The organism is Streptomyces regalis, assembly GCF_001509475.1.
Lineage (GTDB): Bacteria > Actinomycetota > Actinomycetes > Streptomycetales > Streptomycetaceae > Streptomyces > Streptomyces regalis.
The window spans coordinates 1-163,556 of record NZ_LLZG01000375.1; the positions used below are offsets into that span (position 1 = coordinate 1).

General features: G+C 71.6%; 126 protein-coding genes and 18 pseudogenes. 73 read left to right on the top strand and 71 right to left on the bottom strand.

What is annotated here, in order from left to right; genetic code table 11:
• Nucleotides 1–90: 90 nt before the first annotated feature.
• The 3 genes and pseudogenes from ADL12_RS51430 to ADL12_RS36230 all read right to left on the bottom strand — a co-directional run.
• Nucleotides 91–282: pseudogene (locus tag ADL12_RS51430) on the bottom strand (IS110 family transposase); the annotation flags it as partial.
• 87 nt (nt 283–369) lie between these two features.
• A pseudogene (locus ADL12_RS36225) lies at nt 370–729 on the bottom strand (maleylpyruvate isomerase N-terminal domain-containing protein); the annotation flags it as partial.
• Between the two features lie 282 nt (nt 730–1,011).
• Nucleotides 1,012–1,761 carry a class I SAM-dependent methyltransferase gene (locus ADL12_RS36230; protein WP_062710912.1) on the bottom strand — a complete coding sequence of 250 codons (750 nt, stop codon included), beginning with the start codon at nt 1,759–1,761 and terminating at the stop codon, nt 1,012–1,014.
• An 893-nt stretch (nt 1,762–2,654) separates the two neighbouring features.
• Here ADL12_RS36230 and ADL12_RS57865 point away from each other — a divergent pair.
• The 5 genes from ADL12_RS57865 (at nt 2,655) to ADL12_RS36250 (ending at nt 6,166) form a co-directional block, all read left to right on the top strand.
• Complete coding sequence (locus tag ADL12_RS57865) at nt 2,655–2,780, top strand: hypothetical protein (protein WP_279617184.1); 126 nt, start codon at nt 2,655–2,657, stop codon at nt 2,778–2,780.
• Nucleotides 2,777–4,006 (top strand): NAD(P)/FAD-dependent oxidoreductase, encoded by a 1,230-nt coding sequence (locus tag ADL12_RS36235; RefSeq protein WP_062710599.1) that lies wholly within the window; start codon nt 2,777–2,779, stop codon nt 4,004–4,006. The genes ADL12_RS57865 and ADL12_RS36235 overlap by 4 nt, the downstream gene beginning before the upstream one ends.
• Before the next feature lie 130 nt (nt 4,007–4,136).
• Entirely contained in the window at nt 4,137–5,033 is an 897-nt protein-coding gene (locus tag ADL12_RS36240) for an RNA polymerase sigma-70 factor (RefSeq protein ID WP_062710603.1), read from the top strand.
• A 55-nt stretch (nt 5,034–5,088) separates the two neighbouring features.
• Complete coding sequence (locus ADL12_RS36245; RefSeq protein WP_062710606.1) at nt 5,089–5,496, top strand: hypothetical protein; 408 nt, start codon at nt 5,089–5,091, stop codon at nt 5,494–5,496.
• 235 nt (nt 5,497–5,731) lie between these two features.
• On the top strand, nt 5,732–6,166 hold the full coding sequence (locus ADL12_RS36250) for a DUF6223 family protein (RefSeq protein ID WP_062710609.1): 435 nt from the start codon (nt 5,732–5,734) through the stop codon (nt 6,164–6,166).
• A 530-nt stretch (nt 6,167–6,696) separates the two neighbouring features.
• Here the strand turns inward: ADL12_RS36250 and ADL12_RS36260 are convergent.
• From ADL12_RS36260 to ADL12_RS55750, 10 genes and pseudogenes are all read right to left on the bottom strand, one after another.
• A complete protein-coding gene (locus tag ADL12_RS36260) occupies nt 6,697–7,122 on the bottom strand; it encodes a hypothetical protein (protein ID WP_062710615.1) in 426 nt (141 codons plus the stop codon).
• A 44-nt stretch (nt 7,123–7,166) separates the two neighbouring features.
• A complete protein-coding gene (locus tag ADL12_RS36265) occupies nt 7,167–7,715 on the bottom strand; it encodes a hypothetical protein (protein WP_062710618.1) in 549 nt (182 codons plus the stop codon).
• Nucleotides 7,716–7,830: 115 nt separating this feature from the next.
• Entirely contained in the window at nt 7,831–8,040 is a 210-nt protein-coding gene (locus ADL12_RS36270; protein ID WP_062710621.1) for a hypothetical protein, read from the bottom strand.
• Nucleotides 8,041–8,178: 138 nt separating this feature from the next.
• Nucleotides 8,179–8,403 carry a hypothetical protein gene (locus tag ADL12_RS36275; RefSeq protein WP_062710623.1) on the bottom strand — a complete coding sequence of 75 codons (225 nt, stop codon included), beginning with the start codon at nt 8,401–8,403 and terminating at the stop codon, nt 8,179–8,181.
• Nucleotides 8,387–8,890, bottom strand: a complete 504-nt coding sequence (locus tag ADL12_RS36280; protein WP_062710626.1) for a hypothetical protein — start codon at nt 8,888–8,890, stop codon at nt 8,387–8,389. Before ADL12_RS36280 ends, ADL12_RS36275 begins: the two co-directional genes overlap by 17 nt.
• A gap of 1,117 nt (nt 8,891–10,007) precedes the next feature.
• The gene (gene tpg, locus ADL12_RS36290) at nt 10,008–10,565 is read right to left on the bottom strand and encodes a telomere-protecting terminal protein Tpg (protein WP_062710632.1); all 558 of its coding nucleotides are present in this window, start codon (nt 10,563–10,565) and stop codon (nt 10,008–10,010) included.
• A gap of 6 nt (nt 10,566–10,571) precedes the next feature.
• On the bottom strand, nt 10,572–12,833 hold the full coding sequence (tap, locus tag ADL12_RS36295; protein WP_062710635.1) for a telomere-associated protein Tap: 2,262 nt from the start codon (nt 12,831–12,833) through the stop codon (nt 10,572–10,574).
• Nucleotides 12,834–13,218: 385 nt separating this feature from the next.
• A pseudogene (locus ADL12_RS36300) lies at nt 13,219–13,575 on the bottom strand (helix-turn-helix domain-containing protein); the annotation flags it as partial.
• 1,224 nt (nt 13,576–14,799) lie between these two features.
• Nucleotides 14,800–15,042: a DUF5302 domain-containing protein gene (locus tag ADL12_RS36305; RefSeq protein ID WP_062710637.1), complete on the bottom strand. Its 243-nt coding sequence runs from the start codon at nt 15,040–15,042 to the stop codon at nt 14,800–14,802.
• Nucleotides 15,043–17,184: 2,142 nt separating this feature from the next.
• On the bottom strand, nt 17,185–17,547 hold the full coding sequence (locus ADL12_RS55750; RefSeq protein ID WP_208614686.1) for a hypothetical protein: 363 nt from the start codon (nt 17,545–17,547) through the stop codon (nt 17,185–17,187).
• Between the two features lie 129 nt (nt 17,548–17,676).
• Here ADL12_RS55750 and ADL12_RS55755 point away from each other — a divergent pair, with 129 nt between their 5' ends.
• The gene (locus ADL12_RS55755) at nt 17,677–17,835 is read left to right on the top strand and encodes a P-loop NTPase family protein (RefSeq protein ID WP_159053392.1); all 159 of its coding nucleotides are present in this window, start codon (nt 17,677–17,679) and stop codon (nt 17,833–17,835) included.
• Between the two features lie 255 nt (nt 17,836–18,090).
• Here ADL12_RS55755 and ADL12_RS36320 read toward each other — a convergent pair whose 3' ends face one another.
• Nucleotides 18,091–18,936 carry a universal stress protein gene (locus ADL12_RS36320; protein WP_062710640.1) on the bottom strand — a complete coding sequence of 282 codons (846 nt, stop codon included), beginning with the start codon at nt 18,934–18,936 and terminating at the stop codon, nt 18,091–18,093.
• Between the two features lie 316 nt (nt 18,937–19,252).
• Between ADL12_RS36320 and ADL12_RS36325 the strand changes: the two genes are divergently transcribed.
• The 3 genes and pseudogenes from ADL12_RS36325 (at nt 19,253) to ADL12_RS36335 (ending at nt 22,482) form a co-directional block, all read left to right on the top strand.
• A complete protein-coding gene (locus ADL12_RS36325; RefSeq protein WP_062710643.1) occupies nt 19,253–20,140 on the top strand; it encodes a universal stress protein in 888 nt (295 codons plus the stop codon).
• Between the two features lie 30 nt (nt 20,141–20,170).
• Nucleotides 20,171–21,520: pseudogene (locus tag ADL12_RS36330) on the top strand (HAD-IC family P-type ATPase); the annotation flags it as partial.
• A gap of 251 nt (nt 21,521–21,771) precedes the next feature.
• Nucleotides 21,772–22,482: a universal stress protein gene (locus ADL12_RS36335; protein WP_062710646.1), complete on the top strand. Its 711-nt coding sequence runs from the start codon at nt 21,772–21,774 to the stop codon at nt 22,480–22,482.
• A gap of 41 nt (nt 22,483–22,523) precedes the next feature.
• Here the strand turns inward: ADL12_RS36335 and ADL12_RS36340 are convergent, their stop codons facing one another.
• Genes ADL12_RS36340 through ADL12_RS36350 form a run of 3 tightly spaced genes read right to left on the bottom strand, consistent with a single transcriptional unit; the run spans nt 22,524 to nt 24,155 of the window.
• A complete protein-coding gene (locus tag ADL12_RS36340; protein ID WP_062710647.1) occupies nt 22,524–23,417 on the bottom strand; it encodes a 2-oxo acid dehydrogenase subunit E2 in 894 nt (297 codons plus the stop codon).
• Nucleotides 23,418–23,438: 21 nt separating this feature from the next.
• The gene (locus tag ADL12_RS36345; RefSeq protein WP_062710649.1) at nt 23,439–23,945 is read right to left on the bottom strand and encodes a DUF1579 family protein; all 507 of its coding nucleotides are present in this window, start codon (nt 23,943–23,945) and stop codon (nt 23,439–23,441) included.
• Between the two features lie 12 nt (nt 23,946–23,957).
• Nucleotides 23,958–24,155 (bottom strand): hypothetical protein, encoded by a 198-nt coding sequence (locus ADL12_RS36350; protein ID WP_062710651.1) that lies wholly within the window; start codon nt 24,153–24,155, stop codon nt 23,958–23,960.
• Nucleotides 24,156–24,399: 244 nt separating this feature from the next.
• Here ADL12_RS36350 and ADL12_RS54445 point away from each other — a divergent pair, with 244 nt between their 5' ends.
• The 9 genes and pseudogenes from ADL12_RS54445 to hypE form a co-directional block, all read left to right on the top strand.
• Complete coding sequence (locus ADL12_RS54445) at nt 24,400–24,627, top strand: hypothetical protein (protein ID WP_159053393.1); 228 nt, start codon at nt 24,400–24,402, stop codon at nt 24,625–24,627.
• Between the two features lie 160 nt (nt 24,628–24,787).
• Nucleotides 24,788–25,947: pseudogene (locus ADL12_RS36355) on the top strand (4Fe-4S dicluster domain-containing protein).
• A pseudogene (locus tag ADL12_RS36360) lies at nt 25,944–26,403 on the top strand (cyclic nucleotide-binding domain-containing protein). The pseudogenes ADL12_RS36355 and ADL12_RS36360 overlap by 4 nt, the downstream one beginning before the upstream one ends.
• Nucleotides 26,400–27,215: pseudogene (locus ADL12_RS36365) on the top strand (FAD/NAD(P)-binding protein). Before ADL12_RS36360 ends, ADL12_RS36365 begins: the two co-directional pseudogenes overlap by 4 nt.
• A gap of 1 nt (nt 27,216) precedes the next feature.
• Nucleotides 27,217–27,972 carry an NADH-quinone oxidoreductase subunit B family protein gene (locus tag ADL12_RS36370; RefSeq protein WP_062710653.1) on the top strand — a complete coding sequence of 252 codons (756 nt, stop codon included), beginning with the start codon at nt 27,217–27,219 and terminating at the stop codon, nt 27,970–27,972.
• Nucleotides 27,969–29,387 carry a Ni/Fe hydrogenase subunit alpha gene (locus ADL12_RS36375; protein ID WP_244188172.1) on the top strand — a complete coding sequence of 473 codons (1,419 nt, stop codon included), beginning with the start codon at nt 27,969–27,971 and terminating at the stop codon, nt 29,385–29,387. The genes ADL12_RS36370 and ADL12_RS36375 overlap by 4 nt, the downstream gene beginning before the upstream one ends.
• A complete protein-coding gene (locus tag ADL12_RS36380; protein ID WP_244188173.1) occupies nt 29,284–29,925 on the top strand; it encodes a CBS domain-containing protein in 642 nt (213 codons plus the stop codon). The genes ADL12_RS36375 and ADL12_RS36380 overlap by 104 nt, the downstream gene beginning before the upstream one ends.
• Nucleotides 29,926–29,931: 6 nt before the next feature.
• Nucleotides 29,932–30,531: pseudogene (gene hypD, locus ADL12_RS58650) on the top strand (hydrogenase formation protein HypD); the annotation flags it as partial.
• Nucleotide 30,532: 1 nt separating this feature from the next.
• Nucleotides 30,533–31,219 (top strand): annotated as a pseudogene (gene hypE / locus ADL12_RS58655) (hydrogenase expression/formation protein HypE); the annotation flags it as partial.
• 88 nt (nt 31,220–31,307) lie between these two features.
• On the opposite strand, the gene ADL12_RS36395 reads toward hypE, so the two are convergent.
• A complete protein-coding gene (locus ADL12_RS36395; protein ID WP_062710661.1) occupies nt 31,308–31,730 on the bottom strand; it encodes an Hsp20/alpha crystallin family protein in 423 nt (140 codons plus the stop codon).
• A gap of 94 nt (nt 31,731–31,824) precedes the next feature.
• Nucleotides 31,825–31,968, bottom strand: a complete 144-nt coding sequence (locus ADL12_RS54450; protein ID WP_159053394.1) for a hypothetical protein — start codon at nt 31,966–31,968, stop codon at nt 31,825–31,827.
• Between the two features lie 987 nt (nt 31,969–32,955).
• Here ADL12_RS54450 and ADL12_RS36405 point away from each other — a divergent pair.
• The 9 genes and pseudogenes from ADL12_RS36405 to ADL12_RS36445 all read left to right on the top strand — a co-directional run.
• On the top strand, nt 32,956–33,540 hold the full coding sequence (locus ADL12_RS36405; RefSeq protein WP_062710665.1) for an Rv1733c family protein: 585 nt from the start codon (nt 32,956–32,958) through the stop codon (nt 33,538–33,540).
• A gap of 404 nt (nt 33,541–33,944) precedes the next feature.
• Nucleotides 33,945–34,751 (top strand): Acg family FMN-binding oxidoreductase, encoded by an 807-nt coding sequence (locus ADL12_RS36410; protein WP_062710667.1) that lies wholly within the window; start codon nt 33,945–33,947, stop codon nt 34,749–34,751.
• 170 nt (nt 34,752–34,921) lie between these two features.
• The gene (locus ADL12_RS36415) at nt 34,922–35,116 is read left to right on the top strand and encodes a hypothetical protein (protein ID WP_062710668.1); all 195 of its coding nucleotides are present in this window, start codon (nt 34,922–34,924) and stop codon (nt 35,114–35,116) included.
• 5 nt (nt 35,117–35,121) lie between these two features.
• A complete protein-coding gene (locus ADL12_RS36420; RefSeq protein ID WP_062710915.1) occupies nt 35,122–35,460 on the top strand; it encodes an ArsR/SmtB family transcription factor in 339 nt (112 codons plus the stop codon).
• Nucleotides 35,457–35,933 (top strand): ATP-binding protein, encoded by a 477-nt coding sequence (locus tag ADL12_RS36425; protein WP_107120114.1) that lies wholly within the window; start codon nt 35,457–35,459, stop codon nt 35,931–35,933. The genes ADL12_RS36420 and ADL12_RS36425 overlap by 4 nt, the downstream gene beginning before the upstream one ends.
• A gap of 35 nt (nt 35,934–35,968) precedes the next feature.
• On the top strand, nt 35,969–36,121 hold the full coding sequence (locus tag ADL12_RS55175; protein WP_167364452.1) for a DUF6126 family protein: 153 nt from the start codon (nt 35,969–35,971) through the stop codon (nt 36,119–36,121).
• Between the two features lie 167 nt (nt 36,122–36,288).
• Complete coding sequence (locus ADL12_RS58175; RefSeq protein ID WP_341846392.1) at nt 36,289–37,236, top strand: pyridoxamine 5'-phosphate oxidase family protein; 948 nt, start codon at nt 36,289–36,291, stop codon at nt 37,234–37,236.
• Between the two features lie 12 nt (nt 37,237–37,248).
• Nucleotides 37,249–37,839 (top strand): GNAT family N-acetyltransferase, encoded by a 591-nt coding sequence (locus ADL12_RS36440; protein WP_062710670.1) that lies wholly within the window; start codon nt 37,249–37,251, stop codon nt 37,837–37,839.
• Nucleotides 37,836–38,556 (top strand): annotated as a pseudogene (locus tag ADL12_RS36445) (lipid II:glycine glycyltransferase FemX); the annotation flags it as partial. The gene ADL12_RS36440 and the pseudogene ADL12_RS36445, both read left to right, overlap by 4 nt.
• Before the next feature lie 483 nt (nt 38,557–39,039).
• Here the strand turns inward: ADL12_RS36445 and ADL12_RS36450 are convergent.
• The 7 genes and pseudogenes from ADL12_RS36450 to ADL12_RS36480 all read right to left on the bottom strand — a co-directional run.
• Nucleotides 39,040–39,754 (bottom strand): annotated as a pseudogene (locus ADL12_RS36450) (GAF domain-containing sensor histidine kinase); the annotation flags it as partial.
• 978 nt (nt 39,755–40,732) lie between these two features.
• Complete coding sequence (locus ADL12_RS55760) at nt 40,733–41,116, bottom strand: hypothetical protein (protein ID WP_208614687.1); 384 nt, start codon at nt 41,114–41,116, stop codon at nt 40,733–40,735.
• On the bottom strand, nt 41,113–41,523 hold the full coding sequence (locus ADL12_RS55765) for a hypothetical protein (RefSeq protein WP_208614688.1): 411 nt from the start codon (nt 41,521–41,523) through the stop codon (nt 41,113–41,115). The genes ADL12_RS55760 and ADL12_RS55765 overlap by 4 nt, the downstream gene beginning before the upstream one ends.
• A 511-nt stretch (nt 41,524–42,034) precedes the next feature.
• Nucleotides 42,035–42,980 (bottom strand): annotated as a pseudogene (locus ADL12_RS36465) (GAF domain-containing protein); the annotation flags it as partial.
• Between the two features lie 146 nt (nt 42,981–43,126).
• Entirely contained in the window at nt 43,127–43,981 is an 855-nt protein-coding gene (locus tag ADL12_RS36470) for a type I glyceraldehyde-3-phosphate dehydrogenase (RefSeq protein ID WP_244188176.1), read from the bottom strand.
• Between the two features lie 159 nt (nt 43,982–44,140).
• Nucleotides 44,141–44,397 (bottom strand): annotated as a pseudogene (locus ADL12_RS58660) (transporter); the annotation flags it as partial.
• Nucleotides 44,398–44,543: 146 nt separating this feature from the next.
• Nucleotides 44,544–45,002, bottom strand: coding sequence for a MarR family winged helix-turn-helix transcriptional regulator (locus tag ADL12_RS36480; protein ID WP_062710675.1), 459 nt, complete (start codon nt 45,000–45,002; stop codon nt 44,544–44,546).
• A gap of 64 nt (nt 45,003–45,066) precedes the next feature.
• Here ADL12_RS36480 and ADL12_RS36485 point away from each other — a divergent pair, with 64 nt between their 5' ends.
• Complete coding sequence (locus ADL12_RS36485) at nt 45,067–45,435, top strand: VOC family protein (RefSeq protein ID WP_062710679.1); 369 nt, start codon at nt 45,067–45,069, stop codon at nt 45,433–45,435.
• A 1,180-nt stretch (nt 45,436–46,615) separates the two neighbouring features.
• On the opposite strand, the gene ADL12_RS36495 is transcribed toward ADL12_RS36485, so the two are convergent.
• The 3 genes from ADL12_RS36495 to ADL12_RS36505 all read right to left on the bottom strand — a co-directional run bounded on the left by ADL12_RS36495 (nt 46,616) and on the right by ADL12_RS36505 (nt 49,725).
• Entirely contained in the window at nt 46,616–47,383 is a 768-nt protein-coding gene (locus tag ADL12_RS36495; RefSeq protein ID WP_062710685.1) for a class I SAM-dependent methyltransferase, read from the bottom strand.
• Between the two features lie 80 nt (nt 47,384–47,463).
• Nucleotides 47,464–48,336, bottom strand: coding sequence for a calcium-binding protein (locus ADL12_RS36500; RefSeq protein ID WP_244188174.1), 873 nt, complete (start codon nt 48,334–48,336; stop codon nt 47,464–47,466).
• A 441-nt stretch (nt 48,337–48,777) separates the two neighbouring features.
• A complete protein-coding gene (locus ADL12_RS36505) occupies nt 48,778–49,725 on the bottom strand; it encodes a helix-turn-helix domain-containing protein (protein ID WP_062710691.1) in 948 nt (315 codons plus the stop codon).
• A gap of 101 nt (nt 49,726–49,826) precedes the next feature.
• Between ADL12_RS36505 and ADL12_RS36510 the strand changes: the two genes are divergently transcribed.
• The 5 genes and pseudogenes from ADL12_RS36510 (at nt 49,827) to ADL12_RS36535 (ending at nt 54,803) form a co-directional block, all read left to right on the top strand.
• On the top strand, nt 49,827–50,858 hold the full coding sequence (locus ADL12_RS36510) for a saccharopine dehydrogenase family protein (protein ID WP_062710694.1): 1,032 nt from the start codon (nt 49,827–49,829) through the stop codon (nt 50,856–50,858).
• A gap of 809 nt (nt 50,859–51,667) precedes the next feature.
• On the top strand, nt 51,668–52,315 hold the full coding sequence (locus ADL12_RS36520; protein ID WP_062710699.1) for an RNA polymerase sigma factor: 648 nt from the start codon (nt 51,668–51,670) through the stop codon (nt 52,313–52,315).
• On the top strand, nt 52,312–52,926 hold the full coding sequence (locus tag ADL12_RS36525; protein ID WP_062710701.1) for a hypothetical protein: 615 nt from the start codon (nt 52,312–52,314) through the stop codon (nt 52,924–52,926). Before ADL12_RS36520 ends, ADL12_RS36525 begins: the two co-directional genes overlap by 4 nt.
• A 121-nt stretch (nt 52,927–53,047) precedes the next feature.
• A pseudogene (locus ADL12_RS58665) lies at nt 53,048–53,763 on the top strand (hypothetical protein).
• A 53-nt stretch (nt 53,764–53,816) separates the two neighbouring features.
• Complete coding sequence (locus tag ADL12_RS36535) at nt 53,817–54,803, top strand: phosphotransferase (RefSeq protein ID WP_062710706.1); 987 nt, start codon at nt 53,817–53,819, stop codon at nt 54,801–54,803.
• Nucleotides 54,804–54,806: 3 nt separating this feature from the next.
• On the opposite strand, the gene ADL12_RS36540 is transcribed toward ADL12_RS36535, so the two are convergent.
• A complete protein-coding gene (locus ADL12_RS36540) occupies nt 54,807–55,736 on the bottom strand; it encodes a carbohydrate kinase family protein (RefSeq protein WP_062710710.1) in 930 nt (309 codons plus the stop codon).
• Nucleotides 55,733–56,419, bottom strand: coding sequence for a class II aldolase/adducin family protein (locus ADL12_RS36545; protein WP_062710713.1), 687 nt, complete (start codon nt 56,417–56,419; stop codon nt 55,733–55,735). Before ADL12_RS36545 ends, ADL12_RS36540 begins: the two co-directional genes overlap by 4 nt.
• Before the next feature lie 57 nt (nt 56,420–56,476).
• Between ADL12_RS36545 and ADL12_RS36550 the strand changes: the two genes are divergently transcribed.
• Complete coding sequence (locus ADL12_RS36550; RefSeq protein WP_062710716.1) at nt 56,477–57,148, top strand: TetR/AcrR family transcriptional regulator; 672 nt, start codon at nt 56,477–56,479, stop codon at nt 57,146–57,148.
• Nucleotides 57,149–57,205: 57 nt separating this feature from the next.
• Nucleotides 57,206–57,967 carry a YqjF family protein gene (locus tag ADL12_RS36555; RefSeq protein ID WP_062710719.1) on the top strand — a complete coding sequence of 254 codons (762 nt, stop codon included), beginning with the start codon at nt 57,206–57,208 and terminating at the stop codon, nt 57,965–57,967.
• 97 nt (nt 57,968–58,064) lie between these two features.
• On the opposite strand, the gene ADL12_RS36560 is transcribed toward ADL12_RS36555, so the two are convergent.
• The 3 genes from ADL12_RS36560 to ADL12_RS36570 form a co-directional block, all read right to left on the bottom strand.
• Nucleotides 58,065–60,008 (bottom strand): DUF1996 domain-containing protein, encoded by a 1,944-nt coding sequence (locus tag ADL12_RS36560; RefSeq protein ID WP_062710722.1) that lies wholly within the window; start codon nt 60,006–60,008, stop codon nt 58,065–58,067.
• Between the two features lie 185 nt (nt 60,009–60,193).
• Nucleotides 60,194–60,646, bottom strand: coding sequence for a flavodoxin family protein (locus tag ADL12_RS36565; RefSeq protein ID WP_062710724.1), 453 nt, complete (start codon nt 60,644–60,646; stop codon nt 60,194–60,196).
• Nucleotides 60,647–60,693: 47 nt separating this feature from the next.
• Nucleotides 60,694–61,479, bottom strand: coding sequence for an anti-sigma factor antagonist (locus ADL12_RS36570; protein WP_079052464.1), 786 nt, complete (start codon nt 61,477–61,479; stop codon nt 60,694–60,696).
• Nucleotides 61,480–61,606: 127 nt separating this feature from the next.
• Between ADL12_RS36570 and ADL12_RS36575 the strand changes: the two genes are divergently transcribed.
• Nucleotides 61,607–61,972, top strand: coding sequence for a helix-turn-helix transcriptional regulator (locus tag ADL12_RS36575; protein ID WP_062710727.1), 366 nt, complete (start codon nt 61,607–61,609; stop codon nt 61,970–61,972).
• A 69-nt stretch (nt 61,973–62,041) separates the two neighbouring features.
• Here ADL12_RS36575 and ADL12_RS36580 read toward each other — a convergent pair whose 3' ends face one another.
• Nucleotides 62,042–62,923 (bottom strand): YegS/Rv2252/BmrU family lipid kinase, encoded by an 882-nt coding sequence (locus ADL12_RS36580; RefSeq protein WP_062710730.1) that lies wholly within the window; start codon nt 62,921–62,923, stop codon nt 62,042–62,044.
• Between the two features lie 84 nt (nt 62,924–63,007).
• The gene (locus ADL12_RS36585; RefSeq protein ID WP_062710734.1) at nt 63,008–64,606 is read right to left on the bottom strand and encodes an FAD-binding oxidoreductase; all 1,599 of its coding nucleotides are present in this window, start codon (nt 64,604–64,606) and stop codon (nt 63,008–63,010) included.
• Between the two features lie 73 nt (nt 64,607–64,679).
• Between ADL12_RS36585 and ADL12_RS36590 the strand changes: the two genes are divergently transcribed.
• Both ADL12_RS36590 and ADL12_RS36595 read left to right on the top strand, forming a co-directional pair.
• Nucleotides 64,680–65,279: a TetR/AcrR family transcriptional regulator gene (locus ADL12_RS36590; protein ID WP_062710737.1), complete on the top strand. Its 600-nt coding sequence runs from the start codon at nt 64,680–64,682 to the stop codon at nt 65,277–65,279.
• Nucleotides 65,276–66,862, top strand: a complete 1,587-nt coding sequence (locus tag ADL12_RS36595; RefSeq protein WP_062710740.1) for a glycerol-3-phosphate dehydrogenase/oxidase — start codon at nt 65,276–65,278, stop codon at nt 66,860–66,862. Before ADL12_RS36590 ends, ADL12_RS36595 begins: the two co-directional genes overlap by 4 nt.
• Before the next feature lie 126 nt (nt 66,863–66,988).
• On the opposite strand, the gene ADL12_RS36600 is transcribed toward ADL12_RS36595, so the two are convergent.
• Nucleotides 66,989–67,627 carry a class I SAM-dependent methyltransferase gene (locus ADL12_RS36600; RefSeq protein WP_062710743.1) on the bottom strand — a complete coding sequence of 213 codons (639 nt, stop codon included), beginning with the start codon at nt 67,625–67,627 and terminating at the stop codon, nt 66,989–66,991.
• Nucleotides 67,628–67,800: 173 nt separating this feature from the next.
• Nucleotides 67,801–68,583, bottom strand: coding sequence for a maleylpyruvate isomerase family mycothiol-dependent enzyme (locus ADL12_RS36605; protein WP_062710746.1), 783 nt, complete (start codon nt 68,581–68,583; stop codon nt 67,801–67,803).
• A gap of 105 nt (nt 68,584–68,688) precedes the next feature.
• On the opposite strand from ADL12_RS36605, the gene ADL12_RS36610 reads away from it, so the two are divergent.
• Entirely contained in the window at nt 68,689–69,408 is a 720-nt protein-coding gene (locus ADL12_RS36610; protein ID WP_062710749.1) for a lipoprotein, read from the top strand.
• Here ADL12_RS36610 and ADL12_RS36615 read toward each other — a convergent pair.
• The 6 genes and pseudogenes from ADL12_RS36615 to ADL12_RS36640 all read right to left on the bottom strand — a co-directional run bounded on the left by ADL12_RS36615 (nt 69,401) and on the right by ADL12_RS36640 (nt 90,348).
• A pseudogene (locus ADL12_RS36615) lies at nt 69,401–70,117 on the bottom strand (endo-1,4-beta-xylanase). The gene ADL12_RS36610 and the pseudogene ADL12_RS36615 overlap by 8 nt on opposite strands.
• A 45-nt stretch (nt 70,118–70,162) precedes the next feature.
• A complete protein-coding gene (locus ADL12_RS36620) occupies nt 70,163–70,942 on the bottom strand; it encodes an alpha/beta fold hydrolase (protein ID WP_062710753.1) in 780 nt (259 codons plus the stop codon).
• A gap of 66 nt (nt 70,943–71,008) precedes the next feature.
• The gene (locus ADL12_RS36625; protein WP_062710755.1) at nt 71,009–72,160 is read right to left on the bottom strand and encodes an alpha/beta hydrolase; all 1,152 of its coding nucleotides are present in this window, start codon (nt 72,158–72,160) and stop codon (nt 71,009–71,011) included.
• Nucleotides 72,157–74,541, bottom strand: coding sequence for a thioester reductase domain-containing protein (locus ADL12_RS36630; RefSeq protein WP_062710757.1), 2,385 nt, complete (start codon nt 74,539–74,541; stop codon nt 72,157–72,159). The genes ADL12_RS36625 and ADL12_RS36630 overlap by 4 nt, the downstream gene beginning before the upstream one ends.
• Nucleotides 74,542–74,595: 54 nt before the next feature.
• Complete coding sequence (locus ADL12_RS36635; protein WP_062710763.1) at nt 74,596–88,497, bottom strand: type I polyketide synthase; 13,902 nt, start codon at nt 88,495–88,497, stop codon at nt 74,596–74,598.
• Nucleotides 88,498–88,560: 63 nt separating this feature from the next.
• Nucleotides 88,561–90,348 (bottom strand): fatty acyl-AMP ligase, encoded by a 1,788-nt coding sequence (locus ADL12_RS36640; RefSeq protein ID WP_062710766.1) that lies wholly within the window; start codon nt 90,346–90,348, stop codon nt 88,561–88,563.
• A gap of 716 nt (nt 90,349–91,064) precedes the next feature.
• Between ADL12_RS36640 and ADL12_RS36645 the strand changes: the two genes are divergently transcribed.
• From ADL12_RS36645 to ADL12_RS36670, 6 genes are read left to right on the top strand one after another with little or no spacing between them, the layout of a single operon-like run.
• The gene (locus ADL12_RS36645) at nt 91,065–92,561 is read left to right on the top strand and encodes an ATP-binding protein (protein ID WP_062710769.1); all 1,497 of its coding nucleotides are present in this window, start codon (nt 91,065–91,067) and stop codon (nt 92,559–92,561) included.
• On the top strand, nt 92,558–92,980 hold the full coding sequence (locus ADL12_RS36650; protein WP_062710778.1) for a roadblock/LC7 domain-containing protein: 423 nt from the start codon (nt 92,558–92,560) through the stop codon (nt 92,978–92,980). Before ADL12_RS36645 ends, ADL12_RS36650 begins: the two co-directional genes overlap by 4 nt.
• A complete protein-coding gene (locus ADL12_RS36655) occupies nt 92,977–93,339 on the top strand; it encodes a DUF742 domain-containing protein (RefSeq protein ID WP_062710781.1) in 363 nt (120 codons plus the stop codon). Before ADL12_RS36650 ends, ADL12_RS36655 begins: the two co-directional genes overlap by 4 nt.
• Nucleotides 93,311–93,961 (top strand): GTP-binding protein, encoded by a 651-nt coding sequence (locus tag ADL12_RS36660; protein ID WP_062710784.1) that lies wholly within the window; start codon nt 93,311–93,313, stop codon nt 93,959–93,961. The genes ADL12_RS36655 and ADL12_RS36660 overlap by 29 nt, the downstream gene beginning before the upstream one ends.
• Nucleotides 93,958–95,196, top strand: coding sequence for a cytochrome P450 family protein (locus ADL12_RS36665; RefSeq protein WP_062710787.1), 1,239 nt, complete (start codon nt 93,958–93,960; stop codon nt 95,194–95,196). Before ADL12_RS36660 ends, ADL12_RS36665 begins: the two co-directional genes overlap by 4 nt.
• On the top strand, nt 95,193–96,443 hold the full coding sequence (locus ADL12_RS36670) for a cytochrome P450 family protein (protein ID WP_062710791.1): 1,251 nt from the start codon (nt 95,193–95,195) through the stop codon (nt 96,441–96,443). The genes ADL12_RS36665 and ADL12_RS36670 overlap by 4 nt, the downstream gene beginning before the upstream one ends.
• A 122-nt stretch (nt 96,444–96,565) precedes the next feature.
• Here ADL12_RS36670 and ADL12_RS36675 read toward each other — a convergent pair whose 3' ends face one another.
• A complete protein-coding gene (locus ADL12_RS36675) occupies nt 96,566–98,098 on the bottom strand; it encodes a helix-turn-helix domain-containing protein (RefSeq protein WP_062710923.1) in 1,533 nt (510 codons plus the stop codon).
• Between the two features lie 156 nt (nt 98,099–98,254).
• Here ADL12_RS36675 and ADL12_RS51500 point away from each other — a divergent pair.
• The 5 genes and pseudogenes from ADL12_RS51500 to ADL12_RS36700 form a co-directional block, all read left to right on the top strand.
• Nucleotides 98,255–98,623 (top strand): annotated as a pseudogene (locus ADL12_RS51500) (glycoside hydrolase family 97 catalytic domain-containing protein); the annotation flags it as partial.
• Nucleotides 98,592–98,687, top strand: a pseudogene (locus tag ADL12_RS57140) (hypothetical protein); the annotation flags it as partial. The pseudogenes ADL12_RS51500 and ADL12_RS57140, both read left to right, overlap by 32 nt.
• Before the next feature lie 108 nt (nt 98,688–98,795).
• Nucleotides 98,796–99,902 carry a LacI family DNA-binding transcriptional regulator gene (locus ADL12_RS36690; protein WP_079052468.1) on the top strand — a complete coding sequence of 369 codons (1,107 nt, stop codon included), beginning with the start codon at nt 98,796–98,798 and terminating at the stop codon, nt 99,900–99,902.
• Between the two features lie 97 nt (nt 99,903–99,999).
• Complete coding sequence (locus ADL12_RS36695; RefSeq protein ID WP_062710800.1) at nt 100,000–100,620, top strand: L-threonylcarbamoyladenylate synthase; 621 nt, start codon at nt 100,000–100,002, stop codon at nt 100,618–100,620.
• 124 nt (nt 100,621–100,744) lie between these two features.
• Entirely contained in the window at nt 100,745–101,500 is a 756-nt protein-coding gene (locus ADL12_RS36700) for a dienelactone hydrolase family protein (RefSeq protein ID WP_062710803.1), read from the top strand.
• 116 nt (nt 101,501–101,616) lie between these two features.
• Here the strand turns inward: ADL12_RS36700 and rox are convergent, their stop codons facing one another.
• The 4 genes and pseudogenes from rox to ADL12_RS36720 all read right to left on the bottom strand — a co-directional run bounded on the left by rox (nt 101,617) and on the right by ADL12_RS36720 (nt 106,212).
• Nucleotides 101,617–103,044 carry a rifampin monooxygenase gene (gene rox / locus ADL12_RS36705; RefSeq protein WP_062710805.1) on the bottom strand — a complete coding sequence of 476 codons (1,428 nt, stop codon included), beginning with the start codon at nt 103,042–103,044 and terminating at the stop codon, nt 101,617–101,619.
• A gap of 258 nt (nt 103,045–103,302) precedes the next feature.
• Nucleotides 103,303–103,878 (bottom strand): annotated as a pseudogene (locus ADL12_RS36710) (MFS transporter); the annotation flags it as partial.
• 60 nt (nt 103,879–103,938) lie between these two features.
• Nucleotides 103,939–105,138, bottom strand: a complete 1,200-nt coding sequence (locus tag ADL12_RS36715; RefSeq protein WP_062710929.1) for an MFS transporter — start codon at nt 105,136–105,138, stop codon at nt 103,939–103,941.
• Nucleotides 105,139–105,306: 168 nt separating this feature from the next.
• Nucleotides 105,307–106,212: an arginase family protein gene (locus ADL12_RS36720; RefSeq protein WP_062710811.1), complete on the bottom strand. Its 906-nt coding sequence runs from the start codon at nt 106,210–106,212 to the stop codon at nt 105,307–105,309.
• Between the two features lie 272 nt (nt 106,213–106,484).
• Between ADL12_RS36720 and ADL12_RS36725 the strand changes: the two genes are divergently transcribed.
• From ADL12_RS36725 to ADL12_RS36735, 3 genes are all read left to right on the top strand, one after another.
• Nucleotides 106,485–107,378 (top strand): MHYT domain-containing protein, encoded by an 894-nt coding sequence (locus ADL12_RS36725; protein ID WP_079052469.1) that lies wholly within the window; start codon nt 106,485–106,487, stop codon nt 107,376–107,378.
• 83 nt (nt 107,379–107,461) lie between these two features.
• Nucleotides 107,462–108,964, top strand: a complete 1,503-nt coding sequence (locus tag ADL12_RS36730; protein WP_062710814.1) for a metallophosphoesterase family protein — start codon at nt 107,462–107,464, stop codon at nt 108,962–108,964.
• Between the two features lie 105 nt (nt 108,965–109,069).
• On the top strand, nt 109,070–110,116 hold the full coding sequence (locus ADL12_RS36735; protein ID WP_062710817.1) for an LLM class flavin-dependent oxidoreductase: 1,047 nt from the start codon (nt 109,070–109,072) through the stop codon (nt 110,114–110,116).
• On the opposite strand, the gene ADL12_RS36740 is transcribed toward ADL12_RS36735, so the two are convergent.
• Nucleotides 110,061–122,300 carry a hybrid non-ribosomal peptide synthetase/type I polyketide synthase gene (locus ADL12_RS36740; RefSeq protein WP_063806777.1) on the bottom strand — a complete coding sequence of 4,080 codons (12,240 nt, stop codon included), beginning with the start codon at nt 122,298–122,300 and terminating at the stop codon, nt 110,061–110,063. The genes ADL12_RS36735 and ADL12_RS36740 overlap by 56 nt on opposite strands.
• A 95-nt stretch (nt 122,301–122,395) precedes the next feature.
• On the bottom strand, nt 122,396–124,414 hold the full coding sequence (locus ADL12_RS36745; protein WP_062710820.1) for an AfsR/SARP family transcriptional regulator: 2,019 nt from the start codon (nt 124,412–124,414) through the stop codon (nt 122,396–122,398).
• A 130-nt stretch (nt 124,415–124,544) separates the two neighbouring features.
• Here ADL12_RS36745 and ADL12_RS36750 point away from each other — a divergent pair, with 130 nt between their 5' ends.
• Entirely contained in the window at nt 124,545–125,423 is an 879-nt protein-coding gene (locus ADL12_RS36750; protein ID WP_062710821.1) for an alpha/beta fold hydrolase, read from the top strand.
• A gap of 24 nt (nt 125,424–125,447) precedes the next feature.
• On the opposite strand, the gene ADL12_RS36755 is transcribed toward ADL12_RS36750, so the two are convergent.
• The 3 genes from ADL12_RS36755 to ADL12_RS36765 all read right to left on the bottom strand — a co-directional run bounded on the left by ADL12_RS36755 (nt 125,448) and on the right by ADL12_RS36765 (nt 128,715).
• A complete protein-coding gene (locus ADL12_RS36755) occupies nt 125,448–126,422 on the bottom strand; it encodes a TauD/TfdA dioxygenase family protein (RefSeq protein WP_062710822.1) in 975 nt (324 codons plus the stop codon).
• A gap of 95 nt (nt 126,423–126,517) precedes the next feature.
• Nucleotides 126,518–127,123: an AAA family ATPase gene (locus tag ADL12_RS36760; RefSeq protein WP_208614689.1), complete on the bottom strand. Its 606-nt coding sequence runs from the start codon at nt 127,121–127,123 to the stop codon at nt 126,518–126,520.
• Between the two features lie 14 nt (nt 127,124–127,137).
• Nucleotides 127,138–128,715 carry a glycoside hydrolase family 32 protein gene (locus ADL12_RS36765; protein WP_062710823.1) on the bottom strand — a complete coding sequence of 526 codons (1,578 nt, stop codon included), beginning with the start codon at nt 128,713–128,715 and terminating at the stop codon, nt 127,138–127,140.
• A 168-nt stretch (nt 128,716–128,883) separates the two neighbouring features.
• Between ADL12_RS36765 and ADL12_RS36770 the strand changes: the two genes are divergently transcribed.
• Genes ADL12_RS36770 through ADL12_RS36785 form a run of 4 tightly spaced genes read left to right on the top strand, consistent with a single transcriptional unit; the run spans nt 128,884 to nt 133,503 of the window.
• On the top strand, nt 128,884–130,293 hold the full coding sequence (locus ADL12_RS36770) for an extracellular solute-binding protein (protein ID WP_062710826.1): 1,410 nt from the start codon (nt 128,884–128,886) through the stop codon (nt 130,291–130,293).
• On the top strand, nt 130,290–131,243 hold the full coding sequence (locus ADL12_RS36775) for a carbohydrate ABC transporter permease (protein ID WP_062710830.1): 954 nt from the start codon (nt 130,290–130,292) through the stop codon (nt 131,241–131,243). Before ADL12_RS36770 ends, ADL12_RS36775 begins: the two co-directional genes overlap by 4 nt.
• A gap of 14 nt (nt 131,244–131,257) precedes the next feature.
• Nucleotides 131,258–132,112, top strand: a complete 855-nt coding sequence (locus ADL12_RS36780; RefSeq protein ID WP_062710833.1) for a carbohydrate ABC transporter permease — start codon at nt 131,258–131,260, stop codon at nt 132,110–132,112.
• Nucleotides 132,109–133,503 (top strand): glycoside hydrolase family 32 protein, encoded by a 1,395-nt coding sequence (locus ADL12_RS36785; protein ID WP_062710839.1) that lies wholly within the window; start codon nt 132,109–132,111, stop codon nt 133,501–133,503. Before ADL12_RS36780 ends, ADL12_RS36785 begins: the two co-directional genes overlap by 4 nt.
• A 197-nt stretch (nt 133,504–133,700) precedes the next feature.
• Here the strand turns inward: ADL12_RS36785 and ADL12_RS36790 are convergent, their stop codons facing one another.
• Nucleotides 133,701–134,765, bottom strand: a complete 1,065-nt coding sequence (locus ADL12_RS36790) for a LacI family DNA-binding transcriptional regulator (protein WP_062710842.1) — start codon at nt 134,763–134,765, stop codon at nt 133,701–133,703.
• A gap of 95 nt (nt 134,766–134,860) precedes the next feature.
• Between ADL12_RS36790 and ADL12_RS36795 the strand changes: the two genes are divergently transcribed.
• The 3 genes from ADL12_RS36795 to ADL12_RS36805 all read left to right on the top strand — a co-directional run bounded on the left by ADL12_RS36795 (nt 134,861) and on the right by ADL12_RS36805 (nt 136,936).
• The gene (locus ADL12_RS36795) at nt 134,861–135,691 is read left to right on the top strand and encodes an aldo/keto reductase (RefSeq protein ID WP_062710844.1); all 831 of its coding nucleotides are present in this window, start codon (nt 134,861–134,863) and stop codon (nt 135,689–135,691) included.
• Between the two features lie 108 nt (nt 135,692–135,799).
• Complete coding sequence (locus ADL12_RS36800; protein ID WP_062710845.1) at nt 135,800–136,423, top strand: DNA polymerase ligase N-terminal domain-containing protein; 624 nt, start codon at nt 135,800–135,802, stop codon at nt 136,421–136,423.
• 78 nt (nt 136,424–136,501) lie between these two features.
• Nucleotides 136,502–136,936: a cupin domain-containing protein gene (locus ADL12_RS36805; protein WP_062710846.1), complete on the top strand. Its 435-nt coding sequence runs from the start codon at nt 136,502–136,504 to the stop codon at nt 136,934–136,936.
• 17 nt (nt 136,937–136,953) lie between these two features.
• Here ADL12_RS36805 and ADL12_RS36810 read toward each other — a convergent pair whose 3' ends face one another.
• From ADL12_RS36810 to ADL12_RS36825, 4 genes are all read right to left on the bottom strand, one after another.
• Nucleotides 136,954–139,290, bottom strand: a complete 2,337-nt coding sequence (locus ADL12_RS36810; RefSeq protein WP_062710848.1) for a SpoIIE family protein phosphatase — start codon at nt 139,288–139,290, stop codon at nt 136,954–136,956.
• A 109-nt stretch (nt 139,291–139,399) separates the two neighbouring features.
• On the bottom strand, nt 139,400–139,858 hold the full coding sequence (locus ADL12_RS36815; RefSeq protein ID WP_062710853.1) for a peroxiredoxin: 459 nt from the start codon (nt 139,856–139,858) through the stop codon (nt 139,400–139,402).
• Entirely contained in the window at nt 139,855–140,235 is a 381-nt protein-coding gene (locus tag ADL12_RS36820) for a DoxX family protein (RefSeq protein ID WP_062710856.1), read from the bottom strand. Before ADL12_RS36820 ends, ADL12_RS36815 begins: the two co-directional genes overlap by 4 nt.
• A 74-nt stretch (nt 140,236–140,309) precedes the next feature.
• Nucleotides 140,310–141,068 (bottom strand): AraC family transcriptional regulator, encoded by a 759-nt coding sequence (locus ADL12_RS36825; protein ID WP_062710859.1) that lies wholly within the window; start codon nt 141,066–141,068, stop codon nt 140,310–140,312.
• Between the two features lie 27 nt (nt 141,069–141,095).
• Between ADL12_RS36825 and ADL12_RS36830 the strand changes: the two genes are divergently transcribed.
• A complete protein-coding gene (locus ADL12_RS36830) occupies nt 141,096–142,325 on the top strand; it encodes an MFS transporter (RefSeq protein ID WP_062710863.1) in 1,230 nt (409 codons plus the stop codon).
• Nucleotides 142,326–142,346: 21 nt separating this feature from the next.
• Here the strand turns inward: ADL12_RS36830 and ADL12_RS36835 are convergent, their stop codons facing one another.
• From ADL12_RS36835 to ADL12_RS36860, 6 genes are all read right to left on the bottom strand, one after another.
• The gene (locus ADL12_RS36835) at nt 142,347–142,877 is read right to left on the bottom strand and encodes a MarR family winged helix-turn-helix transcriptional regulator (RefSeq protein WP_062710865.1); all 531 of its coding nucleotides are present in this window, start codon (nt 142,875–142,877) and stop codon (nt 142,347–142,349) included.
• Nucleotides 142,878–142,981: 104 nt separating this feature from the next.
• Nucleotides 142,982–144,184, bottom strand: coding sequence for an NAD(P)/FAD-dependent oxidoreductase (locus ADL12_RS36840; RefSeq protein WP_062710867.1), 1,203 nt, complete (start codon nt 144,182–144,184; stop codon nt 142,982–142,984).
• On the bottom strand, nt 144,181–144,375 hold the full coding sequence (locus ADL12_RS36845; protein ID WP_062710869.1) for a ferredoxin: 195 nt from the start codon (nt 144,373–144,375) through the stop codon (nt 144,181–144,183). The genes ADL12_RS36840 and ADL12_RS36845 overlap by 4 nt, the downstream gene beginning before the upstream one ends.
• 58 nt (nt 144,376–144,433) lie before the next feature.
• A complete protein-coding gene (locus tag ADL12_RS36850) occupies nt 144,434–145,669 on the bottom strand; it encodes a cytochrome P450 (RefSeq protein WP_062710874.1) in 1,236 nt (411 codons plus the stop codon).
• A 192-nt stretch (nt 145,670–145,861) separates the two neighbouring features.
• Nucleotides 145,862–146,617, bottom strand: coding sequence for a response regulator transcription factor (locus ADL12_RS36855; protein ID WP_208614690.1), 756 nt, complete (start codon nt 146,615–146,617; stop codon nt 145,862–145,864).
• A 78-nt stretch (nt 146,618–146,695) separates the two neighbouring features.
• Entirely contained in the window at nt 146,696–147,346 is a 651-nt protein-coding gene (locus tag ADL12_RS36860; protein WP_062710937.1) for a TetR/AcrR family transcriptional regulator, read from the bottom strand.
• Nucleotides 147,347–147,534: 188 nt separating this feature from the next.
• On the opposite strand from ADL12_RS36860, the gene ADL12_RS36865 reads away from it, so the two are divergent.
• From ADL12_RS36865 to ADL12_RS36885, 5 genes are all read left to right on the top strand, one after another.
• Nucleotides 147,535–148,689 carry a sensor histidine kinase gene (locus ADL12_RS36865; RefSeq protein WP_062710940.1) on the top strand — a complete coding sequence of 385 codons (1,155 nt, stop codon included), beginning with the start codon at nt 147,535–147,537 and terminating at the stop codon, nt 148,687–148,689.
• Between the two features lie 150 nt (nt 148,690–148,839).
• Nucleotides 148,840–149,526 carry a response regulator gene (locus tag ADL12_RS36870; RefSeq protein WP_062710875.1) on the top strand — a complete coding sequence of 229 codons (687 nt, stop codon included), beginning with the start codon at nt 148,840–148,842 and terminating at the stop codon, nt 149,524–149,526.
• Between the two features lie 75 nt (nt 149,527–149,601).
• On the top strand, nt 149,602–150,582 hold the full coding sequence (locus ADL12_RS36875) for an ATP-dependent DNA ligase (protein ID WP_062710876.1): 981 nt from the start codon (nt 149,602–149,604) through the stop codon (nt 150,580–150,582).
• Between the two features lie 227 nt (nt 150,583–150,809).
• Entirely contained in the window at nt 150,810–151,586 is a 777-nt protein-coding gene (locus ADL12_RS36880) for an NPP1 family protein (RefSeq protein WP_062710882.1), read from the top strand.
• A gap of 96 nt (nt 151,587–151,682) precedes the next feature.
• The gene (locus tag ADL12_RS36885) at nt 151,683–152,699 is read left to right on the top strand and encodes a questin oxidase family protein (RefSeq protein WP_062710885.1); all 1,017 of its coding nucleotides are present in this window, start codon (nt 151,683–151,685) and stop codon (nt 152,697–152,699) included.
• On the opposite strand, the gene ADL12_RS36890 is transcribed toward ADL12_RS36885, so the two are convergent.
• Complete coding sequence (locus tag ADL12_RS36890; protein ID WP_062710888.1) at nt 152,680–153,687, bottom strand: ArsR/SmtB family transcription factor; 1,008 nt, start codon at nt 153,685–153,687, stop codon at nt 152,680–152,682. The genes ADL12_RS36885 and ADL12_RS36890 overlap by 20 nt on opposite strands.
• A gap of 106 nt (nt 153,688–153,793) precedes the next feature.
• Between ADL12_RS36890 and ADL12_RS36895 the strand changes: the two genes are divergently transcribed.
• Both ADL12_RS36895 and hemC read left to right on the top strand, forming a co-directional pair.
• Nucleotides 153,794–155,020 carry an MFS transporter gene (locus ADL12_RS36895; RefSeq protein WP_079052470.1) on the top strand — a complete coding sequence of 409 codons (1,227 nt, stop codon included), beginning with the start codon at nt 153,794–153,796 and terminating at the stop codon, nt 155,018–155,020.
• 17 nt (nt 155,021–155,037) lie between these two features.
• Complete coding sequence (hemC, locus tag ADL12_RS36900; RefSeq protein WP_062710943.1) at nt 155,038–155,973, top strand: hydroxymethylbilane synthase; 936 nt, start codon at nt 155,038–155,040, stop codon at nt 155,971–155,973.
• Nucleotides 155,974–156,033: 60 nt separating this feature from the next.
• Here the strand turns inward: hemC and ADL12_RS36905 are convergent, their stop codons facing one another.
• Both ADL12_RS36905 and ADL12_RS57870 read right to left on the bottom strand, forming a co-directional pair.
• Nucleotides 156,034–156,555, bottom strand: coding sequence for a hypothetical protein (locus tag ADL12_RS36905; RefSeq protein ID WP_062710891.1), 522 nt, complete (start codon nt 156,553–156,555; stop codon nt 156,034–156,036).
• Between the two features lie 157 nt (nt 156,556–156,712).
• Entirely contained in the window at nt 156,713–157,018 is a 306-nt protein-coding gene (locus ADL12_RS57870) for a hypothetical protein (RefSeq protein WP_279617185.1), read from the bottom strand.
• A 440-nt stretch (nt 157,019–157,458) separates the two neighbouring features.
• Between ADL12_RS57870 and ADL12_RS36910 the strand changes: the two genes are divergently transcribed.
• Complete coding sequence (locus ADL12_RS36910; protein ID WP_062710894.1) at nt 157,459–158,250, top strand: RNA polymerase sigma factor SigF; 792 nt, start codon at nt 157,459–157,461, stop codon at nt 158,248–158,250.
• 15 nt (nt 158,251–158,265) lie between these two features.
• Here the strand turns inward: ADL12_RS36910 and ADL12_RS36915 are convergent, their stop codons facing one another.
• On the bottom strand, nt 158,266–158,592 hold the full coding sequence (locus tag ADL12_RS36915; protein ID WP_062710897.1) for an ANTAR domain-containing protein: 327 nt from the start codon (nt 158,590–158,592) through the stop codon (nt 158,266–158,268).
• A gap of 168 nt (nt 158,593–158,760) precedes the next feature.
• Here ADL12_RS36915 and ADL12_RS36920 point away from each other — a divergent pair, with 168 nt between their 5' ends.
• Nucleotides 158,761–159,564, top strand: a complete 804-nt coding sequence (locus tag ADL12_RS36920) for a VOC family protein (RefSeq protein WP_062710900.1) — start codon at nt 158,761–158,763, stop codon at nt 159,562–159,564.
• A gap of 25 nt (nt 159,565–159,589) precedes the next feature.
• On the opposite strand, the gene glgX is transcribed toward ADL12_RS36920, so the two are convergent.
• Nucleotides 159,590–161,734 (bottom strand): glycogen debranching protein GlgX, encoded by a 2,145-nt coding sequence (gene glgX, locus ADL12_RS36925; RefSeq protein WP_079052471.1) that lies wholly within the window; start codon nt 161,732–161,734, stop codon nt 159,590–159,592.
• Nucleotides 161,731–162,243, bottom strand: coding sequence for a hypothetical protein (locus ADL12_RS36930; protein WP_062710904.1), 513 nt, complete (start codon nt 162,241–162,243; stop codon nt 161,731–161,733). Before ADL12_RS36930 ends, glgX begins: the two co-directional genes overlap by 4 nt.
• A gap of 297 nt (nt 162,244–162,540) precedes the next feature.
• Here ADL12_RS36930 and ADL12_RS36935 point away from each other — a divergent pair, with 297 nt between their 5' ends.
• Both ADL12_RS36935 and ADL12_RS36940 read left to right on the top strand, forming a co-directional pair.
• Nucleotides 162,541–162,843 carry a DUF5133 domain-containing protein gene (locus ADL12_RS36935; protein ID WP_062710909.1) on the top strand — a complete coding sequence of 101 codons (303 nt, stop codon included), beginning with the start codon at nt 162,541–162,543 and terminating at the stop codon, nt 162,841–162,843.
• A 70-nt stretch (nt 162,844–162,913) separates the two neighbouring features.
• Nucleotides 162,914–163,556 (top strand): maltotransferase domain-containing protein (locus ADL12_RS36940; protein ID WP_159053397.1); only part of this gene is annotated, 643 nt, incomplete at its 3' end.

Sequence of the window (163,556 nt, forward strand, 5' to 3'; positions counted from 1 at the left end):
GAGTGAAGACGGCAATCTCCACTACGCCCGGAGGTCCATTCACGATCAACAACCGGTAGCAGGCGTGTCACCAACCTCCCGGCCGAGTACATCTAGCGCGGGAAAGATGCTGGTGAGTTGGCCTCGAAGGCGGTTGATCCGCCGGGTGCGGTCTGCGTTGAGGTCGGCGCGGCGGTCCGTGAGGATCCGCAGCTCGATGACCTGTTCGTCGTCGGGCTGCAGAATCGTCGGATCCCATCGCATCCGGGCCTGATCGGCGATGGCGGTGGCGTCCTTGGCGTCGTCTTGCCCATGCTGCGGTAGCCGGCGGATGCCCGCGTCGTAGGTGTGCACCGCGATCTCCTGGAGTTGGTGCCGGGCAACAGCACCGCAGGTCTGCGGCGACTGCGACGTACCCCACCACGTCCAGCAACCACGATCCGGGCCGGCCTCCCGCAGTGCGTCCACCAGCTGCTGCGTCGAGGCGGCCAACCAAGCCAGCAGCGCCTCGCGCTCCCGGGGCGCAGCCGGACCCTCCGATACGGACTTGGCCGAGGCACCAGGCCCCGCGGCGATGGTGGCGGCCCAGGAGCGGCGCCCCTCACCCAGATGCTGCACCAGATCGAACAGCGTCCACCCGGGGCAGGTTGGCACCTGCACATCGAGACCCGGCGCGGAGGCAACCGCGGCACGGAACGCGGTCGACCGTTCGTCGATCAGTCGCAGCAGGGCATCGAACTCAAGTGTCATTGTCACGCCGCCTGTCTGTCACCGCGTTCCGGCCATCGGACGCCGAATTTCACCGCCGCCGCGGCGGACGCGCGGTAGGCGCCGCGCGCCCTCGGATGACGCAGGTTCCGCCCACAGCGGGCGAGCCCCAGAAGGCAGAGCCCCCTCTCCCCGACGTCAGAGCCAGACGCAGCGAACCGAAGAGCGAGACAGAACCAGCGTCTGACATCAAAAGCCGGTTCCGGCACATACCTTGGGGAGGGGCAGCGCGGCGAGATGCCGGCTTTCCCCAAGGAAAAGCGGTCAGGTGGCACGGAGCCGGAAGTGCAGCAGACCGCTGACGCCGGCAGGAACAGGCCTGCCCTCCGGATCGGTGACCGCACTCACGGCCAGGCCGGCAGCCGTGGACAGCTCCTCGAACTGGCCCGGCGCATACCAATGCATGACCCAAGGACGCTCTACGACCGTGCTGTCTGAGCCGTGGTGCCGTTCGTAGCGCAAAAGCGTCGTCTGTGTCCGAGCCGCCTCGTCACGTTGCTCGGCCACTACGGACACCCGAAGCTCGGCCCCATCGGGTGCGGCAGCCGCACGCACCCGGCCGATCTCACCGGCCGCAGTGGGCGCAGGAGTGAACAGCGGCACCAGGGCGGTGCCGCCCTCAGCCAGGTGCGCGCGGATACCGCGCAGGGCAGCAAGCGCCGCGGCATCATCAGGGAGCAGAGTGAAAGTCGGCCCGGCAAGGAAGACCGCCCGGTAGCGGCGGGGCAGCCTCAAAGCCTCCATACGCTGATGGAACACACTGACACGGATACCTAGTTCGCCTGCCCGGCGCCGCAGACGCTCCAGCATGTCCGCGGAGGAATCGACGCCGTCGACCTCCAGGCCCCGCCGGCGCAGCTCGAGCAGAGGATCACCGTCTCCGCACCCCAACTCCAGCGCCGGCGCCCCGGCCTGCTCAATGAACGCCGCGTAGGGCTCGGGGTCCTGGGAGAAGGACTTCAGCGGTCCGTAGAGCTCCGCAACGATGCCGGTATAGAAGTCAGCTGGATCCACGCCCGTCACCCTACGCACCCCCTCCCCCACATTCACTCGTATATCGAAGGGGCGGGCCACCGCAGCAACGTCATCCAGCGGAGCGGTTACGCATTCCACCCGGCGGCAAAGCTGCCGTTTCATCTTTTTCGATGCGGTTCACGGCATCACCGGAGCAGCCCGAGTACCAGCACAGGATGAGCCCGCCTGCCACGGCGCCGAGATCCCGAAGCAGGTGACACACCAAGCCGCCTGAGGCCGGGCAACCGACCGGCGTCACCCGCCCCGCCCCAGACAGGGGGCGTGGGACCGAGATGTCTTTGCGATCTCCTCCCGGAGCGATCGTCCGGTGTCGTCGGGGATCCCCTTGCCCGGCTGCCGCGAACGTGCCGGACCGGTGGCGGGCTTATGCCGCACGAAGGCTCATCCACCCCTGGCCGAAGCCGTGGTCGAACCCGTCAGGAGCGGTTCCCAGTGCAGGCCGGCGCCCACCCCCCGGTGGGAACCGCCCCGCGACTGCGTGCACCGGGCCCCGAACTCCCGGCACGGACACCAGGAGACAAGTAGCCCGCCGGCAGCTTTCAGATCTTCGTCACCGCAGTCTTCTTCGATGGGCGCGGCAAGGGCGAGGCTCTGCTGAGGCGCCCGTACACCGTCGACCTCGGCACGCCGAACATGCCGCGATCTGCTGGACGGTCTTCTCCCGCTCGCCGTAGAGCCCTTGAGCGAGTGCTGCGGCCTGGTCCGCGGTGAGCTTCGGCCGGCGCCTGCCGACCCGGAGCGGGCCCGTGGGAGGTGAGTGAGGACTTCGCATGCCTGAGCCCACACCTGCGGAGTGATCTGCCTCACAGGCTGTCACAGCGATCCGTCGCGCGGTGTCTTGAGGCCGACCCCCTTGAGACACAGGAGACAGCATGACCGAGAAGACCGAGGCGGGAGTGACCGGCAGCGGATACGCGGGTGCCGGTTCCCGTCAGCCCTCCGGGCGCCGTTCCACTCAACTCACCGGTAGCGAGCGAGCCGACAGGAGCAACTCATGAAGCACCGCATCGTCGTCCTCGGCGCCGGCTATGCCGGGGCCTACGCGGCCGGGACCCTGGCCCGCCGACTGTCCCCGGCGGACACCGAGATCACCGTGGTCAACGCCGAGCCGGACTTCGTCCAGCGGCTGCGGCTGCACCAGCTCGCGGCCGGCCAGGGGATCGAGGCTCCACAGCTCGCCGACGTCTTCACGGGCACGGGGATACGGCTGCGCCTGGCCCGTGTCACCGCCCTCGACCCCGACCGCCAGGTCGTCGCCGTGGCCGACGCCCACGGCGCCGGCGACCTCGGCTACGACACGCTTCTCTACGCACTCGGCAGCCACGTCGCCGACCACCACGTCCCCGGCGTCGTCGGACACGCCTTCGACGTCACCGGCCGGCCCTGCGCGCTGCGTCTGCGCGAGCACCTGGACAGCCTGAGCAGGCGGGACGAAGGCGGGAGCGTGCTGGTCGTCGGCGACGGGCTGACCGGCATCGAGACCGCCACCGAGATCGCGGAATCCCGGCCCCGCCTGTCGGTGACGCTTCTCGCCCGCGGCAAGCTGGGCGCCCCGCTCTCCGCCGGAGCCCGCAGCCACCTGCGCCGGGCCTGCGACCGGCTGGGCATCACCGTCCTGGAGCACACCACCGTCGAAGCCGTCGAAGCGACGCGGGTGCTGTGTGCCGACGGCACCGCCCTGGACTGCGACGCAACCGTGTGGACGGCCGGGTTCGCGGTCAGCCCCATCGCCGCCGCCGGCGGGCTGGAGGTCATCGAGAACGGCCGGATCGTCGTCGACCGCACCATGCGATCGGTCTCGCACCCGAACATCTACGCCGCCGGGGACAGCGCCTACGCCATCGGCGACAACGGCCGGCCGCTGCCGATGTCCTGCGCTTCGGCCGGCTACACCGGCATGCAGGCCACAAACGCGATCGTGGGACGTCTGACCGGCCGCAAAATCGCGCACACCAAGCTGCTCTACCCGGGCAACCACATCAGCCTCGGGCGACAGGACGCGATCCTGCAGATGGTCGACGACGAAGCGCAGGCAAAGCCGAAGTACGTGGGCGGCCGCAAGGCCGCGCGGATCAAGGCAGGCATCCTCAAACTCTCGCTGTGGACCACCTCGCACCCGACCTTCGGCCTGCCCCGGCGCAAGCGCCGCCTGGCCGCCGCGCCGGATCCGTCCGCCGACAAGACGGTCCGACCACTGGCAAACGAAAGAGCCATCCATGGCTGAGAACACAGATGTCGTCGTGCACACCTGGCCCGAGGGCAACCACCGCCGGCAACCGCTGCAGGCCACGCGCGGGGCGCCGGCCCTCGCGGGGCGCGCAGCCCGACCAGGCATTCGAGGGAGAGACCGAGAGATGACCGACCACACCACCGACCTGGCGACCGACACCTTCATCGCCCACCGCAACCTGCTGTTCACCGTCGCCTACGAGATGCTCGGATCGGCTGCCGACGCCGAAGACGTCCTCCAGGAGACCTGGCTGCGCTGGGTCAAAGCCGACCTGGCACAGGTGAGCGACCAGCGGGCGTACCTGGTGCGGATCACGACCCGGCAGGCGCTCAACCGGCTGCGCACCATGAAGCGCCGCAGGGAGGCGTACGTCGGCCAGTGGCTGCCCGAGCCGCTGCTGACCACGCCGGACGTGGCCGAGGACATCGAACTCGCCGAGAGCATGTCGATGGCGATGATGCTCGTCCTGGAAAGCCTTTCCCCGACCGAGCGGGCGGTGTTCGTGCTGCGCGAGGTCTTCGAAGTCGACTACGACGAGATCGCCGAGGCCGTCGGCAAGACCCCGGCGGCCGTACGGCAGATCGCGCACCGCGCCCGTGGGCACGTCGACGCCCGTCGGCCCCGCCGGACGGCCTCTCAGAGTGAGACCCGGGCGGCACTGGAGTCCTTCCAGCGCGCCCTCGAGACCGGGAACCCACAGGACCTCCTCGACGTACTCGCCCCCGATGTCGTTCTGCTCAGCGACGGCGGCGGCGTCAAGCGCGCCGCACTCAGGCCCGTCATCGGCGCCGAGAAGATCGTCCGCTTCTACCTCGGCGGCTCCGCCAAGGTCCAGGCCACGATCACCTGTGAGCCCACCGTGGTCAACGGCTGCCCAGCGCTCGCCATATACGTGGGCGGCGAGCTCGACGCCGTCATGGCCGTCCGTGTCGAGGACTCCCGCATCACCGGCCTCTACTTCGTCCGCAACCCCGAGAAGCTGACCCGCGTCACCTCCGAGACCCCGCTCACCCTGCGATGACGCGGGCGGCTCGGAAGCACCGTCGATCGCCGCACACCACAAGGGGGACCACACCATGACCAGACAGATGACGGCCGGCGCGCCGGGCGGCCTCACCTTCCTCAGGACCGCGACAGCCCTGCAGACCCTGACCCTCCTCTTCCAGACGGTCACCGCGGGCATACTGCTGACCTCGTCCCACGGCTATCCGATGCACGACGCCGGATCGAAGGTGATGTACGCAGCCGCCATGCTGTACGTGCTCGCCGCGATCCTGGCCTGGCGCCCGGGCGGCGGATCCCCCCGCCCCGTCCTGTACGCCACCGGCTTCCTCCTCCTCGCCTCGGCGCAGGTCGCGCTGGGTGTCGCGCACATGCCCTCGTTCCATGTCCCCCTGGGCGTGGTGATGTTCGCCCTCAGCACCCTGGCCCTGGTCCGGACACTGTCCCCGCGCCTGCCGCAACACCCCGCCGCCAAGCCGTAGCCGCCACCCGGTGAACCCCTGCGGACGGCGATCCCGACGGTGAACCCGACGGTCACGAGAACCGTCCCGGCAACGGCCGCCGGGCCCAGACGCCCGGTCTGACTCCGGACCGTCATCGCCGGCGTCGCCCCGCGGCAGCGATCGTGTCGCAATTTCGCAGCCATGCCCGGGCCCCTGGGGCCCGCGATCTCACGAACGACCAGTTCGCACCCATATCAGAAAGGCAGGACACCCCATGTCCGTTCGATCCGTGCTCACCGTTGGCGCCGCCGTCCTGATCGCCGGTCTCGCGTTCGCCGAACCGGCCGCCGCGGACCCCTCACTCCAGCCGGTCGCCGCAAGCCTCTACACCATGAGCGTCGGCCGGGTCGGAGCTTCCCTGTCGGCACTGGCCGGCCTCCTCGGCGCGGTGGGCGGCGGCCTGGCCCTGACCCGCCCCACCAGGCAGGGACACGTCGTCACCTGGGCCCGGCGGAACGGAGCTGTCACGGCTCTCGCGGCAGGTCTGACCGCCATGGCCGTCGGCGGGACGGTGGCGGCCACCGCCGACGGCGGCCTCGGCACCGGCAACGGACTCGGCGGCGCCTACTTCGCCATGCTCCTGGGCCTGATCGCCGTCACCCTCGGCTCACTGGCCCGCTCCCGTTCCCGTTCCCGCCGAACCCGCTGAACTCAACCGCCAATCCCCAGCAAAGCCCCATACGGAGTCGGCGCGGCGCGCACCGCACCGGGCCCGGACACCTGAAGATCCCGACGACTCACATCGCCCGTGCACCCCCACCCCCACCTCAACCACCCGAGGCGAGCTTGCGCCAGCGAGTACGCAGATGGTTACGCCGGTGGCGCAGGCCTTCGGCGGGCTGGTCTTTCGTCACAGAATGATCAACTTGCGCCAGAGGCCGTCTTGTTACCGCCGAAATCAGCCGGTCCGAGAGATCCAACCCCGGTCCGCGAGTTTGCGCAGCTGCCCGCGAACCGGCTGCACCTTCGCCGTGTTGTCTCCCTGCCCAGCGCGACCGTGACGTCCCTGACCATCACCGGACCGTCCGAACTGGCCACGATCTCCATGATCCGCCGGTACTGCGGGGCGAGGACCTCCACCCCCATGCCCTCGACACGGTCCGGCACCAGCCGCATGGGCGGCACTGCGTACGAGTTCGGGGCTGACGGCTCCAGATCTGCCGGCCTGATGCCGGCCCTTCAGCTTGCGTCGGTGCCCCTGGCTCTGACGGTGATCCGCGCACAGTCGTACCCACCAGCCCCAGGCGACGGGTTGTAGGTGATCGTGAACGTTCGCCGTACGTCGCCGAAGCGGTCGGAGTACGTCACCTCGGACGGGCTGGCGCGCTTGGGCTCGGCGGTGATGTCGTACGTACGGAGGAAGTCCTTGACGCTCGAGTCCTGGCCGTTGCCCACCTCGTACCGGAGCACCGCGGTGCCGTCCTTCTCCACCTTGGCGTACGTCGGTATGTAGTAGCGCCCCGCGGGTTGATGCTGATCGTGGTGCATCCCCGCCTTGCGCTCGACCGCCTCCTGCGGATCGTCACCGGCCGGCGTGAGCAGCGCTACGGCCGCCCAGGCGATCGCGCCGAGCGTCCACACCGCGCACAAGGCCAGGAACCACACCAGCCACCTGCGCCGGCGCGGCCTCGTGAGGCCCGTAGGCGTACTCACCCGTTCCATGTGCGCACTTCGCTCTGCCCGCCCATGTCGTACTCCTTGGCCTGACCCGGCTGGTGGAGCCTGGCCATTTGGGCGTCCGACACGTTGCCCATCGGGGGTACCGGAGTCGCCTTGTTCGCGTCCCAGTTGTAGCGGTCGTACACGTGGGTCTGGTAGCGGATCGTGGTCTTGGGCTCGCCGTCCGGGCCCGGGACGACATCGACCTCGACTTGGGCGACCGTGTTGTAGTGGAAGGAGCCGACCGCGTGATACCAGTCGGGGTCCTTCTCGGCGGTCCAGCCCTGCCAGCCGGTCTGCTGGACGTACTTCACGGGCTTCCCGGTGCGCTCGTATTCGGCGAGGGCCTGCGCCTCCCAGTTGGGGGCGTTCTCCGCGGGCTGGGCCTCCACGTTGCGATTCATGTCCGGGAGGTCGCCCATCAATGCGTCCACGTCGATGTCCAGTGGTTCCCCGGTGTTGGACAGGTGGTGCAGCATGTGCTTGGCCGAATGCGGGCCGCCGAGCACCGCGGGAGAACCCATGGCGAAGAAGCCCATCTTGTTCTTGATGGCACGGTCCTCATCGGTGGCCTCGCGGTGTTGTAATCGCCGGAACCCTTGTCGGGCGGGGGTGGCGGGAGCAGCACTCCGCCCGCACCGGAGAAGACCCGGTTCAGGTGATGCGTTCGAGTTCGTAGCCGGTGTGCTCGTTGACGTCGGCGGCGTAGCTGAGGGCGGCGGTCACGCGCGTGAGGAGACTGTCCGCGTTCTCCTGATCCTGCCGGGCCGCCCCCGCGCTGTCCGGGTCGTTGGGCGGGTAGTCCCGCTCGGGGATGGTGACGCCTCCGCTGTCGTGCAGGGTAAGGTCCTTCGACCGGGCCATCTCCTGGGCCTCGTCGAGCCAGGTGCGGGCGAGCTCGAACCCTCTCTTCGCCCGCTTCGAGAGTGGTCGCAGCAGCCTTTGACTCGCGGTGTGCGAGGGTCAATTCGTCGTGCAGTACGGACAGTTGGACACGGGCCATCATGGCGCCGGGCCCGCCCAGACGAAGGGCAGGTTGAGCAGGGCGTTCTGGGCGTGCTCCCGGGCCTCGGTGGCCGCCGCGGCCAGGTCGGCCCACTCGCCGGCCGCCCGCGACCAGGCATCCGGACGTACCTCTTCCAGCTCCCCGACCGCGATGTTCTGCCGCTCGACCGCATCGGCATGCTCGTGGTCCTGGCCCTCCGGCCGGTCAGTGAGCGTTGCCATTACGCATCCCCTCGAGCGAAGCGAGGATCGCCTGGAAGTCCTGCGCCGTACGCTCTTCTTGAGTCGTGTAATTCGTGTGCGTCTGGCCCATCTTGTCGGCCAGTGAGCGGCATTGCTTTGCGAGGCGGGTGATTTCGTCGTCCCAGTCGCCCGTAGTCGATTTGAGCATGCGTCCGCTGGTCAGCATGGTGTGGATACGCGCTGTGGTGTCGGATTCCGCCAGGCCCTTGTCCGCCTTCTCGAGGATCTGTGCGGCCAGGTCCAACTCGTCGGCCATTTTGCCGAGTTCGGCGTTTCTCACGCCGTAACCGTTGTCGTCGGCGCCGCCGGCCTGGGTAGCGGGGGCGCTGCTCGGTCCGGTGGCGACTCCCGGGCCGGTGCCGGCCGCCATGGCCTGGATGCCGTTGTAGTTGAAGCCGGGGTCAGGGTTCGTCCCGGGTGCGGGATTGAAGTCGCGGCTGTCGGTGGGGCCGTCCGGGCCGGGCATCTGGTGTGTCTGGTCCGCCGGTTGGGAGTTGCGGGAGCGGGAGTCAGGGCCGGCGCCACGGAATCGGGCTCTGTACTCACAACTTCCCCCTGTGTCGACGCGGGCCCGCTGTGGGGCAGCACGCTTCAACGACTGTGCGATCACTCGTGGTTGGACCCTAGCCGCTCGGCGTCACGCCGACCAAAGGGGCCTCGTCATCCTGATTCCTGCTGGTCAGCGGTGCCGGCGTGCCGTCTCGGCGGGGATCTCGTGATGGTCGGAGCGGAGATCATTCGCACGTGATCGTCCGTCAGGGTGACTTCCGCGGTTCCCCGGGTGCGGGCCTCGGCTTACCGCATGGCTTCGGCAGATGGAGGTGGCTCCGCTGGAGGCCGCCGAGGTCGTCTTCGGGCAGCGGGCGGAGGCAACCGACTGCGGACGACAGCCGTCCGGCATCATCGAGCCGGAGCCGGAGCCGGAGCCGGAGCCGGAGCCGGTGGTGGCTGGTCCGGGTGCGGGTGGGATGCTCGTGGGATGCGGCTGGTGCCGGACAGAGCTTCTCCGGCAAGCACAAAGCCCATGGCCTGATCCGGATCTGCGCGGTCAAGCCCGGCCGGTCCAGCGAGATCACCGCGGCCCGCCACAACAAGATCACCGGCCGTCTGCGCGAGGCCGCACTCGGGCCCTTCTCGGGGCTCTGGCCGACCTCGGCTCGTCGGCCTGAAGAACGATCCGTGATCATCACCGGCAGCAAGGCCACCGCAACCACCGCCTCACCGACGCCGAGAAGGAAGCGAACCCCCTGCTCAACCACGAACGCAACGCCGTCGAGCACGGCCTCGCGAACCTGAAGTCCTGGCCCGGGCGGGACGACGCTTCCCAACCAAGATCCGCATGAACGCCCGGCACGCCACCACCCTCCTGCGCGCCCCGCTCGTCCTCGCGAACACCGAAGTCCACAAGGTGACAGACGTTCTCCCGAAGAAGATCACGCCCCTGACCGGCGCGAGTACACCGCAGCCGCACACCAGCCCCGTGACCTGCGGAGTCAGGATGAAAACTTCTCAATGCGTCCGTCCTGAGATGCCCAAGGCATACTGCAACCACGCCCGCCCGCCACGCCGTTGGGCACAACGGACTACAGGTCGAACTCGATGTGCTCGATGTCGGTGAAGCGGACCTCCTCCAAACTGCCGGCGCGGCGGCCGCCGTCCTGGAAGTACACCTCCCTGAGCGCTTCGGCGGCGATCTCCTGCAGCCGCTGGTCGGTGACGCCCTGCTGCTGAGCGTCGAAAAGGCGGGCGGCGTACTGCGGCGGCAGCGCAACGGTCAGGTGCCGCAGGCGGGCGTCGTCCGTCGTGCCGACCGGGGCGGTGTAGCCGATCCGGGCACGGGCATCGATGACGATCCCGCCGGTCGTTGCCGCACGTTCCTTGGCCCTGGCGCGGATCTGCGGCTGCCACCGCTTCCTCACCTCGGCCTCCAGGCGCGTGGCAAGGTCCGGGCGGGGCCTTTTGATCTGGTCCTTCACGTAACGCTCCACGGTGCGCTGGGAGATACGCAGCATCTGGGCAACCGCCTTGGTTCCCTTGAACTGCCTGACCAGGTAGCGCATCTGCGCGGGCGCACTCTTGGGGATCGGGCGCGTGAACGCCTTCTGCACCGCCTGGTCCAGGCCATCCCCGAACAGGGTCATCGACTGCTACTCCCCATCGTCCACGTTGGTGACCTCGCCGGTCTTGATGTACCGGGCGAGGTTGAGTTCAGGTGCCTCGAAACGCTCGCGGACGCCTTCGCCCCACAGCACGCTCTGCGTGCCCTCCCACTTCACCAGGCCCGGGTTGATGCCGAGCTTGAAGCCGCCCGGAAGGGGCTTGTCGTCGCGGTAGGGCAGGAAGTCCAGCGGGCTCTCGCCGTCGACCGCGTACACGACGCAGTCGGAGAGGATCGCCACCGGGTACTGCCCGGTGAACGCGGCGTGCTTGACGATCTTCCGGTGGAGGTTGACCCTCGTACGGGAGATGACCGCCGCGCGGATGTCCGGCCGCCACGTCGGACGGGACAGCGCCCGCCACGGCTCACCGGGCCGCCAGCCCTCGCCCCGGGGCCGCTCGCGCAGCTTGCCCAGGCCTCCCTTGACAGTCGCCTTGATGGCGTCCACGACGATCGCCAGCTGCGGGTCACGGCTTCGCCAGCCGTCCATCGCCGCGAGGAAGTCACCCGGCGACAGGTCGGCGTGCACGCCGAGGTCGGCCATCGTGGCGAGGTAGGCGTCACGCAGCCGGGTGTACCAGGCGTCCAGGTAGCGGCCGTTGTCGTCACGCACCCACGCCTCGATCGGCGCGACGTCGTACCCGAGCTCCACCGCGTACGCCACCGTCGGCGTCGCGTACCAAGCCGGTCCCTCGGGGCGCTCGCCCTTCGGCGTGAACGGGCTGGGCAGCAGGCTGCCGTCCAGGTCCGCCCACTTGTCCTTGGCGACCTTCACCCGGGACAGGTCGACGTGGGACAAGTCGACGAGCCACGCGCCCGGCAGCTTCGCGTCGAACACCGGCTGCTTGATGTATGTCGGCTCGCCGAGGCCGACGACCAGGCCGTTGGCTCCGGCGGCGAAGGCCATGTTCACGTCGATGCCGACCAGGTTGCGGCACATGCATTCGGCGTCGGTGAGCGGGCGCGCCCAGTCGTACGCCTCCTCGAACAGCTTCTCTCCGGGGCCGCGGACGAGGAAGCGCGGCAGGTCCTTGAGCAGCGGATGCCCGTCGGGGGCCTCGCACGGCGCCGGGTCGACCGGATGCTCGCCCAGCGAACCCGGCGTCTTGGTGTCCGACTTCCGGAACTCGCCGGTCACTTCGTCACGAACGGCGTGGGTCGGCGGGTGCAGCGCGGTCATCAGCTCCAGGCCGGTCACGGCAGTGGAACCCCGCGGCGTCATCACCCGGGACGCGAACACGCCCAGAACCCGGGCCAGTTCCGCCGCCGGAAGCTGCCCGGCCTCGCCCCAGTGCCGGGAGTCCAGCGCGTGCCACGACGGGATGCACAGCTGCACGCAGGCCCGCTCCGAGCCCTGCGCCGGACGGTAGATCCGCGCCCACGGCCCGAACCCGCGCTTCGTCAGCTTCCACTCCGCGCGGACCAGCTGCTTGACGACCTTGTGGCCCTCCGGGATCCGCCCGGCGAGCTTCTCCTCCTCGGTCAGGGCGACCGGCAGGCCGTAGCGCTCCAGCGCGGACTCGGTGAGCACAAGCAGCGGGTCGGCGTCCTTACCCGGCCCGGACAGCTTCGGCTGCCCGAGCCCGGCCTCCTTCAGGGTCCAGTCGACCAGGGACGGCAGCGACTTGGCGGGCACGTCCAGGACCAGGCCGCCGACGCAGTACGCGAGGACCTGGCCGTCGTCGTCGACGTCGACGACCGCGAGCGGACCGTTGGCGAAGCGCGGGTCGACGTCGCCGGCCGGAGTGTTCGCCGGGACGGCCGTCCGCGCGCCCGGGCGGCGCGACGTCGTCGACGGGCCGACTGCGCGCGCCGGACGCGACGCGGGGGCCGGGACAGCGGTGTTGGCGGTAGGGCGGGCCCGGGCGTTCTCGGAAACAGTCATGGTCGCGGCCTCGGGCGCCGGGGCTGCGGAAACGGTCCGCGCTTCCGCCGCAGGGGCGGGCGTACCGGTGACCGTGGCCGGCTCCGCAGCCGGGGAGGCCGTCTCCTCCGACGCGGGGGTGGCGGGGTACAGCTCCGCGAGCTGCTTGAGCATCCGCGCGTACGCCTCCCGAGCCGGGCCCCGCGGCTCCGCCTTGGTCTTGCTTGACTCCCAGCCTGACACCGTGGCCCTGCGCACCTCCAAAGCGTCGGCCACCTCGTCCAACGTCAGGCCGTGCGCCTGACGCAGCCGCTTGCGCTCCTCCGGGGGCGGCAGCGCAGAGCGGGATGCGACCAGCGCGTCGACCGCGTCGAACAACTCGGACATGGAACACCTCCTGACCGACACTCTAGCCCCATGAACCGTACGGATCGCGTACGTTGGCCGTACGGATTGGGAGCGAGCCGGGTTCGAGGAGTGGGGTGACGTTTCGCGTGGACGGCGCTGCTGTCCTGTGGGCATGTGGACCGAGGGGCGTACCGCCGGTTGCTCGTCATGGGTCCTGATCGCCGGCTCTATGAATGCAGCGAGGTGCCGTGGGAAGCCAGGCCCGAGGAAGTCGCTGAGGCAGTGTGGCACCACTACAGCGATGCCCCGGACGGGTCCTAATCGCCGCAGAGCCGTCGTTGACCTGCGCGGCACACACGGCGACGCGGTGCGGCTGACCCCGGAGGTTCCGCTGTGCAGGCAAGGCGTACGCGATGGCGACCAGAGCAAGCTTGTGCATCAGGTCCATTTCCTTGGGGGCGGAGCCTCGTTTGGCCACCGCTCGCAGCACCGCACGCCGCAGTCGCAGGGTGCGGATCTGCACCTCCAGGGCGTCGGCGTGTGCGGCCGCGACCTCCCGGTCCAGCACCTGCCGGATGACGGCAAGGTCGAGCCCCAGGTCACGCAGGGTGCACACCAGGTCCAAACGCGCCAGCGCGCCGATGTCATAGAGCCGGTAGCCAGCCGGGGTGCGGTCTGTCTGCGGCACGATCCCGGTGTCGGAGTAAAACCGGATGGCCTTGACCGTCAGCCCGGTGCGCCGGGCCAAGTCCCCGATCGTGAAAAGCGTGTCGCCGTCCACTCCTGAACTCTCACGCCTCCCCCTACGGGAGACTCAAGCCCAGTCTCCCCGCTGGGTGGCCCATCCACAGATTTGACAGTTGCTCGGAGCCACCACCCCAACCTGCAGGTGCTCAAAAGAGGCCCGCTCCACCGCTCCAGTGTTGCCAGTTCTCATCGACATTTCCGAACCGAGTGATCGCTAAGTGCTGCCAGAAGCCGTCGATAAACGTGGCCCGCTCTCACCTACGAAACCACGCCGACAACGGTCCGGGCACCGTGCCGATCAACGCCGATCCCAGGGCCGGAGCCGACCGAGCAGTTCGGGACGCGACGGCCGCGACAACGACACTATTCCGTCCCCCGCGTGCCGAGCGAGGACAACCGCTCTACTCGCTTCGGCCGCCACCACTGGACCGACGAACGCACCAGGAAGTGGCTCGCCGGATGCCGTCGCCTGCACCGCTGGGACTACCTGCAAGTGGCCGACCACATCCTTGAGTTCCTCCCCCGCGAGCCGTTGCACGACCATCGTTCGACCGAGGACGGCAGTGGGGGGGACTCGAAGCCCAGGACACCTCCAGCCGCCGACGCCCGTGTGCTTGCCACGCCCGGGACCCCGCCCGAGCCTGCTCTGCCAGCAGCTACCTCGGACGGGTCAAAGGACGCCAGAGCAGGCATGGGTGCGATGGCAGCCCATCATCCGGAATCCGGCCATCTCCGCCAGCACACCCAGACATTTCGCCGTTCCCCCCAGGACGTACCGATGCCGCCCCCGTCGCGGGTGGTCGAGGGTCCAGCTGGCCCATGGCCAGGGTGTCGTAGGCGGTACGCCGTCAGCTGGTTCGCCCCCGCCCCGGCTGAAACGGGCGACGAAGGGCCCGAGCGAGGCGCAGCAGGCGTTCCGACGCGGCCTGACTGCCCCTCGCCCAGAGGGTGGAACGGGAAGGTGCCCACCGGCCTGTGCCGCGCGGCCACAGCGAACACGTCACGGCCTACGGCCTACGGCCTACGGCGAAACGGAGCCCGTGATCGTCAAGCTAGGTGTATGGATCACCAACACCAAGAGCCGCCGCAACAAACTCACTGCGGAACAGCTTGCCGCCCTGGCCGAGTTGGGCATCCCATGGGCATGCGGAGTCCGGTGCCGCGGCTTCGCGTGCGCTGGCCGGTGGCCCGTAACGATTGGCGTCAGCTGGTGGCCGGCCCGTGTCCTGCCCAGTCCCCTCCCGCGGGCGTTTTGGACTCAGCCGCCGCTCTTACGACGAAACGACCGCTGGCTCACGGCCGGGGCGTGCGCGCCGCGGACCTTCGACGCGTCGGTGTTCGCAGCAAGGTCGGCGGCGTCCGCCTGCATACCGCGCTTGCGCGCCAGGGCTTCCCGAAACTTGCGCTTCAGGTCGTACTGGCCGTCATCGTCGGGCGAGATGGCTGAGCTCTCGGCGTCAACCGGCTCCGAACCTTTGCGCGATGGAGACTCTGCAGTCATGGTGACCTCCTGTGTTCGGGCAGTGGAAAGCACAGCTTGTCATGCCGGGCGCGGCTCGAGGCGCCACCGACGACAGCCCAAGCGCCTCGCACGGCGCGGCCCGCAGATGCTGCAGAGCATCAGTCACCCGGCTGGCAGGCGCCGAGGCGCAGCGTCATGATCGTATGGTCGAGGTAATCGAGTGCTGGCTGCGCGAGTTGGCCATCGTGTCCCGGCGAACCGGGGTACCGCCCCTGCCGCTGGAGAACCGCTGTCTGGGCGGGCCGTACTCTTGCATGCCCTGGCCGTCACAGCGGATGCTCCCGGCGCGGACGGGCAGCGCACTGCTCAATGCGGTGCGCTGCCCTTGGGATGCCGCCCACGGCGGGCCCCTGCGCCAGTGGCTGCGCATCGCCTTGCACGCCGCGGAACTGCTCGCCCAAGCCCGCCCTGGGCAGTGCGGTCCCGACCGGCCGCGTCGCGGATCCGGTGGCCGAACAGGACGGTGATGGATCGTTCTGCCGTATGCCGTCGGTCACCGCCCTCGCCTACCTTGCGCTGCGCACCACGGTCCCCGGGCACGCCTCGGTGGCCCGCTGCCGCGCCTGGCTGCTGGGCGCACAGCACGACGACAGGACATGGCGCTTCGCCCCCAACGACATCTGGGTCACGGCGTTGATGGTGCGCTGCCTGCGCGGGATCCCGGCCTTCGACGCGCACGCGTGCCTTCGGCGGCCGACTTCCTGTCCCGGCGCAGTCGCGGGACGGTGGGTGGTCGTACAAGCATGGCCTGGAGTCCGATTGGGACACCACCGGCATGGTCCTGCTCGCCCTGGCCTGCGCCCGCCAAGGATGCTCGGTCGCGCGGGCCGCGCAGGACTTCGTCCGCCGCACCCAACTGTCCGACGGGTGTTGGCGAACCTGGCAGTCGGCGGACGACCCGCCGTCTCCGGACGTCACCGCACACATGATCTGTAGGCTCAGCTCCTTGCGGGGCCACCGGTTCGACACGACACGTGCTCAAGCCTGGCTCGCCGTCTCCCTGCTCGAGGCGAGCCTCGCGGTGGCCACCATCGCGGCCCGCTGGCGGCTGGAACCCGAGCCCGGCACCGACCCTCGCCCCCTCCCATCGGCAGCCCTCCGCCCCCGGCGCCTACACCTACGTGTCACCGCCCGACACCGCGCCACACAACCAACCCGGATAGCACAAGGGGCGGCCAAAGGTGCTGGGCACGGCAGGTCGGGCTCGGCAGCCGCCTCTGCGGCGGATCGTCCGGGTTTGAAGGCATCCTGGACGATGTTGTTGAGGCCCTGTGCTGACAGCGGCGGCCTCGAGGGATGGGCGTGGATGAACGCCTTCCGCAGCCTTTGCTCGGCGGCGACGCCCGCGGCGCGCAGGAAGTACTCGCTGGTGAAGTCGACGGCGCCGTGGACGATCCGATCGCCGTCCTCGGGGAGGACGCGGTCGACAATCAGAGAGGTCGTACGGCGGGAGCCAGTACTCGGCCGCCACAGGACGAAGGTGTCGGTGTGCACCTGATCGTCCCCACTCTCGTACGGGGGGGGGACGCGGCCAGTTTCTGATGCGCTTTGATGCGCGACGCTCCCCGGCGCCGGCTGGGCTCTCAGTCTGTCCTCCGAGCCTGCGACGGTCACGGCTGCTGAGGGTGTGCGGCTCAGGGGATGGGGAGTGGTGCCGTGACCCGTGGTCGTCCGGTCCGGCGGGTCGGTCAGCCTCACGACGGCCACCAGATCGGGGTCACCGGGGCCCGGCAGCAGCCGTACCTCGGGCTGCCAGCCCAGGTGGGCGGCGGCCACCCGCAGGTTGAACACCGCCGCACCCACCGAGAGATGCTGCGCGCGGCGCATCGGATCGGCCCGCGGCAGCGCCCGCTCCGCCACCACCCGCACGTGAAGGGATCGGCCGGTGCGATCCACGGCGAACCGCCAGGGATGGGTGTTGTGGATCGACGGGGCTGCCGTGGCCGCGGCCAACAACGCCTCCACCGCCGTGGCATCGAGCGCGGGTGCTTCAGGGGTTTTCGGTGCGCGCTTTGCTTCTCCCGGTCTTGCGGGCCGTTCTGCGGGTTCGACGCCACTCGTGCCGGTTCCACTCGGGTGGGCGCACGCCCCCCAACGACCCGGGGGTTGTAGCTCTTTCGGTCATGTCGCGGGCAGGGCGGTGGCGAGCAGGACGACACCGAGGGAGCCCATCAGTGACACGACCGCGAGGGCGCGGGCGAGTTCGGCGCGGCCCTTGGCGTGTGCGATGCCGTGTCCTGCCGCAGCGAGCATCACCAGGACGAACAGGCCGAGCTTGGTCGCCAGAGTGCGGCCGCAGCCGGGGTCGGCGAGCGATGCCCCGCGATCCGGGCAGGCGCCACCAGCGCGGACGTTGTCGCCGTCGAGGCCCGCAACCCCGCCTCCGGACGCGGATCTGGACGACGAGGACGAGCCGCCGTCCTGGGCCGAGCCCAGCGGCGTGGTGTCGCTGACCGCCCGCCGGGCCCAGCTACCCGAGGACAAACGGCCGCTGCCGACCGTCGCCCACTACGGCCAGCTCCGGACACGTCAACCGAAGGGCACCGCACGAGCACGACCGACACCACGGCCCAGGTTCCTCCGCCCCGCCGCGACATGGGTCCGGAGGAGACCGTGGACACGGCCATCGACGAAGCCTGCCGGGCCCTGCACCTGCCCACGATCCGCCGGCGGGTCCAGGAGATGGCCGCCGATGCCATGCGGCAGCGGTCCAACTACAAGGACTTCCTCGCCGACCTGCTGGAGGCCGAGTGCGCCGAACGCTCTGCCTGATCGGTGACTCCTGCACCGGCAGGTCCCACCTGCTGATCGGGATCGGCACGGCCATCGCCGAGGCCGGACTCAAGGTCCGCTACACGACCACGGTCAACCTGGTCAACGAGCCTCCCGCACGCTCAGTCCCGCGGCCGGGTCGACACCGAGCCGGACCGCCGGCTGACCCGGAGCGCACCGGTGAGTGTCGGGCACGCCGGCCCCCCGTCGCGGTCCCTGTTCGCGCAGCCTCTGTCGTCACCTGCATGCCCACGGTCAGTCCTTCCCGGAGCGGACCACGGCGACGGGGCAGCGCGCGTGACGCAGCAAGGTCTGGCTGGTCGAGCCCGTCAGCAGGCCCGCGATGCCATCGCGGCCGGGTGCGCCGACCACGACGAGTCCGGCCTCGGCGCTCGCGTCGACAAGGGCGCTGCTGGTCCGACCTCGGACCTGCCGACGGTGCACCCTGACGTTCGGGTACTTCTCCCGCAGGGTGGACAGTGCCCCGTCGGGCACAGGCTTGGCGTGGTCACCGAAGTGCTGCTCGTCGTACGTTCCGGACAGCGCGACGGCGGGCTCGTGGTGCGACCGTACGGTCCACGGCCCGTGCGCTCGCAGGGCGACCAGGTCCGCGCCCCGCGCCGAAGCCTCGGCGAAGGCGAATCGGGCCGCCACCCCTCGCTCGGCCGGTGAACCCTCGTGCACCACCAGTACCGGGCAGCGGCCGTGGGCGACCAGCCGGCCGGCGGCCGAGCCGGGCAGCAGCCTGCCGAGCCGGCTTCGTCGTCGGCTGCCCACCACGGTGAGCGACGCGTGCCGCGACGCGGCCTCCAGCACCGTGCCGGGGTCACCGACGAGGACTTCATGCGTGATCTCCACCGTCGGCGCGACACTACGGGCCCGCCGCTCGGCAGCGGTCAACGCGCTGTTCACCAGGTCACGCAGGTCGGCGCCGTCCGGATCCCAGGGCGGCACGCCGGAAGGCACATGCCTCGAAGGCCACGACAGGGCGTAGGCCGGCCGCAGTCCGACTCCGCGCCGCTCGGCCTCGCGAGCGGCGACTTCCACCGCGGTCGCACTCGACCACGTGCGGTCCACTCCCACCACGACCGGGCCGCTCATCCCTGGTCTCCCCTCTCGCGGCGCTCGCTCCGGGCAGAGCCCCGGATTCCGCGCGATGAAGCGACGGTGGCCCGGCACGCCCCCGGCCCGTCGGGCCCGTCGGGCCCGTCTGCACAGGCCGGGCGGCCCCGCCTCGTTCTTCCGGCCCCAGCCTGCTCCCGCGGGCTCCATGCAGCACTGGGCCATACGGACCCCAAGAGCGCACCGTCCGGCCCTCCCCTGACGGCCGTGCTGCGACGACCCTGACGGTGAGGAGTGGGGGCACGTGAGCGGCAGCCCGGCCCACAGCTGTCGCCCCGACATCCGGAGGTGCGCCATGACCGGCCCTGTCGTCGTCGGACTCGACGGTTCCCCTGCGAGCGTGACAGCCGCGTGGTGGGCCGCCCGGGAAGCCAGGGACAGGCACCTGCCTGTCCTGCTGCTGCACTCCTGGACCACCCAGCCGCTCGACGTGCCCATCGCCCAGGAAGCCTTCAGCAGGAAGCGCTACGGAGACCAGGTACTCCAGCGGACCGAGGCCGAGCTGCTGCACCGCTACGCCGATCTGACCGTGGCCAGGGAACTGGTGTCGGTGCCTGCCTCTCAGGCGCTCCTCGAGCACAGTGAGCGCGCGGGCATGCTGGTGCTCGGCTCCCGCGCACACGGCTCCGTGTCGAGTTTCCTGCTCGGCTCCATCAGCCTGCACGTCCTGGGCCTCACCCAGTGCCCGTCCATCACCGTCCGGGCCGACGAGCCCGTCGTCGAGGCGGGCTGGGGTCACCCCGGGGCGGCGGACCGGGACGAGGTCGTGGTCGGTGTGCAGCAGGTCGGGCCGGATGCCGACCCGCTGCTGGAATTCGCCTTCACCACCGCGGAATTGCACGGAGCCCCCGTGCGCGTGGTGAAGGCCCTGCCCCCTTCCGCGCTGGTGAGTCCTCACGCGCTGTTCACCGGGCAGGCCGACAGCCGCTACGAGGTTGAGGAACGCACCCGGCTCGCCGCCACACTGACGCCGTGGCGGGAGAAATTCCCCGAGGTCCTCGTCGAGGCACACGTCGCCGTCGGTCCGGCGGCGCAGGTGCTGCTGTCCGCGTCCGGCCGTGGCCGCCTCGTCGTCGTGGGACGTCGGCGCCACCCGGCTCACTACACCTGGAAGCTCGGTCCCGTCGCGCACGCGGCTCTGCACCACCTGCCGTGCCCCATCGCCCTGGTACCGCACGACTGAGTCGATGAGGAAGCGCGACGGAGGACTGCCATGGACCGCGTCACCCCCGGAAAACCGCTGCGCCGGCCGTTCGCGGCGCTGTTCCTGCCGCCGAAACCCGAACCCGCCCTCCTGACCGTCACGGCCGCCGCCCTGACGGCTGGTGGCATCTTCTGGCTCGCGGGCGCCACGGACCTCGCCGATCTGTGCTGGGGCCTCGGCACCGTCGTGGCCGTCGCGCCCGCGGTGGGCTGGGTGCTGGCCGCGCTACGGCGCGGTCACGCGGGCGTGGATCTGATCGCGGTCCTGGCCCTCGGCGGCACCCTGGCCGTCGGGGAATACCTGGCCGGGGCCCTGATCGCCTTGATGTTGGCCACCGGACGCACCCTCGAGGGCGCGGCCCAGCGGCGGGCCTCCCATGACCTGCGCGCGCTGCTGGAGCACGCACCCCGCACCGCCCGTCGACGCACCGGCGCCGAGGTGAACTCGGTGCCGTCGGCCGAGGCCGCCGTCGGTGATCTGCTGGTCGTCGGTCCGGGCGAGGTCGTCCCGGTCGACGGCCGCGTGGTCGGCGCAACCGCCGTACTCGACGAATCAGTCCTGACCGGAGAGCCCTTGGCTGTCGAGCGCACGGCGGGCGAGCCGGTGCGCAGCGGGGTGGTGAACGCGGGCGGCGCCTTCGAACTGCGCGCCACGGCGACCGAGCAGGACAGCACCTACACGGAGATCGTGCGGCTGGCCCGGCAGACCGGTGCGGAGTCCGCTCCCGTCGTCCGCTACGCGGCCTGGTTCCTGCCGCTGTCCGTCGCGGCTGCAGGGTTGGCCTGGCTGGTCAGCGGCTCCGCGGTGCGCGCGGTGGCGGTCCTGGTTGTCGCTACGCCGTGTCCTCTGCTGCTGGCGGCGCCGGTGGCCGTCGTCTCCGGTCTGTCGCGGGCTTCCCGCCTCGGCGTGGTGATCCGCGACGGCGGAGCCCTGGAGAACCTCGGCCGGGCCCGCACCCTGCTGCTCGACAAGACCGGCACCCTGACCGGCGGACGGCCGCGCGTGCTCGACGTGGTTGCCGCACCGGGCGGGCAGTCGGCGCAGGTGCTGCGGCTGGCCGCGTCGATCGACCAGTACTCCCCGCACGTGCTGGCCCGCGCCGTCGTGGACGCTGCCAGGGCTCGCGGACTGCCGCTGTCCGTACCCGCGGACGTGTCCGAGGAACCGGGTCGCGGCGCCGTCGGCACGCTCCACGGCCACGGGATGACCATCGGACAGCTCGACGAGCGCACCGAGCGGCCCGGCTGGGTGGGCTCGGTGGAGAACCGAGCCCACCTCGACGGGGCGGCCGTCGCCTGGCTCACCGTCGACGGCCGGCCCGCAGGAGCCGTGCTCCTACGCGATCCACTCCGCATCGACCTGGGGACGTTCGGCCCATGTCGTTCGACCCCGTGTGCCGACTTGCGTCGCCTCCGAAGGCGACGAGCCCTGGAGCGGGCGGGCCTCTACGACTACGAGGGCCACTCGGCCCGGCACCACGCCCGTTCAGTCCGTGCGGTGCCGAGCCTCCGGCAAGGGACCGTTCGGCACCCGTGCGGGGCCCGTCGGCCCACGCCTCGCCCTGCCGGTCCGGGGCACCGTGGGAGAAGAGGTCACCCAGGGAGGCTGCCATGACCGAGTTCGCCGACGGCAACAGCATCGTGGTGGGTGTCGACGGATCCGAGGCGTCGATGGCCGCGCTGCGCTGGGCCGCCCAGCAGGCCCGTGCTCTGGGTGCGGACGTCGTCGCCGTACACGCCTGGGAACCGGTGGAGTCCGGTAGGGCGCCTTACGCTCCCGCCGCCGAGCGCCCGACGGCCGCCGAGCAACGCGACCAGGCCGCGCAGCTGCTCGTCTCGACGCTGCGCCAGGTCCTCGGAACGCGGATCGACCCCATCGTACGGGCCGTCGTGCTGGAGGGGCCACCTGCGCGAGTGCTGCTCCGACAGGCGCAGGGCGCCCTGCTGCTGGCCCTGGGGCGCACGGCTCACAGGCAGTACGGACTTCCCGCGATGGGCACGGTCGGCGGGCGCGTCCCGAGTGAGGTTGCAGCACAACGGCGGGAATGGCTCGGGCGCTCGAGGACCGCGGCCCGCGGGTGGGCTCTCAGCGGCAACCGAGGACGAGCTCAGCCCTTGCCGACGGCGCCAGCCACCGAAGCGCGCGGGGCCACGCGGGCGCACCCTCGGAAAGGACGCGGCACGGTCGGCCGCGCCTGCCTGAAGCACGCGACGGTCCCCGTCGTCGCAGTTCCCGCCATGGACCGCACCGAGAAGCCCGCGTCGCCGCTCGGGGGCGTCGAGATGCTTCCCCTCCCCCTCCTCAGGAGCGGAGCTGCGTAGCGAGCCGAGAGCACAGACCCGGCACCTTCGCTCGGAAGGGCTCAGCCCGCGCGGCCGGAGCGCCGCGCCCCTGTGGTGCTGGACGTGCTGAGCACCTCGGCCTCCTCGATGAGCCGCCGAAGATCGGCCACGAAGCGGGCAGCGGGTGCTCCGTCGATCACGTTGTGGTCGAAGGTGACGGTCAGGTCCAGCACCTCCCGGACCACTGTCCGGCCGTCCACGACACGGGGCTTCCCGGTCACCCCGCCGACGACCACCTGCAGCGGCATCAGGGCCGGCGGGGCGATCCCGAACCCGCCGCCGGCGCCGAACATTCCGACCGCCGTGACCGCAACGGTCCCCGACAGTTGCCGCAGCCGCACCGACCTGGCCATGACCGCGTACATCGCCGGCACCAGACCCGGAACCCGAGTCAACGTGGTGCCGAAGCGATCGAGCATCCGCCCCGTGCCGGTTGCCGTGCGGTCGGCCTTGGCGGCCCGCAACTCCGCCGTGAGGTCCGGGACGTCGCGTATATCGGCGTCCCGCAGGACGAGCGGGAGCGCGAAGGGGCCTTGCCCGGTCTGGACTTCCACCAGCGTGGTCACGTCGACGTGCCGATGGCGGACGAGCCGACCCTGCCAGTTCCGGTAGGCGTGCGCCTGCGGGTGGGCCGCCGCTGCCCGGGCGACGGAGGCCACCACGAACGCGGTGAACGACGCCGGCCGGTCGGAGGCCGCGAGCAAGGTACGCGCTGTGGTGACGTCGAGTTCGAAGAGGCAGTGCATGGCCGCCATCCGTCGACCGGCCCGCTCGACAGCGACCACCAGCCGTCGGCTCGGCGGGAAGGGCACGACGTCGATCCGGCGCGGGCGACCGGCGACGCCCGTGGCTGCCGACATGCCCGAAGTGGTGGGCGAGGCCGCCTTGGAGGGCCTGACACGGGGCTTGTGCATGGCGTTCCTCCCATACCGGTGCTACATCGGTGTGCAGCGGTACACCTCGACCAGCGTCCAGGGTCCGCAGCCCGTCGACGCCTCGTTTCGCCACACCATCTGCTTCGGATCCGTCACGTCCCACACCAGGCGCAGCCGGACCGGCGGATCGCCGATCGTCTCGAAGGTGAGCCGATCACCGTCGATACGCCCCCGCATGACGTCGGCGTGACCGTAGTTGTCGGCGAGTGTGGCCCGGTAACCACCGGATGCCGGGTCCCAGCCTACGACCCAGTGGAGCTGCCACGTCAGCACGAAGGTGCCGTCGAGCAGGAACTGGTCCTGCTCATACGTTCCGACGATCCAGCGACCGCCCTGGATACGCTGGTGCATCCCCCGGCCACGGGCGGTCATCGCCGTTGTGCCGGGGCCCATGCCGCCCGCCTCGACGCTTCCGGTCGACGTCATGTCCCGGCAGAAGTGGGCCAACACCTCCATCTCCGGTCCGGCGGCGATCGGCTTGGGAATCCTGTCAAGGCCGGCAAGCACCGTCTGCCTCCTTCAGCAGCGGACGGACTCGCGGTGACCGGTCGCCTGGGGCCGGGACGGCGCCTGCGCCGAAGGCCGCTGCACACGACGACGCAGCAGCCGGACGGCAAGCGCGTCGAACACCGCGGTGAGAACGAACGTCACCCCCATCGCCGCGACCAGCAGAACGGCGAACCGCTCCCAGAACTCCGGTGTGAGACTCGTACCCATGGCCCTCGTTCCCCTCTGGTCTGCGTTGTTCCCCTCACTACCAGCCAACTCCGATACAGCTCACAGCACATGAGCCGACCGGCCCGACCAGAGGGATGGAACGGCCCTTGAACGGCCGTTGTACGGTCAGGGCCGTATGGGGCCGGTCGGCCCCTGCGCGGCATACAGCACTGCCGACGCACACTGTCTGCACGGTCCTCCCCTCCTGAGCCTCGTCACCGGGCGAGGACGCGTTCCCCGGAGCGTGGCACGACGGCTGTCCAGCCCAGGGCCCGGTCGATGCGGTGCCGTCACCTACCTGCACACGACGGCCAAGGTGGGCCAGGACGTCGTCCAGGTCGTCGTCCGCGTCCCCGGGCGGCAGGTTCACGGCAAGGGGGAGCAGCTGCGCGTCTCCGTCGACGCGAAGGCCGTCCACCTGTTCTCGGCGAAGACGGAACTCCGGCTTCCGGCCGACGAGGCATCGGCCTGACCGAGGCACCTGGCAGCTGTCCGGCGCAGGACCGCACGCAGGCAGGACGCCTGGGCACTGGGGCCGAACGACCCACCTGCCGGGACCGGCCGGCCTGGCGGCGCGCCGGTCCCGCGCCCACGCTGGGATCAGCAGCCCCTACGGCACGCGGAGGGGAACGATGACAGTCAGCCCCGTAGCCGCCGTCCTGGACAGGAACGGGCTCGACGCCCTGGTCAAGGCCCTCACCGACCAGGGACGCACGGTCGTCGGTCCGACGGTACGGGACGGCGCCGTGATCCTGGCCGAACTCGCCTCGGCCGACCAGCTGCCCTTCGGCTGGGGGACCGAGGTGGAGGCCGGCCGGTACCGTCTGGTCCCGCGTGAGGACGGCGCGGCCTTCGCGCACAGCACGGGACCGCACCCTGGAAGGCGTTCCTGCACCCGCAGCGGGAGAGGCTGTGGAGCGTGGACCGTACGGCGGACGGACGCCTGTCGGTCGCCGAAGAGCGTCCGGAGCAGCCGTCGTACGCCTTCCTCGGCGTGCGTCCCTGCGACCTGCGTGCCATCGCGATCCAGGACAGGGTCCTGGCCGGAGGCCGATACAGGGACAGCGGCTATCAGGAACGGCGGTCAGGGGCCTTCCTGATAGCCGCCGAGTGCACCGAGCCGGGCGCCACCTGCTTCTGCGTGTCCATGGGCGGCGGCCCGGCAGCGGACGCGGGCTTCGACCTCGCGCTGACGGAGGTCGTGGACGACGACGGTCACCGCTTCCGCGTCCGCGTCGGCAGCGAGGCCGGCGCCGAGCTCCTGTCCCGGGTCCCACACCGCCCGGCCGACCCGGGCACGGAATCGACCACCCGTGACGCCGTGGACGCCGCCCGGAACCGGATGGGACGGGCCATGCCGCCCGTGGACCTGCGCACGCTGATGGGTGAGAGCCTGGAGGCCGACCGCTGGGACGACGTCGCCGCCCGCTGTCTGACCTGCGGCAACTGCACCATGGTGTGCCCCACCTGCTTCTGCACCACCACCGAGGAGGTCACCGACCTCACCGGCGATCACGCCGAGCGGTGGCAGCGCTGGGACTCCTGCTTCGACCTGGACTTCTCCTACCTCCACAGCGGCGCGGTGCGCTCCTCGCCGCGCGGCCGCTACCGCCAGTGGCTCACCCACAAGCTCTCTACCTGGTACGACCAGTTCGGCAGCTCCGGCTGCGTGGGCTGCGGGCGCTGCATCGCCTGGTGCCCCGTCGGTATCGACATCACGGAAGAAGCCGCGGCCCTGCACGACGAGTCGGCGGCCCGGCCACGGCGACACGAGAAGGAGCAGGAGCGATGACGTCTGTCACCATGACGACCACGGCCCTCCCGGCCGAACAGCGCGAGCAGCTGATGAGCCTCGCCCGCGAGGTCTCCTTCGACGCGGGCACCCGTCTGTTCGAGGAGGGTGGGCGCGCCGACCGGTTCTGGATCGTGCGGACGGGTGTCGTCGCCCTCGATCTGCATGTGCCCGGCCGCCCGGTCCCCCGTGATCGAGTCGCTGGGCCACGGCGAACTGGTGGGCTGGTCCTGGCACTTCGCACCGTACGTGTGGCAGCTGGGCGCCGAGGTCACGCATCCGGTGCGGGCCTGGGAGTTCGACGCGAACGCGGTGCGGGCGATGTGCGCCGAGGACCCCGAGTTCGGGCGCGCCATCGCCACCTGGGTCGCCCGCGTGATCGCCCACCGGCTGCACGCGTCCCGCATCCGGCTCCTCGACCTGTACGCCCCCTGCGGCAGCGGAGGCCCCTCATGACCGATGTCCCCGTGCCGTATCAGGTGACCCGGGTCCGCGAGGAGACGGCCGACACGGTCAGTCTCGCGATCGCGCCGGTGGGTCCGGCCGCACTCGCGCCTTTCGCTCCCGGGCAGTTCGCGATGGTGTACGCCTTCGGGGGGCGAGATTCCCGTCTCGGTGTCCGGTATCGGCCGTCACGAACTGGTCCACACGGTCCGCTCTGTGGGCGCGGTGTCAGCCGCACTGTGCGCGCTCCGCCCCGGCGCCCGGATCGCCATGCGCGGCCCGTTCGGCGCCGGCTGGGAACTCGACCGGGCGGCCGGACAGGACGTGCTGGTCATCGGGGGCGGCATCGGACTGGCCCCGCTGCGCCCCCTGGTACTCGCCGCGCGGGCCGTCCCGCACGCGTACGGGCGGCTGAACCTCCTCGTCGGCGCCCGCACCCCGAGGACCTCCTCTACGCGCACCAGGTCCACGCCTGGACGGCGGCCCGCGGCCCGCTGCACTGCGCGGTCACGGTCGACCGCCCCGCCGCCGGCCGGCGTGGCCGTGTCGGCGTCGTCACCACGCTGCTGAACGACGCCCGCTTCGAGCCCGGGAACATCACGGCGTATGTCTGCGGCCCCGAGGTGATGATCCGGGCCACCGCCCGCGATCTGCTCCACCGGGGACTGCCCGCCCACCGGATCCGGGTCTCGCTGGAACGCAACATGCGCTGCGCCACCGGACACTGCGGCCACTGCCAACTGGGCGGGGTGCTGCTGTGCCGCGACGGTCCGGTGATCGGCTGGGAACGGGCCGAATCCCTGCTCTCCGTAAGGGAGTTGTGACATGACCGCCCCCACGCTCGCCGTGTTCAAGCTGGCGTCCTGCGACGGCTGCCAGCTCACCCTCCTCGACTGCGAGGACGAACTCCTCGCCGTCGCGGGCAAGGTACGGATCGCCCACTTCCTGGAGGCGTCGAGCCAGGTGGCGCCCGGACCGTACGACCTCACGCTCGTCGAAGGGTCGGTCACCACGCCCTCCGACCTGGACCGGGTCCGGGAGATCCGCGCGCAGTCCCGCTTCCTGGTGACCATCGGCGCCTGCGCCACCGCCGGAGGCATCCAGGCACTGCGCGACTTCGCCGACGTGGAGGAGTTCACGCGGACCGTCTACGCCCGCCCCGACTACATCGACACCCTCGCCACCTCGACACCCGTGTCGGCCCACGTGGACGTGGACTTCGAGCTGCGCGGCTGTCCCATCGACAAGGGCCGGCTCCTTGAGGTCATCACGGCGTTCCTGGCCGGCCGTAAGCCCGACGTCCCCAACCACAGCGTCTGCTTCCAGTGCAAGCGGCGCGGCACGGTGTGCGTCACCGTCGCCCACGGCACGCCCTGCCTGGGCCCGGTCACGCACGCCGGATGCGGAGCCATCTGCCCGGCGTACGGGCGCGGCTGCTACGGCTGCTTCGGCCCGTCCGGGTCGGCCAACCTGCCCGCCCTGATCCCGCTGCTCCACCGCGACGGTATGGACGACCGTGACGTCGCGCGCTTCCTGCGCACCTTCAACGCCGCCGCCTTCGACAAGGAGGTCCGGTCGTGACCCACCGCGGATCCCGCGTTCTGCACGTCGGCTCCCTCTCCCGGGTCGAAGGCGAGGGCGCCCTGCACCTGCGTGTCAAGGACGGCACCGTCGAGGATGCCCGGCTGCAGATCTACGAACCGCCGCGCTTCTTCGAGGCGTTCCTGCGCGGCCGTGCGTACACCGAGCCACCCGACATCACGGCCCGGGTGTGCGGGATCTGCCCGGTCGCGTACCAGATGAGCGCCTGCCAGGCGATCGAGGACGCCTGCGGCATCACCGTCCCGCCGCCGATCCGGAACCTGCGCAGACTGCTGTACTGCGGCGAGTGGATCGAGAGCCAGGCCCTGCACATCTACCTCCTGCACGCCCCCGACTTCCTCGGCTGCGACAGCGCCATCGGCCTCGCCCGCACGCACCGCGATGCGGTGGAGCGGGGGCTGCGGCTCAAGCAGACGGGCAACGCACTCCTCGAACTCCTCGGCGGGCGCGCCATCCACCCCGTCAACGTGCGCGTCGGCGGCTTCCATCGGGCGCCCACGCGCTCCGAACTCCGCCCGCTCGCCGAGCAGTTGCGCCGGGTCGCCGACGACGCCTGGGAGACAGTGCGCTGGGTGGCGGGCTTCGACTTCCCGGACGCCGCCGTCGATGCCGACTTCCTGGCGCTGGCCGCCCCAGAGACGTACGCGATCGAGTCCGGGACCCCCACCGTGCTACGGATCGACGGCGCCCGGGGCGGCTTCATCCTGTCCTCGTTCCTCGATCACGTCCGCGAGGAGCAGGTCCCCCACTCGACCGCCCTGCACTCCCGCCTCGACGGGCGCCGCCATCTCACCGGCTCCCTCGCCCGGTTCGCGATCAGCGGCAGCCGGCTGTCGCCCGTGGCGCTCCGGGCGGCCCGCGAGGCCGGGCTCGGCGACCCGGCGGACGGTGCCGTGTGCCGCAACCCCTACCGCTCGATCCTCGTGCGGGCCGTCGAGGTGGTGTACGCAATCGACGAGGCCCTGCGGATCATCGACGCGTACGAGCCCCCGCCCCGCCCGTACGTGGACGTACCGCCCGTCGCAGGCACGGGCCACGGCGCGACGGAGGCACCGCGCGGCCTGCTCTACCACCGCTACCAGTTGGACGGCGACGGCATCGTCACCGACGCCCGCCCGGTACCGCCCACCGCGCAGAACCAGGGCGCCATCGAGCACGACCTGCTCCGCATCGCCCAGACGGCGATCGTCAACGACGACGCGGCCCCGTTTCCTCGACCTCACGGTCGACCGCACCTGACATCCCGAGGAGGACACCATGCGCGGCAGCTCGCACGTCGTGAGCGATGTCATGACGCACACCGTCGTGGCCGTCGGCCGCGACGCCCCGTTCAAGGACATCGTCAAGCTCATGGAACAGTGGAAGGTCAGCGCCCTGCCCGTGGTGGAGGGTGAGGGCCGGGTGATCGGCGTCGTCTCCGAGGCCGATCTGCTGCCCAAGGAGGAGTTCCGCGACAGCGACCCCGACCGGTATACCCAGCTGGGCCGCTATACCCAGCTGGGCCGCCTGACCGACCTGGCGAAGGCCGGAGGCGTCAGCGCCGCGGACCTGATGTCGGCCCCGGCCGTCACCGTCCACCCCGACGCCACCCTCGCCGAGGCCGCGCGCATCATGGCCCAGCGCAAGGTGAAGCGGCTGCCTGTCGTCAACGACGTCGGCATGCTCGAAGGAGTCGTCAGCCGGGTGGACCTCCTGAAGGTCTTCCTGCGCCCGGACGAGGAACTGGCCGAGGAGGTCCGCCGCGAGGTGGTCTCCTACCTGTTCCCCGCGCCCGTCGAGCCGATCCGGGTCGACGTCAAGGACGGTGTCGTCACCCTGACCGGGAAGATCAGGGACGCCTCGCTGGTGCCGGTGGCCGCCCGTCTGGCCCGTGCCGTCGAAGGCGTGGTCGACGTCGAGTGTCACCTCGCCGGTGGATCCGCGACGGAGTGACCCGCGGTGAAGTACCTGGACGAGTACCGCGACCCGGCGCCGGCCCGGCAGCTCGTCGACGAGTTGCGCCGCACCGCGACGAAGCCCTGGCGGATCATGGAGGTCTGCGGCGGCCAGACCCACACCCTGGTCCGGCAGGGCATCGACGAACTGCTGCCCGCGGGCATGCGGATGATCCACGGGCCCGGCTGCCCGGTCAGTGTCACCCCACTCGAAACGCTCGACCGGGCCATGGCCATTGCGGCCCGCCCCGGCGTGGTCTTCACCAGTTTCGGCGACATGCTGCGCGTGCCCGGCACCGACACCGACCTGCTGTCGCTGCGGGCGCGCGGTGCGGACGTACGCGTCGTCTACACACCGATGGACGCGGTCCGTATCGCCGGGCAACAGCCGGAGAGCGAGGTGGTCTTCCTCGCGGTCGGGTTCGAGACCACCGCGCCCGCCAACGCCATGGCCGTACTGCACGCGGCCCGCCTGGGCCTGGCGAACTTCTCGATGCTGGTCAGCCACGTCCTGGTGCCACCCGCGCTGACCGCGCTGCTGGAGGACCCCGACTGCGAAGTGCAGGCCTTCCTCGCCGCCGGGCATGTGTGCGCGGTGATGGGCCATCCAGTCGTTGGGCAAGGCCGCCCGCGCCGCCGAGGTCCCCGTCATCACCGGCGACACCAAGGGCGTGGGCCGGGGCGCGGTCGACAAGGTCTTCGTCAACACCACCGGCATCGGGCAGCGACCCGGTGCGCTGCGCCCGTCCGCCGCGCTCGCCCGCCCCGGCGACGCCGTCCTGCTCTCCGGCCCGATCGGCCTGCACGGCACCACCGTGCTGTCCACCCGCGAAGGGCTCGGCTTCGAAAGCGACATCGCCTCGGACAGCCAGCCCCTGCACCGCCTCGTACGGGCCCTCGCACCGCTCGGCGAACACGTCCACACCCTGCGCGACCCGACCCGCGGCGGCCTCGCCGCAGCGCTGAACGAGATCGGCCGCGACTCGTCGGTCGCCGTCGAGATCGACGAGAGCGCCCTGCCGATTCCGCAGCCGGTCGCCTCAGCCTGCGACCTGCTCGGCCTCGATCCCCTGATCGTCGCCAACGAAGGCTGTCTGGTCGCCTTCGTCGCGCCGACCGCGGCCGACCGTGCGCTCGCCGCGATGCGGTCGCTTCCCGAGAGCCGGGACGCGGTCCGCATCGGTGACGTCCTGGCGGACGGGCCGAGTGGCCGGGTGACACTGCGGACGCTGGTCGGTGCCCGGCGAGTGGTGGACATGCCGTTGGGAGAGCAGTTCCCGCGTATCTGCTGACCGTTGGTTCCGGTCGACAGCCGAAGGTGCGCGGCCGGACCTGCCCTCCGGGCGCGCACCTGTGGTGCGGCTCAGCGCGTCATGGCGCTCAGACGTGCCGCACCGGGATGGTCCGGGTACCCGTCTTCGTCTCCGGGACCGGGACCTTGATGGTCAGGACACCGTCCTTGTACTCAGCGGTCGCCTCCTCGCCCTTGGCTCCGGCGGGCAGCCGGACGGAGCGGGCGAAGGTGCCGTAGCGGAATTCGGTGCGGTGCTTCTCCGTGGTCTCCTCACTGCGCTCGGCCCGCAGGGTCACAGCGCCCTCCGTGACGGTGATCTCGACGTCCTTGGCGGGGTCGATGCCCGGAAGCTCGGCCCGCAGCTCGTATGTCCCGTCCGCCAGATGCTCTTCAACACGGATACCGTGCAGCCCCGGAATCGTGTGCGCTCCGGGAAGGCCGGTCTCCACCCAGCCGAAGAGGTCGGGCAGTGTCGGCCAGCCCGGCAGCCGCTCGATCATGCCAGTCATGTCTCCCTCCTCTTCTTCGCCACTTCCAGCATCACGCCGCGGTCCGCGACATGCGTGGGCCGACCGGCCCCGGGGCAGACCCGATCGGCCCCTGTCAGCCGGTCATCCGCTTCCTCCACCGAGGCCCGACCCGCGCCCAGTCGGCGTCCCACTCCCCCATGCGCCGCCGGTCCAGACCCGCGCGTACGACCCGCCCGCACAGCAGCACGGCGCCTGCGGCACCGAGCTCGAACAGCACGCCCGCCGGCTCCGCCCGTACCCTCGCCTCGGACGCGGTGGGTGGCTCGGAGGCCGGTCCACCGGTGCGGTTCGTCCAGACCGTGACCGAGGTGCCCTCCGCACCGCCGTTGGATCCTGCCGTGTTCGCGCGAGGAGTCTGGTCAGCAGCGCGATGACGGGGTCGGGCTCGAACGGCCGGGCGGGGAGCCTGTCGGTGTGCCGCTGCGCGGTGAAGTCGCGCATGCTGAGGCGCTCGTGGGAGTCCTGCGGGCCGAGTGCCGTATGTGGGAGTCCAATGTCGGTGGTCTCGTCCCGGTCACGGTGTATCCAGCGGCGGCTCTCGGCGCCACGGTCCGCGTCGGTCCGGTTGCGGTGCTCCGCCTCGGCGGTCAGGCGCAGGAGGTGGTCCCTCTCGTCGGCTGCGGGGAAGGTGAGCCGGGCGCCCTCGGTGCGTGCGGCCTCGGTGAGTTCACGCGTACCTGCGACGGCATCGGCCGCCCGGAGAACGGGAACCGGCTGCTGTGCCTGCGCCCGATCGCCTCGTACAGGTCCGCGCGATGCCCCGTGGCCTGCCTCGATGCGGACCCCGTCAGGCGGACCGTGGCAAGCAGCCCCGGATCGTCCGGAGCGGGCAGCAGACGGGTGACGGGCCGCCATCCGAAGTGGGCAACCGCGACACGGAGGTTGAGCACGGACGCACCCACCGAGAGGTGCAGGGCGCGGCCCGTGGAATCCGCGTGACGCGGGCCCCGCTCCGGGGCCGCGCGGACCTGGAGTGTGACGGTCTCGGGGTCCAGACGGAAGCGCCAGGGCTGGGTGTTGAAGATCGAAGGCGCGGCGACCGCGGCGGCGATACAGGTCCGTACGGGGGCCGTACGTCGCCGATGTGCCGCTCCGCCGCCCCTCAGCAGGGCTGAACGGCCCTGCGACGCCGTCCGGTCGGCCCCTGCCGCGGCTCGTTCCCGGGTGCGACCTTCTGACTGTCACGACGAGGAGGTGCGGCCCGATGCTCAGCGAAAGGCGTACGAGGCAGTGGCTGTGGCGGTGGCGGAGCAATCCGCTCAGACGGCGCAGCGACATCGCCGAGGCATGGATCGTACTGGCCGTCTGGGCCGCCATCGTGGTGGGCAGCACGCTCGTCGGCACGGTCACGTCCCGGGCCGCGGACAAGTCCTTCGCGCAACTGCGCGCGGAGCGGCACGCCGTCCGGGCCGTGCTCGTCGAGAGCACCGTGCGAAGGGTGCCGACGTCGGAGGGTGTGCGGGACGACAGCGTCCGGGCGAAGGTCCGCTGGACGGCGTCGGACGGTTCCACGCGCACCGGCCGGGCAGTTGTGGACTCCGGGCGCACGGCCGGCTCGAAGATACTGATCTGGTTCGACGACGAGGGACGGCTCGTCACACCGCCGCCGACTGTCGCCGAGGCATCCGCCCAGGCCGGCCTTCTGGGCCTCTCGGCCGCGCTCGCCCTCGGTGGGCTGGTGTACGCCGCCGGCCGCGTCGCGCGGTGGCGGCTCGACCGTCGACGCGTCGACGAGTGGGGCAGGAAGTGGGAGCAGGTCGAACCGCAGTGGCGACGCAAGATCTCGTGAGCCAGGACCGGTTGCCCCTGCGACAGGCTCCGCCCTCCTGTTGCCTGTTCTGCGGCGGGCGACTCCGGTGCCCGACGGCCGTCTGCTCCGACACGAGGCCGTCGCGATCCATGTGTACCCCTGCGGCCCTCAGCAGGGGGACGTCCGGCCTCTGCTCGGACGCTGTGGCGGACGAGCACCCTTGAAATACACACCAGCAGGCACCACGGTCAGCGACGGTGAACGGCGGTAACTGCCATGTACGCAACGCATACCGATGTCGACCACGCGGCGACCTACCTGGTCCGAGCGGCCGTCGCCGCGCCCTCGTTGTTCAACACCCAGCCCTGGCTGTTCACCGGCAGGGACACGGGACTCGACCTGTACGCGCGCCGTCTCCCGGTCGCCGACCGGCCGGACGGGAGATGGTCATCAGCTGTGGTGCGGCGCTGTTCAATGTACGGCTCGCGATGCGGAATCTGGGCTTCATGCCCGTCGTACACCCGCTCCCCGACCCATGGAACCCCGACCACCTCGCACACGTCGGCTGGGGGTCGTATGTCAGGCCGAGCGGCGACGAGGAGCTGATGTTCCAGGCCATACGGAAGCGGCGCACGCACCGGGGCCCCTTCCAGTCCTCCCGGCTCCCTCAGCAGCTCATCGACGAGCTGCGTGAACACGCGAGAGCCGAGGGAGCCGAGCTGTACACCGTGGAGTCCCGTCACGAGCGGAGCCGCCTCACGGAGCTGGTACGCGCTGCCGAGCGCACGCATCGGGCCGACCCCGGGCACGTCGCCGAACTGTTCTCCTGGACGCGGGCGTCCCACGGCAGCCGGCCGGACGGCGTACCACTGGACGCCTGTCCCTACCACCCGGACTGCACCTCCATCCCGGACCGGGACTTCCTCGGTCTCACCCGCACCATGCCGTCGCCGCCGACGACGTGGCCTTCCCGGACCGGCCTGATCGCCCTGATCACCACGCAGAACGACTCCCGCCGGGACTGGCTGCGCGCCGGACAGGCCCTCCAGCGCGTTCTGCTGCACGCCACCGCTCACCGGGCCGCGGCCGCCTTCCGCACCCAGCCCCTGGAGCTGCCGCGCCTGCGCACAGCGGTGCGCGCGACGATCCCCTCCGGACAGTTCCCGCAGATGATCCTGCGCCTCGGCAACGGCACCCGTGGACGTCCGACCCCGCGGCGTTCGGCCCCTTCGGTGCTGTCGGCGCAGTGAAGCGCCGGCGGACGCCCTCGGGCCTTCCCACCGTCCCAGTCACCGCTCCGGAATCCGAGGTGGTGCGCATAGCTTCGGACTTCGGGGCCTCGCCTCGCCGTCCACTAGACTTGAAGAGTTCTTCAATTCACTAGTTGCCGTGGAGTGCGGCCGTCGGGGAGGAGGCCCGGATGGGCGGGTCCGTGTTCGCCGAGGCACTGCTGGAGCGGGTGCGTCAGGCGCGGGCGGCTCTCGAAGTGGCTCTGGAGGCCGAGGACGCGTATGCCGTGGCGGTGGCCCAGGACGAGCTGGACGACGCGGTGCGGGTGGCGCGGCGGCACGGGGTCGACGTCGGCCCCGTCGAGGCGGAAGCCGAAGGGGAGTGATCGGGATGCCTGTTCCCCTGTATGAGGCGAAGGCGGAGTTCTTCAAGATGCTCGGGCACCCGGTACGGATCCGGGTGTTGGAGCTGCTGCAGGACGGACCGAAGCCGGTGCGCGACCTGCTGGCGGCGATCGAGGTCGAGCCGTCGAACCTGTCGCAGCAGCTGGCTGTGCTGCGCCGCTCCGGAATCGTGACCGCCACCCGCACCGGGTCGACGGTGGTCTACGAGCTGGCCGGCGGCGACGTCGCGGAGCTGCTGGCCTCGGCCCGGCGGATCCTGTCCGTCCTGCTGGCCGGCCGCCAGGACCTGCTCGCCGAGTTGCGCGGCACGGAGTCGGCCCTGTGACGAGCGACGACCGCCGCTTCCGGATGCCGTGGCACCGGGGCAGACCCGCCGCGGCCGTCGAGCACGTTCGTCCGCCGGTGCGGCGCCACGTCACCTCGGTGCGGGTGGGGCCCAACGCGGTGCGGGAGGCGCGGGAAGCGGTGGCCGGGCACTTCGCCGAGACGGGCATCGCCCCCGGGTCCGCCTTCGCGGATGCGGTGCTGCTCGTGGTGAGCGAGCTGGTCACCAATGTGCTGCGGCACGCCCCGCACTCGCCGCTGACGGACGTGGGGGTAACGGTTGCCGGCGACCAGCTGGTCGTCAGCGTCGCGGACACCGAGCCGCGTCTGCCGGATCTCACGCTTGAGGGCATGGGCGCCGGCCTGCGGATGGTGGCCGAACTGGCCGCTGACTACGACGGGGAGCTGAGCGCCGAGCCGGCCGTCGAGCACGACGGCAAGGTCGTCCTCGTCCGGTTCGAGATCCCTCTGTAGGCAGACGCGGCAGGACGAAAGAAGGGAATTCCACGGTGAGCGACGCCAAGAACGGCAAGCCCCGGGACGCGGAGAGCCAGAAGGCGCGTGGCGTCGCACGGCGCGCCTTCTTCTCCATCTTCGGCACGCACCTGATCGCGGGGTTCGTGATGCTGCTGTTCTATCCGGGCGAGCACGCCAACAAATAGCGAGGCGTTTCCGGAAGGGCCGACCGGCCCTGGCTTCGGCCCCGTGCGGCCCATTGAAGCCTGGCGGAGCCCGGAAGATCATGCTGCGGAGGGTGACGTGGGCGGGACGGTGCTCGCCCTTACAGGGCCACCCACGTCACAGTCGTACGGAGAAAGGGTCACCGGAAGTGATCGCTGTTGTGGGACACCCCGACCTCACCGCGCCCACGTTGGCCATGCTGGAGGAGGAGCTGCGTCGGCGTCTGGGCGACTTCGCGCGGGCGAGCAAGGCCGGGCTGGTGCGGGCGGGGCAGGGTCTGCCGGTCGTGTTCGGGAGGGCGGCGCGTACTGCCGGGCTGACGCTGGTGACCGTCCTGCCCTCGAAGAACGGCGTGCCCGCGGTGCTGGACGCGTGTGACCGTAAAGCCGCCGGGGAGTTGCTGTTGCTGTCGGAGCAGGTACGGCTGCTGGAGTACGACCCGGCCGACCGCGACGCCCGTATAGGCGCGGACGAGAGCCTGCTGCGTACGTGTGGCCGCCTTCTGGCCGTATGGGACGGCTCGCCGTCGACCAGCCGCGACGCGACAGCCCACCTGGTGGCCTACGCCCGCGGATGCGGCATCGATGTCGCATCCGCTCTGGCTCACCTACGCCAGCCGCGTGGCGGTAGAGAAAAGGGAGTCGTGAACCCCGTGCCCTCCGAATCGGCCGTCTCCGCGCGCATGGTCGAGCTGAGCCGCGTCGAAGCCCTCGACCTGCTGGGCACCGTGCAGTTGGGGCGGGTTGCCTTCACCGATCAGGCGCTGCCCGCGATCAGGCCGGTCAATCACCTCGTTGTCGAAGGCGACATCATCGTCCGCACCCACGGCGGGTCGGCGCTGCTGGGGCGTGCGCTGCTGTCCGAGGTGGTGGCGTACGAGGCCGACGAGATCGATCCGGTGACCCGGACCGGGTGGAGTGTCCTGGTCACCGGCACGGCGACCCGCGTGGCCGATGCCGCCGAACTGGCTCGCTACCAGGGGCTGCTCACGCCGTGGATCGAGGCGGAGATGGGGCAGGTGGTGCGTATCCGGCCGGAGATCGTCAGCGGTTACCGCCTGGTACGGAAATCAGTTTCGGGCGTCCCGAGCCCCTGACACGATGCGCTGATGGTCTCGTTCTCGCCCGTACCTCCCGTCGTACCCGCCGGCCGCATGGCCCGGAATCCGCAGCCGGTGCTCGGCCTGCCCGGTGGGCTGGAACTGCGCCCCTGGGAACTCGGCGACGCCGACGTCCTCGTGACCGCGGGCCAGGATCCCGCGATCCGGCTGTGGAACCGTCTGGCCGTGGAGTCATCGGAAAACGCGCGCCGGCGGATCGAACGCATGCGAGAGCGCTGGCGGGCCGAGCAGGCCGCGATCTGGGCCATCGCCCGTCCGGGCGGTGGCGAAGCCCTGGGCCTGATCGGATGGGGGGACATCGACCTCGAAAACGGCAGCGCCGAGATCGTCTACTGGGTCCTGCCCGAGGCACGCGGTGGCGGGGTCGTGGTCGAGGCCACCAGACGGGTCAGCCGGTGGGCCCTTGAGGACCTGGGCCTGCACCGCCTCCGGCTGTGCCACTCGCACGCGAACCCGGCGTCGTGCCGCGTGGCGGAGAAGGCCGGCTACTCCTTCGAAGGCACCATGCGCAGCGCGCTGCTGCACGAGGACGGGTGGCACGACGAGCACCTGCACTCCCTCGTCCAAGGCGACATGTGAGCTATCGCCTGAAGGCGATCACCCGTGAGGAACATCTGGGCTTCATCACGGCCCGCCCCTCGGTGAGTCACATGCAGGTTCCCTCGTGGGGTGATGTGAAGCCGGATTGCCGGGCGGAGAGCCTGGGCTGGTTCGACGAGACGGGCCGCCTCGTGGGCCGGGCTGGTGCTGCTACGGCCGTTGCCCAAGCTGAAGCGCTACCTCGCCTATCTGCCCGAAGGCCCGGTCATCGACTGGGCCGCAGCCGACCTGGAGCAGTGGCTTCAGCCCATGCTCGCCTACCTCAAGGAGCAGGGCGCCTTCTCGGTGAAGATGGGGCCGCCCGTCGTGGCCCGCCGCTGGAGCGCCGAGGCGGTCAAGGCCGCGATCGCCGACCCGCAGGCCAGGCGGCTGCGTGATGTGGAAGCGACCACGCACGAGCCGCGGGCCTTCGACATCGCCGACCGGCTGCGCCGGATGGGCTGGCAGCAGACCGAGCCGGGAGACGAGGACGGCTTCGCCGCCGGCCAGCCGCGCTACGTGTTCCAGGTCCCCTTCGCCGAACGGTCGCTGGACGAGGTCCAGCGGGGTCTCAACCAGCAGTGGCGCCGCAACATCAAGAAGGCGGAGAAGGCCGGCGTCACAGTGGTTCAGGGCGGCTACGAAGACCTGCCCGCCTTCTACGACCTCTACGTCGAGACCGCCGAGGTAGCGGCGGAACTCGATCGCGCTGTGCCAGGGTGTCCGGGCATCGGCGCGGGGATGGGCCGGAACGCCCGTACCGTCCGGCCACATGGCCCCACTTGAGCCGTGGCCCGACCAAACCGTCGGTTGCCTCCTCGCGGCCTGCGCGCCGGGCCCGCCGGCACTGTGGAAACACACTGACCGGACGAAACCGCCGTTCCGTCGGTCTGCCGCGGGCCCGGCACGGGGCAGGGACGACTCTGCCCTTTCCCCTCCCGAGAGGCCGCCACAGCGGCCCGCGCCGAATGGCCGGCGCCGCCCACGAGGCGGGTTCCGCCCCCTGGACCGGGCACCACCCTCGCACCGCGCAGTCCCGGCCCGACAGGGACCGAACGGCCCGGACAATGGTCCCGACCGGCCCCATGCGTCGACAGGCACGCCCCCGGCTTGCGGCCTGCCCACGCTGCGGAGGGTGGCATCAGAAGGCACACCGGACGGGCTTCAGGAGCCCGTCACGCCCGGCCCCGGACCGGGCCCTTACCTCTCCTCCAACGGCACGCGCCACACCAGCGCGGTGCCGCCGTCGGAAGGGCTGGTCAACTCCAGGTCCCCGCCCAACTGCTGCGCACGTTCCGCCATGTTCCGCAGGCCGCTTCGGCGCCCCTCGGGCGGAATGCCCACGCCGTTGTCGGAGACGGTCAGCCGGACCTCGCGTCCGTCGGTCTCCAGCGCCACCTCCGCGCGGTCGGCGTGGGCGTGCCGGGCGATGTTCGTCAGGGCCTCGGAGAGGACGGCCACCAGATGATCGGCGATTCCCTTCGACACGTGGGTGTCCAGCAGGCCCTCCATACGCACGCTGGGCGCGAAGCCGAGCACCGGCGCCGCCTCGCCGACGATGCGCACCACCCGCGCCCGCAGACCGGGCCCGGCGACGTCGCCCTCGCGCGAGCAGCGTCATACCGGTCGCGAACGGCCGCTGGATCGCCAGGTCGTGCAGGTCCCGGGCGATGCGGTCACGGTCCTGAAGGACCGCGATCTCCTCGGCGTTCCGGCGGCGTTCCGCCAGTTCCATCGCGATCGCGGCCTGCGCCGCGAAGCCCCGCAGCGGCTCGGTCTCCTTCTCGGAGAACACGGGCTGGCCCACCTCCCGGACCAGAAGCACAACGCCGCGTACGCCGTCCTCGCCGGAGCCGATGGGAACGGCCACCGCCGGACCCAGCCCGGTGACGTACTCTGGCGGGCGCCGAGAAACACTTGGGCCAAGCGCACGGTGCGGACTTGGCCCACGATCTGTTCTCACCCACGCACTTTGGCCGCTTGGCCGGATCGTGCTACTAGGTAGTCGGTACAAGCTCCGTCGAGCGCAGCCCTCGCTGTCACTGAACGTGTTGGTCCACAAAGCTTGTTGAGCAGACGCTTCCTCCTCCCGCCGATCGGCGCACCCCCGGGTGCTCCTCGGCTGGGCGTCGTCTCAGCTGCCGTCCGCGGCTAGCCCGACGAGCGGCAGCACTCTCGACCGCCGTCTTCTGCTTGTGGTGCCATCGGCACAGGGACTGGAGATTTCCCAGGTCGTGGTTGTCTCCAGGAACGATGTGATCAACATCGGTTGCGCGCCGCGGGCCACGGCTGTCGTCACGCAGCCGCGCGGTACACCGGTGCTCGTCACGCTGCAGGACCACTCTCCGGACGACGTACCAGTTGCCTGGCAGTCGCTTCGCACGGTTACTGGTACTCCACGCCATGGGCCGTCCCCTCCTTACGCGGTGTGACGTTCCATCGGTGTGGTAGCTGTACGACTGACCGGCACGCCTCCCGCGCTACGGCGCAGAGGCACGCAGACCCACAGTCCACAGCAGATCGCCGACGCAGAGGAACGGGAGCGCACCTTGACCTCGTAGTCCGGGTCGAGTACCAGCTCCCCGAGACGGTTGGGCTCCGCGTCGCCGTACGCAGCCGGGCTGGATACGAGCTCGACGCGGTCGCCCCAGCCAGGCGCGTACCGATCAAGGGCAGGCGTGGGAGTACCACCGACGCGAACACCGATCAGAGTGGCCGGGTTGCTCACTGGGCATAGACCGCGAAGCATCGCGGCAAGCGTGATGCCGGAACCAACCGGCACGACAACTCGAGCAATACCACGAGGCAGTTGGGCCGCCTGATCGGCGACCTGTTCGAGATAGGCAGGGTGCTCCATGCCGTACGGCACGCACGCCCAGCCTTCGTCAGCGAGTCACCCAGCATCGACGCGGTACCCGGCCCGGATCACCGACAGGCGCCCCGGTCGGTGACGCAGGACCTCGGCGCCAGCCGCCGCTGCGAGGGCGATCTCCGACGTATCGCTGCCGTATCCCGTATGGAGGCGGGCGGGAATGTCCGGGGAGTGGGCAACGAGAGCGGCGCGCTCCAGCTGGGGGCTGATGCGGGCGCCGGCGCTCACGATCCCCACCGCGCTCTCGGCTGCGGTGAACAGGGCACGCACCCTGGCGCCGGAGGCGCCTCCGCGCGACCAGGCGTCCTCGCGTTTGACCAGCACCCCGTCGTGTTCCTCGATCGGTGTGACGACCGGGGTGTATCCGGGGACAGCGAGCGCGCGGGCAAGCAGGTCGCCATTCATGCCGCGCCCTCGCCACGCAGGTGGGCGGTCGAGCGCTTGGGGTCGCCTTTGACGAAGGTGAGCACGTGCTGGTGGTGACGGCCCATCTTGCGGCTCGCGCGCCACTGGTTGCCCAGGCGCATCGGCACCGTGCCCAGGGTGTTCATCAGCACCGCGTCGTTGTAGAGGCGGGCGCCCGCGGCCTCGTGGGCGGCGATGGTGAGCGGGACCAGGCCGCGGATCGCGCAGACGGAGTTGCGGACCTCGCCGACCACCCAAGTCGCGAACCGGTGCGGCGGCAGGCACCGCACGCTCTCCGCGATGAGAGCGCAGTAGGCGTCTGCGAACTCCTTCCACCGCATCGCCGATAGGTCGGCCGGGTGGCGGGAATACTTCTCCAGGTTGCGGTACGGCGGGCAGGTGCACACGTAGTCGAAGCTGCCCCCGGGCAGCTCCGGCAGTACGTCGGCGGCGTCGCCGAGGATCCACGCCGGCTTGGCTGCCAGCAGGTCGCGGGCGGCCCAGTCGGCGGCCTGGTCCTCCTCGCATCCACCTGAGACGGGGAGAGGTCGACGCCGGTGTAACGGTAACCACCGTTGCCAGCGACAAGTCCGCGTACCGAGCCGCCGGCGAACGGGTCGAGGATCGCGCCGCCCTCCGGGCAGTACCACTCGTACGACACCTCGGCGAGCACCGGATCGAACGTGGAGAGCCCGCCGTTGATCGAGGTCAGGTGCTTGCGTGCGAACTCGCTGCCGCTGTCGTAGGTGGCGGCGTGTTCGCGCCCGGAGCGGCTGGCAAGGCCGAGGTCGTTCCAGGCGGCGCGGCGGTCGCGCCACGGGTCGAGCTCGGCACGCAGGACAGAGAACGGGCGGATGTCGGGCAGCGGCCCGAGCGTGGGCGCCTGGAATGAAACGCGCAGGACCGGGCGGGAATCGTCCCCTCGCCATCATCCTGGCGGCCGGCCGTGTCACCGCGCTCTTCGCGTGAGACGTCCGGGCTGGAGACGGGAGTGGCGTCGGCGAGGGCCCGGCCGATCAGGCTGCCGTCGACGGGCAGGACCAGCCCGCGGTGTGCCTCCGCGTGCAGGCCCATGGCCAGCTCCACCGTGAGCGCGTCGGTGCCTTCCATCGGCACCGCGACCACGGCGAGGGCCGCGCTGGCGATCTCTCTGGCCCGTTCGGCGATGAGCTGGAGGACCTCGCCGCGCCCGCTGCCGGACATCAGGCTGTGGGTGATCTCCGCGCTCGCCTGCAGCCAGCGTTCGCGCAGCCGGGACTCCTCGTACAGGCGGGCGTTGTCGATCGCGACGCCGGCCGCCACCGCCAGGGTGGACAGGACCGACTCGTCCTCCTCGTCGAACTGTGCGCCACCCCGTTTCTCGGTCAGGTACAGGTTGCCGAAGACCTGGTCGCGCGCCCGGATGGGGACGCCGAGGAAGGTGTTCATCGGCGGGTGGTTCGGCGGGAAGCCGTACGAGGCAGGGTGCTCGGAGATCTTCGCCAGGCGCAGCGGCTCGGGATGGCGGATGAGCTCGCCGAGGATGCCGTGGCCCTCGGGGAAGTGGCCGATTTCGGCGATCTGTTCATCGGTGACCCCGACCGTGTGGAAGTCCGAGAGCAGCCTGCCGTCCGGACCGATCACGTCCAGGGCGGCGTACTGGGCATCCACCAGCCCCGCGGCGGCCTCGGCGATGCTCCGAAGCGCCTGCTCCAGGTCCAGCTCCCGGCCGACCGAGAGCACCGCCTCCAGCAGGCTGTGCACCCGGTCGCGGGCGGGTGCCGCGGGCCGCGTCCAGGCGGGCCTGGAGTTCCTCCAGCAACTCGTCCAGCCTCAGCTGCGGCAGCCGTACGCGGGCCTCCCGGGCGTCCTCGGAGTGTCCCACCGATGATCCTCCAGGTCCCTCACGCACCGACGGCCGACCGTCGTGGCTTGGTGCCACGGTATCGGCCGAGGGCGCGGGAGCGGGAGCGGGAGCGGGAGCGGGAGCGGGAGCGGGAGCGGCAAGGGGATCACCTGTGGAGAGCCGGCCTATGCGGTCAGCCGGGCGGCGACGTATTCGGTGAGGTCGAGCAGCCGGTTGGTGTAGCCCCACTCGTTGTCGTACCAGCCGAACACCTTGACCAGCTCGCCATGGGCCTGGGTCAGCGGCGCGTCCAGGACGCAGGAGGCCGGGTCGCCGACGATGTCGCGGGAGACGATCGGGGCGTCGGACACCCGCAGGACGCCCTTCAGCGGCCCGTCGGCGGCCTCGCGGAATGCGGCGTTGACCTCGTCCGCCGTCGCCGGCCGGTCGAGGACCACGCTCAGGTCGGTCAGCGAGCCGTCCTCCACGGGCACCCGTACGGCGATGCCATCCAGCCTCCCGGCCAGCTCCGGCAGCATCAGCCCGACAGCACGGGCGGCTCCGGTGCTGGTGGGGATGATGTTCACGGCGGCACTGCGGCCACGCCGCAGGTCCTTGTGCGGGCCGTCCAGGACGACCTGGTCGTTGGTGTAGCCGTGGATAGTGGTCATGAGGCCCTTGTCGATACCGAAGGCCTCGTCGAGCACCTTCACCATCGGGGCCACGCAGTTGGTGGTGCACGAGGCGTTCGAGATCACGTGGTCGCTGTCCGGGTCGTAGGAGGCCTCGTTCACGCCCATGACGACGGTGGCGTCGACGCCCTTGCCGGGCACGGACAGCACCACCTTGCGCGCCCCGCCCTTGAGGTGCAGCCCGGCGTCCTCGCGGCTGCGGAACCGGCCCGTGGACTCGATGACCACGTCCACGCCGAGCTCGCCCCAGGCCAGGGCAGCCAGGTCGCGTTCGGCGGTGACCGTGATGCGGTGGCCGTCCACGGTGAGCGAGGTGTCGTCGTGCTCGACCGTGCGGCCGATGATCAACACAGCGTGCGTACACAGATCCTGCCAGGACTCACCAGTGCAGCGCTGCCGGTCATTCAGCGCATTCCGCAGGGCGGGGTACAGGTAGCCATGTGAAGGTCTTTCGCGCCAGTCAGCCCCCGAACGACACGGCGTCGTCGGCTCAACTGCTGGCACGCATACCGCGTGCGCGTCGTGGCAGGTGAAGTCGCCGACGACACAGATCAACCGGGGGGCTCTCCACAGGACCTGGGACGCGGCCGAGACCCCGAGCCGGTCGCGGACCAGGTTCTGTCGCTCGCCAGGAACCGCACACCGAGCATCGTCTCCATGTGCGCCTCGACGAGGTCCTGCACATCCGCCTCGACTTCAGCAAGACGCGGCGTAACCTCGGCCACGCCGTTATCAATTGTGCGGAACAGTTTCAGGCCCGGCACCTTCCCCTCCTCGGCCGGAGATCGAAACGGGCTCATCGCAGTAGAGGGTGCAGTCGGGGTCTGTCGGTTTTCGAGGTCGCCGGCACGGATTTCAGGATCGGCTGCACTCCTGTCCGAGCGCGACGAGACGTGCGCCGCGGAACGAGCTATGCACCCTCGTTGTCATCACGCAGGGAATGGATCATCCTCTGCAGGATCCGGAACGCGTCTGACTGCTCGGTCTCGGTCAGGCCGGCCAGCATTCTGGCCTCGACGGACCGGACAGCTGCGCTCGCCTTCTCGAGGCTTCGTCGGCCGCGAGGCGTGAGCCGCGTGGGAAGCACCTTCCCGACGGGCGCCTCCGCAGGCCTGGTCACGTAGCCGTCTCGTTCCAGGGCCTGGAGTAGCACGTTCATCGTCTGCCGAGTCACGAACGCGCCGCGCGCGAGCTCGGAGTTCGACAAGCCCGGTCGTTGCGCCAGCAGCTCGAGGCAGGAGTAGTGCGTCACGCTCATCCCGAGCGGCCGCAGCACTTCCTCCATGGCCGCGCGGAGGGCGCTCGACGCTTCTTTGAGCAGGTAGCCCAGTGACGTCTCCAGGTCGACGCCGACACCTTCTTGACTCATGTCAGCATTCTGACATAGGTTTCATGCATGTCAGAAAACTGACACGCAAGGAAGGAGCGTCATCATGCCCGCCACCGGCCCCGACTTCATCTCGCTCCAAGTGCGCGACCTCGACGCTTCGCAGGCGTTCTACGAGCAGTACCTGGGCCTCGTCCGCTCGCCGGCCGGACCTCCGCACGCCGTCGTCTTCGAGACGAAGCCGATCGCGTTCGCACTCCGCGACGTCATTCCCGGCACCGACCTCGCATCCGTCCCTCAGCCCGGCATCGGTGCCGCGATCTGGCTCCACGCCACCGACGTCCAGGCCATCCACGATGCGCTCGTCGCCGACGGTCACACCATCGTCTCCGCACCGATCGAAGGCCCCTTCGGTCGGACCTTCACCTTCGCCGACCCCGACGGCTACCAGGTCACGCTCCACGACCGCGCTTGATCGACCAAACGCCACCGGACGATCATCAGCGGATGCGCCCCAGGCTCGTGCGTGACGCCACGTTCTGCCGGCTCGATGACCTCGGCTTGGAAGTGGTCGGCCAACAGTTGCATCCCGACCACGCCGTGTTGCTCTGTCGAGTGGTCGACCCTGATGACTGGTGCCATGCCTGCGGTTGTCTGGGGGTGCCGCCGACTGCTCACACAACCGCAGTCCCGTACGGACCATCGAGCCCGCATAGGCAGCGGCCCGCGCCGCCTACTGGCCCCGGAAACCCTGCCGCGGCAGCTCGGCTGTATCGAAGCCGCACAGTCCCACATTCCGCCACCGCCGATAGGAGGCCGGCGGCAGCCACCTCACGTCCCGGCGCGGCCCTGTGTGTGAGACCTCTGCCGGCACCTGCCGCACCGGAGATCGCCCGGCACCGCTGAGGTCCTGTCGATCGCCCATAGGTAGAACTGGTTGACCGTGGAGACCTCCCGGTGCCAGGAACCGTCCTCCAGCCTCGGCCCCCGCTCGTCCCGCCGACGCCACCACTCATACGCCGCCCGGTCGTCGGACGTTGCATCCCGTCGGCCGAGCCCGCCCCGGGCGAACCACAGGAAGTCGAAGAACGTCCGCAGATCCCGAGTGACCGTCTGATACACCCGAAGTCGTCCAGCCGCTCACCCAGCCCGGCAAACAGCGTGCTGAACTCTCGCATGAACGGCGTCTCTTCACGCGGCCACGTCAGCTCCCGGCGGGTGAAGTGCACCCGCCATCCGGTGATCGACATGGCGCTGGACGATAGTCCCTGGACAGCTCAACAGCGCATGACCGAAATGGGACGGTTCTCCAGACGCTCGAAGCCGTGCGGGCGGGCGATGCGTTCCTGCACATACACCGTGGTGATGCTCCAGGGAGCTGGAGCAGTACCTCTACTGCCGGGATGCGGATTCAGGAGTGGGCCACGCTGTTGCTGCCGGAGCTGGGGCTGATGGGCGGGCCGCGGCCGACGTGCGCGGACGTCGCCTTGGGGGCATGCGCGAAGTACGGCCGTCCACGCTCGGTGTACGTTCCGCGAGTTGTTCGTCGTCGAGAGGCTCGAGGCCGACGGGGCGGAGGCCCGCGGTGTTCTGTGTGTGGAGGCAGTTCGGAGCCGGCTTTGGGAGTGGCGGGCTCACATGTCGAGGTGTCGTGATCAATCCTCGTAGCACCGACGCGCAAGATGGACGGTAATGTCGGCGGCCATCTCGACCCTGTCCGGCAGAACCTGCATGATCTGGTCGAATACCTGCTCTCGTTCCGAGATCGGCAAGACGAGATAGGCCGAGATGGTGGAGAGATGACCAACGTAGTCACGAGCACTCATCGTCAAGCGCCGTTCAATCGTGGACTGTTGAACACCGGTGAACCACTCTGAGCGTTGCAGCTCCGTACCCGGCCACTGCATCTCATGGCCCGGAGGCGTCCCGTCTGGGGATGGAATCTCGTCGCTCTCCAAGAACGGTGCTCGCGCCGCGCGAACGGCTTCCTCCACAGCCGGGTCAGCCAGTCGGAATGGCCCGCCGCACGAGGCGAACACACCCCCCGGCTCCAGCAGTGCGGCCATGCGTGACCACCGCCCCTCCGGTTCCGTCCAATGCAGCGCTGCTGCCGCATAGACCAGCCCGTACCGCTCGGCCGGTCGCACGTCCTCGAACGCGGCTTGCACCGTTCTGACGTTGGCCGGTACGTGCTTGCGCAGCTCGGCAAGCATGGACCCGTCAGGCTCGGTAGCGGTAACCGTCACCCCCCGTTGAGCGAACAGCCGGGTTGCTTTGCCTGTCCCAGCGCCAATCTCGAGGGCAGTCCGGACCGGATGGTCCGCGTATGCCATCACCATGTCGAACAGTTCCTCGGGATACCCCGGCCGGAACCGTTCGTACGCTTCCGCCACCACTCCGAAGCTCAGCGCGCGACCAGACATGCCGAGCATCCTGACACGAGCCGCGCCTCTGGTGCTTGATCTTTTTGGCGCTGCTGTCCGTCAGGGTGGTGCTTGCCTGATCAGAGGTTTACGTCGACGTAGTCGCCGGTGGCCTTGACCGGGCCGGTGGTCGTGGTGCCGGTGAAGTTCCAACGCCAGTAGCCGTCCTTCACCGCCTTGACGGTGGTGCGCAGGGTGCCGGTGTTGCTTGTGTTCACCGTGGCCACCGTGGTGTAGGTGCTGCTGCCCTTCGGGCGGAACTGCAGTTTCACGGCTTGGCCGGCGTATCCCGCATACCGGTAGGTGTCCCAGTTGGCCCGTACGAGCTTGCCGGTGACGGTGATGGGAGCACCCTTGGCCACCGGTTCCGGTGCGGCATTGACGGTGAGCCGCGCGGCGCGCTTGAGGCCGAACGACCCCACGCCGGGGGCAAAGACGGAATCGCCGTCGTTGGCGTCGACCAAGGCGTCGACCGACCATGTTCCCGCGTTGGCGTTGGCCAGGTCCACCGGGTCGTCGCTGCCGGCGGCCGGGTGGGCGTTGGCGGTGAACACCGTCGTGCATGCCGTCGCGGTCTCGCAGAACGCGTCGGTGGTGTAGAAACCGCCGTGCGGCCCCTTCAGATCCACATCGGCGAAGGACAGGCCGGAGTCATCCGATCCCGTGACCGTGACCGGGAACACCACGTCGTGCGTGATACCCACGATGACGTCACGTCCGGAGTTGACGGTGGCACCGCTGACCACCGGGTCGCTGGGTCCGGTGTCGGTGGCGGCATCGGCCGAGGCGCCGACCCCGGCCAGCAGAACGGCGACGGCCCCCACCACGACACCACGGTTTGTCGCGCGACCGACGGGCTTGCGCCGTAGGGCGGCGCGTGCGGCGGCGATGGGCGGGGCGATGGCGCGCCCGCCGCTTTGTCTGTCGCCAGGTGGTGCGGTGAAGCGGCTCATGAATCCTCCCAAGGATGGCAGACCCTGCTGCCAACCACCCCACGAGCGACGACCGTTGGCGGCGGCGACCGCGGGAGACGGATGTGTGTCACTCCTACGACTGCCGAACCGGCCCGATCGTTGCCCCCGGCAGGGCGGGAAGACGACACGCCACCTGCCGCGGGAGTCGTTATGTGAATCGAGACGCCGGGAGATGTCGGCGAGTACCGAGAGCCGAGAACTGAGGGCACCATGCCAAGCGTTCCATCGTCTGGGTGTCGATGCCGGTCTTCAGCGCGCCGCAGGTCGTCGCGACGGCTGCCTGGCAGGGCTGGGGAGTGCTGGTGACACCGCCGGAACTGATGGGCCGGATGAACACAGCCGTCCGCTGGGTCGTGTGGGGCAGGTTCCCCAGCCCGCGTCCGCGTCCTCTCCCGGTCATTGCGTCACTGGTCTTGACGGTCAGCGGGGCCGTGAGCGGAAAGTGCGGCGGTACGTGTCCGGGGGCACGCCGACCGTGCGGTTGAAGTGGCGCCGCAGTGTCGTGGAGGTGCCCATGCCGGTGGCTGTTGCGATGGTGTCGATGCTGTCGTCGGTCCTTTCCAGTAGTTCCTGGGCGCGGCGGATGCGCTGGGTCAGCAGCCACTGCAGGGGGGTGGTGCCGGTCGCCGCTTTGAAGTGGCGGCCGAGGTGGCGTGAGCTCATGCGTGCCTCGCGGGCCAAGTCCTGCACCGTCAGCGGTTGGTCGAGTCGTTCGATGATCCAGGGGATCAGGGCGGCGAGGGGGTGGTCGTCCTGGGCGGGCACCGGGGCGGTGACGAACTGGGCTTGGCCGCCGGCCCGGTGGGGCGGCACGACCAGGCGGCGGGCGACGGCGTTGGCGGTCGAGGTGCCGTGGTCGAGTCGGACGAGGTGCAGGCACAGGTCCATGGCGGCGGCTTTGCCGGCGGAGGTGAGGACGGTCCCGTTGTCGACGTAGAGGACGTCCGGGTCGACCTCCACCCGGGGGTAGCGGACGGCCAGAGCCTCGGTGTGTGCCCAGTGGGTGGTGGCGCGTCTGCCGTCCAGCAGGCCGGCGGCGGCCAGCACGAACGCACCCGTGCACAGCGAGGCCACGCGTGCGCCCGCTTCGTGGGCCGCGCGCACTGCGTCGACCAGGTCGTCGGGTGGGTCCTCGTCGACGTCGGCCCAGCCCGGGACGATCACGGTGTCGGCGTGCTGGAGCCGGTCGAGCCCGTGGTCCGGCTCCAGCCGGAACCGGCCGAAGCGCACGGCGTTCGGCCCGCAGATGTCGACGTCGTACCAGGGGCCCGGCAGGGAGGCCGGGGCGCCGCCGAACACCTCGTACGCCACGGACAGTTCGAAGTGGAGCATTCCGTCGGTGACGGCCAGCGCGACGACAGTAGCCATGTCCGTAATTGTACGTGTCACGTCGTTCCAGACACTCACGGTGGAGCGTCCGCCCGCGCCAGGATGGTCGTAGTCGATCAATCGAGTACGGGGAGAGAGACATGGCAGCGGGTCACAAGGTCACGGTGTACGGGGCGTACGGGCACACGGGGCGGTTCGTGGTGGCGGAGCTGCTGGAACGCGGGTTCGTCCCCGTTCTCGCCGGTCGCGACGCCGAGAAGCTGCGGGCGCTGGCGGAGTCCCACCCCGGACTCGAGGTCAGACCGGCGTCGGTCGACGACCCCGCGTCGCTCGACCGTGCGCTCAGCGGTGCGGCGGCCGTCATCAACAGCGCCGGGCCCTTCGCCACGACCAGCGCACCCCTGATCGAGGCGGCCCTGCGGGCCGAGATCCCGTACGTGGACGTGGCGGCCGAGATCGAGGCCAACGTCGATACGTTCGAGCGATTCGCGGACCGGGCACGCGCCGCCGGAGCGGTGATCGTCCCCGCGATGGCCTTCTACGGCGGTCTCGGCGACCTGCTGGCCACGGCGGCGATGGGCGACTGGACCGAGGCGGACGAGGCGCACATCGCGTACGGGCTGAACAACTGGCACCCCACGGAGGGGACGCGGGCCGCCGGCGCGGTTTCGCGGCAACGGCGCGACGGCGCACGCGTCGTGTTCCGGAACGGGCGGCTGGACTACCGCCAGGACGACATGACGACCCTCAAGTGGCCCTTCCCCGAGCCGATGGGCACCCGGGAGGTCATCGGGGAGTTCACGATGGCCGACGTCGTCACCATCCCCAGCCACCTGCCCATTCCCGAAGTGCGCACCTACATGACGACCGAGGCGGCCAGGGATCTGTCGTCCCCGGACACTCCGGCGCCGGCCGCGGTCGACGAGAGCGGGCGGTCCACGCAGACCTTCCTGGTCGATGTCGTGGTGCGCTCGGGTGACACCGAGCGGCGTGCTGTGGCGAGCGGCCAGGACATCTATGCCGTCACCGCGCCGCTCGCGGTGGAAGCGGTGGCCCGCATCGTCACGGGACGGACCAGGACGGTCGGCGTCGCCTCCGCCGGCGAGATCTTCGACGCCGCCGACTTCCTGCGTGCGCTGTCCTCGCACATCTCCCTGGAGCTGCGTCCGTAGCAGGCCGGCCGCACCCGGCAGGACGCGCGGACGTCACGGCGCGCATCGTCGGCGCTGATACGCAAGCGCAGTTGCATCGCGCAGCAGCAAGCGAGGCTCTCCGTGAAGCACGGGTCCCAGGAGCAGACTTGGCGCTGTCACCCAGAGCTCGCGGACGGGGTGGCGGCAGCGAACTGCGGCGCTTCCTACGAGCCCGGCGCGCGCAGGACGCCCGTCTGGAGCGCGGCATCGAGAATCGCCCCGGCCCGTCCGTCGTCGACGCCCTGGCCCGCGCCCTGCTGATGGACGACCACGAGCGCGAACACCTGCGCAAGCTGGTCGCACGCGCCGCCCGGACGGACTCCGGGCCAGTGACCGCCCCCGGTCAGGCCGTATCGCCCGGTACGTTGCTGGTGCTTGAGAGCATGCGGCCCAACCCTGCGGTCGTGGTGACCTACGGCTCGACACCATCACGGCCAGTGCGGAGCCGTCGGGGATCCTCGTGGCCAAGGTGCGCTTCGCGCCCTGCTCCCCCACCGCCTGGCACCGGCACTCCTTCGGATCGTGATGCGCTCCGGCGACACCGTCTGCACGCCGCCGGGCGAGTGTCACTGGCACGGCGGCGCCCGCGAGCACTTCATGACCCACCTGGCGATGGTGTCGACCGGGGATGCGGGGGACGGCGCGACCGGCCCTGCAGGATCCCGACGACGGACGCTCGGCCCCGCGAGGAGCCTGCCGTGGGCCGGGGTCCTCGGGTTCGCTCTGTAACGCTTTTCGCGCCTCGACCCAAGAACAAGTGAAGTGCCTTTGACGAGAAGGAGACACCTGTGGATGACGCGGAACGGTTACGGAGTGGGCCCGCCGCGGCCGTACGTGACCCGCAGCTCTTCGAGGAGTTCTACCGGCGTCACGTGGACGCGGTGATGCGTTTCGTGGCCCGGCGCGTCGACGACCCGCACACGGCGGCCGACCTGACGGCCGAGATCTTCCTCGCCGTCCTCGACTCGGCCCACTCCTACCGGCCGCGCCTCGGCAGCGAGACGGCCTGGCTGTACGGCATCGCACGCAACGTCGTGTCATCGGAGCGCCGCCGGATCGCCCGGGAGACCGAACGCGATCTGCGCATCTCCGGGCGGCGGCTGCTGGAGCCCGACGACATCGCCCGCATCGAGGACAAACTCGACGCAGAGAGCCCGGGACGGCTCGTCCTGGCCGCGCTCGCGAGGCTTCCCGAGGGCGAGCGGGCCGTCATGGAACTGATCGCGGTGGACCAGCTCACGGTCACCGAGGCTGCGGCCGCGCTGGGCATCCGCCAGGTCACGGCCCGGGTCCGCCTGCACCGGGCACGCAAGGCGCTGCGGGAGGAGACGGACTGCCAGACCGCCGAGACGAATTCCACGGCCGTACAGGCATGTTCCGCGGGAACGGAGACGCCGGACACACCGCTGCTGTACGTCGCAAGGGGAGAAGCATGAGCACGAGGACGACGTTCGAGGACCGGCTGCTGGACGGGCTGAAGCGGGAGATCGAGCAGCGTGAGGCCGGGATGTGCCAGACCGGGCCGGCCGGGGCCACAACCCAGGAGGGCAAGTCGAAGGCTTCCGTGCGCCGTCTGTTCGCCCCACGCCGGATCGCCGTCGTCGCGATGGTCTGTGCGGCGGCCTGGCTCGCTACGGTGGTTGCGCCAGGCTCGCCGACCGACTCGACGGCATACGCCGTGGAGCCCCGTGACGACGGCAGTGTCACGCTCACCGTCAAGGACCAGAGCATCAGTGTCGAGGCCCAACGCGAACTCGCGAAAGCAGTTCGGCCGTGGGGCATTCACGTGACCGTTGACGTACTCGCCCCCGGCTACGTCTGCGAGCGCAGCAAGGTCACCCCGCTCGTAGGAGTTGATGAGCAGGGCAACCGTGTGCCCATCATTCCCCTCAAGGCCGGCTGGGACGTGAGCCTGCGTCGGGGCAACGTGCTGACCTTCGAGAACACCAGGGGCGATTCCCGGCCGCGCGCGGTCGAGCTCTACGAGACCAGGAGCGAGGCCGAGCCCTGCGTTCCGATGAAGGTCACCCTGTCGGAACTCAACTGACCGGGCAATTCACCGAAGAGCATACCCGCCCGCGGTGCGGAGGTTCCGCGGGGCCGCCAGGCCCCACGACAAGCCCGACCAACACCGCACCGAAGAGGACTCTGTCCGCCGGCTGGACGCGTTGCGTGGCATTGCCGCACTCGTCGTGGTGTTCGACCACTCGTCGTACACCTTCATGGCGGACTTCCGGCAGGAGTTGATGCCGCAGTTCAACACCAGCCGTTACGGCATCATGCTGTTCTTCCTGGACATTGCGCACATGCGTGACCTCGGCCGGCAGAGCGCTGCCACGGTGGCTGTCGCCCACGCCACCATGCTCCGGGAGCTACTGGGGACACCCCATCTCCTGCTCGTCCTGTGGACGCTCTCGTACGAGATGTCCTTCTATCTGCTGGTCGTCGCTCTCTTCACGACCCGCCTGCACCGGCAGTCGCCGTGTGAGCGTGACTGCAGGGATCGTGCTGCCGGCCTCTGCCCTGTCCCGGGCGGTCGGCACCGGCCCGCTGATCGCGTTTGCCTCGATCGCCATGGCGATCGCCATCTGCCGTGCCGAGAACGGTCAGAGCACCGCATTCCTGCTGGCTGTGCTCACCTTCGGCACCGCACTGGCGTCGCGCCGCCGGCGCATACCGGGGATGCTGACCACGCTGGGAACGGTCAGCTACTCGGTCTGTTTCGCAGGACAATCTCGCGCTCGAAGTGGCGTTCTTCGCCGTGCTGCTGCCCCTGTGCGTGCTGTCCCACCGTTACATCGAAGCGCCGGCCCAGACCCTGGGCCGCAGGCCGGCAGCCGGGATGCGGAAGAAACCGATCGCACTCCCGTCGATGCTCCCGTAGGGTGCGCGGGTTGTCGTGGCGGAGAGGCGGTTCGGAACGTGGCACCCAGGGCAGTGACGCGGGAGCAGTTGGCGGGTGCGGCGCGGGCCGCGCTGGGTGGCGGGCGTCGGCTGGAGGCGGTCGAGCGGGTCGCGGGTGGCAGTAAGAAGGGTGTGTACCGCCTGGTGATGGACGACGCGACGACGGTGATCGCCTACCTGTGGAACGAGGCCGAGAACTACTGGCCGGCCGCCGAGGGCGACGACGACCTCACCGACCCGTTCTCGCCCGGCCTCGGGCTCGACCTGTTCGAGGCCGCGCACGCGCGGCTGGACGCGCTCGGCGTCCGTGTCCCGGAGATCCGTCTCGTCGACCGCGACCGCGACCGCGACGGCGACCACGGCCCGGCCGACCTCGCGATCGTCGAGGACCTCCGGGGCGAGAACCTCCAGGAGCTGCTCGCGCGCGATGCGAGCGCGGCTGCCCCGGTCATGGCCCGGCTCGGGGAGGCCCTGGAGGGGATGCGGCGTCATCAGGCTTCGACGTACGGCAAGGTGGCCGTGGTCGACGCAGGAGGCACCTCGCGCGGCACCTCGTGCGAGGGAGTCGTCCTGGACCGTGCGCTGCGGGACCTCACCGAAGCGGCGGCGCGCGATCCGCGGATCGCGGGAGCCCGCGACCGGCTGGAGGAACGGCTGCTGGGTCTGGCGGCGGCGGTGAGGCCGCGCGCGGAGTACGCGGTCGTGCACGGCGAGCTGGGGCCCGACCATGTGCTGGTGGACGCCGACGGTAACCCTGTGGTGATCGACATCGAGGGCCTGATGTACTTCGACGTCGAGTGGGAGCACGTCTTTCTGCGGATCCGCCTGCACGACGCCTACCGGCCGCTGGCAGTGGACGGACTGGACGAGGACCGGCTCGCGCTCTACATGCTCGCGCAGCGTCTGTCGTTGACGGCGGGTCCGTTGCGGTTGCTCGACGGGGACTTCCCCGACCGGGCGTTCATGGCGGGCATCGCCGAGTACAACCTGAAGAAGGCGCTGGACCTGGTCCGCGCCTGAGCCTCACAGGCGGGGCTTGTGTGCCGCGGCGAAGGCGTCGGCAGCGGTCAGGTCGAAGTCTCCGTGATCACTGCCCAGCCCCTGCGCCACCAACGCCGCCGCCGCGCAGCCGAGGACCGCGGAGTCGTACGGAGTACGGCCCAAGCCCGTACCGCGCACGAAGCCCGCCGAGAACGCGTCGCCGCAGCCGGTCGTGTCCACCACCTCGACCGCGAAGGCGGGTACCCTCTCGCTGCCCTCCTCGGTCACCAGCAGCGCGCCGTCACCGCCCCTGGTCACCGCGACCAGGCCCGCACCCGCAGCGAGGAGCTTGTTCGCACCCGCCATCAGGTCCTCCTCGCCGGTGAAACCCAGGACCTGGTCCTCGTTGGGCAGCATGTGATCGACATACGGCAGCGCCGACGCTATCTGCTCGAAACTCCCCAGCATGCCTGGGGCGAGCAGGTCCAGCGAGGTGACCACGCCGTGCTCCTTGGCGTACGACAGGATGCGCTCGGCCGTCTCGACGCCGATCAGCTCCGGGCCGCCGAGGTGGAGATGAGTGGCTTCGGCGATCGCCTCCCAGGGAACGTCGTCGAGGCCGTAGGTGATGTTGGCGCCGAGCAGGTGCAGCGACGGCCGGTCGCCATTGGGGCGGATGGGCAGGACGCTCGCGGACGTGGCGGTGTCCGTACGACGGACCAGGAACCGGGTGTCGATGCCGGCCGCGCCCAGCAGTTGGACCAGCATGTCACCGGTGGGGTCGGATCCGATCGCCCCGGCGCTGCGGACGGAGGCGCCGAGCTTGGCGAGGGTCAGTGCGGTCCCGCCGGCCGTCCCGGCGGCGGTCATTCTGATGTCCTCCACCAGCGTCGCGCCTTGGCCGTCGGGTATCGCCTCCACCGGCCGCACCAGCACGTCCAGCACATGCACGCCCATCGTGATGACGTTCATCGGTTTCCCTCCTGCGCAGGCGGTACGGGGTGGGTGGTGCCGTAGTTCCGGGCGAGCGCGGCCTCGATCACCGCGAGTTGCTGGTGTTCGTCGAGGACGCGGGGCGTTCCGAGGGCGGCCGCATGCTGGTAGACGCCGCACGCCCACTCCAGCAGCAGCGCGTGCTCGACCGCCTTGGCGAGCGTCGGAGCGTGCGTGAGCGCGCCATGACTGGCCATCAGCGCGGCACTGCGGCCCTCCAGTGCCGCAAGGACGGACTCGGCGAGCGCCGGCGTGCCGAACGTGGCATACGGGGCCACACGCACCGAACCGCCCAGGGTGAGCAACTGGTAGTGGATGCAGGGCAGTTCGTCCAGCACACAGGACAGAGCCGTCGCCATCGGCGCGTGGGTGTGCACGACCGCTCCGGTGCCGTAGCGGCGGTAGACGCCCAGGTGCAGATCGAGTTCCGAGGTGGGCTCGAACCCCCCGGCCACGACCTTTCCGTCCAGGTCGACCACGCTCACCTGGTCTGCGGTCAGGCCCGCGAGCACCGCGCCGGTGGCCGTGATCGCGACACGGTCCTCCACCCGCATGCTGACGTTGCCGGCCGTGCCGATCAGCAGTCCCTGCGCCCCCAGGCTGCGGCACGCTTCGGCCACCGCGGCGCGCTCCTGACCCAGCACCGAGCTTGAGTCCGTCATGTACGCGACGGTAACGTAAACCTGAAACAAAGTCACGTTCATGTTCGGAGGCCGCACATGGGGAGCCCGGAAGCCCCGCAGCCCGGCGGCACACGGCACGTCCCCCTGCGGCGCACTCCCCAGCAGGCGCGCAGCAGAGCCCGTCTGGCCCGCGTCCTCGAGGCCGCCGAACGCGTCCTGGTCGGCGAAGGCGTCCAGGCATTGACGACGACCCGTATCGCGGCGGAGGCGAAGGTCTCGGTCGGTTCGCTGTACCAGTACCTGCCCGACCGCGACGCGATCATCGACTCCCTCGCGGCCGGCTACTTCGCCCGGCTCGAAACGGCCATGGACGAGCTCGTCCGCGCCGCGGCCGACGAGCAGTGGGACGACCCCGTCGGCGTGCTCATCGACGCCTACGCCGCCATCTACCGCAGCGAACACGGCTTCAGGGCCCTGTGGTTCGGCAGCAGCCTCACGGAGCAGACCCGCGCCGCGGACCGTGAGCACAAACAGCGGATGGCGGACGGCATCCGGCGCGTCGTCCTGGCCCTCGGCCTCGCCCCGGACGACGAGACACTCGTGCGCGCCTGCCACGCCGCGTTCCTGGCCGCCGACGCCCTCGCGCAGGAGGCGTTCCGTCGTGACCCCGCGGGTGATCCGGGCCTCCTCGACGAGGCCAAACGCATGCTGCGCGGGTACCTCACCGCAATCACCGCGCACCATGAGACGCGCTGGACCACGATGTGATGGACGAGGTCCGGCGAGGCCTCCGGCGGCAGATCAGGGCTCTGTCATCCTGGCGTCGTGCCGAAACCCAGTCCCGTCACCCCGGATGCGCCCGCCGCCATACCCACCCCACTGCTCACCCAGCAGTGGCTCGACCTCGCCTTCATCCACTGGGCCGTCGAACCGGACGCCGTGGCGGGGCTGTTGCCGAACGGAACCGTTCCCGACACGCATGACGGGGTCACGTACATCGGGCTCGTCGCCTTCCGGATGCACCGGGTCGGCTGGCTGCGGCTGCCCGGGGTGCCGTATCTCGGGACGTTTCCCGAGACCAACGTGCGCCTGTACTCCGTCGACGCACATGGACGGCGCGGTGTCGTGTTCCGGTCGATGGACGCCGCGCGGCTGATCCCGGTCGTGATGGGGCGCGTCGGCTTCCGGCTGCCGTACCTGTGGTCCCGGATGACCGTCCGCGCGGCCGGCGACACCGTCACCTACGCCGGCCCCCGCCGCTGGCCCGGCCCACGCGGCGCCTTCAGCCGCATCACCGTACGCACCGGTGAACGCATCGAACAGCCCACCGAGCTGGAGCACTTCCTCACCGCTCGCTGGGGCATGCACAACGCCTTCTTCGGCGGGTCCGGGCCGCCGGCGTACCTGCCCAACCATCACCCCCGATGGCCGCTGCACCGCGCCGAGCTGATCACCTGCGAGGAGAACCTCGTCACCGCGGCCGGGCTGCCCGCCCCCACCGCCGCCCCCGTCAGCGTCCTGTACTCCCCCGGCGTTCCCGTCCGCCTCGGCCGCCCGGCCCGCCCCGCCGGCATCCCCACCCCGTGACCGGCACCACCACCAGGTCCCAGGGGCCCGGACCCCATGACCGGTCCGAGCCCCACCGGACCGTGTCGGCGTCAAGCGCCGTCACGGTCCCTTGCCGTCATCCGGCGCGGCGCCGCGTGCGCATCAGCAGCAGGAAGCCGGCCATGAGGAGAACCGCGCCTGCCGCGGCCGGCCACAGCGTGGTGCCTGTCTCTGCGAGCCCACCCCCGACCGCCTGCGGCTCCGTTCCACCGCCGGACTCCTCGCCGACCGCGGCGGGCTGCGTCTGCGCGGGCGTGCTTCCCGCGTCGGCTGCGTCGTCCGCCGAGCCGCCCTGCGCCGGGGCGGTGGCGTCCTCCGTGGCCGACGGGGTCCCGTAGGACTTGGGCGCCACCGTGCTCGACACGGTGGGCTTGTCGTCCTTCGCGGGTTCCGTCCCGGGCGCCTCGGTGGCAGGCTCGTCAGTCGCCGGCGCCTCAGTCGTCGGCGCGTCAGTCGGCTCGTCCTCGCCGTTGCCGGGTTCCGGGTCCTCGTTCCCGCCAGGCGGAGTGTCGGGAGACTGGCTCGGCTGCGGCTCCTGCGTCGGCTCCTCCTCGCCCGGGTCGCCGCCCTGGTCGGCTCCGGCGCCGCACTTACGGCCCTCGTTGATGCAGTCGACCATCTGACCCATCAGGTCCTCGGCGAAGACGTTGATGAAGTCGCCGTGGTCGGTGACCGGCTTGTGCAGCTGCTCGGGGAAGGAGTCCACCGCGAACAGCGGGGTCGTACGGCCGCCGTCCTGAAGGCTCGGCGCGTCGACGTCGTACACGATCCGCTGCACCAGCTGCGGAATGGCCTTGAAGCCCTCCGGGCAGCCGCCGTCGGCGGTCGCGAACGCCACGTGGGTGCGGTGGTTGGCGCTGTCGATGTTCTGTCCGTCCCAGCAGCTCTGGAACTTGAACGAGCGCACCACGTCGCTGCCCTGCGGGCACAGCGGGTACTTGTCCTTCAGCTGCCGGTCCTCGAAGCCGGTGCAGCTCCAGGAGGCGTTGGCGTTGGCGGTGCCGTTGACGAAGGCCTTGGCGTCGCCGGTGATGATACGCAGCAGGCGCGGCATCTCGGTGACCTTGCTGCGCGGGTTGCCCACGAACGTCAGCGTCACTTCCTTGGGAGTGACGATCTTGCCGGCGTTGCCCTCGATGCCGCCGCCGGGGGAGTTCGCGTCCTGCTCCTGGGTTCCGTTCTGCAGCCGCAGGACGGGCCAGTAGTACGTGGACTTGTCGCCCTGGTCGACACAGGTCGTCTCGGCGTTCGCCAGGTCCTCGTCGCTCGCGAAGGCGTCGTTGGCCTGGTTGCCGATGTAGTCGTGGAAGTGGTGGGCGCCGTTGGAGACACCGGGGGCCACGATCACGTTGTCGGAGTTGAACAGGCCGTTCTCGTTCACCCCGCAACTCGTGGCGAACGTGCCGCGCGAAGCGCCCTGCTGGACGGCCGGGCTGGGCACGTTCGGCTGTACGGCGGTGATGTCGGCGAAGTCCGCGGCGACGGGGCCGTTGCCGGCCTGGCCGCCGTTGCCGGGCTGTTCGCCGGCGCCCGGCTGCTCGTTGCCCTGGTCCGCGCCTTCCTGGCCTGCCTCGTTGTCGCCGCCCTCGTCCTGGCCGTCGTTCGCCTGGTCCCCGTTGCCGCTGTCGGCGGCGCGCAGGGTGCAGGGGGCGAGGGACTCCAGGCCCCCGGGCCGTTCTCCCTCGCGGTCGACGGCGATGGCGATGCGCTCGATCGTCGCGGTGCGCTTCTCCTTCAGCGGGTTCATGATCGCGCTGTCGGCGAAGCCGGCGTCCTGCTGGATGGCCTGGGCCGACTCCTGCAACCGCTGGTAGGCCTCGGCGATCTGCTGGTCCAGGAGGGCGAGTTCCTTCGCAACGTCCTCCTTCGCCCCGTCCGGCACGGCCGTCAGTCGGCTGCCGACATCCGGGCAGTCGATGGTGCCGGCCGGGGAGGACAGCGTCCGAGCTGGATCGGCTGCGCCGTCCTCGGTGGCCGAGGCATAGACGTTGGCCGCAACCAGGCCGCCGCCGCCCAACATCAGCGCGACCGCTGCAAAGGTCGCGCGCCGTGCGCCCGTGGGGCGTCTTCGCGTGCTGCGTCCCAAGGAAGTACTCCTACGCCTCGTGGTCGGTCAGGGCATGAAAATCCCCCGGCCTTATACGGAGACGAGCCGCGTCGTGTTCAAACGCCTCACGGATTCACAGAAATTCCTTACGACCGGGGTCAGTTCATGAGGCCCGCGGCGAGTGTGGCTCCCAGTTCCCAGCACGCCTCGACGTCGGCCTTGCCGGGCTCGCCCGTCACCGTCACGGGTCGTGCCGTGGGTCGCCAGTCGAGGCCGGTCGTGATCGAGTCGATCGCCCGTACGGCGCCGGTCACGTCGCTGCCGCCGTGGACGTAGTAGCCGAAGGGGCGGCCTCGTGTCGCGTCCAGGCACGGGTAGTAGACCTGGTCGAAGAAATGCTTGAGGGCTCCTGAGATGTAGCCGAGGTTCGCCGGGGTTCCCAGGAGGTAGCCATCGGCGTCGAGGACGTCGGACGCCGTGGCCGACAGTGCCGGTCGCCGCACGACCTCGACGTTCTCGATCTCGGGCGCCGTCGCGCCGGAGATGACGGCTTCGAGCATGGCCTGGCAGTTGGGCGAAGGGGTGTGATGCACGATCAGCAAGGTAGGCACACCCCGAACCCTGCCGTTGCGCTGCCGATCGACGCAACCGCGGAGGCTCAGACGGAGGTTCGGTCGGCGGCTTGGGCGGGGTCCTCCGCCTCACCTCGCGTGACTCCCGGCAAGGAGTTGACCCTGGCGACCGCCGAGGACAGCTGTTCCTGCACGGCGTCCGGCAACGCGTCGCCCTTGACCGCGGTGACCAGGTCTCCGGCCAGGGAGTGCAGTTTGGTGTTGGTGTTCTGGGAGGCCGCGACCAGCACCGTCCAGGCCTCCTCCGAGCTCAGGCTGAACGAGGCCATCAGGATGCCCCGGGCCAGGTCGATGGTCGGCCGGGTGTGCATGGCCCGTCGCAGTTGGGCGACTTCGATCAGCAGGTCGTAGTCGGCACCCTCGGACGTCTCCGTGTCCTGGGCGTGCCGGGCCGGCGCACCCCGGCCGTCCGGGCTCGGGCGGGCGAACAGCGCTTGCGTGCCGGTCAGGGTGAACAGGCGATCCACTGCCGTACTCGCGCGGTGGATGGTGATGGTCTTGGCCTGCTCCAGGGCTCGGTGGCGCAGGGTGAGCAGGACGTTGAGGGCGCAGCAGTCGCAGAAGGTGACGCCCTCCAGATCCAGATCGATGCCGCGGACCGAGCGGTTCAGGGCTTCGCGCAGGCCGCTGCGCAGGCGCTCGCTGGTATCCAGGTCGAGTTCTCCGCTCACCTTGACGGTGAGCCGGTCCCCGTCCGGGCGGACGGTGGTCACCAGCGGGCATGCCGAGTCTGCCGGCGATGCGCCTCCGGTGTCCGCAGGGTCGGTGATGGCCCCGGTCGGGGGGTTCGCAGAGGTTTCGAGCTCTGCCATGATCGCCTCTCCCTCAGGTGCTCCCCGTCTCCGTACCAGACTGAACCCGAACCGCGGGACACGTCAACAGATACATGAAATGCAGTACGTGTTTTTGTATACGTGAAACCAGTCGTAGTCTTGGTGCATGGATGGAGTCCCTGAGCCGCACATCGGATGGACCTTTCTGACGAACCATGCCCGCGTACTGGCGGCCATCGCCGACAACCCGAACATCCGCATCCGGAGTATCGCCGCGCACTGCCGGCTCACGGAGCGCGCCGTCCAGAAGATCATTTCCGATCTGGAGCAGGAAGGCTATCTGTCGCACACCCGCGAGGGACGCACCAATACCTACCGGATCGCCCCGGCCAAGGTACTGCGCCATCCCGCCGAAGCCGGACTGACGGTGGCGGCGTTGCTCTCGCTGCTCGCCAGGGACGAGGCCGATCGCACCTCCGGCACCCAGCAGCTGAGGACGGCGCGCCAGCGGATGCCGGTGGACGGCGGCTGATCGGCAGCGGGACCCGGCCGTCGACGCAACGCCGACGGCTCCGGCCCCAGCCCCAGCCCCGCCCCCGGCTCAGCACAGTACGCGCAGTGCTCCCGGCAGAACTCTGACCGTGACCGGGAGGGTCGCCTCGACCTCGCCGTCCGCGCCGTAGGGCACCTCGCGGTCGGCCTCGATGCGGATTTCCCTGCCCCGCAGGATCCGCACCTGGGAGCGGTGGACGTGGGCGCCCGTCTTGAGGTCGTTCATCAGGGCGAAGAACAGCCGGCGCGGTGCCTCCTGGATCATGACCACGTCCAGCAGGCCGTCGTCCACGCGGGCGTCGGGGGCGATGAGGCGGCCGGAGCCGTAGTAGCCGGAGTTGGCGGCCACGACCGTGTAGCCGGTGAGGGGGTGTTCCCGGCCGTCGACGGTGACCCGGTAGCGCGCGGGGCGCCAGGTGGTGACGGCGCGCAGTCCGCCCGCGTAGTAGGAGGCGGCGCCGCGCAGGAGTGTGGCGTTGTTGGCGTGACGGTTGGCCAGGGCGTCGACGCCCGCGTACACGCTGCCCAGGACCACGGTGCGGTCGTGGACGGCCGACTCGACTTCGATGGTGTCGACCTTACGGGGCTCGCGGTGGAGAAGTACCTGTGCGAGTGCCGTGGGGTCGGTGGGGAGGTTCAGTGCCCGGGCGAAGTCGTTGCCGCGGCCGGCCGGGACGAGGCCGAGCAGGGCGTCCGTGCCGCTGAGGGCGCCGCCGATGCCGCCGGCGATTCCGTCGCCGCCGACGGCGAGCACCACCCGGCCCCGCTGCCCGGCGTCCCGGGCGAGTTCCCGGGCGTGGGGCAGGCTGCGGCTGTACGCGGTCTCCAGGTCGGCCCCGGCCTCCCGCAGCAGCCGGGCCACCTGCAGCAGGGCGGCAGCCGAGGCGGATCCGCCCGCCGTGGGGTTGACGATGGCGGTGAACTGTCGCATCGGTGAGCCTTTCGGGCCGACGGGAGGAGGCTGCCGGAGACGGCGGGGGGCGGGGGCGGGGTGGCTGAGCGGCTGGGCGTGGAGTCAGTCGGCGGGCAGGAGGACGCCGGGGTTGAGCAGGCCCGCCGGGTCCAGTCGGCGTTTCACGGCTTGCAGCGCCTCGACGCCCAGGGGGCCCGCCTCGCGGACGTACCAGTCCCGGTGATCGGTGCCCACGCCGTGGTGGTGAGTGATGGTGCCGCCCGCGGTGAGGATCGCCTCGTTGGCGGCGTGCTTGGCCCTCTGCCAGTGCGCCACCGGATCGTCGCCCTGTGCCGAGACGACGGTGAAGTACAGCGAGGCGCCGTTCTCGTAGACGTGGGAGATGTGGCACATGATCAGGGGCGGGGTGCCGGCTTCAGTGAGCGTGGTGGTGAGGGCTTCGCGGACGGAGGCGTACAGCTCGGGGACGCGCGACCAGAAGGTCGCCGTCTCCAGTGTCTCCGCGAACGCCCCCGCGTCCAGCAGGGAGTCCCGGAGGTAGGGGGCCGAGTAGCGGCCGTGCGCCCAGCGCTGTCCCGGTTCCTCGCCGAGCGGGGTTCCGCCGCACTCGCGCAGGACGGCCGCGGCCCTCTGCCTGCGGTACGAGGTGTCCTCTTCCGTGCCTTCGTAGCCGGTGATCGCCATGCATCCCGCGAGCTGGAGTCCGGCGCCGTCGGCGCCGATGGCGTCGGGCTGGGCAAGGCCGATCAGTGTCTCGGTCTCGTCGGACAGCCGCAGCACCGTCGGGCGCGGGCCGTCCTGAGCGAGGCGGCGCAGTGCGGCGGCGCCCTCCTCGAATGAGGCGAAGCGCCAGCCCTCGTACACGCGGGTCTCGGGGACGGGGCGGATCCGGACCGTGACGGATGTGATGACGCCGAAGGCACCTTCCGAGCCGAGCAGGAGCTGGCGCAGGTCGGGTCCGGCTGCCGAGCGCGGTGCGCGGCCGGTGTCGATGGTGCCCTCGGGGGTGGCAAGGGTCAGGCCCAGGACCATCTCGTCGAAGCGGCCGTAGCCGGCGGATGCCTGGCCGCTGGAGCGGGTGGCGGCGAATCCGCCGATGGTGGCCCACTCGTAGGACTGGGGGAAGTGACCGAGAGTGAAGCCGTGTTCGGCCAGCAGCGCCTCGGCCTCGGGGGCGCGGAGTCCGGGTTGCAGGGTGGCCGTGCGGGAGACGGGGTCGAGGGCGAGCAGCTGGTCCATGCGCCGCAGGTCCAGGGCGACGAAGGGGCTCCGCCGGGCGGGGGCGAGGCCGCCGACGACGGAGGTGCCACCGCCGAAGGGGACCACGGGCAGACCGTGTTCGGCGCAGGCGCGCAGCACGGCGAGCACGTCGTCGTGGTCGGCGGGCAGTACGACGGCTGCGGGGAGGTCGTCGACTTCGCCGTCGCGGATGCGGAGCAGGTCGGGGGTGGACTTGCCGCGGGTGTGCCGGATGCGGGTCTCGGCGTCGGTACGGACGTGCTCCTGGCCTTCGACGGCGGCGAACAGGGCCTGACGCGCGGCGGGGTCGAGGCTCGGCTCGGGTACGGCGATGTCCTCCAGGGCGACCGGCCCGGCGGTGCGCGGCTTGACGCCGAGCAGGTCGCGCAGCAGCCCGGTCACCGTCTCGGGCAGCGGGGCCGCCTTGGCCGGGTCGCCCCAACCGCTCCACAACATGTCCATGGCCGTCGTCCTCACCGGTCGATTCGAGCGATGCCGTGTCCCGGACGGCCTCGCAGGCGTTACACTGTGACACATGACGCCTATTCGTCACAACCACTCGGACAGCGACGCGGTGCTCGACGCGGTGCGCGACTGCGTCCTGGCCGTCGGAGTCCGCCGTACGACGCTGACCGACGTGGCCCGCCGCGCCGGTGTCTCCCGGATGACGCTGTACCGGCGGTGGCCCGATGTGCGCACCCTGGTGGGGGACTTGATGACCCGGGAGTGGGTCGCGGTGGCCACCGGGGCCATGCCCGAACGGCGCCCCGGGGCCGAGGCGCGCAGCCTGATCGTCGACGGGCTCGTGGCCGGGGTGGAGGCCTTCCGCGCCCATCCGCTGTTCCGGAAGATCATCGACGTCGATCCGGAACTGCTCCTCCCCTACGTCCTCGACCGCCGCGGCGCCAGCCAGCAGGCCCTCCTCGCACTGCTGGCCGATGCCCTGCGGGAGGGCCACGCCGACAAGTCGGTGCGTGCCGGACACGTCGAACGGCAGGCGCGGGCCCTGCTGCTGATCGTCCAGTCCTTCACGCTGTCCCTGCGGACCATGACCGACGAGGACGACGCCGACCTGAGCAGCGAGGCCTTCCTGGCGGAACTGCGCAGCATCCTCGAGAGGACCCTGACGCCATGAGCCCCACCACTGCTCCCCCGGTTCCCGGATCGTCCCTGTCGGCCGCCCGGCGCTCGCGCGAACTGGCCGAGACGGTCGGCGGTCCGGGCGTGGACGTCCTGGTCGTCGGGCTGGGCGCGACCGGGGCGGGGGCGGCTCTGGACGCCGCCGCCCGAGGACTGTCGGTCGTTGCCGTCGACGCGCACGACCTGGCCTTCGGCACCTCCCGCTTCAGCAGCAAGCTCATCCACGGTGGGCTGCGCTATCTCGCCTCGGGGCAGCTCGACGTGGCTCACGAGAGCGCGGTCGAACGCGGCGTGTTGATGGAGCGCACGGCACCGCATCTGGTGCGGGCCCAGCCCTTCGTCCTGCCCCTCACTCCCTTGGTCTCCCGCGGCCAGTCCGCCCTGGCCCGGGCCGGGTTCCGGGCCGGTGACACCCTGCGCCTGGCGGCCCGCACGGCCCGCGCCACGCTGCCCGCCCCGCGCCGGCTCTCCGCGGTGGAGACCCGGCACCTCGCGCCCGCCCTGCGCGCCCAGGGCCTGCGCGGTGGCCTGCTGTCGTGGGACGGCCGGCTCACCGACGACGCCCGCCTGGTGACCGCGATCGCCCGCACCGCCGCCGCCCACGGCGCGCGGATACTCACCCGGGTCAGGGCCCTGCAGCTCACCGCGTCCGGCGCCCGGATACGCGACGAACTCACCGGCGAGGAGGGCGAGATCAGGGCCCGCGCCGTGATCAACGCGTCCGGCGTCTGGGCGGGCGGCCTGGTGGACGGCATCCGGATCCGCCCCTCACGCGGCACCCATCTCGTCCTGCGCGCCGACCACCTCGGCCCCCTGCCCGCGGGGCTGCACGTCCCCGTCCCCGGGGAGACCAACCGCTTCGTCCTCGTCCTGCCCCAGGGCGACGGCCGGGTCTACGTCGGGCTCACCGACGAGCCCGTCGACGGCGGCATCCCCGACGTTCCCGAGGTACCCGAGACGGACGTCGGCTTCCTCCTGGACGTCCTCGGCTCCGTCCTCGACGTCCCGGTCCAACGCGACGACGTCGTGGGCGCGTTCGCCGGACTGCGCCCCCTGCTCGACACCGGCCCGGCCGAGCATTCCGGCACTGCTCCTCGGACGTCCGACATCTCCCGCCGGCATGCGGTCCTCACCTCGCCGGAGGGCGTGATCACCGTGGTCGGCGGCAAGCTCACCACCTACCGCCGCATGGCCGAGGACGCCGTCGACGCCGCCGTCACCACCCGCCGGCTCACCGCCGGCCCCTCCCCCACCGCCGCACTCCCCCTCGTCGGCGCCGCATCACCCGACACCCTCGGCTCCCTCCGCGCACCGCGCCGCCTCGTCCAGCGTTACGGCACCGAGGCACCGGCCGTCCAGGCGCTCGGCACGCGCGATCCCCGGCTGGCCGAACCTGTCCTGCCGGGGCATCCCGTCACCGCCGCCGAACTCCTGTGGGCCGTACGCCACGAGGGAGCCCTGGACGAGGCCGACCTGCTCGACCGACGCACCCGTATCGGGCTGGTGCCCGCCGACCGGGCGGCGGCGCTGGAGGCCGCACGGGAGGTGCTGGGAGAGGCGTGGGCGCAGCAGGGGTGAGTGCTGGTGGGCCCGGCAGAAGGCGGGAGCTGGGGCGTTTGCCGGAAGGCGTGAGCCGATGGGTCCGCCGGAAGGCGTGAGCCGGTGGCCTGGCGGAAGGCGCAACGCGGGTGCGAGCGCTCTCCGTCAGGCGTCGCCGCGCCGCATGCGCCACACGTTGTCGTCCCGGAAGCCCTTCCCGCCGTCCGGTGACAGGCTCGCCCTGCGCACCGTGTCCAGCGTCTCCAAGGTCCAGTCGTCCTTCGGCAGCGCGAGTTCGTCGAGGACGCTCTGCAGCGTCGGGAACTCCGCCTCGAAGGGTGGCTCGCTCTGCCAGGACGGCCAGCCGGCGTGCATGACGATCAGCAGGGTGCCGCCCGGCGCGACCGCCTCCGCGGCCTGGCGCAGGATGCGCTGCTGGTCCAGCGCGATCGGCGACTGCAGATACTGCGCGTTCACCAGGTCGAAGGAGCCCTTCGGGAACGTCTCTCCCAGCACGTGACGTTCCCAGGCCGTACGGTCGCTCAGGCCGGCCTCGGTGGCGTGCAGGGCGGCGCGCTCCAGGGCCGTGTGCGAGATGTCGACGCCGGTGACCTGCCAGCCGCGCGATGCCAGCCACACCGCGTCGGCCCCTTCACCGCAGCCCAGGTCGAGCGCGCTGCCCGGTTCGAGTCCGGAGGCCTCGCGTACGAGCAGGGAGTTGGGGCGGCCGCTCCACAGCCGCCCGCCGTCCCGGTAGCGGGCCTCCCAGAACTCGGCGGCCTTCAGGGCAGGGGTGTCGGTCATGGCGCCTCCCGGGTGCGCAGGTGTGGTGGCGGGACTCGGACGGCCACCGGGGCTGCCGGTCCACGCTGAAGAAGCCTGTGGGACGGCGCGAAGGGAAGCGAACAGTCTTGCCGATTCGGCAAAAGCCACCGGCTCGACGACAGGCCGGTGACCGCAGGACCACGACCTTGGCGTCACACCTCCAGCCAGAAGCCCGCGCGGGTCAGCCAGAGGTCGAGGAGCGCCGCGTCGCCGTGTGTCTCGATGGCAGGTGCGGGGCGGCGGTAGAAGTACAGGAGCAGGTCCATCGCCGGGCCGCGTGCGGTCGCGGTGGCGTGGTCGGCACCCGCGCGCCAGACGGGGTGCCTGCCCGTGAGATCGACGAGCCATTCTCCGGCGTCGGTCGCGTCGAAGTGGAGCGTACGGTCGGGGCCGAGCAGGTCGGGCAGGTCCGGCCGGGGCTCGAAGGCCTCGGGGAAGGTCGAGTACTCCAGCCACTCCTCCACCGCGTCGACGGCGAGATCGCGCTCCAGCGCGAACTCCGCTCGGGCCGCCAGGGCCGCGTCGGCGCGGTGCACAGCGGTCTCGTACGTCATACGCCGCGCCCAGAACGCCACCGGCGCGGACCGCTCCTCGGAGGGGTTCCATGCCCGTGCCTCGGGCCCGGCGGCGCGGAGGGCGGCGCTGAGGTTTGCGGCGCCTTCGAGGAGCCACGGGACCAGGAACGACTCGTCCTCGTGGGGGTGCGCGGTCGGGTCGTTCACCAGGTCACCGGGGATCGGGGCCGTGGCCCGGGTCCGTACGATCTCCTCCGCCCAGCGGTGGTCGCCGCCCACGTGCCGCAGCAGTTGGCCGAGGTTCCAGCCGGGGCAGGAGAGCACCGGGGCGGTCATGTCCGCGCCCCTCACGTGAGCGGTGAGCCGTTCGGTCTGGGTGACGATCTCGTCGCAGTAGCGGTCGAAGGTCAGCGAGGTCATCGCCTCATGATGCCGCAGGGCCAGGAGCCGCCTTGTCAGTGGTCTCGGATACTGTGTGCCGCCTGAGCAAGATCAGGAAGCAGGATCGGGTGGGGAGAGAGAACGATGCTGGTGGGGGCGGGACATGTACGGCGCCGGCTGGCCCAGGTGGCTTTGCTGGCCGGGGTGCTGACGGGCTGTTCGGGGGCTGCGGAGGACGCCGACACGAAGACGTCGGCGAGCGCTTCCGCCTCGGCCGACGCGGCGAGTGACAGTGATACGGCGGTGAAGAGCGGGGGCACCATCGGCGCCGCCGGATCGGCCTGTGAGCTGCCCGTCACGTTCGACATCGCCGAGGACTGGGAGGCGGAGGCCGTCGACACCGGGGCGGCCGAGAAGAAGGTGGCCGACAGCGGTGACGGGGCCGCCGAGTCCGAGAAGGACGAGCTGGCCCAGGAGATCGCCGACGCGCTCCTGTACCAGGGCCCGGTCGCCGCCGCCTGCGAGGTCGACGCCAAGCCGGCGGGGAACATCGGCTTCCTCCGCGTCTGGACGGGCAAGCCGAGTGACGTCGACGCACGCACCGTACTGGAGGCCTTCGTCGCGGCGGAGAACGGCGCGAGCAAGGAGAAGTACAGCTCCTTCAAGGCGGGCGACCTGACAGGTGTCGAGGTGAAGTACCTCTACACCAGCGAGCTCCTGGAGGAGACGAAGGAGGAGTCGGCCATGGCCGTCACCACCAAGAAGGGTCCGGTCGTCATACACCTCGGCGGACTGGACACCGACGAGCACCGGGCGATGCTGCCGGCGTACGACCTGGCCAAGCGGACCCTGCGCATCACCTGAGCAACGAGTGTGTCCGGCGCGGGCGGAAAGGGCGCCGCGCCGGACACATCGCCGTGAGTGGGTCGGGCAACACGTACCCGGGGCTCGTCGACGCTCCGGCGGCCAGGGTGCCGTTGCCGTTGGGCCTCATCGTCATGACGTTGCCGCTGCTGTCCCAGGTGGGTGTGCCGTTCCACGTCGCGGAGCTGTAGGTCTCCGTGCAGGCGGCGCCGGGGTGCCGCCGCCGGAGGAGCCGCCGAGTGCAGTCAGGACCGCGGTGTACACCGGCTTCTTGTTGTAGTTGCCGTCGAACGGCAGCGGCGTTCCGCTCGCGCGCCACGAGGCCGTTGCCGAGCTTGTCCCGGAAGGGCGAGCTGCGCAGGGCACCGCTGCTGCCGTCCTGGAAGGCCTCGTTGACGACGTCCCAGGAGTGGATCTTGCCCTTGTAGTGCTGTATGACCTGGGCGATGTGGTCGTTCATCGCCGATCTGAGATCGAAGGTGAAGTTGCCGCGGGTGCCCTCGGTGGCGTCCCGCTTCATCTCGTTCTCCGGCGTCACCGAGTTGAACTCGGTGTTGAGCGTCGAGACGTACGGGGCCTCGCCCAGGTGGTTCGCCGCGACGGCGGCGCCGAAGTACCGTCCCTTCTCGGCGGCCGCGGCGCCGAGCGTACTGGCGGCATCCGCGGTGCCCGCGAGGGCGGTGAGGCCGGCTGCAGGCCCCAGGAGCACCTGTCCCCGGCGTCAACAGACGTCACACCCCCAAAGCGGGTCCGCTTATCCGCGGTCGGTGAGGAAGCGGTCGAGTGCCACCGTCAGTTCCGCCGGCTTCTCCACCGGCAGTTCGTGGCCGGCGTCCAGGATGCGGATCACGGCGTCCGGGTAGGCCTTGGCCATCCGCAGCATCTGGGCGACGGGCAGCTGGATGTCGTGATAGCCGTGGACCATGAGGGTGGGCGTGTCTATCTCGCCGACTCTGTCCAGCACGTCGAAGGCCCGCATCGCGCCGTACAGCGTCATGACGACCTCGCGGGGCGTGTCGGCGGAGGCGCGGATGTACGCGCGGACCTCCTCGCGCGGGTAACCGGGCGCGAAGGCGCGCTGGATGTTGGCGGCGACGAACAGCTTGAAGGGGGCGAGCGTCGAGGCGGCCATCAGCAGGGCGCGGCCCCGGCTGTAGGCCATCCTGCCGATGGAGTTCACCAGCACCATGTGCTCGACCCGCTCCGGGTGGGCGAGGGCGATGGTCTGCGCGATCATGCCGCCCATGGAGTGACCGATGATCACGAACCGTTCGATCTTCAGGTGATCGAGGAGGGCGAGGACGTCCTTCGCCAGGTCGTCGATCGTGCGCGCCCCCGATCCGCTGCTCTCGCCGTGCCCGCGCAGGTCGAGGCGGACGACTCGGCGCTTCTCGGCGAAGTGGGCCACCTGGTGGTCCCAGCGGTGCCGGTTCGCCGTCCAGCCGTGGACGAACACCAGGGGCACACCGTCGCCGTCGCGGGGGCCCTCGTCGTCGTACGTCAGGGTCGCGCCGTCGACTTCGAGCTGCGGCATGGGGAGCCTCCTGGTATCCAGTTTCTCGTTACTGACCGGTACGGTAGCCGGGCCCACCGGCTGTCGTCACCGGCGTTCGCCCAGGAAATCGAGGATGTGCCCGAACACGTCGAGGGCCGCTCCCCTGCCGAGGAACGTGTCCAGGTGGCCGTAGCCCGGGATCTCCGTGTACGTGATGTCCAGTTGTGGTTGGCGGTGGGCGAGGACGTCGTGGCAGAGCTTCTGGGAGTCGAGCCACAGGCCGTTCTCGCTGCCCGCGAGAAGCAGGACCGGGGTGTCTATGCGGGCCGCCGCGTCCAGGGCATTTTGCGGGAGGGCCCGGTAGCGGTGGTCGGTGTCGTGCCAGCGGACCACGGTGCGGGCCAGTTCGATGCGGCGCAGGTGCGGCAGGATCGACAGCGGGGCGGGGCCGAGGAGTTCGGCCAGGCGGTCGTGGGTCGTGTCGGTCAGGTGCTCGTGGACGAAGAGGCAGGCGCCGGTTCCCCAGGCCGAGTTGTGCAGGATCTGGCAGGTGGGGTCCGGGCAGCTCGCCTTGCGGGAGGCCAGGGCGAACAGCGGGGTGTACTTCGACCACAGGCCGACCTTGCGGAAGTCGACGGGGATGTGGTCGATACGGGACTTCAGGAGTTCCCCGGCCAAGGTCATCCGCAGGGAGGTGCGGCCCGCGAGCTTCGGGGTGAGGAACACGCCCTGGGACACCACGCCGGCCAGCCCGGGGACCAGGCCCGCCGTCATGCTCATCGAGAGGGTGAGGGAGCCTATGCAGTGGGCGACGACGAACAGGGGGCGCTCGCCGATACGGGTGCGGATGTGGCGCACGGCGTCGGGGATGTCGTAGAGGGCGACGTCGTCGTAGGTGTAGCGGCGGCCCGTCTCGTTGTACGGCAGTCGGCAGCTGCCTCGCCAGTCGAGCAGCCAGGGCTCGTAGCCCTCGTCGAGGAGGGCGTCGACCAGGTTGCGGGTCTCGGGCAGCAGGAACATGTCGGCCGAGGCCGTGTGTCCGTGCAGGAGCAGGACGGCGGGGCGGTCATGGGCGGGGGCGCGGTCGCCTGTGTCGATGCGGGTCAGGCCGAGGCGTACGCCGTCGGTCGTGCGGAACGGGATCTCCTCGACCGTCGCCGGGTCGAGGCGGTGGTGGAGGAGGCGCAGGGTCGTGGTGGTCCTGACCCTGCGCAGGGCCGGCCTGGCGGTCCTGGGGTTCGAGGTTCTGAAGATCATCGGTGGTGCTCCGTGGGAGTCGGGGTGCGGCGCAGGTCGAGCAGGTCCGCGGCGGCCCGGGCGAAGGGGCCGAGCAGGCCACGGCCCATCTCCAGACCGAACCAGGCGAGCCAGGTGAGCTTGGCGGCGCGCTTCTCCTGACTGGTCAGGTGCGGGTCGACCTTGATGCCGTCGATCTGGTCGCGTACGTAGGAGTCGGCGGGGACGACGACCTCGCCGGCCAGGCTCGCCGGTTCGCCCTCGCGGCCGAGCTGCACGGTCAGGGCGCGGGTCTGGCGCCAGAGGTCGCGGCGGGCCCGGGCGTACTTGTGGCCCTCCAGCCACCAGCGGCCGCCGTCGGTGTCCGTCAACTCCAGGCGGTAACGCAGGAGTTGATGGCGCAGGCCGTGCCGGTGCGGGATGCCTTCCTCGGGGCGGATCCAGATGTCGCCGCGTTCCACGGTCAGCGGCTCGGGGTGCAGGGCCGGGCAGGTGACCTCGCCGCGGACGTCGACGCGGCGGTCCGTCACCAGTTGGTGCATGCTCGCGATGGAGAGGGTGAGGGACATCGAACACGAGGTGTCGGGCGTGGCTCCGATCGGGCCGACGGTGCCTTCGGTGATCTCGGTGAACCACAGGTAGGGCTGGTCGTCCTTGTGCGGGAGGTGGGCCAGACCGTCGTGGGCGAGGCGTTCGAAGGTCTTCAGCTGGGCTCGGGCGTCGTAGCGGGAGGCCGGGCGAAGGCCGAGGGCCTCGACGAGTGCGGTGGTGCGGTCGGCTGTGGCGGCCGGGCCCTTCAGGGTCGCCTCGCACAGTTTCAGGGCGGTGGGGCTCTGCAACACGCGGGTGAGGAAGGCCAGTTCGGAGATCGGGTCGGCCTGGAGGCGGGCCAGGGCGTCGGTGCGCCACTCGTCCCAGTCCTGGACGCGGACGTGCATGCCGCCGAAGGCCATGTCCCGTACGACGTCGTCGAGGGTGTTGGGGACGCCGGTGAGGTTGTAGTCGAAGCCCCAGGCGTCGGGTTCGCAGATGACGGCGACCGCGACGCGGCTGACCCAGTCGACGGGGGCGGCGTTGAGGTAGCGGAAGGCGGGGACCGTGCGGAAGCGGCCGAAGGCCGAGATGAGGCCGCTGCTGAGGTCCTGGGGGTTGTAGGCGCCGGTCTTGGTGTGGCCGCCGATGCCGCCGGGGCGCAGGGCCGTGACGACGAGGCCGTGGTCGCGGGCGCGGCGCAGGGCGACTTCCGCGGCCCACTTGGTCTGGTCGTAGCCGGCGACGAGGCGGTCGATGTGGGCGAGCGGGTCGTCCTCGCCCATGGAGGGGATGCCGACCTCGTTGAAGACGGCGATGGAGGAGATGTGGTGCAGGGGCTTGGGGCGCCCGGTCGCGGCGAGTTCGGCGAGGGTGAGGGCGCCGAGGACGTTGCTGGTGCGCAGGGACTGGTAGCCGCGCAGGAAGTCCACGGCGGCCGCCACACCGACGATGCTGTCCACTTCGTGGGCGAGGGTGTTCCAGCGTTCGTCGGTGAGGCCCAGGTGGGGGTGGCGGATGTCGCCGGGCAGCACGGTGATGCGGCGGCGGATCTCCGACGACCAGGGCAGCGCATAGCCCTTGACTGCCTCGCCGAGGCGGGCCACGGCCGCCTCCTCGTCGGCGGCCCGGACCAGGCAGTACACGTGGGCGTCGCTGTGGCGCAGCAGGTCCAGGAGCATGTGGCTGCCGAGGAAGCCGGTGGCGCCGGTGAGCAGGATGCGGCGGGGCGGGAGGGGTTCGGGCGAGGCGGTGAAGGGGAGGCGGTCGGCGAGGGCCAGGTCGGCGAGGATCTGGGTGAGGTCGTCGGGGCGGGCCGTGGAGTCGGACGGGGTGGTGAGGGACCGGGCGGCAACCGGCGGGGCCTGAACCGGCTGCATCACCGCCGGAACAGCCGCTTCCGGTACGGCCGCTACGGCCGCGGCGGATCCCGTGCTCTCCAGCGCGCGCCTGGCCAAGCTGATCGGCCTGGCGTCGGCGAACACCTCGTCCAGGTCGACCGACACACCCAACTCTTCCTCCAGCGCCGAGACGAGCTCCACCGCGTTCACGGAGGTGCCGCCGGCGTCGAAGAAGTCGGCGTCGGGCGCCAGTTGTCCTGCGGGGACGTAACGGCCCGCCACTGCTGCGACGGCGGCGGCGAGGGCGTCCACCTCGCGGGGCGGGGTGCTGTGGACGGGCACAGGGGTGCCCGGGCCGGCCCCGCGCGGCGTCGGAGGGTCCGCGTCATCCGGTCGCACGGTCGCCTCGGCCGACCCTGTGACCTTGGCCAGCAGGTCGGTCACGGTCAGGCCGACGCCGCCCCGCTCGATCGCCTCCGCGGTCGCCCGCTGGTCGGCGGCTGCCGACACGTTGTCCTTCATCTCACGCATGAGAGCCCTTCACGGTGTTGCCCTGCCCTTTCATCCCTGCCGCCCCCGTCCCCGTCATGGCCGTCGCCAGGAGCGGAACGTCCGCAGCTGCTCCGGTGTGACCACGGCCTCCAGCCGTTCGTCGTCCTGATCGCCGCCGCCCAGTGCCGACAGCAGCCGGCGGGCAGGGGCGTTGCGCGGGGTGCGTTCCGCGGTCAGGCGGACCTTGGCGCAGTCCAGTTCCTCGGCGCGGCCGGCCAGCCATTGCAGGAGGCGTTCCTCGACGCCCCGGCCGAGTGCGCGGCAGCTCATCAGCCAGGCCAGGACGTCGAGTCGGTCGCCCTCGTGGCGCAGGGCGAGGAGGCCGATCTGGCCGTAGTCGCCGAAGCGGTCGCGGGCCGCAGCCGTCCAGACTTCACCATGTTCCCGCCACCGGGCGACGTCGCCGCCGTCGGTGGAGCGGGCGCGGAGGGTGAACTGGTTGGTGCGGCGGACGAGTTGCTCGGCGCGCTGCACATCGGCGTCGGACAGGGCCCGGATGTCGACCTCCAGTTCCAGCCCGTCCAGGAACTCCTCGAAGCCGGCCTGTTCGCGGGCGGCGTCCCGCTCCCGCTCTTCCTCGTAGAACCGCGCTCGCAGCGCGTCCTCGGCCGTCGCCGCCGCCGGGACCAAGGGCCACAACCGGCCCAGGAACGCGGGCAGTTCGGTCGCCGACGGGCAGGTCACCGACAGCACCTGCGGCAACGCGGCGCGCATCTTGGCGATCTCGGCGGGGTTGTCGTCGAGGAACAGGAAGCTGTCCAGGCCGAGGTTGAGCGTGCGTGCCGCGTCGGCGAGGCGAGCCGGTTTCGGGCCCCAGGCGGCGGAGAGCACGCTGAAGTGCTCGGCCTTCAGGGGGCTGTCCGGGCGGTCCAGTACAGCGCGGACGGTGTCCTCGTCGTTGTTGCTGACCAGCACGAGCAGCGCGCCCGCGGCCCGCCACTGCAGGAGCCTGCGGCCGAGCAGGCCTCGCGGGCCGGTCGGGTCCACGGCCTCGGGGCCGATCTCCCCGGCCACGCCGCCCCACAGGGTCTCGTCGCCGTCGACCGCGATCACCTTCGGCGCGGGGCGCCGTACCGCTTGGACGACCTCGGCGAGGCGGAGGGCCACGGCCGCCTGGAAGTGCGGGGTGAACGGGAGGTGGGCCAGGCGTTCGGTCCGCTCGTCGAAGCGCTCCTCGGCGGGGTGGTGGCCGCTGAAGTCGTCGGGGCCGAGCACGGCGATGCCGGGCACGTCGGCCAGCTCGGCGGCGATCTCCTGTTCCCACCGGCTGAAACGGTCCTCGCCCTGTACGGCGGGCAGGAAGCCGACGATCAGCGGTTTACGGCTGCGCTCGGCGACCGCGCGCAGTGCGGCCCGGTAGGCGGTGCGCAGTTCGGCGAGCAGTGCGTCGTCGACCGGGCCGAAGCGTTGCAGGTCCGTCGCCCGCAGGAGGACGACGCCCGCCGTCGTGGCCGGGTCGGCGAACACGCCGGACGGGTCGCGCAGGCTCGCCAGGACGTGGTGGTACGGGGCCTCCGCGACGGTCGTCACGCTGCCGTCCCGTACCGACTCGTCGACCGCCGCCTCGCACATCAGGGGCAGGTTGCCGAGGGCGAAAGTGGCGGCGAGGGCGAGCGTGTGGGATGGCGGCGTGGTGGAGGGCCCCGCTTCCGGGATCTCGGTTGCCGTCGGCGTCGTATCCACCGGTCCTGACCGCGTCTTATCCAGCGGTCCTGTCCGCGTCGTACGGACCGGCCGCGTCGGGTCCCCGGCCGTCTCCGCGAGCAGGCCCAGCAGCTCCTCACCCAGCGCGGAGACCGTCGCCGCGTCCAGGATGTCGAGGTTGTGGTCGAGGCGGATCCGGCCCGCGTCGGGCGTCATGGTGATCATGAGGTCGAGGTCGGAGTAGCCCGTCCCGGCCGGCAGCACCTCCAGGCCGGTCAGCCCGCGTGCGGCGCGTACGTAGTTGAAGTACACCTCCACCAACGGCGCGTTGGCCCGGTACAGGCCTTCTCGGGCCAGCACCGGCAGCACGTCGGAGAACATCGCGCCCTTGGCCAGCAGCCTCTCCAGCCGCCCGTCGGTGCGGCGCAGCACCTCCTCGATCCGCTCCCCCGCCTTCGCCTCGGCGGGGAACGGCACCGGCACGCCGAAGAAGCCCACCGCGTCGTAGGCGTCGGCGTGGATGCGGGTGTCCACGGGCACGGCGAGGACGAAGCGTTCGCGCTCGCGCTTCCTGGCCAGCAGGACGGTCAGGGTGCCGAGGCAGAAGGCGGCGGGAGTCACGGCCAGGCGGCTCGCAGCGGCCGAGATCCGGTCCATGAGCCCGTCGGGGACCGACACGGTGACGCTGCCGGCACGGTACGAGCGGGTCTGCGGGCGAGGTCGGCTCAGGGCCAGGTCGAGACGGGCGCTGCCCTGGAACGCCTCGCGCCAGTCCCCCGCGCCCCCCGCGCCGGCCGACCTCGTGCCCTGCTCGCCGGTCTGTTGAGCCTCGATCAGCAGGTCGATGTCCCGGTTGGTGACGGTGTCGCCGAGCGTGTTGCCGGACAGTTCGGCGTCGATCTCGCCCGCCACCAGCAGCAGCGACTGCAGATCGCTGACGGCGTGGTGGGCGCCGTACACGAGGATCTGGCCGCGGTCACCGCCGTCGAGCAGCTCGAAACGCCACAGGGGCGGGACAGCCAGGTCGAACGGTGGCTCCAGGAGCTCGCGCAGCCGGTCGGCGGCTTCAAAGGCGATGTTTTCCGGTACGACCGTCCATCGCAGCAGCGGTTCCGGCAGTTCGCGGTCCACCCTCAGCTGCCGCCCGCCCTCGGTGGCGGTGACGATGGCGGTGCGCAGGGCCGCGTGCCGTGCGGTGAGGCGGGTGAGGATGCCGGTGAGGGTCTCGCGGGTGGTCGGCGTGGTGAGGCGTACGGCGAGGCCGACGGCGTGGGCCGCGTCCGGCATGCCGGGCTGGGCGCTGCGGAGCAGTCGTACGACGTCGCGGGTCGCGGGGTGCAGTGCGGTCGCCGGAGCCTCGGTCGCGTGCTCCGGCTCTTGCTCTGTCGTTGTCTCCTGTTCAGGAAGCGCCGTTCCCAGGGCCTGGGCGAGGCCGCGGATGTCGGCGGCCGAGAAGACGGTGGCGGTGGGGAGTTCGACGCCGAGCTCGCGGGCGAAGGCGTTGCGCAACCGCACGAGCATGAGGGAGTCGAGGCCGAGTTCCTTCAGTGCCGTGGTCGCGGAGACCTGGACCGCGCCGCCGGAGACCTCGCCGACCCGGGCGCGTACGTATGCCTCCAGGCGTACGGCCCGCTCGGTGTCGGTCGTCGCCGCGAACACCTTCTTGACGAGGTCGTCCGTGCCGGGTGTGCCCGTGGGGGCGGTGATCAGGTCGGCCAGGATCGGGCGGGTGCGGGCCGCGTCGGGGTCGAGGGCCAGCATCTCCCAGTCCAGGGCCAGGGGGGCGAGCTGGCGGCGGGCCGTGGACAGGACGCGGTCGAAGAGTTCGCCGCCGTCCTGCGCGGAGAAGGCGACCAGACCGGAGCGGGCCGTCTCGGCCTCGCGGGCGCCGGACTCCGACACCATGCCCACGCCCGACCAGGCACCCCAGTCCAGGCTCAGCGCCCGCCGGTCCGTGCGGGAGAGGTGGTGGGCCCAGGCATCGAGGAAGGCGTTGGCCGCCGAGTACGGGCTCTGTCCGGCCGAGCCGAGCAGACCGGCCGCCGAGGCGAACAGGATCAAGTCCTCGGCGTCCGGGGTCAGTTCGGTGAGCAGGGTGGTGCCGAGGACCTTGGGGGCGAGGACGCGCAGGACGCGCTCGTCGGTCAGGTTGGCGATCGTGGCGTCGTCGAGGACACCGGCCGCGTGGACGACGCCGGTGATCGGGCCGAGTTCGTGCCGCACCGCGTCCAAGGCGGCGGTGAGGCCGTCGCGGTCGGCGACGTCCGCGCGTGCCAAGTGCACGGTCACGCCGCGCTCTTCGAGAGACCGTATCCAGCTCGCCGCGTCCGCGGAGGGCGCACTGCGGCTCATCAGGGCCAGTCGGCGGGCGCCGCGGCCGATCAGCCGCTCGGCGACGACACGTCCGAGGCCGCCCAGGCCACCGGTGATCAGGTACACGCCGTCCGGGGTGATGGCGCCGTGACCGCCGTCGTCCGGGCGGGTGCGGGTCAGGCGGGGTACGAGGCGTCCGGACCCGCGCAGCGCGACGAGCCGTTCGTCGTCGGCGTGCCGCAACTGGGTCCACAGAGCGTCGGCGCCGCCCGTGGGCGGGAGGTCGACCAGGGTGGTCCTCAGTTCCGGGTGCTCCTGTGCCACTGCGAGGCCGAAGCCCCAGGCGAGCGCTTGCTGGGGGTTCGTCACCTGCATGCTGCCACCACTGTCGCCGGTGTCACTGGTGGCACTGGTGTCACCGGCAGCCTGGCTGCCCCGCGCGACGACGAAGAGGCGGGGCGCCGGGCCCGGCATCCCGTCGGCGAGCGTGCGGACCAGGTGGAGGGTGCTCAGGCAGCACAGCCGCGCCGCCTTCTCCGCCGTATGCGCGTCCTCGATCGCGGGCGCGTCGAGTGCCGACAACTGGACTATTCGCTCGGGTGGTTCGCTCGCGAAGGCCTCGTCGAGGAGGCGGGCCAGGTGCTGCGGTTCGGCCGGGTCGAGGACGTAGCGGCCGGGTCCCTCGGCGGCGAACTCCTCGCCCCTGCGGGCGATCACATACGGCACCGAGGCGCCCAGCCGCTCGACGAACTCGGCGGCCACGCCCGACTCGTCGGCCAGGATCAGCCAACTGCCCCGCGCAGGCGGCTCGTTGGCAAGCGGGCGCGGCTGCCAGCGGGTCTCGAACAGTGCCCCGTCCAGGGGTGAGAGCGCGGCGAGTTCGAACTCCTCGGCTTCCAGGAGCAGTTGGTCCTTCTCGTCGTACAGCCGAAGGTCCAGCGTCGCGGTGTCGCCGGACACGGAGCGCAGCTCGCAGGTGACCCACGCGGGGGTGGTGCGCAGTCCGGTGTGGCGGAGCCGTCGGACCCCGGCGGGGACGAACGCCCGTCCCTGGGGCGCGTTGCCGGGCAGTGCGGCCGTGTGGAAGGCGGCGTCCAGGACGGCCGGGTGGAGGAGATGGCCGGCGGCCGGCTTGTCGGCCAGTCGGGCGAGGGCGGTGGAGCGGGTGCGGTGGCCCGACTCCAGACCTCGGAAGGCGGGGCCGTAGTCGATACCGAGGGCGGCGAGGGCGCCGTAGACGGAGGGGAGGTCGACCTGCTCTGTGCAGCGCGCGCGCAGGGTGGCCAGTGGTTCGCTCGGGTCGACGGCGGGTTCGGTGGGGGTGACGTCGATGCGTCCGGCGACGTGGCGTTCCCAGCGTGTGTGCGGTCCGCCGGCGGCGGGTGCCGAGGCGATGGTGAAGTCCCTCAGGCCGTCGGCGGCGGGGCGCAGGACCAGTTGCAGTCGTGTCGGCCGTGACTCGTCGAGGCGGAGCGGCTGGACGAACCTGACGTCGGCGAGCCGTACGTCGCCGCCGTCCTGCACCGCCGAGGCGGCCTCCAGGGCCATGTCGAGGAAGGCGGCGCCGGGCAGCCACACCTCGCCGGTGACCCGGTGGTCGGTCAGATAGGCGAAGCGGCTGTCGCGCAGGTCCACCTCGCTCTGGAAGATGTGCCGGTCGGTTTCGTCGCTGGCCTCGACGTGGGTGCCGAGGAGGGGTGAGGCGCCGGTCGCGGTGGCCGGGGCGGGTGCGAGCCAGTGGCGTTCGCGGGCGAAGGCGTAGGTCGGCAGGTCGACGCGGCGTCCCGCCGGGAACAGCGTCGGCCAGTCGGGCGTGTGACCGGCCGTGTACAGCTCCCCCAGCCCGCGCAGCAGTACGTCCCGCCCGCCCTGTTGGCGGCGCAGCGAGCCGACGCTCACCCCGTCGATCCCGGCTTCGGCCGCCACCGCCTCGATGGCCGAGCCGAGCGAGGGGTGCGGGCTCAGCTCGACGAAGTAGCGGTGGCCGTCGTCCAGCATGCGCCGGATCGTGTCCGCGAAGCGGACGGGTTCGCTCAGGTTGGCGTACCAGTATGCGGAGTCCAGGCGGTCTCCGGGCACGGGCTCCGCCAGCACCGTCGAGTACAGCGGGGTGCGGGTGTGCGTGCCCCGGATGCCGGAGAAGCGGTCGAGCAGCTCCGCGCGGAGCGGTGCCATGAGCGGGGTGTGCGAGGCGAACGGCGTGGACAGCGGCCGGGCCTTGATCCCCTGCTCGTCGAGGCTTCGGCGCAGCTCGGCCAGTGCGTCGCTGTCGCCGGAGACGGCCGTGGAGTGCGGGCTGTTGACGGCGGCGACGAACAGGCGGTCGGCGTACGGCGCGAGCAGTTCCTCCACTCGGGGGCGCGGCAGGTCCAGGGACAGCATGCCGCCCTTGCCCGCGACCGGTACGACCGCCTGGGCGCGCCCGGTCACCACGGTCACGGCGTCGTCCAGAGTGAGGGCGCCCGCGCTGTACGCGGCGGCGATCTCGCCGAGGCTGTGGCCGGTCACGGCGTCGGGGGTGATGCCGAGCGAGCGCCAGGCGGCGGTCAGCGCCGCGTTCACCGCGAACAACGTCGGCTGCAGATACTCGGTCCGCTCCAGAGGGGAGAACTCCTCCGGTGCCCGCAGCGCGTTGAGCACGGACCAGCCGGCGTGCCGCTGCACGGCGTCGTCGATCCTGGTCAGCTCCTCGCGGAACGCCTCCGACTCGGCCATCAGATCCAGGCCCATGCCGGGCCATTGCCCGCCGTGTCCGGCGTAGACGAAGGCGACCTTGCCGGACTGATCCTCCCGGAGGGGAGGCAACGGAGCCCGCCCGGCCGCCAACTCGCCGAGTACGGAACGCAGTTCCTCCCCGTTCTCGGCGAGGACCGCCACCCGCCGCTCGAAGTGGGTGCGGTGGCGGGCCAAGGTGTGGGCGATGTCCGGGAGCGCGGCGTCGGCGTGCTCAGCGCTGTCGGCTTCGGCAAGGTGGCGGGACAGAGCCGCGGCCTGTCCACGCAGACCCTGTTCACTGCGGCCCGACAGGACGAACAGGCGCTTCCCTGAGGGGAGTTCGCTTGTCGGCACGGGCTCGGACTCCGGCTGCCGGGCTTCCTCGACGATCACGTGCGCGTTCGTTCCGCTGATCCCGAAGGCGCTCACACCCGCACGCCGTACCCGCTCCGCCGACGCAGGCCAGGGCACCGACTCCGTCAGCACGTACAGCCCGCTGTCCGCCCAGTCGACGTGACGGCTGGGTGTGTCGGCGTGCAGGGTGCGCGGGAGGGCCTCGTTGTGCAGTGACTGCACGACCTTGATCAGGCCGAGCACGCCCGAAGCCGCCTGTGCGTGGCCGATGTTGGACTTCAGCGAGCCGAGGTGGAGCGGGCGGCCTTCGGGGCGTGAGGCGCCGAAGACCTCCGCGAGGGCGTTCGCCTCGATCGGGTCGCCCAGGGTCGTGCCCGTGCCGTGTGCCTCCACGTGGTCGATGTCGGCGGGCCGGAGTCCGGACTGCTCCAGGGCGCGGCGGATCACTTGCTCCTGCGCGGGGCCGTTCGGCGCGGAAAGGCCCTGGCTGCGGCCGTCCTGATTGACGGCGGTGCCGCGCAGCACGGCCAGCACCCGGTCGCCGTCGCGCCGGGCGTCGCTCAGTCGTTTCAGTACGACCATGCCGGCGCCCTCCGCCCAGATGGCGCCGTCGGCGGCGTCGGAGAAGGAGCGGCAGCGGCCCGTCGGGGACAGGCCGCGCAGTCGGCTGAACTCGACGAAGGTCTGCGGCGTGACCATCAGGGTGACCCCGCCGGCGAGCGCCAGATCGCACTCGCCCGCGCGCAGCGCCTGGGCCGCCAGATGCACGGCCACCAGCGCCGACGAGCACGCGGTGTCCACCGTCAGCGCGGGGCCGTTCAGCCCCAGCGTGTACGCGAGTCGGCCCGAGGCGACGCTCAGGGCGGAGCCCGTGCCGACGTAGCCGTCCAGTTGGTCGAGCCGGGTGCCGGACAGGTAGTCGCTGCCGAACATGCCGACGTACACACCGGTGGTGCTGCCGGCCAGGGCGGCGGGCACGATTCCGGCGCGCTCCAGCGACTCCCAGGCCGTCTCCAGCAGCAGTCGCTGTTGCGGGTCCATGGCCGCGGCCTCCTTCGGGGTGATGCCGAAGAAGCCCGCGTCGAAGGACTCGATGTCGTCGAGGAAGCCGCCCTCGCGGGCGTAGGACTTGCCGAGGGCGTCCGGGTCGGGGTCGTACAGCGACTCCACGTCCCACCGCCCCGCCGGGAACGGGCCGACCGCGTCCCGGCCCTCCGCGACCAGGCGCCACAGCCCCTCCGGATCGCGCACTCCGCCGGGCAGTCGGCAGGCCATGGCGACGAGGGCCACCGGCTCGTCCGAAGGGGGCGCGGGCGCGGCCCTGTGGCTCGTGCGCCCTGTAGTCGCCAGAGCGCCGGTCAGCAGGTACTCGGCGAGGCGGGTCGGCGTGGGGTGGTCGAAGAGCAGGGTGGCGGGGAGTTTGGTGCCGAGGCGGGCGCTGATGCGGTTGCGCAGGTCGACCGCCGTCACCGAGTCCATGCCGAGGTCGCGCAGCGGCTGGTCGGGGCGGACGGAATCCGCCGAGCGCAGGCCGAGCGCGTGGGCGGCCTCCTCGCGGACGAGGGTGAGGACACGTGCGGCGCGTTCGGGTTCCGGCAGCCGGGCCAGGCGGTCCGCCACGGTGTGGTTGCCGGCCCGGTCGGGGCGGGGTGCGGGGAGCAGGGAGCGCCACAATGCGCCCGTCGGTGCGGCGGCTCGCACCCGGGGCAGGTCCAGCGCCCAGGCGACCAGGTGCGCGGCGTCACGCCGCAGGGACAGCTCGGTCAGCTCGCGGCCCTGGTCGGCGGTGAGGGCGCGGTGGCCGAGGCGTGCCATCCGCTCCAGGTCGGCGTGCTCGGCGGCGAGCCCCTCCCCCGCCCAGGCGCCGAAGGAAACAGACACGCCGGGCAGCCCCGAGGCGCGTCGGTGGTGGGCGAGTTGGTCGAGGAAGACGTTGGCGGCCGCATAGTTGGCCTGGCCCGCGTTGCCGACGACTCCCGCGGCCGAGGAGACAAGGAGGAAGAGGTCGAGCGGGTGGCCGGCGGTGAGCCGGTGCAGGTGGGCGGCGCCGTCGACCTTGGGGCGCAGCACCTGCGCGAGGGCATCGGGAGCGAGCTCGGCGACCACGCCGTCGGCGAGGACCCCGGCGCAGTGGACGATGCCGCGCAGGGGCAGGTCGTCGCCGATACGGGCCAGTACGTCCGCCACCGCCGCCGCGTCGGCGACGTCGCACGCGGCGACCTCGACCTCGACGCCCAGTGCGGTCAGCTCGGCGGTGACTTCGGCCGCGCGGGGGTCGGCGGCGCCCTGACGGGACGTCAGCAGCAGGCGCGGGACACCGTTCTCGGCGAGCAGCAGGGCGATGTGGCGGCCTACCGCACCGAGGCCGCCGGTGATCAGCACGGTGCCGTCGGTGGGGATCGGGGCGGGGCGGTCGGATGGCGCGGGACGGGCCCGTATCAGGCGCGGTGCGAGCAACTCGCCGTCTCGCAGGGCGAGTTCCGGATCATCGGGCTGTGCGAGGGCGGAGAGCAGCGGCGGCTCGTCGCCTTCGGCAGCAAGGTCGAGGCCGAGGTCGAGGTCGAGCAGGGTCAGTCCGAGGTCCGGGTGTTCGGTGCGGGCACTGCGCGCCAGACCCCACAGCACCGACTGCGCGAGCCCCGGGACGGCATCCCCGTCGGCGGCAGCGATCGCGCCGCGCGTGACCCAGATGGTGCGGGTGGGCGCCTCGTCGGGCGGGAGGGAGATCAGCGCCTGCAGATCGGCGAGGGCCGCGGTCGCCAACTCGTGGACCGTGGCGGCCGGTTCGGCGTCAGCCGTCGTCCGGGGCCAGAATCGTACGACGGTGTCGGCGCCCTCGTCGGTGACCTGGACGCCCGCCGCGCGCAGGTCGCGCTCGGCCGCCGCTACTGCGGAGTCCGCCGCGTCTCCGTGCACGGCCCACGCGGAGCCAGGTGTCGCGGCCGGCTTCTCCGGTACGGCCGTCCACGCCACCTCGTACAGGTGTCGCCCGTTCCGCGAGCCGCTGTTCAGGTCGGCCGGGTTCGCGGCTCGCAGGCGTACGCCCTCCAGGCGGCCCGCCGGGAAGCCGTCGGCGTCCCACAGGCTGACGTCCAGGGTGAGGTCCGTGTCCGAGCCACCGGTCCGGCGTACGGACGCGGTCAGGTCCGTCGTGCCGCCGGGTGGCAGGACGCAGCGGGCCACCGCGACCGGCAGCAGGACCCGCTGGTCGCCGGAGTCGAGGGCGGCAGCCACGTGGAGGGCGGCGTCCAGGAGCGCCGGGTGTACCGGGTACGGGTCGACCGCGTCGCGAGCCACGGGAGGCAGCGAGAGGCGGGCCAACAGAGTCCCGTCGCCGGCCGTGACGGCCTGTCGTACGCCCTGGAAGGCCGGGCCGTAGCCGAGGCCGAGGCCGGTCAGGCGCTCATAGGTGTCCTCGCCCCAGGCCGGATCGGCCGTCTCGGGCCACGTCGGAGGCTCATCGGCCGGCAGGGCACCCGACTCGGCGGCGGACGCGGTGGCGTGCAGGGTCCAGTCCGTGGACTCCTGGCCGCGTGGGCGGCTGTGGACCGTGATCTCCGGGACGGTCCCGGCAGTCACCACCTCCACGGACACCTCGACCGTGCCGGTGCCGGGCAGGGTGAGGGGTGACAGGAGGAGCAGGTCGGTGACGTCGGCCGCGGAGTCCGGGCGGGCCACGGCGAGCGCGGCGCGGCAGAGTTCCATCAGGGTGGTGCCCGAGACCACGGTCCGGCCGAAGACGGTGTGGTCGGGCAGCCAGTCGGCGGTCGCCGGGGACCATTCGTTGCGGAAGGTCCAGCGGGTCTCGTCCGCCGACTGGAGCTGGACGCCGAGCAAAGGGTGGGCGGCGCGGTCGAAGAGGCCGGGGGCGGTGGCGGAGGCGGCGGGCTCGATCCAGTGGCGCTGGGCGACCCAGGCGTACGTCGGCAGGTCCGCGGCGGTGGTGTGCGGGACCAGGCGGCGCCAGTCGATCTGCCTTCCGTGGACGTGGAGTTCGGCCGCCGAGTGGTCCAGGCAGGCGGGGCCGTCCTCGTCACGGCGGAGGGATCCGACCGCGACCAGGTCCTCGTCGATGGTGTGCAGGGCGGTGAGCAGGGAGGGGTGCGGGCCGAGTTCGACGAAGCAGCGGTAGCCGTCGGCGACCATACGCTCGACGGTGGGCGCGAAGCGGACGGGTTCGCGCAGGTTGGTGTACCAGTAGTCGGCTTCGTATTCCTCGGTGACCGGCTCGGCCGTGACCGTGGAGTACCAGGCGACGGAGGTGGGGTAGGTCGTGACGCCGTCGAGTTCGTCGAGGATCGCCGTGCGGACGGGTTCGACCTGGGCGCTGTGGGAGGCGTAGCCGACGTCGAGGCGGCGGGCGAAGACCTGTCGGCGGTCGAGTTCGGCGAGCAGGTCCTCCACCGCGTCCACGGCACCGGCGATCACGGTCGAACGTCCGCTGTTGACGGCGGCGACACTGATCCGGCCGTCGTGGCCGGCGAGCAGGGCCTCGACCTCGGTGTGCGGCAGGGCGACGACGGCCATCGTGCCGGAGCCGGACAGCTCGGTCAGGGCCTGGCTGCGCAGGGCGACCACCGCCGCCGCGTCGTTGAGGCTGAGCGCCCCGGCGACGCACGCGGCGGCAACCTCGCCCTGACTGTGCCCGACGACCGCGTCCGGCCGTATGCCGCGAGCCCGCCATACGGCGGCGAGCGACACCATCACGGCGAAGAGCGCCGGCTGGACGACGGCAACGCGGTCCAGGGCCGGGGCGCCCGGGTCGCCGCGCAGGACCGACGTCACGGACCAGTCGGTGAACGGGCGCAGAGCAGCGTCGCAGCGGTCGAGTTCGTCGGCGAACACCGGGTCGCGGTCGAGGAGATCGCGCGCCATGCCGGCCCACTGGGCTCCTTGCCCGGGGAAGACGAACGCCAACTTGCCTGCGGGGGCGGACTGTTGAGGGCCGACGATCAGGTCGGTGCCGCTGCCGCTGCCGCTGTCGGTGTCGGTGTCGGTGTCGGTGTCGGCGGGCTGGGGCTCGGTGAGTGTGCGCAGCGCGGTGAGCAGTTCGGCGCGGTCGCTCGCCCGGACGACCGTTCGGTGCTCGAAGTGGGTGCGGTGGTGGGCCAGGGTCGCCGCCACGTCCGGAAGCGGCAACTCGGGCCGCTGCTCGAAGGTTTCGAGGAGGCGGCCGGCCTGGGCCCGGAGCGCGGGGAGGGTGCGGGCGGAGAGCGGGAAGAGGGTCGTGGCGGGGAGGTCGCGGGGCGGCTGCGGCTGTTCCTCGGGCGCTTCCTCCAGCACGACATGGGCGTTCGTGCCGCTGATCCCGAAGGCGCTCACCCCGGCGCGCCGCACCCGCTCGGGGTCCCGCGGCCAGGCCTTGGCCTCGCGGACGACGCGCAGACCGCTGTGCGCCCAGTCGATGTGCTCGGTCGGGGTCTCGGCGTGCAGGGACGCCGGTATCCGTTCGTGGCGGAGGGCCAGTACGGTCTTGATGACGCCGGCGATGCCCGCGGCGGCTTGGGTGTGCCCGAGGTTGGACTTCAGGGAGCCCACGCAGAGGGGCCGGTCGGCGGGGCGGTCCGGTCCGAAGACGGCAGCCAGAGCCCGTCCCTCGATGGGGTCGCCCAGCCGGGTTCCCGTGCCGTGCGCCTCGATGTGGTCCACATCGTCCGGCCGGAGCCCGGCGGTGTCGAGGGCGGCGCGCAACACCCGTTCCTGAGCAGGGCCGTTGGGGGCGCTCAGGCCCTGGCTGCGGCCGTCCTGGTTGATCGCCGAACCCTTGACGACCGCGAGGATCCGGTCGCCGTCGCGGCGTGCGTCCGCGAGCCGCTTCAGCAGCACCACGCCGCAGCCCTCGGCCCACACCACGCCGTCCGCGTCGGCCGAGAACGGGCTGCACCGCCCGGACGGCGACAGTCCGCGCAGCCTGCTGAACTCGACGTGCCCACGCGGCGTCACCAGCAGCGTCGCGCCGCCCGCCAGGGCGAGGTCGCACTCGCCGCCCGCCAGCGCCCGCGCCGCCAGGTGAAGGGCGACCAGGGAGGACGAACAGGCGGTGTCGACGGTGACCGCCGGCCCCTGGAGGCCGAGGGTGTAGGCGATACGGCCGGACGCCACGCTGGACGCCGAGCCGGTGCCTACGTGCCCGTCGAGCTGGTCCAGGGCGGCCGAGGCCAGGTATCCGCTGTCGTAGAGGCCGATGTAGACACCGGTGGAGCTGCCGTTCAGTGTGTCCGGGACGATCCCGGCGCGTTCGATCACTTCCCAACTGGTCTGGAGCAGCAGCCGCTGCTGTGGGTCCATGGCCGCTGCCTCGCGCGGTGAGATCCCGAAGAAGCTCGCGTCGAAGCAGTCGATGCCGGAGAGGTAGCCGCCGCGCAGGGAGTAGGCCTTGCCGGTGGCCTCCGGGTCGGGGTCCTGCAGCCCTTGCGTGTCCCAACGGCCCGCCGGTACCTCGGTGATGGCGTCCTCGCCGGCCTCGAGCAGCCGCCACAGCGCCTCGGGGTCGTCGGCCCCGCCCGGGAGGCGGCAGGCCATGGAGATGATCGCGATGTCGTCGTCGGCCCGCGCGGGCGTGCCGTCCGGAGCCGGAACCGCTGCCGGGGTACGAGCGGGCGCGCCACCGAAGACCGCGTCACCGAAGACCGCCTCGTCGAACACCGCCTCGGCGAGCGCCGCGATGGTCGGGTGGTTGAAGACCAGGGACGGGTCCAGGGCCCGGCCGGTCAGCGCGGACAGCTCGGCGGCCAGCGTCACCAACTGCCGTGATCCCAGTCCGAGTTCGGCGATCGGCCGGTCCGGGTCGACGGCCGTCGGGGCGAGCCCGGCCGCCTCGGCGACGGCCGACTCCAGCCAGGCCCGCACGCCCTCGGAGGTCGTGAGGGACGGCTCGGGGGACTGCTTCGGGGACTCGTGCGCAGGCATGTAGACAGGTGTCCTCGTGGATTCGGGCAGGGGTGTGGCCGTACGACGGTGGACCGGGCGGTGTCAGCTCAGGGCGGGCGCGTCGATCACGGCGAGGGTGCCGCCCAGGTAGGCCGCCCGGGAGGCGTGGCGCTGGATCTTGCCGCTGGACGTCTTGGGGATGGTGCCCGGCCGGACCAGGACGACGTCACGCACCGACAGGCCGTGGGCCTCGCCGATCGCACTGCGGACGACGTCGGTGATCTTCTCCGCCTCGCCTGCCGCGTCGGGAGCGATCTCGGCGACGAGGACGGCCTGTTCGCCGATCGCGCCCGCGCCCGCATCCGACCCGGCTCCCGCGTCTGCCCCGTCGCCGCGTCCCCCGTCGCCGTCTCCCCCGTCGACGGAGAACGCGGCGGTGCAGCCGGGGCGCAGGGCCGGGTGGGACATCTCGGCGGTCAGTTCCAGGTCCTGCGGGTAGTGGTTGCGTCCGTCGATGACGATGAGGTCCTTGAGGCGGCCGGTGACGAACAGCTCGCCGTCGCGCAGGAATCCGAGGTCGCCGGTGCGCAGGAAGCGGCCTTCGTGGCCGGTCAGGATGGCGCGGAAGGTCTCTCGGGTGGCGAGGACGTTGCGCCAGTAGCCCTTGGCGACGCTCGCGCCGCGCACCCAGATCTCGCCGATCTCGCCCTCGGGCAGTTCCTCACGCTGTTCGGGGTCGGCGATGGTGACGGTGACGTCGGGGCCGGGGCGTCCGGAGCTGACGGCCGCCGCGTCGGCCTGTCCGGCGTGCGGGCCCGTTTCAGAGGCCCGGAGCAGCGTGGGCGGGGTGGTGACCGTGCTGCCGGTGACCATCAAGGTGGCCTCGGCCAGGCCGTAGCAGGGGTAGAGGGCCTCGCGGCGGAAGCCGGCCGGGGCGAAGGTCTCGGTGAAGCGTCGCAGGGTGGCGGCCCGGACCGGTTCGGCGCCGTTGAAGGCGACCTTCCAGCTGCTGAGGTCGAGGTCGTCGAGGGGTTCGGGGCCGGTGTGCTTGAGGCAGAGCTCGTAGGCGAAGTTGGGGCCGCCGCTCGTGTGCGGGCGGTAGCGGTCGATCGCGGTCAGCCAGCGTCGGGGCTGCTGGAGGAAGTGCAGCGGGGAGAAGAGGGTGGCGGTCACGCCCAGGTAGACCGTGTTGAGGACGGGACCTATGAGACCCATGTCGTGGTAGACGGGCAGCCAGCTGACGAACATCTCGTGCCCGTACTCCGCGATGGTGTCCGGCGTGTGGCCCATGCGCTCGGTGATGACCCGCTCGTTGTCCAGCAGGTTCCCGTGGGTGACCATGACGCCGCGCGGGGCGGAGGTGGAGCCGGAGGTGTACTGGAGGAAGGCGACCGAGTCGGCGGTGAGGTCCGGCTCGCGCCAGGAGGCGGCCGCCTCGTCGGGGATGTCCTCGGTGACGACGAGGGTGACGTCGGCCAGGTCGGGCAGGTGCTCCACCATGCCGGACAGGGCCGTGATCACCTCGCGGCCGCCCAGGATCACCTTGGCGTCGGCATCGGCGATGAGCCGCTTCATCCGGGTCAGGGCACGGTGGTTCTGCGCACGGCCTTGCGGTGGGACACCCGGTACGGCGACGACGCCGGCCGCGAGGCAGCCGAGGTAGCCGCAGATGAACTCCGGGCCGGGCGGGTAGAGCAGCATGGCGCGGCTGCCGGCGAGTCCGCGCTCCTGCAGCCAGGCCGCGACGGACCGGGCCCGTTCGGCGAGACGGCCGTACGAGATCTCCTGGATCTCGCCGTCGCAGTCGCCGGTGACGAGGTACCGGTAGGCAGTTCGGTCGGGATGATGCGCGGCGTGCGTGGTCAGCAGATCGACCAGGGAACGAACCATGTGGCGAGTCTCACCTGTCTGGATCGGTGGGCGAGGAACTGGAGTTCGAGGGGCGCGGGATGACAACGCGCAGACGCCTCGGTCGACCCGGCCCCCTTGCCAGGCCTTCCGTCTCGACGACCCGCCGAGGAGTTGTGGCGCTGGTCCGCCTACTCCTCGCGCCCCCGTTCAGCTTGCTACCGGCGAGTAGCACCATAGCAACTCCGTTCGGTCCGACGGGCCGAACGAAAGTAAACCCTATGTGTCCAACAGGTGGTTGAATCAGTGACGGCCGTACACCGGTCCGCCACCGCGTCCGGCGCACACGAAAGCCCGGACACCTCCACTTCCCCGGTGTCCGGGCCCTGCGGGAGGGCTTGCCCTACGCGCGGGTGGTCAGCCGCCGTTCAGCCGCCCGCGCAGCAGCGACTTGCCCAGTTCGGCGCCGGCCTCCTCCGGCGTTCTCGTTCCTGGGCTCGCCGAGTACCCGCCGTCCGAACGGGCACACACACCACCCGCCGGAGGCGGGCATCCACACCAACTCCCCCATGTTGTACGGCAATTCAGACAGTCGACGCAGAAGCGATCAGAGCTCCGGCACTTTCGAAGCGAAGTGGCAATCGACCGTGCGAGATCGATCGATGACGGTGTGTACTGTGCTCCGAGCGCCTCGCCGCAAGCCCTCGGAACCAGCCCTGCCCGACTGCCCCCGAACCGACTTCCTGGGAACCGACTCGATGATCCAAATACCGGACCTGGCGACCGGCGGTCTCGCCGTCGGCATGCTGTCCGCGCTCGCCCTGGGCGGCGGGCTGCTGCGCGCACAGCGGCAACAGGCCAAGCAGCGTGCCGAGATCGCCGCGTTACGCCGCCAACTCGACGGCGCGCTCCAGGCGTTCACGGCCGAGGTCGAGCATCTGGCGGCGCGGCGCGTGCCGGCCGCCGCCCGGCAGCTGACGCATCCCCATGTCGCCGTGCCGGGTCCGCTGCATCCGCAGACGGCAAGGGCGCCGCTGGGCCTCGCGCTGGAGCACGTCCTGGCCGGTCTGCACACCGAGCTCGCCGCGCAGCGCACCCGGATCGACGCCGCCGCACAGGCCGGGATGCGCGGGGCGACGCGCGAGATCCAGGCGGGCCTGTACCGACTGCAGGACGCGTTGCGCGGGCTTCAACAGAAGTACGACGACCCGGAGTTGACGCAGACGCTGTTCCAACTGGACCACGAGAACGAGCAGTCGCTGCGGCGTGCGCAGGTCGCCGCCGTGGTGTGCGGGGCCTGGGTCGGGCTGGCCCGCGAGGAGTCGCACCTGGTGGACGCGGTGACCGGCGGTCAGGCCCGGCTCGCGGGCTACCACCGGGTCCGGGTCCACAACCACCTGGCGGCGGGGACCGCACTCGTGTCGCACGCGGTGGAACCGGTGGCGATCATCGTCGCCGAACTCCTCGACAACGCCCTGCGGCACTCCGCGCCGGACACGGATGTCGTGGTCAACCTGGAGCATGTGCATCACGGCGCATGCGTCACGGTCGACGACGCGGGTCTGGGCATGACCCAGGACGAACGTGCCCGCGCGCAGCGGTTGGTGGCGGGTTCCGAGCCGATTCTCCTCACCGAGCTCGGCGATCCGCCGCGCATGGGGCTCGCCGCGATCGGGCAGCTCACCCGGCAGTTCGATCTGAGCGTGGACGTGTCGTCGCCGTCGCCGTACGGCGGGGTGCGGGCGGTGCTGCGGGTCGACAGCCGTCTGCTCAGCCGTATCGACCCCGACGAGCGACCGCCTGCGGCGAGCGCGCCGCGCTCCACACGCACGGCCTCCCGGGACGAGGCGTCCCTCGACTCGCGGGTCGCGGCGTCCGACGGCTCCCGGGGTGAGGCGTCCAGCCCCTCGCACGGATACGGGGCCGAGCACGACGACGACGCCTCCGGCGCCGCATCCGGGCATCACGCCCCACGAGACGCCGGAGGTCTGCCGCAGCGCCGGCGCCGCGCGAAGGTGGCCGGCGCGGCGAGTGACGTGCCCGCGCCGCGGCCTGCGGTACGCCGCCCGGAGCAGGCCGCCGCCGCGCTGGGTGCGCTGCAGGCCGGTACCGCCGCCGCGCGGTCCGCGGCCGACGAGCCCACCGGCGACGCCTCCACCGCCGTACCCGAAACAGCGGGGGCCGCGCCGCAGCGGATCGAACCCGCGGCGAACGACACCGATCAGACCGACCATGAAGGGGGAACGGCTCGATGACCAGCCGCGATACGGGAGACACGGCGTGGGTGCTCGAACCGATCCTGCAGGTGCCGCATGTGGTGGCCGCCGTGCTGCTCACACGGGACGGAATGGTGACCGGGTACACGGACGCCCTCACGCGGCCCTCGGCCGAGCGGGTGGCCGCGATCACCAGCACCGTGCAGGGAGCTTGCCGTACCGCGGCAGCCGCGTTCGCCGACCGGGATCGTGCCGAGGTGCGGCAGATCGTCATCGAGTCGGACCACGGATACGTACTGATCGTGCCGACGGACCACGGCACATGCGTGGCCGCGTACGGGGACGAGGAGGTGCGCCTGGATCTGCTCGCGCACCGGGTGCACTCGCAGGTGGCCCGGCTGGGCGAGAAGGCGATGGCCGCCGCGCCCCGAGGTGCCGACGGCGGCGCTCCGGCATGACCGGCCGCCGTGGCGGCCGCCCCCTGGTTCCCGCATATCTGTCGACCGGCGGCGTGGCCCGGCCCAGCCGCCCCCACCTGGAGCGGCTGTCGGTGCTCACCGGCGCCGGCACACCCGCCCCGGCCGACCTGCCCGCCGCCCAACTCGCCCTGCTGGACGCCCTGGACAAGGGTTCGCTGACGGTGGTGGAGGCCGCGGCGCTGCTGCGGTTGCCGGTGTCCGCGGTGCGCGTCCTGGCGGCCGAACTCATCGACCGGGACCTGGTGCTGGCCCGTGCGCCGATCCCGCCCGCCGGACGCTTCGCCCCCGACCTGCTGAAGAGAGTGGCCGATGGCCTTCGCGCCCTCAAGCACAACTAGCCGCACCGCCGAGGCAGTTGGTGTGACCCCTGATGCGGCCGACACCATCCATCTGCCCGACACCGCCCTCGACCTGGTCAAGATCCTGGTCGCCGGCCCCTTCGGCGTGGGCAAGACGACCCTGATCGACTCGGTCTCCGAGATCCGGCCCCTGCACACCGAGGAGCCGCTCAGCGAGGCGTCCGCGCAGGTGGACGATCTCGCCGGGGTCCGGGACAAGTCGACGACCACCGTCGCCGTCGACTTCGGCCGGATCAGCCTGCCGGGCGGGGTCGTGCTGTATCTGTTCGGCACGCCCGGGCAGGAGCGGTTCCGGGCGCTGTGGGACGACATCGCCTACGGCGCGCTGGGCGCCCTGGTGCTGGTCGACAGCCGTCGGATCGACGCGTCGTTCGACGTGCTGGGGCTGGTGGAGGAGTCGGGGCTGCCGTATGCCGTCGCCTTCAACGCCTTTCCGGACGCGCCGCGCCACTACACCGAGGATCAGCTGCGCGCCGCCCTGGACCTGGACGCGGGCACGCCGATGGTGACGTGTGACGCGCGCGATGCCGACTCGTCCGTCGACGCGCTGCTCGCGCTGGTCCAGCACCTGATCGACCGTCACGCTCCGGAGGACCGGTGACCACCCACTCCCCCGACCGGCAGGCCTTCTCCCGCTCGGCGCCCGTGCGCCTGTGGGAGGACGGCTTCGCGCTGGATCCGTACCGCTACTACGAGGCCCTGCGTGCCCAGGGCCCGCTCGGCTGGGCCGAGTTGGCGCCGGGCGTGCCGGCGTACGTCGTCACCGACCGGCGGGCGGCGCTGGATCTGCTGCACGACACGGACACGTTCTCGCACGACCCGCGGCCGTGGGAGTCCACGGTCGCCGACGACTCGCCGATCCTGGGCATGATGCGCTGGCGGCCCAACACGCTGTTCGCCGACGGCGCCGCCCATGTCCGGTACCGCACCTCGCTGATCGACACCTTCGACCGGATCGAGCCGCACGATCTGCGGGCGCGGGTGCACCGGGCGGTGCGGGTTCTGGTGGGCCGGATCGGGCCGAAGGGCGAGGCCGATCTGGTGGGCGAGTTCGCGCGGCCGCTGATGGCGCTGGTGTTCAACAACCTCTTCGGGCTGCCGGACAGTCAGAGCGACCGGCTCGACGGGGCGTTGGGCAAGATGATGGAGGGCGGCGCCGAAGCGGCGGAGGGCGAGGCGGAGTTCGGCGGCTACGTACTGGAGCTGATCGCGGCCAAGGCCGAGCGGCGCGGCGACGACCTGCCGAGCTGGCTGCTGGACCATCCGGCCGAGCTGACGCCCGAGGAGGTCACCTGGCAGGTGTTCCTCACGCTCGGCGCCGGGCACGAGCCGACGGCCAACCTGGTGTCGAACGCGCTGTCCCGCATCCTCGGCAACCCGCTGTACTACTCCACGCTCACCAGCGGTTCCCGCCCCGTGATGGACGCGGTGGTGGAGGTGCTCCACCACGAGACACCGCTGGCGAACTACGGCATCCACTACGCCCGCAGCCCGGTGTCCTTCCACGGCACGTGGATCAGAGCCGCGGTGCCGGTGGTCGTCTCCTACGGGGCGCTGGCGCACTTCGCGGAGCGGGAGATCACCGGCGGCCGCCACCCCAAGGACGCCTCGCACCTGTCCTGGTCGGCGGGCCCGCACGCCTGCCCGGTCCGCCAGCACACGCTGCTCATCGCCACCGAGGCGATCGAACGGCTCACCCAGTGGCTTCCCGACCTGGAACCGGCCCTGCCCCGCGAGCGCCTGACGTGGCGGCCCGGCCCCTTCCACCGCTCCCTGACCTCCCTGCCCGTCCGGTTCAGCCCCCGCTCCCCCGACCAGCCAGGAGTTCCGTCGTGACCGTGTCCGACCGCATCGACCGCATCGCCATCGACCCGTTCGGTGCCGACATCCCCGGCGAGAGCGCCCGGCTGCGCGCCCTCGGCCCGATCGTGCCCGTGGAGCTGCCCGGCGGCATCCCCGCATGGGCACCCACCGGCTACGACACCCTCAAGGAGCTCATCCTCGACCCGCAGGTCAGCAAGGATCCCCGACAACACTGGAGGCTGTGGCCCGAGATCGCCGAACACCCCTCCTGGGGCTGGATCCTGGGCTGGGTCGGCGTGGTCAACATGCTCTCCACGTACGGCGCCGACCACACGCGGCTGCGCAAGCTCGTCGCGCCGAGCTTCACGCAGCGGCGTACGGAGATGATGCGGCCGCGGGTGGAGGCGATCACCACGCAGCTGCTCGACGCGCTCGATACGCCCGTTCCGCTCGGCGAGGGCGGCGCGGTGGTGGATCTGAAGGCCGGGTTCGCCCATCCCCTCCCCATGCGGATGATCTGCGAACTGTTCGGTGTGCCCGAGGAGTTGCGGGAGGACACCGCAAAGCTGATCGCGGCCATCATGGACACCTCCGACCCCAGCCCGGAGCACGCCGCGTTCGTGCAGCAGCAGATCGGTTCGGTGCTGGGGGCGTTGATCGCCCACCGCAGCGAGTACCCCGGGGACGATCTGACGACCGAGCTGATCCGGGTGCGCGACGAGGACGGAGACCGGCTCAGCGACGAGGAGTTGCTGTACACGCTGCTGCTGGTGATCGGTGCCGGTTTCGAGACGACGGTCAATCTCATCGGCAACGCGGTGGTCGCCCTGCTGACCCACCCCGAGCAGCTGGCCGCCGTACGGTCCGGGGAGATCGGCTGGGACGCGGTGATCGACGAGACGTTGCGGGTGCACCCGTCGATCGCGTCACTCCCCCTGCGGTTCGCCGTCAGCGACATCAAGGTCGGGGACGTGACCATCGCGGCCGGGGACGCGATCATCACGACGTACGCCGCCGCGGGGCTGGATCCCGTGCGCTACGGGCCGGACGCGGACAGCTTCGACGCGGCGCGTGGGGCGGACGACCATCTGGCGTTCGGGATCGGAGTGCACCGGTGCGTCGGCGCTCCGCTCGCTCGCGTGGAGGCTCTGACGGCGTTGCCCGCCCTCTTCGACCGCTTCCCGGACCTGCAGCTGGCCGTCGGGGAGGACGAGTTGCGTCAGGTGCCGTCGTTCATCGCGTTCGGCTGGCAGGAGATTCCGGTGCGGTTGCGAGCCTGAACGGCCGGAAGCGGGGACGCGACCGGTCCCCCGTTCCGGTCGTGCCCCCGCGGTGAGTCGAACCTACGTCTACGCGGGGGGATTGGGTATCGCGTCGGTGCCCGCTGCGGCGCCTTCCGGACTCACCTGTGCACAGGTGAGTCCGGAAGGCCCGGTTTCGCCCCGTGCAGGGCGGGCTGTTCCAGGTCGCCCAGGGCGAGATGGGCCAGGACGACCTCGTACAGGTCGCTGCCGCCGGCGAGGAGTTGCCGCTCGAGGACGGGTTCCGCGCTGCGGACGTGCTCGCGGACGGTCTGGGCGTGGACGCCGAGGGTCTGTGCTGCGCGTTCGGCGTTGCCGCCTTCGGCGATCCAACTGCGCAGGGAGCGGCGCAGGTCCCGGGTGTCCTGGTCCAGGCGTGCGAGGAGTTCCTGCGCCCAGGTGCGCATGGCGGGCCCGGACAGCAGGTCGTACAGCGAGGCGCGGGCCGCCTCCGTGGTGCCGGGGTCGGCCGGTGCGTCCGCCAGGCTGACCTGGCTGTTGAGCGCCAGGTGGACCACGGCGCGGGCGGTCAGGTCGGTGAAGTCCGTGCGCAGGAGGGCTTCGACGCGTTCCATGCGGGCGCGGACGGTGTTGCGGCTGACGCCCAGGACCTTGGCCGCGTTCACGGCGGTGAACTCCAGGCCCAGCCGGGTGGTGGCAAGCAGTTCGGCGCGGGTGTGGTGCGGCAGGGTGTCGAGCGGGTGCAGCAGGCGGGCCGTCCAGCCGCGCAGTGCCGCCGGGTCGGTCAGTCGCTCGGGGTGGGTGCGTTCGGCGTAGACCGCGGCCTTGTCCGGGCGGAAGTGCGCGACGGCGAGGGCGCTGACGGCCTGCCCGTACGCGGTGGCGGTGCGGGCCAGGCTCTGCCGGGCGCTGCCACCGATGAAGGTGCGGGGGCGTGGGCCGATCAGCGCGCGCAGTTCCTGGGCCTCGGCCTCGCCGGGCGTCACGACGATCACATGCTCGTCCACCGCCGGGCAGAGCACGACCAGCGCCCGTTCGCCCGTCGCGCCGATGCACTCCTCGGCCAGCCGGTCGCGCTCCTCGGCGGTGCCCTCGACGACGTAGACGCAGGCGGTGTCGGTGTCGAGCAGGCCGGGCCACAGTCCCGCGGCCACCCGGCGTGCGGAGACGGTGTCCTCCACCATCAGCAACTGCAGGATCGCCAGGCGCAGATCGGACGTCGCCCGCTCCAGCCGGCGTCCGGCGGCCGTCATCTCGCTCGCCTTGAGCAGGAGTTCGATCACCTGGACGGTGTGGGTGACGATGTCGGAGGCACGCCGGTCGAAGGGCGTCTCGCGCGACACCGCGAGCACGCCGGCCGACGACCGGTTCGGGTGCACCACCCGGACCAGGCGCAGGTGGCGGCCCTGACCCTCCCAGGCGGCGGAGGCGATACGGCCGGCGGTGACGGCCGCGACGAGGTGCTCGTCCAGAGTCGCCCGCGTGCCGCCGAGGAGCGTTCCGGTGTCGTCCTGCAGCGAGGCGGTGCCCTGCACGGCGTCGGCGAGCCAGGCGACGACCCGTGGGACGTCCTGCCCGGTCGGCCGCAGGTGGTCCAGCAACTCCTGCGCCCACGCCGAGGCGTCGACGGCCCTCACCCCCGCCTGACGGATCCCGTCCTCTCTGCCAGCCACGTCGGCTTTCACCTCGTCTGCACTTCATTCACTACGTACCGGTCGGGACGTTACCTCACCGGCGGTACGCCGACGTTCGCATGAGGGACGGGGTTCCCAGGATCGCGACGGTCATCCCCCGAGTCAGGGCGTCGAAGCCGCGGGGCGGGCTGGTACGGCCCCGAGTTCAGCACCCCCGACGCGACCGAGCCGATCGCGGCGATCGACCTGCCGTCCGTCATCTCGTACGCCACGAGCAAGGGCATCGTCGACTTCCTCCACGTCAACCGCCTCGCGCTGACCGACGCGGACTCACTCTTCGGCCTCTACAAGAGCTGGGGCGCCGCGGGCATCAAGCTCGGCTTCATCAACGACGGCACGCAGACGATGACCGACCGGATCACCGACTGGGCCAAGGCGGCCGCCAAGTACCGGCTGCTGATCGACATGCACGACGACGTCGGCGACCGTCTACGCCGACGGCACCCCCGGCACCAACCCGTACCGGACCCCGGTCGTGGTCAGCACCCAGACCGTCACCTCTGAGACCACGCTGAGCGTGGCCATGGCCTCGGCGGGCGGCCAGGCCGTCATCCTGAAGCCGAGCTGACCCTCGCCACTCCCGCTCCGTGGGAAGAAAACGTTTACCAAGTACCTGGAGAGTACTTTTCTCCTCGGCGGACTCACAAGAGCGAGCCGTTGCAGTAACGTCGGAGCCGTGACGGACGAGAAAGAAGGGCGCCCCAACGCCCCGGGAGCGAAGAGGGCGAAGCGGAAGGCAGGACCGACCGACAGGCCGAGCACCATCCGCGACGTCGCCGCGGAGGCCGGTGTCTCCGTAGCAACCGTTTCCCGGACCCTGGCGGGCAACTACCCGGTGGCCGCGGAAACCAGGCAGCGGGTCATGGCCGCCGTCGACTCCCTCCACTACGTCGTGAACGTCCACGCCAAGGCGCTCTCCGGACGTGTCGCCGGCCCCATCGCCCTCGTCATGCACGACATCACCGGCCCGTCCCTCGCCCACGTGGCAGCGGGAGTGGAGCAGGAGGCCGGCAGCCGGGGCCGCCTCAGCCTGGTCTGCTCCACCAAGGGCGACACGGAGCGGGAGGACGACCTCGTCCAGCTCATGCGGGAACAGCACGCGGCGGCGGTCGTCCTCGTCGGCAGCACCGTGACGGACGACGCCTACCACCGCCGTATGGCCGGCTACGCCAAGGCGCTGGACTCCGCGGGCTCCCGGCTGGTGCTGTGCGGCCGGCCGCCCCTGCCCAAGGGCGTGCCGGCCACGGTCGTGGACTACGACAACCGCGGCGGCGCGTTCCAGGCCACCGCGCACCTGCTGACGGCCGGCCACCGGCGCGTCCTCTTCCTCGGCGGCGGCCGCGGCTTCAGCAGCGCGGAGGAGCGGCACCTCGGCTACCAAGACGCCCTGCGCGCCCACGGCATGCCGTACGCCGAGGAGCTGGACACCACCGGGGACTACACCCGCAAGTCGGGCTACCTGCGCACGCGGGAAGCGCTGCGCGCGGGAGTGGAGTTCACGGCGGTCTTCGCAGGGTCCGACGTGGTCGGACTGGGCGCACTGGCCGCCCTGCGCGAGGCCGGCCTGCGAGTGCCGCACGATGTCTCCCTGGTCGGCTTCGACGACGTCCCGTTCGCCGCCGACCTGACCCCGGCCCTCACCACGGTCCGCGTCCCGTACGAGGAGCTGGGCCGCACCGCCGTACGCCTCGCCCTGGACCGAGAGGTGGGTTTCGCGTCCGACAACCACGTCGTGCTGGGCACGCAGCTCGTGATCCGGGATTCGGTGCGTACGGCAAGCTAGAGCGCAGCTGCGAGGTACGTTCCGGTCGGCTGCGCTCTCCGGGCGTGACTGTCCCTGCCTGCGCTGCTGCCGGGCGTCCAGGGCATAGGCTCGGCGAATGGCGAAGTACTTCGACGTGCACCCCGACAACCCTCAGCCGCGCACCATCTCCCAGGTCGCCGACAGCGTCCGTGCCGGTGCGCTCATCGCGTATCCGACGGACTCCTGCTACGCGCTGGGCTGCCGACTGGGCAGCCGTGACGGCATCGACCGGATCCGGACCATTCGCAGGCTGGACGACCGGCACCATTTCACCCTCGTCTGCCAGGACTTCGCGCAGCTCGGCCAGTTCGTGCTGGTCGACAAGGACGTGTTCCGCGCGATCAAGGCGTCGACGCCAGGGAGCTACACCTTCATCCTGCCCGCGACGAAGGAGGTACCGCGCATGCTCCAGCATCCGAAGAAGAAGACGGTCGGTGTGCGCATCCCCGCCCACGTCGTCACCCAGGCGCTGCTCGCCGAGCTCGGGGAGCCGCTGCTGTCCAGCACGCTGCTGCTGCCCGACGAGGAAGAGCCGATGACGCAGGGCTGGGAGATCAAGGACCGGCTGGACCATGTGCTGGACGCGGTGGTCGACTCCGGGGACTGCGGCACCGAGCCGACGACGGTGATCGACTTCTCGGGCGGCGAGGCCGAGATCGTACGCAAGGGAGCGGGCGACACCTCCCGGTTCGAGTGAGATGGGCCGAGGCGAGGGGTGGTCACGACGCTCTCGGGCCTGCGTGCCACGATGACCTCGACCCGGCCCCTCCCACGGGCCGGCCCTCGCCGACGCCCCCCACGCAGAGAGGCACGTCCGAGCCATGACCGCCGTACAGGGAACCGCCGTCGACATCCCCACCGAGGACGGCACCGCCGACGCCTATCTGGCCCATCCCGCTGACGGGGAACCCCGTCCGGCGGTCCTGCTCTACATGGACGCCTTCGGTCTGCGGCCCCGGCTCAGGCAGATGGCGGACCGCCTCGCCGAGGCCGGGTACACGGTGCTGGTGCCCAACGTGTTCTACCGTCACGGGCGCGCGCCCGTGGTCGAGTTGCCGGAGTTCATCGATCCCGGGGCCCGGCCGGAGATCTTCGAGAACATCATGCCGGTCATGCGGGCGCTGACCCCCGAACGCGCGATGCGGGACGCCGACGCCTATCTGCGCCGGCTGGCCGACTCCCCCGTGGCGGCCGACGGCCCGGTGGCGCTGACCGGCTACTGCATGGGCGCGCGGCTGTCCCTGCTCACCGCAGGCACGTACCCGGACCGGGTCGCGGCGGCGGCAGGGTTCCACGGCGGACGCCTGGCGACGGACACGCCGGACAGCCCGCACCTGGTGGCCGAGCACATCACCGCCGAGCTGTACTTCGGCCATGCGGACCAGGACCCGTCCCTGCCCGTCGAGCAGATCGAGCGCCTCGAGACCGCGCTCACCGAGGCCGGGGTCCGGCACCGGTGCGAGGTCTACCCCGGTGCAGGGCACGGGTTCACGCAGGCCGACACCTCCGCGTACAACGCCGAGGCGGACGAACGGCACTGGTCGGCGCTGCTCGACCTGCTGAAGCGGACGTTCTGATCCGTTCCACGCTCAAGTGGCGCTGCAGAGAGCGCACTTGATGTCCCACGGGCGCCTGACGATGCGGCGGCAAGCCTCCTCTGTGGCCCGAGCACGGCGGGGCCACGAAGACGCGCTCAGTCGGCGGCGGCTCCGAACCACTGGGGCAGCCGGCTGAGCAGGTCCTGCTGGTTTTCACCGACCCACGCCACGTGACCGTCCGGGCGCAGCAGTACCGCGGGCAGGTCCAGTTCCTCGCTGACGTCGACGACGTGGTCGACCCGATCCGCCCAGCCCGACACAGAGAGCCGGCCGGTCTGGTCGAGCAGCAGGCCGCGTCCGCCGTGCATCAGCTCGTAGAGGCGACCGCGCTTCAGCGGGACGTCCCGCAGGCGCCGGCCCAGCAGTTCATGGCCGTCGCCGAAGTCGTAGCGGACCCCGATCGCGGTGATCTTCTCGATGAGGTAGCGGTTCACGTCCTCGAAGTCCATCAGCTGCGACAGCAGCCGACGCAGTGCCTGCGGGCCCGGCTCGGTGGACAGCAGCTCCATCTGCGCGCGGGTGTTGTCCAGCACGTCGGCGGCCACCGGGTGCCGTTCGGTGTGGTAGCTGTCCAGCAGCCCCTCCGGTGCCCAGCCGCCCACCTCGGCGGCCAGTTTCCAACCGAGGTTGAACGCGTCCTGGATGCCGAGGTTGAGCCCCTGCCCGCCCGTCGGCGGGTGGATGTGCGCCGCGTCGCCGGCCAGCAGCACCCGGCCGACCCGGTAGCGCTCGGCCAGCCGGGTGGCGTCGCCGAAGCGGGAGAGCCAGCGCGGTGAGTGCACGCCGAAGTCGGTGCCGGCGACCGCCCGGAGCTGTTTCCTGAACTCCTCTAGGGTCGGCGTGACCGAGCGGTCCTCGGTCACCCCCTCGGCGGGCACGACGACGCGGTACACCCCGTCCCCCATGGGTCCGAGGCCGAACCGCTTCTGGGTCTTGCGGACTTCGGCCACCACGGAGGTCACCGTCTCCGGCGGCACGCCCACCTCCATCGCGCCCAGCAGCGTCTCGACCTTGGTGGGTTCACCGCGGAAGCCGACACCGAGCAGCTTGCGCACCGTGCTGCGGCCGCCGTCGCAGCCGACGAGGTAGCGCGAGCGCAGCCGAGTTCCGTCGGCCAGCTCGGCGGTCACCCCGTCCTCGTCCTGGTTCAGCCCGACCAGCTCGCAGCCGCGCCGGACCTCGGCACCGAGCTCCACGGCGCGCTCGGCCAGCAGGCGATCGGTGGTGGTCTGCGGGATGCCGAGGACGTAGCCGTGTGCGGTGTCCACCCGGTCGGGCCACGGCATGTCGATGGCGGCGAAGAAACCGCCGACCCTGTACTCCTTGCCGTGCGCGAGGAAGCGCTCCAGCAGTCCGCGCTGGTCCATCACCTCGATGCTGCGCACGTGCAGGCCGAGCGCGCGGACGAACGTGGCCGGCTCCGCCTCCTTCTCCAGCACGAGCACGTGCACGCCGTGCAGCCTCAGCTCACCAGCCAGCATCAAGCCGGTCGGGCCGCCGCCGACCACGATCACGTCGATCATGTGAACCCCCATTTGACGGTGTTGAATCCCGGCCCGCCGCACAGCGAGTGCCACCGGCGGCTCGAAGTCCCCGCGTGACCCGTACGTCGGCAACAGCGCACGTACTTCGCGCATCCCTGTTTCCGCAGGTTGTGGCTGCGGCCGACGATTCTGCGGCACGACCCGGGCCTTGCCGCAAGGCCCCCGGTGCGCTATATGTTGAGAGTGGCAAGGAGTGGGTGAACTCCTTGCCTTTGTTCTTGTCGGCCTCGCCGGCCCTCACGCTCTCGCCGGTACCGGCCGCCGTACCAGGTAGACGGCCGCGGTCGAGACGAGGACGGCCATGCAGGCGACACCGAGATGCCCGCGTAGGCCACCACGAACAGCGTCGAGATCATCGCCGCGCGCCGGTCCGCCAAAGACGCCTCGGCCACCGCGGCCAGCGCCCCGCGAAACGCCGGCCCGGCGAGGAGTCCGGCGCTGCCCAGCGGCAGCGATCGCCCCATCCCGCCCCTGCCGACGGCCAGTTGCCCGGCGATCGAGGCGAAAAAGGCCGGCGCCACGACGAGCCCGCTCACGGCGTGGTTGTCCACGTCGACTCCGAACAACGCGAACCCCACGAACGAGGCGATCGCCGCGGGCCCGAACACCGCCCGCACCGGCGCCGGCAGACCGGGTCGCTGCGGCCGTACGGTGCTCAGCGGCAACCGCTCGCGTACCGTCTCCGGGAGTCGCAGCAGGACGGCGGCCGAGCCGGCCGCCAGGGCGAGGTGCACGACGAACGGCCACGTACGCCGTGGCCACCCCGGTGAACAGACCTGCGGACAGTCCCGACAACAGCCGCCCCGCATAGAGCCGCCGACGGTAACCCTGTACGCCGCCCCGCCCCGGCCCGGCACGGGGACGAACTGTGGCTCACCGGTCCGGGTCTTCCGCTCGTGCTGCCCGGTGTGCGGCCACGCCCATGACGGCCACGGAGGCCAGGACGATACCGGCACCGACGTAGAGCGGCGCCGTGTAGCCGAGGCCCGCGGTGATGGCCAGGCCCCCGAGCCAGGCGCCGAGGGCGTTGCCGAGATTGGACGCGGACACGTTGGCGCCGGCGGCGAGCGCCGCCCCGTGGGCGTAGTCGGTGACGCGAGTGATCAGGCCGGGCACGCCGGCGAATCCGAAGAGCCCCATCAGGAACACCAGGATCACCGACGCGATGGCGTTGTCGGCCAGCAGACCGAACACGGCCAGGGTGATGGTGAGTCCGAGCAGGGCGAGGACCAGGGAGCGGTCACGGTCGCGGTCGGCCGCTCGCCCGCCGATCAGGTTCCCGACGACCAGGCCGACGCCGTACACCATCAGCAACCAGGAGACATCCGCCGGCGAGAATCCGCCGACCTCGGTGAAGGTGTAGGCGATGTAGCTGAACGCGCCGAACATGCCGCCATAGCTCAACGCGGTGGCCGTCAGCGTCAGCCAGACCTGCCAGGACCGCAACGCGCGGAACTGGGCCCGCAAGTCACTGGGCGGTGGCGGGCCTGAGCGGCTCGTCGTCGCTGTCGGCGGCTGTGCTTGGCCCGCCCGGCCGGGGACGAGGGTGGCGATTGCGGCCAACGCCAGTACGCCGATCGCGGTGATCGCCCAGAAGGCCGCCCTCCAGCCCCACCGCTCACCGACCCACGCGCCGAACGGAACGCCCAGCACGTTCGCGAGCGTCAGGCCGGCGAACATGACCGCCACCGCGCGGGACTTCTTCTCCGGCGCGACCAGGCTGCGAGCGACCAGCGAACCGATACCGAAGAACGAGCCGTGGCACAACGCCGCGACGATCCGGCCGAGCAGCATCACCGGATAGCTCGGTGCGACGGCGGACAGCAGGTTGCCGATGACGAACAGCGCCACCAGGCCGACCAGGACCGGCTTGCGGGGCAGTCGCGCCGTCGCCGCGGTCAGCACGATCGCGCCGATCGCGACACTCAGCGCGTATCCGGAGATCAGCCGGCCCGCTGCCGCCTCGGACACCGCGAAACTCGACGCCACCTGCGGCAGCAGTCCGGCGATCAGGAACTCGGTCAGGCCGATGCCGAACCCGCCCAGTGCCAGCGCGAACAGCCCGCTCGGCATCCGTCGCCGTTCGACGGGGCGCTCGGGTAAGAGGAAGTCCGTCCTGCCGACCCCGAATTCACTCATGTCCCCACCCTCACCCCCGTCGGCGGATCCGCCCATGGACAAAGATCGACGACGCTTGGACGAACGTGAGGGCGACCGGGCGTAGCTCCCGCCCAGGGCCCGTCAGTCGGGCACGTGGTCGGGCCTTGCCGCCAGTCCCCGGCGCAGGCACTCGGCGAGGCGGGCGGCGATGCCGCCGTCCGGGTCGAGGCGGGGGTTGAAGATCGTGACGTCGAACCCTACGGCTCCCGGGTCACTCAGCGCCGTACGCAGCACGCCCTCCAGTTCCTCCCAGGTCAGCCCGCCCGGTTGGCGGTAGTCGACGGCCGGCATGATCGCGTCGTCCAGGACGTCGACGTCGAGGTGGACCCAGAACCCTGCCCCGGTGGCGGTGCCGGCGGTGAGTCGCTCGACCGCCTGGCGCGCTGCCGTGGTGGCGCCGGTCGCACGCACGCCGTCGAGGTCGATCGCGTACAGGTGGGGTGGGAGCGGCTGCATCCCGGCCTCGGCCGACTCGGCGGCGTCGCGAAAACCGAAGGCGACGACGTCCTCGTCCCGCAGCAGACGTCCGCGGCCTTCGAGGTCGGTGAGCAGCCGCGGGCCGCGGCCCGTGGCCAGGGCGAGTTCCATCGAGGCCGCCTCGCCCGTCGGCTCCGCCGAGGGCTGGTAGAAGTCGGTGTGGCCGTCGAGGAACAGCAGTCCATGGCGTCCGCGGCGGCGCAGGGCGAGGAGGTTGCCGAGCAGGATGCTGCAGTCTCCGCCGAGGACGACGGGAAATCGCCCGGCGTCCAGGACGCCGCCGACCACGTCGGCCAGCCGAACGGAGTACTCCGCGATGCCATGGGGGTTGAGGATCCCGGTGTCGGTGTCCCGCGTCGGGTCGTACGCCGGTGGTTCGACCCGGCCCGCCCGTACCGCACCGAGCCCGTCCAGCAGGCCGGCGTCGAGCAGAGCTTGCGGCAGGTCCTGGACGCCGGAGGGCCGCAGCCCCAGCACGGACGGTGCCTCGATGATCGCCGGTCTCCGCATGTCCCGACCCTTCGGCTACTGGACCACGCCTCACACCCACCATCTGTGCCACATTCCGAGACCCGGCACCACTGGGGACTCGGCACCCAGGCAGTGGCAGCCGTTCCCGGGCCCGGCCCTCGCCTGGCCGAATCTCGCCGCTATGTGACCGAAGTTGACTCATGGTGATGCAGAGTTCAACGGCTACCGGCGGTAAAGCCTTGCTTTGCGCACCCCTTGCCCCGTACACCTTGCCTTTCACAACCAGCCATAACTCTGGGGGGAGTTGGCGCATGCAAGGCACGGTTGACGGGTTCCGCTATGGTGCGGTGACCCCGGTGGCGGCCTATCTGATGGCCTGCCTGGGAGGGGCCTTAGGACTTCGGTGCATTGTCCGGTCCCTGCTCAACGAGCAGTCGTGGAAGCCGGGCTGGCTGGCGCTCGGCGCCGCGTCGATCGGCTGCGGCATCTGGACGATGCACTTCATCGCCATGATCGGCTTCGAGGTGGAGGAGACCCGGATCCGTTACGACGCGGGCCTCACCGTCCTCAGCCTCGCCGTGGCGATCGTCGTCGTCGGCATCGGCGTGTTCATCGTGGGCTACCTGGGTGCGGGCAGGGGGGCACTGACCGGCGCGGGCGTCATCACGGGGCTCGGCGTGGCCGCCATGCACTATCTGGGCATGGCCGCGATGCGTCTGGACGGCAGCATCCAGTACGACGCGTTCACCGTGGGGCTCTCCGTTCTGATCGCGATCGTCGCCGCGACCGCGGCGCTCTGGGCGGCCGTCACCATCCGCGGTTTCCTGACCAGCCTCGGGGCCAGCCTGGTCATGGGCGTGGCCGTCTCCGGGATGCACTACACGGGCATGGCCGCCGTCAGTGTTCATCTGCACGACACGACCGACGCGTCGTGGGCCGGTGACTCGCCCAGCTCGCTGCTGCTGCCGATGCTCCTGGGGCCGCTCATCTTCCTCGTGCTGGCCGGAGTGGTGGTGATGTTCGACCCGCTCCTGGTCCTCGGCGAGGGTGAGCGGGGCCGGACCGGCGCGGCCCGGCGAATCGGGGCGAGCAGCGCAGCCGAGCACCAGCCCGGCGCCGACGCCGCGCTCACTGCCACTGCCGCTGCTGCTGCCGACGGCCCGCAGCCCCGCGGGAGTCGGGAGCCGTACGCGCACAAATGGTGACTCGGAGGGGCAGGGGTGCGGCGACTCGCCGGGCCCCTCCTCCCCCTGCTCGGCATCTTCTCGATCATTGTTACGGTGCACCGGTGTCTGACTCCTCACGCGATACCGCCGAAGGCGCCGGCTGGGGCGGCGCCGAACCCGGTGAGTACAAGCGGCTGATGCCGCACAAGGTCGAGAAAATCTCCTGGCTCAACCCGAAAACGCTGTGGGCCGCCCGCAACGGCGTGCTCGCGTCCTGGTTCGGGGACCCCACAGGGCATACCCGCAGCCGCTGGGTGGCGCAGCGGGCCGCCGCCGGGGCACCCGCCGACAAGGTGATCCGGCGCGACGACCCGGACAGGTTCTCCTTCCTCGTCATCGGTGACACCGGCGAGGGCGACGACTCCCAGTACGCCGTCATACCAGGCCTTTTGAAGGTGGGTCAGGACACGCGGTTCGCGGTCGTCGCCAGTGATGTGATCTATCCGGTCGGCAGCGCCGACGACTACGGCACCAAGTTCTTCCGGCCGTACCAGGACTACCAGGCGCCCATGTACGCGATACCGGGCAACCACGACTGGTACGAGGACCTCGCCGCGTTCATGCGCGTCTTCTGCGACGACGCCCCGCCCCTCGAACCCGAGGCCGCGCCGCGTCCGCTCAGCAGGGCATGGCTGCGGTCACTGCTGTGGCACCGGCCGCGCAAGGGCGACGGCCAACGCCTGCCAGAGAACCGGAAGTTGAGGTCGGCGGCCGCCCAACAAGCCGTCCAGCCGGGGCCGTACTGGGCGATCGACGCCGGGCCGGTGCGGATCATCGGCATCGACACAGGGCTGTTGGGCACCATCGACGCCGAACAGGGCGCGTGGCTGCGGGAGGTGTCCCAGGATCCCCGCCCGAAGATCCTCATCACGGGCCAACCCCTGTACGTGGACGGTGAGCACCACCCCGGCGCGATCGAAGGGGGCGGCACCGTCGACGAGATCGTCCGCGACCCGGCGCACCGCTATGTCGCGGCGATCGGCGGCGACATCCACAACTACCAGCGCTACCCGGTGCAGGTGGACGGCCGCACCATCCAGTACGTCGTCTCGGGCGGCGGCGGTGCGTTCATGCACGCCACGCACACGATTCCGCGGGTCGACATCGCGAACGTCACCGAGAAGGAGTTCCGCTGCTATCCCCTGCGCGGCGACTCCCTGGCCTTCTACAGCGGGCTGTACGGACGGCGGCTGCGCATGCGCCGCTTCTTCGCTCTCACCGAGGCGGAGGCGACGGCCGTCATCGCCGAGCGGTTGGAGATCCAGCCGGGGCGCGCACCGGCCCCGGACGCCCGCGTCACATGGCGCACGCGCCTGGTCGCGGGCCTGCTGGGCACCGGACGCCGACCCGGCCGGGCCAAGCGGTTCCGCCTCCCCGTGCGCAAGATCTACACCCAGCTGTTCTCGCCGAGCTCGGCGACCTACAGCCCACCGTTCTTCAAGTGCTTCCTGCGCCTGGACGTCACCCCGGAGACCGTACGTCTGCGCTGCTACGCCGCGACCGGCAACCGCGCCCAGGAGGTCGACCCGCCGGTCGAGGACGAGGTCACCATTTCCCTGGTCTGATCCCCTGGTCTGCTCCTTGGTGCGACCTGGGAGCACGGGAACATCATCGGCCGCGGGCCGGTTGGCACTGCCGTACGACTCGATCAGTGAACGATGGAGGGGCCCGTGCCGCCGACCTCACGACCGCTCAGCAAGCTGGGTTTCCTCACCATCGGCCTGTTCGACGAGGCGGATCCGCGCCGGGGCCACGAGTCCACGCTCGAGATCATCGAGCTGGGCGAACGGCTCGGCTTCGACAGCGCGTGGGTCCGCCACCGTCATCTGCAGTACGGCATCTCCTCCCCGGTCGCGGTCCTGACGGCGGCCTCCCAGCGCACCCGCCGTATCGAACTCGGCACCGCGGTCATCCCGCTCGGCTGGGAGAACCCGCTGCGGCTGGCCGAGGACCTGGCGACGGTCGACCTCCTGTCGGGCGGACGCCTCAACCCGGGCGTCAGCGTGGGCCCGCCGATGCACTACGACCGGATCAAGGAGGCCCTCTACGCCGACACGGCGGACGTCGAGGACTTCGGCTACGAGCGGGTGCGGCGGCTGCTGGACTTCGTGCGGGGCAAGCCGGTCACCGACTTCAGCGGGGTCGAGGGCTTCGAGGTGTTCTCCGACCGGGTGCAGCCGCAGTCGCCCGGCCTGGGCAGCCGTATGTGGTACGGCGGCGGCAGCCTGCGCTCGGCGCAGTGGGCCGGTGAGCACGACATGAACTTCCTGACCAGCAGCGTCGTCAAGGCGGAAGGGCCCGAGGGCTCGGAAGACGCGGAGGGGTCACCGGACTTCGCGGAGATCCAGCTCGCGCACATCCGCGCCTTCCGCGCCCACCACCCCGACGGCGAGAACGCCCGTGTCTCCCAGGGCCTCGTCGTCATCCCCACCGACTCCGCGACGCCGCAGCAGCGCGCCAAGTACGAGGAGTACGCCGCGAAGCGCACCCCCCGGACCCTGTCACCGCAGGGTCCGGCACGGCTGTTGTTCGCGCCGGACCTCGTCGGCACCTCGGAGGAGATCGCCGAACGCCTCCAGGCCCACGTCGCGTTCCGCGAAGTGGACGAGGTGGCGTTCGCGCTGCCGTTCACCTTCGAGCACGAGGACTACGTGCAGATCCTCACCGATGTCGCGGCTCGGCTGGGTCCGTTGCTCGGGTGGCGCTCGAAGGCGTGAGGGGCAGCCCACGGCCTTCGGCGATGACGCGGTCGAGCAGATGGAGCGGGGCGGGCCGCACTCCGGCGGCCTCGGCCGCGTCCCAGTGGGCGAGGGCGCGGGGCAGGTCGACGAGGCCGTGGATCAAGGGGAGGTCGCTCGGGTCTCGGCCGGAGTCCCTGCGGTGGGCGTGGAGCAGTGACTCCAGTCGGCACGAGGCCAAGGTGCCCGGAATCCCGGGCCGCATCGCGAATCCCGCGCTCGCCGCACTGGGCAGGTCCTCGCTCAACTGCGTCTGCGTGGAGTCGAGGGCCAGCAGCCCGCCTCCGACAACCAGGACGTCCTGGTCCCGGCGCATACGGTCCAGTGCCCTCGCGGTGTCGAAGCAGTGCGGGAAGGAGTCGTCGACCACGATCGTGCCGGGGCGCAGCCGGTCGACGTCCAGGAGGGCCGTCGCGCCGCTGACGGCGGTGACGATCACGTCGGCGTCGTAGACCGCGGCGGGCAGCGTCCGCCCCGATTCGACGATCTGGACCGGCATCGCCGGACGCTCGGACGACAGGTCTGCCGCCAGCCGTTCGAGTCGCGCGGTGCTGCCCGGCAGGTCGCACAGCAGCAGCCGGGCCGGTGGGCGGGGTGCCGTCGCCAGCAGCAGGCGTAGGGAAGAGGTGCCGATCGAGCCGCATCCGACGACGGCGAGGGAGAGATCGTCGAGGCGGCGGCCGGTCGCCGCGAGTGCGGAGTGGACGGTCTTGGCCACGGCGACGGTCGTCGACGCGTGTCCGGTGGTGATCGCCGCGCTCGTCTTGGTCTCCCGCAGGACGTCGTAGCCGTAGCCGGTGAGGGACGGGATCATGCCCGCGAGTGAGACACAGCGGGCGCCGAGCGAGGCGGCGTGCTCCACGGCGCGGGCCGTGCGGGCGCCCAGATCGGCGGCCGGGGCCAGTTCGTCGGCGAAGAGCGGGAGGGCGACGAAACCGGAGTTCCCCAGCGGGGTCCTGGTCTCCTCCAGCAACCTGGCGCGACCGTCCGGGAAGAGCAGCGCCCGGATCTCCTCGCGGCCGAGGCCGGGGCTGTCGTGGGGCAGTCCGGCGAGGGCGGCGAGGTGGTCAGGGGCGGGCAGGTATCCGACGAGCGCGGCGTCAAGGCGGGGGCGCCGTCGGCTGCTGCTGCGGGCCGGGCGGGGGGCAGGGTTGGGGCCGGGTTCGCTCAGCGCGTCCTGCAGCTGTCGCCGCATCTCCTCGGTGAACCCGGCGACTTCGCGGGCTGTGAGGGCCGCCGCCGAAGCCCGTACGGTCACGCGCAGACCCTCACCGTTCGCCACCGGCCGCACGGCCAGGAACACGTCGGTGCCCAGCGGTGGCGGGGCGAGAGCGGTGTCGGATTCGTCCGCGTGCAGTGTCAGGCCGCCGGCGACCTCGGAGCCCAGGGACGTGAAGTCGAGGAAGGTGAAGAAGAACTGGGCGTGGCGCGGCAGTCCCGCCGCCGTGCGCACCTCGCTCGGGCCTTCGGCCCGGGCCAACTCGGCCTCGGCGGCGAGCTGCCTCAAGTCCTCGCCGAATAGGGGTGGTTGGTCCTGGCCGTGTCCGTCAGGCAGGGCCGGGCGCAGCGCCACCGCTTCCGCGAAGGGGCCGAACACCCGGTGTGCGTCCACCGTGGACTCCTCGCGCCCGGTGACGGCGAGCCCGAGCAGCAGGTCGCGTCGGCCGGTGAGTTCCGCGAGGGCGCGGTAGTACGCGGTGAGCAGCGGGGCGTACAGGGTGCGATGTGCGGCTCGGGCGAGCCGGCGCAACCCCTGTGTCGTGGCGGCGTCCAGGGTGAACCCCGTGGCGTGGAACGCCGGTTGCACCTCGGCGTCGTCGGCGGCCCGCCGGCGCAGCACGGGGGGCGTGTAGGGCCCGCGCAGGCGTGCGCGGTACTCCTCGGCCTCGGGTCCCTGCGCGCGCGGGCGTGCGGCGGACTGGGCGACGTGCTCCCGGAGGGTGCTCTCCAGCGGCGGCAGGCCGGGCGGCAGACCTCGGTCGAGGCGGTCGTATGCGGTGAGCAGTTCCCTGGTGAGGAGGGCGGCGCTGTAGCCGTCGCCGATGAGGTGGTGCGCGTGGACGAGGAGTACATGCTCGCCGGGCGCCACGGTGAGCAGCCGCAGGCGCAGCAGCGGCCAGGCCCAGGGTTCGAGTCGGCGCCGCGTCTCCTCGGCGATGCGCTGCTCCAGCAGGTCGGGGTGCGCGAGGGTCTCCGTCTCCACGGGCAGGCGCAACGAGTCCGGCAGCTCCTGCTGCACGGGCGGGCGGGCGCCTGCCGGGAAGACGGTGCGCAGCATCGGATGACGGGCCACCAGAACGTCCACGGCTCGCTGGAAGACGTCATGGCGCAGCGCCCCGCCCAGCCGGAACCGAGCGAGCCAGCCGGAGCCCGCCCCGGGGTTGATGGTCTCGGCGAGCAGGAATCCCCGCTGGGAGGGGGTGAGGGGGTAGGGGCCCGCGGGTTGCCCGGTGGCGGCTTCCGGGGTCGGATCGGGTGCGGGGCCTTTGGCACCGGTGTCGGCGGTGTCGAGGGCCGACGCGAGTGCGCTCAGCGTGCGGTGGGTGTAGACGGTTGTCGGCCGTGGGACGGTCGGCAGCTCCTTGCGCAGGCGGGCGAAGAGTTCGAGCACCATGATGGAGTCGCCGCCGAGTTCGAAGAAGTCGTCCTCACGGCTGACGTCCGGCACGTCCAGCAGCGTCGACCAGATGCGTGCCAGGGTGTGCTCGGTCGCGGTGGCGGGCGGGGTTCCGGGCTCGCTGGTTGCCGGCCGGCTTGCCTCGGATGCGCGCGTCAGCAGGTTGCGGTCGATCTTGCCCGTGCCGGTCAGCGGCATCGCCGGGATCGGGCGGACGCGTCCGGGCAGCATGTACGGCGGCAGAACCCCGGACAGGAAGGCGCGCACCGCGCGTGCGTCGGGCTCGTCCGAGCCGGGCCGGGGTTCGACGTACGCCACCAGACGGCCGTCGACGAGCAGTACGGCGGCGCGGGCGACGTCCGGGTGGGTGAGCAGTGCCGCCTCGACCTCGCCGAGCTCCACACGGTGGCCGCGGACCTTGACCTGGTCGTCGAGACGGCCGAGGAACTCCAGTACGCCGTCAGCGGTTCGGCGGACCCGGTCTCCGCTGCGGTACCAGCGGCGACCGTCGCGTTCGACGAATGCCTCCGCGGTGAGCTGCGGCTCGCCGAGGTAACCGGGTGTCAGGCCCGTTCCGGCGATGAGCAGTTCACCGGGCTCTTCCGCCGCGCAGGGACGTCCGTCCTCGGTGACGACGGCCAGTTCGGTCCCGGCCACCGGCCGGCCGATGGGCAACTGCCGCACGTCGTCGGCCGGCCGGGTGTCGATGATGTGGCAGGTGGCGTTGATGGTGGCCTCGGTGGGCCCGTACAGGTTGGCGACCCTGTGCTCCGGTCCCCCGCAGGTGTCGAGCAGGTCGAACCAGCGGCGCACGTGGGCAGCGGGCAGTGCCTCGCCGCCGACGTGGACCCAGCGCAGCGCCGACAGGTCAGGGGGTGTTCCGTCGTGTCGCGCCCGTGCCTCGGCGGCGGTCAGCAGTCGCTCCCACAGGGTCGGCACCGAACTCCACACCGTGATCCGGTCGTTGACGATCCGGTCCAGGAGCGCTTCGGGGTCGCGCAGGAGGTCCCTGGTGAGGGTGTGGACGGTGGCGCCGGCCAGCAGCGGTGCCAGCAGCTGGCGTACGGAGGCGTCGAAACAGGCGGACGCCGTCTGCACGAGGTGGTCCCCGGGGCGGTAACCGAAGGTGGTCAGGGACCAGTCGAGGTAGTTGAGCATGGACCGGTGGGTGATCGGGACCGCCTTGGGGCGGCCCGTGGAACCCGAAGTGAAGATCACGTAGGCGATGGCGTCCGGGTCGGCGGGCGGCGCCTCGATCGGGGGCGGGGTGGCCGGGAGCGGAGTGGCCGGGGGCGTGTCATCGGCTGTGACCGGCGTGATGCCGTCCAGTGCGGCCACGGTTTCGCGCGTCGCGGCGTGGCAGACCACCGCGCCTACCCCGGTGCGTTTCAGCTGGTCCCGCAGCCGGGCCACTGGATGGGTCGCGTCCAGGGGCACCCAGCCGGCCCCCGCTCGAAGGATGCCCACCACGCCGAGGACGGTGTCCGCGCCCGGCTCGGTGAGGAGGCCGACCAGATCGCCGGGGCGTACGCCGGTCGCTCGCAGCCGGGCCGCCAGAGCGCTGGAGGCGGCGTCGAGTTCGGCGTAGGTGAGGGTGGTGCGGCCGGTGTCCACCGCGACGGCTCGCGGCGTCGCTCGGAACCGGGCGCACAGGCGGTCGACGATCCCCGCCGCGCTGCTCTCGTGCCGCTCGGCATGGGTCAACTGTCCAGCCGTAGCGCGTAGTTCTTTCACGTACTCCGCGGCGAGCCGCTCGACGGTCTCGGGCCGGAAGAGGTGAGCGGGGTGGTTCCAGGAGAAGCGGAGGGTCGCATCCGATTCCCAGCACAGCAGTCCGAGCCGGGTCGCGGCGGAGGCGGTGGCCGCCGCGGTCGGGGTCACGGTCACCGGCCAGTCGCTGCCGTGGCTCACAGGGAAGCGGGCGAAGCTGAACCCGGCCGGGGCGACCGTGCGCGGGGCGGAGCCGGTGGCGGGCAGCAGCGCGGCGATGTCGGGGCTGCCGAGGGTGGCGTGGGACTCCGCCTCCTGCCAGATCCGCTGGAGCCGCCCGGCCAGTACGGTCACGGGTTCGGCCGGGTCGACGGTGGCGAACACCGGCAGGGTGTCGGCGAGCGGCCCCACGAGGCGGTCGATGCCGGGCAGGGGCGCCTCACGGCGGGCACGCGCCACGTTCACGGCGACGGCCCGCTGTCCGCTCCAGCGGGCGAGGCAGCGGCCGTATGCCGCGAGCAGCAGGTGGAAGAGGGTGACTTGGTGCCGGGCGGCCACCTCGCGCAGCGCCGCCGTGAGCGAGGCGTCGATGCCGGTCTGGTGGTGGGTGAGCGGCGGGGCGGGGAGCGCGTCCGGATCGCCGTCGTACGGCAGCGCCGCAGCCGTGGCCGTGGCCGCCGTGGTGTGCTCGGCGATGCGGTCGCGCCAGTACTGCTGGTCCCGGGTGAAGGCCGGTGACTGGCGGGCTGCGGCGACGAGGGCGGCGTAGTCGGTGAACTCGGCGTCCGGGGGCGGGAGTTCGAGGGGGCTGCGGTCCTCCTTTCGGCCACCACCATGCCCGGCGAGCGCGGTGTAGAGCGACCAGAGCTCCTCGCACAGGACCTTGAGGCTGAAGCCGTCCGCGGCGCTGTGGTGGACGACCAGCAGGAGGTGGGCGAGGTCTGCGTCCTGGCGGTCGCGGACCAGGATCGCGCGGGCCGGATCCTCGGTGGTCAGGTCGAACGGACGGTTGTACAGCCGCCGTTCGAGGTCCGGCAGCGGCGGCGCGGCGTCGTCCGGCTCGTGCACCTCGTACCAGCGGGGAGCGCGGTCGGTGGGGTCGGCCGGCACCGTGTACTGACGTGGCGGTGTGCCGTCCGTGGTGATGCGCAGGCGCAGCATGGGGTGGCGGTCGGCGAGGTGGGCCAGGGCGCGGCCGAGGAGGCCGGGGTCCAGGGGGCCGCGGATGGTCTGGCGTATGTAGCCGTAGGCGGTGACGCCCTCGTACAGCGCCTCGGTGGTGAGAAAGGCGAGTTGGAGCGGAGTGAGGGGGCGTGGGGTGAGTGGGCGCGGGGTGTCCTCCTGGCTGCCGGTCACGGCGGTGGGGGCATGGGGATGGCCGGTCGGCCTCTGTCCGCTGAGGTAGGTGGTCAGTTCGCCAACCGTGCGGTACTCGAAGAGCAGCGTGGCGGGCAGGGGCAGCCCGAGTTCCCTCTCCAGGCGGCGAGCGAGGTCGACGGCGGTCAGCGAGTCGAGCCCGAGGCCGAGGAACTGCTCGTCGTCGCCGATGCCCTCGGGGGCGCGGTGCAGTGACTCGGCCAGCAGTCGGCGTATCAGGGCGGTGACGCGAATCGGGTCGGTCACAACGCCGTCGTAGTCACCGTCGCCGCCCGGCAGGGTCCGGGGCGTGGGAGGCACGCTTGCGTCCGGGGCGCCCGGGACGTCCGGGCGGCCCGGACGGTCCGGAGCGGCGGCGATCTGCGCGGGTGCGGAAGTCGACGAGGACGTCACCAGCAGGTGAGTGGCGTCGGTGGCAACGGCCGTCCGCAGCGCCGCGATTGCCGTCCGCGTGGTCATGGTGCCGAGTCCGCGGGCACGCAGCCGCTGATGGTGAGCAGATGACCCGGCGGCCAGTCCCGCATCGGTGACAGGCCCGAACCCGATCGACTGCCAGGGCCGGCCCGCCGCGCGCTCGGCGGCGGCGAAGGCGTCCAGGAAGGCGTTGGCCGCCGCGTAGTCGCCGAGCGCGCCCGCCAGGCCGGGCAGCACCGAGGAGACGGAGGAGAAGGCGATGCATATGGCCGGTTGCCGGCCGTGCCGGCGCAGCGCCTCGGCGAGCAGCACCGTGCCGCGCACCTTCGCGGCGAGCACCTGCTCGATCTCCCCGTCGGTCTTGGAGCGGAGGCTGCCGAGTCGGACCGTACCGGCGGCGTGGAACAGCCCGTCCAGCGGGGGCAGTTCGGCGAACAGGGCGTGGACGGCGGCTTCGTCGGCGACGTCGGCCGCGTGGTACCGGGCCCGGGCGCCTTGGGCGCGGAGAGCGCTGAGCAGAGCATCGGGAGCGGTCTCGGAACGTCCGGTCAGGATCAGTTCACACGCGCCGCGTCCCGCCAGGTCCCGCGCGAGTGCGGAACCGAGCCCGCCGGCTCCCCCGGTGATCAGGTAGGTGCCGTCCGGCGGCAGGGCGCCGAACACCGTGGGGGCGTCCGTCACGTCGGCCGGTGCGCGGGATGGCGTACGGCTGAGTCTGCGGCCGGCGCGCCAGGCGACCGCGCCCTCCGCGCCCGGCTCGTGGGCCGAGCAGAGCTCCCGCTCCAGGGCGTCGACCCGGGCGTCGAGCGTGTCGAGGGAGGACAGGTCCACGCTGCGAGCAGCGAGCCCTGGGTGCTCCTCCGGGAGTGCGAGTGCGAAGCCGTGCAGGAGTGCCTGGGTCGGGCGCGCCTGTTCGGGTGAGGTGCCGGTGACGTACGCGTCCTCGGTGACCACCAGCAGGCGGGAACAGTCGGCGCGGAGCAGGTCGAGAACGGGGCGCAACGAGGTGATCGCGGCGCCCGTGGCCTGCCGGCCTCCGTCTCCGGCGCCCTCCTCACCTCCCAGCCACACCACGGTGTCCGCCGACGCCGCGCCCAGCCCGTGAGCCAGGTCTTCCCCGAGCACCGTCGTTCCACGGCGGCCGGCGAGCCGCTCGGCCAGGGCCCGGCCAAGCGCCTGATCACCGCCGATGAGCCGCACGACGCGGGGTCCGGCCGCAGGAGTGAGCGGTGTGTCCCTCCAGTCGAGGCGGCGCACCACGGGCGCCGCGCCGGGCTTGCGCGGCCAGTAGCGGGTGCGCTGGAACGGATACGTCGGTACCGGCACCCTCGGACGCCCGGCGGCCCGGGTCGTCCGATCCGCAGCCCTCCGATCCGCAGCCGTCCGGTCCAGGGCTGTTCCGCGTGTCCACAGTCGGCCCACCGTCTCCAGCAGCGCCCGCGCCTCCGAGGAATCCGCCTCACTGCCCGGGCCCGCGGGAAGGCCGGTCGTCAACACCGCCACGTCCACGGCGTCTTGCGTGCTCGCCACCGCGCGGACCGCCCCGCCAAGGGTGTTCCCCGGGCCGAGTTCGACGAAGGTGTCGTACCCCTCCTCCACGAGCCGTGCCACAGCCGCCCCGAACCGCACTGGCTCGACGGCATGCCCCTGCCAGTAGGCAGGCGTGAGACCGGGTCGCCACTCGCCGGTGACCGTGCTCAGCATCGGTACGGCAGCCGGTTTGACCGTCAGCGCCTTGGCGGCCTCCCGCAGCGGATCGAGGACGGGCTCCAGCAGCGGGGAGTGGAAGGCGTGGGAGACACGGAGCCTGCGCGTGGCCACGCCCCGTCCCGTCAGCTCGGCGAGGGCTCGCTCGACGGCCTCCTCGGCACCCGAAATCACCACCTGCCCGGGCCCGTTGACGGCGGCCACGCCCAGCGAGCCGCCCGATGCGGCGACGAGCCCGGCGACGGTGTCCTCGTCGCCCCTGACGGCGGCCATGGCTCCGGGGAGGGCCAGTTCGCCCACCAGGCGGCCGCGCTCCCCGGCGAACCCGACCGCCTCGGCGAGGCTCAGCGCACCGGCGACGCACGCGGCTGCGATCTCGCCCACGCTGTGTCCGGCGACCGCGTCCGCGGACAGGCCCCACTCCTCCAGTTGCCGGGCCAGACCCACACCGAACGCGACGAGCAGCGGCTGGGCCACCTCCGTCCTGGCCAACTCCTCGGGATCCGTACCGGGATCGAGGCACCACTCGGCCAGCGAGCGCCCGAGTACGGGTCCCGTCAGTGAGGAGGCCTCGTCCAGGACCTCCCGGAACACCGGGGCCGACCGGTACAGCGCACGCCCTTGGCCGGGCCGCTGTGCTCCCTGGCCCGGCAGCAGGAACACCGTCCGCGGACGCGAGGACCGGGCGACCGTGAAGTCCGCCGTGCGGGCGGCCTCGAGCCGGTCCGCGAGATCGCCGTCGGCGACCACGGCGAGGCGACAGGGACCGTCGTCGCGCGCGGTGTTGACCGTGGCGCAGATGTCGGCCTCGGGCAGGTCGGGGTGTGCCCGCACATGGGCAGCCAGGTCGGCGGCGGATGCCCGCAGGGCGTCGGCGCTGCGGGCCGACAGTGTGAGCAGGTGCGGGCCGCCCGCGACGGGACTCGCGGACGCCGTGCGTCCGGGTGCCTCCTCCAGGACGGCGTGCGCGTTGGTGCCGCCGAAGCCGAAGGCATTGACGCCCGCGATCAGGGGCCCGGGGGCCCGCCATTCCCGCTGCTCGGTGACGAGTTCGAAGCCGGGGGCGACGCGTTGCAGATACGGCGCGGGCGGGGTGGTGTTCGGGGCGGGCGGGACCTGGCGGTGCTGGAGTGCCAGGACGGTCTTGACCAGGCCTGGCATGCCGGCGGCGTTGAGGAGGTGTCCGATGTTCGCCTTGACCGAGCCGAGCAGGCGCGGGAGCCCGTCCGTGCGGGGCGGGAAGGCGTGCCCTAGCGACTGCGCCTCGACCGGGTCCCCGACCGGGGTGCCGGTCCCGTGCGCCTCCACGTACGACACCGCTTCGGGGTCGATGCCGCACGCGCCGTATGCCTGGGTGATGACCTCGCGCTGGGTGCGCGGGTTGGGGGCGAGGAGGCTGAGGGAGCGGCCGTCGTTGTTGACGGCCGTGCCGCGGACCAGGGCGAGTACCGGGTCACCGTCGCGCAGCGCGTCGTCCAGGCGTGCAAGGACTAGGGTCGCTCCGCCCTCTCCCGGCACGATTCCGTCGGCGGCGGCACCGAAGGGGCGGCTGCCGCCCGTAGGGGAGAGTGCGCCCGCGTGTGCCAGCAGCCGGTGGCCGGTCGGGGTGAGGGCGAGCTGGACGCCGCCGACCACGGCGACATCGCACTCGCCGCTGAGCAGGCTGCGCCGCGCCAAGTGGAGCGCCACGAGCGCGGAGGAGCAGGCCGTGTCCACCGCGAGGGCGGGGCCGTCGAGGTCGAGTGCCTGGGAGAGGCGGGCGGCGATCAGGTTGGGCAGGTTGCCGGTGAGCGCGCCGGGGTGGGCGGCGAGGTCGCCGTCCGTGGCGGCGGCCAGGATCTCGCGGTATCCGCTGTCGCCGACGGCGGCGAACACGCCGATCCTGCGGCCGGTCCGTCGCGGCCCCGCGTACCCGGCGCGCTCCAGGGCTTCGTGGGCCAGCTCCAGGAAGATCCGGGCCTGGGGGTCGGTCGCGCGGGCCTCGTCGTCGTCCATGCCGAAGCAGGCGGCGTCGAATTCGGCGGGGTCGGGGAGGAAGGACCCGATGAGGCCGGGGGCGCCCGGTGCGCTCATCCGGCCCACGGAGCCCTCGGAGACCTGCGAGCCCTCCGAGCCGGCCAGGCCCTCCCAGCCGTGCCCGCCTTCCCAGCCCTTCCAGCGGCCCTCGGGTACGGCTGTCACCGTGTCGCGGCCGGACACGAGCAACTCCCAGAAGGCCTCGGGCGTTTCAGCACCGGGGAACCGGCACGCCATGCCGAGCACCGCCACGGGCCCCCGCTCCCCCGCACCGTCGGCGGACGACAGCGGCACGTGTCCGGCATCCGCGCTCGGCCCGGCGTCGACAGCTGCCCCTCCGTCAATTTGCATGTCAGGGCTGGCGAGCAGGGCAAGAACATGCCCGGCCAGCGCGGCGACCGTGTCGTGGTCGCGCAGCACGCGCGGCTCCACCGTGACGGAGAAGGCGTCCTCGATCCCCGCGAGCACCGCCATCGCCTTCAGCGAGGAACCCCCGAGGGCGAAGAACCGGACGTCACGGTCGATGTGCGCCGACGGGACGTCCAGCGTCCGTGCCCAGATTCCCCGGACCACGTCCTCGACGTCCCGCCGCGAACGCGGCACGGGCCCCTGCGGACCGTGCTCTTCCTGCCGGGCGGGCGAGCCCTCGGCCCGCGCGGCCGACAACCGCTCCTCGACCGCCGTATAGGACCCTGCCTCGAACCGCGCGCGCATCAGACCGCGCCGCAGCTTGCCGCTCGTCGTGCGGGGAAACGCCCCGGGCGGCAGGGGCAGCACCCGTACGTCGTCGTGGCCCAGCGCCTCCCGGACCCGGGCCGCCGCCGCGTCGAGCACCGGAAGGGCCGCGGCCAGAGCGGGCCGCGCCCACTGCACGAACACCACCACCCGATCGGCTCCGGTGCCGGGATCGGTGGAGCCGAGCGCCGCCACCGTTCCGCCGGGCAGTCCCGGGGTCGCGGCGACCGTCTCTTCGAGGTCCGGTGCGTGGAAGGTACGGCCGCCGACGAAGACGACGTCCTTGTGCCGGCCGGTGACGCACAGCCGGCCCTCGGTCAGGAAGCCGAGGTCGCCGGTGCGCAGCCAGTCACCGCAGAACGCGGCCGTGCTCGCCTCGGGGGCGCGATGGTAGCCGCGTGCGACCTGAGGACCGCGCACCTCGATGTGACCGACGCGCCGGTCGTCGAGCGGTGTGCCGGAATCGTCGGTGACCCGGAGTTCGCAGTCCGGGACGGGACGGCCCAGGTTCATCAACTCGACGGCGTCCGGGCCGGGTTCCACGGGGACGGCCCGGCCACGGCTGAGCGCCTTCCGGTCCAGTCGCAGGGGCTCGGCGATCTCCCCGAGCGGGGGCACGGTCACGGCGAGCGTGGCCTCGGCCAGTCCGTACACGGGAAGCATCGCCCTGGCGTCCAGCCCCGCCGCACCCGCCCGGGCGGTGAACTCCCGCCACACGCGCGGTGCGATCGGCTCGGCTCCCACGAGCATCAGGCGTACGGAGCTCAGGTCCAGGCCCGTCCAGGTGCTGTCCGGCACCCGCCGCGCCGCCAGCGCGAGCGCGAAGTTCGCCGCCGACAGCAGGGTGGCCCGGTGCCGCGCCACCGCCTCCAGCCAGCGGGCCGGGCGCTTGGCGAAGGTCAGCGGTTCCAGTCGCACCTGCTTCAGGCGTGCCGCCATGGGGACGAGATGGGTGCCTATCAGGCCCATGTCGTGGAAGTACGGCATCCAGGTCGCCACCACGTCGTCCGACGTGATCGCCATGGCCGCGCGGATCTGCCGGAGGTTGGCGAGCACGGCCTGGTGGGTGAGTTCGACGCCCTTCGGGGTGCCGGTGCTGCCGGAGGAGAACTGCAGGAACGCGAGGTCCTGCAGGTCGCGGCGGGGCAGCGAGCGAGGCGGGCGGGACTCGCGCAGCGCATCCAGCCGCAGGGCGCGCACGGGGCCCGGGATCTCGGCGAGCAGGGCTTCGGTGGCGGCGTCCACCACGACGGTGGGCCTGCCGAGGAACTCCCACACCGGTCCCACCCGACGCACCTCCGGGGCGAGCGGCACAGGGACGAGCCCCGCCGCCAGCGCTCCCCAGAACATCGGCTGGAAGTCCTCGCCGAGATCCGCGACGAGCGGAACGGGGGTGCCGGGCTCCAGTCCCGCCGAGCGCAGGCCCCCGGCCACGCGCAGTGCGTCGTCGTGGAGTTCGGCGAAGGTGACGGCGCGTTCGCTGCCGTCGCCACGGACATGGACGACGACCTGACCGGGGGCCTCCTCGGCGGCGTGCCGCAGGAGGTCGAGGAGCGTGACGGCGGTGCGGCGCCCGGGAGTCGACATGCGTTTCCTTCCTCATCGCACGGGGTCAGCGCCCGCCTGCGGACGCGCCGTGCCGCGCCGTGCCGGAGTCAGGTACCGGGCTGGAGCGTTGTCGATCATTCACCTGTACGACGACGAGTTTCGTCAAACCGTTCACGTGTGCGACCAGGCGTGTCGGCCAGGTCGGCCAGGTGCGCCGAGACCGGGCCCAGTGTGAGCAGGCCGCTGCCGGCGCCGGCCAGTTCGTTCGCCGCCGGGGTCAGGGCGGTGCGGGCACGCGCCATGGTGTGCCGGTCGCCGAGGGTCAGCGCCGCTCGGGCGGTGAGGCACCACAGGGCCTCCTGGAGGAGGTCGCGGGGTGGGTCGGGCGTCGCGCGGAGGGCCTCGGCGGCCTCGGGGCGGTGGCCTTGGTCGAGGAGGAGCAGGGGGTGCGCCCAGGGGGCGTAGGGGCCCCAGTCCGTGTGTGCGTCGAAGCGGAGGGGCAGGGCGTGCCGCACGCGCAGGCACAGCAGGGCGAGCGGCAGCAGGCCGTGAGAGAGACCCGGCATGCCCGCGCCGTCCAGCAGGGTGGCCGCGTCCCGGTAGGCCGCCTCCACTTCCGTCACCGGAGCCCGGCCGGTGGCGTCCAGCCGCAGTGCGGCGTACCACCCGGTGAACACACCTACCAGCGGCGCCTGGTGACGTACCGCCAGCTCGTCCGCGGCGGCCGCGTGGCCGTCGGCCGCGGTGAAGTCCCCGAGCGCACTGCGAGCCTGCAGCCGGACGAGGTGGCCGAGGATCTCGAACGTGGCCAGGCCGTGCCGGGCGGAGAGTGCGACCAGTTGCGCACCGATCCCGTCCCGGCGCGGCGCCAGCCCGGTGCGGTCGAAACACTGCATGAAGGCCGCGTTGAGCGCGAACGCCAGCAGCGCCGGATCGTCCAGTCCGCGGGCGATCTCTTCGGCCTGGCGGGCGGCTTGGGGGCCACGGGCGAGCGGGGTGCCGCGCGACTCCAGGGCGATGGTGGCCAGCAGGCGGGCCTTGGCCGGCTCATGGCCTTCGGCAGGAAGGGCGGTGAGGGTGCGTTCGGCGGCCGCGACCACGCGTGCGGTCCGTTCCGGGTCGTCGAGGCGGGTCCAGATCGCAGGGACGTCGTAGGCGCCGATCACCCGGGCGGTCAGTTCGGGATCGCCGAGTTCCTCGGCTGCCACGATGGCCGAGAGCCGGTGCTCGCGGGCGGCCGGCAGTCCACTGCCTCCGGTCACGGCGAGGGTGCGCAGCAGGCCGGCCGTGGACTCCAGGCGGGCCCGGGCGTCGGGGGCGACGGTGCGGTCGTAGGCGGCGGTGACCTGCTCCCAGAGCCGACCGGCGGGGTGGTCGAGCGCCTGGCCGAGGTGGTCGGCCTGGTGCAGGATGTCCGCCTCCAGAGCGCGCAGGCCGGGGCCCGGGTCGATGCCCAGCTGCTCGGCCAGCAGTGCGCGGGCCCGGCGCAGCACGTCGAGTGCGTCGGCCTGCCGTCCCGTGCGGTACAGCGCCAGGGCCAGCAGACGCCAGGCGTTCTCCCGCCAGGGATGCTCGGCCGAGTGCGCCCGCAGGTCCGCGGCCGCCCAGTCGGCCAGGCCGAGTGCCAGCAAGGCCTCGGCGTGCAGTTCCACGGCGTGCAGGCGCAGCTCGGCCAGGCGGCGGCTCTCGGCCCGCGCCCACGGCTGGTCGGCGAACTCCGCGTAGGCGGGACCGCGCCACCAGCCGAGCGCCTCCTCCAGCCGTACGGCCGTGTCCTCGGCCGGCAGGGTCGTGGCGGCGGCGACCGTCTGCTCGAAGCGCCAGGCGTCCACCGTGTCCGTCGCCGCGCGCAGGGCGTAGCCCGGGCCGTCGGTGACGAGCAGCCGGGCCGGACTGCGGGGCGGGCGGTCGGGTTCGAGGGCGCGGCGCAGCGCGGCGACGAAGGTGCGTACGGCGCCCACGGCGTCGGCGGGCGGGTCGTCCGGCCAGAGGTCCTCGACCAGGCGGGAGACCGGCACGACGCGGCCGCGGGCGACGATCAGCCGGGCCAGGACCGAGCGGTGTCTCGGCCCTTTCAGGGCGATCGCGTTCCCGTTTCCGTCCCAGGCGGCCACCGGCCCGAGTACGCCGAAGGCAGGTTCCACGCCTTCCATCGATCGCCTTCCACCACCCGGGTCGTCGCCACACCACTGCTCATTCGCCGCTCATCCGCCGCCGGGAGGATCGAGGAGCCCGGTCTTCCCGAGGGGAATCCTCCCCCATCGAATCGAAAGGAGCGGCACCGTGACACCTGTCATCGCCGGCTTCGATCAGCACCGTGTCCCCGTCGCCGACGGGGTGTCCCTGCACACGGCCGTCGGCGGCTCCGGTACGCCCGTCGTCCTGCTGCACGGCTTCCCGCAGACCCACCTCATGTGGCGCCATGTGGCCCCCGACCTCGCCGCCGACCACACCGTGATCTGCCCCGACCTGCGCGGCTACGGCGCCAGCGACAAACCCGCCGAGACCGACGGCACCGGCTACGCCAAGCGCACCATGGCCGCGGACGTCGTGGCCCTGGCCCGTGAACTCGGGCACGAGCGCTTCGCATTGGCCGGGCACGACCGTGGCGCCCTGGTGGCCTTCCGAGCCGCGCTCGACCACCCCGGCACGGTCACCCACCTGGCGTGCCTCGACGTCCTGCCGACCCTGGACATGTGGGAGGTGCTGCACGGCGTCACCGCCGCCGTCGGCTTCCACCTCTATCTGATGGCCCAGCCGCCCGGCCTGCCCGAGCGCATGATCAGCTCAGCCCCGGACGCCTTCTTCGGCCACTTCCTCGACCTCTGGACGGCCGACCCGGGGGCCGTACCCGCCGAGATCCGCGCCGCCTACCTGGCGGCCTGCCGTGCGGCGGTGCCCTCGATCGTCGCCGACTACCGGGCCTCCGCCGGCATCGACATCGAGCACGACCAGGCCGACCGGGCTGCCGGAAACCGGCTGCGGATGCCGGTCGGCGTGCTCCAGCAGGACTGGGGCGCGGCCCTCGGCTTCGACGCGGCCGCGCTGTGGCGTGCCTGGGCGCCCGATCTGCGGCACACCACGGTCAGCTGCGGCCACTTCATGGCCGAGGAGGCACCCGACGACATCGCCAAAGCGCTACGGGACCTGCTCGCCCGCTGAGGGCGGTGAGCTCGCCTGCGACGGTTACCAGCGACCCGGTTCGGTCCCGGTGATCGGCTCCGAAGGTTTGCCGTCCACACCGACCGGCACGTCACCGGTGAGCATCACCCGGTGCATGGTCCGGGGGAAGTCGAGGTGGGCGTTGTCGCTGGGGGCGAGGTGGATGGTGGCCCGGTTGTCCCAGAAGGCCACGCTGCCGGGTTCCCAGCGGAAGCGGACCGTGTACTCGGGCCGTACCGCCTGCTCCAGCAGCATGTCGAGGATCGCCCGGCTCTCGGCCCGCGAGAGGTCGGCGATCTGCTCGACGTAGTAGCCGTTGACGTACAGCACCCGCTCCCCCGTCTCCGGGTGGACGCGCACCAGCGGATGCAGCGAGGCCACCTGATGGTCCAGCAGATGGCGGACGTAGGCGTCGTCGCCGGGCCGCGGCTGGTAGCCGACGCCGAGGCGGTGCTCGACGCGGAGGCCGTCCACGAACTCCCTGACCGGACCGGAGAGTCCGGCGTACGCGGCAGCCAGGTTCGACCAGGTCGTGTCGCCGCCGTACGGCGGTACGGTCTCGGCGCGCAGGATCGTCGCTGCGGGCGGGTCGATACGGGCGCCGTGATCGCAGTGCCAGCCGCGCAGCAGGGTGTGGCGGCGGCGTTGCAGCCACTCGTCGTGCTCCATGCCGAACTTCCCGCCCAGCTCCAGCCGGTCGGCGGTCGTCTCGACCTCGGGGAAGTCCGCCGGGGAGGCACTCCCCCGCTTGCGCAGGACGACCGGTTCGCCGAAGCGGCGCGCGAACGCCACATGCCCGGCGTGGTCCAGTCGCTGTCCGCGGAAGAACACCACCTTCCAGCGCAGCACCGCCGCCCGGATCGCGGCGACCACGGCGTCGTCGAGCTCTCCGGCCAGGTCGACGCCCGTGATCTCTGCCCCGATGTGCCCGGCAACCGGTTTCACCTCGATCCCGGTGGCCTGGTCCGTCCCGTCCGCTGTGGCCCTGTCCGTCGTCATGCCCGCTCCGTCGGTCGTCCGCCCGCACCGGCTCCGGTCCGAGCCGGTTCCCCGAAGATCGTGACAGTGTTTCGCGGAGCCGGCGACAGGGCCTCCTACGTGACTCGGGTGTCGGCGACCGCCAGGACCAGGACCGCCACCTCGGTCGCCGAGCGCCCTCCGGTGTCGATCCGCACCAGGCCGTGCCGGTCGACGGCTTGCGCCATCAGCTCCTGGTAGCGCTCGGTGCGGGCGAGGAACTTGTCCACCAAGTGCCGCTCCTGGTCGGCCAGTTCGTCGTAGCGGGCCGACGCCCGCATCCGCTCGCGCAGGGCCGTGTCGTCCGCCGTGAGCCATACGGCCCGTGCCCGCGGCACGGTCAACCCGGCCACGCGTGCCGGCCAGAGCGCGGAGCCCTCCAGGACCAGGCCGGGTCCGTCCCCGCTCGCGTGGTCGGTGATCAGTTCCTCGATGCGCGGCCACAGGCGTGCGTAGTGGTCGAGCACCGAGCGGATCAGCTCGTCCACGTCGAGGGTGGCGTAGTGCTCGGCGACATGCGGCGGCGGCACCCACTCCGGTGTCCGCCAGGGCCGCCCCGGATGACGGGCCAGCAGATCCGTCGAGCGGCAGTCGAACCCGAGCCGCTGCGCGACGATCCGGGCCACGGTCGACTTGCCGGTGTGGGAGGTTCCCCCGATGAGCACCACGCGCACGTCCTGCATGCCGGCGACCCTACTCAACGCACCGTGAACTCCCGTATCACCGTGTTCCGGAACACCGCCGTGCCGTCGATCGTGAACAGCGCGAGCCCGGTGTCGATCAGATACGGGAAAACCTCCGACGAGTGCGCGTACCGGCCGTCGTCCACGAACATCTCGACCGACGTACGGTCAACCAGGATCCGCAGTTTGACGGTGCGGGCGGACGGGTCGAAGGGACTGTGGCTCTCCTGCCATCTGCCGGAGGCGTCGGGGTTCATGGTGGGGCGCCGGTTGAGGAAGGCGTAGTCGCCGTAGATCCCGGCGTCGACATGGCGGCTGCCGTCGGGGGAACGGCGCAACTGGAGTCCGGCGCCGGTGAGTTGGTCCCAGGTGATCTCGCAGGTCACCTCGTAGGCGGTTCCCCGGTAGTCGAGCACGCGGGTGCCGGTGACCTCCAGGTCGCCCAGGTCCACCGTGCGCGAGACGTGGTCGTCGAGCGCGGCGACCGGTTGTGAGGCGAGGTAGTACGTGCCGGAGGAGGCCCGCTTCAGGGTGACTTCCCGGACGATCGAGTCGGTGCCGTTGAAGCCGTCGCAGTCGATGGTGGGCGTGATGTTCGCGTAGTCCCAGTTGTTCAGCCAGCCGATCGCGCAGCGGGCGGACGGGTCCGCCGAGCCGTCGCTGCGGTGCTTTTCGAAGGTGACGGCCCCATACCAGTCCCAGCCGTGGTCGAGCCACTGCGGGTCGGCGTCGTCGGCGGTGAAGGCGGTGCCGTCGAAGGAACCCGTCCAGTAGGCGTACGTGTTCGGCAGCCCCGCTCCCTTCCCGTTCGCGCTCACGCCGAGCACCCACTTCACGGTGCCGTCGCCTGCGGTGATGCGGAACAGGTCCGGGCACTCCAGCACCCCGATCCCGCCCTTGACGAAGCCGCCGACGTACGTCCACGACTTCAGGTCGGCGGAGTGGTAGAAGCCCACCTTGTCGTTCTCGGCGAGCGCCATCACCCACCGGTCGCGTTCCTCGTCGCGGATCACCTTGGGGTCGCGGAAGTCCCGGACGCCGGGGTTGTGCAGGACCGGGTCGGTGCCGTGGTGGGTGAACGTCCGGCCGCCGTCGGTCGAGTAGTACAGGTACTGCGCCTGCGTGACCTCGTCGGGCGCCATGGTGGCGATGACGATCACCGCGCCGGCACCGAAGCCCGCGGTGTTGTCGGTGTCGATCACCGCCGAGCCGGACCAGACGTCGCCGTTGGGTGTGCTGTCTTTCGGCACGGCGATCCCGCGGTCGGTGAAGGAGACCAGGTCGGTGCTGGTGGCCAGGCGCCAGGCGGTGCCGGCGGTGGTGCCGCCCGCGAAATAGTCCGGGTTGTACAGGTAGTAGTAGTGGTACTCGCCGTCGATCCAGATCGGGCGCTGGGGGTCGTTCTTCCACTGGTCGGGGACCGTGAAGTGGCACTCCGCGCGGTAACTGGCGCAGGTGGCGGCGGCTTTCGGCTTCGCGGCGGCATTCTCGGCCTTCGGCTTCGCGGCGGCCGTGGGCACGGTCGGCAACAGCGCCGCCGAGGCCCCCGCGGCCGAACCGGCAAGCAGCGCTCTCCTGGACATCCCTCGCATCACACATCGTTCCTCTCGTCAACAAGCGTCAGAACGGCGGCTCGTGGGATCAGGACTGTGGGACCTAACTCGTTAAAGGTCAAGTGGTTCACAAGTATTGACAGGGCCGTAACACGCTTTCCATCATCTTGGGCATCACTTCTCGACTAACACGAGTTAGGCCCCTGCATGACTGACTCGCACCTCAACCGCCGCACCCTGCTGCGGTACGGCGCCTACGGCGCGGGAGCCGCCGCGCTCGCCGGTACCGCCGCCAGCTGGGACCGGCTCACCGGAGCCGACATACCCGGGCGCGACGACGGCTCCCTCGTCGTCGCCACGCTCGGCCCCGCTTACGGGCCGGAGGCCATCCGCACGCTCACCGAGGGCTTCAAGCAGGTCCACCCCGACATCAAGCTCCGCATCAATGCCGTGCAGGCCGTCGACTGGTCGGACTTCTTCGCGAAGATCCTCACCCAGATCGCGGCGGGCACCGCTCCCGACCTCGTGTACGTCGCCACCGAGGGCGTGCAGCTGTTCGCGCAGCGCCTCGGGGTCCCGCTGGACGACTGGGTGAAGCGGGACGCCGAGGAGCTGCGCGAGTACTTCGCCGACGTCCATCCGTCGCTGGTGGAGTCGATGATGTACGAGGGGAGCCTCTACCAGCTGCCGGTCGAGTTCAACGCGGCCGACATGTACCTCAACAACCAGGTGCTGAAGCGGGCGGGGGCCGACTTCCCGGCGGCCGACTGGACCCGTGACGACTTCACCACGCTGCTGCGGGACATGAAGAAGTCCAGCGGTTCCCAGTTCACGCCCTATTTCTGGACCAACCGGCTGTGGGGCGGTGTGGTGCCCTGGCTGTTCGCCAACGACACCAACCTGCTCGCCGAGTCCAAGGCGCCCGGCGGAGCATGGCTGTGGGACTCCTTCTACCCGGCCGCCGAGCGGCAGGGCCGCGGGGGCGGTTTCCGCTGGACGACCCCGCAGGCGACCGACGCGCGCGTGGAGGAGGCGTACGACTATCTCGCCTCCCTCGTCCAGGAGGGCCTGTGCACCCGGCCCGAGGGCGGCAACGGCCAGAACCTCATCGGCGTGTTCTCCACCGGCCGGGTCGGCGTGACGCCCGCGGGCGGCTTCTGGGCGGGTGGTCTGCACCTGGCCGGCATGAAGGCGAACGGCTTCGACGTGCAGTACTTCCCGCGCTGGCGCACCCAGCGCATGCAGTACGGCGCCGCCGGCTACGCGCTGCTGCGCACCTCGAAGCGGCAGGAGGAAGCCTGGGAGTTCATCAAGTACGCCGCCCGCCGCGACACCCTGATGCGGCTGTTCGAGACCAACCAGACCACTCCGGCGCGCCGCTCGATGCTGACCGCCGACCGCTACCGGGAGACCGGCCCGAACCGCTGGCAGGTCTTCTACGACACCCTCGACAAGTTCCCCGACACCGGGCCGATCCCCGCGCCGCCGCAGGTCGCCGAGGTCGAGCAGGTGCTGCTCAAGCACACCGGTACTGCCCTGGCCTCGCGGCGCTCGGTGGCCCCCGCGTTGCGCCGGATGCAGAGCGACCTGGAGAAGGCCATGGAGCGTGACGTATGACGAACACCCAGATACCGGCCGTACGGGCGGAACAGCCGGCCTCACCACCGGCCGTCGCGCCCCGGTCCTCCGCCCGCGACCGTGGCACCCGGCTGCTGGCCACGCTGTTCCTGGCGCCCACGATCGTCGGCATCGTCGTCTTCACGGTCGTGCCGATCGTCGGCTCGGTGGTGCTGAGCCTCTTCCACTGGAACGTGATCGACGATCCGAGCTTCGCCGGGGCCGCCAACTACCGTGAGGTCTTCACCGATTCGACCGTGCTGGTCTCCTTCGGCAACACGCTGGTGTTCATGGTGTTCGCGGTCGCGCTGCAACTGCTGATCGCCCTGGTGCTGGCGCTGGCGGTGAACGGGCGGATGCCGGTGTGGCTGCGCTCGGTGTTCCGGTCGGCGTTCTTCTTCCCGCTGGTGCTGTCCGCCGCGTCGATCTCGGTGGTGATGAAGTACCTGTTCAACCAGGACTTCGGCGTGGTGAACTGGCTGCTCGGGCTGGTCGGCGTCGCGCCGGTGCCGTGGCTGACGTCCGAGAACGCGGCGATGGCCACGGTGATCCTGGTCTACGTGTGGCAGCAGTTCGGGTTCTCCTTCCTGCTGTTCGTCGGTGGCCTGAACAACATCCCCAAGGAGGTGCACGAGGCCGCCTCACTCGACGGCGCGACGGGGCTGCGCAAGCACCTCAACATCACCCTCCCCCTGCTGTCGCCCACGCTGCTCGTCGCGTCGGTGGTCGGCATCATCAACGCGCTCCAGGTCTTCGAGCAGCCGTACGTCCTCACCAACGGCGGGCCCGGTGACGCCACCCGGACCGTGGTGATGGTCATCTACGAGAGCGCGTTCGAGCAGCTCCGCTTCGGTGAGGCCTCGGCGGTGGGTGTGCTGCTGTTCGTGCTGATCATGGCGGTGACCGCCCTCCAGTTCCGGCTCAGCCGGCGTTTCGTCCACTACCAGTGAGCCGGGTGAGTCCCTTGAGCCAAGCAACCCTGTCCCTGAGCCGCACCCGGCACTCCCTCGCGCCGTGGGCCCGGATCGCCGTGCTGGCCGTGTGCGCGCTGCTGACCCTGGGCCCGGTCATCTGGACCGTCTCCACGTCGCTGCGCACCCCCGCCGAAGCCTTCGACCTGCCGCCGAAGCTCATCCCGACGGATCCGTCCACGGAGGCGTACAGCGGGGTCTTCGACCAGATCGACGTCTGGCTGCTCGCCCTCAACTCGACGCTGGTGACCGCGCTGATCGCGCTGGGTCAGATGATCACGGCTGGGCTCGCCGGATACGCCTTCGCGCGCCTCGAGTTCCGGTTCAAGAAGCCGCTGTTCGGGCTGGTCCTGGCGACGATGATGGTGCCGTTGCAGGTCACCATCGTGCCGGTGTTCCTGGTGCTGAAGTCGATGGGTCTGACCGACACGCTGCTCGGTCTGATCATCCCGGCCTTCCCGACCGCCTTCGGGACCTTCCTGATGCGCCAGTACTTCCTGGGCATGCCGAAGGACCTGGGCGAGGCGGCGATGCTGGACGGCTGCGGGCCCTGGCGGATCTTCCGGTCCGTGTACGCGCCGCTGGCCGCGCCCGGTCTCGCGATCGTCGGCGTGCTGGCCTTCAACTACCACTGGAACGAGTTCTTCCGCCCGCTGATCCTCGAGACCTCCGGGCAGAACTACACGCTCCCGCTGGGCCTGGTCTCCCTTCAGGGCAACCTGGGCACCGGCTCCATCTCGGTGGTGCTCGCCGGTGTCGTCCTGTCCATGATCCCCGCCGTCGCCGTGTTCATCGTCGGCCAGCGCCCTCTTCGCGAGGGCATCACGTCCGCAGGAGTCAACCGTTGAGCCTCACCGCTCAGTCCGCGGACCCCAGCGCCCCGCGCTTCCGGGTCCGTCCCCCCGCCAACTGGATCAACGACCCGAACGGGCCCTTCCGTTGGCGGGACCGGTACCACCTCTTCTACCAGCACAACCCCGACGCCCCCGTGCACGCGAACATCCACTGGGGGCACGTCTCCAGCCACGACCTCGTCCACTGGGAGCACCATCCGATCGCGCTCGCCCCCACGCCCGGCGGCCCGGACGAGGCGGGCTGCTGGTCGGGCTGCGTGGTCGACGACGACGGCGTACCGACGGCCGTGTACACGGGCGTCGACCGCCATCACACCGGTCTCGGCTCGATCTGCCTGGCGCGGGCGCTGGTGCCGGAGGACGAGACGCTGACCGACTGGCGGCCCCTGCCCACGCCCGTCGTGACCGGCCCGCCGGCCGGCCTGGACGTGGTGATGTTCCGCGACCCGTTCGTGTTCCACGCCGGTGGCCGACGGTGGGCGCTGGTCGGCGCGGGGCACGCCGACGGGACCGCGTCGGTACTGCTGTACGACTGTGACGACTTGGCCGACTGGCGGTTCGCCGGGGTGCTGCTCGACGGCAACGACCCTGTCGCGATGGACGCGTTCGGCGACAAGGCGGTCGGCTGGGAGTGCCCGCAGCTGTACGCGACGGCGGGCGGGGACTGGGTGCTGGTGGTGTCGCTGTGGGACGGCGAGCCCTGCTCCACCGGCTACCTGACGGGCCGTCTCCAGCCTTCCGGTGACGGCGAGTTGCGCTTCGAGGCCCGCACCGGCGGGCGGCTCGACCACGGACGGGACTTCTATGCACCCGCCGTGCTCCAGGAGCCGGGCCGGGCGTTGATGTGGGGCTGGTCGTGGGAGGCCCGCGAGCAGGGCGAGGTCGACCGCGCGGGCTGGGCCGGGGTCCTGACCGCGCCGCGGGTCATGGACGTCCACCCCGACGGCACCCTGCGTGTCGTACCGGCACCGGAGCTCGAACTCCTGCGTGCGCCCGAGCCGTTCGTCACCGCAACAGGACGCCGTACTCCGCTCCCGGAGGCCTACGACCTGACGGTCACCGCATCCGGCCGCACCACCGTGAGTCTGCTGCGGTCCGCCTCGGGCGCGGAGCTGACCGTGGTGCTGGACCCGGACGAGGGGACGGTGACGCTCGACCGCGAGGACTGGCCACGGCCCGGCGGATCGGCGCCGATCGTGGTGCGGGCGGCGGCCGATGAAGTGCGGATCCTCGTCGACGGCTCGCTGTTCGAGCTGTTCGTCGGCGACCGCGCCACAGTCACCGAGCGGATCTACCGACGCCCGGACGACGTGCCCGAACTCCTCGTCACCGGTCCCGCAGCCACCGTCACCGCCTGGGAGCCGACCCCACCGACGCACGGCTGACCACCGAACAGGCCAGACGCCGCACCGTCGCGGACGGCGTCCCGCCCGAGCCGACGACATGCAAGAACAGCCGGGCAACAGCCTCACCCATCCCCCGACAGGGCAGCGCGACCGCAGTGAGAAGCGGGGTAACGACCGGAACTACCCGCAACCGGACGACATACCCGAACTCCTTCTCACCGGTCCCGCAGCCACCGTCACCGCCTGGGAACCGGCCCCACCGACGCACGGCTGATCACCGGGCAGGCCAGACGCCGCACCGTCGCGGGCGGCGTCCTGCCTGTGTCGATGGCGTCGAGGAGCAGTCGGGCGGCGACCTCGCCCATCGCCCGGTGGGGCAGGGCGACGGTGGTGAGGGGTGGGGTGAGGTACTCGGCCATGTGTTCCTGGTCGTCGTAGCCGACCAGGGACAGCTCGCCGGGGACGGTGATGCCGAGCCGGGTCGCGGCGTGCAGGGCGCCCGCGGCGACCCGGTCGTTGTAGCAGAAGAGGCCGGTGGGGCGCCGGTCGGCGGGGGCGCCGTCGAGGATGCGCATCGCGCCCTCGTATCCGCCGGCGATCTCGCCGCCGGTGCGCACGACCCACTCCTTGGGGACCGTGATCCCCTCGGCGCGCAGCGCGTCGCGGAAGCCGCGCAGGCGGTCGACGGAGGCGATGTCGTCCTGGCCGCCCACCATGGCGACCCTGTGGTGCCCCTCGTCCAGCAGCAGCCGGGCCGCCATCCGGCCTCCCGCGCGCTCGGCGGGGATGACGGAGGGCAGGGAGTCGTCCTCGGGCAGGCAGTTGGCGAGGACGGAATGGGTGCGGTGCAGGCCCTCGGGGACGCGGACGCGGCGCAGCGACATGGCCGCGTAGATGATGCCGTCCACGCGTCGGTCGAGGAGCTCGGCGACGGCCGCGTCCTCCTTGGCCGGGTCGCCGCCGGAGTCGATGGTCAGGACGAGGTGCTCGCTGGCCCAGGCGGTCTCCATGGCGCCGCGCAGCAGCCGGCCGGCGAACGGCGAGGAGGCGATCTCGTCGGTGACCAGGCCGATCACGGCCGTACGGCGGCGGCGCAGGCCGCGTGCGACGGGGTCGGGGCGGTAGCCGAGCTCGGCGGCGGCCCGGCGGATGCGTTCCTGGGTGGCGGGCGAGAGGTTGCCCTCGGCGCGGCCGTTGAAGACGAAGGAGACAGCCGTGTGGGACACCCCGGCGAGCCGGGCGACGTCCCGTGACGTGGGACGCCCCGATACCGTCGGGTGCTTCTCCTCGGTGCCGCCCATGCCGTCCGCTGCCCTCATCCCCACCCGTCCGGTTGATCAATCCTCACCCTATCCGTGACGCTGGATGCACGACACAGTCAAGGGAAGGTCCGGCAGTGATCAGCATCCCGACCCACACGCTCAACGACGGCACGACCCTCCCCGCCCTCGGCCTCGGCACCTGGCCGATGGACGACGCGCAGGCCGAGCAGGCGGTTCGCGGCGCGCTGGAACTGGGGTACCGCCTCGTGGACACGGCGACGAACTACCGCAACGAGACCGGCGTCGGCCGCGGTGTCGCGGGCAGCGGCGTGCCCCGCGAGGAGATCGTCGTGACCACCAAGCTCCCCGGCCGCCACCACGGCTACGAGGAGACCCTCGCCTCCTTCGAGGTGTCGCGCGCCCGTCTCGGCCTGGACTACGTGGACCTGTACCTCATCCACTGGCCGCTCCCCCGCGTCGACAAGTACGTCGACTCCTGGAAGGCCATGATCAAGCTCCGGGAGGACGGCCTCGTCCGGTCGATCGGCGTCTCCAACTTCACCGCCGAGCACGTCGAACGGCTGGAGAAGGAGACCGGGGTCCTGCCCTCCGTCAACCAGATCGAGCTGCACCCCTTCTTCCCGCAGGCGGAGCTGCGCGCCTTCCACACCGGCAAGGGCATCGTGACCGAGAGCTGGAGCCCGCTGGGCCGTGGCACGGACCTGCTGGACGACCCCGTGATCGTCGAGATCGCCGAGGCGCACGGTGTGACACCCGGCCAGGTCGTCCTGCGCTGGCACGTCCAGCTGGGCGCCGTCCCCATTCCGAAGTCGGCCGATCCCGGGCGGCAGCGCGCGAACCTCGATGTGTTCGGTTTCGAACTGGACCCCGATCGGATGGCGGCGATCGCGGACCGCGCCCACCGGCGCATCGGCGGGGATCCCGAGGTGCACGAGGAGTTCTGAGCGGGCTGCGCGGGCTGAGCGTGCTGAGCGCGCGTTGCGCACGGAGTCGCGAGCGGGCGTCGGCGGCGCCTCGCAGGGTACTCGGGGCGCTCGGGAAGGAGGCCGCTCATGGGCGAGAAGGACCGGCTGCGGGACTACCACGGCAAGCGTGACTTCGGGCGGACCAGGGAGCCGGAGGGGCGTGCGGCGGCCTCCGGTGAGGAGCCGCGGTTCGTGGTGCAGATCCATGACGCCCGCACCCTGCACTTCGACTTCCGGCTCCAGGTGGACGACGTACTGAAGTCCTGGTCGGTGCCGAAGGGGCCCTCCGACGATCCCCACGACAAGCGGCTCGCCATGCCCACGGAGGACCATCCGCTGGAGTACGAGGAGTTCGAGGGCGTGATCCCGAAGGGCGAGTACGGCGGCGGCACGGTGATCGTCTGGGACAACGGCACGTACGAGCCGATGAGCCATGACCGCAAGGGGCGGCCCGTCGACTTCGGCGAGTCGCTCGAGCGGGGTCATGCCACGTTCCGGCTGAGCGGGGCGAAGCTGCACGGCGAGTACGCCCTCACCCGGATCCGCGACGGGAAGGACGGCGACCGGGAGGCGTGGCTGCTGGTGAAGGCCCGCAAGGGGCGGGCCCACGGGCACGGCACGCCCGACCCGTACCGGGCCCGTTCGGTGCGCAGCGGCCGTACTCTCGCCCAGGTCGCCGCGGACGGCGTCGACGGAAATTCCGGCGGATAATTCGGTTCCGGCCTCAACTGCCTTTCCCTGCCTCTATGTTCACGGCGAGATCCGCTCTCGCCGCAGGAGGCTCCTCGTATGCGCACCGCGCTCCGCACCGCCGTCACCGGCGCCGTGGCCGTCGCCACCGTTCTCGTCGCCGGGCCCGCCCAGGGGACTCCGCCCGGTCCCGGCGTCAGCGCCCGGACGATCAGTCAGAAGACCGTCGGCGACACCGACTACATACTTCGGGAGATCACCATTCCGCCCGGTCAGGCCACCGGCTGGCACTACCACGACGGCCCCCTCTACGCCTTCGCGCAGCAGGGCACGCTCAGCCACTACGACTCCACCTGCGCCTCCGACGGCGTGTACCCGCAGGGCAGTTTCATCCAGGAACCGGCCGGACCCGGCAACGTGCACATAGGCCGCAACCTGGGGGACACGGCGGTCGTCCTCGACGTGCTCTATGTGCTGCCGCACGGCGCGCCGTTCTCCCAGGACGCGCCGAACCCGGGCTGCCCGTTCCAGTGATCACGGCGTGGGGGTGATCACACCGGCGGCAGCGGCTGTTCGGCCCAGATCGTCTTGCCGCTGCCGGTCTGCCGGCTCCCCCAGCGCTGGGTGAGCTGGGCGACCAGCAGCAGTCCGCGGCCGCCCTCGTCGTAGGCGTGGGCCCGGCGCAGATGCGGGGAGGTGGAACTGCCGTCGGAGACCTCGCAGATGAGGGTGCGGTCGCGGATCAGGCGGAGCTGGATGGGGGGTGCGCCGTACCGGATGGCGTTGGTGACGAGTTCGCTGACGACGAGTTCGGTGACGAAGGCGGCCTCGTCCATTCCCCAGGCGGTCAGCTGCTCCGTGGCGGCCTGCCGGGTGGCCGCCACGTGCTCGGGGTCCGGCAGGACGTCCCAGGTGGCGATGCGGTCCGCGCCCAGGGCTCGGGTCCGGGCCAGCAGCAGGGCCACGTCGTCGCTGGGGTCCTCCGGCAGGACGGCCTTCAGCACGGTGTCGCACAGGGCGTCGAGGGTGTCGGCGGGCGCGGTCAGCGCGCGGCACAGTTCGGCGATGGAGTGGTCGATGTCGCGGTCGCGGTCCTCGATGAGGCCGTCCGTGTACAGGGCGACCAGGGAGCCCTCGGGCAGCTCCACCTCCATCGCCTCGAAGGGCAGCCCGCCGACGCCGAGCGGGGGCCCGGCGCTCATCTCGACGACCTGTGTGGTGCCGTCGGGCAGGACGAGGGCCGGGGGTGGATGGCCGGCGGCGGCCAGGGTGAGGTGGCGGGAGACGGGGTCGTAGACGGAGTAGAGGCACGTGGCGCCCAGTTCGGCGACCTCGTCGCTGTCGTCCCCGGCCAGGTGGGTGACCAGGTCGTCCAGGTGGGTGAGGAGTTCGTCGGGCGGCAGGTCCACGTCGGCGAGGGTGCGTACGGCCGTGCACAGGCGGCCCATGGTGGCCGATGACGGGATGCCGTGTCCGACGACGTCGCCGACGACGAGGGCGACGCGGCCGCCGGACAGCGGGATCACGTCGAACCAGTCGCCGCCGATGCCGGCCTGGGATCCGGACGGCCGATAGCGGTGGGCCACCTCCACGGCCGCCTGCCCGGGCAGCCCCCGGGGCAGCAGGTTGTGCTGCAGGGCCAGCGCGGTGGTGCGTTCCCGGGCGAAGCGGCGGGCGTTGTCGATGCAGATGGCCGCCCGGCTGGCGAGTTCCTCGGCGAAGACGGCGTCGTCGGCGACGTACTCGTCCGGTTGCCTGATGCGCACGGCCACCACGACGCCGAGCGTGGTGCCGCGGGCCCGCAGCGGCGCCGCCATCATGGAGTGGGCGCCGACGCGGTGGCTCCGGCCGGCCGGAGCGCGCGCGTTGCGTTCCGCCACCCAGCGCATGAAGGCCGGCTCACCTGCCTGGCTGAGGACCACCCGGCTTTCCAGGATCGCCCGGGCGGGAGGCGAGAACGGCGGGTAGAAGTCCACCTCGCCCAGGTGCACGGCCGCTTCCGGGGTGCCCTCGGTGCCGGAGCCGTGGGCGACGCGGCGCAGCGCGATCTCGGTGCCGGACAGTACCGGCGCCTCCTCCGCTCCCAGGACCCAGTCGAACAGGTCCACGCTGGCGAAGTCGGCGAACCGGGGCACCATGACCCCGATCAGTTCCTCCGCCGTGCGCGCCAGGTCCAGGGTCGTGCCGATGGTGGCCGCCGCCTCGTTCAGCAGGGCGAGCCGCTGCCGTGCCCAGTACTGCTCGGTGCTGTCGAACGCGGCCAGCGCGGTGCCGACCAGCCGGCCCGAGGAGTCCCGCACCGGCCACATGTCGGTGGTCCAGGCGTGTTCCCGGTTCAGGGCCGGGGCTCCGGTGAAGCTCTCGTAGCGCAGCGGTCTGCCCGTCTCGGCGACCTGGCGCAGATGCCACAGAAAGCCCCGGCTGTGTACCCCGTCCTCCACGGTCTCCGGGAAGTGGCGGCCGAGCAGGACCTCCTCGGGTACGCCCATGACCCGGCAGGCCGCCTCGTTGAGCCGCAGGTAGCGCTGGTCGGTGTCGAAGACGGACATGGACAGGGACGCCTGCTGGAAGGCCTGCTCCGCGAGCGTGGGCTCGGCCCTGTCGAACGGCACGGTGGTGATCACGTATCCGCCCGGCCCGCCGTCGTCGCTGAGCAGGACGCTTGCCGTCACGTTCAGGGCGACGGGTGAGCCGTCCCGGTGACGTACCACTGCGGTGCCGGCCAGCGCGGCCACTGCCGCGGGCGACGGCTGCTCGGCGAGCAGCTCCCGCACCGGCCGCCCCAGGGCCTCCTCGGCCGTCAGGCCCGTCAGCCGCCGGGCACCCTCGCTCCACCCGGTGACGACACCTTGGGCATCGATGATCGCCGCAGCGGAGACGTGCTCCATGTCGTCCAGGATGAGTCCTGAGCCGCACGGCATCAACCGCGATGCCCGGGCGGTTACGCCCGCGATGCCACGGCGCTCGGGTCCGCCGCCGCCCCGCGCGATGGCGCGCTCACTTGCGCAGCGCGGCCAGGGCCCGGTCGGCGTGGGTGTTCATCCGCAGTTCGCTGCGGACGATCTCCAGGACCGTGCGGTCCTGTCCTATGACGAAGGTGACCCGTTTGGTGGGGGCCAGCGAGAAGCCGCGCGTCACGCCGAACCGGTCCCGGACCGTCCCGTCCGCGTCGGAGAGCAGGGGGATGCCGAGCGTGTGCCGGTCGGCGAACTCCTGCTGCCGTTCGACCGCGTCACCGCTGATGCCGACGGGCCGGGCGCCGACGGCGGCGAACTCGGTGGCGAGATCACGGAAGTGGCAGGCCTCCGCGGTGCAGCCGGGGGTGAGGGCGGCGGGGTAGAAGAAGAGCACGACCGGCCCTTCGGCGAGCAGATCGGTGAGGCTGCGGGTGGTGCCGGTCTCGTCCGGCAGCGAGAAGTCCTCGACCTTGTCGCCGACCTTCAGCTGTGCGCTCATGCCCGGCCCTCCGCGTTCTTCGCGACCCCGCGGGCCCACAGCACGAGGGGGATCTGCAACGGCAGCCGGCCGATGGCGGCGGCCTTCTGCGGGGCGGGGCGGTGCCGCCAGTCGACGGCCATCTTCACGTTCGCGGGGAACACACCGACGAAGAAGGCCGCCGTGGCGAGCGCGGCGGCCTTGCGGGTACGCGGCAGCGCCAGCCCGGCCGCCAGCGCGAGCTCGGCGACGCCACTGGCGTACGTCCAGGTCCGGGGTGTCCCCGGCAGGGAGCGCGGCACGGTCTCGTCGAACTGCCGTGGTGCGGCGAAGTGGGCGACGCCCGCGGTGGCCAGCAGGCCGGCGAGCAGCAGGGGCGAACGTTCGGACCGGGGCACGGATCCTCCTAGGGTGACCTGCCGCCGGATGCTACCGGAGCGTAGAACACGGCCCGGCACCCGCCCCTGTCTGTTCATCGACCCTGTCGCGTGCGGCCGTTGTGGGTTCCCGGCGTGTACCCGAAGGACCGGCGGAAGACGGCGATGAAGGCGCTGGCGGAGGACCAGCCGCAGCGGTGGGCGACGGTCGTGACGGGCGTGTCCTCGGCGAGCAGACGCAGCGCGTGATAGAGGCGCGACTGGGTGCGCCACTGCGGGAAGGTCATGCCGAACTCGTGGCGGAAGAGCCGGCTGAGGGTGCGCTCGCCCGCTCCGGTGGCGGCGCCGAGGTCGGCGAGGGTGCGCGGGTCGGCGGGGTCGGCGTGGACGAGCGCGCACACCGCGGCCAGGCGGGGGTCGGTGGGGGTGGGCAGGCGCAGGGGCTGCTGGAGCGAGGCGCGCAGCTGGTCGCGCAGGACGGCCAGCAGGCGGCGGCGCTCGGGGCTGTCGTCGGCGGGGTCGCGCGTGTAGGCGAGGATCAGCTCGCGCAGGAGGGGGCTGACGGCGAGGACGGTGGGGGCGTCCAGGCCGAGGGGGTTGTCGGCGGCGGGCAGGCCGACCAGGTGCAGGTCGAGGTGGCCGTGGGCGCGGTGCGCGTGGACGGTGCCCGCGGGGACCCAGATGGCGCGGTTGCCGGGCGCGAACCAGGTGCCGGCGTCGGTGGTGACGGCGAGGACGCCGGAGCCCGCGTAGACGATCTGGTGGTCGTCGTGCCGGTGCGCGTCGATGCGTTCCCCGGCGGCGAGGGCCTGGGCGCGGGTCGGCGCGGTCGGGTCGTGGCGGATGTTCGACACAACAAGGCAGATTATCGAAAGCGGGCCATGAACCTCCCCCGCGACGATCGCAGGGTGTCCACGCAACGCAACCGAACCATCACCCTGCTGTCCCTGGGCCACGCCTGTGTCGACGTGTACCAAGGCGCAGTGGCGGCCCTCGTCCCCTTCTTCGTCGCCGAGCGCGCCTACAGCTACGCCGCGGCCTCGGGCGTCGTACTCGCCGCGTCCTTGCTGTCGTCGGTGGTGCAGCCGCTGTTCGGGGCGCTCACCGACCGGTGGGCGATGCCGTGGCTGCTGCCGCTGAGCGCGCTGACGGGCGGTGCCGGGGTGGCGCTGAGCGGGGTCATGGGTTCCTACGCGCTCACGCTGGCGGCGGTGGCCGTGTCGGGCGTCGGGGTGGCCGCCTACCACCCGGAGGCCGCCCGCGCGGCCCGCGATGCCGCACACGGCAGCCATACGGCGATGGGGTGGTTCTCCCTCGGCGGGAACGTCGGTTTCGCACTCGCCCCGCTGCTGGTGGCGGCGGTGGTCGGCACCGGCGGCCTGGGCGCCACTCCCCTGCTGGTCGCGCCGGCCGTCGTGGGAGCGGCCCTGTGCGCGGCGGCGGTGCGCTCGGCCGGCACCCATGGGGTCCCCGCCGGCAAGGACGAGGGCGCCGGCTCCGACGACTGGGGGTCGTTCCTGCGGCTGTCCGGCGCCGTCGTGTGCCGGTCGATCGTGTTCGTCGGGCTGAGCGCGTTCGTCTCGCTCTACGTCCGGCAGCGGACCGGTGGCGGTGCCGTGGCGGGTACGGCCGCGCTGTGTGTGCTCTACGTGGGCGGCGCGGTGGGCACCGTGGCCGGGGGGCGGCTCGCGGACCGGTACGGGCGTCTCGCGGTCGTACGCCAGGCGTATGTGCTGACGGTGCTCGCGGTGGCCGGAGTGGTCCTCGTTCCCGGGCCGCCGGTGTATCTGTTCGTCGCCCTGACGTCGGCCGGCCTGTACGTTCCGTTCTCGTTGCACGTCACGCTCGGTCAGGACTACCTGCCCCGGCGGGTGGGCACCGCGAGCGGTGTGACGCTGGGGCTGACCGTGAGTGTGGGCGGTCTCTTCGCCCCGGCCGTCGGTGCGCTGGCCGATGCCACGTCGCTGCGGACCGCGCTTGCCGCGCTCGTCGTCCTTCCCGCGCTGGGGCGGCTGCTGCTGTGCGGGCTGCGGGAGCCGGCATCAATCGGACCGGCCGTCTCCCCGCCACCCGGGTCGTCCGGTCACAGCCCGCACAGGGCGTCGGCGTGACCGGTGGCCCGAGCGGTCGGGTCAGGCGGTGCCGGCCGGTGCCGCCGTCTGCGGTTCGGTGTCCTCGTCGATGGCGTGGGCGAGGAAGTCGTCGACCATGCGGTGGAAGAGGGTGGCCAACGTGCGCAGTTCCTCGGGGGTCCAGTCGGCCAGGGCGAGCTGCATGCCGCGGGCGCCGGCCTCGCGGACCCGGGCGATGGCCTGCCGGCCGGCCTCGGTGAGTTCGATGCGCTGGGCGCGGCGGTCCTGGGGGTCGGGGACGCGGGTGACGTAGCCGGACTTCTGCAGCTGCTGCACCGTACGCGTGACGTGCGAGGCCTCCACACCGAGCCGGGCGGCCAGCTCACCGGGGCGCAGCGACTCCGAGTCGGCGACCTGGCGCAGCAGCGCCACGGCGGCCCGGTCCAGCGGCACACCGGCCAGGGCCATGAGCCGCTCGTGCTGCCGGGCGCGCGTGCTCAGGTAGGTGATGCGGGTGAGCGCTCGCTCTATCTCGATCACTTCCGGGGACGCGGGCGTGTCGGGGAGTTCGGGGAGCGGTGGTGTGGACATGGGGACCACTTTACCATCTCATTGCGTAACTCAACTAATTTGCGGTGGATCTTGCGGGGCCAGGCGGACTCGGACGGTCCGGCCGGCCCCGGCTTACCGGCACGTCAGGCGGTTGCCCCGCCCGGCGCGGCCTCGACACGCGACCGGGAGGGCACGGCCGCCTCCCAGTCCGCGCCCGTCGCGATCGCCTGCCGCCACCGCCGGATCGCCTTCGGCGGCATCCCCACGGTCAGCGCCCCGGTCACCTTCTCGCCCCTGCGGTAGACGGCCAAGAACCGGCCCTCCGCCAGTTCCCCCTCCACGACGGCGACTTCGTCGTGCCCGCGGAGATAGCCGTACGCCTGGATCTTCATGTCGTACTGGTCGGACCAGAAGTACGGCACCGGCGCGAACGGCTTGCGGGCGTCCGGGTGCAGCAGGTTGCGGGCCGCGGCCATCCCCTGCTCGGCGGCGTGGGTGCGGTGTTCGACGCGCATGGGCAGCCCGAACAGCGGGTTGTACCAGCCGGCCACGTCCCCGGCGGCGTACACGTTCCGCGCGGCCTCGCAGTACTCGTCGCACACCACGCCATCGCCGACGGCGAGCCCGCTGCCGGCCAGCCAGTCGGTGTTGGGCACGGAACCGATGGCGATCAACACCTCGTCGGCGTCGACCAGTTCGCCGTCGGCGAGCCGCACTCCGTCCCCGGTCACCTCGGTCACGGTGGCCCCGCACCGCAGGTCCACGCCCCGGTCCAGATGGGCGCGCGTCAGCACTTCGCCGACCTCCGTGCCGACGGCGTGGGCCAGCGGCACCGGGGCGGGTTCCAGGAGCGTCACCTCGCAGCCCAGCCGCCAGGCGACCGCGGCGGCCTCGGCCCCGAGGAACCCGGCGCCGACCACGACCAGCCGCTTGCCCGGCGTCAGCCGGTCCCGCAGCCGCACCGCGTCGTCCAGGGTGCGCAGCACATGCCCACCCGCACCGGGCAGCCGGCGCGGCCGCACTCCGGTCGCCAGGATCAGCCCGTCGTACGGCACTGTGGAGCCGTCGGCCAACTCCACTGTCCTGTCGGCGAGTTGCAGGCCCGACGCCGCCACGCCGAGGCGCAGGTCCAGGTCGAGCCCGGCCACGTCGTCGTGGGCGCGCAGGGCCAGCCGCTCGGGTTCCCACTCGCCGGCCAGCAGCTGCTTGGACAGGGGCGGGCGGTCGTACGGGGCGAGGGGTTCGTCGCCCACGAGGGTGAGCGAGCCGTCGTAGCCCTCGCGGCGGAGCGTCTCGGCCGCCGCGAGCCCGGCGGCCGAGGCGCCGACGACGACGATGCGCCTCACTGGTCCACCAGCCGGATCGCGGCGGCCGGGCAGATCGCCACGGCCTCGCGTACGCCGTCGAGGTGTTCGGCGGCAGGCTGCTCGTCGAGCAGGATCGCGATCCCGTCGTCGTCCTGGTCGAACACGTCCATGGCGGCGAGCACGCACTGTCCGGACGCGACGCACTTGTCGGCTTCCAGCTCCACCTTCATGGTCAGTTTCCCTTCTGCACAGGTGGTTGTTGTTCGTTCGGCGGGTGCTGCGGAGCCGTCACCAGGAGACGGGCAGTTCGTGGACGCCGTAGATGAACGCGTCCGTCTTGAACCGGATGTCCTCCAGCGCGCACGCGAGCTTCAGCGTCGGAATGCGCTTGTAGAGGGTGCCGTAGACGACCTGGAGTTCCATGCGGGCCAGCGGCTGGCCCAGACACTGGTGGACACCGAAGCCGAAGGCGACGTGGCGGCGGGCGTCGCGGGTGAGGTCGAGGCGGTCGGGGTCGGCGAACACCTCGGGGTCGCGGTTGCCGATCTCGTTGACCATGATGACGCCCTCGCCGGCCTTGATCACCTGGCCGCCGATCTCGATGTCCTCGGTCACCGCCCGGCGCCGGCCCAGGTGGGTGATGTGCAGATAGCGCAGGAGTTCCTCGACCGCGGAGGCGACGAGCTTCGGGTCGTCGGTCTCGCGCAGCAGGGCGAGCTGGTCGGGGTGCCGGAGCAGGGCGAGGGTGCCGAGCGCGATCATGTTCGCGGTGGTCTCGTGGCCGGCGATCAGCAGGAGCAGGGCCATCTCGGTCGCCTGCTGGTGGGTGAGTTCACCGGCGGTGATGCGGGCGGCGATGCTCGACAGCAAGTCGTCCTTGGGCTCGGCGATCCGCTTGCCCAGGAGTCCGGCCAGGTAGCCCGCGACCTCACGGCTCGCCGCGCCCCGCTCCTCGGGCGTGGCGGTCGTGCGGACCATGGTCTTGGTGTTCTCCTGGAAGAACTCGTGCTCTTCGTACGGCACGCCCAGCAGCTCGCAGATGACCAGCGAGGGGATCGGCAGGGCGAACACGTCCACCAGGTCGACCGGGGCGGGACCGGCCAGCATGTCGTCGATCAGGCCGTCCACGATGCGCTGTACGGCGGGCCGCAGCGCCTCGACCTTCTTCACGGCGAACGGCGCCGTCACCATCCGGCGCAGCCGGGCGTGTTCGGGGTCGTCCATCATGATGAAGCTGAGCTTGCCCTCACCGGCCTCGGGGCTGGCCTTGGTCGGATAGCCCGGCTGGTCGGTGTCGGCGCTGACGCGCTCGTCGCCCAGCAGGGCCCGCTGCTCGGCGTACCGGGTCACGAGCCAGGGCTCGCTGCCGTCCCACAGCCGCACCCGGGTCAGCGGCGCCTGCTCCTGCAGCTCCTTGAGCGCGGGCGGCGGGTCGAAGGGGCAGCGGGACTCCCGCGGCATCGGGAACTGGGGGACGGCGTCCGGCGCTTCGCGCGCGGGACCGGTCAGGGTGGTGTCGGCCATGGTTCTCCTCGGACGTGGGGGGCTCCGGGCGGGGTGGAGCGCTGGGGCGAAGGGGGTCGAGGCCTCGATGAGCACAGGCAAACAGAGGGGTCTGACGCCTTCCGGTCAGTTTCCTGACAGGAGACTGACGTGGCTCAGATCACACCAGGTTCCTCAACTGGGCCTGACTGCAAGGACATTGGGTCTGTCAGGTCAGGCATTGCCGTCGGCCCGGCCCAGCCAGTACCCGAAGCCGCGGCGCGTGTGGATCAACGCCGGGCCGTCGCCCCGGTCCACCTTGCGGCGCAGACGGGAGACGAGTTGCTCGATCGCGTTGTCGCCGCGGTGGTCCCCCCAGACGTAGCGGCCGATCTGCTCCTTGGACAGCACCCGGTGCGCGTTGACCAGGAGATGGCGCAGCAGCCGGTACTCCGCGGGCGTGAGGTCGAGCGCCCGCGTCCCGCGCCGGGCCCGGCACACGGTGTCGTCCAGCACGAGGTCGCCGTACTCCAGCGGGTTGCCCCTGAGCGGGCCGGGGCAGGGGCCGCGCAGCAGCATCTGGATCCTGGCGAGGACTTCGGCCACCCGGAAGGGCTTGGTGACGTAGTCCCGCTCGCCCAGGCCGAGTTCGGGGGCGAGCCGGTGCAGGCGGTCGTACTCGGTGAGCAGGAGGACGGGCGGGCGGTGCGGGAGGGCGGGCCGGCGCTCCCGGCTGAAGTTCACCATGTCCGGCAGGCCGGTGTCGAAGACCACCAGGTCGAAGCGGTACTGCGCGACGCGGGTCAGCGCCTCGGCGCCGGTGCAGCTGAGGCTGATCCGGTAGCCGGCCAACTCCAGGGTGGTCGAGAGCAGTTCGGCGAGGTCGGGATCGCCGGCGACGACGAGGACGTGCCGGCCGGCGCCGCGCGCGAGGGCGGGTTTCTCGCCGGTGGCGCCGTCCAGGGGCGAGGCCGTCTGCCGAGGGCTCATAACCCGCCCCGTCCGGCGCCGCGGCGGCGGCCTTGGCCGAGTGTCGATTTCACGGTCGTCCTCCTTGTGCGGCGGCAGTCAGCGGCCGGGTGTGACGGGTGCCAGCCACATGCCGACGACGGCGTCGGCGAGGCCTGTGGCGGCGTCGTCCCAGGTGGACCGAGGGGTGGGGGTGTTCTCGGCGAGGGCGCGCTCCCGCTCGGCGGCCACGTGGACGATCAGGTGGCGGACCATCTCGCCGCGTTCGGCGCGGACCTCGGCGGGGAGGTCGGGCAGGCATCGGTTCAGGCCCTCGATGATCTTCTGGAGGGCCGGGGAGGTGAGGGCCTCCTCGACCATGATCCGGTGCAGGGCAGGATCGGAGACGACCTGGGCGCAGAAGCGTGCGTACCAGGTGGGGCTGCCGAGTGCGGCGAGGTGTTCGAGCGCCGGGCGGACGAGGCAGTCGACCCAGCCGCGCAGGTCGTCCTGGTCGGCGAGGTCGGCGATCAGCCGGGCGCGGATGTCCTCGATGCGCGTGGCGTGCCTTTGGACGATGGCGCGGACCAGGTCGGTCTTGGTGCCGAAGTGATAGCCGACCGCGGTGTTGTTGCCCTGTCCCGCGGCCTCGCTGACCTGGCGGTTGGACACCGCGTACACGCCGTGTTCGGCGAAGAGCCGCTCGGCCGTGGTCAGGAGCAGCTCCCGGGTCGCGTTGACCTGCTCCGCCCGCAGGGTCCTGCCTGCCATGATCACCATCGCACCGGGACTTCGCCGATCACCGCGACGGCCAGTCCCTCGAGCCGCCGCTGGTTTGCGCACCTACAATCTAAGTCACTTGATTGAAAGAAGCGGTGAACATGGTGGAGCGGGCTACACCTGCACCCCGGGTGCCCGCACCCCCGCGCGCGGAGGTCGGGTCACCTAGCGTGATGGGCATGCGGACGACGGTGCGGCAGGCCGGGCGTGCGACGGTCCATCTGACCGTGGCCGCCGCGATGGCCTTCGGGATGTACCTCTTCATCACCGTGCTGCTGATCACCGCCGTCGGGACGGTCGCGGTGATCGGTGCCTGGCTGCTGCCCGAGACGGTGCTGCTCGTCCGGCGGATCGCCGGGGCCAAGCGACGGCTGACCGCCGCCGGGACGGGGCGGGAGATCCCCGAGGCGTACCAGGCCATCGAGGGGCCACTGCAGGACCGGCTGCGCACGGCCGTACGCGATCCCGGCACGCTCACCGATCTGCGCTGGATGGCCGCCTACTACCTCTACGGCGCGCTGCTCTTCCTCGCCCTGCCGCTGTGGCCGGTCGGGCTCGTCGTCGACGGCGTGGGGTGCGGGCTGCTGCGCCGGCGGGCCGTCGTCCTGCCGTGGATCGTGCGCCTGGCGGACCTGGAGGCCGGCTGGTCGACCGCGCTGCTCAGGCCGTCCCCGAAGGCGCTGCTGGCCGCGCGGGTCGAGCAGCTGAGCACGTCCCGGGCCGACGCGATCGCCGCGCACGGCGCCGAACTGCGCCGTATCGAGCGGGACCTGCACGACGGCGCGCAGGCCCGGCTGGTGGCGCTGTCCATGCGGATCGGGCTCGCCAAGCGGGCCTACGACCGTGATCCGGACGCCGCGCGCAAGCTGCTGGACGACGCCCAGGACCAGGCCGAGGAGGCGCTGGCGGAACTGCGGCACGTGGTGCGCGGCATCCATCCGCCGATCCTGACCGACCGCGGACTGGTCGGTGCGGTGCGGGCGCTGGCCGCGAGTAGCGGTCTGCAGGTCACCGTGGACGCGGAGGGGCTGGAGGACGACGGCCCCAGGGCACCCGCCGCGGTGGAGGCGGCCGCCTACTTCGTGGTGGCCGAGGCGCTCACCAACGTCGCCAAGCACAGTGGCTCGTCCGAGGCCTCGGTCCGGATCGCCCGCGTGCGGCGCGGGCTCAGGGTCGAGGTGGCCGACAAGGGCCACGGCGGGGCGGAGGAGTCCGGTGGTTCGGGGCTGCTGGGGGTGCGGCGCCGGGTCGCGGCGCTCGACGGCACGGTGCGGATGTCGAGCCCGGTCGGAGGGCCGACGGTGATCGAGGTGGAGCTGCCGTGCGTGTGGTGAGGGCAGGTCCCGATCCCCCTCGGGGATGACCTTGCCCGTGGCGCGTACTGCGATCCGAGTACCGGCGATTGTCGGCAGACGCACGACGACGTACCGGGCTGTTCCCTGCAGGCTGTACCCCACCGCTCCAGAACCGGAAGACCCCCGCCCATGACCATCCGCGTCCTGCTCGCCGACGACCAGGCCCTGCTGCGGGCCACCTTCCGGATCCTGATCGACTCCTGCCCGGACATGGAGGTGGTCGGCGAGGCCACCGACGGTGCCGAGGCCGTCGATCTCGCCCGGGCCCACCGCCCCGATCTGGTCCTGATGGACATCCGCATGCCCGGCACCGACGGTCTGGCCGCCACGTCCGCGCTCTGCGCCGATCCGGACCTCGCGGCGGTGCGGGTGCTGATCCTCACCACGTTCGAGATCGACGAGTACGTCGCGCAGGCGCTGCGGGCCGGGGCCAGCGGCTTCCTCGGCAAGGACGTCACGGCGGACGTGCTGCTCGACGGCATCCGGACCGTGGCCGCCGGCGAGTCCCTGCTCTCCCCCGCCGCGACCCGCACACTGATCACACGGTTCCTGGCCTCCCCCGCCGAGAGCTCCCAGTCGGCCGCGCCCGAGGACCTCGCCACCCTCACCGCCCGCGAGCGGGAGGTCATGGCCTGGGTGGCCGAGGGGCACTCCAACGAGGAGATCGCCGAGAAGCTCTTCGTCAGCCCGCTGACCGTGCGCACCCACGTGCACCGTGCCATGACGAAGCTGGGCGCCCGCGACCGTGCTCAACTCGTCGTCATGGCCTACCAGTCGGGTCTGGTGCGGGCCGTGCCGCCGAACGGGGACGGCTGAGGGCCCGGCCCGCCGTTCAGGGGAAAACGGCGGCAAGGGTGCGTGGCGGCGGGCGGGACCGTCGAGAACTGACCCGTGAGTCTGCCGCTGATCCCTCCCATGCTCGCCACGCCGGGCACCCTGCCGCCCGCCGCGCAGGACGCGCGCTGGGCGTACGAGACCAAGCAGGACGGCCAGCGCGCGGTGGTCTATCTGGAAGGGGACGGCAGTCTGCTGCTGCGCGCCCGTTCCGGCGAGGACATCACGGCCGCCTATCCCGAACTGCGGCCGCTCGGCGGCGCGCTCGGCACCACACGCGCCGTGCTGGACGGGGAGATCCTGGCGCTGGACGAACAGGGCCGCGCCGACTTCCAGTTGCTGCAGTCCCGTATGGGCCTGGCACACGCGCCCACGCGGGCCGCGCGGATGGCGGCTCAGACCCCCGTCCATCTGGTGCTGTTCGACGTGATGCACCTGGCGGACCGCTCGCTCGTCACGCTGCCCTACACCCGGCGGCGCGGGCGGCTGGAGGAGCTGGGTCTGAGCGGGCCGTTCTGGTCGACGCCGGGTGCGCTGGTCGGGCACGGGGCCCAGGCGCTGCGCGCGACGCGCGAGCACGGTCTGGAGGGGCTCGTCTGCAAGCGGCTGGACTCGGTGTACGAGCCCGGGGTGCGTTCCCGCGCCTGGATCAAGATCCGCAACATGCGCACGGAGGACGTCATCGTCGGGGGCTGGCTGCCCGGCAAGGGACGGCTCACGGGGCTGCCGGGCGCGCTGCTGGTCGGACAGCGCGCGGCCGGAAAGCTGCGGTACGTCGGCGGCGTGGGCACGGGCTGGAGCGAGGCCGAACGGACGCAGCTGGCCGGGCTGTTGCGGGCCTGCGCGAGTGACGTGTGCCCCTTCGATCCCGTACCTCAGGTGGCGGGCGCGCACTGGGTGCTGCCCCGGCTGGTCGGCGAGGTCCGCTTCAGCGTCCGCACCCGGTCCGGGATGCTGCGCCAGCCGTCCTGGGTGCGACTCAGGCCCGACCTCGCACCCGAGGACGCGGCGGCCGACCTGCCGGACGACGGGGTGTGACGCGCCTTCATCCCCGATGGCTCCCGACAGGCCCGTGGGCGGGCCTTCTTGAGAGCTCGACAACTGGGTGGAAAGGTGCACCTTCTCGGCGGACGGGCTCCAACTGTTGCACTGATCGTTACCGGCGGTACGCACGCGCCTCTTGGCACGGAAGTGAAAAGACAGGATTCTGAACTCTCCTTCCCCCCATAGCCGTTGGGCTGCGCCCGGATCCCCGAGGAGACGCAGTGTCGTCACAGACGTTCCGCACACACCGCAAGCGATGGCTCACCGGTCTGGCCGGTGCCGCCGCGCTCGTCGTCGCTTTCCCCGGCGTCGCCTTCGCCGCTCCGCCCGCGGCGCTCCCCGCCAACGCCGAGGCGGCCGAGCAGACGTACCAGCCCGCCTACGACTACGACACCGACGGCTGCTACTCCACCCCCGCCATCGGCGCAAACGGAACCGTCAACGGCGGCCTCAGCCCGACCGGTTCGCTCAGCGGCGACTGCCGTGACGCCTCGGACCTCGACAACACCAACGGCTACTCGCGCTACAAGTGCAACAACGGCTGGTGCGCCTACATGTACGGCCTGTACTTCGAGAAGGACCAGGCCGTGGCGGGCAGCAGCATCGGCGGGCACCGGCACGACTGGGAGCATGTTGTGGTCTGGGTGCAGAACAACGCGGTGCAGTACGTCTCGACGTCCAACCACGGCTCGTTCACGATCAGCCCCGCGTCCTCCGTGCGCTTCGACGGCACGCACGCCAAGATCGTGTACCACAAGGACGGCATCAGCACGCACTGCTTCCGCCTCGCGGGCTCAGGCGACGAGCCGCCGGAGAACCACAAGGGCACCTGGCAGTACCCGCCCCTGGTGGGCTGGAACGGCTACCCGTCGGGCGTGCGCGACAAGCTGGTCGCGTACGACTTCGGCAGCGCCAACTTCGGCCTGAAGGACGCCAACTTCGCGAACCATCTGGCGTCGGCGAAGCCGTCCGGCATCGCGTTCGACCCGTACGCCTGATCCGCCCCCTCGGGCTCGGGGTGTAGGACCGTGGACGTTCCCGGTTCCGCCCCGAGCCCGATCCGGTTCCCTGCGCCGCTGCATAGCGTCGTCGGCATGGACACCCACGACACGAGCGGGCAGCTCGAAGAAGCCCTGGAACGGCTCCACATGTCCGGCCCGGAGCACCACGGCCGGCTCTCGAACCACGCCCCCATGGTCGTCGAGTCGCTCGCCGCGAACGGGCAGGCGGGCGCGGTGCATCGGTGGCTGGATCGGTACGAGAGCAAGCTCGAGGACTTCCCCGACCGCGTGGCTCCCGTCACCGACGACAACTGGCCCTCCGCCTTGGGCGACGTGCGCCGGGCCGCGGACTGGATCGACCACTTCTCCCGCGCCCTCACCGGCCGTCCCTGGAAGACCGTCCTCGCCGAATGGTGGCCGCGTCTGCTCCCCGGGCTGTACGGCGCCGCGACGCATCCGGTGATCCGGGTCGGCCACGCCGTACGCGCCCTGGAATCCGGTGCGAGCGAGCCGCGTCTCGCCGAACTCGCGCACGCCCTCGGCTACTGGGCCGCCCGGCACCGCACGGTCTCCGGTGTCACCGCGCTGCCCGGAGCGGCGAGCGCCGCGCAGTCGCTGGACGCCGTACCCGCGATCCGGGAGCCGCAGGGCACATTCCCGGCCCGCCTCGCCGCCGTACGGCAACTGCCCGTCTGGGCGGGCGACGTGGGCGACCCCGGCACCGCCCGCGAGCGCCTCACCGAACTCGTCCGTGCCGCGACCCACCGCTACGCCACCCACGGCCACGGCGAGGAGACCATGCTCGTGCACGCGGCCACCGCACCCAACGCCGTGCTGCGCACCCTCGATTCGCTGCCGCGCGAGCTGTGGGCGCCCAGCCTGCACGCCGCGTGGACGGCGTCCGCGGCGGTCACCGCGATGTACGCCCCGGCGGAGCCGGTCGCCTACACGCCGCCCGCCCGGCTCACGCCGGAAGAGGTCCTTCAGCGTGCTCTCGCCCACGGCGACGAGCACGTCATCAAGCTCACCGACACGGCCCTGGACGTCGGTGACGAACCCGCCCTCGCGGCCGCGCTGCGGGCGGTCGAGATCAGCCGGCCGCCGGCCTGACGTCCCCGTCGACGAGGGCGTCACCCAGGGCCGTTCGCCCGTACAGCACGTAGTGGCCCTGACGGCGGGACTCCAGCAGGCCGGCCTGCCGCAGGACCGAGAGGTGGGCCGACACGGTCGACGGGGCCAGGCCGTGACGGCGGGCCAGGTCCGTCGTCGAGGACGGGGTGGCGAGGCCGGCCAGGACCGCGGCGCGCTGGTGGCCGAGCAGCCGGGCGAGCGCCTGCGCCGGGCGCGGTGCCGGGGCGATGTGCAGGCGGCCCATGCCCCGGGCGGGGTAGATGACCGTAGGCTGCCAGGGCCGGGCGAAGCCGCTCACCACGTCCGGCCATACGAACACGCTCGGCATGAGCAACACGCCTCGGCCGTCGGCGGGTTGGGCGTCCGGCACATCACGGTACTCGCGCAGTGTGAGGGTGTGGCCGGCCCAGTCGACGGCTGGATGCAGTCCGGTGAGCAGCACGTCGAGCCCGCCGCCCGCCGCACTGCGCGAGCGGTGCGCGATGTCGGCCTCGAGGACGGCGCGATGGCGCGGCCAGTCGGGCGCGAGCAGGGCGCGCCAGGCCCGTTCGGTGAGGTCGGCGAGGCGCTGGACGGTGGCGGCCGGGTCGTCGAGCGCGGCGCGCCCCTGGGGTGACTCGGCGAGGCCGGGGGTGCAGTGGAGCGAGCGGGCCATCTCCGCGTGCGCCAGGTCGGGGTCGGTGGCGCGCATCCGCGCCAACTCGTCCTCGATCGAGGGATACGGCTCCTCGGGCGGCGGGCCCAGGAAGTCCGGGGTGTAGCCGCCGGGGGGCGGGATGAACAGCCACAGCGGTGCCAGGTCGAGGCCGGCGACCGTACGGCGCATGCGGCGCAGCCAGCCCTGGTGGTAGCCGTGCCGGGCGGGCCGGCGGAGCATGCGCAGCGCCTCGTGGGTCTGGCACAGCGGCGAGATCGCGAACCGGCAGCGCGTGAGGTCGTCGGTGCCGAGGTGCAGGGCGAGCGGCATGGCGACCCCCGTCGTGAGCAGCTATTCGTCCTGGACCGAAAGAGTAGAGGGACCTGCCGCGGACCGGCACGCTTGCCCCGACTTCCCCCGTTGGAAAGGCGGATGGATGGGCAGCGTACGTCCGGCACCCTGGCGGCGTGCCGCAGTCGTCGCGGCGCTGATGCTGGCGGCGTTCACCTTCAACACCACCGAGAACCTGCCGGTCGGGCTGCTCGCGCTCATGGCGGACGACCTGCGGGTTTCACTGACGGCCGTGGGCGCGCTGGTGACCGGGTACGGCCTGACCGTGGCCGTCGTGTCGTTGCCACTCGCCCATGTCACCCGGTCCCTGCCACGCCGGTATCTGCTCGCGGGGCTGCTGGGGCTGCTCGCCGTGGCCAGTTGGGTGTCGGCGCTGGGCGGCCTGTCGTACGGGCTGCTGCTCGCGGCTCGGGTGGCGACGGCGATGGCACAGGCGTTGTTCTGGTCGGTGATGGGGCCGGTCGCGGTCGGGCTGTTTCCGCCCGAGCGCCGGGGGCGGATCATCGGGCTGCTGTCCGTCGGCGGTTCCCTGGCCACGGTGGCCGGGGTGCCGGCCGGGACCTGGCTGGGCGGGCACACCGGCTGGCGGACGCCCTTCGCGCTGCTCGGCCTGCTCGCGCTCGTCTCCCTCGTGACCATCGGCTTCCTCCTGCCGTCGTCCCGCCCGCAGGACGGCCACTCCGCGTACGGTGCCACCCCCGACCGGCGCGGGTTCTACGCCGTGCTGACCGTCACCGCCCTGTCGGTGACCGGCTTCTTCGCCGGGTTCACCTATGTCGTCGCCTTCCTCGACGAGGTGAGCGGAGTGGGCGAGGACGCGGTGAGCGGCGTGCTGTTCGCGTTCGGCGGCGCGGCGCTGGCCGGGGTCGCCGTGACCGGGCCGCTCCTCGACCGCTTTCCACGGGCCACGCTGGGCGTGCCGGTGGCGGTCCAGGCGGTGGCGCTGCTCGGCCTCTACGCCATCGGGCACGTCCCGGCGGTGAGTGTCGTGCTGATCATGCTGCTCGGTGCCTCGGTCGCGACCACCTTCATGGCGTCGCAGAGCCGGGTTCTCCAGGTGGCGCCGGGTCGCACGGAGACCGCCCTCGCGGCCAACTCGGCCTCCTACAACGTGGGCATCGCCGCTGGTGCGCTGCTCGGGGGCGTACTGCTGCCCGTGGTCGGGGTGCGCGGCACGTTCCTGGCCGGAGGGCTGCTGACGGTGGGGGCGCTGGCGGTGCTGGTCCGGCCCGTGCGGGCGGGCGGCAAGGACGGGACGGGCGGCAAGGGCCGGGCGCGAATGGGGCGGTACCGTACGGACGCGGGGTTGTGACGGTCTATCGTGTCCGCATGTCCGTCCCTGAACTCATCCGTATCGTCTCCCGTGACTCACCCATGGCGCTCGCCCAAGTGGAGCGTGTCCGCGCCGAGTTGACAGTCCTCCACCCCGGTGTACGCACCGAGGTCGTGCCCGTGAAGACGACCGGCGACAAGTGGATGGGCGATCTGTCCCAGGTCGAGGGCAAGGGGGCCTTCACCAAGGAGGTGGACGCGGCGCTGCTGGCGGGCGAGGCCGATCTCGCCGTGCACTGCGTCAAGGACATCCCCGCCGACCGGCCGCTGCCCGCGGGGACGACGTTCGCCGCGTTCCTGAAGCGGGACGACATCCGCGACGCCCTCATCCATCCCGACGGACTCACGCTGGACGAGCTGCCGGCGGGCACCCGGATCGGCACCTCCTCGGTGCGCCGCGTCGCCCAGCTGGCCGCCACCCACCCCCGCCTTCAGTGCGTGCCGTTCCGCGGCAACGCCAACCGGCGGCTGGAGAAGCTGGCCGCCGGCGAGGCCGACGCGCTGCTGCTGGCGGTGTCCGGCCTCGAGCGCATCGGCCGCCGTGACGTGATCAGCGAGGTCCTCTCCCCCGAGACGATGATGCCGCCGATCGGCGCGGGCATCCTCGCCCTGCAGTGCCGGGAGGGCGACACCGAGCTCATCGACGCGGTCAGCGGCCTCGGTGACCCGGACACCTATCGGGAGGCCACCGCCGAGCGCATGTTCCTGCACGTCCTGCAGGGGCACTGCAACAGCCCGATCGCCGGGTACGCGCGCGTGGACCGGGGCGGCGAACTGTCCCTGCGGGCCTGCGTGTTCACCCCGGACGGCAAGACGCGGCTCAACGCCCACGAATGGGCCGGCCGTCTCGACCCGGCCACGCTCGGCACGTCAGTCGCCGTCGCGCTGCTGCGCCAGGGGGCTCGCGAGATCATCGACGGCATCCCTCACTGAGCCGCCCGGCCCCGAGGCCGCTCCCGCGTCGGTCGGCGCCCCGTACCGAGACGCTCCGCGTCAGGCGGTGCCCTCTTCGGCCTGGTCCCGCAGGAAGTTGCTCACCTGGAGCGCGAGGCCGTCACGGAGGGTGGCGGCGTGGGCGCCGACGGAGTTCTCCTGCAGCCCGAGGCCGCCGGTCCACAGCCGGCGGTCGGCCCACTCCTCCTCGACGCGCAGCTGGATCTGGACGTCGACCTGGCTCAGGCTCGCCTCCGGGCCCGCCGCGTACAGCACGGCGGTGGCCCGGCGCAGCGGGTAGACGTCGAAGCCCTCGATGAACTGCGAGTTGCGCCAGTCGATGAACGCGGCCTCGCCGTCGCGGCCGATCCGCACGTCGATCTGACCGTCCTCGAGGTGGATGCCGAAGTGCCTCTCGCCGCGGTTCTCGACGGTGACGCGGACCCTGAAGTACGTCAGCCCCTCGGCGGCGTCGTCCCGTCCACGCGGCGGCTCGGCGGCTTCCAGGCGGTGGACGCGGACACGCAGACCGGCATGCTCGTCGTACTCGTGCCAGTCCCCGACCACGTTCGGCTCGTACACAGTCCACCTCTCGACCTCAGAGAGCTGCTTCCTATCTTTGCGCCGAGTGCACTGTCAAATGAGCAGAATGCGCTGTGGCCAGCCCATTCGCCCCCTTGATCACCGATCAAGCCGTGGGCAGGAAGAATCCGCTTTCCGACCTGACGACCGCATTCGGCTACGTGCCGCACATCACGTTCCAACCCAAGATCAGCGACAGGTGGGCGGGGGTGCCGAGGAGGGAGCCGCGCGGGGCGTCGAGCGGCTTCAGCGGGTTCCAGGTCAGCGCAACGCCGAGCAGCGCGGCGACGAGGATCACGACGACGGCCTGGACCAGGGACTTCACAGCTCGACGGCGCACATCGCCAGGACACGCGGGCGGGCAGCAGGCGCGCAGCTCGGGCGGCCGTAACAGCAGGTAGATGCCCTCAACGCGGTCCCGGTCAGCCGACGCGGCGTGCGGTGCGGCGGGCACTTCGGACATCGCGGAAGCCGTCCGCCGGCGTGGGCAGCGGGTCGGGGTCGGCCGCCCCTGTGAGTGCGAGGCGGAGGAGGCGCCGGGGAGCCGGTCGGCGGCGCCGTTGGGACCGAGCAGGCCGAAGGCCCCCTCCCGCACCGTGAGGTCGAGTCCGAATTCCGGCCAGGTACAGCTCCGTCGCCACGTCCGAGATCCCGATTCCGGGCCGCGCTCCACGAACAGCCCGCTTCTGTGCGAACGCACAGTCATCCCGCGGCAACACGAAGTAGCATTCACGAAATTCGTTTCGGAAACCCTTTTGGAGGGAATGCACCGGTATGTGCTTCGGACAGGAGGCACGTCCGTGGGAGCCGGCCCACCGGGCCCCGAGGTGTCCTCCTGAGGTCCGAGTCCGCGCCTCCCACGGTGTCTGTCCAGCCAGCACCTGCTGAGGGAGGTGCGCACGGATGAGTGCCACCACCAGAACGAAGCAGCATCCGCACGACGACGCCCCTGACACTGCGGAAGCGTTCGACCGGCTCGTGGGACTGCCCGACGGGCCGGAACGAAAGGCGCTCAGGGACGATCTGGTTCAGGCGTGGTTGCCCATGGCCGAGCGGATCGCCGTCCGGTTCAAGGGGCGCGGCGAGTCCCTCGAGGACCTGTACCAGGTGGCCGCCCTGGGACTGGTGAAGGCCGTCGACCACTACGACCCGGCCCGCGGCCACGCCTTCGAGGCGTATGCGGTGCCCACCATCACCGGCGAGATCAAGCGGCACTTCCGCGACCACATGTGGACGCTGCACGTGCCGCGCCGGGTCCAGGACCTGCGCAACCGGGTGCGGACCTCCGCGAAGGAGTTGTCGCAGCAGACCCCCGGGCGCGCACCCACCGTTCCCGAGATCGCCGAGCACGCGCATCTGAGCGAGAGCGAGGTGCGCACGGGGATGGAAGCCCTGGAGTGCTTCTCCGCGCTGTCGCTGGAGGCGGAGATGCCCGGCACGGACGGTTATGCGCTGGGCGACGCGCTCGGCTGTCCGGATCCGGCGTACGACGTGGTCGTCGACCGTGTGACCGTCAAGCCGTGCCTGCAGCGGCTTCCGGAGCGTGAGCGGACCATCCTCTACCTCCGCTTCTTCGGCGGGATGACCCAGAGCCGCATCGCGCAGCAGCTCGGCATCTCGCAGATGCACGTCTCCCGGTTGCTCAGCGCCTGCTTCGCCCATTTGCGCGACGAAATGCTCGCGGAAGCCCGTTGAACCCGAAGGGGTGAGTCACTCCTGGGCCGATCCCGGAATCTGCGTCGGGCCGTACCGCTCGAGGGCCTCTTCGAGCTCGACGCTGATTTCGGGCGGCATCTCCCCGTTCCGGCCCCAGAGGAGGATCAGTTCCGCGACCTGGCGGAGCTTGATGTTCGTGTGCTGGGACACGTCCTTCAGTACCGCCCACCCCTGGTCCGGCGACACGCGGCCGAGCGCGACGACCATGCCGATCGCCTGGTCGATTACGGCGTGCGAAACGACCGCTTCCTTGAGCTGGTCGACTTCCTCTTGCAGCTCGAGGATCCGGTCGGTCTCGTCTGCGGGCTCGTGCGATGCCACGCCTCCATCCTCGCCGCTTCGCCGTTCGTGTGCCAGTGAAGCGGAGGGTCGGCCTCAGCCGTTTCGGCGCCACGCCGGGGGTAACTCGACAGGCCCCGGAACGGATCCGGCTGGACACTGGGAGGAGACCGGTGGCCGCCGGTCGCGCGAGACCAGGACGCGACTGCCATGAACGACGATGCGAGAAACGCCAGGGGCACGACTGACGTCGTCTCCACACACTCCGTGTTCGGGGCACCCTGTTGGGTGAGCCTGACCAGCCGCGATCTCGAGGTCACCCACGACTTCTACTCGGCCGTACTGGGCTGGCGCTGGCGGCCCGCCGAGCTGGGCGACCGCTTCTGGGTCGCGCTGGCGGACGGGATCCCGGTGGCCGGGGTCGCGGCGGTCGCCACGATGTGGCAGATGGCCGTGGCCTGGACGCCCTACTTCGCCGTGCCGAGCGCGGACGAGGCCGTGGCACGTGTGCAGGAGCGCGGCGGCACATCCGCCGTCGGACCGCTCTCACTGCCGCCCGGGCGGGCGGCGCTGCTGGCCGACCGGGACGGCGCGACCTTCGGTGTGTGGGAGGGCGAGCTCCACTCCAGCTGGGAGACCTGGCGGCGCGCGGCGCCCACCTTCATCCGCCTGCACACCCGCGACGCCTTCGACGCCGCGATGTTCTACGGCGAGGTACTCGACTGGGCGACGGAGCGGCCCGGCTGCTGCGAGGTCCGCTACGAGGGCGGGGAGGTCGTGCTGCGCAGCGGCGGCGATGTGGTGGCACGGATCGAGTCCGGTGCGCTGGAGGCGGCGCCGGATCCGACGATCCGACCGCACTGGCAGGTTCACTTCGCGGTCGCCGACGTGGCGGGGTGTGTGCGGGCGGCTGAGCTGCATGGTGGCAGCGTGCTGTCGAAGGGGAGCGAGGAGGCTGTGCTGCGCGATCCCGATGGCGCGCAGTTCACGGTGACGTCGCGTCGCGAACGGTAGCGGTCGCACCCCTTCAGGGATCCCCTCAGGGACGTTGCCGCGAGGGTCTGGACAAGAGAACCAGGCTGCGGCGTTCGATGAGCAGGGCGGTGCCCGCCTTGTGCTCCGACTCGTCCGGGGGGCCCTGTGGTTCGGCCGTGTCGATCAGGGTCGTCCAGCGGTCGCCGTAGGTGGCGTCCGGCAGTTGGAACTCCACGGGCTCCCAGTAGCTGTTGAGCAGCAGCAGGAAGGAGTCGTCGACCACGGGGCGGCCGCACCAGTCGGGTTCGGCGATGGCGTCGCCGTTGAGGAAGACGGCGACCGAGTGGGCGTCGGAGCGCTGCCAGTCCTCGTCGGTCATCTCGCGTCCGTCCGGGAGCAGCCACACCAGGTCGGGCAGCGGCTGCTCGGGGTGGGTCGCCGTCTCGCCCTGGAAGAAGCGGCGGCGGCGCAGGACGGGGTGGGCGGCGCGCAGGGCGATGACGTAGCGGGTGAAGTCGGCGAGGTCACGCTGGTCGTCGGTGAGCCGCCAGTCGATCCAGGAGACTTCGTTGTCCTGGCAGTAGACGTTGTTGTTGCCGCGCTGGGTGCGGCCGAGTTCGTCGCCGTGGCCGAGCATGGGGATGCCCTGCGAGAGCAGCAGCGTGGCCAGGAAGTTGCGCTGCTGACGGGCGCGCAGTCGCAGGACGGCCGGGTCGCCGGTCTCGCCCTCGGTGCCGCAGTTCCAGGAGCGGTTGTGGCTCTCGCCGTCCCGGTTGCCCTCGCCGTTGGCCTCGTTGTGCTTGTCGTTGTACGAGACGAGGTCGCGCAGGGTGAACCCGTCGTGCGCGGTGACGAAGTTGACGCTGGCGCGCGGGCGGCGCCTGCTGTGCGCGTACAGGTCGGAGGAGCCGGTCAGCCGGGAGGCGAACTCGCCGAGCGAACCGGGCTCGCCGCGCCAGAAGTCCCGTACGGCATCGCGGTACTTGCCGTTCCACTCCGACCACAGCGGCGGGAAGTTGCCCACCTGGTAGCCGCCCTCCCCCACGTCCCACGGCTCGGCGATCAGCTTGACCCTGCTGATCACCGGGTCCTGCTGGATCAGGTCGAAGAACGCCGAGAGGCGGTCCACCTCGTGGAACTGTCGGGCGAGCGTGGCCGCAAGGTCGAAGCGGAAGCCGTCGACGTGCATCTCCGTGACCCAGTAGCGCAGCGAGTCCATGATCAGCTGGAGCACGTACGGGTGGCGCATGAGCAGGCTGTTGCCGGTGCCGGTGGTGTCGTAGTAGTGCGCCCAGTCGCCGTCCACCAGGCGGTAGTACGAGGCGTTGTCGATACCGCGGAAGGAGAGGGTCGGGCCGCGCTCGTTGCCCTCGGCGGTGTGGTTGTAGACCACGTCGAGGATCACTTCGAGGCCGGCCGCGTGCAGCGCCTTCACCATCGACTTGAACTCGGTGACCTGCTGGCCGCGGGTGCCGTGGGCGGCGTAGGCGTTGTGCGGCGCGAAGAAGCCGATCGTGTTGTAGCCCCAGTAGTTGGACAGGCCCCGGTCGAGCAGCACGCCGTCCTGGACGTACTGGTGCACCGGCATCAGTTCGACAGCGGTCGCCCCGAGAGACGTCAGGTGCTCGACGACCGCGGGGTGCGCGAGTCCGGCGTAGGTGCCGCGCAGCTCCGGGGGGACGTCGGGGTGGGTGCGCGTGAGGCCCCGTACGTGCGCCTCGTAGATGACGGTGTCGGCGTACGGCCGCCCCAGCGGGCGGTCGTCGCCCCAGTCGAAGTACGGGTCGGTCACCACGCCGAGCATGGTGTGCCCGGCGCTGTCGGCCGGGGACGGGGCGCCCGGGGTGCGCTCGAAGAGGGAGGCGTGGTTGTCCACCCGGCCGTCCACCGCCCGGCTGTACGGGTCGAGCAGCAGCTTCGCCGGATTGCACCGGTGGCCGAGGCCCGGGTCCCAGGGGCCGTGCACCCGGTAGCCGTAGCGCTGTCCCGGTCCGACGCCGGGCAGATATCCGTGCCACACGAAGCCGTCGACCTCGGTCAGCTCGACGACGCTGTGCCGTTCCTTGTGGTCGACGAGGACGAGCTGGACGCGTTCGGCGACCTCGCTGAACAGGGCGAAGTTCGTACCCTGTCCGTCGAAGACCCCTCCCAGCGGGTAGGGGTGCCCACTCCAGGCCGGCACCCCTTTGCCGCGTCGTCGCACCGTCACCGGGCCTCCTCCAGGACGACGTCCCGGGTGCCCGCCGCGTCGGCCACGGCGGTGACAGGCACCTCGCGCGGCACCTGAAGGGCCTCGCGCAGGTGGGGGGCGGGCGCCGTGGGCACGAGCGGGGCCCGTTCGCCGGCGCGGGCGCGCTGCGAGAACCAGATGATCTTGCTGCCGGTCTCGGTGGCGCAGCAGCCCCAGCCGTCGCTCATGGCGGCGAGGTGCTGCAGGCAGGCGCGCAGTTCGTGGTCGGGGCGCAGGGCACGGTCGTTGTCGCCGATGGCGGTGATGAGGTGCTGGCCGTTCCACCACATCTCGATCGATGTGTTCTTGTCCCTCGCGTGCTCGTCGATGACCCGCAGCAGCATCTCCGTGCCGTGGCGGACGGGCTCGACAAGTGTCTCCAGGTCCCAGTACCGGAGGTGAGCGGCCAGAATTCGGCTGACCTGTCCCACCCGTTCGGGGCTGACTTCCACGTCGAGGTGGTAGTAGCAGGGCACTGCGGTCTTCACCGTCGTTACCTCCTCACCGCGAAAGCTCCCGCTCTCCTCGCCCCTGCGGGACGGGCCCCGAGCACGGAGCGTGAGCACTGATCGCTTCTGAGTCACTCCAGGGTGGGGGCGGTACGCCATTCGTGCAACAGGAGCGCGCATCCGAGGTAGTTGAAGCCCCAACAAGACGCTGAGTGGTCAACCATGCACCATGTGTGAAGACCTCGATGCCCGTAACGGAACCCGTGTGTGCGCGCACGGGTGCCGCCCGACGGTCGGGAGACGCGTCATCGAGCAGCCCGGAAGGTGAACGGCGCCATGCTGCTACCGGCCAAAGCCGAAGTCGCTCGGCAACTGCGGCGATATCGGGCCTGGGAACGCGCCATGCTCGCGGCCCCGGCCGACCACACGGTGCGCGCCACCTTCGAGGACGCCGGGTACACCCTGTGCGTACTGATGGGAAAACGCTGTGCACGCGAGGCCGCGGACGCGGCCGAACGCTATCTACGCATCCCTCTGGCGGCCTACCTCCGGGAGCAGGACGAGCGGCCCCACCTGACCGCCACCGGGCGGCGGGGGCCACCGAGATCACGGCGGTGGCGTTTCCTTGCGGGGAGGTAGGACCCCTCCGGCGCAGCTTCGACCCCCGGCCGGGCCTGGTGCCCGGCCTCAAGCACGGCGGAGGTGAACCATGGGCAGGACCAAGACGAAGACCGGGACCACGACCGGAACGATCGGCCGCATCCCGGTACGGGACGTACAGCCGGCCGTGGAGTGCGGCAGACATCCGGCAAAGGCGGTCGCGGGAGAGACCTTCGAGGTCACCGCCACCGTGTTCCGTGAGGGCCACGACGCCGTGGCCGCCAATGTCGTGCTGACCGATCCCGACGGCCGTCCCGGCCCGTGGACGCCGATGCACGAGCTGTCCCCGGGCAGCGACCGCTGGGGCGCCAAGGTGACCCCGTCCTCGGTGGGCCACTGGACCTTCCAGGTGGAGGCCTGGAGCGATCCGGTGGCCACGTGGCGCCACACCGCCCGGATCAAGGTCCCGGCCGGGATCGACGTCGGGCTCGTCCTGGAGGAGGGCGGCGAGCTGTACGAGCGTGCGGCGGCCGCAGTGCCCGACAAGGCGGGGCGGTCGACCGTGCTGGCCGCCGCGGAGGCGTTGCGCGACGACTCGCTGCCGCCCGTGTCACGGCTGGAGGCGGCCTTCGCGGCGAACGTGGATGCGGTGCTGGGGCGGTATCCGTTGCGGGATCTGGTGACGGCGTCGGATCCGTTGCCGCTGCTGGTGGAGCGGGAGCGGGCCCTGTACGGCTCCTGGTACGAGTTCT

Coding starts and splice junctions, on each gene's coding strand:
- ADL12_RS57865 (WP_279617184.1), top strand. CDS start 2,655: ATGACCGAGAAGACCGAGGCGGGAGTGACCGGCAGCGGATACGCGGGT.
- ADL12_RS36235 (WP_062710599.1), top strand. CDS start 2,777: ATGAAGCACCGCATCGTCGTCCTCGGCGCCGGCTATGCCGGGGCCTAC.
- ADL12_RS36240 (WP_062710603.1), top strand. CDS start 4,137: ATGACCGACCACACCACCGACCTGGCGACCGACACCTTCATCGCCCAC.
- ADL12_RS36245 (WP_062710606.1), top strand. CDS start 5,089: ATGACCAGACAGATGACGGCCGGCGCGCCGGGCGGCCTCACCTTCCTC.
- ADL12_RS36250 (WP_062710609.1), top strand. CDS start 5,732: ATGTCCGTTCGATCCGTGCTCACCGTTGGCGCCGCCGTCCTGATCGCC.
- ADL12_RS36265 (WP_062710618.1), bottom strand. CDS start 7,715: ATGGGCTTCTTCGCCATGGGTTCTCCCGCGGTGCTCGGCGGCCCGCAT.
- ADL12_RS36270 (WP_062710621.1), bottom strand. CDS start 8,040: ATGGCCCGGTCGAAGGACCTTACCCTGCACGACAGCGGAGGCGTCACC.
- ADL12_RS36275 (WP_062710623.1), bottom strand. CDS start 8,403: ATGGCAACGCTCACTGACCGGCCGGAGGGCCAGGACCACGAGCATGCC.
- ADL12_RS36280 (WP_062710626.1), bottom strand. CDS start 8,890: ATGCCCGGCCCGGACGGCCCCACCGACAGCCGCGACTTCAATCCCGCA.
- tpg (WP_062710632.1), bottom strand. CDS start 10,565: ATGACCCTGTTCGGGGATGGCCTGGACCAGGCGGTGCAGAAGGCGTTC.
- tap (WP_062710635.1), bottom strand. CDS start 12,833: ATGTCCGAGTTGTTCGACGCGGTCGACGCGCTGGTCGCATCCCGCTCT.
- ADL12_RS36305 (WP_062710637.1), bottom strand. CDS start 15,042: ATGACTGCAGAGTCTCCATCGCGCAAAGGTTCGGAGCCGGTTGACGCC.
- ADL12_RS36320 (WP_062710640.1), bottom strand. CDS start 18,936: ATGAGCGGCCCGGTCGTGGTGGGAGTGGACCGCACGTGGTCGAGTGCG.
- ADL12_RS36325 (WP_062710643.1), top strand. CDS start 19,253: ATGACCGGCCCTGTCGTCGTCGGACTCGACGGTTCCCCTGCGAGCGTG.
- ADL12_RS36335 (WP_062710646.1), top strand. CDS start 21,772: ATGACCGAGTTCGCCGACGGCAACAGCATCGTGGTGGGTGTCGACGGA.
- ADL12_RS36340 (WP_062710647.1), bottom strand. CDS start 23,417: ATGCACAAGCCCCGTGTCAGGCCCTCCAAGGCGGCCTCGCCCACCACT.
- ADL12_RS36350 (WP_062710651.1), bottom strand. CDS start 24,155: ATGGGTACGAGTCTCACACCGGAGTTCTGGGAGCGGTTCGCCGTTCTG.
- ADL12_RS36370 (WP_062710653.1), top strand. CDS start 27,217: ATGACCGCCCCCACGCTCGCCGTGTTCAAGCTGGCGTCCTGCGACGGC.
- ADL12_RS36380 (WP_244188173.1), top strand. CDS start 29,284: ATGACGCACACCGTCGTGGCCGTCGGCCGCGACGCCCCGTTCAAGGAC.
- ADL12_RS36395 (WP_062710661.1), bottom strand. CDS start 31,730: ATGACTGGCATGATCGAGCGGCTGCCGGGCTGGCCGACACTGCCCGAC.
- ADL12_RS36405 (WP_062710665.1), top strand. CDS start 32,956: ATGCTCAGCGAAAGGCGTACGAGGCAGTGGCTGTGGCGGTGGCGGAGC.
- ADL12_RS36410 (WP_062710667.1), top strand. CDS start 33,945: ATGGTCATCAGCTGTGGTGCGGCGCTGTTCAATGTACGGCTCGCGATG.
- ADL12_RS36415 (WP_062710668.1), top strand. CDS start 34,922: ATGGGCGGGTCCGTGTTCGCCGAGGCACTGCTGGAGCGGGTGCGTCAG.
- ADL12_RS36420 (WP_062710915.1), top strand. CDS start 35,122: ATGCCTGTTCCCCTGTATGAGGCGAAGGCGGAGTTCTTCAAGATGCTC.
- ADL12_RS36440 (WP_062710670.1), top strand. CDS start 37,249: ATGGTCTCGTTCTCGCCCGTACCTCCCGTCGTACCCGCCGGCCGCATG.
- ADL12_RS55760 (WP_208614687.1), bottom strand. CDS start 41,116: ATGAATGGCGACCTGCTTGCCCGCGCGCTCGCTGTCCCCGGATACACC.
- ADL12_RS36480 (WP_062710675.1), bottom strand. CDS start 45,002: ATGAGTCAAGAAGGTGTCGGCGTCGACCTGGAGACGTCACTGGGCTAC.
- ADL12_RS36485 (WP_062710679.1), top strand. CDS start 45,067: ATGCCCGCCACCGGCCCCGACTTCATCTCGCTCCAAGTGCGCGACCTC.
- ADL12_RS36495 (WP_062710685.1), bottom strand. CDS start 47,383: ATGTCTGGTCGCGCGCTGAGCTTCGGAGTGGTGGCGGAAGCGTACGAA.
- ADL12_RS36500 (WP_244188174.1), bottom strand. CDS start 48,336: ATGAGCCGCTTCACCGCACCACCTGGCGACAGACAAAGCGGCGGGCGC.
- ADL12_RS36505 (WP_062710691.1), bottom strand. CDS start 49,725: ATGGCTACTGTCGTCGCGCTGGCCGTCACCGACGGAATGCTCCACTTC.
- ADL12_RS36510 (WP_062710694.1), top strand. CDS start 49,827: ATGGCAGCGGGTCACAAGGTCACGGTGTACGGGGCGTACGGGCACACG.
- ADL12_RS36525 (WP_062710701.1), top strand. CDS start 52,312: ATGAGCACGAGGACGACGTTCGAGGACCGGCTGCTGGACGGGCTGAAG.
- ADL12_RS36540 (WP_062710710.1), bottom strand. CDS start 55,736: ATGAACGTCATCACGATGGGCGTGCATGTGCTGGACGTGCTGGTGCGG.
- ADL12_RS36545 (WP_062710713.1), bottom strand. CDS start 56,419: ATGACGGACTCAAGCTCGGTGCTGGGTCAGGAGCGCGCCGCGGTGGCC.
- ADL12_RS36550 (WP_062710716.1), top strand. CDS start 56,477: ATGGGGAGCCCGGAAGCCCCGCAGCCCGGCGGCACACGGCACGTCCCC.
- ADL12_RS36560 (WP_062710722.1), bottom strand. CDS start 60,008: ATGTTGGGCGGCGGCGGCCTGGTTGCGGCCAACGTCTATGCCTCGGCC.
- ADL12_RS36570 (WP_079052464.1), bottom strand. CDS start 61,479: ATGGCAGAGCTCGAAACCTCTGCGAACCCCCCGACCGGGGCCATCACC.
- ADL12_RS36575 (WP_062710727.1), top strand. CDS start 61,607: ATGGATGGAGTCCCTGAGCCGCACATCGGATGGACCTTTCTGACGAAC.
- ADL12_RS36580 (WP_062710730.1), bottom strand. CDS start 62,923: ATGCGACAGTTCACCGCCATCGTCAACCCCACGGCGGGCGGATCCGCC.
- ADL12_RS36585 (WP_062710734.1), bottom strand. CDS start 64,606: ATGGACATGTTGTGGAGCGGTTGGGGCGACCCGGCCAAGGCGGCCCCG.
- ADL12_RS36590 (WP_062710737.1), top strand. CDS start 64,680: ATGACGCCTATTCGTCACAACCACTCGGACAGCGACGCGGTGCTCGAC.
- ADL12_RS36595 (WP_062710740.1), top strand. CDS start 65,276: ATGAGCCCCACCACTGCTCCCCCGGTTCCCGGATCGTCCCTGTCGGCC.
- ADL12_RS36600 (WP_062710743.1), bottom strand. CDS start 67,627: ATGACCGACACCCCTGCCCTGAAGGCCGCCGAGTTCTGGGAGGCCCGC.
- ADL12_RS36605 (WP_062710746.1), bottom strand. CDS start 68,583: ATGACCTCGCTGACCTTCGACCGCTACTGCGACGAGATCGTCACCCAG.
- ADL12_RS36610 (WP_062710749.1), top strand. CDS start 68,689: ATGCTGGTGGGGGCGGGACATGTACGGCGCCGGCTGGCCCAGGTGGCT.
- ADL12_RS36620 (WP_062710753.1), bottom strand. CDS start 70,942: ATGCCGCAGCTCGAAGTCGACGGCGCGACCCTGACGTACGACGACGAG.
- ADL12_RS36625 (WP_062710755.1), bottom strand. CDS start 72,160: ATGATCTTCAGAACCTCGAACCCCAGGACCGCCAGGCCGGCCCTGCGC.
- ADL12_RS36630 (WP_062710757.1), bottom strand. CDS start 74,541: ATGCGTGAGATGAAGGACAACGTGTCGGCAGCCGCCGACCAGCGGGCG.
- ADL12_RS36635 (WP_062710763.1), bottom strand. CDS start 88,497: ATGCCTGCGCACGAGTCCCCGAAGCAGTCCCCCGAGCCGTCCCTCACG.
- ADL12_RS36640 (WP_062710766.1), bottom strand. CDS start 90,348: ATGGTTCGTTCCCTGGTCGATCTGCTGACCACGCACGCCGCGCATCAT.
- ADL12_RS36645 (WP_062710769.1), top strand. CDS start 91,065: ATGATCCAAATACCGGACCTGGCGACCGGCGGTCTCGCCGTCGGCATG.
- ADL12_RS36650 (WP_062710778.1), top strand. CDS start 92,558: ATGACCAGCCGCGATACGGGAGACACGGCGTGGGTGCTCGAACCGATC.
- ADL12_RS36655 (WP_062710781.1), top strand. CDS start 92,977: ATGACCGGCCGCCGTGGCGGCCGCCCCCTGGTTCCCGCATATCTGTCG.
- ADL12_RS36660 (WP_062710784.1), top strand. CDS start 93,311: ATGGCCTTCGCGCCCTCAAGCACAACTAGCCGCACCGCCGAGGCAGTT.
- ADL12_RS36695 (WP_062710800.1), top strand. CDS start 100,000: ATGGCGAAGTACTTCGACGTGCACCCCGACAACCCTCAGCCGCGCACC.
- ADL12_RS36700 (WP_062710803.1), top strand. CDS start 100,745: ATGACCGCCGTACAGGGAACCGCCGTCGACATCCCCACCGAGGACGGC.
- rox (WP_062710805.1), bottom strand. CDS start 103,044: ATGATCGACGTGATCGTGGTCGGCGGCGGCCCGACCGGCTTGATGCTG.
- ADL12_RS36715 (WP_062710929.1), bottom strand. CDS start 105,138: ATGCCGAGCGGGCTGTTCGCGCTGGCACTGGGCGGGTTCGGCATCGGC.
- ADL12_RS36720 (WP_062710811.1), bottom strand. CDS start 106,212: ATGCGGAGACCGGCGATCATCGAGGCACCGTCCGTGCTGGGGCTGCGG.
- ADL12_RS36725 (WP_079052469.1), top strand. CDS start 106,485: ATGCAAGGCACGGTTGACGGGTTCCGCTATGGTGCGGTGACCCCGGTG.
- ADL12_RS36740 (WP_063806777.1), bottom strand. CDS start 122,300: ATGTCGACTCCCGGGCGCCGCACCGCCGTCACGCTCCTCGACCTCCTG.
- ADL12_RS36745 (WP_062710820.1), bottom strand. CDS start 124,414: ATGGAAGGCGTGGAACCTGCCTTCGGCGTACTCGGGCCGGTGGCCGCC.
- ADL12_RS36755 (WP_062710822.1), bottom strand. CDS start 126,422: ATGACGACGGACAGGGCCACAGCGGACGGGACGGACCAGGCCACCGGG.
- ADL12_RS36760 (WP_208614689.1), bottom strand. CDS start 127,123: ATGCAGGACGTGCGCGTGGTGCTCATCGGGGGAACCTCCCACACCGGC.
- ADL12_RS36765 (WP_062710823.1), bottom strand. CDS start 128,715: ATGCGAGGGATGTCCAGGAGAGCGCTGCTTGCCGGTTCGGCCGCGGGG.
- ADL12_RS36770 (WP_062710826.1), top strand. CDS start 128,884: ATGACTGACTCGCACCTCAACCGCCGCACCCTGCTGCGGTACGGCGCC.
- ADL12_RS36775 (WP_062710830.1), top strand. CDS start 130,290: ATGACGAACACCCAGATACCGGCCGTACGGGCGGAACAGCCGGCCTCA.
- ADL12_RS36790 (WP_062710842.1), bottom strand. CDS start 134,765: ATGGGCGGCACCGAGGAGAAGCACCCGACGGTATCGGGGCGTCCCACG.
- ADL12_RS36800 (WP_062710845.1), top strand. CDS start 135,800: ATGGGCGAGAAGGACCGGCTGCGGGACTACCACGGCAAGCGTGACTTC.
- ADL12_RS36805 (WP_062710846.1), top strand. CDS start 136,502: ATGCGCACCGCGCTCCGCACCGCCGTCACCGGCGCCGTGGCCGTCGCC.
- ADL12_RS36810 (WP_062710848.1), bottom strand. CDS start 139,290: ATGGAGCACGTCTCCGCTGCGGCGATCATCGATGCCCAAGGTGTCGTC.
- ADL12_RS36815 (WP_062710853.1), bottom strand. CDS start 139,858: ATGAGCGCACAGCTGAAGGTCGGCGACAAGGTCGAGGACTTCTCGCTG.
- ADL12_RS36830 (WP_062710863.1), top strand. CDS start 141,096: ATGAACCTCCCCCGCGACGATCGCAGGGTGTCCACGCAACGCAACCGA.
- ADL12_RS36835 (WP_062710865.1), bottom strand. CDS start 142,877: ATGTCCACACCACCGCTCCCCGAACTCCCCGACACGCCCGCGTCCCCG.
- ADL12_RS36845 (WP_062710869.1), bottom strand. CDS start 144,375: ATGAAGGTGGAGCTGGAAGCCGACAAGTGCGTCGCGTCCGGACAGTGC.
- ADL12_RS36850 (WP_062710874.1), bottom strand. CDS start 145,669: ATGGCCGACACCACCCTGACCGGTCCCGCGCGCGAAGCGCCGGACGCC.
- ADL12_RS36855 (WP_208614690.1), bottom strand. CDS start 146,617: ATGAGCCCTCGGCAGACGGCCTCGCCCCTGGACGGCGCCACCGGCGAG.
- ADL12_RS36860 (WP_062710937.1), bottom strand. CDS start 147,346: ATGGCAGGCAGGACCCTGCGGGCGGAGCAGGTCAACGCGACCCGGGAG.
- ADL12_RS36865 (WP_062710940.1), top strand. CDS start 147,535: ATGCGGACGACGGTGCGGCAGGCCGGGCGTGCGACGGTCCATCTGACC.
- ADL12_RS36870 (WP_062710875.1), top strand. CDS start 148,840: ATGACCATCCGCGTCCTGCTCGCCGACGACCAGGCCCTGCTGCGGGCC.
- ADL12_RS36885 (WP_062710885.1), top strand. CDS start 151,683: ATGGACACCCACGACACGAGCGGGCAGCTCGAAGAAGCCCTGGAACGG.
- ADL12_RS36890 (WP_062710888.1), bottom strand. CDS start 153,687: ATGCCGCTCGCCCTGCACCTCGGCACCGACGACCTCACGCGCTGCCGG.
- ADL12_RS36895 (WP_079052470.1), top strand. CDS start 153,794: ATGGGCAGCGTACGTCCGGCACCCTGGCGGCGTGCCGCAGTCGTCGCG.
- hemC (WP_062710943.1), top strand. CDS start 155,038: ATGTCCGTCCCTGAACTCATCCGTATCGTCTCCCGTGACTCACCCATG.
- ADL12_RS57870 (WP_279617185.1), bottom strand. CDS start 157,018: ATGTCCGAAGTGCCCGCCGCACCGCACGCCGCGTCGGCTGACCGGGAC.
- ADL12_RS36910 (WP_062710894.1), top strand. CDS start 157,459: ATGAGTGCCACCACCAGAACGAAGCAGCATCCGCACGACGACGCCCCT.
- ADL12_RS36920 (WP_062710900.1), top strand. CDS start 158,761: ATGAACGACGATGCGAGAAACGCCAGGGGCACGACTGACGTCGTCTCC.
- ADL12_RS36935 (WP_062710909.1), top strand. CDS start 162,541: ATGCTGCTACCGGCCAAAGCCGAAGTCGCTCGGCAACTGCGGCGATAT.